Here is a 226,406-nt window from a genome sequence, read left to right on the forward strand (position 1 = left end):
GGCCAGCACGTGTTCGGCCACGTCGGCCGGCGCGTAGGCCGCCACCAGCGACTGCACCATGCCGCCGCCGGTGCCCAGCGCGCAGCCCATGCCGATATCGGCTTGATTGAGCAGATAATTCGACGCGAACAGCGTCAGCGACGAGCTCATCTTCGCCTCGTGCGCCTCGGTCCGCAGCGCCCGCTGGGCATCCAGGACGGCCCGCTTGGACTGGGTGAACGACGTCGGCATGACCACCTCGCTGACGTCGTGGCCCCACCGGTCGTAGCGCTGAAGCCGCGGCGGGTTGCGGTCGGTCTCCTCGGCCCACCGCGCCACCGGGCCCCCCATCAGCTCGCCGATGCGCGTCAGATGGCGCTCGGCCAGCCTCAGCTCGTCGGGCTGCAGGTAGTAGGCCATGGTGAACTGCAGCGTGGGATCGGTGCTGTACCAATTGAGACCGACGGCCCCGCCGTAGTTCTCCGTCGCGTAGCGCTGCGATTTTTCCTCGGTGGAGAACGGCAGCCTGTCCACCGCCTCCACGGCGTAGTCGCTCATGGGACAGACGCTACGCGCCGAGCCGATCGTCGTGGGGTAGGGCGTAGCGGGTGCCGTCGGCGCCCCCGACGTCCCCGGCGCGTCTTGCCAGCGCGTCGGGGTTGATGATCACAACGGTCTTGCCTCTCAACGAGATCCAGCCGCGTGTCGTGAAGCTGCCCAATGCCTTGTTCACCGACACCCGGTCGGCGCCCACCAGCTGGGCCAGCTCGTCCTGGCTGAGTTCATGCGCGACCCGCAGCGCGCCGCCCTCGCGGGTGCCGAACCGCCTGCCCAGCGCCAACAGCTGGCGGGCGACGCGGGCGTTCACATCGCTGGAAACCATTTCGACGAGTTGTCGTTCGGCGGCCCGCACTCGCCGGGTCAGCGCCCGCAGCAGCTGTTCGGCGAGCGCCGGATCCCGCGCCATCGACGCGCGCAGGGAGGCGCGGTCCAGCCACAGGGCTCGCACCTCGGTGAGTGCGGTGGCGGTGCACGCGCGAGGGGCGGGGTCGAACACCGCCAGCTCGCCGAAGATGTCCGCGGGTCCCAGGATGGCCCGCACGCCGGTGCGGCCCGCGGGGTCGCGGAGGCTGATCGTCACCGTGCCTTCGGCGATCAGATAGAGCCGGTCACCCGGGTCGCCCTGGGCGAAGATCGTTTGGCCGGGCCGGAATTCGCAGGTGTACATCGTCGCATCACGGCGTCTGGGCGGCGAGGAACACCAGCCGGAAATTGCCGATCTGCAGCACGTCGCCGTTGGCCAGCGCCGCGGAGTCGACGGCTTCGCGGTTGCGATAGGTGCCGTTGAGGCTGCCGAGGTCGACGACGCGGAATTCGCCGTTCTCGCTGCGGAATTCGGCATGCCGTCGGCTGACCGTGATGTCGTCGAGATAGATGTCGCTGGCCGGGTGGCGTCCGGCGGTCATGACGGGCTGGTTCAGGACGAAGTGCGATCCGACGTTGGGTCCCCGTTTGACCACGAGCATGGCCGAGCCGCGCTCCAGCGCCGCCGCCTCGGCCGCCGCCGACGACGTGTCGATCTCCTCGGGGACACCGTCCGCAGGCAACGCGGAGCCCCGGACCGCGGACAGGTCGCCGGTGGCGTCATCGGCCGCGATTCGCTGCTGTCGTGTGTCCCGTTGGGATGCGGACACTTTCGCCTCTCATCTGCCCTACGCCCTCACCGGCACGACGAACTCGGAGGTGTAGAACTCCGCCGGGCTCTGCGCGTGGGCGTTCGGTTGCTCGATGATCACCCACACGCCGGTCGTGCCGGGCCGGATGCTGTCCTGGACGGTCGTGTTCCCGCTGCCCGCCCCGTCGGTGTCCAGGCCGGCGAAGGCGGTCCCGGGGTCGCCGGGCCCGCACGGCGCGGAGGAGGGGCGGGGCACCTGGATCAGTCCCACGTCGAAATGGGTGCCGGGCTCCGGCGGGTTCACCAAATGGACGTCCGCGACCACCCTCGACCCTGCCGTGCGCACGACGGCGTACCCCGTCCCCAGCGAGGGGTGCGGCATCTGCACCGCAAAACTCACCAGGCTGAAATCGCAACGCCGAAGTTTGGCGTCGAAAACGACGGTGGTGCCGGCGCCCTCGGCCCCCGCCGTGCCGATGGCGAATGTCGTGGCCGGCAAAACCAGCACCGTGAGCGCGGCCGCGGGGGTTTTCAGGCGTGACTGCGTGCGCATCGGGACTACCCCTTCCCGTCGTGTGAACTGGATCACATCGGAATGAGTATTGTCCCGCGATTGGCCGATTCAAACCCTCGCCCAGCAATTACTCAGGCGTTAATTCGGTGCGTTATTCCGCGGAGGAATTGTGGCCGCGGCACGCCATTTAGACACGCCGATAATTCACGCTTTTCCGCCGCGGTTACGGCTTGATGCGGATCGGGCCCGGCGACCACCACCCGGTGCGGGTGGCGGTTCCGAGATCGAGCTGCGCGGGATGCGCGTCGGCGATGGTGTCGAATTTGCGCAGCGACCCCCAGTCGCGGCCCCAGTCGTGGGACAGGTACGTCGACATCACGTGGGCCCGCAGCAGCAGGTCGGTGATGCCCAGCAGCCCCCCGTTGGTTCCGTCTTCCCAGGTGTCGGTGTCCATCTTCTTGGCCGTGTAGTCCGGGGTGATGCGGAATTTGGGGATCTCGGTGACGCCGTTGACGTGCAGCATCGGCTGCTGGCAGGGGAAGGCCAACCCGACCGCCCAGTCCATCAGCACCGGCTGCGTCGAGCCCACGTACTCCTGCAGCGAACGCATCTCCGGCACCCGCGGCGGGGTCACCGCGATCCAGTCCTCAGGCGTCAGGGACAGGTCCTCGGCCACCACCCGCACGGCGACCGCGTCCGCCGGCATGTCGGAGCGGGCGAAACGCAGGTTGCGCCAGGCCTTTGGCTGCTCGCCGTTCAGGTCGTAGGGCACCAGCCGCCCGGCGGGCACGATGCCGGCCCCGGTGTCACCCGCGGGCCCGGGCCGCCCGTACTCGAGCACCACCTTCTGGCCGTCGGTGTGGTGGTGCAGCACGCTGTTGCCGTCGATCTTGCCGGCGGCGGACACCACCACGAGCGGATGGCCGGCATCGGGTTTGGGCAACCGGTACCACGCCGAGGTGAGCCTGCTCTGCTGCTGCGCCGCGGTGGTGTAGCTGCCGGCCAGCGGAACCCGATCGGGATCCAGGCCGTAGGGCAGCGGCACCGTCGAGCCGTTGATGCCCGGCGCGCTCAGCTTGGTCGGCGCGTCCCAGTCGTAGTCGGTTCCGGGTTGATTCGGGGTGATCCGAATGGCTTCGGCGACAATGTGTTCGGGCACACCGTTGGGACTGAATCCCACCGGGTGCTCCCCGCCCAGCGGCCCCAGCGGCCCGTAGTTGCCCGGTAGCGGCGCCATGTAGCCGACGTTGCTGTCCGGCTCGACGAGCACGTCGTCGGCCAGGCCGCAGCCCCCGCTGAACTCGCGCAGGTTGTCCCAGGCGTTGGAGTAGGTGGGGTACTGGCGCACGATGCCGGCCACCATCGACGCGATGAACACCAGCGCCATGAATCCCGCCGCGATGGGCACCGGTGCGGCCGTCAGCGCCCGCGCGACCCGGCCTTCGCCGCGGTCGCGGGACGCGAAGTGCAACCAGATCGCGTACAGCACGGCCAGCACGAACAGCGCGAAAAAGATTGTGCTGACCGAGATTCCGCCGATCTTCGGCATGGTGCTGTTGAACGGGACGCCGTAGCTGGAGACGTACCACCAGCCGTTGGTGGTGGCGAAGCACAGCGCCATCAGGAACAGCACCGCCGCCAGGAACGCCATCCTGTTCCGCGACCACCGCAGCACCGCGGGCGACACCAGCACCGTGGTCAGCGCGGCCATCGCCGCCCCCACCGCGGCGAACAGGCCGAAGTGGTGCACCCACTTGGTGGGCGTGAACATCAGGAAGAACATGGTGCCGAAGATGACGCCCATCAGCCGCCACGCCGGGCCGCGGGCCACACCCGGAACCCGCTTGCGCCGCAACATGATGAACACGGCGGTGAACAGGCACAGCGCGGTGATCAGGAAGCCGAAGCGGCGCGACAGCGAACCGTCGACGGTGGGCAGGATCAGGTAGTAGTAGCGCAGGTTCTCGGTGTACCACGCCTGGCTCGGCCCGATCGCGGTCCGAATCCTGGTGGCTTCCAACACCGCCCGCAGCGTCTGGTCGGCGAACACCACGGTCAGGATGACCGTGCCGGCGGCCAGCATGGGCGCCACCAGCGGCCACGTGCCCACCAGGCGATGACGGCGGACCAGGATGCGCAGGATCGGACGGCCACCGGCGACCAAGGCGGCCACGGCGATCAGGCCGGTGGGCTGCACACCGAGCGTGAACGCGGCGGTGATGACCGCCAGCGCCGCGGGAGTCAGCCGGCTGTACCGCATGGAACGTTCGATCAGCACGTAGGTGACCAGCGAACCGAGCGCGATGATCGGCTCGGGGCGCAGACCGTTGTCGAACGGCATCCACGCCGTCAGCAACACCATGCCCGCCGCCCAGTTCGCCGGCTTGCTGGCGGCCACCGCAGGCCCCAGCCGGGGCAGCACCTCGCGAGACAGCAACAGCCAGCACACGATTCCGGCGAACAGGTCCGGCAGTCGCATCCACAGGCTGGCGTCGCTGACGTGGGTCATCAGCGCCAGCAGGTTGTAGTACCAGCCGAAGGGGTCCTCGGGGCTGCCGAACCAGCGGAAGTAGTTCGACATGTAGCCGGCGCGATCGGCCACCCGCGCCATGCCGAGGATGTAGCCGTCGTCGGACGAGTTCGCCCCGATCACGTGCCAGAGCACGAACCCGAAGATCACCGCGACGTCGGCGAGGGTGAACGTGCGCCAATTCGCCGGAATGAGCCGGCGCATCCGCCGCCCGTCCAGCTGGTCGAGTCGCCACAACGCGACCAGCGCAACGATGGTCGCCACGATCGCCAACACCATCGCGACCAGTTTCAAAGTGGTTGGGGTGGTGGAGAACCGGGTGTCGATGGTCGCCGACAGCGTCAAGCCGGCCGGGGCCGGACCGGTCAGGTCGGTGAACACACCGACGATCTGCGGTCGCAGGTTCGGGTCGGGGAATCCGCCACCGATCGGTTTGCCCGCCGAATCATTGAGCCCGACAAAGGTGGCGAACGTGCCGGCCTTCGTCGAGGTGATCTCGATGCGCTGGCACTGTGGCGACATCGCCTGGTCCCGGGACACGCTGGCGATCACCACATTGCGGTCGGTGACGTCGACGCGCTTGCCGTTGACGACGACGAACAGCGCGTTGAGCGCGGCGTCCTTGCCCTTCTTGGGCCCGGTGCCGACCACCACCCCGCCCTCCGGTGGCAGGTCGCGCACCAGCGAGCAGGGAACGGTGGCGGTCATGTCGACCGGGGTCAGCGAAATCAACGGTGCCGTAACGCTGTTCAGCTGTCCGTTCTGGGGCCAGTTCAGCGTCGCGGTCGTCTGCACGACGGGCAGCAGCGGGGTGGCGACGGACAGCACGAACCCGATCAGGCCGGCGATGGTCGCCACCCAACGCGTCGTTCGCACGTCGTCGCGCATCCTCGGCGCGCTCATGGCAACGCCCGAATCGGTCCCTGCCGGCTCCAGCCGTGCACTGTCATCACACCCTGTTCAATCGCGGCGTCCGGCGCCAAATCAGCCGGCACCAACCGGAAGTACTGCTCCACGGATCCCCAGTCGCGATACCAATCGCCGCGCAGATACGTCGAGATCGTCGACGTGCGCAGCAGCGCCTGGGCGAACAGGAAGGGCCCGCCGGCCTCGCTGGACTGCCACAGGTTCGACGACGCCGCCGTCTGCTTGCGGTCGGGAAGGATGCGGTACCCCGGAAGTTCGGCAACGCCAAGGTGTTCGGAGAACGGCCGCTGGCACGGGAAGTTGGCGGCGGTCGCGATGTCCATCAGCACCGGCGTCTGCGACCCGACCAGTTGCTGCAGGGTTTCCAGCACCGGCACCCGCGGCGGCGTGAACGCGAACCACTGCTCGGAGCTCAGGTTCGGGTCGTAGGCGACGATGCGCGCCACGTTCGCCTCCGGCGGCGCCCACGCCAGCGGGAAACGCAGGTTGCGCCACGCCGGCTGCGGGCCGATGTCGATCGGCTGCACCTCGGCCAGCGGCTGGGTGGTGCCGTCCGGGCGGGTGACGCCCCATTGCAGCTTCAGCGATTGCCCGTAGGTGAAGGTGCCGTCCTCCTTGTAGGACCAGATCGCGCCGGCGGCGGAGACGACCACCAGGGGCCGGTCGGGGGTGCGCGCGGGCAGCTGGTACCAGGCCGAGGTGGCGGTGGCGGCCAGCGTGTTCTCGCCGTAGCTGCCCATCACCGGGGCGCGGGCCGGGTCCAGCCCGAACGGCAGCGCCGCGTGGGAGCCGTTGACCCCGACCGGGCCCTTGCCGCCGGCGGTGCCCGCCGAGTCGCTGTAGGCGACGTTCGGCTTGTTCGGGGAGGCGTCGGAGTTGACCAGTCCCGGCTTGGTCACCACCGGGTCGGATTGCAGGTCCTCGCCCACGCCTTCGGGTTTGAAGCCCACCGGATTGACGCCCCCGAGCGGCCCGTCGGGCCCGAAGGTCTGGCCCGGTGCCGGGGCCAGCATGCCCGCGTTGGGGTCGGGCTCGGCCAGCACGTCGTCGGCCATGGCGCAGCTGGTGGCGGACAGGCCCGAAGTGATCGCGGTGAGGTTGGCCTTGCCGGTGGTGTAGAGCGGGTAGCGGAACACCGCGCCCTTGGTCAGCGAGGCGACCTCGCCGACGACCATGATGGTCGCGACCACCAGCAGCGGGGTCGACGCCAGGACGCGGTTGCGCCGGTTGTCCTTGACCTCGGTGTGGCCGGCGTAGTCCATCCGGAAGTGCTGCCAGGCGGCCAGCAGTCCGGTGATGATCGACAACGTCAGGAACATCGACGTCACCGGGTGGCTGGCGACGACAGGTTGGATGTCGTACCACGGCACCCCGTAGTTGCCGACGTAGAACCAGCCGTTGATCCCGGAGGTGGCCCACGCCAGCACGAACAGCAGCGCGGTGACGTACAGGGTCAGGTTGCGGCGGTTGTGCAGGCCGATCCGCGAGCAGGCGAACGCGGTGACCGCGCCCAGCGCCCCGGCCAGCCCCGCGAAGGCACCGAACTGGATCGCCCACTTCGTCGGGGTGAACGTGACGAGCAGCAGGCCGATCGCGGTGGTGCCGATCAGCCGCCAGGCCGGGCCGCTGGCCACGCCGGGAACGTGGCCGCGGCGCAGCAGGATGACGAGCATCCCGAACAGGCACAGCAGCAGGATCAGCACCGCGAACCGCCGCGCCATCGATCCGTCGGGATTGGACTCGACCGTGAGGAAGTAGTAGCGCAGCCAGTCCTGGTACCAGGCGATCGTCGGCCCGACCTTGTATTTGATGCGGGCGGACTCCAGCACCGTGGCCAGCGTCTGGCTGCGGAACACCACCACGAGGATCACCGAGAGCGACGCGCCCAGCACCGCCAGCGGCGCCAGCAGCCCGTCGGTTGCCCGGCGACGCCGGATCGTCTGCGCGACGGCCCGCGCCCCGGTCAGCAGCGCGGCCACGGCGATCAGACCCTGCGGCGCCAGCATCGCGCTCAGCAGCGCCACGATGATGGCCACCGCGGCCGGGGCGAGCCGTCGCAGGGCGATCGCGCGTTCGACCAGCATCCAGGTGACCAGGACGCCGAGGGCGATCAGCGGTTCGGGCCGCAGCCCGTTGTTGAACGGCAGCCAGGCCGCGACGAACACCGCGCCCGCGGTGAAGACCGCGACGCGGTTGGCCGCCAGTCCACCCCTGCCGGGGCCCAGCCGGCGCAGCATCCAATGGCCGATGATCAGCCAGCAGCCGATCCCGGCCAGCGTGGCGGGCAGCCGCATCCAGACGCCCGCCGTGCTCACCGAGGCGAGCTTGGACAGCACCCCGAGATACCAGTCGAAGGGGGCGTCGGTGGTGCCGAAGTAGCGGTAGTAGTTGGCGACGTAACCGGCGCGCGGAGCGACGCGGGCGATGGTCAGGTTGTAGCCGTCGTCCGATGTGGTGGCGCCAATGATGTGCCACAGCAACAGGGTTGCGATCACCCCGGCGTCGGCGATCCACGTCGCCAGCCCGACGCGCCGCCAGTTCGCCAGGTGCGTGCCGGGCCGGTACCGGGACAGCCAGGCGATGGGGGAGCGCCAGTTGAGCAGCGTGCCGCCGCCCCGGCTGCGGCGGTCCAGCACCGCGAGCGCCACGATGGCCGTCAGCACGGACAGGACGCCCAGCGCCATCACGATCTTCTTGACCGCGGTGGGCGCGGTGATGAATCGGGTGTCGATGTCGACCCGGGCCGAAAGCCCCGGCCCCGCGGGCACCTTCAGGTCGGTGAAGATCCCGCCGACCTGAGGCTTCTTCTCGGCCGGCAGGACCCCGGTGGCGCCGGGTATGCCGACGAACTCGGCGCCGGCCGCCCCGACGCCGGCCCAGGCGTGCAGCACGCTGCAGCCCCCGGCGGCGATGGCCGAGCGCTGCGCCACCGCCGCGACGGTGTCGCGGAACGCCACGACGACGACGTCCTTGTTCGCGCGCACGAACAGCCCGTTCTTCCCGGCGTCCATCCCGCCGGGCGGCAGCGTCGAGACCACCAAACCCCCGCTGGCGGGCAGGGTCGCGATGTCCGGGCAGGGAATGGAGATGTCCAGCGCGCGGGGCGCCCCCGACACCAGGGGCGCGGTGATCTGGCTGACGTGCCCGTCCACCGTGCCCTGCGGCCACAGCACCGTCGCGGTGGTCTGTTTCGCCGGAAGCACCGGGACGAGGAGGCACAACAACAGCCCCGCGATTCCCGCGACCGCGGCCACCGATCGTGGGATGCGCTGCGATCGCTCATTACGGTCGTGGGGCACGAGGCTCGATCGTAAGCGACGCGGCTTTGTGCCATCGGGACGCGGGGCCGGGCAGCGGGCGCTGCTATCCGCCGAGCCGGGCCGCCAGGGTCGCGTGCCCGGGACCGTCGAGGTCGGCGAGCGCGGCCGGGCGCCCGGACATCGCCATGAGCAGCGCCTCGCCGGGGCCGGTCACCTCGGGCCCGTCGCCGTGCGTCCACTCGAGGTCGGTGGCGCGCAGGCGCAGGCGCCTGATTCGCCGTCCCGCGCCGATCCTGGGGTTGCCGGGCACCAGGGAGAGGACCCGTTCCAGGCGGTCGGGCGGGACCTCGCGCGGCCGGTCCAGCGCGCGGCGGATGTCCTGGTGATGGATCGTGCCGTCGACGAGGGCGATCATTCCGCCGAAACCCGCTGTCAATCCGCGTGGTTCGAGGTGGTTGCGCAGAAACTCCAGCAATTGTTGCGGGGTCAGGTGCGAGAATTCATCGACGCCCACCTGGTTGGCCCGCACCACCAGGCCCTTCGCGAATCGCTTCACCAGCCCCAGGGTGCCGAGCTCCTCGTAGCTGATCACATGCGCGACAACGTCTTTCACGCTCCACCGCGCGCACAGGCTGGGCGCCTCCCAGTCCCGCGGCGCCAGGGTGGCCAAAAAGTCCGCCAGGTCGGCCCGTTCGGCGCGGGCCATGGGCATCAGGTCGGCGGTCATCGCGGGTCACCGCCGCTCAGCAGGTCGGCGTAGCGGGCCAGGTAGAGCGGCCATCCCGCGTCGCCGTCGACCCCGTCGGCCACCGAGGGCCAGCCCGGCCCGTGGCGGTCGAGCTGGCGGTGTTCGAGGTCCACCCGGGTGCGTCGGTCGGGCTGGGCGGTGAAGCGGACGTCGACCTCGCTGGTTTTGGCCGGGTCGGCTTCCAGCTGCCAGGTCGGGCCGATGTCCCAGCTGAACACCACGCGATGCGGCGGCTCGTAGACCAGGATCCGCGCCCACCGGCACACGCTTCCGTCGACGCCGCGGTCGTAGATGTGGCCGCCGACGCGGGGCTCGAACACGGTCTCGGCGATGGGGACCGCCAAGAGATTGTGCTCGCGTGGCTTGAACGCGCCGAACTGCTGCGTGAAGACGGTGAACGCGCGCTCGATGGGGGCGTTGACGACGACGTGGTGGGTGACGTTGGGCGTCCGCTGGGATGTCATGTCGATCCTTCGTTGGTCTCGTCGATGGTCCGCGCATAGCCGGCGAGCGCCTGGGTCCAGAACCGGTCGAGGTCGGCGCGGAGCGCCTCGAGGCCGGTGGGGTCGAGCTGATAGACGCGACGGGTTCCCGCGGCCCGGTCGCGCACCAGCCCGGCGGACTTGAGCACCTTGAGGTGTTGCGACACGGCGGGTCTGCTGACCGGCAGGTCGCGCGCCAACTCACCGACCGCCGACGGGCCGTGCGCGAGCCGTTCCACGATGGCCCGCCGCGTCCCGTCCGCCAACGCCAGCCACGCGTCAGCGGTTTGGTAAGTGGTCACGAACCGTAAGCATAGGCTTACGGATATCCGCGTTCAAGGGTCGCGCCCGCGACGGCGCCTACGTCTTGCGCAGCGGCGCCGGGTTCCACAGACCGCTGCGCGTCGCCGTTCCCAGCAGTAGGTCGGCGGGTTGCGCGCCGGGGTAATACGGCGTCAGCCGCTGCAGCGAGCCCCAGTCGCGGGACCAGTCGTCCTTGAGATAGGTGGCCATCGTGGTGGCTTTCACCAGGAGTTCGGTGACGCCCAGCGGGCCGCCGCCGTTGTTGTCCATCACGGGCGAGTTGGCCTCGGCGCCGAACCGGTCGGGCAGGATGCGCCACTTCGGTGTCTCGTCGACGCCGTTCTGATGGCCGAACGGTCGCTGACACGGGAAGGCCAGCCCGACGAGCCAGTCCAGGAACACCGGGTCGGCGGAGCCCACCACGTCCTGCAGCGTGCGCAGCCGCGGAATGCGCGGCGGTGTCAGGGCGATCCAGTGCTGCGGCGCCAGGTCCTCGTCGTCGGCGACCAATCGAATCTGGGTGGCGGAGTCGGGGATCGCCGACAGCGCCAGGCGCAGGTTGCGCCAGGCCGGGGACGCGCCCACGTCGGCGAATTGGAACGAGCCGCCGGGGTGCCCGCCCGCCGCCTGCGCGTCGGTGGCCCACTGCACCTGGACCTCGCGGGGGTCGAAACGCCCGGCCGCGCTCACCACCAGCAGCGGGCCCGCCTCGTCGCGCGCGGGCAGGCGATACCACCCGGACCGCAGGTGCGCGGGAATCTGGATGCCCGAGCGCCAGCTGCCGAGCACCGGGGTGCGCGCGGGGTCGAGGTTGAAGGGCAGCTGGGCCGACGATCCGTTGATCCCCGGCGCGGGGGTGGTGCCGCCCTCGGTTCCCGCCTGGTTGCTGCCGGTCTTCTCCTCGTCGTTGACGAAGCTGCGGTCACCCGGCCGTTCCATCACCGGGTCGGCGCGGACGTCGGCGGGAATTCCGTTGGGCGTGAAGGCTTCCGACAGGCCGGCGCCGAGGGCGTCCGCCGCCGAGGCGCCCACCGGCGAGAGCATGCCCGCGTTCGGGTCCTGCTCCACCAGAACGTCCTCGGCCAGCCCGCACGTCTTGCCGGTCAGCGCCTGCAGGTTGGAGCGGCCGACGGACCAGGCCGGATACTGGTCGGTCATCGCCAGGGTCAGCGACGCCACCTCGAACACCACCAGCACCCACGTCGCAATTGCCAACGGGGACTGGATGATTCCCGCCACGCGTGCGCCCAGACGGGTCTTGGGTGGCCCGTTCTCGGGGGCGACGAAGTGGAACCACGCCGCCGCCAGCAGCACCACCACGGTCAGCCCGAGCAGGGCGGTGGCGAACGCGTAATGCCATGCCGGGAACGCATTCGACCAGGGCACACCGAAATTCGAGACGTACCACCAGCCGTTGACGCTGGCGAACGACAGCGCCACCAGGAACAGCACCACGGCGGCGTACACGGTGCGGTTGCGCCGTGACCGCATGGCCACCGCGGTCACCGCGACCGCGGCGAGCGCGCCCAGCGGCCCGGCGAGCCCGGCGAACACGCCGAAGTGGTGGGTCCACTTGGTGGGGGTGAACATCATCGCGACGAACGAGATGATGGTGATCCCGACGATGCGGCGGCTCGGCCCAGCGGCGGTGCCCGGAATTCGGCCCTTGCGCAACGACATTGCGACCGTGACCCCGAGCGCGAGCACCAGCGCCAGCACGGCGAAGCGGCGGGCGACCGACCCGTCGGGGCTGGCCATGAACAGCCGCTCGTAGCGGATGTGTTCGTCGAACCAACTGAGGCTGGGGCCGACGGCGCGCTTGAGCATGGTGGCCTGGACCTCGCCGGCCAGCGTCTGGTCGCGGAAGATCAGGATGGCGGTGACGGTGACCGCGGCCAGCAACGGCAGCGCCAGCGGCAGCGCGCCGAACCGGGTGATCCTGCGGTGCAGGATGGTGCGCAGCGGCCCGATGGCGACCAGCAGGGCGCCGATCGAGGCGATGCCCGTCGGCCCGGAAAAGAGGGTCAGCGCGCCGATGATGCACGCGATCGCCACCGGCAGCAGCCGGCTGGTGGCCACCGCGCGCTCCACCGAACACCACGTCAGCAGGATGCCCAGGGCGATGATCGGCTCGGGGCGCAGCCCGTTGTCGAGCGGGAGCCAGACCGCCAGGAACGTGCCCGCCGCGGTCCAGGCCGCCGCGCGGTTCTGCTTGACCGCATGGCCGAGGCGGGGCATGACCTCCCGGCTGATCACCCACCAGCACGTCAGCGCCATCACCAGGGTCGGCAACCGCATCCAGATGCTGGTGGTGCTCACGTGGGCCCACAGCGCCAGCAGGTCGTAGTACCAGCCGAACGGTGCCTCGGGCGTGCCGAACCAGCGGTAGTAGTTGGCCATGTAGCCGGCGTGCTCGGACACCCGGGCCATGGTCAGGATGTAGCCGTCGTCGGAGGTGTTGGCGCCGACGAAATGCCACCACACCAGCACCGCGATCACCAGGGCGTCCAGCGCGCCGATGGACCACCAGCGCGCGGGTAGGAAGCGGCGGTGCCGGGTTCCGTCGGCGGTGTCGAGCCGGTGCAGCGCGACCAGGGAGGCGGCGGTCAGCACCAGCCCCAGGATCATCGCCGCCATCTTCAGCGGGGTGGGGCTGCTGCTGTAGCGGGTGTCGACGGTCGCCGAGAAGCTCAGCCCGGGCGGGGTCGGCCCGCTGAGATCGGTGAAGACGCCGACGATCTGAGGCCGGAAGTCGTAGCCGCTCTTCTCCCCCCGCAGCGGCGAGCCGGGATGCTCGGAATTGGGTCCCTGGGTCAGGCCGACGAACTCGGCGGTCACCCGGTCGGCGTGCGCGGTGAACGTCAGCCGCTGGCAGGCCGGGCCGAGCACCTGGCTCAGCGGGGCGCTCACCACCGGGACGTTGCGCACCACCAGCACCAGCTCGTCGTTGGCCCGCACGATCAGCAGGCCCCGGTCGACCGCCTTGGGCGCCTGCTTGGGCACCGTCGACAGCAACACCGTCTTGCCGGCGTTACCCCCGCCGGTCAGCCCGGCGGCGGCCTGACACGGGACGGTGATGTTCAAATCGGTGGCCACGTAACCGATCAGGGGCGCCTCGACGCTGCCGAAGGTGCCGTTCTGTGGCCAGTTCAGCTGGGCGGTGGTCTGGTCGACCGGCAGCAGCGGGGTGGCGATCGCCAGCAGCACGCCGAGCAGCCCGGCGACGGAAGCAACCAGCCGGGCGATCCGGTGATTGGTTTCCGTGGCTGACACGGTGCTAGATGCTAGTTCTTCCGCGGTGTGCGGCCCCGTTTGAGGCGTGGTCTCGGTGCTCATCGGTGGTTACGCCCCCGGTTTGCGGATGGCCAGCACGAAGGGGCCGACGCTGCGGACGTCGAAGCGCGGGCTGTCGAACAGGGCGCCGCGCAGATCGACGGTGTAGCGGCGCACGTTGGGCTGGTTGGGGTAGACGTCCTCGGCCAGCCGCAGGGTGTAGTTGCCGTTAGCACCGCGGCGCATCAAAAAGACCGTCGGAGGTGGCCAGGGGCAGGCATCCAGGGCGTGGATCAGCTCGTCGGCGGTCTTGAGTTTGGACCACTTGTCGATCTGCGCGGCCCGCAGGTCGAATTGCGCGAGCGGGTTGGCGTAGTGCGAGGTGAGCCCCTGGAATCCCCAGTAGGGGTAGAACGACAGGAAGCTGTAATCGGCCGTCATCACCACGGTCTGGTCGCGCGGCTTGCCGGTCACCTGCGTGATGTCGTGATCGATTGTCGCATAGAACTTTTCGGCGCTGGGCGGCCGCCGGTCGCCGCGCTGCCCGTTGCCGTCGGTGTCGGTGTAGGCGATGGTGAGGTCGGGGCGTAGCACGTCGGGGATGTCCTGGCTGAACGCGATCGCGGCGGTTAGGCCGATGGCGCCGGCCACCGGGACGATCGCGCGGCCGCGCGGCTTGAGGGCCAGCGTCGCCTCGAGGAAACCGAAGGCCCCGGCGGCCACCAGCAGCACGCTCAGCGTCGGCTGCAGCCGGAACGACAACAGAGTGACGCGCGCCAGCGTGGTGAGCATCGACAACAGCGACCACAGGTAGATCGCCACCACGCCGATGGCCAGCGCACCGGCCCGCACCGAGGAGCGCGCCCGCACCACCAGCCACAGGGTGCCGATCATGGCGACCACACCGAGCAGCGTGAACTGCAGCATCGGGAAGGTGAGCTCGGCCCCGTCGGCCGGCAGGTAGTGGGCGGCGCCCCCGGTGTTGCTGATCGGACTGCGCGCCGCTCGCACCAGGAACGGCAACCAGGTCGTGCAGCCGATCACCACGGCGATGCCGGCGATGACCGCCAGGCGTCGCAGCGGATCGAGCGCGGCCTTCACGCCGTCCCGGTGCCACCGCACCCCGGCCAGCCACAGCGCCATCAGCCCGATCGCGAACGCGCTGAACCCGAACAGCAGCGTGTACCAGGTGGCCGTCCACCCCAGGAAAATCCCTGCGCCGATCACCGCGCCCCAGCCCGCGCGCCGGCCCGCGTCCGGACGGTCCGCGGCCCGCAGCCCCGACCAGGTCAGCACCAGCACCGGCGGCAACAGCACGGTGATCATTGCCGAGTAGGGCTCGGGCGAGCCGTACGCCAGCGTGACCGCGGCCGTCGCGGCGGTGACGATCAGCGCGTACTCGAACCGGACCATCCGCCACCACAGCACCAGCGCGACCGCGACCGCGACGGCGATCGAGGTGATGGCCCACGGTTTGAAGACCTCCCACGCCGGCGTCCCGGACAGCGCCGCCGCGCGCCCGCCGATCCAGAACCAGCCGGGCGGGTAGAACGGCGGCAGCCCAAGGTAGGTCATGTCGCGCAGGGCGGGGCTGTCGGCGAGCCGGGTGACGTATTCGGTGCGGAACTGCTGGTCGACGGAGATGCCGAACAGATACAGCTTGGTGGCCCCCAGCGGCATGCCCAGGGTGACGACAGTGAACGCGGACACGAACACCAGCCCGCCCAGCTGGGCGATCAGCCGGTGCCCGCGCCGCCACACCCATCCGGTGGCGACCAGGCCGGCCAGGCAGCCGACCTGCCCGACGGTGGTCAGCGCGTGCAGTTGGTTGGACGACGGAAAGGCCGGCCACTGCACGCCAGAGATGGCGATCAGCGACACCACCGCGACGGCCACCGCAACCAGCGCCGCCAAGGCCATCTGGCCGAGGGTGGCCAGCGCGTTGCGCATGATCAGATTGGCAGCTTGCGGAAGATGGGACGCGGGACGTGTCGCAACACCATCATCACGTAACGGAATGCTGCTGGTGCCCAAACCAATTCCTTACCCTTTGCGGCCGCGGTGACCGCGAGGTTGGCGACGTACTCCTTGTCGACGGTCAGCGGCGCTTCCTTGACGTGCGCGCTCATCCGGGTACGCACCTGGCCGGGGCGAATCACCAGGACACGAACCCCGAACTCGCGCAACGCTTCTCCTAGCCCCAGGTAGAAGCCGTCCAGGCCCGCCTTGGTGGAGCCGTAGACGAAGTTGGACCGTCGCACCCGCTCACCGGCCGCCGAACTCATCGCGATGATCTGGCCGAAGCCCTGCGCCCGCATCTTCTCGGCTAACAGCACGCCCACCGAAACCGCTGCGGTGTAGTTGATTTCGGCGGCCAGCACGGCCTTGTGCTGGTTTTGCCACAGCTCCTCGGCGTCACCGAGGATGCCGAAGGCGACGATGGCCACATCGACATCACCGTTGGCGAACGCCTGATCGATCATCTTCGGGTGGGTGTCGGGGTCGGTGGCCTCGAAATCGATCAGCTCCACCGACCGCGCGCCGGCGGCCTTCATCTGCGCCACGGCGGCGTCGCGGCCCGGGTCGTTGGGCATGGCGGCCAGCACGATTCGCGCGTGCGCGTTCTGCAGGTAGCGCTCGCAAATGGCCAGCCCGATCTCGGAGGTGCCGCCGAGCAGCAGGATCGTCTGCGGATTCCCCACGGCGTCTAAAACCATTGGCGCACCATCTAGAGCAGCTCCAAACGTCGGGCCATGTCCGAGGCGAACACCCGTAAGGGGTCGACCTTGCGGCGTACCGCGATCCATTCGTCGATGCGCGGATACATGGCGTGGAAGGTTTCTGCGCTGACACGGGAGTCCTTGGCGGTGTAGACCCGTCCGCCGAATTCCAGTGCGCGCCGGTCGAGTTCGTTGAGGAACTCGTTGATCCCGGGCTTGTTGGGGAAGTCCATCGCGACGTTCCAACCGGCCATCGGGAAACTCAGTGGTGCGCGGTTGCCCGGGCCGAAAAGCTTGAACACGTTCAGCGCCGAGTAGTGGCCCGTGGTTTGGATCCAGCGGATGATGTCCTTGAATTCGTCCATCGCGTTCGGCGGGACCAGGAACTGATGCTGGGCGAAACCCCTTGGGCCGTAGGCGTTATTCCAGCCGCTGACCAGATCCAGCATGTGGTAGAACTGCGACAGGTTCTGGATCTTGCCCGAGTAGGTTCCGCCCAGCCGGTAATACGTCTCGCCGATGGCCATGAACGACAGCTTGTTCATCGCGCTCACCGGAAACACGTTCGGCACCGTCAGCAGCTGCGGCGCATCGAATTTCAGCGGGTTCTTGGCGAGCTTCTTCGGCAATTGGTCCAGCTTCGCCAGGCTGCCGCGGCTGACCGCGGCCCGGCCGAGCTTCGGGGGCGGACTGATCAGGTCGAACCACGCGCTGGAGTAGGTGTAGTTGGCTTCGCTGCCGTCCAGGTGCACGGCCACCGTCTCGTCGAGATCCTTGGTGGCCACGCCGTCGGCGATGAAATAGGCCGTCTCCGTGGGCGTCATGGCGATGGTGGCGCGCAGCACGATCCCGGTCAGGCCGTTGCCCCCGACGGTGGCCCAGAACAGCTCGGCGTCGTCGCCGTCGGGGGTGATGGTGCGCACGGAGCCGTCGGCCATGAGCAGGTCCATCGACCGCACGTGGTTGCCGAAGCTGCCCGCGCTGTGATGGTTCTTGCCGTGGATGTCGCAGGCGATCGCCCCGCCGACGGTGACCTGGCGGGTGCCCGGCAGCACCGGGACCCAGAGCCCGAACGGCAGCGCCGCCTTCATCAATTGGTCCAGGCTGACCCCGGCGTCGACATCGACCAGCCGGGTGTCGGCGCTGATCCAGTGAATGCGGTTGAGCGCGGTCATGTCGATCACCAGGCCGCCGCCGTTTTGCGCGTTGTCGCCGTAGGAGCGGCCCAGCCCGCGGGCGATCACGCCCCGGCCGCCCGAGCCGGCCGCCCGGGCCACCGCCTTGGCGATCACCTCCGGATCACGGGTGGACAGCACCTGGGCCACCGACGGTGCGGTGCGCCCAAAGCCCATCAGCCGGGTGGGCTTGGTCACGGGATCGGTGCTCGACATCGTCAAAGAGGGTACCGCCTGCTCCGGCGGCGATGCGGGACGCAGGCGCCCCGCTGAGGAGGCGGGCGATCCGGGCTGGGCCGGAGGCGGCTCAGTGGATGCGGAAGATCACGGCCCGCTGCACGACGAAGTTGATCACCGTCGCGGTGCCCTGCGCGATCACGAACGCGACAGGGATCGCCCACGCTTGGTAGTGCAGAAACGCCAGGCACAGGTGGTTCAGCCCGACCTGCACGGCGAAGGTGATGGCGTAGAGGACCATGACCGCGACGAACCGGGCGGTGCTGGGGGGCGCCTGGAAGGTCCACCGGCGGTTGATCAGGTAGGCGGTGATGGTGCCGACGATGAAGCTGATGGACTTGGCCACGTCGACCTGTACGTGCGCCGCTTTGAACAGCAGCACGTAGAGCCCGAAGTCCACGATCCCCGCCAGGCCGCCGGTGACGACGAAGCGCGTGACCTGTGTCGTCAGACTCAGGCGCGCCGGCGCGGCCGGGGACTCGGGGGGAAGCATTGGGGGAGTCTAACGGGACCGCCGGGCACCGGCGGGCAGCGTCAGCGGGGCAGTTTGACCGCGATCAACTCGACCTGGTTCTCGCCCTGGGGCGTCGAGTACGTCACCGTGTCGCCCGGCTTGCGCCCGGCCAGGGCCTGGGCCAGCGGGCTGCGCGCGGTCAGCGTCTCGGCCTCCCGGCCGACGGGCGTCTCCTCGACGATCGAGATCACGTGCATGGTGACCACTTCGCCGTCGGCGAACCGCAGTGTCACCTCGGTGCCGCCGGGCAGCGTCGCCGAGGAGTCGGAGTCCGGCGGCCCGGCCCGCAGACGCCGGTCCAGTTCGTTGATCCGGTCGGAAAGCACCACGAGTTCGTCGGCGCGCTGGATCGCCTCGGCCGCGTCGCCGTGATCGCCCACCATCCCGCGGTCGTTCTTGACTTCGGCCTCGAGGCGGTCGCGCCGCTGCCGCAGCCGGTCCAGCTCGGCTTCGAGGTTGTTCCGCGCGGCGTCCGCTGCCGATGGGGCTTTCTTGCTCACGTCCGTGGACCTTTCGCCCGGTGTGCTCAGGTGGCGTACCAGTGTGACACCACGATGAGCGACCCGCCACCATCTGCGGGAGAACCGGACATCAGAAGGGCGGCGGGTCGTTGTTGTGGGGCGCCGACCGCTCGGCGTGACGCGCTGCCTCGGCGCTGAAGCGGGCCTCGTTGATGCCGCGCTCCCAGCGGACCCGGGCGGCGCGATCCTCGGCGCGGGTTCGCTGCCGGACGGGCATCATGACCCCCCGGTTCTGCGAGGGTGCGGGCGCGACGGCCGGCAGTGACAGCGTCCCGGTCGGGACCGCCAGCGCCGGAAAGTACAGGCTGCCACCAGGTTTGGTGATGTACGTATGTCCCGTCGGCGACGTCCACACCACGGTGCCGTCGGGCAGCTGGCGATCCCGCCAGCCGTCGGGGCCCGTATAGAACGTCTTGAGCAGGTGATGGTGGCGGCAGAGCAGCTTGAGGTTGGACGGATGGGTGGGGCCGAGCGGAAACGGCACCGTGTGGTCGATGTCGCAGACGTCGGCCGGGGCGTCGCAGCCGGGGAATCGGCATGTCAGGTCGCGGAAGCGGACGAATTCGGCCAGCGCGGTCGACGGCCGGTACCCGGGCTCCGCCCGGTCCGGCGGCGGCGAGAGCGGCTTGGTCTTCGCGACACCAGCCAACTCGCGCAGCGAGCCCGTCGGCAACGGACCGAACCCCGGCAGCAGCGCCGGCGCGCGCGCCTCGCCGCCGACCGCGGCCGGCTCGGCCAGCACATGGACCACGACATTGGTTCCCGGGGGCCGCTGCGCCGCAGGGCAATCCGGGCAGCCACAGTCGCAGCGCAAGACCGTCTGCCCGGCGGCCATCGCGCCCATCGCATCGGCGCGACGCTGGGCCTTGGTGCGGGAATCGTTCCGGCACACCGAATCGGCCAACGCGTCGAGCGCGCGGTCCACCGCGGCGGCATCGGTGGGACGCACCCTCGCCGAGATCTCGGCCAGCCCCGGGCTGATGGGCCCGATCTCGACACGGCGATCTTGACTGCGCATCCCCGGCACGCGCACCCCTGCGGGATCGATGCGCGCCACCCACATGTCAATGCGCTCGGCCATTTTCGGCCCCGACAGCCGCATCCATTTCGGCGCGTGCCGGGCGACCGCGGCGTCTAGCCGGGCGATCAACTCGGGGTCCTCGATCAGCTCGGTGCGGTACACCACCGCCGCCATCAACCGGAAATCGATGTGGCCCTGGGCGAAGACCTCAGCGACCCGGGGCAGCCGCTCGCGCAACGCGATCGCATAGTGCAAGCGCCCGGACGCGCGGCCCCGACTGATGCCCAGCGCGGCCGCCACCTCGGCGACCACGTTCTCGTGTCCGTCGACCGCCCAATTGAAACGGTCGGCGTCGTCGTCCGGCGCCCGACGCGCATACAGCTCGCCGATCGCCGCCAACTCGCGCGCGCAGTGCGCGTTCTGCGCCCGGGCCGCCGCGGTGACGCGGTCCAGCACACCGGCGTCGTCGACGCCCTGAAACGCCAGGTCACGCGGCACTGCTTCGAACATACGTTCGATGATAGCGCCGCCCTGTGACAAGTCAGGGAAACGCTAAACCCAGTAGGGCACCCGGGCGCGGTACTGGCGCATCGCGAAGGCCGCGAACACCCAACCGACGGCCGTCAACACCAGCACCACGGCCCAGTGCCGCAGCTCCTGGTGCGCCCCGAGTAGCGGCGCGCGAACGATGTCGAGGTAGTGCAGCAGCGGGTTGAGTTCGACGATGCGGGACCACCGCCCGGCGCCCTGCTGGCGCAAGGTGTCGTCGTTCCAGATGATCGGCGTCATGAAGAACAGCAACTGCACGACGGAGAACAGCAGCGGACCGATGTCGCGGTAGCGGGTCGCGAGGATGCCGAAACACAGTGACACCCAAATGCAATTGAGCACGATCAGCGCCAGCGCCGGGAGCACCGCGAGGTCGGCCCACGACCATGGCTTGGGATAGATCATCGCGATCACCGCGTAGATGACGATGTTGTGCGCGAACAGGATGACCTGCCGCCACACCAGTCGGTAGACATGCACGCTCAGCGGGGTGGGCAGCTGCTTGATCAACCCCTCGTTGGCGACGAACACGTCGGCGCCCTCCAGGATGGCGGCGTTGATCAGGTTCCAGATGATCAGGCCCAGCGTCACGTACGGCAGATGCACGGACAGCTCGAGGTGAAACAGCTTGGAGTACAGGCCACCCATGGCCACGGCGGTGGTGCCCGTCGCGATGGTGATCCAGAACGGCCCCAGCACCGAGCGCCGGTAACGCTGCTTGATGTCCTGCCAGCCCAGATGCAGCCAGAGCTCGTGACGACGGAAACCGTCGACCAGGTCGCGGCGGGCCCGGGTGAATGTCCGCGACTGCGCCGCCGCGTCAAGGAACGTCACGGGCGCCACTCCTCCTCATCGCTTTGCTCTGCATCGTCGTCGGCGCGCGTCATGGGCGCCATCCTCCCGGCTTCCCGAACTGTTCACGACGTCCCAAGCGCCGCAACCGGATCCACTCGGCCAGGCCACGGGGGTCGCGACGGGTCATCAGAAAGAACCAGCCGAACCGGACCCATTCCTGCACGACCAGCTTGCGCAGCCCGGGCTGTGACTGCAGGTAGCCGCGGTTGCGGTAGGTGAAGAACCGCTTGGTGGCATTGTCGGGATATTGGGTGTGCATCCGGCCGCCGAGAATCGGGCGGAACTCGTCGGATCCGCACGGATGCAGGTAGACCGCGTCCAGGCAGGTTCCGAACGGCAGGCCGGAACGCACCAGCCGCCGGTGCATTTCGACCTCGTCGCCCCGGATGAACAGCCGCAGATCCGGGACGCCGACCGATTCCAGCGTGGCGGCCCGGAACAGCGCACCGTTGAACAACGACGCGATGCCGCGCAACAGGTCCTGCCCGGTTTCGGTGCGCAATTCGCTTGCGCGCCTGCGCCATACCAGGCCGCGGCGCAACGGAAACGCCAACCGCTCGGCATCGTCCATGTTGCAGACCATCGGTGACACCTCGGCCAGGCCGTGCTTGTCCGCGCACGCCAGCAGGGTGGCAAGGACATGCGAATCCTGCGGGCGCCCGTCGTCGTCGGCCAGCCACACCCAATCGGCGCCCAGGGCCAACGCGTGCAGCATGCCCAGCGCGAAACCGCCGGCTCCGCCGAGGTTGCGTCGCGATCCCAGATAGGTGGTCGGAATGGGTTGTCCCGCAACCAGTTCGCGGACACGGCCGTCACCGGAGAAATCGTTGTCCACGACGATGAGGTGGTCGGGCAGCCGCGTTTGCGTGCTCAGCACATCGAGGGACTTGGCCAGCTCGTCGGGGCGCCGGTGGGTGACGACGACGGCGACGACGGTGTCGCTCATGGCTGTCCGGCCGTCTCGGCCAGCACCTCGCGCACGTGCCGGGCCGCATCCTCCCCCTCGTACGCCCGCACGACGTCCTCGATGCCGCCGGTCATGCGGATCACACCGTGGTCGATCCACATCGCCGTCTTGCACAGCCGGGCCAGGAATTCGTTGGAGTGGCTGGCGAACACCAGGATTCCGGACCGCTCCACCAGCCCCTGCAACCGCGACTGCGCCTTCTTCATGAAGTCGGCGTCCACCGCGCCCAATCCCTCGTCGAGCAACAGGATCTCGGGATCGATGCTGGTGACCACGCCCATCGCCAGCCGGACCCGCATGCCGGTGGAATACGTGCGCAGCGGCATCGACAGGTAGTCACCCAGCTCGGTGAACTCGGCGATCTCGTCGACCTTGGACTGCATCTGCTTTCGGGTCTGCCCGAGGAACAGGCCGCGGATGATGATGTTCTCGTAGCCGGAGATCTCGGGGTCCATCCCGACGCCGAGATCGAAGATCGGCGCTACCCGCCCGGTGACCTGCGCCCAGCCCCGGGTGGGCTCATAGATGCCCGAAAGTAGGCGCAGCAGAGTCGATTTCCCCGCTCCATTGTGGCCGACCAGGCCGACCCGGTCGCCCAGCTCGAGGGACATGGTGATGTCCCGCAACGCTTCGACGACGACCACGTTGGAGTTGTTGCGTCCGATCGTGCCGCCCGCCTTGCCCAAGAAGGCCTTCTTCAACGAACGCGACTTGGCGTCGAAGATGGGAAATTCGACCCACGCGTTGTGCGTCTTGATGTGAGGACCCGACACCGTGAACTACTCGAGGTCGCTTACAGGTACTGGCCGTGCCCGGGCGCGCCGCCCGCCTTGCCGACGCCCGGGGGGAGCGCGCCCTGGCGCATCTTTTCCAGCTGGGCGCGGGCGGCCATCTGCTGGGCGAACAGCGCGGTCTGGATGCCGTGGAACAGCCCCTCCAGCCAGCCCACCAACTGCGCTTGGGCGATGCGCAATTCGGCGTCCGACGGCGCGGCGTCCTCGTTGAAGGGCAGGGTGAGGCGGTCGAGTTCCTCACGCAGTTCCGGCGCCAGGCCCTCTTCCAGTTCCCGGATGCTGGTGGCGTGGATCTCACGCAGCCGGTTGCGGCTGGCGTCATCCAGCGGCGCTGCGCGCACTTCCTCGAGCAGTTGCTTGATCATGGTCCCGATCCGCATCACCTTTGCCGGCTGCTCGACCAGATCGGTCAGGGAGCGCTCGTCGGAGTCATCGTCGGTGATCGCCATCATCCGCGGGTCGACGCCGCCGATGATTTCGACGTCGTCGTCATCGTTGCGGGTACTCAAAACTTCACCATCCTTCGTGGACTATGGGTGTGGCGTCGTGCCGCTTGGTCGCCATTCATAAATTCGGGCGCCGCCATTGTCGTAGATCAACGCCCACGACTTCGACTTATCCAATGACACTAGTCCGTCGGGTACGGCGAACCCCCGGACAGTCGGCGCACTCGTGTAGATGTACCGGATATTTAGCGCCTTGATCGCTTCGAGGACCCTCGGATCGGAATCGCCCCGCCGCGCCGAGGTCCAGAAGATGTAGCGGTTGGGACCGGGCCCCATCTGTTGCGGGTAGTCGTAGTGCGTCCAGAGCGGGTGCAGATCGGCGACGGCGTACATCCACGCGGTACCGTCGGTGTTGGCGTTGCCGATCAGGGTCTCGCGGGCCCCGGGGAGCTTGGCCAGATACGCCATGGCCATCAGATCGCGTTGGTCGATCATCACCGAGTCGTATTTGTCGCCGAACAACCACAGGTGCCGATAGAGGTAGTGGCGCGCGCTGAGCACCGTGGTCGCCACCAGCAGCACCGCGGTGACCGACACCCAGACCGGGGCGGGCAGCGGTTTGAACCGGTCCGACAGCCGTCGGGCCCCGGCCACGACGCCGATCACGATCGCGAACAACGCGATGCCGGCCATCGGCTCCAGCAGCAGGGTGGTGGCGGCCGCGATCCGGCGCGGATCCTTGTAGAAGAACTCGCCGAACATCCCGGCCACCGCGCCGACGGGGCCACCGATCGGATTTCCTGCGTCGACGTTCACCACGATCAGCAGCAGCCACAGGGCCAGCGGCCACCAGATCCGCTTGACCAGCAGGATGACACCGCCGATGGCGGCCAGCGCGATCAGCCCGTATTGGACCGGGAAGTCGTTGAGGTGGCGGGAGTGCTGGAAGACGGCGTCGAACAGCCCCCGCTTCTTGCTGAGGTAGGTGAGGAACGAGTGCCCGGCGATGATGTCTTCCTGTTCCTGCACGCTGATGAACTGCGGCAACAGGATCAACCCCGACACCACCGCGACGCACGCCAGGGCCGCCACATCGGCCAGCCTGCCGCGCACGGGACGCCACAGCGCATCCAGGAGCCACCAGGCCAGCAGCAACAGCAGCACGATCACACCGCCGGTGATGTGCACCGACATGACACCCACCAGCGCCAGCACGGCCGCGGGGATGCGGTCGCGGTGCCGCAACGTGGAGGTGATCAGCACGAACGCCGGCACCGCGGCGCCGTAGGCGGCCAGGTTGGGCATCGCGGCGACGGCGAACTCGACATAGGGGACCGCCGTGAACGACGCGGCCAGCGTGGCTGCGGTCGCCGCGGCCCCCGCGCTGCGCCATTCGTCCCAGGTCGGGCGCAGCACCCGCCAGGTGAGCATCGCCGCGCCGGTCGGAAACAGCCACACCGATGCGGCGACCGAGCTCAACGTGTAGCCCGTGGTCGGCGCCGCCCCGGTCAGCTGGCAGAACACCGCGGTCAGCGCGTGGAACACCGACGGGTAATACAGCGTGTGGTGCGTCTCGACGTTGCGCAGCTCGCCCATGTGGGTGGAGGACGCCTGGCCGGTGTCGAGGATGAACCGCACCTCGTTGGCGTGCCACACCGCATCCCAGGTGCTCGGGATGGTCTGCCAATGACCGTCCAGGCCGCGGTAGGCGGCCCACATGATGAGCAGGGCCCCCAGCGCCACCCCGGCCGCCACCGTGATCGCCGGCCAGCGGCCGATCCTGCGGGTCTCGGCGTCGCGGTCGCGGTAGCGGCCGAGCAGCAGTTGGAAACCGGTCATCACCAGGCACATGACGACCAACGCGGCCAGCGCGGTCCAGCCGTTCCACGGTATTCCGATGGCACCAAACGGAATAATGGCGAGCGCAACCACGCCGTAGGTCAGCGCCGGGCCCACCGCAACAGCGACCGGCCAAGACAACTGACTGATACGTGCGATGATCGCCCCGGGCGCTATCAGCAAAAACAATGCAATGAGCGTTCCGAACCAGAGCCCCACTCGACTAGTATGGCTGGCCGGGTGCCCTGGCTCGGGAGGCCACCGACTGGCCGGAACGGCTTGGACCCTTTCAAGGCACCCGCTACCGTCGCAGTTTCGCAAAAACGCGAAAGCTTTAAGGTGGCCCACATGGCATACGACGTCGCCCGGGTGCGCGGACTGCATCCGTCGCTGGGTGACGGGTGGGTGCACTTCGACGCTCCCGCCGGGATGCTGATTCCCGACTCCGTCGCGACGACGGTGTCGACGGCTTTCCGCAGGTCTGCGCCCACCACCGTGGGGGCGCACCCCTCGGCGCAGCGCAGCGCCGCCATCTTGGAGGCGGCCCGGGCGGCCGTGGCCGATCTGTTCAACGTCGAACCCGCCGGCGTCGTGCTGGGCGCCGATCGCGCGATCCTGCTGTCCGCGCTGGCCGAGGCGTCGTCGTCGCGCGCCGGCCTGGGCTACGAGGTCATCGTCAGCCGCCTGGACGAGGAAGCCAACATCGCCCCGTGGCTGCGGGCGGCGCACCGGTACGGGGCGAAGGTCAAGTGGGCCGAGATCGACATCGAGACGGGCGAGCTGCCGACGTGGCAGTGGGAGGGCCTGATCGGGAAGTCGACTCGGCTGGTCGCCGTCGCCTCGGCGTCCGCGACGATGGGCACGGTCACCGACCTGCGGGCGATGACCAAGCTGGTGCACGACGTCGGCGGCCTGGTGGTGGTCGACCATTCCGCCGCGGCGCCCTACCGGCTGCTCGACATGAGGGAAACCGACGCCGACGTGGTGGCGGTGAACGCCGCCGCGTGGGGCGGCCCGCCGATCGGCGCGATCGTGTTCCGCGATCCGCTGCTACTCAACTCGTTCCATTCCATCTCGGCCGACCCCAAGGCCACGGGCGCGGCGCGGCTGGAGATCGGTGCGCACCAGTTCGGGCTGCTGGCCGGGCTGGTCGCCAGCATCGAGTACCTGGCGTCGCTCGACGAATCCGCCCGCGGCACCCGGCGCGAACGCCTGGCGGTGTCGATGCAGTCCGCCACCTCGTACCTGAATCGGATCTATGACTACCTGATGGTGTCGTTGCGCTCGTTGCCGTTGGTGATGGTCATCGGCCGCCCGGAGGTGCGGATCCCGGTGGTCAGCTTCGTTTTGAACGGCGTGCCCGCCGAACGAGTGGTGCAGCGGTTGGCGGACAACGGGATTCTGGCCGTCACCAACGAAAGCTCCCGCGCGCTCGACGTGCTGGGCGTCAACGACATCGGCGGCGCGGTCACCGTCGGGCTGGCGCACTATTCGACGACGGCCGAGGTCGACCAGTTGGTGCGCGCGCTGGCCTCCCTGGGCTAGACCGTCAGGACGATCTTCCCGGTCACCTTGCCGTCCACCAGTCGCTGGTGCGCGTCGCCGGCCTGCTGAATGGGCAAGCGGGCGCCGATGATCGGCCGCACCCGTCCGTCGGCCACCATGGGCCACACCGAGGCCGTCACCGCCTGCACGATGTCGCTTTTGCTGTTCGCCCCGGTGGCCGGACGGCCCCGCAGCGTGGTGCCGATGACCCGCGCCCGCTTGGCGAGCAGTTTGCCGATGTTGAGCTCGCCCTTGACGCCGCCCTGCATGCCGATGATGACGAGCTGCCCGTCGCTGGCCAGGGCGTCGATGTTGCGATCCAGGTAGGCCGCGCCCATGATGTCGAGGATCACGTCGGCACCGCCGGACTCCTGTAGCCGCGCGACGAAGTCTTCGTCGTGGTAGTTGATGGTGATGTCGGCGCCCAGCTCGCGGCAGAAGTCGAGCTTCTCCGCCGAGCCGGCGGTGACCGCCACCCGGGCCCCGAGCGCCCGCGCGATCTGGATCGCGTGGCTGCCGATGCCGCTGGCCCCGCCGTGCGCGAGCAGTAGCTGGCCCCGGCTCAGGCCCGCGATGAGCACCACGTTCGACCACACCGTGCAGGCCACTTCGGGCAGCCCGGCCGCGTCGACGAGGTCCACACCGGACGGAATCGGCAGCACCTGGCCGGCGGGAACGGCGACGTACTCGGCGTACCCCCCGCCCGCCAGCAACGCGCAAACCTCTTGCCCCGCAGACCATTCCGTGACACCGTCGCCGACTTCGGTGATGACACCGGACACCTCCATGCCGATGATTTCGCTCGCGCCGGGCGGCGGCGGGTACTTGCCGGCGGCCTGCAGCACGTCGGCGCGATTCACACCGGCGGCGGCCACCTTGACCACGACCTCGCCGGGCCGAGCGGACACGTCGGCCACTTCTTGCCAGGACAGTTGACCGGAGGATTCGGCGACGATGGCTCGCATGGCGGCCACGCTACCGGCCCCCGTTACCCTTGTCCGTGGTGGCGTGGCAGAGCGGCCTAATGCACTCGCCTTGAAAGCGAGAGACGGCTAAAACCGTCCGGGGGTTCAAATCCCTCCGCCACCGCCCTGAAGTTACTCGACGCTCTGGTGCAGCGTCGGCGCGTAGCGCAGCACCGCACCGATCCCGTCGGCCGGCGAGATCCGCTCGTCGGTGCGCACCAGGGCCGCGCCCACCGAAATCGCCGATACCGGCAACGCCTCGTCGGCCCGCAGCGTCTTGGCGGGAGCGGCGCCCTGCTCCGACAACACGTTCTCATCGGGGGCGACGGTCGTCAGGCCCTCGTCGGCCACCACGGTGGCGTCGCCGATGTCACCGATGATCAATGTCTCCACCGCGCCCTGGCGCAGCGCCGAGCACACCGGACCGAGTCCCTCGGCCGCCAGCCCGGACTGCCGCCCGATCTCGGCGGTAAACCGTTGTGCCGCATCGTCGATCGTGCGCAGCTGGCGTTTGACGAACTCGTCCTCGATGGCCTGCTCGATCTCGCCGAAGTCATGCCCGCTGTGCCGCGCCCCAACCTCGAGGGCCACCGCGCGGTCGTGCAGTCGCTCCGGCAGCGCGGCCAGCAGGTCGGAGCGCGACCGCACCTCACCGACCACGAAGATCACCTCGATCGCCTTGTCGTCGGCGAGTTCGGCGACGCGATCGGCGACCGCACGCACGTTCTTGCGGGCGGCCTCGTCGGTGCGCAGCTGGGGGTCGCCGTATCCGGCGGTCTCGGCCCCCGCGGCCTTGTGCACGGGGTAGCCACCGCCGTCGACCGTCTCGGTGCGCAGCGTCCCGCCGAGGTGGGTCATGATGTCGGCGCCGCTGTGGTCGACGACCACCAGGACATAGTCCGGGTGATCGAAGCTCTGCTCCAGAATCGGTACCAGGTAAGGCAATTCGGACACCCGGACCACGCTCGCGGCGGGGCCGCGAGCCAGGTGCTCGTTGATCACCACACCGTCGGCGCTGGCGATCACCGCCCGTCCACTTCGGCCGATCGGGGGACGCAGGTTCATGGCCGCGTCCTCGATCGCGGCGATCACCGCGGCGTCGGCGTGTGCGCGTTCGAGGTCTTCTTTGATCGCCCGCCACTTGAGCTCGAGTTGAGCCTCGGCGTCATGGGTGTCGTGCGAGTCGTCGAAATACACCGAAACGAACGGCCCCGGTGCGTCCAGCAGCTTGCGGAAGCGTTGCGAGTCCATGCCTTGTTGGTTGCCCCGCGAGCCGGAGCACAAACACCGTCAGCTTCGATCGCCCTCGCTGTCGTCGAAGAAATGCCAATCGCCGTCGTGCTCGACTTCCATGCGCCAGCCGAGCTCGCTGTTGTCGGCCTTGTTGTCGACGAACCATGCGTGTGCGTCGTCGGCGCTGTCGATGTCTTTCGTCGCGACGACGTCGCCTTTCGGATTGAGCACTCGATAGGTAGCCATGCCGGCAGGGTTCCCACTGCCGTGGCCGTTAACCGGTGGGGATTTCGGCGGCGATCGTGTCCATCAGGGCCGTGTACCGGCGGGCTTCGGGATCCCGCCCGGGTTTGCCGCTGCTCACCACCCCGGCCGCCAGCCCGCGCGCGGGGTCGGCCCAGATCGCGATGTTGACCAGGCCGAGGTTGCCGAAGGCGTGCGGCGCGTTGCGCCCGAAGGGTCCCCACCGGTTGGTGCCGAGGATGTAGCCGGTGCCCCAGCGGGCCGGTTGCAGCCCGACCGCGAAATCCGGTCGCAGCCTTCGGCATTCGGCTATCGCGCCGTACATGGTCTCCGGTCTGATCACCCGCACACCGTCGAGTTCGCCTCCGCGACGCCAGATCTCGGCGAACCGCGACATCTCCTGGGCGTTCGACACCGTGTTGGACGACGGGATGATGGTGGTCAAGAACAACTTGGAGTTCGTGTACGGAATGATCTCGTGCACGGTTCCGCCGATCGCCTTGCGGAAGATCTGGGCGACCACCGGCGGTAGCGTCCGCCCGGTGGCGTGGCTCGGCGCCACCAGCGCCACGTCCTTCTCGGCGACGCCGAAGTTGGTCCAGCGGAAGCCGAGCGGGTCGAGGATCTCGGTGCCCAGGATTTCGCGAATTTCCTTGCCGGTGGCCGCATACACGATCTCGCGCACCAGCGGACCCCAGGTCAGCGCGTGGTACATGTGGAACAGCCCGGGACGGTACAGGGGCCGCAATTCGCCGAGCTTGCGTTGCGCGTACTCGTGGTCGTCGGCGCGCGTGACGTCCGGCCGCGGGCCGGTCGGGAACGGCAGCCCGGCGCTGTGCGTCATCACGTGCCGGATGGTGATCCGGTGCTTGCCGTGGCTGGTGAAGGTGGGGATGTAGTCGCAGACCCGGTCGTCGAGTGAGAAGACGCCGCGCTCGGCGAGCATGTGTACCACGGTCGCCGCCATCCCCTTGGCCGCCGAGTACACGCAAAACGGGGTATCGGGCGTGACGGGGATCCGCTCGGCGTCCGGTGGGTCGCTCGGGGCGTTGCCCCAGCCGTGGCCGATCGCGCGGTTGAGCACCACGCGCCCGTGCTGCCGCAGGCACAACTGGATCGCCGGATGGAACCCGGCCCGGTACCAATGCCGCGCCGCCTGCCAGATCCGGTCGATGGCGGCGCTGTCGATTTCGGAGTGGTCTTCCGCACCGATCGTCGTCACCGCGTCCAGGTCGGCCGGGACGCGGATCTTGCCGTCAGGAGTCACTTCAGCGAGGGTACGTGCCGCCGGACTACTCCCCGGTGAACTGCGGTGGGCGCTTCTCGAAGGTCGCCGTGATGCCCTCGGTCAGGTCCTTGGACGGCAGGAACGCCGCGTTCCAGGCAGCCACGTACCGCAGGCTTTCGGAGACCGCCGCGATGCGCTGCTGGTCGAGGACGTCCTTGACGCCGTGGACGGTCAGCGGGGGATTGGCGGCGATCTCCGTGGCGGTGGCGTGGGCCGCGGCCAGCGTGGCCTCGGCGTCGGCGTACACGTCGTTGACCAGCCCGATCTTCTCGGCGCGGGCCGCGTCGATGTCCTTGCCGGTGAGCGCCAGCTCACGCAGGTGCCCGTCGTTGAGGATCAGCGGGAGGCGGGCCAGGCTGCCGACGTCGGCGACGATGGCGAGTTTGACCTCGCGCACCGAGAACTTGGCGTCGGCGCTGGCGTAGCGGATGTCCACCGCCGAGATCAGGTCGACGCCGCCGCCGATGCACCAGCCGTGCACCGCGGCGATGGTGGGGGTGCGGCAGTCGGCGACCGCGTTGATCGCGCCCTGCATGCGCAGCACCGTTCGGTGAAATTCGGCCCGCGGCCGCGCCGAGGCGCCCTCACCCAGCACCCCCGACAGCGTCCCGCCCATCGCGGCGAGGTCCAGGCCGTAGCTGAAGTTGCGGCCCGAACCGGTGAGCACGATGGCCCGCACCTCGGGGTCGGCGTCCAACTCCGGAAACAGCTCGGGCAGCTCGGACCAGAAGGCGGGCCCCATCGCATTGCCCTTGCCGGGCCCGATCAGCGTCACCTGCGCGACGTGGTCTTTCTTCTCCACGGTGACGGATTCGTATGCTTGCGCCATATCGAGACCGTAGCGTGGCGAATATGGCTCCTGACTTGCGACCCGGCCCGCATTCACCGCCGACCGACGAGCTGCACAGCGCCGAGGACACCCTGGGGGTGCTGCAGCGGGTCCTGCACACCATCGCCGCCGACGACCTGTCGCGGCCGACGCCCTGCGCGGATTTCGACGTCGCGCAGCTGACCGGGCACCTGCTGAATTCGATCAAAGCCCTCGGGGGCATGGTGGGCGCCGACGTTCCCGAACCCGCCGAAGGCGATTCGGTGGAGCGCCAGGTGGTGGCCGCGGCGCGGCCGGCGCTGGACGCCTGGCACCGGCACGGGCTGGGCGGGACGGTGCCGTTCGGCAAGGGCGAGATGCCCGCCAAGAGCGCGTGCGCCGTCCTGTCGATCGAATTCCTGGTGCACGCCTGGGATTACGCGGCCGCGACGAACCGCGAGGTCGACGCCCCCGAGCCGCTGTCCGAATACGTGCTGGGCCTGGCTCGCCACATCATCAGGCCGGAGCTACGCGGCGGCGCCGGATTCGACGACCCGGTCGCCGTGCCCGCGGACGCCGGCGCCCTCGAGCAGTTGGTCGCGTTCACCGGCCGCAACCCGGCGCGATAGTCCGCCCTTCGGCTCTCGCCCGTCGAGTGTGAAGCCTGGGCTTTGGGTGTGAAGCCGCGTCGGGTCCGCGCGGCGTGTCGTCGGCGTGGACGCACAATCAAAGCCGCCAGTTCACACTGGACGGCTCGCAGGTCGAGACGCTAGACGCGCTCGAGGTAGAAGTAGTAGTACTTGCCGTTGTCCCGAACGCCCTTGCCGTTCATGATCCCCATCACGGCGTTGTCGTCGATCTTCTTGAAGTGATCGTGCACGGGCTGGCCGTCGTAGACCATGGTGGCGGTGACCTCCCCGCGGAAGTCCTCCAGCCACAGGCTGGCCTCGCCCTTGCCCATTTCCACGTTCGAGAACTTGTTGCCGTCGGCGTCCAGGCAGACGAGCGGCTGCACGTCGCTGACGGATTTGAAGGTCTTGCCGTACCACCCGGCTTTTTCCAGTTGGCCGTTCATCTTGTGGCCGGTCTGGAACTCGCCGCCCTTCCACTCGCCGAGCATCCCGTCGAGGGTCGCGGGCGAAAGCTCGGCCCAGAATTCGTCGAGCTCGGAATCCGCGATGTCGCCGCTGCGCTCTTTGAATTCGGTGAACTTCTTTCGGGCGAGGTCCACGGCTCTCCTCAGGATTCGGTGCGGGCTATCCAATCGCGGGCGAAACGCAGCAGAGCGTCATTTTCGTCCGGAGCACCAATGGTGACACGAACGCCTTCGTCCGCGAACGGCCGCACCACCAGGTGCGCTTCGGCGGCCTGCTCGGTGAAGTCCATGGTGCGCGACCCCAGTGGTAGCCAGACGAAGTTCGACTGCGACGGCGGCAGCTCGAACCCGGCGTCGCGCAGGGCGTCACTCACGCGGGTGCGCTCGCCGACCAGTGCGTCGGTGCGGGCCATCAACTCGGCCGAGGCGTCCAGCGACGCGATGGCGGCCGCCTGCGCGACGTTCGTCACCGCAAACGGCATGACGACCTTGTCCAGGGCGGTGATCAGGTCGGGGTGGGCGACCGCATAGCCGACCCGCAGGCCCGCCAACCCGTACGCCTTCGAAAAGGTCCGCAGCACAACGACATTGCTGCGGGTGAGGGCCAGCTCGAGGCTGTTGGGCAGCATGCCGTCGCGGACGTACTCGACATAGGCCTCGTCGAGGGCGACGAGGATGTGCGACGGAATGGCGTCCACGAATCGGGCCAGCGCGTCCGGGTCGACGACCGTGGACGTCGGGTTGTTGGGGTTGCAGACGAAGATCAGCCGGGTGCGGTCGGTGATCGCCGCGAGCATCGCGTCGAGGTCATGCGTGTGATCGGTCAGCGGCACCCGCACGGTCGTCGCGCCGGACACCTGAATGATGGGCAGGTAGCACTCGAAGCTGCGCCAGCCGATCATCACCTCGTCGCCGGCCGCGGCGGTGATCTGAACGAGCTGCTGGCACAAGGTGACCGAACCGCTGCCGACCGCGATGTGCTCGGGGGCGACGTCGGAACCCAGGTGCATGGCCAGCGCCGCCTTGAGGTCCACGCTGGCGTTGTCCGGGTAGCGGTTGACGACGGCGATGGCCCGCTCGATCGCCGCGTGCACGCTGGGTAGCGGGCCGTAAACGGTCTCGTTGCTGGCCAGCTTGATCGAGCCCGGCACGTTCTTGCCGGGCACATACACTGGCAGTCCGGCCAGTTCGGAGCGTAGACGGGCGGTCACTTCGACAGTTTATGTCTCAACTGTGTACAGTATGGCCGGTTCCGCGAGACCGGAAAGGGGTCGGTACCCTCAGAAAGTCCAAAAGGGAGGCGTGCCAGAGCGGCCGAATGGGGCTCACTGCTAATGAGTTGTCCCCCTCAAAGGGGACCGGAGGTTCAAATCCTCTCGCCTCCGCTGGGTCCTGAACGGAACACGGAACGACAACTGAAGAACAGGCGCCCGTAGCTCAACGGATAGAGCATCTGACTACGGATCAGAAGGTTAGGGGTTCGAATCCCTTCGGGCGCGCTCAGCCATTGTATGACGTCGGGTGATGCGTGACATTTTGCCTTCGGTTGATGCGTGTCAGTGTTTCGGCTGATGCGTGACAGTTGTTTCGGTTGATCGGTGACACTCCCTAGATGAGGGAGTTAAGTGTGGCTGAGCAGCGGTATCAGGCCGTGATGGCGGTGATCGGCGACGGGTTGTCGGTGTCACAGGCCGCAGAGAAGACCGGGGTGGCGCGTCAGACGCTGCACCGATGGCTGGCCCGTTATGAAGCCGCGGGCTTGGAAGGACTGGTGGATCGGTCGCATCGGCCGGTGTCGTGTCCGCATCAGATGCCCGGGCAGGTGGAGGCCGAGATGCTCGAGCTGCGCCGCTCGCGACCGTATTGGGGGCCGCGGCGGTTGGTGTTTGAGTTGGGCAAGCGCGGCGTGGTGCCGTTGCCCTCGGAGTCGGCGGCTTATCGGGCGTTGGTGCGAGCCGGGATGATTGACCCGAGTGTGCGGGATCGGCGCTCGCGCAAGTGGAAGCGCTGGGAACGCGGCGCCCCGATGGAGCTGTGGCAGATGGACATCGTGGGCGGGTTCCCGCTTGCCGATGGCACCAGCGCCAAAGCGCTAACCGGTATCGACGATCACTCGCGAATGTGTGTTTGCGCCCGATTAATGGCTCGTGAGCGCACCCGCGCGGTCTGCGACGGATTACAGGCGGCGCTGGCGGCTTACGGCGTGCCTGAGCAGATCTTGACCGATAACGGCAAGGTGTTCACCGGGCGGTTCAATCACCCGGTGGTCGAAGTGCTCTTTGATCGGATCTGCCGCGAAAACGGGATCGAGCATTTGTTGACCCAGCCGCGCAGCCCGACCACGACCGGCAAGATCGAGCGGTTTCACCGCAGTATGCGTGCTGAATTCCTCAGTAACAGGCTCGCTTTCGCGAATTTGAAGGTGGCCCAGCAGGCTCTTGATGAATGGGTGGACTACTACAACACCGCCCGGCCGCATCAATCGCTGGACATGGCCACACCGGTACAACGGTTCACCCCGGCCCCACCGGCGCCGGCATCAGCGGCGCCGCCGCCGCCAGGCGCCGATCGCGTAGGTGAGGATTGGGTTAGCCGCCGGGTGTGCGCCAACGGCATCGTGTGCGTGTCCTGGCAGCAAGTCAGCGTGGGACGCCACTATGCCGGCGCCCGCTGCGATGTCCACATTGACGGGGACCTGCTGCGGTTTTGGATTGGCCAGGATCTGGTCAAAACCGCCGCGCGTACCAGCCACGGCGAGGTACGAAACAAACGGGCCCTGCGTACCAGCGCACCGGCCTAAACCACAACACAGAGTGTCACCGATCAACCGACATAGAAATGTCACCGATCAACCGACTCTGAACAGGCGCGCTCAGCCATTTTCGTGCGTCAAACGTGTCACAGGCAGCGCGGTCTGCGCGTAATATCATCGGCCTCGGGCCTCAGTTCAGTTCCGTGCGAACATCGGAGTTGAGTCATGTCCCGTGTCACCAAAATCCTCGCCGCCCTGGTAATCGCCTCCAGCGCCCTGCTGACGTCTGCATGCGGTTGCAGTACAAGCGCAGCAGGTGTCACCACTTGCACCTTGTTGTAAGCGGCCGAATCATGTTGTGCCCTCGGGTTTGACGGAACCCGGGCACACCCGCGCCGCCGGCGCCGACCGCTAGCGTCCGCCGAACGGTCCGCCGAATGGCCCCCGACGGGGCGGCTCGGTCACCGTTTGGGTGACGGTGCTGGTCTCGGTGCTCGGCGTCACGGTGACCGTGCTGGGCGAGACGGTCGTCGTGGGAGTGTCGGTGCTCGGTGGCGGGACGGTCTCGGTGACCGTCTCGGTCGGGCCGCCACCGCCGCCGCCGTGGTGCCGGGGTGGCTCCGTCGTCGTGGTGGTCACCGGCGCGGTGGTGGACCGCGCCGGCGTCGTCGTGGTTGCCGGGGCAGGCGCCGGCGAATTGCTCGCAAGCTTGACCGCCGCGAAGACGACCGCGCCGAGCAGGAGCGCCCCTATGGCGCCTGCTGCGACCAGCGCCGCCGGGCGGCGGTACCAGGGCGTCGGGGGCTCGGGCGGCTCCGGCGCGGCGTCGTAATAGCCGCCGCCGTACCGCGCGGCCGCGGTGGGCTCGGAGTAGTAATCCGGTTCCTCGGGATAGGGCGGCACGAGACGAATGCTAGTAGGTCAGCCCTCGTTGTCGATGAGGCGCAGCGCCCGCTCGAACAGATGCACGGTGGCGGCGTGCAATTGGTCGCCTACCTCCCTCTCCGCCTTTCCCGCGCAGGCCCGGGCCAGCGTCCCCTCGATCACGATCCCCAGCTTGAAGCAGGCCAGCACGGTGTACCAGGTGATGTGTGACAGGTCGCGGGTGGTGTTGGCGGCGTAGCGCTGGAAAAGCTCGTCGGTACTGGCCAATCCGTCCTGGCCGCCCAGGGCGTGGCTGAACACGCTGGAGCCGTCGGGCTGGCGCCAGGTGGCCAGCAGCCAGCCCAGGTCCAGCAGCGGATCGCCGATCGTGCACATCTCCCAGTCGACGATCGCGACCACCTCCGGCCCGGTGCGGGAGAACATCACGTTGGCCGCGTGGTAGTCGCCGTGCATGATGCCCGGCGTCCAGTGCGCCGGCCGGTGCCGGTCCAACCAGGTCGACACCTCCTCGATGCCGGGGATCTGCGGCCCGGGATAACCCTCGTAGTCGTTGTAGGACTCGAGCTCGGAAAGCCAGCGCGGCACCTGGCGCTCCAAAAAGCCCTCCGGCTTACCGAATTCGGCGAGGCCGACGGCGACATGGTCGACGGCACCGAGCTTGGCCAACGCGTCGGCCATCGACAGCCCCATGCCGTGTCGCACCTTCGCGTCGCCCGCGTGCAAAGGCGGCAGACCCTCGCCGGCGTTGAATCCGTCGACGGGATCCATCAGGTAGAAGACCGCGTCGCCCAGCACGGCGGGGTCCTCGCAGACGGCGATCAGGTGCGGATGCGGCACATCGGAACCTGCCAGCGCCGCAAGGACTTTCGTTTCCCGCAGGATCACGCTGTTGCTGTGCGGACGCAGGTGCCGGGGCCCGCGCCGCAGCACGTAGGGCCGCCCGGCCCTGCTGAACCGCAGCATGACGTTCTGCGTTCCGCCGGTGACGTTGGAGACGCCTTCCAGCGGGCCCTCGCCGAGCCCCTGCCCGGACATCCATTCCGCTACGGCTTGAAGATTCACGGAGTCCACTGCTCAGCCCTTCGGGTGTGGCGAGTATCGGACGGTCTGCGCCGCGATCACGCCGTCGCGGAACACGAAGGTGTCAACGCCGTCGTCGACCCGGCTGGCCGCCGAATCGGCGGCCCATTCCAGGAACAGCACATCGCCGTCGAAGAGCTGGGTCTTCAAGTCCCAGTTGGCATCCGGGATATCGGCGAGCAGTTGCGCGAAGACCCGGCGGATGGCCTGCCTGCCGCGCGCGACGCCGGCGGGCGTGATCAGCACGGAGTCCTCGGCGTAATCGGTGAGCATTTCGTCAAGATCGCCCGCGGCCAGCGCGGCGCCGTGGTGGGCGAACACTTCCTGCGGCGTACGCGACGGGGTGGGCGTCATGGCACTCCCTTGCAACCTGTGGACCGTCTGGGAAAAAGACTAGGGCAGGGGCGACGGGAGGCGGCCGGTGGCGGCGGCTGGAAGAATAGTGTGCATAACTTACTTTCTGGGGAAGGGAACTGGCGATGCCGCGGACCGACAACGATTCCTGGGAAATCACCCAAAGCGTCGGCGCCACCGCGCTCGGCGTCGCCGCAGCTCGCGCCGCGGAGACCGAGAGTGAGAACCCCCTGATCAACGACCCGTTCGCGCGGGTGTTCGTCGACGCCGCGGGCGAGGGGATGTGGAGCATCTATGCCAACCCCGCGTTGCTGGCCAAGGCGGCCGACACCGAGCCCGATCTGCGGGCGCGGCTGCAGCTGATGGTCGACTTCATGGCCACCCGGACGGCATTCTTCGACGAGTTCTTCCTGGGCGCGGCCGACGCCGGCGTGCGCCAGGTGGTGATCCTGGCGGCCGGACTGGACGCGCGCAGCTGGCGGCTGCCGTGGCCCGACGGCACGGTCGTGTACGAGCTCGACCAGCCCAAGGTGCTGGAATTCAAATCCAACACGCTGCGCGAACACGGCGCGGAGCCGACCGCGCAGCTGGTCAACGTGCCGATCGACCTGCGCCAGGATTGGCCGAAAGCGTTGCGGGAAGCGGGGTTTGATGCTTCGCGACCTGCGGTGTGGTCGGCCGAAGGGCTCGTTCGGTATCTACCGGCGCAGGCCCAGGACTTGCTGTTCGAGCGGATCGATTCGCTGAGCGCCGAGGGCAGCTGGCTGGCGTCCAACGTGCCCGAATCGGGTTTCACCGACCCCGACCGTGTGCAACGCCAGCGCGAGGACATGCGGCGCATGCGGGCGGCGGCAGCCCAGCTGGTCAATGCCGAGATCACGGACTTCGACGACCTGTGGTACCCGGAGGAGCGCACGCCCGTCGACGGCTGGCTGCGCGGCCGCGGCTGGGACGTCACGACCGCGACGTTCGCCGAGTTGATGGCCCGGTATGACCGCCGGATCCCGCAGGGCGCGGAGGATTCGATGCCGCCCACCCTCTATGTGTCCGCGCAGCGGCGGCGGGGCTGACCGGACGCCGAGATCGAAAGTGCCGCTGCTAATTTAGCGGGTCAGGCACGCCATTTCGATAGGAACGCCTCGAATCGGGGTGGGTCCTCGAGTTAGCTGAGCTAATCCAGCGGGCACGCCCCTCCCGGCCGTGGGCGGCGCGGGCCGCCGGCCGCCGCGTCGACCGCCTCTGACGTGCCGGGATGTGCCGACAAGCGCTGCCGCATAACCCATTGCATGTTTAGGCATAAGTCGAATGGGTAACTTCAGCACCACGAGAAAACTTCTTCTCGCTCACAATGGAGGTCACGATGCGTGGCAGCGGGATCATCGGAACGGTTGCTTTGGTGTGGTTGCTGATCGGAGCCTTCGCGGCGTGGCAACGGGATTACTTCAAAAACGACCAGACGACATGCGCCTCCGCGGGCACGGTTGCGGTGACCGTGATCGCCGGACCCCTGAATTACTTCGGGGTCAACCCGAAAGTCACGGATTGCCATCTGCCGCAACCAAGTTCAATGCAATCGGTCAACCTCTAACCCTCACCCGAAGGAAGTCGAAATGGTTATCTTAGGAATTGTCCTGCTTGTTCTCGGGTATTTCTTCCACGTACCCGTGCTGACCACGCTGGGAATCGTGCTGCTGGTGATCGGCGCGATCCTCTGGATTCTGGGCTCGATCGGGCGTCCGGTCGCCGGCCGGCGCTACTGGTATTAACCGCTACGGCCGAACACCACGATCGCGCGGCTGCTCCGGCAGTCGCGCGTTTCGTTTCACAGGGCGCGCATAGGTTCGTCATAGTCTCGGCTCAGCCGGTGACGGATACTGGAGCTTGTGACGCAGCCCCGGGCCTCTGTAGAGCGGGTTGTCATGTGCCGTGCGGACGGCAACCCCATCAACGTGCTGGTCGTGGACGACGAACCCGTCCTGGCCGAAATGGTGTCGATGGCGCTGCGGTACGAGGGCTGGAACATCTCCACCGCCGGGGACGGGGAATCGGCGATCGCGGCCGCCCGCAACCAGCGTCCGGACGTCGTCGTCCTCGACGTGATGCTGCCCGACATGAGCGGCCTCGACGTCCTGCACAAACTGCGCGGGGAGATCCCGCAGCTGCCGGTGCTGCTGTTGACGGCCAAGGATGCGGTGGAGGATCGCATCGCCGGCCTGACCGCCGGCGGCGACGACTACGTCACCAAGCCGTTCAGCATCGAAGAGGTCGTGCTGCGGTTGCGGGCGCTGTTGCGCCGCACCGGGGTGACGACCGTGGACAGCGGCGCACAGCTGGTGGTCGGGGATTTGGTGCTCGACGAGGACAGCCACGAGGTCACCCGCGCCGGGGAGCCAATCTCGTTGACCTCGACCGAATTTGAGCTGTTGCGGTTCATGATGCGCAACTCCAAGCGGGTGCTGAGCAAGGCCCAGATCCTGGACAGGGTATGGAGTTACGACTTCGGCGGCCGCTCCAACATCGTCGAGCTCTACATTTCCTACCTGCGCAAGAAGATCGACAACGGTCGCGATCCGATGATCCACACACTGCGCGGCGCGGGTTATGTCCTCAAGCCGGCCCGCTGACCCGCGAAGGGTCTGGTCCCTTCGGCTGCGGCTGTTGGTCGGCCAGATCGTCGTCCTGGCGATCGTCTGCGTCGGCATCACCGCGGTGACCGAACTGGCGCTCAACCATCACCTGGTCAAGCAGCTCGACGGCCAACTCGCCGGGACCTCGTTCCGCTCGGCGCTGATGTACCCCGAGCCGAACCACCCGGGATGGCACCACCACCAGCACTCCTACTATCCGAGGCCGGGCCCCGGCCCGCGGTTCCTGGACGCCCCGGGTCAGCCGGCGGGCATGGTGGCGGCGGTGGTCAGCCACGGCAAGACGGTTGACGCCGGCTACCTGACCAGCAGCGGCACCAGGGATGACCTGACCCCGACCGCCCAGACCCAACTGGAACAGATCGCCGGCAACCGCGCCCCGGTCACGCTGAACCTGGACGGCCTCGGCCGCTACCGCGTCGTCGCGGCGCCGAGCCGAAACGGCAGCGACATCATCGTCACCGGCCTGTCGATGTCCAACATCGACGCCACCCTGATCCGGATGCTGGTCATCTTCGGGATCGTCACCGCGGTTGCGCTGGCGGCCGCGACGATCGCCGGGGTCGTGATCATCCGGCGGGCGCTGGCGCCGTTGCGCCGCGTCGCCCAAACCGCGGGCCAGGTCGCCGATCTGCCGCTGTCGCGCGGCGAGGTCGAATTGCCTGTGCGCGTACGCGAATCCGACGCGAACCCCTCCACCGAGGTGGGACAGCTCGGTGCCTCGCTCAACCGGATGCTCGACCACATCGCGGAAGCGCTGTCGGCGCGCCAGGCCAGCGAGACTCGCGTTCGCCAGTTCGTCGCCGACGCCAGCCATGAACTGCGCACGCCCCTGGCCGCGATCCGCGGTTATACCGAACTGACGCAACGGATGGGCGACGACCGCGAGGCGGTGGCGCAGGCGATGAGCCGAGTGGCGTCCGAGACCGAGCGGATGACGCGGCTCGTCGAGGACCTGCTGCTGCTGGCCCGGCTGGATTCCGGCCGGCCGCTGGAACGCGAATCGGTCGATCTGTCGCGGTTGGCGGTGGATGCGGTCAACGACGCGCACGTCGCGGGACCGGATCATCAGTGGGAACTCGACCTCCCCGAAGAACCGGTGGTCGTCACCGGCGACGCGGCGCGGCTCCACCAGGTCCTGACGAATCTGCTTGCCAACGCCCGCGTCCACACCGGCGCGGGCACCGTGGTGACGACGCGGTTGAGCACCGAGCCGTCGCACACCGTGCTACAGGTCATCGACAACGGGCCCGGCATTCCGGCGGCGCTGCAGTCGGAGGTCTTCGAACGGTTCGCCCGCGGTGATTCCTCGCGCTCGCGCAAGGGAGGCAGCACGGGGCTTGGACTGGCGATCGTCTCGGCCGTGGTGAGGGCGCACAACGGGACGATCGCGGTCGACAGCTCACCGGGCCGCACCGAGTTCACGGTGCGGTTGCCACCCAACGGATGGCAACCGCCCGCATCGGCCTAGCTAGCTGTTACAGGTCACATTGATTTCGAACGGCTTGTTCACCGGCTGCATGGGGTTGGCCATGTCCACCCCGGTGGCGGTGCCGCTGATCTTGTAGCTGTTGCCATCCTTGCTGGCGGTTGCATTGCCCTGCCCGGTGCCCGAGGTATAGCCCAGCGTCACGCCGTTGACATTGCCCAGCCCAACGGATTTCACCTGCGGGGGGTTGCCGTCGCTGAGCACGGCGGCGATGCCGGTCGCTGCGCCACCGATCGCGATGTTGATGGTGCCACCCGCATTTGTGCACACGACCGAACCGGACACGTTCTGGTCCTTGCCGTCGATCGTGACCTTCGTGCCGGCGGCGCCGCCGGTGCTAGCCGACGCGCTCGTACCCGAGCTACTGGCGGAACTGCTCGCGCTCGTTCCCGACTTGTTACCACCCGAACATCCGGAAATGCCCGCGGCGAGAATCGCCGCCCCGGCCACCGCGACCGTCAATTGACGCTTCACCTGTTCTCCTTTTTGCCCGATAGTTGCGGTCCTCGGCATTGAGGGCCGTCTGGGCAGTATGCGGGTTAACTGGACCGAGAATCCAGAACCCCGAGAAATTGTTGCTGTATTCATTATTCGTCGGTGAAATGCTTTCGGGGCCTGCAGCATCAATGGCAAGGTGGAGAAGGTGGATCACAAGCCTCCCACTCCCGTCATCGAGTCCGCCCACCGCGGACAGGTCCTGCCTTTCCAGGACGACGCCGATATCCGCGCCGCGGACCGCGGATTCATTGCGGCCTTGTCGCCGTGCGTGATTCGGGCGGCAGACGGCCGAATCGTCTGGGACAACGATGCCTACGCCTTCCTGGACGGACCCGCGCCGACGTCGGTGCATCCCAGCCTGTGGCGGCAGTCGACGCTGGCCGCCAAACAAGGCCTCTACGAAGTGGTGCCGGGCATCTACCAGGTCCGCGGGTTGGACATCTCCAACGTGACGTTCGTGGAAACCGACAACGGCATCATCGTCATCGACCCCCTGATTTCCACCGAGGTCGCCGCGGCGGCACTGGCGCTCTACCGCGAGCATCGCGGCGGCGACCGGCCCGTCGTCGCGGTGATCTACACCCACAGCCATGTCGATCACTTCGGCGGCGTCCTGGGCGTCACCTCGCAGGCCGACGTGGATGCGGGCACGGTGGCGGTGCTGGCGCCGGAAGGCTTCACCGAGCACGCGGTCTCCGAAAACGTCTACGCCGGACCGGCAATGACGCGGCGGGCAACCTACATGTACGGCACCCTGCTGCCGCGCGGGCCGATGGGTCAGGTCGGCTGCGGGCTCGGCCAGGCGCCGTCCACCGGCGAGGTCGCCGTCATCGTCCCCACCGTCGACATCGCAACTACCGGTGAAACACACACGATCGACGGCGTGGAGATCGAGTTCCAGATGGCGCCCGGCACCGAGGCGCCCGCCGAAATGCACTTCTATTTCCCGCGTTTCCGCGCGCTGTGCATGGCCGAGAACGCGACCCACAACCTGCACAACCTGCTGACCCTGCGCGGCGCGGTGGTGCGCGACCCGCACGCCTGGTCCGGTTATCTCACCGAGGCGATCGACGCCTTCGCCGGACCGCGCCGACGTCGTATTCGCCTCCCACCACTGGCCGACCTGGGGGCGCGACAGCATCGTCGAGTTCCTGTCCTTGCAGCGCGATCTGTATGCATATCTGCACGATCAGACGCTGAGGTTGCTGAACCAGGGTTACACCGGCGTCGAGATCGCCGAAATGTTCCAGATGCCACCGGCACTCGAGCGTGCCTGGCACACGCACGGCTACTACGGTTCGGTGAGCCACAACGTCAGGGCCGTCTATCAGCGCTACATGGGCTGGTTCGACGGCAACCCGGCCCGGCTGTGGCCCCACCCTCCCGAGGCGCTCGCGCCCCGGTATGTCGAGGCGATGGGCGGCATCGACCGGGTCGTCGACCTTGCGCAAAAGGCATTCGACTCCGGTGACTACCGTTGGGCCGCAACATTGTTGGATCATGCGGTCTTCACCGACAGCGCGCATGCCGGCGCCCGTGCGCTGTACTCGGACACGCTCGAGCAACTCGCCTACGGTGCCGAAAACGCGACCTGGCGCAATTTCTTCCTGAGCGGGGCGATGGAGCTGCGCGACGGCAACGTCGGCACGGCCACCACCACAACGTCGTCGTCCATGCTGACCCAGCTGACCCCGGAGCAGATCTTCGACAGCCTGTCCATCCGGGTCAACGGCCCGCGCAGCTGGGATCTCGACGTCGCCGTCGACGTCACCTTGGCCGACACGGCGGTCAACTATCGGCTCGCGCTGCGCAACGGGGTGCTCGTCCACCGCAAGGCGGCGCCCGACCCCGCGACGGCATCCGTTACGGTCAAGCTGCCCGGCAAGATTCGGCTCCTGAGCCTGGCGACGGGTGACTTCGCCTCAGCCGGTCTGGAGCTATCCGGTGACCGGGGCGCGCTGCAGGCCTTGGTGGATGTACTCGACGGGCCGGACCCGAGGTTCAACATCGTCACACCGTGACACGGCGTCACCCGACGTCGATCACCACCTTGCCCAGCACCTTGCGGTCGGCGACGTGCCGCAGCGCGGCGGCGGTCTCGGACAGCGGGAATCGCGCGCCGATGTATGGCCGGACCGTGCCGGCGGCGAACATCCGCGACAGCTCCTTGATGTCGCGGACGGCATTGTCGGGGTAATCGCTCATGAAGGTGCGGATCTCCATGCCCCGCACGCAGATGTCTTTGAGCAGAATGAGATTGAGCGGTATGGCCGGGATCGCGCCCGCCGCGTATCCCAGCGTGACGAAGGTGCCGCCACGCGCGAGCCCGCGCAGCGCCGGTTCCGAATACGATCCACCGACCGGGTCCAGGACGACCCGGGCGCTGTCGCCGGTGAGTTCACGGATCCGCGACTTCAGGTCCTCCCGGTCGTAGTCGACGGTCGCCTCGGCGCCGCGCTGCCGGCACAGCTCCAGCTTTTCCGGACTCGACGCCGCGGCCAGCACCCGCGCCTTCATCGCCACGGCCAGATCGACGGCGGCCAGGCCCACGCCGCCCGCGGCGCCGAGCACGACGACCCAATCTCCTTCCGCGACAGCGGCGGTCGAGCGCAGCGCGTGATAGGCGGTGCGGTAGGTCACCCCGAAGGCGGCGGCCGATGCGAAGTCGGCGTCGTCCGGCACGGGCTCGGCCTGGCTCGCATCGAGCAGCGCCAGCTCGGCGAACGCCCCGAAGGTGGTCCCGGACACGCGCTGTCCCGGACGGAACGGCGCGCCGTCGCCGGCGGCGATGACTTCGCCGGCGATCTCGTTGCCGGGGATGAACGGCGGGGGGATCTTCACCTGGTACTTGCCGGCGATGAACAGCACGTCGGGGAAGTTGACCGCGGCCGCGCGCACCCGCACCAGCAGCTGGCCCGGCCCGGGGGCGGGGTCGGGCACCTCGTCGATCACCAGGTCCTCGGGCGTGCCGTAGGAACGGCAGATCACCGCGCGCATCAATTGGCCCCCAGTCCACGCAAACAGAACCGCACCACATGTGCGATGTCGTCGGGCCCCGGCTCGTCGGCCGAGCCCACGTAGCGGCGCAGGGTCGCCGCCGTACAGCTGAACACCGCCTCGACGTCGCGTTCGACGTCGCTACTACCCAGCGCCGCAACGGGTTCGACGAGCAGCGCGCGAAGCGGCCGCATCATTTCCTGGTCGGCCGCGCGCCAACCCGTGCCGGCCGACATCTGTCCGGCCGCCGCTCGGGTCATGCTGATCAGATGCGGGTCGGCCACCTGCGCCAGCGTGCCCTCGATCCACCGCGCGACCTTGTTGCGGGGCTCGGACTCCTTGGACATCTGATGTTCGAGGTAGGACACGACGATGGCCACCCCGCGTTCCATGACGGCCAGGATGAGATCGTCCTTGCCGGCGAAATAGCGGTAGAACGCCTTGTTCGACGAACCCGCCTCGGCGACGATGTCGCTGACCCGGGGCGGCTCGGGCGCCACGCGTTCCATGACGCGCACCGCCGCCGCCAGGATGCGTTCCACCTCCTCGGTGGCTTCCCGCTGGCGGTCGTCCAGCGCCCGCTCGACGGCCGCGGCGACCCGGTTAGAGGTCAACGAGGTCACCGTATTTGGCGCGGGCGGCCGCCCGCCGCACGTCGAGCATCTCGCTGGGCCAGTCGCCTTCTTCGGCCTCGTACCCCTTGAGCAGCATCCGCGCCAGGTTGACCTTGTGCGCCTCGGTAGGGCCGTCCGCCAGGCCGAGCGCGATGCCGCCGAGCAACACGTTGACCAGGGGCAGCTGGTCGGTGAGCCCCAGCGCGCCGTGCACCTGGATGGCCCGCAGGGCAATCGATTTGAGCACCTGGGAGGCCAGGATCTTGCAGGCGGCGATCTCCGCTCGCGCGCCGCGCTCGTCGCCCTGGTCGATCAGCCAGGCGGCGTGCAACACCGTCAGCCGGAACGGGATCAACTCGGTGTAGGAATCGGCGATGAACTCCTGCACGAGTTGCTTGTCGGCCAGCAGACTGCCTTGCGTGAAGCGGCTTTTCGCCCGCCGCGACATGATCTCGACAGCACGCTGGGCCATCCCGATGGACCGCATCGCGTGATGCAGCCTCCCGCCGGCCAGCCGGGTCTGCAGGATCAGGAAGCCCTGACCGGGCTCGCCCAGCAGGGCGTCGGCGGGCACGCGCACGTCGTTGTAGTGCACCAGGGAATGCCCGGGCTCGTGCGGATCCGCGCCGACCAGGTGGTGGTTGGCTTCCAGGACCAGTCCCTCGGTGCCGGCCGGGATCAGGAACGTCGATGCGCCGGTGTGCACCGGCACGTCGGGATCGGTGATCGCGACGACGATGAAGAAGGAGGCGACGGAGGCGTTGGAGGAGAAGTACTTTCGGCCGGTGATGACCCAGTCGTCACCGTCTCGGACCGCGCGGGTGGTGAAGACCCGCGGGTCGGCGCCGCCTTGCGGCTCGGTCATCGAGAAGCAGGAGAAGATCTCACCCGACAGCAGCCCCGACAGGTAGCGGTCCTTCTGCTCCTGGGTTCCGAAGCGGGCGATGATTTCGGCGTTGCCGGTGTCGGGGGCCTGCGTTCCGAACACGATCGGGGCCCACGGGCTGCGGCCCAGGATCTCGTTGATCAGCGTCAGCTTGACCGCGCCGAAGCCCTGCCCGCCGAGCTCGGGCCCCAGATGCGGCGCCCACAGACCCTTGTCGCGGACCTGCTGCTTGAGCGGGTCGACGATCTTGCGCCGCTCGTCGTTCAGAGGCAGGAATTCGCAGCCGGGGAACAACACCTCCAGCGGCTCCACTTCCTCGCGCACGAACTCGCGGATCCACTCCAGCTTCTTTTCGAATTCCGGTTCGGTGGAAAAGTCCCAAGACATCGAATGCTCCTACTCGTTCGTTGGTGGCGACCCACTGCGCCCGGTCTCGCCGCGCTTGTGATCGCCACGTGTTAAGGAATGCCGCCGTCGGCGCGCAATATCGATCCGGTGGTGAAGCTCGAGGCGTCGGAGGCGAGAAACAGTGCGGCACCGACGATTTCGCGTGGATCGCCGGCGCGCTCCAACGCGAGATGCCTGAAGGGCTTCTCGGTCGCCTGGTCGAGATTCCACGCCTTGCTCACGTCGGTGAGAAACGGCCCGGCCATCAGCGTGTTGACTCGCACCGCCGGCCCGAAACCCTTCGCCAGCGCCTCGGTCATGGCGTTGAGCCCGGCCTTGGACGCGGCGTAGGGAATGATGTCCGGGGTCGGACGCAGCGATCCGGCCGTGCTCACGTTGATGATCGACCCCCGGCCCGCCGCCACCATGCGCTCACCGACCAACGCGGACAAGCGGAAGGGGCCCTTGAGATTCAGGTTGACCACGGCGTCGAACAGCTTCTCGGTCACGTCGGTGAGCTTGTCGTACAGCGGCGACATGCCCGCGTTGTTGATCAGCGTGTCGACCTTGCCGAAGCGCTCGTAGGTCGCGTCGACCAAGCCGTCGAGCTGGTCCCAGCGGCCCACGTGCACCTGATACGGCATCGCGGAACGGCCGGTCTCGGCCTCGATCTCCTTGGCCGTGGCGACGCAGTTGTCGATGTTGCGGCTGGCGATTACCACGTCCGCGCCGCAGCGGGCCGCGCCGAACGCCATCTCACGTCCCAGCCCGCGGCTGCCGCCTGTGATCAGGACGACCCGGCCGGTCAGATCGAAAAGCTGGTCGGCATAACCCATTTCAGCATCCCCTAGGTTGTCAGCGATCGGGCGAGGTCGGCCGCGGTGGCGATGAGCGAAAGGATCATCGGCCCGAACGCGTCGGTGATCTTGGGGTCGACCCCTCCTTTTTGGGGCTCGGTGCGCACGCCGGCCGCATACGTCTTCTCTAGCACGATGCCGAGCTTCCAGTTGGCCAGCACCAGGTAGTAGTCGATGTTCTCGGTCGACAACCCGCTGACGGTTTCGTAGCGCTCCAACAGCTCGCTGCGCGAGGGCATGCCGCGCATGTCGAGATAAAACCCGTCCTCGCGCGGGTTTTCACCGTCATAGCCCAGCAGGCACCACGCCAGGTCGAGCAGTGGGTCGCCGACCGTCGTCATCTCCCAGTCCACGATCGCCGCCAGGCGGGCCGGCGAACCGTGGGCGAACATCACGTTGGCGAACTGGTAGTCGCCGTGCATGATGCCCGCCCGGTAATGTGCCGGGCGGTTGCGGCGTAACCAGTCCGAGGCCTCGTCGAGGCCCGGCAGCTCGCGCACCTTGTAGGCGTCGAGGAACGCCAGCCAGCGATCGACCTGGCGCTCGTGGAATCCGTCGGGGCGGCCGAAGCCCTCGAGCCCTTGCGCGCGCCAGTCCACCCGCCCCAGCCTGGCGGCGCCCTCGACGAGTTGGAACGCCAGGCCGCGGCGGGCGGCGAGATCGGTGTCGAACGGCGGGGCCCAGCCGCCGTCCATCGGGCTCCACCCCTCGATCGCCTGCATGACGTAGAAGGGCATGCCGAGCACGGTGCCGGTGTCGTCGGCGGCGATCAGCGCCGCGTGCGGCACGTCGGTACCGGACAGCGCCCGCACCAGCCGGATCTCGCGCAGCAGGCCGTCGATGCGCGCGGCGTCGGCCCGGGCGCCGGGCATTCGCAGCACCATCCGGTGCCCGCCCCGCTCCACCAGACAGAGGGTGTTCTGCGAGCCGCCCTTCAGCTGGGTCAGCCGCGGCCGTTCGCCACCGCCGGGTGCGTCGTTCGCGTCCAGCCAGCGGGCGAGGACGTCCGCATCCAGCCCCGATTCAGTCACGCGCTCGGCCATCGCTGCACACCCCAATCTCCGTAGGGAGAATAGCATTCTCCACGGTGGCGGCAAGGCTTAGCCGGGCTTGTGAGCGCTCAGCAGGAAGCCGGGCGCCATAAAGTGGCCCTCGTCGTCGTGTTCGAGATGTGCCAGCGAGCCGTCCGAAGACTCGTCCTTGCCGTAGACCTTGGCCACGCGAATGTCATCGACCCGCCACAGCGTCGAGACGGCGTCGTGCAACTCGGTTTCGGTGAAGCCCGGCGGGCCCGGCCGGTCCGGGTGGGCCTGGTCCAACGCCCCCGCGGCGAAGGCCAGGATGTACAACGCCGCCCCGGGCGCCGCGGCCCGAAAGATCGACTGCACGTAATCCTGGCGCCGTTCCGGCGCCAGCGCGTGGAAAAGGCCGCTGTCCAGGATGGTGGAGAAGCGGCCGTCATAGCCACGAAAGGTGGTGACGTCGGCCTGCGCGAAGCTCGCGGTGTTCAGCCCCTGCTCGGCGGCCGCCGCGGCCGCCGCCTGGACCGCGGTCGCGCTCGCGTCGAGGCCGACGACGGTGTAGCCGCGCGCCGCGAGCGCCAGCGAAAGTGCGGCATGGCCGCAGCCGGAGTCCAGCACCTCGCTGCGGACGAGGCCCTGATCGATGAGGCGCGCCAGCTCCGGTTGGGGCCGGCCGATGCTCCACGGGGGCGGCGCCGCCTGCCGGTAGGCGGCGTCCCAATCCCGATCCGGTTGCGTCATAAAGAATCCTCCAGGGGATTGGCGGCACGCACGCGATGAGAAACTGGCGCTGCCACCTTCGAACGACAGGAAGAAATATGCAAGTGCTTCTGGTCCGGCACGCCCTGCCGCTGCGCAGCGAACACGGCCAAGGTTCCGATCCGGACCTGTCGGCGGAGGGGTTGGCCCAAATCGAGCGACTGCCCAAGGCGCTCGCGAGGTTTCCCATCTCGCGGGTGGTGAGCAGCCCGCAGCGCCGGGCCATCCAGACCGCCGAACCGGTCGCGGCGGATCGGGGGCTGACCGTCGAGATCGACGACCGCTTCGCCGAGTATGACCGCGACCTTCCCGTGTACATCCCCGTCGAGCAGATCCGCGCGGAGATGCCCGAGGAGTGGGCGCGCCTGGCCCAGGGGCATTTGCCCAGCGCGGTCGACGAGGATGCGTTTCGTGCCCGGGTGCGCGCAGCGGTCGACGGCCTCGTCGCGAGCGCCGAACCCGAAGACACCGTCGCGGTGTTCAGCCACGGCGGGGTGATCAACGTGCTGCTGCACGAGATCCTCGGGACGGCGCGACTGCTGTCCTTTCCCGTCGACTATGCGTCGGTCACGCGACTGTTGTTCTCCCGGTCCGGTCAGGCGACGGTCGCCGCGGTCAACACCACCGAGCACGTCTGGGATCTGTTGCCGCGAAACCAGCGGCTGCTCGACGATGACGCGAACCGCGGGACGGGCTGACCGGGACGCCGGCAAATCGCAGGTGGTGAACCGGGTCGTGGCCGGCGATGGTAGACAAGTTCGGTGACTTCAGCTGACCAACTCGAGGGGCTTGACCTGGCCTCGCTGGATTCCTACCTGCGTTCACTCGGGATCGGGCGCGACGGGGAGTTACGGGCGGAGTTCATTTCCGGTGGCCGCTCCAACCTGACGTTCCGCGTCTACGACGACGCGACCAGCTGGCTGGTGCGCCGACCGCCGCTGCACGGGTTGACGCCGTCGGCCCACGACATGGCCCGCGAGTACCGGGTAGTCGCTGCGCTGCAGGACACGCCGGTTCCGGTGGCGCGCACGATCGGGCTGTGCGAAGACGATTCGGTGCTGGGCGCCCCGTTCCAGATCGTCGAATTCGTTGCCGGCCAGGTGGTGCGCCGCCGCGCCCAACTCGAGTCGTTCAGCCACACCGTCATCGGCGGCTGCGTGGACTCGCTGATCCGGGTGCTCGTCGACCTCCACAATGTCGATCCCAACGCCGTCGGCCTGGCCGACTTCGGCAAGCCCAGCGGGTATCTTGAGCGACAGGTGCGGCGGTGGGGCTCGCAATGGGATCTGGTGCGGCTGCCCGAGGACCGTCGCGACTCCGATGTTCAGCGGCTGCATTCCGGTCTGGGCGAGGCGATTCCGCAGCAGAGCCGCACGTCGATCGTGCACGGCGACTACCGGATCGACAACACGATCCTGGATGCCGACGACCCGACAAAGGTTCGGGCCGTGGTGGACTGGGAGCTCTCGACACTGGGGGATCCGCTGTCCGACGCGGCCCTGATGTGCGTGTACCGCGACCCCGCGCTGGACCTGATCGTCAATGCGCAGGCCGCGTGGACCTCACCGCTGCTGCCGACGGTCGACGAGCTGGCCGACCGCTATTCGCTGGTGGCCGGTTTACCGCTGGCGCACTGGGAGTTCTACATGGCGCTGGCGTATTTCAAACTCGCGATCATCGCCGCCGGCATCGACTTCCGGCGCCGGATGTCGGATCAGGCTCGCGGCGCGGGCGACGCCGCCGAGCACACGCCCGAGGTGGTGGCGCCGCTGATCTCCCGCGGCCTGGCCGAACTGGCCAAGCTGCCCGGCTAGCGCGGTGGGGCCGTGTGGTGCTTTTTCGCCACGCGGCGCAGCTGCAAGATCCGAGCGGTGCCGACCGCCACCGTGATCAGACCGCCGACGACGGCGGCCAGCAAGATCGCCACACCCAGGGGCAGGGTCCAGTGCCAGCCCAAGAACCGAAAGTCCGTCGGCGCCGTGTTCTGGGTGATGAAAATCAGCAACAGAATCAGGATCACGAAGCCGGCGAACAGCGACGACCACAGCGCACCGGCGCGAGTGAATCCGATAGCGGGTTCCTTGGTGGATGCGCCGGTCTTGTCCCCGTGGGTGGGCTTGGGGGACGGCTGTCCGGGCGACGCAGGGTTGGGGCTGCTCATAATGTCATCTTTGCCCGATCCGGGCCAGAATGAAACCGATTCGGGCAACCGATCCTCGCAGGCCAGCGTGCGCCCGGTTGGGGCGTTAGGGTCGGCGGTATGACGCTAGCGCCGCGCCCGCACGGCGTGATCGTGCGCGCGGCAGCGCTGCTGACGGCGATGTGCGTTGTAGCGGCCTGCAGCAATTCCGACCCGCTGGGGGCGCAGGTCAAAAGCCCCTCGTCCATCGTTGTCGGTTCCGGGGACTTTCCGGAATCACAGATCATTGCCGAGATCTACGCACAAGCCCTGCAAGCCAACGGGTTTGACATCGGAAGGCGGATGGGGATCGGCAGCCGGGAGACGTATATCCCTGCGCTCAAGGACCATTCCATCGATCTGGTGCCCGAATACATCGGAAATCTGCTGCTGTATTTCGCACCGGACTCGGAGGCGACCACTCTCGATGTCGTCGAGCTGGAGCTCCGCCGCCGCCTCCCGGGCGATTTGTCGATCCTGACGCCCGCGCCCGCGACCGACACCGACACCGTCACCGTGACCAGTCAAACGGCGAACGCGTGGAACCTGAAGACCATCGCCGACTTGGCCGCGCATTCGGCCGAGGTGCGATTCGGGGCGCCGTCGGCGTTCGCGACCAGGCCGGCCGGGCTGCCCGGCCTGCGACAGAAATACGGGCTCGACATTCGGCCGGGAAACTTCGTCGCCATCGACGACGGCGGCGGCGCGGTCACCGTACGCGCCTTGCTCGACGGAAGGGTGAACGCCGCCAACGTTTTCACCACCTCACCGGCCATACCGCAGGGCCACCTGGTGGTGCTCGACGACCCGGAGCACAATTTCTTGGCGGGAAACATTGTGCCGCTGGTCAATTCGCAAAAGAACTCCGGCCTGCTCAAAGATGTACTGGACGCGGTGTCGGCGAAGCTGACGACCTCCGGGGTTGCCGGGCTCAACGCTGCGGTGTCGGGAAACTCGGGTATCGATCCCGACGAGGCGGCCCGAAACTGGATACGGGACAACGGCTTCAACCACCCGATCGGCGGATGACGTGATCACCTTCGATGAGGTCAGCAAGGTCTTCGGCGACGGGACCGCCGCGGTGGACCGCCTCAACCTGGACGTGCCCAGTGGAAAGCTGACCGTGTTCGTCGGGTCCTCCGGCAGCGGCAAGACCACGGCCCTGCGCATGATCAACCGGATGATCGAACCGACGTCGGGCACCATCGCGATCGACGGCGTCGACGTCGCCACCCGAGACCCGGTGAAACTGCGCCTCGGGATCGGCTACGTCATCCAGCACGCGGGCCTGATGCCCCACCAGCGGGTGATCGACAACGTGGCAACGGTTCCGGTGTTGCGGGGGCAGTCCCGCCGCGCCGCCCGCAAAGCCGGCTACGAGGTGCTCGAGCGGGTCGGGCTGGACGTCAAGCTCGCCCGCCGCTATCCCGCGCAGCTCTCGGGTGGTGAACAGCAACGGGTGGGCGTGGCCCGCGCCCTGGCCGCCGACCCGCCGATCCTGCTCATGGACGAGCCGTTCTCCGCCGTCGACCCGGTGGTCCGTCACGAGCTGCAGAACGAAATACTGCGCCTGCAAAGCGATCTGCACAAGACGATCGTTTTCGTCACGCACGACATCGACGAGGCGCTGCGGCTCGGCGAACGGGTGGCGGTATTCAAGGGCGGATCGTTACAGCAGTACGACGAACCGGCTCGGCTGCTGTCGCGACCCGCGAACGACTTCGTGTCGAGATTCATCGGTCTGGGCCGCGGCTATCGCTGGCTGCAACGCCTCGACGCGGCCGGACTGCCGCTGCACGACGTCGCGCGGATCACGCCCGAGACGCTTTCCGGGACGGGGCTTTCCGACGACTGGGCGGTGGTGGTCGACGGCGGGGGAGCGCCGCTGGGCTGGATCGACGCCGAAGGCGCGCGGCGACACCGCGACGGCGCACCGTTGTCGGACTGCATGAGCGGGGCGGGATCGCTGTTTCGGCCGCGGGGCAACCTGAGCCAGGCGCTCGACGCCGCGTTGTCGTCGCCGTCGGGGGTCGGCATCGCCGTCGACGACGGCGGCAAGGTGATCGGCGGGGTGCTGGCCGCCGACGTACTGGCCGCGGTGGAATCCCAACGGGGGAGCCGATAATGCACTATCTGCTCACCCATCTCGACGACGCCTGGTGGCTGACGATCGTGCACCTGCGGCTGTCGTTGGTGCCCGTGGTGATCGGGTTGGCGATCGCGCTGCCGCTGGGCCTGGCCGTGCAGCGCACGCGGATCGCCCGCACGCTCACGACCGCGGCCGCCAGCGTCGTGTTCACCATCCCGTCGCTGGCGCTGTTCGTGGTGTTGCCGATGATCATCGGAACGCGCATCCTCGACGAGGCGAACGTGATCGTCGCGCTGACCGCCTACACCGCCGCGCTGCTGGTGCGCGCGGTGCTCGAGGCGCTGGACGCGGTCCCCGCCCAGACCCGCGACGCCGCCGTCGCGGTCGGCTACCCGCCCATCACGCGGATCGTGAAAGTCGATCTCCCGCTTGCGGTTCCGGTCCTCATCGCCGGCCTGCGGGTAGTGGTGGTGACCAACATCGCGATGGTCTCGGTCGGCTCGGTCATCGGGATCGGCGGGCTGGGCAGCTGGTTCACGCAGGGGTATCAAACCGACAAGAGCGATCAGATCCTGGCCGGCATCATCGCGCTGTTCGCGCTGGCGGTCGTCATCGATGTGCTCATCGTGTGCGCCGGCCGGCTGGCCACACCCTGGGTCCGCGCCGTAGATACCGCCGGCCGCCGCTCGGTCGTCGCGCCCGTCGTGGGTGGCGCGCGATGAACTTCGTCGATCGGGCTATGTCGTATGTGTTGACCGTCGACAACTGGACCGGGCCGGTCGGACTCGCGGCCCGCATCCTCGAGCACCTCGAATACACCGCCATCGCGGTGGGCGCCTCGGCGCTGATCGCCGTTCCCGTCGGGCTCGTCATCGGGCACACCGGCCGCGGCACCCTGTTCGTGGTGGGCGCCGTCAACGGGCTGCGCTCCCTGCCGACGCTGGGCGTGCTGCTGTTCGGGACGTTGCTGTTCGGGTTGGGCCTGGGACCGTCGCTGGTGGCCCTGATGCTGCTGGGTGTGCCCGCGCTGCTGGCCGGCACGTACGCGGGGATCGCCAATGTCGACCCGACGGTCGTCGACGCCGCCCGGGCGATGGGCATGACCGAGGCCCAGGTGCTGCTGCGCGTCGAGGTGCCCAATGCGCTGCCGTTGATGCTCGGTGGGCTGCGCAACGCGACGCTGCAGGTGGTCGCCACCGCAACGGTGGCCGCGTATGCCAGCCTCGGCGGTTTGGGGCGGTACCTGATCGATGGGATCAAGGAACGCGAGTTTCACCTGGCCCTGGTCGGGGCGCTGATGGTGGCCGCATTGGCGCTGGTGCTCGACGGACTGCTGGCGTTGCTGGTGTGGGCGTCGGTGCCGGGCACCGGGCGCCTGCGACGCACTTACCGGACACTTCCGCAGCGGTTCGCGGGGACGTCTTACGGTAGATGAGTGAACGCAGCCCCCTCCGACCCGTCTCGCCGCGTGTGGCAGGCGATGCTCACCTGGCGCGCACAGGACGTCTCCCGGATGGAATCGGTACGACTCCAGGTGTCCGGCAAGAGAATCAAGGCCAACGGCCGCATCGTCGCGGCCGCCACCGAGGCCAATCCGGCGTTCGGCGCCTACTACGACCTGTTGACCGATGAAACCGGCGCCACCAAGCGGCTCGGGATGACCGTCACCCTGGCCGAGCGCGAACGCGTCTTCTCCTTCGCGCGCGACGAAGAGAACATGTGGTTGGTCACCGACCATCAGGGCGAGCACCGCGCGGCCTACAACGGCGCCCTGGACGTGGACGTGGAGTTCAGCCCCTTCTTCAACGCGCTGCCGATCCGGCGGCTCGGCCTGCACGAGCAGGCGGCGTCGGTCACGCTGCCCGTCGTCTACGTCAACGTGCCGGAGATGTCCATCATCGCGGACACGGTGAGCTACAGCAGCGCGGGCAGTCGCGGCGAGATCAAGGTGCACACGCCGATCGCCGACACCACGGTGAGCGTCGACGACGAAGGATTCATCGTCGACTATCCAGGCTTGGCAGAGCGGATCTGATCACCCCGCCCGCGCGGCCCGCGGCGGCCAATTCCTGGCGCCAGTTCTCCGCGCCGACGACGACGTGGAAGATGTCGCTGCGCGGGAAGCTGTCGTAACGCGTTCGCGCGGCGTGGCCCGCTTCGACGAGGTCGGCGACCGAGTTGTGGTGGGCCAGCGAATCGCGGGCGCGACTCAGCAGTTCGATGACGCGGTCGACCGTGGGCACCAGCTGGTCGCAGTTGCCCTCGCACATCGCCCGCACCAGATCCGGGGCGCTGGCCGCCACCCGGGTCCCGTCTCGGAATGACCCGGCGGCCAGCGCGAACGCCAACGGGACGTCCCCGGCGACGACCGCCAGCGCCTCGGCGAGCAGGTGGGGAAGATGCGAGATGGCGGCCGCGGCGGCGTCGTGTTCATCGGATCTGGCGGGCACCACCACCGCGCCGCAGTCCAGCGCCAACGTCATCACCATCGACCAGACCGTCGGGTCGACATGATCGTCGACGCTGACCACCCACGGCGCCCCGGCGAACAACCCGGCGTAGCCGGCGGTCCAACCCGAATGCGCGGTGCCCGCCATGGGGTGGCCCCCGACGAAGCGTTCCTGCAGACCCGCCGCGACGACCTCGTCGAGCACCGCCTTTTTGACGCTGGTGACGTCGGTCAACGGGCACGCCGGGGCCGTGTCCTTGATGTGCGCGAGCATGCCCGCCATCGCCGGCATCGGTACCGCGAGCACGATCAACGCGCCGGAGCCGGCGGCGCGGGTCAGGGTCTCGGTGAGCTCCGTGGAGGCGTCAAAGCCGTCGGCGGCCGCGGCCTGCGCGCCCTCCACGGAGCGGTTGTAGCCGAAGACTTCACGGCCCGCCGCCGTGGCGGCCCGCATGATCGAGCCACCGATCAGCCCCAGCCCGAGCACACACACCGGTGTCTTAGAAGGAGGGCTTGCCACATTCCAAGGTTGGCACATCCGTTCGGATAGGTCGCTGTCAGATGTCGCCGCTACCAGGCTCCATCTGGTCAGGGGCCTGGTCAGGGACTACCGTAAGCGGCCATGGGAGCACAACAACGGGCCTCCGCCCAGGGCCTGTCCGCAGATGTGCCGGACGGCTTCGGCGTCGCGGTCGTGCGTGAAGAGGGACAGTGGCGCTGTGCTCCAATGGCCCGCAAGTCGCTTACGAGCCTGGCGGCCGCCGAGACGGAGCTGCGTGAACTGCGCAGCGCCGGGGCTGTCTTCGGCCTGCTCGACGTCGATGACGAATTCTTCGTCATCGTGCGGCCCGCGCCGTCGGGGACGCGGCTGCTGCTCTCGGACGCCACCGCAGCGTTGGACTACGACATCGCCGCGGAAGTGCTCGACAAGCTCGACGCCGACATCGATCCCGACGACCTCGAGGATTCCGATCCCTTCGAAGAGGGCGACCTGGGGCTGCTGTCCGACATCGGGCTGCCCGAGGCGGTCTTGGGGGTCATCCTCGACGAGACCGACCTGTATGCCGACGAGCAGCTGGGCCGCATCGCCCGCGAGATGGGCTTCGCCGATCAGCTGTCGGCGGTGATCGACCGCCTCGGTCGGTGATCGCAAGCGCGGCGGAGCCGGGCGCAGCGGGTCGCCACCACTGATGGAGCCGGGCGCAGCGGGTCGCCGCCATCAGGATCGGTCGGTGATTCCTGACGAACAGCTGATCCGTTCCGCGCTGTCGGTCGCCGCGACGGCGGGTCCCCGCGATGTGCCCATCGGCGCGGTCGTGATCAGCGCCGACGGCACCGAGTTGGCCCGCGCCGTGAATGCCCGCGAGGCCCTGGGCGACCCGACCGCCCACGCCGAGATCCTCGCGCTGCGCGCGGCCGCCGAGGTGCTCGGCGACGGGTGGCGGCTCGAGGGCGCCACGTTGGCCGTGACTGTCGAACCGTGCACCATGTGCGCGGGTGCGCTGGTGCTGTCGCGCATCGGGCGGCTGGTGTTCGGCGCCTGGGAACCCAAGACGGGCGCGGTCGGATCGCTGTGGGACGTGGTCCGCGACCGGCGGCTCAATCACCGGCCGGAAGTGCGCGGCGGTGTCCTGGCACAGGAGTGCGCGGCGCCGCTGGAGGCGTTCTTCGCCCGCCAGCGATTGGGGTGAGAGGCATGCCGTTCGGTAAGCTGCTCGGCGGTGGCGTGTCCGAGCGGCCTAAGGAGCACGCCTCGAAAGCGTGTGACGGCTAAAACCGTCCGAGGGTTCAAATCCCTCCGCCACCGCCACAAACTACCGGCGCCCCGTCGCAGGTAGATCGTGCTCTCACGATGCACCGATCGTGCGCGCGCCGACCGGTCGCCACCCTCGTTGGCGCTCGATGGTTCGACCCACTAATTTTCCTGAGGTGACGTTCTCAGCTGCTCGTGCAGTCGCACGATGGATCACCCCGTTCCTGACGATCACCGCCGTCGCCGGCATCGGCCTTGTCTGCGACCCGGTGCCGGTCCGTCCCGCCCCGACGGTGCGTTTGGCCTCCGATGGCAACCCACTGGACGGGGCGCCGTTCTACGTCAACCCCACGTCGGCGGCCATGCGCGCCGCCCAGAGCGCCGATCCGCCGAGTGCCGAGTTGACCGCGATCGCCAATACGCCGCAGGCGTACTGGATCGTCCCGGGCGGTTCCGCAGCAACGGTCGGGAAGTACGTCGGCGACGCGGCCGCCGCCGGCGCCATCCCGGTGCTGGCGATCTACGGAATCCCCCATCGCGACTGCGGCAGCTTCGCCGCGGGCGGCATGGGGTCGGGCGCCGACTACCGGAGCTGGATCGATGGGATCGCCGGCGGCGTGGGCACCTCGCGGGTGGCGATCATCGTCGAGCCCGATGCGCTCGCCATGGCCGACTGCCTCTCGGGTGATCAGCGCCAAGAACGGTTCGATCTGGTTCATTACGCCGTCGACACGCTGACGAAGGATCCGAACGCGGCCGTGTACATCGATGCGGGTCACCTGCGTTGGCACAGTGCCGAGGACATGGCCGCCAGGCTGAATCAGGCCGGCGTCGGTCACGCGCGGGGCTTCAGCGTCAACACCGCGAACTTCTTCACCACCGAGGACGAAATCGGTTACGGCGAAGCGATTTCGGGACTCACCAACGGTTCGCACTACGTGATCGACACGTCGCGCAACGGTGCCGGACCGGCGCCTGATTCCGAGCTCAACTGGTGCAATCCCAGCGGCCGAGCGTTGGGCACCCCGCCCACCGCCTCGACCGCGGGTGCGCACGCCGACGCCTACCTGTGGATCAAACGTCCCGGCGAATCCGACGGGACGTGCGGCAAGGGTGATCCGCCGGCGGGCCACTTCGTGAATCAGTACGCCATCGATCTGGCCCACAACACCGGCCACTAGCAGGACCTTTGGCTTAGCCTCGCCGTCGGCGGCTGCCGAACGGATCTGTTATTCGCGACCGCCGATGGTTGCAAGTGGGTAACATTTTGTTATCTGAAACAGATAAAGCCAGTATGCGGTACGAGGCAAACATGACGAGGAAAGTTGCGTTCTACGCAATCTTCTCGATCTGCACTGCCTTCATTACTGTTTCCGGTGCAGACGGGTTCGTTGCGCACGCCGACGATGCGGGGAGCGCGGTGTACAGCGGCGTCAACCAGCTTCGCCAGGGATGCGGACCGATCACCGACGACCCGCGTCTGACGGAAGCCGCCCAGCGGCATGCCGACGACATGCTGCGCAGCGGGGTCAGCGGACACATCGGCTCGGACGGCTCGTCGCCGCAGGCACGGATCGCGCAGGCGGGCTATCGGAGCCGCTCCACGGGTGAAATCGTCTTCTGGGGCACCGGATCCGCCGCGAATCCCCGTGAGGCCCTGGACATGTGGATGCAAAGTCCCCCGCACCGGGCGATCATCCTGAATTGCGCATTCAACGCAGGCGGCTTCGCCACCGCACGGGACGGCAACAAAATGACCGTCGTCGGCGACTTCGCGGCTTCGTAAACCCTTTTGGGTCAAGCGGTTTCGGATCGCCGCCGTGGGCAAACCGGTTTAGTTGTGCCCTAAAAAGCCACGCTGCCAGAGGGTTTGAGCACAAATCCGTGCTCGCCGCTGCTGGTGTCCAGGCAGGCGACGAGGCGGTCAGGACCCACTACGCACGTCGCGTCGCGGAAGTTCACCTTCTGTCCGATGTTTAACAATGTCCCGTGGGTATACGGCACACCACATTTGTTACCTGTCATGCTGATCGCATATGTGGGTGCTGATCGTACGCCCGTTGCTTTGCCGACCATGCAGGGATTCGCGTCCGGCATGTCCCCTAGGCAATTGATGTCTTGCGATTGCCACACCGGTACGGGCTCGCCGGCCTCAAACCAACATTGGATGTTGTAAGGGGTCGAAAAGTAGGCGTACCGCAATCCTTTCGGCGGAATTTCGATGTAGTTATCGATTGATACCGGGGTGAACTCGTCGAGCTTAGGGAAGCCGGGCGGCTGTGCGACGGCGTGTTGCGACGGCGACGTACAGGACACGGACACCAAGACGAAGATTAAGGCAAACGATCGAGTAGTCAGGCGTGCGACGGTAGGCATTCGAAACCTCCTCCGAATCATGGTCGGACGCTGAAGCGGTCGCCTACCGCCTGATTGACAGTCACACGTGAGGCAGCCAACCAGAACCATGTGGCGACAGGACGAAGCCACGGCCTTGGGGGTCTTTGCATGCGGTCGTGCCTGAGTTATCGACCCCGCAAATGATGCCGTCGACGGTGATGGAATGCAGTGGGGGCAACGTCTTGAGTGGATGGCCATAGACCTGGCCGTTAGGCGCGATCGGGTCGCCGGATTGAGCCAGTCCAGAGGCGGTCCCAATCGCGTTCACCGTGCCGGCCCCGCTGGCTGGCGGGACCGCGGGAAAATTATTGCCTGTGCATTGTGCTTCCCCGGAGAAGAAATCGCACGTGATTCCATCCGGGGTAAGGAAATAGACCATGTTGAGCGGTGCACGCCCCGTGTTGGGAAGCCCAATCGTGTAGTCCGCAACCGTCACGGGTGAATACCCGCTGATGTCCGGAAATGCAGGCGCGTCGGCGCGAGCGTTGCAACTAGTCATAAACGCGGTGAGAACCCCGGCAGCGACAGCGAGCGTCCTACTGATCATTTCTGGTCCTATCGGCGGGTAGATTAGCGGTTTGCGTTTACCTGGAATTGCCGAGTGTTGTACGGGGTGTTGGTCGTTGTGTTCCATTGACTTACGAACAGATTCAGCTTATCCAGCGTGGATCCAGGCAGGATATACCCACCGTAGTTCTGGGGTACAAAGTTTGGCCCCTGCGGATTGCTCTGCTGTGCAACAACTGTCGGCCCGACGCTCAACACTTTAGTGGGTTCATCCACCACCCGAACTTCGACATTTCCAGTGCCCTGATTGAAACCCGACAGCACCGCCTTGCCGTCGACCTCCCTGAAACTGAGTTCGCCGAAGGGTGTGCGGCTTATCGGAGCGGTGGCGACTCCGCCGGCTTGGCCCCAGCCGGTTCCGTTCCAGGGCTGCCAACTGCCGCGATTGAACACTTTGTCAGGATCCGCGCGGTACATGGTGATGCCTCGGCTGCGGTCGAAGGAATCAGCGGCGATGTAGACTTTGCCGTCCGAGCCCTTATAGCCGCTGATCTGGGTGGGCGCCTCTCCCGCGGCGCGATACGAGCCTGGCACCATTGTCCACCCTTTGCCCGGGTCACCGTTGACTTCGACCAGCCACGAAGCCGCCGGCTTAAGGTTCCCCGTCGTGCCGGTCACCATCATGTACGTTTTGTCGCCCAGGGTGACCGTTCCGGCTGGCAACGTGTCGCTGATTCCGGCCTTGACCGCCTCCGACGGCATTGTGAAGAGCTCGCGGCCACTATTCTCGGGGCCCGTTAGTGGCGCACCAAAATGCGGACGTCCGTCGGCGTCGAAGGTCACCGGTACGGCCACAGATCGATAGTGTTCGTCCTCACCGACTTTGTTGCCGGAGAACGAATCCCCAAAAATCGCGAGATATTTTCCCGGCTGTCCGGGGATCTCGACCACTTCTCCTAAGTCCGCCGCCCCGATACCCGGGATGCCGGGAATGCCGCCGGTACCGGCGATCGGCCCGAGGTCTCTCACCTCACCCGGTTTCAGCGGGCTTTCGATCCACTCGTCTACAGCTTTCGGTGGGTCGTAACCGTCGGTATGCAGGGCACCCATGGCTCTACGGAGAGTGTCGGAGTACCCGTTGCGAATTGACGTCATTTGTTTGACGGCATCGCGGACGTCGTCCACGGCATCGGCGTGCGCGTCGTCGTACAGTCTCAACAGCTTCTGGCGTTCCGACTCGGGCAGATGGGAGGCCAATTCCTTCTTGATCGCGGTCATGAGGCTGTCGAGGCCTCGGAGCTCACTGTCCAGCAGGGCGATCTCTCGAGCTCCTTGTTTCTGCGCGTCGGCCAACGCGGCGGCGATCGTTTCCAATTCAGCACCGATCTTCGGCAGCTGCTCGGACTGCGCACCGAGCATTTTGGTCACCCGCTGCACTTCGTCAGAATCGTTGATGGGGTGGCCACCATCCTGATGGTTCCAGGCGGCGGCGAACCGTTTTCGCGCTTGCTCGAATGCATGGTCGGCTTCGGCGGTGTGTCGACCCGCGCCATGAAAGGCCTCCGCCAACTGCGAAATCTGTAACGGGCTACCCGCCTGCAAGTTCTGATTGATCGCCCACGGATCGCCGCCGGCCGACGCGATCAGTTCCGCTTCGCTCAGGTTCGCCAGCGTCATGGCGTCGCGGGCAGATGGCCAACACCGACGATCATCGCCGCCCCCTTCTGAGCTGGCATAAACGCTACTACTGGCAGCGCGACGGCGATCGTTGAATGGTCAAAGCCCAGGCGGGCCGGTTGGCCCGCCTCTGCTTGTCAGGCCTGGCTTCCGGCCAGCTTCCGGACGGTCAAAACCTCGATGTCTTGGAACGGACGTCCCTCGGGCCGGATCAAGTCGTGGAACCACACCTTCGGAACCGTCGTGGCCGGGTGATCCCACGTTTCCCAGGGGAAGTAGGTCTGGGTCTTGCCGGCAACCAGGCCCCAGTTGATCGCGCCGACGTTGAGGCGTTTGGCGACGGGCAGGATGCTCTGTACGGTGCTGCCCCGGGGCCGAGCCATGTATTCCGTGCACAGGATCGGCCGGCCCATCGGCGTCAGCTCGTTGATGCGCGACTCGAACCCGGCGGGCTCAGCGTAGGAATGGAAGGTGACCACGTCGGAGTTGGCGAGCTGGATGTCGCTGATTGCGCTGCGGCCCTGGGGTTGTCCCCAGTCGCCCCGCCACACTCCACTCGTGAGCGGCTGGCTCGGATCCACCGCGCGCGCCCACCGAAACACCTGGGGGAGCAGGTCGGCGACGAGTTGCTCCTTATCGCTTCTTTCGGTGTTGCGGTATTGGCGTGCCGGGTTGTCGGGTTCATTCCAGAGGTCCCAGCCCAAAACCCGGTTGTCGTTACGGAATTGGGTCATCACCGCGGTGACGTAGTCGCGCATCACCGGGACGTAGCGGGGGTCGCCGAGGCGCTCGGCACCCGGGCTCTGCGCCCAGCCCGAGTTGTGCACACCGGGGCGCGGCGCGCGCTGTCGACCCGCGCGGGGTTGCGGATCCCAGCAGGAGTCGAAGAAGACAAACAGCGGTTTGATGTGATGACGGGCCGCGATGTCGACGAATTGCCCTAGGCGCGTTTGGAACCCGCGCTGGTCGGCGGCCCACAGCTGATCATGGAGGAAGACCCGCGCGGTGTTGTGGCCATAGAACTGAGCCCAGCCGAGCTCGGTGTCGATGCGCCGCGGGTCGAAGGTATCGGCCTGAAACATCTCGAACTGGTTGATGGCGCTCGCGGGAATGTAGTTTGCTCCGACGAGCCAGCCCTGCGCCTGATACCACCGGTTGGCGCGATCGGGGGACCACCGGCCCGCCTCCTCCGCGGAGGCCCTGGGTACCCGGGTAACTGCGGCGCCCGCCGCCAACAGCAGAGGGAGTTTCAGGGCCGTTCGTCGTTCCACGATGTGACGATAAGTTTCCGGGGCGATTTCCCTGGGATTTGCTCAGCGCGTCGCGAGAGCTTGAGATAACAATTGTTCCCGCACCGTAATCGGGGTCGCCGAAAGTCGGCACCCACCCGCCATCGTGACCAATCCGTAACCATCGACTCCGGCGCGCCCCGGGCCGTCGTGCATGCCGGCCGGGTTAAAATGTCCCCGACTGTGCGCCAAAACCGTTGCAGGCCAACCGAACCCGATAGCCCTCTTATATGGAGGGCCTAGCGCAGCTTGCGGCCGTGGTTGTCTTTGACGCTGCCGGTGAAGATCAGGATCGCGTCGACGATCGCCCAGATGATCCCGCCGAGCAGGACCGGGAATCCCAGAAAACAGAACAGGCTGAAGACAATTCCGAACAGCCCCACGCACAGCTGGGCCACGGCGATCTGAGTCGAGTCGATGTAAAAGCGGCCGACACCGAACAGGCCGAGGAAGAGCTGAAGTAAGCCGGCGGTGGTGGCGGACTTATCCGACAGGGGCAGCCCGGTAACGGGATCACGGCCGAACGGCGCCTGCGGGTCGACGTAGCCCGGGTACCCGCCATAGCCCGGATAGCCCGGGTACCCGGGGTAACCCTGCGGCGACGGATACCCCGGCGGTGGCGGAGGCGGGCCCTGCGGATTCGGCTGCGGACCGTAACCGGGCGGCTGCCATCCCCACGGTGGTTCATCGGCGGGATTTCCGGGCGGGTTGGGCGGCGTCGACATCGATTCGAGTTAACACGCCCGCCGTTCGGCCGTCCACATCGGGCTCCAAGGCGCCGGCGCGGAAAATCCTTGGGCGCAGTCGGCAAATTGCTTCAAACTTCACCACCGCGAGAGCAATACTGGACGGGTGCCTGATCGAAATGTGCTGGGCGGTCCGCTGGAACCGTGCGGCACAGACCCGCTGACCGGTTTCTACCGCGACGGCTGTTGCTCAACCGGGCCTCAGGACCTTGGACGGCACACCATTTGCGCGGTGATGACCGCCGAGTTCCTGGAGCACCAGCGCTCCATTGGCAACGACCTGTTGACGCCGGTTCCCGAGTATCGGTTCCCGGGCCTGCTGCCCGGCGACCGCTGGTGCGTGACCGCGCTGAATTGGCTGCGGGCTCACCACGACGGGTGTGCGGCGCCGGTGGTGCTGGCATCCACGCACGAGAGCACCCTCGAGGTGGTCCCCCTGGAGGCGCTGCAGGCGCACAAGATCGACGTGCCCGACGATCTGGCCAACCTGTAGCTGGGTGACCGCTGGCCGGGATGGTGGGTGAACCACGGAATAGCGCCGCGTCTAGCCTCGGTGTCATCTTTCTCACCTGACGCGTCGAAGAGGGGTTGCGGTGGGTTCTGCGGTTGACGACATCGACTTCGACGACCTGACCGCGCCCCGGCTGACCGACGTCCAGCGCCAGATCCTGGAGTTCACCGAGGCCAAGCGCGTCGACCTCGACGTCGACCGGATGCTCGCGGAGGTCGTCGAACAGACCGGCCTAAAGACCGCAGCCGCCGATCTTGACGACGCCGACGGCTTCGCTGACCGGCTGCGCGCGCACGTCGCGGCGATCGAAGCCGACGATGGCCTGCGCCAGCTCACCCGCGGTTCGCTGCGGCAGCGGATCGTCCGCCTGCTGCGTAACCGGTTGTCGCTCACCGAGCTGATCACGCGGTACCCCGAGATCGAATCCATCCCGATCGAGAGGCCTTTCATCGTGGTCGGGATGCCGCGGTCGGGCACCACGCACCTGGTGAATCTCATTGCCGCCGACCCGCGCAGGCGCGCGCTGCCGTACTGGGAGAGCCAGGATCCCATCCCCGCTCGTGGGCAGGGGCCCGACGTGTTCGGCGTGGACCCCCGTTACGCGCGAGCCAAAGCAGAACACGAAGCGCTGATGGCCAGCGCGCCCGTGGTGGCCGCCATGCATGACCGCTTCCCCGAGGCGATCGAGGAGGAGGTGGAACTCCTCGACCTCGATCTGGCCTCCTATGTCCTGGAATGGCATGCGCGGGTGCCGGATTGGCGCGACTACTACCTGAGCCTCGACCAAACCCGCCACTATGCCTACATGCGCAAGGTGCTGCAGGCGCTCACCTTTCTGCGGGGTCCGCGCACCTGGGTCCTCAAGAGTCCGCAGCACTGCGAGCAGCTCGGCCCGTTGATGGCGACGTTCCCCGACGCGACGGTGGCTTTCACGCACCGCGACCCGGTCGCGGTGATCCAATCGGCGATCACGATGATGGCCTACTCGGATCGGCTGCGCCGCAACAGCATTGATCCGCAGTGGCTGCTGGAATATTGGAGCGATCGCGTGCATCGTCTGCTGAGCGCATGCGTGCGTGACCGCGACCTGGTGGACACCGAACGCAGCATCGACGTCAACTTTCATCAGCTGGGTGGCAACGAGATGCCGGTGCTCGAGCGGCTGTATCACTGCGGCGGTGTCGAATTGCCGCAGCAAGTGCGCGACGGCTTCCAGCGCTACCTGGACGGCAATCCACGAGGCAAGCACGGCCGCATCCATTACGAACTGCAACGGCACTTCGGCGTCTCCGCCGACGAACTCCGCGGCCGGTTCGGCTTCTATTTCGACAAGTTCGACGTCCGACCCGAATAAAGGAGTCAGCAGCGATGACCGAACCCGTCTATCGCGGCAGGCCCGGAGCCGACGCGATGCGCCCGGCGTCCGCGGAGAAGGCGGATGAGATCGCCCCGGGATTGTGGTGCTCGCCCGGGCTGTCCAACTCGTACCTGCTCACCACCGCGCAGGGCCGGGTGATCGTCAACACCGGCATGGGTTTCGAGGGGCCGGTGCATCGCGCCAACTTCGACGCCGTGGACTCCTCGCCGGTGCGCTACATCATCTTCACCCAGGGCCACGTCGACCATGTCGGCGGCCTGGACAGCGTGCGCGACCCCGACACGACCGTTGTCGCGCAAGCGAACTGGACGGCGTGGCGAGACGACAACGAACGACTGATCCCCTACCGCGCCAGCCGCAGCGCGTTCGCGTTCAAAGACACGCTGGCCGACGGCATCCAAGCCATCCAACGGCGCCTGGGGACCGCGCAGCTGGCGGGCCAGAGCGTGCCCGTCGTCGACCTCGACTTCGAGGACACGCTGACGCTGGAGCTCGGCGGCCGGCGGATGGAACTGATCTCGGTGCAAGGTGGGGAGACCACCGACTCGCTGGTGGTCTGGCTCCCCGACGAACGAATCTGCCTGTGCGGAAACACCTTCGGCCCCCTGTTCGGGCACATCCCCAACCTCGTCACCATGCGGGGCGACCGCTACCGGGACGCGTTGACGGCCATTGCCTCGGTGGAACGGGTCCGCGACCTGCACCCCGAGCTGCTCGTGACGGGTCACTTCGCGCCCGTCGCGGGGGCCGAGCGCATCAACGCCGAGCTGACCCGGCTGCGCAACGCCATCCAGTACATCCACGATCAGACGGTCGCCGGAATGAATGCCGGAAAGGATGTCCGCACCCTGATGCGCGAGATCACGTTGCCCGCGGAATACGAAGTGGGCCAGGGCTATGGGAAGGTCGCCTGGGACGTGCGGGCCGTCTGGGAGAACTACTCGGGCTGGTTCCACCACGAGTCGACCACCGAGCTGTACCCGGTCGGATTCGACGCCGTCGCGGCCGACGTGGTCGAGTTGGCCGGCGCCGATGCGCTCCTGGATCGCGCCCGGGCGCACCTGGCCGCCGATCGGGCACTGCACGCCATCCACCTCGCCCAGCTCGTGCCCGCCGAGCATTCGGGGGCTCGCGATGTGCTCCGGCAGGCGCATGAAAAGCTTCTCGCAAGCAGCACGAACTTCTGGGAAAGCGCGTGGCTGCGCAACCAGATTGCGAGGAACTCATAGCATGTTGCTGACGGTCCTGCGCTTCAATTTCGCCTCGCCGCAGGGGGATCCGCGCGTGCAGGGCGAACTGCTGTCCGCAGCGCTCGAACTGGCGCAGTGGGGTGAGTCGCACGGCATCACGTCGATCAGTGTCGACGAGCATCACGCGACCGGGCACGGGTGGAGCTGCAACCCGATCATGGCCGCGGCGATGTTCTTGGCCCGCACCTCGACACTGATCGCCAGCGTCGATTGCGCGTTGGGCCCGCTGTGGAACCCCGTCCGCCTTGCCGAAGACATCGCGCTCGTCGACAACATGAGCCGCGGCCGGCTGCACACCACGGTGGGCCTGGGATACCGCACGGTCGAATACGATGCGCTGGGAGCCGATTTCACGCGACGTGGCGCGCTGATGGACGGCCTGCTCGAGCGGATGCTGGCGGTGTGGTCCGACATTGGCACGTGGACCCGGCCGCATCCACCGCTGTACGTCGGCGGTGGCGCGCGTGCCACCGCGCGCCGCGCCGCCCGGTTCCGGCTGCCGCTCAGCCTGGCCGATCACCTGCCCGAGATCGCCGCCTACTACCGCGAGCTGTGCGCCGAGGCCGGCATGGCGCCGTTCATTCTCATGCCGGGACCGATCAACCGCGGAATGATCTACCTGCACGAGGACCCCGAGCGGGCGTGGGCGGAACTGGGCGACCACATCCTGTGGGAGGCAGTCACTTACGGCGGATGGTCCACCGATCAACGCTCGCTCATGCACCTTCCGGGTGTGCAGACCCTGGATCAGGTCAGGGCATCGGGGCGATACCGCTTCCTGACTCCAGATCAGCTGATCTCGGAGGTGCGCGAGGCGCAGAACTACGGGCCGCTCGTCATGCACCCCCTGGTCGGTGGCATGCCGGTCGACGAAGCGTGGAAATCGGTGCAATTGCTCACCGACAAGGTGCTGCCCGCGCTGGCGGGCTAGACGTCGCGGCGCTGCTCGAGCCAGTCGGCCAGCGAGCGGCCGGCATCCAAGACGTGCCGTTCGGCGATCGCACGGGCGCGTTCGGCGTCCTTGTCGCCCAGCGCATCGAGGAGCTGTTGATGTTCGTCGAGCGAATGCTTTTCGTGCTCGGGGAAAAGCGTGAGGAAGTTGCTCGGCACCACGCGCGCGACCTGCTTGATCTGGTTCAGCAGGCGAGGGGAGTGCGCCGCGCGATGGATCATCTGATGGAAATGCCAGTTGGCCTCTCCGATGGAGTCGTCACCGGATCGCGCGACCACGTCGGCGGCGAGTTCCCTGAGCGTGGCGAGTTCGGCGGGCTCGATCCGCTCGGCGGCCCACGCCGCGGCCTGCCCGGTCAGCACGCCGAGAATCGTGAAGCTGTCCAGGACGTCGCCCGGGCTGATGCCGACCACCGTCACCCCGCTGCGCGGGGCGACCTGAACCAGGCCCTCGAACGACAGCTCCAGCAACGCCTCGCGCACCGGCGTGCGGCTGGTCGCGAATTCCTCGGTGATGGCGTCGAGATCGACCCGGGAGCCGGCCGGCAGCACGCCGGTCAGAATGCGGTCGCGAAGCTCCCGGGCGGCGCGCTCTCGGACCGTCCCGGAGATGTCGATCCCTGAGGTCGAAGCCACCTGGGCATAATACCAAACGACAGATCTAGCATTTGATATCTGAAATATCAGATGTTACGTTTCAAGCATGCGCACCGACAAAATGGCCCTCGTGGCCTTCATGCAGGCCGGCAGCACCTCGGTCTACGCGGGCTCGTGGCGGCACCCCGCGACCGAACACCGGTACCTGGACGCGTCCTACTACGCGAAGATCGGCCGCCAGCTCGAAGAGGGTTGCTTCGACCTGATGTTCTTCGACGACCGCTTGGCCATGCCCGGCGTCTACGGCGGATCGGTAGGCGAGGCCGTGCATTACGGCGCCCGCCCGGTCAAGCTGGACCTCAGTGTGATTCTCGGGGTGCTGGCGCAGGCCACGTCGAAGATCGGGCTGGGCGCCACCTACTCGACCACCTACTACCAGCCGTTCCACGTGGCGCGCACGTTCGCCTCGCTCGACCACCTGTCGGGCGGCCGCGCGGCGTGGAACGTGGTCACCTCCGTCAACGACAGCGAGGCGCAGAACTTCGGGGTCGACGCCCACCTCGGTCACGACGAACGGTACGACCGCGCCGACGAATTCATGGACGTGGTGACCGGCCTGTGGGACACCTGGGAGGACGAAGCCGTCCTGCACGACCGGGCTTCCGGGCAGTTCGCCGACCCCAACAAGGTGCACGAGCTGGGACACGTCGGCCAGTTCTTCTCCGCCCGTGGACCGTTGACGGTGCCGCGGACCCCGCAGGGCCGCCCGGTCATCATCCAGGCCGGATCGTCGGGCCGCGGCCGCGAATTCGCTTCTCGGTGGGCCGAATTGATCTTCACCGGCGACCCGGGCATCGAGGTCGCACGCAACCACTACGCCGATCAAAAGGACCGCATCGCCGACGCGGGCCGCGATCCGGCCGCCGTGCGCATCTGCCCCATGGCCTACGCGGTGGTGGGCGAATCCGAGGCCCACGCCAAGGATCGCGAGGCCATGTTCCTCAACGACCTCGTGCATCCGATGGCGTCGCTGACGCTGCTGTCCGAGCTGATGAACTACGACTTCGCGCAACACGATCTCGACGACCCGGTGACCGACGAACTGCTCGCCTCGGTCTCCGGCATCCGCGGCCTGGTGCAGAACCTGCGCACCCATATCGGCGGGGACACGGTCACCTTGCGCGACCTCGCCAACCATCGCGCCACACTGCTGCAGGGGCCGCGCTTCGTCGGCACCGGCGAACAGGTCGCCGATCAGATGGCCGACTGGTTCGAAAGCGGCGCGTGTGACGGATTCGTCTTGGCCGCAACGCATCTGCCCGGTGCATTCGAGGACGTCGTGCGCATGGTGGTGCCGGAGCTGCAGCGCCGCGGCCTGTTCCGCACGGAATACGAATCCTCCACGCTGCGCGGCCATCTCGGGCTGCAGCGTCCGTCGAACAGCCGGGTGGCCGCCGGTGCCCATGCTTGACGGGCTGCGGGTGCTCGACCTCGCCACGTTGGCCGCCGCGCCGCTGGTGGCCACCTATCTCGGGGAGTTCGGCGCCGACGTGATCAAGGTCGAAGAACCGCGCCACGGCGACCCGATCCGCGGCTGGGGCAACCAGCGCGACGGTGTCGGCCTGATGTGGAAGTCGATCGCGCGCAACAAGCGGTCGATCACGCTCGACTTGCGGTGCGCCGAAGGGCAGGAGCTGGTGCGCCGCCTGGTGGAGCACGCCGATGTCGCCATCTTCAACACCCGCCCCCAGACCTTGCGCAAGTGGGGCCTCGACTACGAGAGCCTGCGCGCGGTCAACGAGCGGATCGTGATGCTGCACATCACCGGGTACGGGCTGAGCGGGCCGAAGAGCGAGCGCCCCGGGTTCGGCACGCTGGGCGAGGCGATGAGCGGGTTCGCGCACATCACGGGTCAGGCCGGCGCGCCGCCGACGCTGCCGCCGTTCATGTTGGCCGACGGCGTCGCGTCGCTGAACGCCGCGTACGCGGTGATGATGGCGCTGTATCACCGCGACGTGCACGGCGGGCCCGGACAACTGATCGACGTCAACCTGATCGACCCGCTGGCCCGGCTGCTGGAACAGACGCTGCTGGGCTATGACCAGTTGGGCCTGGTGCCCGAGCGGGCCGGCAACCGGTGGGACATTTCGGCGCCGCGCAACACCTATCGCACCGCGGACGGCAAGTGGCTGGCCATGTCCGGCAGTTCGCCGGCGTTGGCGCTGCGGGTGTTCCGGGCGATCGGCCGCCACGATCTGCTGGACGACGCCGACTTCTCCGACCCGCAGCGACGGTTGGCGCGCGCCCGCGAGGTCGACGCCGTGGTCGCCGATTGGGTTGCCACCAAAACACTTTCGGAGGCGATGGACGCCTTCGAAGCGCACGAGGTGGCCGCCGCGCCGGTCTATGACATCAGCGACCTGGTCGCCGACGAACAGCTGGCGCATCGTGGGGTGTTCATTTCCGTCGACGACCCACAACTCGGCCCCATGACGGTGCAGGCCCCCGTGCCGCGGTTCTCGTCGGCCCCCGGCACGGTCGGGCATCTGGGGCCGTGCCTCGGCGAGCACAACACCGAGGTATACGGGGATCTGCTCGGCATGAGCCACGACGAAATCGACGACCTGCGCGCCCGTGGCGTGTTGTGACACAAGGACACTGAAGGAAAGGCAACGATGACGAATCTTCTCCGCCGCTCCGAGCTCGCGGTGCCCGCCTGCAGCGACAACATGTTCGACAAGGCGGCCGGGTGCGGTGCCGACCTGGTGTTCCTCGACCTCGAGGACGCCACGCCCGCCGCGTTCAAGGAGGAATCGCGCGGCAAGGCGATCAACGCGCTCAACGACCTGGACTGGGGCCGCACCGTGCGGGCGGTGCGGATCAACGGCCTGGACACCCGGTGGTGCCACGACGACGTCATCGAGGTGGTGACCAGGGCCGGCCGCAACCTCGACACCATCATCATCCCCAAGGCCCGCACCGCCCGCGACGTGTGGTGGGTGGACGTCCTGCTCACCCAGCTGGAATCAAAATTGAACCTGGACAGGCGGATCCGGCTCGAGGTGCTGATCGAAGAGGTCGAAGGTTTGGCCAACGCCGAAGAGATCGCGGCGGCGAGCGATCGCCTGGACGCCCTGATCTTCGGGGTGGGCGACTTCTCGCTGTCACAGGGCGCGCGGGTGGACACCAACTTCGTCCCGCTGGGCGAGTATCCGGGCGAGTTCTGGGCCTACGCGCGCAACAAGGTGATCGTCGCCGCGCGCATCGCGGGCATCGACGCGATCGACGCGCCGTACCCCGACTACCGCGACCTCGCCGGGTATGAGCGCGACGCCCGGCGCGCGTCGCTGCTCGGCTACACCGGGAAGTGGGCCATCCACCCCGACCAGGTTCCGGTCGCCAACGAGGTCTACGCCCCGACCGCCGACGAGATCGCCCGCGCCGAAGCCAACGTCGCCGCCTACCGGGAGGCCGAGGCCAAGGGCCGGGGAGCCGTCGGGGTGAACGGCGTCCTGGTCGACGCCGCCCACGTCAAGCAGGCGGAGCAGACGCTGGCGCGCGCGGCCCTGATCAAGGCCAGGCACGTTTGATGGCGGCGACCCGCTGCGCCCCGCTACGGCCTATAGCGGCGACCCGCTGCGCCCGGCTACGGCCTATAGCGGCGACCCGCTGCGCCCGGCTACGCCGCGCTTGCGATCGCCGCGGCCGCGCTTGCGATCGCCGCGGCCGCGCTTGCGATCGCCGCTAGTCGATCACCACCAGGAGGTCGCCGCCCTCGACTTGCGCTGTGCGCGACACCGCGATTCGCGCGACCTTGCCGGCCTTGGGGGTGGTGACGGCGGCCTCCATCTTCATGGCCTCGATCGTCGCGATCGTCTGGCCGGCCTCGACCTCCTCGCCGACCTCGGCGGTGACCGTGACGACGCCGGCAAAGGGGGCGGCGACGTGATCGGGATTGGCGCGGTCGGCCTTCTCGGCGGCCGGGACGTCGGTGGCGATGCTGCGGTCGCGCACCACGACGGGCCGCAGCTGACCGTTGAGGATGCACATCACGGTGCGCATGCCGCGTTCGTCGGGGTCGGAGATGGCCTCCAACCCGATCAGCAGCTCCACACCGCGCTCCAGCTCCACGCGATGCTCGTCCCCCTGGCGCAGCCCGTAGAAGAACTGGTTGGCGCTCAATCCAGAGGTGTCGCCGTAGGCCTCGCGGTGGTCCTCGAGCTCTTTGGCCGGCCCGGGGAACAGCAGCCGGTTCAGCGCCGCCTGCCGTTCGGCGCCCGGTGTGGCCAACGCCTTTTCATCGTCGGCCGTCAGCGGCTGCTCGGGCTTGGCCGGGCCGCGGCCGTCTAACGCCTTGGTACGCAACGGCTCCGGCCAGCCGCCGGGCGGATCGCCGAGTTCGCCGCGCAGGAACCCGATCACCGAATCCGGGATGTCATAGCGCGCGGGATCTTCGGCGAAGTCTTGCGCGCTGACGCCCGCCCCGACCAGCGCCAGCGCCAGGTCGCCGACCACCTTGCTCGACGGCGTGACCTTGACGAGGTGCCCGAGGATGGCGTCGGCGCCGGCGTAGGCGTTTTCGATGTCCTCGAACCGGTCGCCGAGCCCCAGCGCGATGGCCTGCTGGCGCAGGTTCGACAGTTGGCCACCGGGGATCTCGTGGTGGTAGACGCGGCCCGTCGGGGACGGCAGCCCGGATTCGAACGGCGCGTACACCTTTCGCAGCGCCTCCCAGTACGGTTCCAGGTCGCACACCGCCGGCAGCGACAACCCGGTGTCGTAGTCGGTGTTGGCGGCGGCGGCCACGATCGATGACAGCGCGGGCTGGCTGGTGGTCCCCGCGAGCGGGGCAGCGGCACCGTCGACGGCGTCGGCCCCTGCGTGCCAGGCCGCCACGTAGCTCGCGAGTTGTCCGCCCGGGGTGTCGTGGGTATGCACGTGCACCGGCAGGTCGAACCGGGATTTGAGCGCCGAGACCAGCGTCGCGGCGGCCGGCGCGCGTAACAACCCGGCCATGTCCTTGATCGCCAGGACGTGCGCGCCCGCTTCGACGATCTGTTCGGCCAACTTGAGGTAATAGTCGAGCGTGTAAAGCTTTTCGGCCGGATCGCTGAGATCCCCGGTGTAGGACATCGCCACCTCGGCCACCGCCGCCCCGGTGTCGCGCACCGCGTCGATGGCCGGGCGCATCGAGTCGACGTTGTTCAACGCGTCGAAGATCCGGAAGATGTCGATGCCGGTGGCCGTCGCCTCCTCGACGAACGCCGTCGTCACCGTCTCCGGATAGGGCGTGTAGCCGACGGTGTTGCGTCCGCGCAGCAGCATCTGCAGGCAGATGTTGGGCATCGCCTCCCGCAGCGCCGCCAGCCGCTCCCACGGGTCCTCCTTCAAGAACCGCAGCGCCACATCGTAAGTCGCGCCGCCCCAGCACTCCACCGACAACAGTTGCGGCATGGTCCGCGCGAGGTAGGGTGCGACCTTGATCAGGCCGCTGGTGCGGACGCGGGTCGCCAGCAGCGACTGGTGCGCGTCGCGGAACGTGGTGTCCGTGACGGCGACGCCGCGCGACTCGCGGAGCCAGGCCGCGAATCGCTGGGGTCCGAGTTCGGTCAGACGCTGCTTGGAGCCCGCGGGTGGGTCGGTCGACAGGTCGATGTCGGGCAGCTTGTCGTGCGGGTACACCGGTGACGGGCGCTCACCGTGGGGCTTGTTGACGGTGACGTCGGCCAGGTAGTTGAGGATCTTGGTGCCGCGGTCGGCCGAGCTGCGCGCGGTGAGCAGCTGCGGGCGTTCCTCGATGAACGACGTGGTGATGCGCCCGGCCTGGAAGTCGGGGTCGTCCAGGACCGCTTGCAGGAAGGGGATATTCGTCGACACACCGCGGATGCGGAACTCCGCGACCGCCCGCCGGGCGCGGCGCACCGCGGTGGGGAAGTCGCGGCCCCGGCAACTGAGCTTGATCAGCATCGAGTCGAAATGCGCGCTGATCTCCGCGCCCAGGGTGGTGCCGCCGTCCAGTCGTATTCCCGCGCCGCCCGGGGTGCGGTAGGCGGTGATGCGGCCGGTGTCCGGGCGGAAACCGTTCGCCGGGTCTTCGGTGGTGATGCGGCATTGCAGCGCCGCGCCGTGCGGGACGATCGAACCCTGGTGCAGGCCAATCTCTTCCAGCGTTTGACCGGACGCGATGCGCAGCTGGGCGGACACCAGGTCGACGTCGGTGATCTCCTCGGTCACCGTGTGCTCCACCTGGATGCGGGGATTCATCTCGATGAACACGTGATCGCCGCGTTCGTCGAGCAAGAACTCGACCGTGCCCGCGCAGGTGTAGCCGATGCTTCGCGCGAACGCCACCGCGTCGGCGCAAATACGTTCGCGCAGTTGTGGATCCAGGTTCGGCGCCGGGGCGATCTCGATCACCTTCTGGTGCCGCCGCTGCACGCTGCAGTCCCGTTCGTAGAGGTGGATCACGTTGCCGTGGTTGTCCGCCAGGATCTGGACCTCGATGTGGCGCGGGTTGATCACCGCCTGTTCGAGAAACACCGAGGCATCCCCGAAGGCGGATTCGGCCTCCCGGCTGGCCGCCTCGATCGCCTCCGGCAGCGCCGCGGGGTCGGTGACCCGGCGCATCCCGCGGCCGCCACCACCGGCGACCGCCTTGACGAACAGCGGAAATGTCATCGACTCGGCGGCTGTCACCAGCTCGTCCACCGATGTCGAGGGCGCCGAGGACGCCAGCACCGGCAGGCCCGCCGCCCGCGCCGCCGCGATCGCGCGCGCTTTGTTGCCGGTGAGCTCGAGCACCTCGGCGCTCGGGCCGACGAACGTGATGCCCGCGGCCGCGCACGCCGCCGCCAGGTCCGGGTTCTCGGACAGGAACCCGTAGCCCGGGTAGATGGCGTCCGCCCCGCACGCCTGCGCCGTGGCGACGATGTCGTCGACCGACAGGTAGGCGCGGACCGGGTGGCCCTCCTCACCGATCTGGTACGACTCGTCGGCCTTGAGCCGGTGCACCGAATTGCGGTCCTCGTAGGGGTAGACCGCCACGGTGGCCATTTCCAGTTCGTAGGCGGCGCGGAAGGCGCGGATCGCGATCTCACCGCGATTGGCGACCAGGACTTTCGTCAACACGGTACTTACGATAGAGCGCGTTGCGGCGGTCCGACATACTCGCTCAGCGGACGGATCAACGCGTTCGACGCGGTCTGCTCGATGATGTGCGCCGTCCATCCGGTGATCCGGCTCATCACGAAAATCGGGGTGAAAGCCCCGATGTCGAAGCCCATCAGGTAATAGGCCGGGCCGGTGGGAAAGTCCAGGTTCGGCTTGATGCCATTGGCTTGGGCCATCCCCTTTTCCAGGACCTCGTAGATGTCAAGCCACCTCTGACCGTCGCGCGCCGCGGCGACGCGCGTGAGCGCCGCCTTCATGGTCGGCACCCGGGAGTCGCCGTTCTTGTAGACGCGGTGACCGAAGCCCATGATCTTGTCTTTGCGATCCAGCTTGCCAGACAACCACTCCGAAGCCCGTTCGGCGCTTCCGATTTCGATCATGTCGTGCATGACCGCTTCGTTGGCCCCGCCGTGCAGCGAGCCCTTGAGCGCACCGATGGCGGCCGTGACCGCGCTGTAGATGTCGGACTGGGTCGAGGTGACCACGCGCGCGGCGAAGGTGGAGGCGTTGAAGCTGTGCTCGGCGTAGAGCACCATCGACTGTTCGAACGCGTCGACGATCACCTGCTCGGGGACGTCGCCGAAGCACATGTGCAAGAAATTCTGGGCGTAGCTCATGTGGCTGTGGGGCGCGATGGGTTCCAGTCCGCGCCGGCGGCGCATGTCGGCCGCGACGACGGTGGGCAGCACCGCGAACATCCGCAAGGCCTTGGCGTAGTTGGCCCCCGGGCTGTTGTCGTCCTCATCGGGATCTTCGGCGCCCATCGAGCTGACGAAGGTGCGCACGACGTCCATGGGGTGGCAGGTGTCGGGCAACTTGGTCAGCAGCGACAACTGGGACCGGTTCAGCCGACGCGCCGCTCGTTCCCGCTGGGTGAACAGCGCCAGCTGCTGCTCGTCGGGCAACTCGCCGTGCCACAGCAGGTAGGCGACCTGCTCGAAGCTGCACGTGGCCGCGAGGTCCTGCACGGCGTACCCGCGGTAGGTCAGCGAGTTGGTCTCCGGGACGACCTTGGAGATGGCGGTGGTGTCGACGACGACGCCGGCCAGGCCTTTGTAAATGCGGGGCTTGTTGTCTTCGACGGTGCTCATGGCGCGACTCCTTGGACGGAAAAGTTGTAGAGGTCGGAATCGAATTGGGTGTAATCGGCGTAGCGCAGCAGTTCGTAGAGGCGGCTGCGGTGCTGCATCCGCTCGGTCAGGCCGGATTGTGTTCCGGTCTCGGCGATTTCGCGAAGGCCCGCCTCGACGGCGTGCATGGCCAGCCGCAGCGTGGTGACGGGGTAGATCACCACGTTGTAGCCGATGTCGGACAGCTGTTGGGTGGTCAGCAGCGGCGACTTGCCGAACTCGGTCATGTTGGCCAGCAAGGGTGTGTCCACCGCGGCGCGGAACCGCTCGAATTCCGTTGGGCTGCCCAAGGCTTCGGTGAAGATCAGGTCCGCACCCGCGTCGGCGTAGGCCTTGGCGCGCTCGATCGCCGCCCCCACCCCCTCGATGCCGGCGGCATCGGTGCGGGCGCAGACGATGAAATTCGGGTCGCGGCGCGCGGAGACGGCGGCCCGCAGCCGTTTGATCATCTCGCCGGCCGGCACCACGGCCTTGCCGTCGAGATGCCCGCAGCGCTTGGGGTTTTCCTGGTCCTCCAGGTGGCAGCCCGCCAGGCCGGCGTCCTCGAGCACCGTCACGGTACGCGCCGCGCTCATCGGCTCACCGAAGCCGGTGTCGGCGTCGATCAGGGTGGGCAGGTCGCTCACCCCCGCGATCTGGGCGCCTCGCCCGCTGACCTCGGTCAGGGTGGTCAGGCCGATGTCGGGCAGGCCGAGGTCGGCCGAAAGCGCCGCGCCCGACACGTACACGCCGTCGAACCCGAGCTCGGCGACGAGCTTGGCCACCAGTGGTGAGAAGGCGCCCGGGAACCGTTGCAGCCGACCGCTTTCCAGCGCGTCGCGGAACCGCGCCCGCTTGTCGGTCGCCGGAACGGCCCCGCCGATCAGCCCGCCCATCAGAAAATCCCCGGCCCGATCGCGGGCGCCTTGTCGAGAATCAGCGGAGCGACCGTGATGTTGAGCGCGCCCAAAGCGCCCGCCTGCAGGTCCGCCAGGGCTTCGGCCGCCGACAGGAACCGCTGCTGCTCGCCCTCGCCGACCACGCCCTCGGCCAGCTCGGTGAACTTCCCGACGTACTGCTTGCGCTCGAATGGCCGCGCCCCCAGCGGATGAGCGTCGGCGACGGCGAGCTCGTCGACGATGACCTCGCCGTTCTTGAGGGTGACCTCCGCGCGCGCGCCGAACGCCTTCTCCGCCGGATCGGTCGAGTGGTAGCGCCGGGTCCATTCGGGATCCTCGACCGTCGAGATCTTGTGCCACAGCTCGACGGTGTCGGGGCGACGCGCCCGCTGCGGCGCATACGAGCGCTCGTGATGCCAGGTGCCGTCCTGCAGCGCGACCGCGAAGATGTACATCACCGAGTGATCCAGCGTCTCGCGCGAAGCGTCGGGATCGAACTTCTGCGGATCGCCCGACCCGGTGCCGATCACGTAGTGGGTGTGATGGCTGGTGTGCAGCACGATGGTCGCGACCTGGTTCAGATCGCCGATCCGTTCGCGCATCCGGCGCGCGAGGTCGATCAGCGCCTGACTCTGATACTCCGCCGAGTGTTCCTTGGTGTAGCTGTCGAGGATGGCGCGCTTCGGCTCGCCGGGCTCGGGCAGCGGGACGTGATAGGTGTGCTCGGGCCCCGAAAGCAGCCAGCCGATCACGCCGTCCTCGCCCTCCCAGATCGGGGCCGGCGCGCCCTCACCGCGCATGGCGCGGTCGACGGCCTCGATGGCGACCTTGCCCGCCCAGGCGGGCGCGTACGCCTTCCAGCTCGAGATCAGGCCCTTGCGCGACTGCCGGGTCGACGTCGTCAGGTGCAGCGCCTGGCCGATCGCCTGATAGATGGTCTCTTTGTCCAGGCCCAACATCGTGCCCAGGCCGGCTGCCACCGACGGGCCCAGGTGCGCGACGTGGTCAATCTTGTGCTCGTGCAGGCAGATTCCCTTGACCAGGTCGATCTGGATCTCGTAGCCGGTCGCGATGCCCCGGATCAGGTCGGCGCCGCCGATCCCCAGGTGCTGCGCCACCGCCACCAGGGCGGGAATGTTGTCACCGGGATGCGAGTACTCGGCGGCCAGAAACGTGTCGTGGAAATCCAATTCGCGCACCGCGACGCCGTTGGCCCAGGCCGCCCACTCCGGGGAGTAGTCGCCCTCGATCCCGAAAACCTTGGCGCCCTTGGCCGCGGCGGGGTGCGCCCGCGCCTGAGCCCGCGCGACCGCCACCGGCCGGCGGAGCAGCGAGGCGGCCGAGACGGCGGCGTTGTCGATGATGCGGTTGATCACCATCGCCTCGACGTCGGCGGGCACGGCGACCGGGTCGGCCGCGACCTCGGCGATCTTCCACGCGAGGTGTTCACTGCGGGGGAAGTCGTCGGCGCTACGACGAGTCCGAACATCATGAATGCGCATAACTCGCACAGTACGCAGGGCTGAAGTCGGCGTAAATCCCCTGTAAAAGCGTAATCTTGTGTCCTTGTCCGCGGCAGTTTGCGAATGTTGTGAAAGGAGTTGGGCGTACGGTGGGTTCCGTGGCGAAGACGTTCGCCGGCGCGCGGCTACGGCGATTGCGCGAGGAACAGGGGCTGACCCAGGTGGCGCTGGCCCGCGTCCTGGGGCTGTCGACCAGCTACGTCAACCAGCTGGAAAACGACCAGCGCCCGATCACCGTTCCGGTACTGCTCACCCTCACCGAACGATTCGACCTGCCGAGTCAGTACTTCGCGCCGGAGTCCGACGCCCGCCTGATCTCCGACCTGCGGGAGGTGCTCGCCGAGGCGCCCGCGACGGCCGGGCAGGTCGAGGAGCTCGTCGCCCGCATGCCCGCGATCGGTCAGACCCTGGTCAACCTGCACAGGCGGCTGCACGACACGACGGCCGACCTGGAGGCCCTGCACAGCCGCGCGAATTCGGAAGTCTCGGACGCGTCGTCGCTGTCCCAGCAGCCGATGCCGTTCGAAGAGGTTCGCGATTTCTTCTACGACCGCAAGAACTACATCGGCGAACTGGATCTCGCGGCCGAAGAGCTGTTCACCAAGAACCACTTGCGAATCGGCGGACTCGACGGCCAGCTCGCGGAGCTGCTCGCCGAACAGCTCGGCGTCTCGGTGGTGATCGACGACGGTCAGGTGTTGGATCCCAACTCCAAACGCCGGTTTGCGCCCGAATCGAAAACCCTGTACCTGGCTCGGTGGCTGCATCCGGGCCAGCGTGCCTTTCAACTCGCCACCCAGATCGCCCTGCTCACCCAGGCCAAGTTGATCACCGGGATCATCGCCGGCGACGACCAGCTCAGCGACGACGCCCGCAGTGTGGCGCGCATCGGGCTGGCCAACTATTTCGCCGGCGCCCTGCTGCTTCCCTACCTGAGATTCCTCGAGGCCGCCGAGGACGTCCGCTACGACATCGACCAGCTGGCAAGGCGATTCGAGGTGGGATTCGAAACCATCTGCCACCGGCTGTCCACCCTGCAGCGCCCGAACGCGCGGGGCGTGCCGTTCATCTTCGTCCGCACCGACAGCGCCGGCAACATCTCTAAACGCCAATCCGCCACCGCTTTTCACTTCTCACGCGTCGGCGGCAACTGTCCGCTGTGGGTGGTCCACCACGCGTTCTCGCGGCCCGGCCAGTTTCTGACCCAAGTCGCGCAGATGCCCGACGAGCGCACCTACTTCTGGGTCGCGCGAACCACCACGACGGAGCCGAGCCGATACCTCGGCCCGGACAAGAGTTTCGCCATCGGACTGGGGTGCGACGTCGCGCACGCGGAGAAGCTGATCTACTCCGTCGGCATCGATTTGGGCGACGCCGAGTCGATCGTGCCGATCGGCGCCGGCTGCAAGATCTGCGACCGGCCCGCGTGCCCGCAACGCGCGTTCCCATACCTCGGCCATCCGGTGTACGTCGACCCCCACAGCAGCACCGATCTGCCGTATCCGCCGGCGATCACGCCTTGAGCGCGGTCAGGTCGGGCCGGCCGCCGAGGCGCTGAACGGTGGCGCTGGCGGCCGCGGCCGCAAGCTCGCCGGCCTCCGGTGGTGCGGCGCCATCACGCAGCGCGGCGATCAGCCCGGCCACGAACGCGTCGCCCGCGCCGGTCGGATCCACCACGTCGACGTCGGCGAATTCGAAGAGCCGGCTGCCACCGTCCCACGCCACCAGGTCACCGACCTTCGGAACCGCGAGGGCGACCAGTCCCGGACCGCAGGCCAACAGGCGGTCGGCCAGCTCGCGCGCCTGCGCCGCCGTGCCGATCTCCCGGCCCGCGATGAGCGAGGCTTCCGTGGCGTCGGCGCGGATCACGTCGACCGCCGCGAGCAGGTCGGCCCGAATGTGCTCGGCGGGCGCGCCGTCGGCCACGACGCGCAGACCCCGCCGCCGAGCGCGTTGCGCGGCTTCCAACGCGGTGGCCGGCGGCTGCTGCAGCTGAATGGAAACGGTGTCGGCGGTGTCGAACACGGACCGATCGAGGTCGGCGACTTGGATCAGCGAGCTTTCGGGCACGTCTTCGAGGAGCATGCGTTCCGGCGGTTTTGGGACCACATCGATCAACAGCGCCGTGGTGCCGCGACGCGCGACGCCGCCGACGTCGATGCCGTCCCGTTGGGCCTGCGCCAGGACCGACGTCCCCGCGTCGTCGTCACCGGCCACCGCGATGAGGGCGACCGGCACGCCCAGCTGCGCCAGGCCGACCGCCTGATTGGCGCCCTTGCCGCCCAGCAGCTCCTTGCGCTGCACGACCGTGGTGGAATCGTCGGTCGTCGGCGGCCCATCGGTACGCAGCACCAGATCGCGTGCGATCTGGCCGATCACGACAACGCCCATGGGTCCACAGTGCCCGGTCTTGACGGGCACGGCAACGCGATGATCGAGTGAGCCATGCCCAAGGTCGCGGTACTCGACGACTACGCGGGAGTGGCGTTGCGGGTCGCCGACTGGTCACCCGTGCAGACACGCTCGGAGGTAACCGTTTTCGATCGCCACCTCTCCGAGGACGCGGCCGCCGAAGCGCTGCGGCCGTTCGACGTGGTGTGCACCCTGCGCGAGCGGATGGCGTTTCCGTCGACGCTCATCGCGCGGCTGCCGAACCTGAAACTGATCACCATCGTCGGCAAGAGCCTGCCGAACCTGGACCTGGCCGCCGCCACCGAGCACGGGATCCTGGTCGCTCACTCCGATTTCGCGCACCCCCGATTCAGGGCAATGCGCGATGCGACGCCGGAACTCGCGTGGGGCCTGATGATCGCGACGGTGCGCAATCTCGCCGAAGAGCATCGCAACATGCGCGACGGCGGCTGGCAGAGCGCCGCGGGTATGACGCTGGCGGGCAAGACGCTCGGCCTGCTCGGTCTGGGCAGGGTCGGCAAACGAATGGCCGAGTATGCCAAGGCGTTCGGCATGGACGTGATCGCATGGAGCCAAAATCTCACCGCGGACACCGCCGCGAGCGTGGGGGCCCGGCGCGTGCAGAAGTCGGAGCTGTTCGCTGCCTCCGACGTGGTCTCCATCCATGTGGTGCTCTCGGAGCGCACCCGGGGGCTGGTCGCCGCGTCCGAGCTGGCCTTGATGCAGCCGCACGCCTACCTGATCAACACGTCGCGGGGTCCGATCGTCGACGAGGCTGCGCTGCTCGCCGCGTTGGAGTCGGGGCGCATCGCCGGTGCCGGGCTGGACGTGTACGACGTCGAACCGCTGCCCGGCGATCACCGTTTGCGGCGGCTGCCGAATGTGACGCTGTCTCCCCACCTGGGGTACGTCACCCGCGAGATGCTCGGCGCCTTCTACTCCGACACCGTGGAGTCAGTGGTGGCATGGCTGGACGGGACGCCCGTTCGGATCGCCAATCCCGAGGTGTTGCACCGACGCTGACCGCTCACTTCCGTTTCCAGTGCGGGCTTTTGACCGCGTCGAGAGCCTCGGTGACGTAGCGGTCGAGCGGCCGCGGCTTTCCCGATTGTCGTACCCATTGCTGGAAGGCGAAATCCGCCGCCGCGAAGGCCAGTTGGACCAGCAAGCCCGGACGCAGATCGGCGTCGGCGTTGACGCCCATTCGTTCGGCGATGAGTTTGGTCGCCCGGTCCTTGTCGGCGGGCCGGTGCACCGTGACCTTGTCGAGCAGGTCGGGGGCCACCAGCAGGGCTTCGCGCCATTCCTCGGTGTCGGCCTGCTCGAACGAGCGGGTGCGGGTGACGATGGCGTTGATCAGCGCGATGTCGGGTGGTTCGGCGGCCGGGCGGCCTTCGAGGAGGTTGACTATCGCGGCGCCGCCATAGCGCACCGGCGCAAGCAGCAGCTCCTCCTTCGCCGGCACGTGGCGGAAGAAGGTGCGCGGGGAAACGCCTGCGGCCGTGGCGATTTCCTCCGTCGTCACCGCGTCATACCCGCGCTCCACGAACAGCCGGAACGCCGCGCGCCGGATGTCGGCGCGGATCTGCGCGCGCTGCCGATCGCGGAGCGACTCTGGTCGGGTGGGCGAGGTCACCGGAAGCAGCCGATCCCGCCGTCGACGTGGATGGTCTGCCCGGTGATGAACGTCGCGTCACTGCCGAGCAGGAACGCCACCAGCGCGCCCACGTCGGTGCGGACGTCGCCGATGCGCTTCATCGGGACGCGGCCCACGGCCTTCTCGTATTCCTTGGGCGCGAACGACTTCCAGTACTTGACGCCGTCCGACTCGGCGAATGGGCAGATGACGTTGACGCGGATGTTGTCGCGTCCCCATTCGAGCGCCGCGACCTTGGACAGTCCGCGGATGCCTTCCTTGGCGGCCGCGTACCCACCCCACTTGGGCTCGCCGCCGGTACCCGTCCCGGAGCCGAGGTTGACGATCGACCCGCCGCCCTCCCTGACCATCAGCGGGTGCACGGCCTGCATGAGCAGGAAGGTCGCCCGGGGCCCGACGTCGTAGCCGAGCGCGAGGTCTTCGGTGGTGATGTCGACGAACGCCTTGGGCTCGTTGGTGGCGATCGCGTTGTTCACCAGGCCGTGCACGGCACCGAAGGCGTCGATCGCGGCGGTCGCGATCCGCGGCGCACTGTCGGGGTCGCGCAGGTCGGCGACGAGCCGTTCGACCCGTCCGATCGCCCTGAGTTCGGTGGTGGTCGCCTCGAGGGCCTCCTCCTGGATGTCGACCAGCAGCACCGCCGCGCCGCGTTCGAGCAACGCGGTGGCCACGCCCTTGCCGACGCCCTGGGCGGCGCCGGTGACGATCGCGACGTGCCCGCGCATCGAATCGGGGTGGCTGTAGCTCATTCGGCGGGTCCCATATGTAGCGCCACGCCCCGGTGCAGTTCGTAGGTGCTCCGCGCGCCGTTGGGCAGCTCGATGAACTCCACCGGCGTCCCGTCCGGATCCTTGACGAAAAACATTCGGACACCGCCGATCTCGAAGGGATCCTGGTCGGGGGTGTAACCGGCGGAGACGATGCGGCGATGGGTGTCGTCGAGGTCGGGCACCGACAGCGAGACGTTGTGGATCCCGGTGATGCCCCGTCGCGGTTTGTGTTCGGTCGGCTTGCTGCCGATCGACAGCAGCTCGACCATCAACCCGCCCAGCAGCCCGCCGACGACCCGCCCCTCCTGCTTGCGGGTCGCGTGCAACACCGCATCGAAAGGCTCTCCGGAGATGAGCGTTTCGAAGACCACGTCCATGCCCAGGACGTCGCGGTAGAACGCCAGTGCGCGGTCCATGTCGGTGACGCCGACGACGAGGTGACAGAACGACACGTCGTCGAGGGTCATGGCCTGCCCGCCGCGAGATTCGGGGCCGGGCGGCCGGCGAACAACGGCAGATCGAGGTAGGTCTTGATGCCCGGTTCGGCGGCGCAGACGTCGGGAACGGCGTTGATGCAGTGGTTGGCGGTGACCACGACGCCGGGATTCTTGATCAGCCCTTCGGCGATCGTCTCCGGCTGCAGCCCCTTGAAGGTGAGGCTCACGTCGGGGTCGCCGGTGATGTCGACCTCGAAGCGTTCGCCGCGCCCACCGAAATCCCAGGCGGGATCGAGGTTTTCCTCGCCCATCAGCCAGTTGACCGCCGCGGTGATGACCGGCTCGCCATCGACCAGCGCTTGCCAGCGGAAGCGGCGCGCCGCCACGGTGCCGACGGCGATCGGGAAGGGGTCGTAGTCGATCTCCGCGGTCGCCACGGCGACATCTTGGATGGTCCTGATGTTGGGGTCGATGCGAAAACCCATGTGATCGGCGATCATCCGCACCGACTGCTTGAAGCCCCCGTCGAGCAGTCCGGCCATCGGCCCCTGGGTGGCCTCCTCGGGCGTGCCGCCGAATCCCATGATGTGGCGGACCACGTCGGGTGCGTTGTAGGTGCGGATGTCGGAGAACTCCTCGGCGCGCACGTGCGTGATCGCCGACGACAACGAGGACACCATGAGCGGGAATCGCTCCGTGATGCCCCCGGGGTGGATCCCCGAACCATGCAGCGTGACACCGCTTTCCGCCGCAGCGTCGGCGACGGCCCGGTGGCGCGGGTTGGCCGGGTCGGGGTAGACCCAGCCGACCGGTGTGACGACGTTCTTGCCGGACCGCAGGATCGCGATGACCTCGTCGTCGTTGGGGATCAGCGGGCTGTACATGACGCAGTCGGCGTCCAGCGCCAGCACCTCGTCGGCGCTGGTGGTGGCCGTGACGCCGAGATCCTGGGTGCCGATGATCCGCCCGACGTCGACACCGTTCTTGTCCGCGCTGTGCACCCAGCACCCGACGAGTTCCAGCTGTGGGTGATTGAGGACGCACTGGATCGCCGCCTTACCCACACCGCCGGTCGCCCACTGGATGACACGAAGTTTGGACGGGCTACTCATCATTGACCTCCCGGACTGCGGTGCGCGACCTTTACACATCGGCGAACAAAATGGCAGGCTATGACTTGCTGACAGTGACTGTCAATGATCGCCTACTTCGGGAAGGGTCTGTTGATGAGCGTCCTCGACGGGAAGATCGCGATCGTGACCGGCACCAGCCGCGGCGTGGGCGTCGGCATCGCCCACGAGCTGCTGCGGGCGGGCGCGACGGTCATCGGCTGCTCGCGTTCGCCGCTCGATGGCCTCCCCGGCATCGAAAAAGACTGGGCGCCGCGCGCTTTCCAGGAGGTCTGCGATCAGGGTGACTATCGGTCGATCGACTCGTTCGTCGCGGACGTCGTGGCCGCCCACGGCCGGGTCGACATCCTGGTGAACAACGCCGGCGGCACCGTTCCGGCGCCGCACGTCGAGAGCATTCCCGAACTGGTGCAACGCATTCAGGGCGCGCCCGCCAGCGACGACGAGTACGCGCGCACCGCCCTGTTCCATGCGTTCGCGGTGCAGATGAACCTGATCAGCCCGCTGTGGTTCGCCATCCGCGCCTATCGGCAGATGCAGACCCAGGACGGCGTCGGTTGCATCATCAACATCTCCAGCGGCGCGGGACATCCGGCGGGATCGCCGACGCTGGTCTCCTACGGCGCGGCCAAAAGCGGCCTCAACCACCTCACCCGATCCCTGGCCGAGGAGTGGGGGCCGAAGGTCCGCGTCAACTGCGTGGCGTTGGGCCCGACGATGACGGAAAACTTCCGGTCGTTTGTGCTGCCCAAGGACGATCCGACCGGCGAGAGGTACTTCGCCGCCGTTCCGCTGCGCCGCGCCGGCGAGCCCGCGGAGGTGGGGCGGGTGTGCGTGTTCCTCGCGGGCGGGCAGGCCGACTTCGTCAACGGCACCACCATCGAATGTGACGGCGGGATGCTGCCCGGTGTGCTCTATGACGCGGGGCTGAAGACGATCACCGACTTGTTGTGACCGGCTGGTAGCTGGAACCCTTCTGGGACAACGGGACTCGCCCGATCACCGTCCGCCCCACTGCCGCGTTCGCGGTCACCGCGACCGACCGGCGGCGAATCGGCTCGTCGCCGATCTGGGCAGACATGCACACAGCGGCGTCAGTCGCGGTCTAATGGGTGGATGGAACTGATGATGCCCACCGACGCGATCTTTCTCCTGGGAGAGTCTCGCGAACATCCCATGCACGTCGGAGGCTTGCAGTTGTTCGAGCCCCCGCCGGGTGCCGGGCGCGGCTTCGCCCGTGAGCTGCACAAGCAACTGACCGCTCAGCGGGAGTTCCAACCCACGTTTCGCAAGCATCCCGCGAAGTTCGTCGGCGGCATCGCGAACCTGGGGTGGTCGTATGACGACGACATCGATGTCGACTATCACGTCCGGCGTTCGGCGCTGCCGTCACCCAAACGGGTCCGCGAGCTGCTCGAGCTGACGTCGCGGTGGCACAGCACCCTGCTGGACCGTCATCGCCCGTTGTGGGAGACGCACATCGTCGAAGGCCTCAAGGACGGCCGGTTCGCCATCTACACCAAGGTGCACCATGCACTGATCGACGGCGTCTCCGCGCAGAAGCTGATGCAGCGCGCGCTGTCCACCGACCCCGACGACCCCGAGATCCGCGCCCCGTGGAGCCTGAGCAAACCCAAGCGCAGATCCAGCCCGTCGTCTCGCTTGGGTTCATTGGCCCGTGCGGCGGGATCCGTTGCGGCACTTGCTCCCTCGACGGTAGGACTGGCGCGCGCCGCGCTACTCGAGCAGCAGCTGACGTTGCCGTTCGGCGCGCCGAAGACCATGCTGAACGTCAAGATCGGCGGCGCTCGCCGCTGCGCCGCGCAGTCCTGGTCGCTGGACCGCATCAAAAGCGTGAAGCGGGCCGCCGGCGTCACGGTGAACGACGTCGTCTTGGCGATGTGTTCGGGGGCCCTGCGCTATTACCTGCTCGAGCAGAACGCGCTGCCGGACACGCCGCTGATCGCGATGGTCCCGGTGAGCCTGCGCACCGAGGAAGAGGCCGACGCCGGTGGCAACATGGTCGGAGCCATCCTGTGCAACCTCGCGACCGACACCGACGATCCCGCGCAGCGTCTGCTGACCATCAGCGATTCGATGTGCAGCAACAAGAAGGTCTTCTCGCAGTTGCCGCGGCTTCAGGCGCTGGCGCTGTCCGCCGTCAACACGTCGGCGCTGGCGTTGGCGGCGGTGCCGGGCTGGGTGGCGTCGACGTCGCCGCCTTTCAACATCATCATTTCGAACGTGCCGGGGCCCACGCAGCCGATCTACTACGGGGGAGCGCGGCTCGACGGCAACTATCCGCTGTCCATCGCGCTGGACGGCCAGGCGCTGAACATCACCCTGGCCAGCAACGCCGGCAATCTGGACTTCGGTCTGGTGGGGTGCCGGCGCAGCGTGCCGCACCTGCAGCGCCTGCTCGCGCATCTGGAATCCTCGCTCAAGGATCTGGAACGCGCTGTGGGAGAATAGAAGTCGATGGCAAAGCTGAGCGCGGGTGTGATGTTGTACCGGACCTGCGACGGCGTCGTCGAGGTCTTGCTCGCGCACCCGGGTGGGCCGTTCTGGGCCCGCAAGGACGACGGCGCGTGGTCGATCCCGAAAGGCGAGTACGCCGACGGGGAGGATCCCTGGGCGGCCGCGCAGCGCGAGTTCGCCGAGGAGCTGGGGTTGCCGGTGCCGGCCGGGCCGCGTGTCGACCTCGGTCAGCTGAAACAATCCGGCGCCAAGGTGGTGACCGCCTTCGCCGTGCACAGCGACCTCGACATCACCGACGCGCGCAGCAACACGTTCGAACTGGAGTGGCCAAAGGGGTCGGGCACGCTGCGGGAGTTTCCCGAGGTCGATCGGGTGGGCTGGTTTGCGGTGGGGGCGGCGCGCACCAAGCTGCTGAAGGGCCAGCACGGTTTTCTCGACCGCTTGATGGCGGATCCTGCTGTGGCCGGACTATCCGAAGGGACCTGACATGCAGACGCTGCGCACACCCGACGACCGGTTCGACGAGATTCCTGATTTCCCCTATGCGCCAAGGTATTGCGAACTGCCCGACGATGACGGCGGTGCGCTGCGCGTCGCCTGGATCGAAGACGGACCAGGAGATGCGGATCCGGTTCTCATGCTGCACGGCGAGCCGTCGTGGTCGTACCTGTACCGCAAGATGATTCCGATACTGGTGGCCGACGGTCACCGCGTCGTCTGCCCGGACCTGGTGGGCTTCGGCCGTTCGGACAAGCCGACCCAGCTCGACGACCACAGCTATGCGCGCCACGTCGAATGGATGCGCGCGCTGGCGTTCGATGTCCTCGACCTCCGCAACGTCACCCTGGTCGGTCAGGACTGGGGCGGGCTGATCGGATTGCGGCTCGCCGCAGAGCATCCCGAGCGGTTTGCCCGGATCGTCGTCGCCAACACCGGGCTCCCGAACGGGGACCAGCCGATGGCCGACATCTGGTGGCGCTTCCGGGAGGCCATCACCTCGGCGCCGGCGCTCGACATCGGCGCGTTTGTGCAGGGCGGCTGTCGCCGGCCGATGAGCGATGCCGAACGCGCGGGCTACGACGCGCCGTTTCCCGCTGACGAGTACTGCATCGGCCCGCGGGCCATGCCCGGGCTGGTGCCCACCTCTCCGGACGATCCCGCCGCGGCGGCCAACAAGGCCGCGTGGGCCAAGCTGTCGGTGAGTCCGACGCCGATGCTGGTCGCCTTCAGTGACAGCGACCCCATCACCGGGCCGATGGCCGCGATCTTTCAGCGCGAGATGCGCGGCGCGCAGGGGATCGCCCACCCGGTGATCCGCGGCGCCGGACATTTCCTGCAGGAGGACGCCGGCGAAGAACTGGCCCGCCATATTGTGGCGTTCCTGCGCCGCTGAACGGGCGCGGCCCGGCGGATCGGGTGCGGGCACAATGTCAGGATGACGACCGCGCCCACCGAAGCCACCGAATCCCAGGGGCTATTGCTGCAGCTGCTGGACCCCGCCAACCGGGCCGACCCGTATCGGCTGTGCGCGCAGTTCCGCGACCGCGGGCCGTTGCAGCTGCCCGACGCCAACCTGGCGGTCTTCTTGAGCTACCGCGACTGCGACGAGGTGTTGCGGCACCCGTCGTCGAGCAGCGAGAACGCCAACTCGACGGTCGCGAAGCAGCAGGCCGAGGCCGGCACCGCACCGCCCAGGCAGGGCCCGCCGGGATTCTTGTTCCTCGACCCGCCCGATCACACCCGGCTGCGCAAGCTGGTCAGCAAGGCGTTCGCGCCGAGGGTGGTGAGCGCGCTGCAACCCGACATCGGCTCGCTGGTCGACGGATTGCTCGACCGGGTCGCCGAGAAGGGCCACTTCGAAGTCGTCGAGGATTTCGCCTATCCCCTGCCGGTCGCGGTCATCTGCCGGTTGCTCGGTGTGCCCCTCGAGGACGAGCCGCAGTTCAGCCGCGCGTCGGCGTTGCTCGCCCAGGCGCTGGACCCGTTTTCGACGATCACCGGCGTGCCGGCGGAAGTCGCCAATGAGCGACAACAGGCCGGTACGTGGCTGCGTGATTACTTCCACGGCCTGATCGACAAGCGCCGGTCACGACCAGGTGAGGACCTGCTGTCGGGGTTGATCGCCGTGGAGGAGTCGGGGGATCAACTGACCGAGGAAGAGATCGTCTCGACCTGCAACCTGCTGCTCATCGCGGGTCACGAGACCACGGTGAACCTCATCGGGAACGCCGTGTTGGCCATGCTGCGCAACCCAGGTCAGTGGGCAGCCCTGGGCGCCGACGCCGACCGAGCGCCCGCGATCGTGGAGGAGACCCTGCGCTACGACCCGCCCGTACAGCTGGCCGGTCGAATTGCGCTCGCCGACATGGTGATTGGGGGAGTCGAGGTGCCCGCGGGTGATGTCATGATGCTGCTGCTCGCCGGCGCCAACCGTGACCCCGCCGAATACGACCGGCCCGATGTGTTCGATCCGGATCGGAAGAACCTGCGGCACTTGGGATTCGGCCGCGGGGCGCATTACTGCCTGGGTGCGCCGCTGGCCCGGCTGGAGGCCAGCGTGGCGCTGGCGGCGGTCGCCGCGCGTTTCCCGAACGCACGGTTGGACGGCGAACCGCAGTACAAGACCAACGTCACGCTGCGCGGACTGTCGCAGCTGACGCTCGCGATCTGATCGGCGCTCCCAGGGTTCAGCGCTCCCAGGGAGGGCTTTCGTCCATCTTCCTGTAGTACTTCGCCAGGTGGCTTTTGACCCGATCGACATCGGAGTGCGGCACGTCGATGCCGCCGCGCGCGCCGTCCATGATCGCGCCGGCGGCCATCAACCCGCGCGGCACCGCCTTGAGGGTTCCTCCGATGACGTCGGCGATCAGTAGCTTGTATCCGGTGAAATTGTCCTTGTTGTCGCCGTCGTACCAGACGTGGGCGTCGCGGTACTTCTGGTTCGGGGCGTCCTCGGCGCCGGCCCACTTGCGGACCCGTTTTTCCGCGGCGCCACCGTCCCATTTCCGGTCGCGGTCGGCCAACGGCAGGTCTTGAAACGCTGTGACTGACATACGGGCCGCGTGCCCGCTTCGGCGGGCGTTAAACGGCCGATCTGGAAGTTATCCACAGTTGGAAGTTCGTCCACAGGTTTGCTTTTGGGCCGACATCGGCGCGGTTTGGTCGGCCGGTTTTGTCGGTGGCGGTGGCGATGATGGCGTTATGTCTTCGATCGCATCTGCTGAGGCCGTGGTAGTGACTGCCAGTGACCGTCTTGAGGTGTTGTTCGAGGAGTTGGCGGAGTTGGCGGGTCAGCGCAATGCGATCGATGGGCGCATCGTGCAGATCGTGGCTGAGATTGATCGTGACGGGTTGTGGGGTGTGACCGGGGCGCGCTCGGTGCCGGCGTTGGTGGCCTGGAAGCTGGGCTGTTCGTCGGGCAATGCCCACACGATCAGCACCATCGCGGGCCGGCTGACGGAGTTTCCCCGTTGCGCGGCGGGCATGCGGGAGGGTCGCTTGTCGGCCGATCAGGTCGGGGTGATCGCCGCCCGCGCGGGCCAGGGATCCGATGCGCATTATGCGCAGCTGGCCGCGGTCGCCACGGTCAACCAGTTGCGCACCGCGGTCAAGCTCGAACCGCGACCTGCACCCCAACCGCGGCCGTGGTCGGGGCCCGAGCGCTCGCTGACCAAGGCCTCCGACGAGGCGGGCAGCTGCTATCGGATCACACTTCCCCACCACGACGCGGCGAAGTTCGACGCCGCGTTGGCGTCTCATCGTGATGCGCTGATCGCCGAGTGGAAACACGACCACGACGAGGGCCAGGGTGCGTCAGACCAGCGGCCCCCATTGCCGAGCACCGCCGATGCGTTCATGCGCCTGGTCGAGGCGGGCTGGGACGCCGAGGCCACCCGCCGCCCGCATGGGCAGCACACCACCGTGGTGGCCCACCTCGACATCGAACGGCGCGTGGCGGCGCTGCATCTGGGTCCGCTGCTCTCGGATGCCGAGCGCCGCTTGTTGACCTGTGATGCCACCTGTGAGGTGTGGTTCGAACGCCACGGACAGCCCATGGGGGCGGGCCGGACCGCCCGGGTGATCAACCGACGGCTGCGCCGCGCCCTGGAGCACCGCGACCGCGCGTGCGTGGTGCCCGGTTGTGGGGCCACCCGTGGTCTGCATGCCCATCACGTGTGGCATTGGGAAGGCGGTGGCCCCACCGAGTTGGCCAACCTGGGGGCGTGTCTTATTGACTGTGTAAGGGGTTCGGCCTGAATGGTGGTGGCTGACCACCGGACAGGAGAGTTCCATTGCCGCAATCTGATTCGTCAAGAGATGATGCTGCCGCCCAGTTGGCCGAGTTGTTGCCGCCGGCGGCAGTCGATGCCTTGTTGGCCGACGCTGAAGCGTCTGGCACCCCGATTGATGGCCCCGAGGGGTTGCTCGCGCAGATGACCAAGGCGGTGCTCGAACGCGCTTTGGACGTCGAAATCGCCGATCACCTGGGCTATGAGCACGGCGATCCGGCAGGGCATGGCTCGGGCAATTCCCGTAACGGCCATGGCCGCAAAACCGTGTTGACCACGGCCGGGCCGGTCGAGCTGGAAGTGCCCCGTGACCGCAACGCCACGTTTAGCCCGGCGATCGTGCCCAAGCGCAAACGCCGCCTGGGCCAGGTTGAGGACATGATCTTGTCGCTGTATGCCCGGGGCATGTCGACGCGCGATATCACCGAGCACCTCGGCGAGGTCTATGGCGCCCGCGTGTCGGCGGCCACGATTTCGCGGGTCACCGACGTGGTCACCGAGGAGATCGCCGCCTGGCAATCCCGGCCGGTCGATCCGGTGTATCCGATCTTGTATATCGACGCGATCCGCATCAAGATCCGCGACGGCGGCGTGGTGGCCAACAAGGCCGCCCACGTGGTCATCGGCGTCGATGTCGAGGGAATCAAGCAGGTCCTGGGCATCTGGATCCAGCAGAGCGAGGGCGCCAAATTCTGGCACGGGGTGCTCACCGAACTGCGCAATCGCGGGTGCCGCGATGCGCTGTTCGTGTGTTGCGACGGGTTGGCCGGCCTGCCCGAATCGATCGCGGCGGTCTGGCCGGCCGCGGTGATCCAGACCTGCGTGGTGCATCTGCTGCGCTCCTCGATGCGTTATGCCTCCTACGCCGACCGCCGCAAGATGGCCACCGCGCTGCGTCCGATCTACACCGCACCCACCGAAGAGGCCGCCAAACTGGCCCTCGAGGAGTTCCGCGCCCAGTGGCGCACCAAATCCCCCGGAGCCATCGCTGTCTGGGATCGGGCCTGGGCTGAGTTCGTGCCTTTCCTGGCATTCCCGGTCGAGATCCGCAAGATCATCTACACCACCAACGCCATCGAATCGCTGAACTACCAGCTGCGCAAAGTCACCAAGGCCCGCGGCTCGTTCCCCTCAGACGCCGCAGCAATGAAGCTGCTGTATTTGGCCATCCGCAACATCAACCAGAAACGAGGATCAACACACGGACCAGGCACCTACCGCTGGACCGAAGCACTGAACACCTTCGCCATCCAATTCCCCGACCGACTCCCACTATGACCCAAAGATAAACGGCTGCAACACCTTACACAGTTATCTTGACAAGCCCCAACCTCTGGTGCTGGTCTGCCCCTATCACCACCGGTTGCATCACCGGGGCGCCATCACCCTCACCGGACCCGCCGACGGCCTGACCGTCACCGACGAGGCCGGCCAAATCCTGAGCCCGGGCTCACTCGCGCACCCACCCACCCGACCCCCGCCCGCGGTGCCACCGTGTCCGGGACCTACCGGTGAGCGGGCCGACTGGTGGTGGTATGACCCCTTCCAACCCCAACCACCACCGACAACCAACTAGCTGGCGGAATCAATCCTCCTACGGGATTGGGGCATCAACGGATTCGTTCGTTCGCGACCACGCCGACGCGCGCACCAATGCGAATCAAGCCCGGTGTTTTGGACAGGATCACCGAATTGGCATGGAGCGTTAACCACGCCCTTGGACAAGGCCACCATCGGCATATCGGCAATGTCCGCCGTGCTAGAGCGAAGTCTTCTTTGCCGAGTCGATTGCCTTGCGCCGCATACACCATTGGCAACGCAGGCTCCGGGCTACGAGTGAATGGGCCATTTTGTGCCATCGCCCGTTTGGTTCGTTCTACCTTGAGGCATGACTACAACCGACCGAGCGGACCAAGCATCATCGGTCCCTACGTCCCGCAAAATTCTTTGCATCGTCTACGGCGCTATCGCGGTCGCCGCGCTCATCGCGACGTGGAGCCAGACAATCACGTACGTTCACAGCCCGACCGACTTTTTCGTTAATTTCTGGCGCGACACCAAAACGACTGCGGCCTCGCGCAATATCACAGCCGACGCCCTGATGCTGGCCCTGAGTGCCGTCATTCTGATGGTGATCGAAGCCAGGAAATACAACCTGCGATTCGTCTGGCTGTACATTGTGGGATCGTTCTTCATCGCCGTCAGCGTGATGTTCCCGCTCTTCCTGATCGCGCGCGAATTGCGCCTGCGCACAGCCGACGTGCCACGCCTTGGCAGGACGGACACAATTCTGCTCGCGGTTGTCGCCGTCTTGACCCTGGCCCTGACTATCAGGATCGACATGGGGTGACCACTTAACGCGACCTTTCACTTGTACGACCGACAGTGGTCTGACGGCACCACGGTGTGGATCTGACCCCAAACTGACGTTGAACAGCCGCCCGGGCACTTGGCTCTTGTGTCCGAAGGTATGCCCGGGGGAGGCAAACTAACCAGTGCCGCAAGGCGTTTCAGATCCGCGGTAATCGCGGGTCGTGATGGCCGCAGCGTCGCGGAAGAAACCCTCCCTTTCAGCCCGGGCCGAGGCCCGGCACGATCTCGCCGAGGCTGAACGTCACCGGCTGTTCCAGCTGTTCGTAGGTGCACGAGCGCGGGTCGCGGTCCGGACGCCACCGATTGAACTGCGCGGTATGACGAAAGCGCCGACCCTCCATGTGGTCGTAGCGGACCTCGACCACGCGCTCGGGCCGCAGCGGCACGAACGAGAGGTCCTTGCCGGCGTTCCACCGCGAGTATTCGTTTTTGCGGGGCGTTCGCTCGCCGGCCTCGTGGGCGGCCCAGTTCCACGGATGGTCCGCGAAGTCGGTGACGAGCGGCTGCAGTTCGGCGAACAGGCGGCGCCGCTCGGCCATCGGGAAGGCGCCGATGACGCCGACCGAGGCCAGCTGCCCGTCGTCCTGGTAGAGCCCCAGCAGCAGCGACCCGATCGCGTCGGCGCCGGACTTGTGGACCCGATAGCCGGCGACCACACAGTCCGCGGTCCGTTCGTGCTTGATCTTGAACATCACCCGCTTGTCCGGCTGGTAGGTGACGTCCAGGGGCTTGGCGATCACGCCATCGAGGCCGGCGCCCTCGAACTCGTCGAACCATCGCTGCGCGGTGCCCAGATCGGTCGTCGCCGGCGTGACATGGATCGAGCGACCCGATCCGCCCACCGCATCGACGAGGGCCGCCCGCCGCTCACTGAACGGCCGCCGGGTGTAGTCGTCGCCGCCGAGCGCCAGCAGGTCGAACGCGATGAAGGACGCGGGCGTCGCCTCGGCGAGCATTCGCACCCGCGAGTCGGCCGGGTGAATGCGTTGCTGCAGCGCCTCGAAGTCCAGGCCGTGGTCGGTGGCGATGACGATCTCCCCGTCGATCACGCAGCGCTCCGGCAGCTCGGCCCTGACCGCGGCGACCAACTCCGGAAAGTAGCGGGTCATCGGCCGCTCGTTGCGGCTGCCGAGCTCGACGTCGTCGCCGTCACGGAAACAGATCGACCTGAATCCGTCCCACTTGGGCTCGTACGACGCGTGGGGCGGGATAGCGCGAACCGACTTGGCCAGCATCGGCGACACCGGCGGCATGACAGGGAGGTCCATAGCCTGATTGTGCTGGAATCGGTGGTATGGCTGCTGCAGAAGAGGTCGACGTCGACGGTGTCGCGGTCCGCCTGACCAATCCCGACAAGGTGTATTTCCCCAAGCTGGGATCGCGGGGCACCAAGCGGCACCTGGTCGAGTACTACCGCGCCGTCGCCGGCGGCCCGATGCTCGACACGCTGCGCGACCGGCCCAGCCACCTGCAGCGGTTCCCGGACGGCATCGACGGCGAGGAGATCTATCAGAAGCGGATCCCGCAGCACCATCCGGACTACTTGGAGACGTGCCAGGTGACGTTCCCGTCGGGGCGGACCGCCGACGCGCTGAAGGTCACCCATCCCGCCGCGATCGTGTGGGCGGCGCAGATGGGCACGATCACCCTGCACCCGTGGCAGGTGCGCTGCCCCGACACCGACCACCCCGACGAGCTGCGCATCGATCTGGATCCCCAGCCCGGCGTCGCCTTCGAACAGGCGCGTACCGTCGCGGTCGACGTGTTGCGGCCGCTGCTCGACGAGCTCGGTCTGGTCGGCTACCCGAAGACATCCGGGGGTCGCGGGATCCACGTCTTCCTGCGGATCGCCACCGACTGGGATTTCGTCGAGGTGCGCCGCGCGGGCATCGCGCTGGCCCGTGAAGTGGAGCGCCGTGCGCCCGACGCCGTCACCACCGCATGGTGGAAGGAAGAACGGGGCGAGCGCATCTTCGTCGACTTCAACCAGAACGCCCGGGACCGGACCATGGCGTCGGCCTATTCGGTGCGACGCACGCCGATCGCGACGGTGTCGATGCCGCTGACTTGGGACGAATTGGCCGGTGCCGAGCCGGACGACTACACCATGGCGACCGTGCCCGAGCTGGTCGCGCGCCGGGAAGACCCTTGGGCCGCAATGGATGATGTTGCCCAGTCGATCGCGTCGCTGCTGCAAATGGCCGAGGCCGACGAAGAGCGTGGCTTGGGTGACATGCCGTATCCGCCGAACTATCCGAAGATGCCCGGGGAGCCCAAACGCGTTCAGCCCAGCCGGGATACGGATCGCAGGAACGGGAAGAAGTAGCCCGAAATCCATTACGGGGTCAGTCGGAGGGCGATGGGCTACCCGGGTCACGCTGGGCCCGCGCTTACCCCTCTCGTATAGACGAACCACCGGACCATGCGAGCATCTCAAACGGTATCACTCGCCGGCAATGGTTGGACAGGAGCTTTTGCGCCCCAGTGGTTTAGGCGATACAGGCCCCAGTCACACGAATTTCTCTACCCGAACTGCCAGGGTTTCGGGGCTGACCGCTTTCAGCGCTCTTTCGCTCAGGCGATCAGTTTACCCCGAACCCGCACAGGCTCAGCAAGAAATTCGCGAAGAGCGTGCGCACGGCCCGAAGGATGCGCACGCCATCGCGTCGCTGAGGTGTCGGTCATGCTCAAAGTGACCGGAGCGGGCCCCAGCGATCGATGTAAACCGTTGGTGCCCAACGACTTCACGCCGCACGACCGCGTTAGCATTGTCACGGCGTCGTCCGATATACGAGGGGATGTATCGGCTTCGGCTGTGCGAGTAACTGGCACCCAATGCCATTAACGCCGCATTGGTAAGTACAAATGGGCCCTACCTGGTAATGGGTGCCAACGGCGGAAGCACCTGATGGCCGAAGTTCGGCCCTACAACGTGCAGGTGGCGACCGGTGAGCAGTCGACAGTAAGGGGCAGGGTGCAACCCGAGGCCGTCAGTGCGGTGAAGGTGAGGAGAAGGCCGAGAACAACCTTGTATTTCAATCCAGACATAACCACTCCCTTCGTAGGAGAATTCTTACGCCCGAGAAGCGTTATAGTACGTGAGTACAATGCGGAATGCCATGGGATTCAGTGAAATAGCGTCGATTTACGTCAACTGATTGAAGTCCATCGCGGCGGGCCAATTTTTAGACTGGAATGGCGCGTTTCCGCCGCACCGATGCCGGTCGCATGGTGCGAACTGGCAACACCGCGAAGGTGTTTCGTGCGGCAGGGGCGGAGACGGCATCAGGCCCGAAGAAAAGTAAGCTCCGTTGTTATGCCGGTGGCTTCTCGGGCGTGGACTGCGGCCTGCGCGCTGATGCTGTGGGCCGCCGCCTGCGTCATCGCGCCCGCAGCGGCCGAGCCGCCGGCCGCCGGTCTCGGCGAGAAGACGGTCGGCTGGGACACCTACCGCCGGTTGGATCGGCTGCCCTATCTGGACGCCGAATCGCAGACCTTGCAGGTGTCGAGTTTCGATCGCAGCGGCGGCGATTTCGACATTTCGACCGGTAACCGCAACGGCACCGGCGGGTGTTTGGCGCCGGGCGGCGCGGGCTGCGTCATCGCGGAGGATCACGGTGCCGGGGAAGTTGATTCGATCTGGTTTACCCGTGACGGGGGCAATGTGCGTGCCATCGGGCACATCCGCATCGAGCTGGATGGGCAGACCGTCGTGGACACACCGCTGCAAGCGCTGGTCGACGGCGAACTGGGCGCCCCGTTTGCGTGGCCGCTGGTGGCCAACGCCGCCCAGTCGCCGGGCGGGGTCTATATCAAGGTGCCGATGCCCTATCGGCGGTCGATGCGGATCAGCGTCGCGTCCCATCTGGAGTACTACCACGTCGACTATCGACAGTTCCCGAATGCCGATGGGATAACTACCTTTTCGCCTGCCGATCCCGCGCTCGATGTGCTGGACACCCTGCGCGCCGCGGGCACCGCCGACCCCAAACCGGCGACAGGCACTGCAACGCAGAGCAATCGGGTCATCGATCTTCCCGCCGGGACCGAACAAACCGTCGCCGAGGCGAGCGGTCCGGGCAGCATCTCGGCGCTGCGGCTGCGGCTGCCCGCCGCGGCGGATCAACTCCTGGCCGGATTGCGCCTGCGGATCGAATTCGACGGCCGGACCTTGGTCGACGCGCCCCTGGGGGAGTTCTTCGGCGCGGGACTCGGCGCCAACCCCGTACGATCGCTGATGTTCGCCGCCGACCCACAGCCCGACGGGTCGCTGGTCTTGTGGGATTGGTGGCCAATGCCTTTCGCGAACTCGACCCGCGTCACCCTCGTCAACACCACCGCCGCCACGGTGCCGGGGATCGCCGGCGACGTCACGACGACGCCCGACGCGCAATGGGCGGCGGCGCTGGCCAGCGGCCGCGCCGGCTACTTCACCGCCCGCGCCCATGCCGGCCCGACCATCCAGGGCCAGGACTGGGTGTTCGCCGACGAACAGGGCCACGGCAAATTCGTCGGCGTCAGCCACACCATACGGGGCCAGCGGACCAAAACGGCGTTCAGCGACGGCGCCCCCTACTTTCTCGAAGGCGCCGAGCGGGTCTACACCGACGGCGCCGCATCCCCGCAGTGGTACGGCACCGGCACCGAGGACCTCTACGAGGGTGGCTGGTACTTCAAAGACGGCACCCACTTCAGCGACCCGCTCAACGGCCAGCCCGACCAGCGCACGGCGACCGGCGGGTGCGCGGACTACTGCGTCGCCGTCTACCGGATCATGCTCGCCGACGCGATCGGGTATCACTCCGCGCTCCGCTTCGGCATCGAGCACGGCAAGCGCAACATGGTCCAACCCGACTACAGCTCAACGGCATTCCTCTACACACAGCCGGACGCGGTCCTCACCGGCAGCGACGACGTCCGCCCCGCCGACCCCGTCGATCGCGTCCTGCACGGCTACACCGATGCCGACGCCACCGATCAGCTGCTGGTCAGCGAATACGAGGGCACCGAGGACACCCTGCCCCTCGTCGGCTCGGTCCGCAGCACCCAGGGCGCGATCACGTTCCATGTCCAGGTTGATCCGGGCAACCACGGTGTCCTGCTGCGCCGCACGTCGGACCAGGCGACCGGCTTCCAATCGGCGGACGTCGCGGTGGACGGCGTGCCCGCGGGCACGTGGCTTCAGCCGCGCAGCAACACCTTTCACCGCTGGCTGGACGACACCTACCTGGTGCCGCGGTCGGTCACCGCGGGCAAAGCGCAGCTGACCATCACCCTCACGCCCGCGGCGGATTCGCCGCCCTGGACCGCCAGCCGCTACCACGTCGACGCCCTCACGGGCCCGGCCTAGAGAGCGGCGATCGCGGCGACGGCCTCGTCGGCGGTCACGATGGCCGAGGCGTAGTTGGGCAGATTGACCTCGAGGGCGGCGCGCATCTCGGTGTCCGAATAGTCGGCCGTGGCGTCGCGGACCACGGTGACGTCGTAGCCGAGCTCGGCGGCGAACCGGACCGTCGCCTCCACGCAGGTATGCGCGATCAAGCCCATGACGATGACCTGCTCGATGCCGTGGCGCTTGAGTTGCAGATCCAAATCGGTGTTGGCGAAACCGCTGGAACACCAGTGCTCGTGAGCGACGACGTCACCGGGTTGCGGTTCGAACCCGGGACGGATCTCGCCGCCCCAGGTGCCGTATTCGAACGTCTTGCGCGACCAGGCCGCCCGCTGCACCGGCGCGATGTGCTTCCACGTTTCGTAGTCGCCCGGCCGGTAACGGCGATGCAGGGCATAAAAGACGCGGAGGTTCGCGCCGCGCGCCGCGTCGAGCACCTGCTGCATGTGGGTGACGCAGCCATTGCCTTCGATGACGCCTTTCAGCCGGTCCCACACCTTCCCGCCCGGGGAAATGAAGTCGTTGTAGGGGTCGATCACCAGGAGCCCGGTCGCCGCCTTGTCGTATGCCACCGGATCATCATCGCGCACGGCTTGGCGACCTTGACGGATTCGCGGAGATGCTGCTAGACATGGCCTGCGCCACGATTTTGGGCGATCGCCCAAAATCGACGGGCGCAGGGATGCCCGCGGCTGCCCGAAGTGAGGAAATCGATGACCGTCACCAATGACACCGACGTCTACTACGACCCCTACGACGTGGGCATCAACGCCGACCCGTATCCGACCTATGCGCGGCTGCGCGATGAAGCCCCGATCTACTACAACGAAAAGTACGACTTCTGGGCGCTGTCACGGCATTCCGACGTCGAGCGCGGATTGGCCAACTGGGAAACCTTCTCCAACAAGCGAAGCGACATCCTCGAGCTGGTCCAGTCGAAGTTCGAGATGCCCGGCGGCGTGATGATGTTCCAGGACCCCCCCGAACACACGAGGCTGCGCGGCCTGATGTCCCGCGTCTTCACGCCGCGCCGGATGGCCGCCCTCGAGGACCAGATTCGGCAGTACTGCGTTCGGTGCCTGGACCCACTCGTCGGGTCCGGGGGATTCGACATCATCGCCGAGCTGGCATCGATGATGCCGATGCGGGTGATCGGGATGCTGTTGGGAATCCCGGAATCCGAGCAGGTCTCGGTGCGCGACGCCAACGACGCCAACCTGCGCACCAAGCCCGGCGCCCCCCTGAAGGTCGCCAACGCCGACTCCATCGCCGACGGCCGGATCTACGCCGACTACGTCGAATGGCGTTCGAAGAATCCGTCCGACGACCTGATGACGACGCTGCTCAACGTCGAGTTCGACGACGACCAGGGCGTGCACCGCAAGCTGACCCGTAAAGAGGTGCTGCATTACACCCAGGTTGTCGCCGGGGCGGGTAACGAGACGACCGGCCGGCTGATCGGCTGGCTGGCCAAGGTGCTCGCGGAGCACCCGGATCAGCGCCGCGAGGTGTACCGGGACCGGTCCCTGTTGACCCGCACCGTCGACGAGACGCTGCGCTTCGAACCCACCGGCCCCCACGTCGCCCGTTGGATGGCACGGGATTTCGAGTGCTACGGCACGACGGTGCCGGCCGGCAGCGCCATGCTGCTGCTGTTCGGCGCCGCCAACCGCGACCCCCGCCGCTACACCGATCCGGACACCTACAACATCCGCCGCGACAACATCTCGCACATCACGTTCGGCAAGGGCGTGCACTACTGCCTGGGCGCCAACCTGGCCCGCCTGGAAGGCCGCGTCGCGCTCGACGAGATCCTCAACCGTTGGCCGGAATGGGACATCGACTACGACACCGCACAATTGGCGTCGACGTCCACGGTGCGCGGCTGGGAGCGGCTGCGGGTCGTGCTGCCTTAACGGGCGCTAAGAGGGCAACTCGAAACGGTCGATGAGCCGGTTGACGAGGGCGACGGCTTCGTCATGGCCCGCCGTGGTGCCGAGCGCCTGTTCCAGGATCAGCATGCGGCCGATCGCCGCGATGATGACCGCGATCCCCGCGGGCGGAAATTCGCCCCGGTCCAATCCGTGTTCGCGGACGATGAAATTCAGTGCGGTGGTTTGCGTTTCGCGCCATCGCTCCGACCACGCCGCGATCTCTGCCCCGATGTCCTTGCGATGGTTGGCCAGCCCCATGAACTCCAACAGCAGCCGGGTGTCCTTCGGCTCGATGAGGGTTTGCCAGAAGGCGTGCAGTGGGCGGTCGGAGGCCAGCGCCTGCTTTTGGCGCTCCAGATAGGCGGCGGCCCCGCGCCGGAAGACGTCGAGGTATAGCTCGTCCATGGTGGGGAAGTAATAGTGGACCAGCGCGGGTTTGACGCCGGCCTCGTTCGCCACCCGCCGCGAGGTGGCCGCGGCGTAGCCGTCCTCGACCATGATCTGGATCGTCGCGTCGATCAGCATGTCGCGAGTGGTGGAGTCGCGCGCCTTCGGCCGTCGGGGGGCGGTCATGGTGTACGTCTTTCCCGCAGGGATGCGTAGCCTTTTGGGCAATCGCCCAAAAGCTTAGCCCAGGGTCGTGCCGACCATGATTAGGAACTGGCGCGACGGGGCAATGGAGGTGTCATGGCCCCCAGTTTCAGCGACGTCATCCGATCCAAGTACCTGCTGTTGACCACGTTCACCAAGGACGGCCGGCCCAAGCCGACCCCGGTCTGGGGGGCGCCCGACGGCGACGGCAAGCTGTTGGTGATCACCGACGACGGTTCGTGGAAAACCAAGCGGATCAACAACACGCCCAGGGTGACGATCGCCAAGAGCGCGGCGCTGGGCAAGCCCAAGAGCGACGAGGTCGAGGCCGTCGCCCGGGTACTGCCGAAGTCCGAGACGCGGCGCGTGTACAACGCCGTCCTCAAGCGGTACTGGTACCACGCGTGGTGGTTCTACGCGCACACGATCGTCCGCGGCGGCATCGACAAGGTGCACGTCGGCCTGGAGATCACACCCGCCTGAACGGCCCTGAACGGCGTTGCGGCTATTCGCTTTCCGCGCGCATCGCCGCGAACGTGTCCGCCACCGTCTGCTGTGGATCGCGATAGTTGATGCCCAGTTCTCGTTCGCTCGGGGAATCGTCGGACGCCGGCATCTGGGTGTAGTACTGCATTCCCGCCGAGGTGAACGGGGTCTCGAAGGGCAGGAAGCGATTCGCCCGATCAAGCACCGCCCCGGCCACCCGCAGCGCGGTGTCGGGGATCGGGACCGCCACCATCGGCGTCCCGGCCACCTGGCCGAGCAGGTTCGCGAGGTCCGCGGCGGGCACCCGGTGGCCGCCCGCGGTGTAGCGCCGCGGCCCGCGCCCGGGTTCGAGCAACGCCGCGTGCAGGGCGGCCAGGTCGCGGACGTCGACGATCAGCCATGCCGCGCTGCGCCCCGGGATCGCATGCATCTGCACGGCCGCTCGCACGCCCTCGCCGGCCTCACCGAACTGGTCGCCGACCGGCGGCCCGAGCACCATCCCCGGATAGGTGATGCTGACCGGCGCGCCCGCATCCTGCAGGCCGCGGGCATAGATCTCGACCTGCGCCTTGGACGTTCCGTAGCCGTCGGCCCCGCCCACCACTGGCAGGTCTGCCGTCAGCGTCTCCAGGTCCGGACGGAACAGCGCGGTGAAACTCGACACGTGCACGATCGGATCCAGACCGAGCTCGACGGACTGGCCAAGCACGTTCTGGGCGCCCTGCATGTTGGTGGCGAGCATCTGCGGCGTCTGGCGCGGATCCGTGGCCACCAGGGCGGCGCTGTGCACGACGGCGTCGCATCCCTGCAACGCGTCTCGCACCGCGACGCGGTCGGTGATGTCGGCGACGGCGAAGTCCGAGGTGTCCACACCCAGCTTCGCGACGGTGGTCTGCAGCTTCGCCGGGTTGCGGACCAGGAACCGCACCGAGTGTCCCGCGTCGAAAACGGCCTTGGCGGTCCACCCGCCGACAAAGCCCGTACCGCCCGTGATGAGGACCCGCATGCCGGCCTACAGGCGGCCGGCGACGAAATCGGCGGCCTGGCTGGTCATGCCGTTTCCCGGGTAGGAGGTGTGGGCGGCCAGGCCCCCGTCGCCGCCGCTGGCACAGACCGGATCGCCCGGCGCGCACAGTTGGATCGTCTTGGGCGCATACAGCGGCCCGATGGTGAGCGGCGGCGCGTTGTACTTCTGCAGGAACTGCCCCGTCGGCGTGCCAAACAGCGTGACGGCGGCGACGTGTTGCGCGATGGCCGGCGGCATCGGAGGCGGCACCTTGTCAGCGGGAACGCCCGGCGGCACGGTGGCCGAGGTGGTGTAGCCCGCCACCGCGGCGCCCTGCGAGTAGCCGCCGAGCACCTCGCGGGTGTTGGGGCAACTCGCCACCATGGACTCGATGTGCGAACTGGCGTCGCGGATTCCGTCGATGACGGTCCCCGGGAACGCGGGATTGTCGAAGTCGGTGCTGGCGGGGTAGTTCACCGCATACACCGTCAGCGACTTGGCACCGATCTCCGAGCGCAGCGCGTCCACGAACGGCCGGCCGATGCCGCCGATGCCGGGCGGCTCGCCGGATCCCCGGGCGAACACCACCTCGACGTCGGGACACGGTTCGGCCGTCGCCGAGGGCGCGCTCGCGACCGGTGAGCCGAATACGGCTGCCGCTGCCAACAAGGGCAGCGGCAGGCGGCGCATCGACCGGACGGCCAACACATTCCGGATTGTCATTACTTTTTGAACGCGTCCTTCACCTTTTCGCCGGCGTCTTTCAACGCGGACTTCGCTTGATCGGCCCGCCCTTCGTCCCGGGTTTGGGCATCGCCCGTGGCTTTGCCGAGGGCTTCCTTGGCGCGGCCGCCGAGGTCCTCGATCTTATTCTTCAACTTGTCTTCGGCGCTCATGGCGTGCTGGCTACCCGGGAGCAGCAGATATCGAAACACCGGCCCTGTCATCATGGACGCTGTGAGCACCGCGATCGTGGTGGCAGTAGTGGCGGGCCTGATGTTGCTGGGCATCGGCATGGTGGTCAATCAGCTGCTGCGGCTGCGCCGCTATCTGAGGGACGCGCCGCCCGATCAAATCCCCGGTGAGAATCCCGAGCCCCCGCGACAACCCGACTGATAGCTTCATTCGGATGACCGCTCCAGACGTCGCGGCGCAGTGACACCGTCGACCCTGCTGATCACCGGCGATGGTTTGCCACGCGGTGTGTCCGGCGCAGCCGACCCGCGCTTCGCCAACGTCGTCAAGCTGTTCTCCCAGCTGTTCCCCGGCCGCCGGTTCGGCGGGGGAGCCCTGAGCGTCTATGTCGACGGCGTGTCCGTCGTGGACGTCTGGACCGGGTGGTCGGACCGGGCCGGCACCCAGCGCTGGACCGCCGACACCGGCGCGATGGTGTTCTCGGCTACCAAGGGCATCGCGTCGACCGTGATACACCGGCTCGCCGACCGCGGCCTGCTGTCCTACGACGCGCCCGTCGCGCAATACTGGCCCGAGTTCGGCGCCAACGGGAAGGCCGAGATCACGGTCCGCGACGTCTTGCGGCACCGATCCGGGTTGTCGCACCTGCGGGGCGTCACCAAAACCGAGTTGATGGACCACCTGCTGATGGAGAAGCGGCTGGCGGCCGCGCCCGTCGATCATCTGCGCGGTGTGCAGGCCTACCACGCGCTCACCTACGGGTGGCTGTTGTCGGGTCTGGCCCGGGCGGTGACCGGTAAGGGGATGCGCGAGCTGATCCGCCAGGAGGTCGCCCGTCCGCTGGACACCGACGGGCTGCACCTGGGCCGCCCCCCGCAAGGTTCACCGACGACGGCCGCCGAAATCCTGATACCGCAGGGGCGGCTGCGTGCCCCGGTGTTCAACTTCATCGCGCCGCGACTGGCCGGCCTGCCCTTCTCCGGGGCGCTCGGCGCGATGTACTTCCCGGGCGTCATCTCGCTGATCAAGGGAGACACCCCGTTCCTGGACGGCGAGGTCCCGGCCGCCAACGGCGTGGTGACCGGGCGGGGACTGGCCAAGATGTTCGCCGCGCTGGCCAACGACGGCCGCATCGACGGCAAGAAGTTCCTGTCCGACGAGCTGGCACGGGGGCTCGCCGGGCAGGCGCGGCGGAAGTGGCCCGACGCAAACATGGTGGTGCCCATGCCTTTTCACCTCGGGTACCACGAGTCGCCGGTTCCCGGCCTGCTCCGCGGCTTCGGCCACGTCGGGCTGGGCGGAACGCTCGGCTGGGCCGACCCCGAGACCGGCAGCTCCTTCGGCTTCGTGCACAACCGGCTGCTGACGCCGCTGCTGTTCGACATGGGATCCTTTGCGCGCCTTGCGCGTCCGCTGCGCAACGCCATCGAGGCGGTCCGCGATCAGGAGCCGCTCGCGGTGCCGCCGCTGGGCGCGCGCTACGCCAAACCCGCCCGGCGGCGCAGCGCGGCGCTATGACCCGATGTGCGCGTTGCCGCGGGGCAGCGTCAGCGGGAGGTCTGCGTAGGTGGCGATGCCGGGTGCCGCGGCGACGACGGCGGGGATCGCGTTGATGGCCGGCATCGCGGTCATGATGTGGCCGAGGTCCATGAACTCTTCGATGGTGGTGGCTTCGAAGTAGGGCGGCGGCAGGAACCCCACCTTGGTGGTCACCGTGGGCTGCCCGTCGATCTGGATGACCCAGCCGTCCTGCTCGATCTTCCAGTCCGGGTCGAGCGTCTGCCCCTTGCGCCACCGCACGTTCAGGTCGATCAGGGTCTGTCCGTTGACGATTCCCTGCCAGCTGATGTACGTGCCCGCGACGTGTCCCGCGGGGATGGTCCAGGACGCCATCACGAGGTCCTCGGTGGTCTGGGCGAACTCGGCGACGCAGCGCACCTCGTCGAGCTCGACGCCGAGGGCGTCGCCCACCAGCCGGACGGCCTCGCCGAAGATGGCCGTCCCCTTCGCCGCCATCGCCGGCAGGTCCGGATGGTCGATCGGCTGGCCGAAGCCCACCGGCTTCTCTGTCTCGGGCGAGTCATAGAACGTGGTGTCGGCCGCCTCGTTGACCGTGACCTTGTCGATCCGGTTGCACACCATCGCCGACACGATGGCCAGCAGCTCGGCGAAACCCGGGCTGACGCCGGACCCGAAGATCGTGGAGCCGCCCTTCTGGCAGGCCTGCGCGATGCGCTCGCGGTCGTTGCCGAGGTTCCCGCCGGTGATGAACGACGCGGTGGTCACCACGTTGACGCCCGCGGACAGGATGCGGACCAGCTCGTCGACGTCGAACCACATCGGGTTGTAGACCACGCAATCCGGCTTGAGGGCCAGGAGCTCGTCGACGTCGTTGGTGGCCGCGACGCCCACCGGCGCGATCCCGACGAGCTCACCGGCATCGCGCCCGACCTTGTCCTTCGACCAGGCGAAGCACCCGACCAATTCCAGCGTGGGGTTGGTGACGATCGACTTCAGCGAGCTCTTGCCGACATTGCCGGTGTTCCACTGAACCACTCGATAGTTGTTTGGCACTCGCTCAGCATAGGGAATCGCGGGGGTTCTTAGTAGGCCTAATAGGAAGATTCGGCAGCCGACGTTGCCGCGGGAGGGTCGGTCGACCGAGGCCGCTAGTCCTCGTCGGCGGTTTGGTCGACGGTGTCGTCGACCGCGGTGCCGGCCCGAGTGCGCCTGCGCCGCATCCGGTGCGACCCCTTGCCCGTCGGGCGGCGGTTCTGCAACTTGGTCCGCGGCTCTTCGCTCTCCTCGGTCGCGTCGGCTACCGGCGCTACCTCGGTCTCGGCGGGCTCGTCGGGGGCTGCTTCGGCTGCTGCGTCGGTGGCCGCGTCCGTCTCGTCCGGCTCGCTCGCTTCGGCCTCTGTGACCGCGTCGGCCTCTTCGGCTTCGCCTGCTTCGTCGGCGCTGTCGGCCTCGTCGGCTTCGCCTGCTTCGTCGGCCTCCTCGCCCTTCTTGCGGCGGAGGCCCCCCTTCTTGGCCTTCTTGGGCTTTTTCGCCTTGATCGGTTTCGGCGGCGGCGGCGGCAACTCGGCGACAAAGGAGAGATAGAAGGCAAAGAAACCGAGCAACGCGATCGCGGCGGCCGCCCCGTAAATCCCGAACAACCACCGTCCGGCGACGTCCAGGCTCAGCCAGATCTCGCTGATCGCCGTCCCGACGATGAGCACACCGGCCAGCACGTGGGCCACGATCGAGGCGACCCGGATGGACAGCGCCATCTGCGGGGTGCCCAATTCCGGCTTGCGGGTGCGCAGCAGGGTGAACACCACCGGCAGCGCCGCGAGCGCGACAAGCGCGCCCGTCACGATGCGCAGCGCCGTCCCCAACGAATGCGCGGTGTCACCCATCAACTCAGGCCAGCGGGGCAAGACGAAGAAGAAGTAGAGGAAGCCGGCGGCGATCGTGAATGACGCGTGCCACAGGATGGCGACCTTGCGCCCCATAAGCCTCCTCATGCTGGGTTGGTTCGAGCCGGCCTGAGGGGACCGACTCGACACCAAACCGCTTTGTGCGTGTCCGCGGGGCGGACCGATGGCGGAGGATGCGGGATTTGAACCCGCGAGGGCTGTTAACCCAACCCGCGTTCCAGGCGAGCGCCATAGGCCACTAGGCGAATCCTCCGTGGCCATGGTAACCGAGGGCCAGACCGCGTTCGCCGGTTGCTCCGGGGAAGGTACTAGACTCTCGGTGGACCCCGCGCGGCGTCTATCCTGTGAACTCCCCCAGGGCCGGAAGGCAGCAAGGGTCAATGGGCTCTGTCGGGTGCGCGGGGTCCCCTAGGTTAAACGGGTGCCGACCCGCTGCGCCCGGCTCCGCCGCGCTTGCGATCGCCACAGGATTCGATTGAGTGGCGACCCGCTGCGCCCGGCTGGCCGCGCTTGCGATCGCCACCTCCCACGCCTTGATAGCGAAAGGGTCCATGGTGTCGCTGGAGTCCCTCGGCCCTGCCGAGCTTGCCGCCGCACACGCTCGCCACCAGCAGGATTACGCGGATTTGCAGGCCAAAAAGCTGGCCCTGGACCTGACCCGCGGCAAGCCGGCGCCCGCCCAGCTCGACCTGTCCAACCAGCTGCTGAGCCTGCCCGGCGACGACTACCGCGACGGCGAGGGCACCGACACCCGCAACTACGGCGGCCTGCACGGCCTGCCGGAGCTGCGAGCCATCTTCGGTGAGCTGCTCGGCATCCCGGTGCAGAACCTGATCGCGGGAAACAACTCCAGCCTGGAACTGATGCACGACCTCGTCGCGTTCTCGATGCTCTACGGCGGCGTGGATTCGCAGCGGCCCTGGAAGGACGAGGCCAGCGTCAAGTTCCTATGCCCCGTCCCCGGCTATGACCGGCACTTCGCCATCACCGAGACGATGGGCATCGAGATGATCGGTGTCCCAATGCTGTCCGACGGGCCCGACGTCGACCTGATCGAGGAACTGGTCGCCGCGGATCCCGCCATCAAGGGCATGTGGACCGTGCCGGTGTTCGGCAACCCCACCGGGGTCACCTACTCCTGGGACACGGTGCTGCGGCTCGTCCAGATGCGGACCGCCGCACCCGATTTCCGGTTGTTCTGGGACAACGCGTACGCCGTGCACACCCTGACCCACGACTTCGTCCGGCAGGTCGACGTCCTCGGCCTGGCGGCGGCGGCCGGCAATCCCAACCGCCCGTACGTTCTCGCGTCGACGTCCAAGATCACCTTCGCCGGCGCCGGCGTCAGCTTTTTGGGCGGATCGCTGGGCAACATCGCCTGGTATCTGCAGTACGCGGGGAAGAAGTCGATCGGACCGGACAAGATCAACCAGCTGCGGCACCTGCGCTTCTTCCGCGACGCCGACGGGGTGCGCCTGCACATGCTGCGGCACCAGCAGATCCTGGCGCCGAAGTTCGCGCTGGCGGCCGAGATCCTGGATCAGCGGCTCAGCGATTCCAAGATCGCCTCGTGGACCGACCCCAAGGGCGGCTACTTCATCAGCCTCGACGTCTTGCCCGGCACGGCGAAGCGGACCGTCGCGCTGGCCAAGGACGCGGGGATCGCGGTGACCGAGGCGGGCGCGTCGTTCCCGTACCGCAAGGATCCGAACGACACGAACATCCGGATCGCGCCGACCTTCCCGTCGCTTCCGGATCTGCGCGACGCGGTCGACGGCCTGGCCACCTGCGCGCTGCTGGCCGCCTCGGAGTCGTTGCTGGCCCGCGATCGAGTGTGAACCGACGACCCTGCCGCGCCCGCATCGTCGTCGGACGACGCCGGTAGCCTGCTGACCGTGGCCCTCTACCGCAAGTACCGTCCGGCAACCTTCGCCGAAGTGGTGGGGCAGGAGCACGTCACCGAGCCGCTGTCGATCGCGCTGGAGGCCGGCCGGATCAACCACGCGTACCTGTTCTCGGGTCCGCGCGGCTGCGGCAAGACCTCCTCGGCGCGGATCCTCGCCCGGTCGCTGAACTGCGCCCAGGGGCCGACGGCGACCCCCTGCGGGGTCTGCGACTCGTGCCAGGCCCTGGCGCCCAACGCGCCCGGCAGCATCGACGTCGTCGAGCTCGACGCCGCCAGCCACGGCGGTGTCGACGACACCCGCGAGCTACGCGACCGCGCGTTCTACGCGCCGGCGCAGTCGCGTTACCGGGTGTTCATCGTCGACGAGGCGCACATGGTGACCACCGCGGGGTTCAACGCGCTGCTCAAGATCGTGGAGGAACCCCCCGAGCACCTCATCTTCATCTTCGCCACCACCGAGCCGGAGAAGGTGCTGCCGACGATCCGGTCGCGCACCCATCACTACCCGTTCCGGCTGTTGCCGCCGAAGACCATGCGGGCGTTGATCGGCCGGATCTGCGAGCAGGAGGGCGTCGTCGTCGACGACGCGGTCTACCCGCTGGTGATCCGCGCCGGCGGCGGCTCGCCCCGCGACACCCTGTCGGTGCTCGACCAGCTGGTGGCCGGCGCCGAGGGCGCCCACGTGACCTACCAGCGGGCCCTGGGCCTGCTGGGGGCCACCGACATGGCGTTGATCGACGACGCCGTGGACGCTCTGGCCGCCGCCGATGCCGCGGCGCTGTTCGGGGCGGTGGAGTCGGTGATCGACGCGGGCCACGACCCCCGGCGTTTCGCCACCGATCTGCTGGAGCGGTTCCGCGACCTGATCCTGCTGCAGGCCGTCCCGGACGCGGCGGCCCGCGGCGTGGTGGACGGACCGGAGGACGTGCTGGAGCGGATGCGCGACCAGTCGACCCGGCTCGGGACGGCGACCCTGACCCGCTACGCCGAGGTGGTGCAGGCGGGGCTGGGGGAGATGCGGGGCGCGACGGCGCCGCGCCTGTTGCTCGAGGTCGTGTGCGCGCGGCTGCTGTTGCCCTCGGCCAGCGACACCGAAGCCGCGCTGCTGCAACGCGTCGAGCGGATCGAGACCCGGCTGGACATGTCCATTCCCGGCTCGGAGGCCACCGCGGGCCGGCCGGCCGAGCCCGCCGACCGGCCGGTCCGCTTCACCCGACCGTCCGCGGCTGCCCCCAAGCCCGAGCCGAAGCCCGAACCAAAGCCCGAGCCGAAGCCCGAGCCAAAGCCCGAGCCGAAGGCCGAGCCCGCGCCGGCACCCGAGCCTCCTCCGGCGCCCGCCCCCGCCCCCTCGCCGGCGGCCGAAACATCCTCTGCGCCCGGCGAACTCAACGCCGCAGCGGTGCGCAGCATGTGGTCGACCGTGCGCGACAAGGTCCGTCAGCGCAGCCGCACCACCGAGGTGATGCTGGCCGGCGCCACCGTCCGGGCGATCGAGGACAACACGTTGGTGCTGAGCCACGAATCGGCGCCGCTGGCCAAGCGGCTGTGCGAACAGCGCAACGCCGACGTCATCGCCGAGGCGCTCAAGGACGCGCTGGGAGTCAACTGGCGAGTGCGGTGCGAGGCCGGCACGCCGGCGCAGGCCGCGGCCAACCCGCTGACACCGCAGCCCGAAGAGCCTGCCCCCGAACCGGATTCGGCCCGGCGGGCCGAGGAAGAACACCTGCTCGCCGAGGCCGTCCGCGACCAGCCGTCGGGCCCGCGCCGCGACCCGGAAGAGGTCGCGCTCGAACTGCTCCAGAACGAGCTCGGCGCGCGCCGCATCGACAACGGCTGAGCGTCAGACCGTCAGGCCGTCCACCACGGCCGCAGCGGCAGGTCGTCGTCGCCCCGCGCGTCGGTCTTGGCCGCCAGCACGTGATGCAGCTGAAGGTTGTTCTGCTCGAACGCAACCCGTGACGCCGCCATGTACAGGCCCCAGACCTTCGCGGTCGGCAGGCCGACCTCGCTGACCGCGGCGTCCCAGTTCTCGACCAGATTCCGGCACCAGTCGCGCAGCGTCATCGCGTAGTGGTGGCGGAAGTTCTCCGCGTGCAGCACCTCGAAGCCGCAGTCCTGGACGTCGCAGGTGATGCGGCCCGAGCCGGTCAGCTCCCCGTCCGGGAAGACATAGCGATCGGTGAATCCGCCCGCGAACGACGTCGACGTGTTGTCGTGGCGGGTGATGCAGTGATTGAGCAGCAGGCCGCCGGTGCGCAGCTTCGACTTCAAGAAGCCGAAGTAGGCGGGGTAATTCTTGACGCCGATGTGCTCGGTCAGCCCGATCGAGGACACGGCGTCGAACGCCGCCTCGCCCACGTCCCGATAGTCGGTGTGGCGCACCTCGGCCAGGTCCGCAAGGCCTTCCTCGGCGATCGCCTTCTGCGCCCACTTCGCCTGTTCGGCCGACAGGGTGGCGCCGGTGGCCCGGACGCCGCGCCGGGCCGCGTAGCGCACCATGCCGCCCCAGCCGCAGCCGACGTCGAGCAGCCGGTCGCCGGCCTTCAGCCGCAGCTTCTCGAAGATCAGCCGGTACTTGTTCTCCTGCGCCTGTTCGAGTGTCGCGTCGGCATCGGGATACACCGCGCAGGTGTAGGTCATCGACGGCCCCAACACCAATTCGTAGAAGGTGTTGGACACGTCGTAGTGGTGGTGGATGGCCTCGGCGTCGCGGGTCCTCGTGTGCATCAGCCCGTCGGCGATGCGCCGCCACCTTGGCAGCGCCTCCTGCGGGGGCGGCGCAACCGGCAGCAACCGCTCGAACCCCAGCGACCGCACGACGTTGGCCAGCACCCGCACCGGGGGCCGCTTGAATTCCACCCGATCGGTGAGCGTCTTGAGCAGTTGGTACGGGTCGCCCGGATGAACGCCGTACGCCTGCAGGTCGCCCGACACGTAGGCGCGGGCGAGGCCGAGTTCGCCGGGGGCGGTCGCCAGATAGGTGGCGCCGCGGGGGCTGCGAAGGTCCAGGCCCAGTTCGGCGTCCTCGTTGCCGGCGATGCTGCCGTCGTAGGCGGTGAACTTCAGCGGATGTCGGCCGGTGGCGGCGAAGACCTCCAGGATCTCTGCCATGCTCAGTTTCCCGTGCGACGTGCGGTGGGGTTCCTTGGTAGTCGTCATCGCCGTTGCACCGCCTTTGCGTAGAGGTCGAGTAAACGAGAATCGGGGTCGTAGGTTTTCTTGACGGTGTTGTAGGCCTCGCCGCCGTACAGCTCGTCGAAGTCCTCGCGGGAGTAGAAGGAATCGGAGTACAGGGACTTGTGCCCGTCGAGTTCGCTCACCTTTTCTTCGATCATCCGGTTGGCGGCGCCCTCGGTCGCGCCCCCCGGCACCGACGACCAGAAGCCGACGTTGACGTACGTGTGATCCGGCCGCATCGGGTACAACGGCCAGCCGTCGCGGTCGCGAAGGCGCAACGGGCACAACCAGATTGGCGTGATTGGCACGTTGTCCAGGAACCACTCCAGGAAGTCGCAGGTCCGTTCGATTGGAATCTCGATGTCTTGCACCACCCGTTCGCGTGGGGGCCGCCCGTTGCGCGCCTCGATGCGGTCGGAGATCCCGAAGCGCCGGTCCAGGGAAATCAGCTTCCAGTAGAAGCTGCTGCGCCGATAACGGCGCGGCCAGAAGCGTCGCACCCGCGGGTCCTGCACGCCGAACGCGCGCGAGCACCAGAACCAATCGGTGTCCCAGCGCCAGAAGTAGTCGTGGATGGTCAGCCGGTCATCCTTGGTCGCATCCATGCCCGGGGCGTCGTGCCGGATGGACTGGTAGTAGATGTCCTTGCCGGTGTAGTCGCTGACCGGGCCGGGGGTGGTGGTCCGCCGGCCCACGCACAGGTAGCTTTCGTCGGCGCTGAAGACCACCCCGTCGAGGTAGTCGACCGGGGTTCCGCCCTGCCCGCCGGTGTCGACGATGCGTTCGGCCGCGGCGATCAGCGCGGGCAGCGAGCGGAAGCGGATGTGGCGCAGCGCGACGAACGGTGCGACGGGTTCCAGCTCGATCCGAAGCCGGGTCGAATACCCCAGTGTCCCATAGGAATTCGGGAAGGCGCGGAACAGGTCCGGGTGCTGGGTACGTGATGCGGTGAGCAAATCGCCAGCGCCGGTGAGGATATCCATCTCCAGCACCGATTCGTGCGGCAGCCCGTTGCGGAACGACGCCGACTCGATCCCCAGGCCGCTGACCGCCCCGCCGAGGGTGATGGTCTTCAGCTGCGGGACGACCAGGGGCGACAGGCCGTAGGGCAGCGTTGCGGCAACCAGGTCCGCGTAGGTGCACATGCCGGCGACGTCCGCGGTGCGGGTTTCGGGATCCACGCTCAGGACGCCGGTCAGCCCCGAGGTGTCCAAGCCGGGCGCGTCACGTTTGGTGCGGGCGCGGAACAGGTTTGACGTCGGTTTGGCCAGCCGGACCGCGGACGTTGTGGGAATGGATCGATAGCTTGCCAGCAGCCGGTCAACGCCCGACTTGTGGGCCGAGAGTGCAGATCCAAGGACAGGCACCACATATACCCTAGTCTTCGACAACAGCCCGTGCATCCGCCGCGAGCGGCGGCGCCGGGGAATTCATCACGAGGAGGGGTCGCCTTGGGACAGGTGAGCGCCGACAGCACCATCTTGATCAATGCCGAGCCTGCGGCGACCCTGGCCGCCGTCGCGGATTATCAGACGGTGCGTCCGAAAATTCTCTCGCCGCAGTACAGCGACTACCAGGTGCTGCAGGGCGGGCAGGGGGCGGGCACGGTCGCCAAGTGGAGGCTGCAGGCCACCAGATCACGCGTCCGCGACGTGCAGGTCAACGTGGACGTGGCCGGGCACACCGTCATCGAGAAGGACGCCAACTCGACCATGGTGATCAACTGGACGGTGGCGCCCGCCGGGCCGGGCTCCAGCGTCACCGTGAAGACCACCTGGACCGGCGCGGGCGGCGTCAAGGGCTTCTTCGAAAAGACCTTTGCGCCCTTGGGGCTGAAGAGGATTCAGGGAGAGGTGCTGGCCAACCTGAAGAAGGAACTCGAAGGCTAGCGCCGGGCGGGCGATCAGCGCGCCTGGCCCTGCGAGGCCAGGAAACCCGCGACGCCGCGGACCATCGCGTCGGCGTATTTCTGCCGGCCTTCCGCGGACTGCATCAGCGCCGAGTCCGCGGGGTTCTTCATGTTGCCGCACTCGACCAGAACCGACGGGTACTGCGCGAGGTTCAGGCCGGCGAGGTCCGAGCGTCCGTACAGCCCGTTCTGCCCGATGTAGTTGGCCGGCGGGATGCCCGACGCCTGCATCTGGTCGCGCATGATGCGGGCGTACTGCACCGACGGCCCGGCCTGGGCCTGGTTGAGCGGCGGCGCCGAATAGTTGACGTGGAACCCGCGCCCGGACGGCGGGCCGCCGTCGGCGTGGATGGACAGGATCGCGTTGGGGTGCAGCGCGTTGGCCATGCTGGCGCGCTCGTCGACGCAGGGCCCCAGCCCGGTGTCGTTGGCGCGTGCCAGGGCGGTTCGCACTCCCAGCGCGGTCAACTCGGCGCGGACCCGCAGCGCGGTGTCCCAGGTGAAGGTGTGCTCCTGATAGCCGGCGGCGGACGCCGTCCCGCTGGCCTGGCAGTCCTTGGTGCCGCCGCGGCCGGTGGGCACCTGCCGGCTGATCGACGCGTCGTTGGAGCCGTTGTGACCCGGATCGATGAAAACCACCATGCCGGCGATGTTGGAGGGAACCCCCCACGCGGCCGGGGTGATCGCCGTCGAGGCGGCAACGAGCGCGCCGACCGCCAATTTGATCCCGACACGTCTGCTCAGTCGTAGGTCCACGGCGCAAAGGTAACGGCGCGCGGTTTACGCTGGGTGTTCCGAATCGCCGGAGACTCACGAGCGAAATCAAGTCGAGACCAAGATGCGAGGGGACTGTCATGCAACCCGGAGGCGATATGTCGGCGCTGCTGGCCCAGGCGCAGCAGATGCAGCAAAAGCTCATGGAGGCCCAGCAGCAGCTGGCGAACGCTGAGGTGCATGGTCAAGCCGGTGGGGGTTTGGTCAGCGTCGTCGTCAAGGGCAGCGGCGAGGTGGTCGCCGTGAAGATCGATCCCTCCGTCGTCGACCCGTCGGACGTCGAGACCCTGCAGGACTTGATCGTCGGCGCCATGGCCGACGCGTCCAAGCAGGTCACCCGGATGGCGCAGGAGCGGCTCGGGTCGCTGGCCGGTGGGTTCGGGCCGCCGCCGGGGCAACCGCCCGCGCCGGCGCCGGGGATTTAGATCCCGCCCTGACATGTTCGAAGGACCCGTCCAGGATTTGATCGACGAGCTGGGCAAGCTGCCCGGCATCGGGCCCAAGAGCGCCCAGCGCATCGCCTTCCACCTGCTGTCGGTTGAGCCGCCGGACATCGACCGGCTGACCGCGGTGCTGGCCAAGGTGCGCGACGGCGTGCGGTTCTGTGCGGTGTGCGGCAACGTCTCCGACAACGAACGGTGCCGGATCTGCGCCGATCCGCGGCGGGACGGGTCGCAGGTTTGCGTCGTCGAGGAACCGAAGGACGTGCAGGCCGTCGAGCGCACCCGCGAATTCCGCGGCCGCTATCACGTGCTGGGCGGGGCGCTCGATCCGCTGTCCGGGGTGGGGCCCGACCAGCTGCGGATCCGCGAGCTGCTGAGCCGGATCGGGGAGCGGGTCGACGACGTCGACATCACCGAGGTGATCATCGCCACCGACCCGAACACCGAGGGCGAGGCGACGGCCACCTACCTGGTGCGGATGCTGCGTGACATCCCCGGCCTGACCGTGACGCGGATCGCCTCCGGGCTGCCGATGGGCGGTGACCTGGAGTTCGCCGACGAGCTGACGCTCGGCCGCGCGCTGGCCGGCCGCCGGGCCATGGTCTGACGTTCGTCAGGCCTTGCTCAATTGGAACGACCTGGTAAAGGTCCTGCCCACCTCCGGGCCGCACGCGTCCGTCGTCGTCTGCTGGCCCTCGCCGGCGAGCGACACGGCGTCGAAGCTGTAGTTGACGGTCACCGGAGCGGACGCGCCGTTCGGGCACGGCGCCTGGGACGTGCCGCTGTGCGTCCACCGCCCGTCGGCGAGGTGGAACTCCCAGCTGATGACGAACGTCCCGCCATCCTGGGAGGTCGCCAGGGTGCAGTCCGACCCGCACGGGACGAACAGCCAGGCGGTCGGCTTGTCGTTGTCCGCGTAGAGCACGTTGTACCGGCCGTTGAGCACTTCCGGGCTGGCGTGCGACGGCGCCGACGACGCGACGAACGCGGCGACCAGTGCGGCACCGGCGGCCAGTCTCGGGCGGATCTTCGTCATCTCGGCAACCCCCTAGCGCGCCGCTAACCGCTCGCGGCGCAGCAGGTCCACTTCCGGCATCGGCAGCGGCGGCAGCTCACCGACCACCGAACCCAGCAGCAGGTCGGCCAGCTGCGGGTTGCGGGCCAGGCACGGCCCGTGCATGTACGTCGCGATCACGCTGCCCTGCACCGCGCCGTCGAATCCGTCGCCGGACCGGTTGCCGGCGCCCTTGACCACCGCGCCCAGCGGCGACGCCGACGGGCCCAGCACGGTGCCCCCGCGGTGGTTCTCGAACCCGGTGAGGCGCTCGGTCAGGCCCGCCAACAGCGGCCTGGTCGCCAGCTCGCCGATGGTGCGCGCCGCTTGCGGCGACGTCGTCGCGTCCAGCATGCCCACGCCGTCCACGCGTTCCCCGGCCGAGGTCTCGTACCAGTGCCCGAGCACCTGGACGGCCGCGCAGATCGCCAGCACCGGCGCGCCGCGTTCCGCGGCGCGCAGCAGGCCCGGGTGCTTGATCAGGTGCCTGGTGGCCAGCCGTTGCGCATAATCCTCGGCCCCGCCCAGCGTGTAGAGGTCCAACGACTCCGGCACCGGGTCGGCCAGCGTGATCTCGACGATCTCGGCGGGGATGCCGCGCAGCAGTAGCCGCTGGCGCAACACCAGGGCGTTGCCGCCGTCGCCGTAGGTGCCCATCACGTCGGGCAGGACCAGCCCGATCCGCACCGTCGAGTCAGCCACGGCGCGCCAACGCTCGTTGCAGCTGGAGGAACGCGGTGTAATTGGCGACGACCTCCACCCGCCCGGGTGGGCACGACGCGATCGCGGCGACGGTGTCGTGCACCAAGGTGTGCTCGACCCCCGCGTAGCCGAGGCGCACCGCGAGGTCGGTGCCGCGCTCGCCGGCGGCCACGACTTCCGTCTGCTCGAAGTGTTCGAAACGCACGTCCCACAACCAGGACAGGTCCTCCCCGTCGGGCACCTGGCCGTTGACGGAGATGACCACCCCGGCGGCGCGCTTGTCCACCATCGACAGCGCCTCTTGCCAGCCCGCCGGATTCTTGGCCAGCAGCATCCGCACGTCGTGCTCGCCGACGCGGACGGTCCGGTAGCGCCCCGCGACCTCGTCGACGGACGAGACGGCCGCGACCGCCGCCGCCGGATCCGCGCCCAGGGCGACCGCGGCGGCCACGGCCTGGGCGGCGTTGCCCCGGTTCACCGCGCCCGGCAGCGTCAACCGCATCGGCAGGGAGAGCCCGTCCGGGCCGTGCAGCGTCTGGTCGTCGAACCACCACTGCGGGCTGGGCCGCTTGAAGTCGGCGCCGGTGGAGAACCAGTGGCCGCGCTCGCGGACGATGACCTCGCCGCTGCGCGGGCAGCTCACCGAGTCGTTCGACCACGAACCCCCGGCGGCCACCCACACCACGTTGGGGCTGTCGTAGGCGGCCGACGTCATCAGCACGTCGTCGCAGTTGGCCACCACCACCGCGTTCGGGTGCCGGGCCAGGCCCGCGCGCAGGGTTCGTTCGATGACGTTGATCTCGCCGACCCGGTCCAGCTGGTCGCGCGACAGGTTGAGCAGCACGACGACGCTGGGCTCGACGGCGTCGGAAACGTGGGGGACGTGCATTTCGTCGACTTCCAGCGCGGCCAGGGACGCGTGCCGGTTGGCGGCCAGCGCCGCCACCAGGCCGGCGTCCATGTTGGCGCCCTCGGCGTTGGTGGCGACCGGGCCCAGCGTCGCCAGCGCGGCCGACGTCATCCGGGTGGTGGTCGATTTGCCGTTGGTGCCCGTGACGACGACCGTGCGCCGCCCGGCGGCGAGCTGCCGGAGAACCGAGCGGTCCAGCGTCATCGCGATCAGCCCGCCGATCATCGCGCCGGCCCCGCGGCCGGTCACCCGCGACGCCCAGCGCGCGCTCGCTCCCGCGGCGAGGGCCAGGCGGGCGCGGGTGGTGACCACCCGGGAAGTTTAAATGTGTGCGGCCCGCGTTGGATTCCCGCACCGATTTCCCACCCGACACGGCGCCGCGTGACACCGATGATGTCGGTCGGCCGTGCCATCCTCAGTGCATGAGCGCGGTGTGCTGGGGGCGGCCTGCCAGCGAGCCGGACGCGGGCTGGGCCGTGATCGACGTCGAAACCTCGGGTTTCCGGCCAGGTCAGGCGCGGATCATCAGCCTCGCGGTGCTCGGTCTGGACGCCGACGGCGAGGTCGAACAGTCGGTGGTGAGCCTGCTCAACCCCGGCGTCGATCCGGGGCCCACCCACGTGCACGGTCTGACCGCCGCCATGCTGGAAGACCAACCGCAGTTCGCCGACATCGCTCCAGACGTGATCGACGTGCTGCGCGGCCGCACACTGGTGGCCCACAACGTGGCGTTCGACTACGCCTTTCTTGCGGCCGAGGCCGAACTCGCCGACATCGAACTTCCCGTCGACTCGGTGATGTGCACGGTCGAGCTGGCCCGGCGGCTGGACCTCGGCGTCGACAACCTGCGGCTGGAGACGCTGGCGGCCCATTGGAGCGTGACCCAGGAGCGCCCCCACGACGCCTTCGACGACGCCATGGTGCTGACCGGCGTGCTGGCCTCGGCGCTCAAGCTGGCCCGCGACGGCGACGTCTGGCTGCCGGTGCATCCGGTGACCCGGCGCCGCTGGCCGAACGGCCGGGTGACCCACGACGAGCTGCGGCCGCTCAAGGTGCTGGCCTCCCGGATGCCCTGCCCGTATCTCAACCCCGGCCCCTACGTGGGCGGGCGGCCCCTCGTCCAGGGCATGCGGGTGGCGCTGGCCGCCGAGGTCGGCCGCACCCACGAGGAACTCGTCGAGCGGATCCTGCACGCCGGTCTGGCCTACAGCGAGGCCGTCGACCGGGAGACCTCGCTGGTGGTCTGCAACGACCCCGCGCCCGAGCAGGGCAAGGGCTATCTGGCCCGGAAGTTGGGGGTGCCGGTGATCTCCGACGCGACCTTCATGGACTGCGTCCGAGCCGTCATCGGCGGCACCAGCATGGATGAATTCGCCGACACCACCAACTCCGACCCGCAGCTCGCGCTCTTCTGATCAGGCGCGTGCCGCGCGGTTGACCGCCGACACGACCGCACGCAGCGACGCCGTGGTGATCGACGGCGCGATGCCGACACCCCACACCGTGCGGCCGTTGACCGAGGCTTCCACGTAGGCCGCGGCCTGCGCGTCGTCACCGGAACTCATCGCGTGCTCGGAGTAATCCAGCACGGCCACGTCGAATCCGACATCGCCCAGCGCGTGGACGAACGCGGCCAGCGGGCCGTTGCCGGACCCACTGATCTCGGTCTCCACCCCGTTGATCTTGACGGTCGCGGCGATGCTGGTGACGCCGCTGTCCTCCTCCGAAGCGTCGACCCGCTGCTTCACCCGCTCCAGCGGCCACACCGGGGCCAGATACTCCTCGGAGAACGCGTCCCACATCTCCTTCGGCGAGACCTCGCCGCCCTCGCCGTCGGTGATCTTCTGCACCACCTGGGAGAACTCGATCTGCAGCCGCCGCGGCAGGGCCAGGCCGTGATCGGCCTTCATGATGTAGGCCACCCCGCCCTTGCCGGACTGCGAGTTGACCCGGATCACCGCCTCGTAGGTGCGCCCGACATCCTTGGGGTCGATCGGCAGATACGGCACCTGCCAGAGCATGTCCTCGACGTCGGTGTCCGCGGCATCCGCGTCGACCTTCATCTGGTCCAGGCCCTTGTTGATGGCGTCCTGGTGGCTGCCGGAGAACGCGGTGTAGACCAGGTCACCGCCGTAGGGGTGACGCTCGTGGACCGGCAGCTGGTTGCAGTACTCCACCGTGCGGCGGATCTCGTCGATGTTGGAGAAGTCGATCTGCGGGTCCACGCCGCGCGAGAACAGGTTCAGCCCCAGCGTCACCAGGCAGACGTTGCCGGTGCGCTCACCGTTGCCGAACAGGCAGCCCTCGATCCGGTCGGCACCCGCCTGGTAGCCCAATTCCGCTGCGGCAACGGCGGTTCCGCGGTCGTTGTGCGGATGCAGGCTCAGGATGACCGATTCCCGGTTGGCCAGGTTGCGGCTCATCCACTCGATCGAATCGGCGTAGACGTTGGGGGTGGCCATCTCCACGGTGGCGGGCAGGTTGAAGATGATCGGGTTTTCCGGTGTGGGCCCGATGATTTCGCCGACGGCGTCGCACACCTGCTTGGCGTACTCCAGCTCGGTTCCGGTGTAGGACTCCGGCGAATACTCGAACCGCCACCGCGTGCCCGGGTATTTGGCGGCCTCCTCGACGCACTTGCGGGCGCCCGCGGTCGCGATGTCTTGCACCGCGGCCTTCTCGGCGCGAAATACGACGCGGCGCTGCAGGATTGACGTCGAGTTGTAGAAGTGCACGATGGCCTGCGGCGCGCCCTGGCACGCCTCGAACGTGCGCTCGATCAGTTCCGGCCGGCACTGAGTCAGCACCTGGATGGTGACGTCGTCGGGGATGGCGCCGCCGGTGATGATCTCGCGGACGAAGTCGAAGTCGGTTTGACTGGCCGACGGGAACCCGACCTCGATCTCCTTGTAGCCCATGCGGACCAGCAGATCGAACATGCGGCGCTTGCGGGCCGGGCTCATCGGGTCGATCAGCGCCTGGTTGCCGTCGCGCAGGTCCACCGCGCACCACAGCGGCGCGCTGGTGATGACCCGGTCGGGCCAGGTGCGATCGGCGAGCCGGATCGGCTCGACCTCTTCGGCGAAGGGCCGGTACCGGCTGACCGGCATCGACGAGCCGCGCTGGGGGTTCCATGCGGGCTGCCCGGGCCCCGGCGGGCCCGCCGGTTTGACGATGCTGCGTGTCGAGCTGAATGCGTCGGAATTGGAAGTCACGGTAATTGCTCCGGGGATATCAGAAGGAACCTCAGACCGGCGCATCGCGAACACCCGCGACGGGAAGCCGGTCTGGATCAGACCCCGTCGCGGCGTCCGAGGAGGAGCACCCGCTGCACGTCCTGCACTTTACCGCTTTTAGCGCGTTGGTAAAAATGGCGCCGAGACAGCGGCGAATCCGCACTCCGGGCGACCGGGTATCGCGACGTAAATCACCATGCGGCGGCACGTATTCTGTTGTGGACTTATCCCCCAAATTGCAGTGCCCAGGGCCGGAGAGGCAGGGAAAAACGTGGCGCTCGTCGTGCAGAAGTACGGCGGATCCTCAGTGGCGAACGCCGATCGGATCCGGCGCGTGGCCGAGCGCATCGTCGCTACCAAGAAGCAGGGCAACGACGTCGTCGTCGTCGTCTCCGCCATGGGCGATACCACCGACGACCTGATGGACCTGGCCCAGCAGGTGTGCCCGGCCCCGCCGCCGCGCGAGCTCGACATGCTGCTGACCGCCGGTGAGCGCATCTCCAACGCCCTGGTCGCGATGGCCATCGAATCGCTGGGTGCGCAGGCCCGATCGTTCACGGGTTCGCAGGCCGGCGTGATCACCACCGGCACGCACGGCAACGCCAAGATCATCGACGTCACGCCGGGGCGGCTGCAGGCCGCGCTCGACGAGGGGCGCGTCGTGCTGGTGGCCGGGTTCCAGGGCGTCAGCCAGGACACCCGGGACGTCACCACGCTGGGTCGCGGCGGCTCGGACACCACCGCGGTGGCGCTGGCCGCGGCGCTGCGCGCCGACGTCTGCGAGATCTACACCGACGTCGACGGCATCTTCAGCGCCGACCCCAGGATCGTGCACAACGCCCGCAAGCTGGACACGGTCACCTTCGAAGAAATGCTCGAGATGGCGGCTTGCGGCGCCAAGGTCTTGATGCTGCGCTGCGTGGAATACGCGCGCCGCTACAACATTCCGGTGCACGTCCGATCCTCGTATTCGGAAAACCCAGGCACCGTCGTCGTCGGATCGATCAAGGACATAGCCATGGAAGACCCCATCCTGACCGGAGTCGCGCACGACCGCAGCGAGGCCAAGGTGACCGTCGTCGGCATCCCCGACATCCCCGGATATGCCGCCCGCGTCTTCCGGGCGCTCGCCGACGCCGACGTGAACATCGACATGGTGTTGCAGAACGTCTCCAAGGTCGAGGACGGCAAGACCGACATCACCTTCACCTGCTCGCGCGACAGCGGGCCCACCGCGGTGGCCAAGCTCGACGCGCTCAAGGACGAGATCGGGTTCAGCCAGCTGCTCTACGACGACCACGTCGGCAAGGTGTCGCTGATCGGGGCGGGCATGCGCAGCCATCCCGGGGTGACCGCCACCTTCTGTGAGTCCCTGGCCGAGGTGGGCGTCAACATCGAGCTGATCTCCACCTCCGAGATCCGCATCTCGGTGCTGTGCCGCGACACGGAACTGGACAAGGCCGTCGTGGCGTTGCACGAGGCGTTCGGGCTCGGCGGCGAGGAGTCGGCGACGGTGTACGCGGGGACGGGTAGATAGATGGTTGCCATCGGTGTGGTGGGCGCCACCGGCCAGGTCGGCCAGGTGATGCGCAGGTTGCTCGACGAGCGGGACTTCCCCGCTTTGAACAGTGGGGGGTCGGTGCGGTTCTTCGCGTCTTCGCGTTCGCAGGGCCGCAAGTTGGAGTTCCGCGGCCAGGAGATCGAGGTCGAAGACGCCGCGACGGCCGACCCCAGCGGGCTGGACATCGCGTTGTTCTCCGCCGGTAAGACGATGTCGCTGGTGCAGGCGCCGCGGTTCGCCGCGGCCGGGGTGACGGTGATCGACAACTCGTCGGCCTGGCGCAAGGACCCGGACGTGCCCCTGGTGGTCTCCGAGGTGAACTTCGCCCGCGATGCCGCCAACCGGCCGAAGGGCATCATCGCCAACCCGAACTGCACGACCATGGCCGCGATGCCGGTGCTCAAGGTGCTGCACGACGAGGCCGGCCTGCAACGGCTGGTGGTGTCGAGCTATCAGGCGGTCTCCGGCAGCGGGATCGCCGGAGTCCAGGAGCTGTCCACGCAGGCCCGCGCGGTCGTCGACGACGCCGAGCAGCTGGTGCAGGACGGCGGCGCCGTGCAGTTCCCGGCGCCCAAGACCTACGTGGCGCCCATCGCCTTCAACGTCGTGCCGCTGGCCGGATCGTTGGTGGACGACGGGTCCGGCGAGACCGACGAGGACCAGAAGCTGCGCCACGAGAGCCGCAAGATCCTCGGCATCCCCGACCTGGCGGTCAGCGGCACCTGCGTGCGGGTGCCGGTGTTCACCGGGCACTCGCTGTCGATCAACGCCGAGTTCGCGCGGCCGCTGTCGCCGCAGCGTGCCCGCGAGCTGCTCGACGGCGCGCCCGGCGTCAAGGTGGTCGACGTGCCGACCCCGTTGGCGGCCGCCGGCGCCGACGAATCCCTCGTCGGCAGGATCCGGCGGGATCCGGGGGTGCCCGACGGCCGCGGCCTGGCCCTGTTCGTCTCGGGAGACAACCTGCGCAAGGGGGCGGCGCTGAACACCATCCAGATCGCCGAGTTACTCGCCGCCGAGTTGTGAATCCGCGAGTGAGTTCCGCGACGCGGTTCTCGCTACTTGTGGCATCTTTGCTTGCGCCGCAATGGTTTTGGGCCGCGCATGCCGATCCGCCGGCGCCCGCCCCGGAACCGATCCTGCAGCCGCTGGCGCCCGGTCAGGTGCTGCGGATCGGTCCGACCGCCGGAACCGGAACTCCCACAGGCGATTACGGCATCGGCGCGACCGACCTGTGTGAATTCGTCGAATTCCCCACCGAACTGCTGCAGGTCTGCGGCGACAGCTTCGCCGGCCAGGGCGTCGGGTTCGGCGGCTGGTATGCGCCCGTCGCGCTGCGCGTCGACACCGCGTCGGTCGACGACCCGGCCGGGGTGCGCTACACCGGCGTCACCGGGATCGCCCACCCGCTGCTGGCCGACCCCGCTCCGCCGGATTCCTCGCAACTGCCCGCCGGGGTGGTGCAGATCAACCGGCGCAACTACCTGATGGTGACGACGACGAAGGACCTGGAGCCGCAGAGCTCCCGGCTGGTGACCGCCGAACCGGCGCGCGCGGGCTGGCAGACGATCCCGGGTTCGAAGCGGCCCGCCTCGTATCAAGGCGGCTCGCAGACGCAGATCAGCGGGTATTACGACCCGATCCCGACCCCGGAATCGCCGAGCGGGTGGGTGTACATCGTGGCCGACAGCTTCACCCGTCGGGACCCCGTGGTCCTGTATCGCGCCACACCGCAAACGTTCACCGACCGGTCCCGCTGGCAGGGCTGGGCGGCCGGCGCGAGCGGGGGGTGGGGCAAGCCGCCGACACCGCTGTGGCCGGACGCGGTGGGCGAGATGTGCATCAGGCAGATCGACGGCAAGGCCGTGTTGTCCTACTTCAATGCCGTCACGGGCAACATGGAGGTCCGGGTGGCCGACGACCCGACGGCGCTGGGTGACGCGCCGGTCACCACGGTGGTGCAGCACGACGAGTGGCCGGAGCCCGCGGAAAGCCTGCCGCCGCCGTACGACAACCGGCTCGCGCAACCGTACGGCGGCTACATCTCGCCCGGTTCCACGCTGGACGAGCTGCGAATCTTCGTGAGCCAGTGGGACACCCGCGCGCGAGTGGCCGCGCCGTACCGGGTCATCCAGTTCGCGGTCAATCCGTTCAAGCCCGAGTAGGCGCTTCGCCCGCTGAGCGGCGGCGATGGTTCACAGCTCCTACATAAGTAGCGCATAGCCGCCACTACTGTTAACGGCTTCATCATTTGTCTCATGAGTGAAACACCTGAAACCCCCACCGTGCGGACCTCCACCGCAACTGCACCGGCCGCCGCTGCAGCGGCCTATCGGGCCCCGCGGGTCTTCCAACTCGCCGCGTGGGTCGCCATCGTCGCCGGGATCGTGTTCATCGTCGCGGTCATCTTCTTCACCGGCTTCATCCTCGGCCACCGCGGCGGCCATCACGGCCATCACCACCACAAGCACCACCACCACGCGATGCTGCATCACCGCGGCCCCGGCGGGCCCGGTGGACCGGGCGGCGGCACCCAGGGCGGCCCGGGCGCACCCACGGGCCCGGGCGCGACCACCGCGCCCGCCAGTCCGTCGCCCGTGCGGCCCAGCGGCATGGCCCCGGGACAGCTCCCGGCGTCGATCTTCCACTCCGCGGCGGCCTCGCACGCAGCGCCGGGGCAGGCCCCCAGCGTCATTGTGCTGACCAACTAAAACCCCCAACCCACTCGTGGCCCGGCGCTCTCATCGAGCGTCGGGCCACGTCTCGATTCCAGGCAATTTGCCGCCGGGGCCTGTTCCGGACATCGCGTGCGGGGCAATATGGCATGGCATGAGCGAGACACCCGAACCGCAAGCCGAGCCGACCCCCGCCGCCGCGACCACTCCGCCCGCGCCGCCACCGCCGCCGCGGGTCAAGCCGCCGCGGCTCTACACGGCGGCAGCCTGGGTGGTGATCGTCGCGGGCATCGTGTTCATCCTCTCCTCGGTGTTCTTCGTCGGCGCCTTCATTTGGAAGCACCACTACCACTGCCACCATCACCACGGCATGTTTCACCCGGGCGGCCCCGGCCCGGGCAACGGGCCGTGGGGACCCGGCCCCGGGCCGGGCAATGGCCCCTGGGGACCCGGTCCCGGTGGTCCCGGATCGTGGTACGGCGGCCCCGGTGGTCCCGGGCCCGACAATGGGCCCTGGGGGCCCGGTCCCGGCGGCCCCGGTTTGATCGTTCCGATGCCCCCGGGCGGCCCGGGCGGGCCCGGCGGTCCCGTCTCCGGCCCCGGCATCAGCGGACCCGGTCAGCCGACGGCCGTCAGCCCGGCTCCCGGCTCGCCGGCGCCGCGCCCCTGACGCGGTCGCGAAACGCTTGGCGCACAAGGTCGGCGCTTGACGGGGGCTGACCGAACGTCGTGGCGTTTGGCATGATCGCCTCATGACCATGCGGGCCACGCAGGTGCACCGCGCCGTACTCACCGTCGGGTTCGCGGTGGCGGGCACCGTCGCGCCCGCAGTCGCCGCCGCGCACCCGTCGGAGCCGGGCGTGGTGAACTACGCCGTCCTGGGCAAGGGGTCGGTCGGCAACATCGTCGGCGGACCCATGGGCTGGGAGTCGGTGTTCACCCAGCCCGGACAGGGCCCCTGGGTGGACCTCCCGGAGTGCAACAACTGGGCGGACATCGGGCTGTCCGAGGTCTACGACGATCCCGATCTGGCGTCGTTCAACGGGGCCGTCACGCAGACGTCGGCGAATGATCAAACGCACCTGGTCAAGCAGGCGGTCGGGGTGTTCGCCACCCCGGACGCCGCGGCCCGGGCATTTCATCGGGTGGTGGATCGAACGGTCGGCTGTTCGGGTCAGACGACCGCGATACACCTGGACAACGGCAGCACGCAGGTGTGGTCCTTCGACGGCGGGCCGGCCGGGCCCGCCGACGAGAACTGGACCAAGCAGGAGGCGGGCACCGATCGGCGCTGCTTCGATCAAACCAGGCTGCGCGAAAACGTGTTGCTGCAGGCGAAAGTGTGTCAGTCCGGCAACGCCGGGCCCGCCGTGAACGTGCTAGCTGGGGCGATGCAGAACGCGCTGGGTCAGTAGCGCAGCGATCGGGTATCCGTCCTTGCCGTCTGGCCATCAGCGCGGGAGGGGAATATGTCGGGGGCGTCTGATAGATGAAGCACTAGACGAAGTAGTGCCGGATATCGTTCGATTAGCTGCGCAGGGAAGCGGTCCGCAGGTGCGTGTTCAGCCTTCGCCGGGCCCGAAGGGATCGTGATATGACGTTCGCCCCGATCACTGCGGCGGCTCCGCGGTCGACCGGCGCCGACCCCGCCCCGGAGCTGAAAATCGCCGAGCTCACCGACTCCACGGCCGTCGCGCAATACATCGCCGACGGCTGCCTGGTGGACGCCCCGCTGGGACGGGTGGGTCTGGAACTCGAGGCCCACTGCCACGACCCGGCCGCCCCGCACCGCAGGCCCGGCTGGGACGAAATCGCCGCGGTGCTCGACGGGCTCCCCGCCCTGCCGGGCGGCAGCAGGATCACCGTGGAACCCGGTGGCGCGGTCGAACTCTCCGGGCCGCCGGCCGACGGCGTCCTGCCCGCGATCGAGGCCATGCGACGGGACCAGGCCGTGCTCCAGCCGGCGTTTGCCGAGGCCGGCCTGGGCCTGGTCTTCCTCGGCGCCGACCCGCTGCGACCCCCCCAGCGCATCAACCCCGGCGCCCGCTACCGCGCCATGGAAAGGTTCTTCGCCACCAGCCGCTCCGGGGAAGCGGGCGCGGCGATGATGACGTCCACCGCATCGATCCAGGTCAACGTCGACGCCGGGCCGCGCGAGGGCTGGGCGGCTCGGGTTCGGCTGGCGCATGCCTTGGGGCCCACCATGATTGCGATCACGGCCAACTCGCCGATGCTGGGCGGCGACTTCACCGGCTGGGTCTCCAGCCGGCAGCGGGTGTGGGGGCAGATGGATTCCGCGCGCTGCGGACCCATCCTGGGCGCCAGCGGCGATGACCCGGGCACCGACTGGGGGCGCTACGCGCTCAAGGCCCCGGTGATGCTGGTGCACACGCCGGGCGCCGAGGCGGTCACGCAGTGGGTGCCCTTTGCCGACTGGGTCGACGGCCGGGTATTGCTCGGTAATCGCCGCCCCAGCGTCGCCGATCTCGAATACCACCTGACGACCTTGTTCCCGCCGGTCCGCCCCCGGCAGTGGCTGGAAATCCGCTACCTGGACAGCGTCCCGGACGCGTTGTGGCCCGCGGTGGTGTTCACCCTGGTGGCGCTGCTCGACGACCCGACCGCGGCCGACGCCGCGGCCGAGGCCGTCGCACCGGTGGCCACCGCCTGGGACATCGCGGCCCGGCTCGGGCTGCGTGACCGGCGGCTCTACGCGGCCGCCAACGCGTGCGTGGCCATCGCGGCCGAAAGGGCGCCGGCCGAAGTCGGCGACGCGATGCAGCGGCTGGTCGACCTCGTCGAACAGGGCCGGTGTCCCGGCGACGATTTCGCCGACCGGGTGATCGAACACGGCGTCGCCGCCGAGGTGTCGCGGGCGGCGCGAGGGGGACTGTGACGGTGACGTCACGCCAGGCGCTTGCCGACCAGTTGACGCGGACGCGGACGCGGACGCTGCGGCTGGTCGACTTCGACGATGCCGAACTGTGCCGGCAGTACGACCCGCTGATGAGCCCGCTGGTGTGGGATCTGGCGCACATCGGCCAGCAGGAAGAGCTGTGGCTGCTGCGGGGCGGGGATCTTGCCCGGCCGTCGATGCTGTCGCCGGCCGTCGAGGGTCTCTACGACGCCTTCGTGCACTCGCGCGCCAGTCGGGTCGACCTGCCGCTGTTGTCGCCGGACGAGGCGCGCGCGTACTGCCGGACGGTGCGGTCCGCCGTGTTCGACGCCCTGGACGCGCTGCCCGACGACCCGGCGGGCGACGAGGCGGCGTTCGCGTACGCGATGGTGGTCAGCCACGAAAACCAGCACGACGAAACCATGCTGCAGGCATTGAATCTGCGCAGCGGCCCGCCGCTCCTGCGCGGCACGTCGATGCTGCCGCCCGCCCGCCCGGGCCTGGCCGGCACCTCGGTGCTGGTGCCCGGCGGCGAGTTTGTGCTCGGCGTTGACCCCGCCGCCGAGCCATTTTCGCTGGACAACGAGCGTCCCGGCCACGTCGTCGACCTGCCCGCGTTCCGGATCGGCCGGGTTCCGGTCACCAACGGCGAATGGCGGCACTTCATCGACGACGGCGGCTACGACCAGCCGCGGTGGTGGTCGGAGCGGGGCTGGCGGCATCGCCAGGCCGCCGGCCTGACCGCACCGCAGTTCTGGAATCCTGACGCCGCCACCCGCACCCGGTTCGGCCACGTCGAAGACATCCCCGCCGACGAACCCGTCCAGCACGTCAGCTATTTCGAGGCCGAGGCGTACGCGGCCTGGGCCGGCGCGCGGCTGCCCACCGAGATGGAATGGGAGAAGGCCTGCGCATGGGACCCCTCCGCCGGCGCCCGGCGCCGCTACCCATGGGGCGCCCAGGAGCCGTGCGACGCGCTGGCCAACCTCGGCGGCACCGCGCTACGGCCCGCACCCGTCGGGGCCTACCCCGCCGGCGCTTCCGCGTACGGGGCCGAGCAGATGCTCGGCGATGTGTGGGAGTGGACGAGCAGCCCGCTGCGGCCCTGGCCCGGGTTCGTCCCGATGCTCTACGAGCGCTATTCACAGCCGTTCTTCGACGGCGATTACCGGGTGCTGCGCGGCGGATCGTGGGCCGTGGAGCCGAGCATCCTGCGCCCGAGTTTTCGCAACTGGGATCACCCGTACCGGCGCCAGATCTTCTCCGGCGTCCGGTTGGCCTGGGACGTGCCGAAGGAGATCGCCTGATGTGCCGGCATCTGGGGTGGCTCGGGGCCGACGTCACGGTCTCCTCGCTGGTGCTCGACCCACCGTTCGGGCTGCGGGTGCAGGCCTACGCGCCGCGCCGCCAGAAGCATTGTCTGTTGAACGCGGACGGCTGGGGCGTCGGGTTTTTCGATGCTGCGTCGGATGGCGCCGCGCCCCGGCGCTGGCGCAGCCAGCTGCCGCTGTGGGGCGACGTGTCCTTCGAGTCCGTCGCGCCGGCGCTGCGCAGCCACTGCGTGGTGGCCGCGGTGCGCTCGGCGACCGTCGGCATGCCGATCGAAGTCAGCGCGACCGCGCCGTTCACCGACGGGCAATGGTTGTTGTCGCACAACGGAATCGTCGACCGGGCGGCGCTGCCGGCGACGTCGCAGGCCGAATCGGTCTGCGACAGCGCGATGCTGGCGGCCGTCATCTTCGAGCGCGGCCTCGATGCGCTGGGCGACACCATCGCCGAGATCGCGGCGGCCGACCCGCGCGCCCGGCTGAACATATTGGCCGCCAACGGTTCTCGCATGCTGGCGACGGTGTGGGGGGACACGCTGTCCATCCTGCGCCGCCCGGATGGTGTGGTCCTGGCCAGCGAACCCTATGACAACGACTCCGACTGGGAGGACGTGCCGGACCGCCACCTCGTCGAAGTCACCGCCGGCGGAGTCACGATGACCCCGCTGGATCATCCGAAAGGGTCTTGATGACGCTGTCGCTGTCGAACCACCTCGCCGCCGACTCGGCCTACCACGCGTTGCGCCGTGACGTGTTCGAAGGCCTGCAGAAGACGCCGAAGTCGTTGCCGCCCAAGTGGTTCTATGACGCCGTGGGCAGTGACCTGTTCGACCAGATCACCCGGCTGCCCGAGTACTACCCGACCCGCGCCGAGGCCGAGATCCTGCGTGCGCGGGCGGCCGAAATCGCGTCGGCCAGCGAGGCCGACACCCTGGTGGAACTGGGCAGCGGCACCTCGGAGAAGACGCGGCTGCTGCTCGACGCCCTGCGCGCGCGCGGTTCGCTGCGCCGGTTCGTCCCCTTCGACGTCGACGCCAGCATCCTGTCGACGGCCGCCGCGGCCATTGCGCAGGAATACTCGGGAGTCGAAATCAAGGCCGTCTGCGGCGATTTCGAAGAACACCTGACCGAGATCCCGGCGGACGGGCGGCGGCTGTTCGTGTTCTTGGGGTCGACGATCGGCAACCTCACGCCCGGGCCGCGCGCGGACTTCCTCGCCGCGCTGTCCGCCCAGATGCGGCCCGGCGACAGCCTGCTGCTGGGCACCGACCTGGTCAAGGACCTCGAGCGGCTGGTGCGCGCCTACGACGATTCCGCCGGGGTGACGGCGGCGTTCAACCGCAATGTTCTTGCGGTGGTAAACCGGGAACTGGACGCCGATTTCGACGTCGATACTTTCGCGCACGTCGCGCGGTGGAACCCGGCCGAGGAACGTATCGAGATGTGGTTGCGGGCCGATCGCGGCCAGCGGGTGCGTGTCGGTGCGCTCGAGCTGATCGTGGACTTCGAGGCCGGCGAGGAGATGCTGACCGAGGTGTCGTGCAAGTTCCGCCCGGAAAAGGTGAGTGCCGAACTGGCCGCCGTGGGACTGCGTCGCACGCAATGGTGGACCGACGGCGCGGGTGACTTCGGGTTGTCGTTGGCCGTGAAGTGACCGCCGGCGACTCGCTGGCCGACCGATGGCGGGCGGCACGCTTGCCCATGGCCGGCCTGCATCTGGACAACGCCGCCTGCTCGCGGCAGAGCGTCGCGGTGATCGACGCCGCCGCGCAGCACGCCCGCAACGAGTCCGAAGTCGGCGGGTATGTCGCGGCCGAGGCGGCCGCCCCGGTGCTCGACGCCGGACGTGTCGCGTTCGCCGCGCTGACCGGGATGACCGACGCCGAGGTGGTGTTCACCACCGGCTCGCTTCACGCCTTGGATCTGCTGTTGGGCGCCTGGCCGACCAAGCACCGAACGGTAGCGTGCCTGCCCGGCGAATACGGGCCCAACCTGGCCGTGATGGCCGCCCACGGGTTCGACCGCCGGCTGCTGCCGACCATGGATGACGGCCGCGTCGCGCTCGACGACGCGGCGCGGGCCCTCGACACCGACCGGCCGGACCTGGTGCACCTGACCGCGGTGGCCAGCCATAGCGGTGTGGTGCAACCGGTTTCGATGGTCGCCCAGCTCTGCCGGGAGCTCGGGCTGCCACTGGTGATCGACGCGGCGCAGGCGCTGGGGCAGGTGGATTGCGCGGCCGGGGCCGGCGCGACGTATTCCTCGTCGCGCAAGTGGGTCGCCGGCCCGCGCGGTGTCGGGATACTGGCGGTGCGCCGGGAGCTGATGGAGAGCCTGCGCCCCAGGCTGGCGGCACCGCAGTGGGCGCGCGCATCGGGGTCGCCGACGGTGGCCCAGCAGCTCGAATTCGGCGAAGCCAATATCGCTGCGCGGGTGGGGTTTTCGCTGGCGCTGGGGGAGCACCTGGCCTACGGGCCGGCGGCCGTCTGTGCACGCCTGGCCGAGCTGGGCGGCCTGAGCCGCACGGTGCTGGCCGACGTCGCCGGGTGGGCCGTCGTCGAGGAGGTCGAAGAACCCAGCGCCATCACGACTTTGGCGCCGACCGACGGCGCCGACCCGCAGACGGTGCGGGACTGGTTGCTCGCCGAGCGACGGATCCTGACCACCTTCGTCGGCGTGCAGCGGGCACCGCTGGAGCTCCCGGGGCCGCTGCTGCGGATCTCGCCGCACCTGGACACCACTGCCGAGGACCTGGAGACCTTCGCCGAGGCGCTCATCGCCGCGACGGCGGCGACCGCAACCGGCTAGCCGGCCTTGTGCGCCGTCAGCAAGTAGGCCGGCATCTTGATCCGGCCTTGCTCGTCGCGATCGTGCGGCGGGAATTCGAAAGGCGCGTCGGCGATGTTGATCGCGTTCGACAGGATGAAGGAGGGGCGAATCTCGTCGATTTCCCAGTACGTGCTGACCGCGGCGCGTAGTTCGTCTTCGTCGACCTCGTTGGGCTTGGGTTCCATCTCGGCCGGGAAGGCGCCCTTGGCGAACACCAGCACGAAGTAGCTGGCGCCCGGTGCCGCGGCGCGGTGGACCGAGCGCAGGTAGCCGTCGCGGCCCTCCACGGGCAGCGAGTGAAACAGCGTGCTGTCGACGACGGTGGCGAACCGTCCGTCATACCCGCTCAGCGACGTGATGTCGGCCTGCACGAAGCTGGCCGTGGTCAAGCCGCGCTCCTGGGCGGACTTGGTGGCCGCCGCGACGGCGGTCGGCGTGAGGTCGACGCCGACCACAGTGTAACCCTGGGCGGCCAGGCTCAGTGAGAGCTCGGCGACTCCGCAGCCGGCGTCCAGGACGTCGCTGTGGAACTTGCCGGCCGCGGCCAGCGCCGCCAGTTCGGGTTGCGGCTCACCGATATTCCACGGGGGCGGACCCTCGAAATGGGCCTGCTCGCGGTAGGCGCTGTCCCAGTCCATCACTTGATCAGACGACATGGTTGTCAACCTACTCCCAGGTGTGCACCGGCTCGTTGGCGTGCATGTACTCGCAGTAGCGGCGCAGCATCTCGGCCAGCGCGGCGGCCCGGCCCATGCCCGCGTCCTGCAGGGCCCGTACGGTGGAAACCTGCCAGGTGGCGCCGTTGCGGCCAGCGCGGGCGCGGCCCTCGATGACCCCCAGGAACCGGTCGCGGACCTCGGGGTCGACGCCCCAGCGCCGCAACCCGTCGTCGGCCATCGGCAGCAACGTGTCGAGCACCAGCTCGCGTGCGCTCACCTCCCCGAGCCCGGGCCAGTGCAGCCGGGCGTCGATGCCGTGGCGCGCCGCCGCCAAAAAGTTGGCCTCCGCCACCGCGAAATCCATGCGGTCCCACAACGGGCTGTCCGCCTCGGACAAGCTGCGCAGCATCCCGTAGAAGAAGGACGAATTCGCCAGCATGTCAACGACTGTCGGTCCGGCCGGCAACACCCGATTCTCCAGTCGCAGATGCGGGCGCCCGTCGACCACGTCGTACACCGGGCGATTCCACCGGTACACGGTGCCGTTGTGCAGCCGCAACTCGGACAGCTGCGGGGTGCGCCCGGCGGCCAGCTCGGCGACCGGATCCTCCTCGGACACCTCGGGCAACAGGGACGGGAAGTACCGGATGTTCTCGCGGTACAGGTCGAGGACCGAGGTGATCCACTGTTCACCGAACCACACTCGCGGGCGCACGCCTTGGGTTTTCAGCTCTTCGGGTCGGGTGTCGGTGGATTGGGTGAACAGCTCGATGCGGGTTTCCGCCCAGAGTTGGTGGGAGAAGAAGAACGGCGAGTTGGCGCCCAGCGCCAGCTGCGGACCGGCGACAATCTGCGCGGCGTTCCAGTTGGCGGCGAACGTCTCCGGGGCCAATTGCAGGTGCAATTGCATGCTGGTGCAAGCGGATTCGGGCGCTATCGTCGCGGCGTGCCAGTTCAGCGGTTCGGGGCCGTCGATGTCGATGGGCAGGTCCTCGCCGCGGGCGGTGAAGATCGAGTCGTTGAGGGCGGCATACCGCGTCGACTCGCTCATCCAGTCGTGATCGAGGTGTTCGGGCATCAGCGTGGGCAGGATGCCGATCATGACGATGTGCGCACCGTCGGCGGCGCCGGCCTTGATCTCGGCCTCGTTCAGGCTGGCCCGCACCTCGGCCTCGAGATCCAGCCCCGTGTGTCCGGGCAGCGCGTGCGGCGGGACGTTGAATTCGATGTTGTAGGCGCCCAATTCGGTCTGGTACGCGGGATCGCCGATGGCGTCCAGGACGTGGCGATTGGACATGGCCGGCTGGTAGTCGGCGTCGACCAGGTTGCACTCGATCTCCATGCCGGTGAGCGGCTGGTCGGAATCGAAGCGTGACTGGGCGAGCATCGTCTCGAACACGTTCAGACACGCCTGAACCTTGCGCCGGTATTCGCGGCGGTGTGCGCTGTCGTACGTGGTGCGCTTGACCTCTTCGCCCACACCGCAGATGCAACAGGGTTACCGCCCGTAACGCAAGCTCTCCGGCGGCGCGGTTGTGGCCTCGCCCGCCGGGCGGGTAGACCATGATGGACTTTTGCCGCAAAAGTGTCAGAGCTCACGGGTGGAGGAGAGCAGTTGGCCGAGTTCGCCGAATTCGTGGCCGCCATTGACCAGGGGACGACCAGCACGCGCTGCATGATCTTCGATCACGAGGGTGCCGAGGTGGCCCGCCACCAGCTCGAGCACGAACAGATCCTGCCCCAGGCGGGCTGGGTCGAGCACGACCCGGTGGAGATCTGGGAACGTACCTCCTCGGTGCTGACCTCCGTGCTCAACCGTGCCAACCTGGCGCCGAAAAACATTGCCGCGCTGGGTATCACGAACCAGCGCGAGACGACGCTGGTCTGGAACCGCAAGACCGGACGGCCCTATTACAACGCGATCGTCTGGCAGGACACCCGCACCGACCGGATCGCGTCGGCGCTGGGAGCCGACGGCCGGGGCGAGGTGATCCGCCGCAAGGCGGGACTTCCCCCGGCGACGTACTTCTCCGGCGCAAAGCTGCGATGGATCTTGGAGAATGTCGACGGGGTGCGCGACGCCGCCGAGCGTGGCGACGCGTTGTTCGGCACCCCGGACACCTGGGTGTTGTGGAACCTGACCGGGGGTCCGCGGGGCGGCGTGCACGTCACCGACGTGACCAACGCCAGCCGGACCATGCTGATGAACCTCGAGACCCTGGACTGGGACGACGAGTTGCTGTCATTCTTTGCGATCCCGCGCGCGATGCTGCCGCGGATCGGGCCGTCGTCGTCGCCGCAGCCCTACGGGGTGACGGCCGAGACCGGCCCGGCGGGGGGAGAGATTGCGATCACCGGGGTGGTGGGTGACCAGCACGCGGCGATGGTGGGGCAGGTGTGTCTGGCCGAGGGGGAGGCGAAAAACACCTATGGCACCGGCAATTTCCTGCTACTGAACACCGGCGAGACGATCGTGCGGTCCGACAACGGGCTGCTGACCACCGTCTGCTACCAGTTCGGGGACGCCAAACCCGTTTACGCACTTGAGGGTTCGATCGCGGTGACGGGCGCGGCCGTGCAATGGCTGCGCGATCAGCTGGGCATCATCAGCGGGGCCGCGCAAAGCGAGGCGCTGGCCCGCCAGGTCGACGACAACGGCGGCGTCTATTTCGTCCCGGCGTTTTCCGGGTTGTTCGCCCCCTACTGGCGGTCCGATGCCCGGGGCGCGATCGTGGGACTGTCCCGATTCAACACCAACGCGCATCTGGCCCGGGCCACCCTGGAGGCGATCTGCTACCAGAGCCGCGACGTGGTAGACGCGATGGCCGCGGATTCCGGTGTGCGCCTTGAGGTTTTGAAGGTCGACGGCGGTATCACCGGAAATGACCTGTGCATGCAGATCCAGGCCGACGTGCTGGGCGTGGACGTGGTGCGTCCGGTGGTCGCCGAGACGACGGCTCTGGGCGCCGCGTACGCGGCCGGCCTGGCCGTGGGGTTCTGGGCCGACCCGGCGGACCTGCGCGCCAACTGGCAGGAGGGCCGGCGTTGGTCGCCGACCTGGAACGACCAGCAGCGCGCCGAGGGGTACGCGGGCTGGCGCAAGGCCGTGCAGCGGACCCTGGATTGGGTCTCCATCACCTGAGGTGACCTGATCCAGGGTCCGCTGGCTCGGAATCAGTCTTCGCCGAGGATGCCGTAGATCTCGCGCCGCGCGTTGTTGAGAATGTCGACGATGCGCTGCTGCTGCTCGGCCGAAGCGGTGTGGGCGGACTGCCCGACCGCGCCGAACAACTGGCCGACGGCCGCCCTCAGGCTCATGTGACCGGGGTCCGCACCTTCGGTGATTTCGTCCCACGGCGGGGTCTCGATCTTCTCGGCCGCCCCGCGGCCCTGCTCGGTCAGCTCGAAAAGCTTCTTGCTGCCCGCGGATTCGCTCGCGGTGATCAGGCCTTCGTCGTCGAGCAGCTGCAGGGTTGGATACACCGAGCCGGGGCTCGGCTTCCACAGCCCGTTGCTGCGTTCGGCGATCTGCTGGATCATCTCGTAGCCGTGCATCGGCCGCTCGGCGAGCAGCGTCAGGATGGCCGCCCGCACGTCACCGCGCTTGCCGCGGCCCGGGCCGCCACGGCGCCAGGCGCCGCGCCGTCCGCCGGGACCGAAACCGAAACCGGGGCCGAAGCCCGGCCCGAATCCGGGACCGAACCCGAACGGGCCTTCGTAGCCACCCGGGTGGCCGCCGCCGGCGTGGTCGCGGAGATGTTCGCGGAAGTCCCGCCTGGCCTGGCGCCGCGCCTCGTGCAGGGCGCGCCGGTCGACCGGGCCGGAGCCGAAGCCGAATCCGAAACCGGGCCGGCCGCCGAATGGTCCCTCGGGGGGAGTGAATGGGTTGCTCATTTGTGTCCTTACGTTGGTGGGTCGCGCACCCAACGTGCGCTTCGGAATATCACGATATATCGGAAACTAACGCGATGCAACTGGATATGTTGAAAGATATCGGCTAGCGAAGCTGACCTGCGGAAATCCATGCCCATCCACGCCGCCCAAACCCGCGGGCCGGTTTGCAGAGGCCAGACGGCGGGTAGGAACTGTGGGATGGACGCTGACAACGACGTGACGGTCGATCGCACGGCCGCCGGTGCGGCCCGATCCGGGGACCCCGGTGGTGCCCCGCGCCGGAACGTCTGGCCCTGGGTCAACTGGGGGTTGGCGCTGGCGACGGTGCCCGCCGCGGCGATCGTGATGCTGTTCGCGCTCGGTGGCGTGCTGAGCACCGCCGGTTGCAGCGACACCAGCTGCCCCAACCTGGGCCACGGCGGCATCGACTTCGGCGTCGCCTTCTACGGCGCGCCCGCGGTGGCCGTCGTCGTCATCGTCATCTCGGTTTTCACCGCCAAACACCGCGGCGGCATCGCGGTCCCGCTGCTCGGGTGGGCGCTGCTGATCGCCGACGTCGTCCTCATGGCGGCGAGCGTCGCCCGCTAGCCGCGCTGCGTCAGTGCGGCGGTGCGAAACCGTCCGGAGGCGCGCCGTAGCCCGGTCCCGGGGCGGGTCGGCCCGGCTCCGGCCACGGCGCCGGGTACCGCGGCGGCGCGCCCGGTGGCATGGGCGGCCAGCCCGGCGCCTGGGCGGTCGGGCGCAGCCGGGCCAGTTCGCGACGGTGCCGCTCGGCGAGGACGGCGGCCAGCACCAGTTCCGGCGGGGCCCCGGGGGGCGGGGGCGGCGCAATGCGCGCCACGACATCACCGGCGATGCGGTACGCCATCTGAGTGCGCAGCTGGCGGTCGAGTTGCGGTGCGCGGGAAAGGAATTGGCGCGCCACTTCGGCTTGACCGACGGACAGTCCCGACAGCTGCAGCGACGCCGCCCACCAGGCCAGCGCCGGAGGCATCGTCGGCGGGGGCCCCAGCCGGGGTCCGCGTTCGTTGACCACCACCGTGCCGGCGAAGATATCGCCGATCCGTTTGGCTTTGGGTGACAGGATGCTGCAGATGATGGCGGGGCTGCCGAAGAGCATCCAGATTTCCACCAGCGAGGCCAGGGCGCGAAACAGCGCCTGGCGGAAGCGTTCTGGGCCGCCGTCGTCGGACACGACGCGCAGACCCAGGGCGATCTTGCCCACCGAGCGTCCCCGCGTCGCGGTCTCGAGGATCAACGGGTAGCCCACAATTACCAGAACCGTAAATATAAGCAGGATGGCGTTGCTCAGCGCGGTGTCGAACTCGGTCAGGGTGGCGGCCCACAGCATCAGCCCGAGCAGGTAGCCGATCACCATGACGGCGATATCGATCAGCGCGCTCAACGTCCGCACCGGCAGCTGGGCGATCTGCACGTCCAGCACCACGGCGTCCCCGGTCACCACCGACATAACTTCGAACGGTACAGGCCGGGCGGGTGCGGGCGACCGCACTTGGTCATGCCCGCGGCGCCGCGCCCGCGGGGTGATTAGGCTGCCCAGGGTGGACGTCGACGCATTCGTGCTGGCCCATCGAGGCACGTGGGACCGCCTCGATCGACTGATCGGGCGCCGCCGGTCGCTCAGCGGCGCCGAGATCGACGAACTCGTCGAGCTCTATCAGCGGGTGTCCACCCATTTGTCGATGCTGCGCTCGGCCGGAAATGTCGGGTCGGATTCGATGCTGGTCGGCCGGCTCTCGAGCCTGGTCGCGCGGGCCCGTTCCGCGGTGACCGGCGCCCACGCGCCGCTAAGCAGTACGTTCACCCGGTTCTGGACGGTGTCCTTCCCGGTCGTCGCGTACCGCACGTGGCGGTGGTGGCTGGCCACGGCGGCGGCGTTTTTCGCGGTGGTCGTGGTCATTGCGCTGTGGGTCGCCGGCAGTCCCGAGGTGCAGTCAGCGCTCGGAACCCCTAGTGACATCGAGCAATTGGTCAATCACGACGTCGAGTCGTACTACAGCGAACATCCCGCCGCCGCCTTCGCGCTGCAGATCTGGGTGAACAATTCCTGGGTTTCCGCTCAATGCATCGCGCTGTCCGTCGTGCTGGGGTTGCCCATTCCCTTTGTGCTGTTCGAGAATGCCGCCAATGTGGGCGTGATCGCCGGCCTGATGTTCCCCGCCGGCAAGGGCGGCCTGCTGCTGGGATTGCTTGCCCCCCATGGGCTGTTGGAGCTCACCGCGGTCTTCCTCTCGGGGGCGGCGGGAATGCGGCTGGGATGGTCGGTGATGTCGCCCGGCGACCGGCCCCGCGGACAGGTGCTCGCCGAACAGGGCCGTGCCATCGTCTCGGTGGCCGTGGGCCTGGTGGCCGTGCTCGCCGTTTCCGGGTTGATCGAGGCGCTGGTGACGCCGTCGCCGTTACCGACGGTCGTACGGGTCGGCATCGGCGTCATCGCCGAGGCGGCGTTCTTGTCCTACATCGTCTACTTCGGTCGCCGCGGGGTCAGAGCCGGGGAAAGCGGCGACATCGACGACGCGCCGGATGTGGTCCCCACCGGCTGAGCTTCGCGAGACTGCAACTGCGGACGGCCCTACTCGGGAAATGCGTCGGTGGTTACAGTTTCGCGGTGCCGATCACAGGCGCCCGGTCGCTTTCATCGCCAGGTAGTGGTCGGCGAGCGCGGGCGCCAGTTCGGCGGGCGGGGCGTCGACGACCTCCACGCCGGTGCGGCGCAATCGTGTGGCCATGGCGCCGCGGTCGTTGCGGGATCGCTCGGCCGCGGCGGCGTCGTACACCGCCGCGGCATCCGATCGGCCGGCGGCCATCTGGTCGACCCGCGGGTCGGAAACCGCGGCCAGCAGCAGGTGATGCTTGGCCGACAGCTGCGGCAGCACGGGCAGCAGGCCCTCGTCGAGGGCGGTCGGATTGAGGTCGGTCAGCAGCACCACCAGCGAGCGCCGGCGGGCCCGCAGCGCGATGGCCGAAGCCATTGCCCGCCAATCGGATTCGACGAGCGTGGGCTGCAGGGGGGCCATCGCGTCGACGAGCTGGGCGAGCAGCTCGGTGCGCGACGCGCCGAAGACGCCGGCCCGGCTCACCCGGTCGTGGGCGAGGAAGTCGACGTTGTCGCCCGCCCGCGACGCGAGCGCGGCCAGCAGCAGCGCGGCATCCATCGACCAGTCCAGCCGCGGCCAGCCCGCGGGATCGGAGGTGGTGGGGTCGACGCCCACCCGGCCCGCCGCGGTGCGGCCCGTGTCGAGCACGATCACCACGCGCCGGTCGCGTTCGGGGCGCCAGGTGCGCACCACCACGTCGGCGCGCCGCGCGGTCGCGCGCCAATCGATCGAGCGCACGTCGTCACCGACGACATACTCTCGCAGCGAATCGAATTCGGTGCCCTGCCCGCGCACCAGGGTGGGCAGTAGGCCGTCGATCTCGCGCAGCCTGGCCAGGCGCGACGGCAGGTGCTTGCGCGACAGGAACGGCGGCAGCACCCGGAGCTGGCCGGGCACCGATTGCGAACCCTGCCGTCCCGCCAAGCCCAGGGGCCCGATCGATCGCGCGGTGATCACCGTCGCGCGCTGATCGCCGCGGCGCTTTGGCTCCAGCCGGGTCGCGACGTGCTGATCGCCCCCGGCCGGGATGTCCACCGCATGGGTGCGCGGCCGCGCGCGGGCGCTGGGCGGCCAGGCGTCGCGGACCTGGCCGCGGAACCGCCGCCGGCCGTCGTTGTGGATGGACAGCTCACAATCCACCTGTTGACCGAGCCGGGCGGAGCGATCCGGGGAGCGCACGTAGCGCAGGGCGGTGGTGCGGGCCGCCAACCCGACGTCGACGGCAACGGCGATGGCCAGCGCCACCAGCAGGGCCACGAAAGCCGTTGCCGGCCAAGGCGAGACAGCGATGGGCAGGACGCAGATCAGCGCGACCAGTCCCGTGCGTCCGGTCAGGATCACTAGCGGGGCACCGGAACCGACGCCAGAATCCCGTCGAGCACGCCATCGGACGTGGCCCCCTCGAGTTCGGCTTCGGGCCGCAGCATCACCCGGTGCCGCAGCGTCGGGCGGGCCATGGCCTTCACGTCGTCGGGGGTGACGTAGTTGCGGCCCGACAGCCAGGACCAGGAGCGCGCGGTGGCCAACAGGGCGGTCGCCCCGCGGGGGGACACGCCCAGCTGCAGCGCGGGGGAGGATCGGGTGGCCCCGACGATGTCGACGATGTAGCCGAGCACCTCGTCGGCGACCAGCACGTGTCGCACGGCGTCGCGGCCGGCGGCCAGGTCGGCCGGCCCCGCCACCGGCTTGATCGCCGACAGATCGCGGGGATCGAAACCGTGCGCGTGCCGGTGCAGGATGGCGATCTCGGCGTCCCGCGGGGGCAGCGTCACATTCAGTTTGAGGAGAAAGCGATCCAGCTGGGCCTCGGGCAGCTGGTAGGTGCCCTCGTATTCGACCGGGTTCTGGGTCGCGGCGACGATGAACGGGTCCGGCAGCGGCTGGGGTTCGCCCTCGACGCTGACCTGGCGCTCCTCCATCGCCTCGAGCAGCGCGGCCTGGGTCTTGGGTGGGGTGCGGTTGATCTCGTCGGCGAGCAGCAGGTTGGTGAACACCGGACCGGGCCGGAACACGAACGCGGCGGTGCGCGCGTCGTACACCAGGGAACCCGTCACGTCGCCGGGCATCAGGTCCGGCGTGAACTGCACCCGCTTGAACTCCAGCTGCAGCGCCGCGGACAGCGCCCGGACCAGCAGCGTCTTCGCCACTCCCGGAACGCCTTCCAGCAGCACATGCCCGCGGCACAGCAGCGCGATCACCAGGCCGCTGACCACGCCCTCCTGCCCGACGACGGCCTTGGCGAGCTCGGCGCGCAACGCCAGCAGCGCCTCGCGAGCGGATTCGGCGGTGGGGGACGAGGCGGTATCGGCTTGTGGACCGGAAGGGGACTGTGTCACGGGCGTGCGACCTGCCTTTCGATGTCGTCGAGCGCACGGGCAAGTTGTAACAGGTCGTGGTCGGTCGTCGGGGGCGGACCGAACAGATGGTAGGAGACGAACCCCGGATCCGAACCGGTGCGCTGGGCCGCGGTGGACACCACGGTCGCCGGGTCGGCGCCGGCGCCCAGGCCGAGCCGCGGCAGCAGCCGCTGCAGTGTCGCCGTGCGCAGCGCCGCGGCCGCGCGATCGCGTGCCCGCCGGGACCGATACAGCCGGCCGCGACCCTCGACGGTCTCCGACGCGCGCACCACGACGGGCAACTCCTCGGCCACCAGCGGGCCGGGGCGGCGGCCCTTCCACGCGGCGACCAGCAGCACCACCAGCGCCAGCTGCCACACGATCCAGCTCACGTTGGGTGGAATCAGGTCGAAAAGTGATGCCTTGGTGGAGGTTTCACCCTCGACGTGATGGGGCGCGTACCACACGAGCCGGGGGCGGTCGCCGGCCAGGTTCATCGCGAGCGCCGCGTTGCCAGCGTGCAACAGGCCGCCGTTGGTCATGAAGTCGGTGCTGCCGACGGCGGTGACGACCCGTCCGCCGTCCCGGAAGCGGATCAGCGCGCCGTCGTAGCAGCGGGTCATCGTCCGGCCGTCCTTGGCCTTGAAGGTGTTGGTCGGGCCGAACCGCACCGAGCCGGACCGAACGGCTTCGCGCAGCGTGCAATTCGGGTCGCTGTCGAAGCCGCTGGCGCCGGACACCTCCACGCCCGGCAGCAGCGCCTCGCGGGCCCGCGTCGTCGGTTCCACCAGCAGCAGGTCGGAACGGATCCTCGCCAGCCGGTCGGTCACCGCGTCGGTCAGGTACTGGCTCTGTGCCACCAGGATCAGCGCGTCCGGGCGCGCCGCCCGTTCGACGTCGGCGATGGTGTCGGCCACGACGACGTCCACACCGGCGTCGCGGAGCAACTCCACCAGCGCGTGGGCGCCGTCCGGGCCGGTCGACGCGGGGTCCATCCGCGCGCCGGGGCGCGGCGCGGTCAGGTAGGCATCGACGCCGGCGATGACGGCCAGCACCAGCAGGGTGACGACCACCCAGCGCCACGAGCGCCGGCGCCGGGGCGCGGTCTGGGTGCGGGCATCGCTGATCGTGGCCATCACCGCACCTGCGCCCACGACTCGGGGACGGCGGGCCGCCCGGCCTCGGCAGGGACACCCTGCCAGCGGGACCGCAGGTGATCGTCGAGGTCGGCGATCATCTGGTAGGCGGCCCGGGTTCCGGGCTGCTCGCCGTAGGTGACGTCGTTGAAAGCCGTTGCCGCTTCGGACAGTTCGCCGGCCAGATGGGGCAGCGCGGTGCCGGCGTCGCGCGCCAGCTCGTTGGCCGTGCGGCCGGGGGCCGCCGCCAGCACACCGGTCTCCTCGAGCTGGCGGGCGACGGCGCGCAGCCGGTGGCGTATGGCCGACGCCCAATCACCTTCGGCCGCATAGCTTTCGGCCGTCGCGCGATGCTGGGCGGCCGTCAGCTGCGCGGCTTCGAACAGCTGCTGGTCACCGCCGCGGCGGGCGCGCATGGTGCGCCGCGCGACGTGGAAGGCAACAAACACCGCGATCGCCAACAGGATCAAAAGCACTGTCGCCGTGAACCATCCGCCCGGCACCGTGGCGGTCTTCTGCAGCATGCGGTATATCAGGTCGTTGAGCCAGTCGAGGAACTGGTCGGCCGCCGACCCCTTGGAATAGATCGGCTTGTTGAGTTCGTCCTGCGCGGCGTGGTGCGCGGCATCGCGGTCGATGTCGATGGAAGGCATGCTCAGCTAGTCCTCGCTCGGCCGTTACAGCGGCCGCGTGAGCCAGAGGTTGTCGGTGGACGCGGCCGCGTAGGGCCCCTGGGCGGCGCCGGTCTGCAAGACCAGGTCGAACGCCTCGGCGCGCATCCGGCGGTCGGTGTAGAGCAGGACGATGACTCCGGCGTTGAACGGTGCGGTAATGATCTCGCCGATCGCCGCCCCGACGGAGAGGATCGCGGTGCTGATCAAAAAGGCGGTGCCGGACGAGGTGATCTGGAAAAACTGACCGACGATGCTGAACGGCACCGCGACGGCGTTGGCGACGATCGAGGCCACCAGGAAGGTGAGCGTGCGGATGCCCAGCACTCGCCAGAACCCGTTGCGGATCAGCCTGAACGATCGGGTGATCGCGTCGAGCACGGGCAGCCGTTCCAGCACGATCAGCACCGGGGCGAACAGCACCACGGTGTACAGGTACACCAGCGCCGCGAGGACGACCAGCACCAGCGGGATGCCGAGCACCACGGCCGCCGCGGCGCTGCCGATCGCCGCCAGCACCCCGATGATCACCGCGACCAGCCCGGCCAGGGCCGCCACCACGACAGCCTCGACCAGGGCCAGGCCGAGCAAGGCCGGCAGCCGCCCGCGGATCCTGGTCCAGGTTTCACCGATGGTGATCGGCGACCCGAACACCGCCCGCCCGACGATGACGGTGAGCATTCCGGACAGCAGCATGCCGCCCAGCCAGCCGACGAGGAGGCCGGCCCCCACCGACGCCGTCCAGGCGCCCAGGACCCCCGCGGTCAGGGTGTCGGGCTCGCCGGTGGTGGTGAACCGGTCGTGGGCGGCCAGCGGTCCGAAGAAGGCGACCTTGGTGATGATCTGCATGACCACGACGACGATGGCGGTCAGGCCCAGCGTCGCTTTCGGATTGGCGCGCACGTAGCCGACCGCGCCGTTGAAGATGTCGCCGAGGGTCAGCGGGCGCAGCGGGATGATGCCGGGCTTGACCGTTCCGTAGCCGGGCGGCGCGCCGAAGGCGGGTGGGGTGCTGTAGCCCGGCGGCGGCCCGTAGCCGGGTGGGACGCCGTGGCCGGGTGGGGGCGGATAGCCCGGCGGGGGACCATAGGTCGGGTAGACCGGGGGCGGGCCGTATTGAGGTGGCGGGCCGTATTGAGGTGGCGGGCCGTATGCGGGCGGCGGGCCAACCGGATGACCAGGCGGCGGCGCGGTCACCGAACGCCGAGGCCTTGCAAACTAGCTCCGCGGCCGGGCGCGTCGTTCGTCATGGGCTCCATCCTGTCGGCGGTCGTGGCATTTCACAATGTTGACCGGTGTTGACCGGCATTGACCGCGTTGTCCCCCGCGCCCGCGCGTAGCGTCTCACACATGGCGGAACTCAAATCGCGGCTCCGGGCGGACCTGACCGCGGCGATGAAGGCCCAGGACAAGCTGCGAACGGCCACGCTGCGGATGCTGCTGGCCGCGATCCAAACCGAGGAAGTGTCCGGTAAGCAGGCCAAAGACCTCACCGACGAGGAGGTCATCAAGGTGCTGGCCAAGGAATCGCGCAAACGCGGCGAATCCGCCGAGATCTACACCCAGAACGGGCGCGGAGACCTGGCCGCCAACGAGCACGCCGAGGCCAGGATCATCGACGAATACCTGCCCACCCCGCTCACCGAGGCCGAGGTGGCCGACGTTGCCGACACGGCGATCGCGCAGGTGGCCGAGGAAATCGGCGAGCGCCCCGGCATGAAACAGATGGGCCTGGTGATGAAGGCCGCCACCGCGATCGCGGCCGGCAAGGCCGACGGCGCCCGATTGTCGGCCGCCGTCAAAGAGCGCCTGTAGCCCGACCGGTTCGGTGGACTCGTTTGCCCTCGGGGCAGCCGGGTACCCAACTGCGCATGACCAATTTTGGCTACACTTTGATGACCGAGCAGAGTGGACCCAAAGAGCTTGTCCAGTACGCCATTTCGGCCGAACAGCGCGGTTTCGACTTCCACGTCTGCAGTGACCACTTTTCACCGTGGCTCAGCTCGCAGGGGCACGCGCCCAACGCCTGGGCGGTCCTGGGTGCGGTGGCACAGGCCACCGAACGGGTAGACCTCTACACCTACGTGACGTGCCCGACGATGCGGTATCACCCGGCCATCGTCGCCCAGCAGGCCGCCACCGTGCAGATCCTATCCGACGGCCGGTTCACGCTGGGCCTGGGCAGCGGCGAAAACCTCAACGAGCACGTCGTGGGCAGGGGCTGGCCGGCCGTCACCCGCCGCCAGGACATGCTGCGTGAGGCCATCAAGATCATCCGGGAACTGTTCGGCGGGCAGCTGGTGGACTTCACCGGCGACTATTTCCAGGTCGACTCCGCGCGGCTGTGGGACGTCCCCGACGTCCCGGTCGGCATCGGGGTGGCCATCGGGGGCACCAAGGCGATCGACAAGTTCGCCAAGCTGGCCGACCACCTGATCGCAACCGAGCCCAAGGCCGAACTCGTCCACGGCTGGCACGGCGCCCGGCAGGCCGCGAACCTCGCCGGCGGCGGCCGGGTGATCGGCCAGATACCGGTGTGCTGGGACCCCGACCGTGACACCGCCGTCAAGCGCGCGCACGACCAGTTCCGCTGGTTTGCCGGCGGCTGGAAGGTGAACGCCGACCTGCCGACCCCGGCCGGTTTCGCCGGCGCGACCCAATTCGTCCGCCCCGAAGACGTCGCCGGCACCATTCCCTGCGGCCCCGACCTCGACGCGATCGTCGAAAGCGTCCGGCCCTACTGGGAAGCCGGATTCACCGACATAGCGCTCATCCAGGTCGGCGGGGACACCCAGGAGAGGTTCCTCAAAGAGGCCGCCGAGCCGTTGCTCGCCGCGCTGCGCGAGGCAGCGAACTGATCGGCGGACAGGCGATGACGAGCGACCAATCGGACGGCACCACAGCCACATTGGTCTCCGCGCTCGGCGGTGCCAGCTTAGCCCTGGGCATCAGCGAACTGGTGGCGCCGAGTCGGGTCGCCGCGATCGCGGGTGTCGACGACACCGCCCGGTCGCGCCGGGTGATCCGCGCGCTTGGGGTGCGCGAATGCGGCCACGGCGCGGCGCTGTTGGGGGGCCCCGACAAGCTGGTATGGACCCGTGTGGCCGGGGATGTCCTGGATATGGCCCTGTTGATCGCGGGTGTGGCCGCCCGCGGCCCCGGGCGGCGGCGCCAGGGCATCGTCTGCGCCGCCGCCCTGTCCGGGATCGCCGGCCTGGACCTCTACACGGCGATGCGAACTCTTTGATCCGACGCGAATCGTCGATCGCAGGAAGGAAAACGGCGATGTCAAACGAATTGCAAGGAAAGAGAATAGCTTTTCTCGCGGCCGACGGCGTGGAAAAGGTTGAGCTCGAACAGCCGCGCGCGGCGCTGCAAGAGGCCGGGGCCAAGGTCGAGGTGCTCTCGCTCAAGGACGGCGAAATCCAGGCCCGCAACCACGATCTCGAGCCCGCCGGGACCTTCGCCGTCGATCGGAAAGTGTCCGAGGCGTCGGTGGGCGAATTCGACGGCCTGGTGCTGCCGGGCGGCACGGTGAACCCGGACAAGCTGCGCATGGACGACGACGCCGTCTCGTTCGTCCGCGATTTCGTCAGCTCGGGCAAACCGGTGGCCGCCATCTGTCACGGACCCTGGACCCTGGTGGAAGCCGGTGTGGCGGTGGGCCGGACGCTGACGTCCTACCCGAGCATTCGCACGGATCTTCGCAACGCGGGCGCCCAGGTGGAAGACGACGAGGTCGTCATCGACGGCAATTTGATCTCCAGCCGGTCACCGTCGGACCTCCCCGCGTTCTGCGCGGCGATCCTCAAACAGTTTGCCCAGGCGACGGCCGGTTAGCCGCGGCGATGCCGGGCCGGTCGGTTTGAATGCCCCGGTTTGCGGGCATCATCCCGCCAAGCCGTGATCAGCGGCTATCCGTATAGGGTTCTCGAAAGGCCAACCGTGACGACCACATATCCCGAGCCCGCCGTCTTGCCCACCCAGAACGTGTATCGGCCGCAGGAGGACTCCAGACTGCTGGTCGATGTGATGCACGAGACCGGTCTGATCCCGGGACGGCGCGTTCTGGACCTGTGCACCGGCAGCGGTTTCGTCGCGATAGCGGCGGCGGAGATGGGTTGCGCCGACACGACCGCCTTCGACATCTGCCCGCAGGCCGTTCGCTGCGCCCGGGAGAACGCCGCGGCTGCCGGAATCGACATCGACGTTCGCGAGGGGTCGTGGATAACCGCGGTGGAGTGCGCGCCGTTCGACGTGGTGGTGTCGAATCCGCCCTACGTGCCGACCCCGCCCGGTGCCGAGCTGGAAGAGATCTGCCCGGAAGCCGGACCGTCGTGGGCCTGGAATGCCGGCCGAGACGGACGCCTGATCCTCGACCCGCTGTGCGAGTCGGCTCCGAAGTTGTTGCGCGACGGTGGATCCCTGCTGATGGTGCACTCGGCACTCGCCGGTGTCCAGCAGTCGCTGGATTCCCTCAAGTGGGCCGGTATGGACGCGGCAGTGGTTGCCTCGAAATGGATTCCGTTCGGCCCGGTGATGACATCCCGGGCGCAGTGGTTGGAAGACGTCGGCCTGATACCGCGCGGACGCCGGGAAGAGGAACTGATCGTGATTCGGGCCGAAAAGCGATGAGTCCCACCAGGGTTCAGGTGGTGCCCAACGGCCCGGTGCTGGTTTCGGGTCCGGTGCGCATCGAGATGCCCGGCGGCGAGGTCGTTCAGTCCGACCGGTTCATGGTGGCGATCTGCACCTGCCGTCGCAGCGGCAGGTACCCCTTGTGCGACACCAGCCACCGCAGATGCAAGCGCCTGAGCAAGACGACCGCTACGTCAGCGGCCGCCGCAACGACGTCCGATCCTGCTTCCACGACGCCATAATCGTTTCCGCCAAGCGGTTTTCGACCGCGGCGTGCGCGCGGATCCCGAAGATGACGTCCTGCTCGAGCTGCGGCTCCCGGGCGACGAGATCGCCGACCACATCCGCGCGCACGACGTGTTCGTGTACCGCGTCGGCCTCGACGTGCTCGCTGTAGAAATTGATGCAGGCCGCGGGCGCCTGCAAGCGCTCCAACGCCCGCACCATGCGCTGGGATCCGGGCGGCGAGGTGATCTCGGTCGACGCGAAGTGCCCGATCGCGGCGCCGCGCAACGAGCGGTGCAACCCGAACAGCGACATCAGATTGACCACCGCCAGCGATTCGGGGGGAACCGCGTCGACGTAACCCCAATACGTCGCGTCCAGCCCGGCCGCGGTCAGCAGATCGGCGAACAGTTGCTGGTGCAGTCGGGGGCCCTGCCCGGCGCCGTACTCGTCGAACTCCACCGCCACGAAGGCCGCTTTGGCGGTGCCCATCAGGCGCGGGATGGCCCAGGCGTGCGGATCGCCCTCTTTGAGGTGATACAGCGAGCGGTGCACGAAGTATTCGCACATCTGCTGCCACGTCCCGGTGTCACGCAGGTAGTACGACGGGCCGGTGCCGTCGACGGGTTCGATCGAAATCGCTTCCATCTCAGCCGCGGCCGTCTGCTCGGGTTCGATCGGCCCGACGTCGCGGCGCACACCGGCCAAGAACACGCGCTCCAGCTCGGCGCGCAGCGCCAGCAGCGCCGGGTTCCACTCCCACGCGGGGTCGACACCGGCGAAACCGCGGTAGTGCAGCTCGTAGCAGACGGACAGCGCCAGCTGCAGATCCAGACCGTACGGGTCGGAATCGCGCACGGATGCGCCGATGCGCGCGAAATGGTCAACCGACGGCGGGCCCGCCAGCGCGCAACGAACGGCTGTCGACAGGGGCCCGTGTGCCTCGGGCAGGACGGGTTCAGTCATGGTCGATGAGCGGGTCACGCCGGTGACTACCCGTAACCGGGGCCCGGCAAACGGCGCCGCAACACTTTTCGACGCCCACTAGCCGGATTCAGCCGGCAGTCTGAAGGTGATGTCGAGGGTGGTGCCGGTGGCCGCGGTGTCGAGCTGCGTCGCATCGCTGAGCGCCCTGATCAGGGGCAAGCCGCGCCCACCGTTGACCGGGTTGGCGGCCGGCGCCTTCCACGAACCGTAATCGGTGATCCGGGTGCGCACTTCGCCGTCGCCGAGGCTGGCCTCGACCACCATCGTCCCCGCGACGAATCCGCGGTAGGCGTGTTCGACGCAATTGGTGCAGGCCTCGTTGACCACCAGCACGATGTCGGCGGCCAGGTCCCCCGTGATGTGAGCGGCGCGCAGCCAGTCCGCGAGGCGGTGCCGGATGCGAACCAATTGGTCTGCGGTGGCGTCCCTTTCGATGCGTAGCGGCGTCTGGTGGTGGCGGTAGATCACCATCGCGACGTCGTCGTCATAGCCGCCCGCCGGCGCCAGTTCACGAAGCATCTCGTCGGCGACGGTGTCCAGCGGTAGTGTCATCGTCTGCGCCAGAACGTCTGCCGCGCGGGCGATTCCGTCGTCGATCGACTCGTGTTTGCGTTCCACCAGCCCGTCGGTGAACAACATCAGGGTCGAGCCGGGCGGCAGCACCCGGGTGGCCTGCGGGCGCGGTTCATCGCGGCGGACCGCGAGCGGCACCGAAGCGGCGTCGGTCAACAGGGTCGTCGTGCCCGGCTCGGGGCCGATGAGCACGGCTGGCATGTGCCCGGCGTTGCTGTATTGCAACAGCCCGGTTTCGGTGTCCAGGATCGCGAGAAACACGGTGGTGCAGTAGGCGTTCGGGATGAGCGACGCCGCCGAGTCCAGCTGATCGAGCAGCACCGCCGGCTCGGCGCCGTTGATCAACAACGCTCGCGCGGAACTGCGCAGCTGGCCCATGATGGCGGCGGCGGGCAGGCCGCGTCCCACGCAGTCGCCGACGACGATGCCGATGCGGTGCTCGCCGATCGGCAGCACGTCGTACCAGTCACCGCCGATCTCCAAGGGCAGCACCGCGGGTTCGTAGCGCACCGTGAAACCCGGCGGGGGCTGGATGGGCGGGAGCATGGCACGCTGCAGCGTCAGCGACGTCTCGCGGGCGCTCTCGAACTGACGAACGTGCTGCATCGCCAGACTGAGGTGGCTGATCAGCACGGTGACCAGCAGGCGGTCTTCGCCACTGACCCAGCGGGGTGTGCGCAGCTCCAGCCACAACGCCAGGTCCCCGGTGCCGGAGAGCACCGCGACCAATCCCTGGGCCTTACCGGGATGATCAGGTGACTCAACGGTTTTCGCGGTCAGCGGTAGTTGCTGGCGCGCGTCGGAGAAGGTGTGACGCAACCACGGATCCAGCTTGCGCCACGACGTCGCCGCGGGCTCGCCCGCGGTGTGGACGGTCGGGTCGCCCTCGCCGCTGGGCCACATGACCGCGACCACCCGCTGCACGTCGATCGCCGCGCGGCACTCGTCGAGTGTGATCGACAGCAACTCGTCCACGCTCCTGGCCACCGCCACCGCCGTGGCCAGGCGCAACACCGCGCTCTCCCGCGCCGCGAATGCGCGTTCCGCGGTGATATCTCGAACGGTCCCGACGTAGGCGTCGCGATCGCTGCCGGATTCCTTGACCGCGTTGATGCTCACCTTCACCCAGGCGAGATGCCCGTCGCCGTGGCGGATCGGCGTTTCGTAGTCGGCCCTGCCGTGGTTCAGCACCAGGCCGATCTGCTCGGCCGCCGTCTTGGTGTCGACCAGCCACGGGTGCGGCCACCGATAGGGCAAACCCTCGCTGGGAAAGCCGATGATGTCGATGAAGGCGCTGTTCATCTCGATCACGGAGCCCTCGTGGTCGGCGACGAAGAACCCCTCCTGCAGCGAATTCACCAGCGCGTTGCGGAATTTGTCGCGATCTGCCAGCCAATCCGCGCGATCCCGCTGTTCCGCGTAGCGCCTGTTGCCGTCGATGAAGCCGCGCATGGCCACGTCGAGGGGAGCCAGCAGTTGCAGCAGGAACTCCAGCGCGATCGGCCCGTCGATGCGCACGTCCTTCGCGATCTCGAAAACCAGGCGGACGTGGTTCTCGACGATTTCGAGCAGGCTGATCTGATTCTGTAGGGCCGTGCGGCCGAGCTCATTTCCGATCGACAAGTTGGCGTCATCGGGTGAGTCCAGATAGTTGCGCAACGCGGCGGCGTAGCGATCGTGGAAGTCTTCGTTGCCGCTCATGTCGAGGTCCCCCTGTGCCGCGCCGTCAGCACCATCGCGTCATCGGTTTCCTTGGCGCCCTTACCGAGAATCTCTTCCGCGATGGCGACAGCGTGCGCCGAGAAGTCGACGTGACCCAGGTAATCTTCCCCGATCCCGTCGGTGCTCATCACGAGAAGATCACCGGGGCGGATCGAAATAGCCTGTGCCGGACGGATTTCCGGTATCCGGTAGCCGACGATGCCCCCGGTGAGACGGGCACTGGACCGGACATGGACACCGCTGGGCGCTTTGGCCACCAGATCGGCGGTGACGTTGCCGACTCCCGTCCACGTCAGCGTGTTCGCGGCGAAATCCACCCGCGCCAACGTCATTGCCACCCCTCTGGTTCCGGTGAGCAGCCGGTGGCAAAGCTGGATCAGGACTTCGAGCCGCTCGGAACTGTTGTTCTTGACCGCATCGATCGCGCGCAGCGCAGCCTCCGCGGCGGCCGGCCCGTGACCGAGGCCATCCACCAGACCGAACAGCGCGGCCTCGCCGCCGATGGCGACCGAGATGCCCCGGTCGCCGGAGGTGTACTCGCTGGGCAAGGGCCGGCCCGCCCTGGCCCATTCGATGGGTCCGAACCGGCCGCTTTCATGCACGGGGCGGGACCCATTTCCACATCTCGATGACGGTCCCCTGACCGACCGTGGACTCGACGACCAACCGGTCCATCAGGCGGCGCGCGCCCGGCAATCCCATCCCGAGCCCGCGGCCGGTCGAATATCCGTCTTCCATCGCGCGTTCGATGTCGGCGATCCCGGGCCCCTGATCCTCCGCGCGCACCACCAGGGCCTTGCGCCCCTCCCGGTCGGCCACCCCGACCCGGACGGAGCCGCGGCCGGCGTAGCTGGTGATGTTGCGCGCGATTTCGGAGATCGCCGTCGCGATCATGGTGACGTCCGTCAGCGAGAATCCCAGATCGAGGGCGAGCTGGTGTCCCGCCTTGCGGGCGTCGACGATGTCGTCGGGATGGTCGATGGCGACGACGATATCAGCCGCCACCATCGCGCCCGATCGTCGGTTTCCGCTGCGCCAGTTGACGATTCAGAAGGGACAGGCCCTCTTCCAGGTCCAGCGCGGTGTTCATGTCGTCGAACGCCAGGCCAAGCTGGACCATCGCGAACGCCACCTCGGGCTGCAGGCCGACGATCACCGTGTCCGCGCCACGCAGCCGGGTCATGTGCGCGATCGTGCGCAGCGAGCGGGCCGCGAAGGAATCCATGACGTCGATGGCGGTGACGTCGACGATGATGCCCTGCGCGCGGAACCGGCTGACGCGCTCCATGAGGTCGTAGCGCAGCCGTTCGGCGTCGGAGTCTGAGAGCGCGGCCTGCACCGAGGCGATGAGGATCGAACCCTGTTTCAGGATCGGTACTGGCATGCGGCGCTCGCGTTCCTAACCGTCACCCGGTCTGCTCGCCGGTGCGAGTCACCTCGTAACCCAGCAGCCGCTCGGCTTCCTCGATGCCGCCCTGCAGGTCGCCGACCGCGTTCATCTTCGACAGGTCCAGGCCGATCGTCACCAGCGTCAGCGCGATCTCCGAGGACAGGCCGGTGATGATCACGCTGGCACCCATCAGCCCCGACGCGTCGACGGTCTGCACCAGGTGGTTGGCCACGGTCGAGTCGATGGTCGGCACACCGGTGATGTCGATGACCACCACTTTCGCGCGGTTGGCCCGGATGGCACGCAAGAGCTGCTCGGTGACCTGGCGGGCGCGCTGGCTGTCCAGCACACCGATGATCGGCAGGATCAGCAACTGCTCACGCACCTGCAGCACCGGCGTCGAGAGCTCCCGGATCGCCTCCTGCTGCTGGCGGATGATGCGCTCACGTTCCTGGACGAAGCTGACCGCCACGGTGTTGGCGATCCGGTTGGCCGCCGGCTCGTAGGCGTCCAGCACCCGGTTGAGCATCTCGAACTCGGTCTGGTACTTCTCGAACAGCGAGCGGGCCAGCACGTCGCGGAGCAGCAGGACGATGCCGACGACCTCGTCGGTTTCCACGCCCCGTGGAATGATGCGTTCGGACAGGTCGCGGGCGTAGGCCTGCAGCGCCTCGACGCTACCGGTCTCGAGCACCTCGACATAGTTGTCGTAGACGGCCGTGGCCTCGGAGAAGAGCTCTTCGGGCGTCATCGCGGTGAGCAGCTCGGCCTCGGTGATGCGGCGGGCCCATTCCTCCCGCAAAACGGTCCGATTCTGCCGCAGGTGCTGAACGAGCTGAGGCAACAGCCCCTCGCTGGAAATGCCGACGACTTGCGCTGCGGTGCCGGTACTGGTGAAATCCGACGTCGAATCTGACATATGGCCTCCCCAGGCCTCCCGAGTACACGTCACGCACTGCGGTCTGCAGTTCCTTTTTGCGAGACTAGCCTGGGTTGTCGCGGGCCACGTGTAGAGGGCATATTCTTCTCGCAGTTCATAACGCAGGCTAGGGTTGAACCACGCTCGAGGCATTCAAGGCCCAGGACAAAGGATTGCCATTGTCAGCTCCTGATTCGATTACCACGTTGGTTGAGGACCACGACGGCGTTTCCGTGGTCAGTGTCAGCGGCGAAATCGATTTGGTCACGGCTCCTGCCCTGGAACAGGCCATCGGCGCGGTCGTCGCGGAGAGTCCCACCGCACTGGTCATCGATCTCTCGGCGGTGGAGTTCCTGGGCTCGGTGGGGCTGAAGATCCTGGCCGCGACGTACGAGAAGCTGGGCAAGGACACCGGGTTCGGCGTGGTCGCGCGCGGCCCGGCCACCAGGCGGCCGATTCATCTGACCGGTCTGGACAAGACCTTCCCGCTGTATCCGACGCTCGACGACGCGCTGACCGCGGTGCGGGACGGCAAACTCAACGGCTAGCAACCGGGGCGCCGGCAGCCATGGGTGTCGATCATCCGGAAGACGACCAGCAATGGGACCGCAGCCAGCGCGGTGAAACCGAAATCGAACGGCTGGACCGCAATTGGAACAGCCTGCTGCAGGAGTTGCGCGTGGTGCAGACCGGCGTGCAGCTGCTCACCGGGTTCTTGTTGACGCTGCCGTTCCAGCAGCGCTTCGACGTGCTCAGCGGACCGATGCGGATCGTGTACCTGGTGACGGTGGGGTGTTCGGTGGGCGCAACCGTGCTGCTGATCGCCCCGGTCGCCATTCACCGGCTGCTGTTCCGGCGGCACCGCCTCCAGGCGCTGGTGTCGGCCGCGCACCGGTGTGCCTACGCCGGGCTGGCGTTGCTGGGCACGGCGCTGACCGGGGTCACGGCAATCGTCTTTGTCGCGGTGGCCGGGGCGACGGTGGGGTTCATCGCCGGAGCCTGCGCCCTGGCGCTGTTTGCCATCTTCTGGTGGGCGTTACCCCTGACGCTGCGCACGCACGGAATGTAGTCAGCGGCCGGGCGACAACTCCGCGATCCGGGTGGTTTCCAGATGGTCGAGCAGGTCCTGCGGATCGGCGAAGATCGGGGCGGCCCCGGCCTCCTGCAACTCCGCGCGGGAGATGCCGCCGCTGAGCAGCCCGATGCAGGGCACTCCCGCGGCCGCCGCGGCGTGCGCGTCCCAGACGGCGTCCCCGACGAAGACGGCGTGCCGGGCATCCACCCGGGCCCGGTCCAGCGCCACGTGCACGATGCCCGGTTCGGGTTTGGCGGTGTCGACGTCACGGGACGAGGTCGTCTCGGAGATGACGTCATCGCAATCGAGCACCTTGCGCAAGATCGCCAATTCGTCCTCGGGCGCCGAGCTGGCGAGCACGACCTGCAGTCCCAGGTCCGCGACGCGGCGCAGCAGGGCGCGGGCCCCGGGCAGCGGTTCTGACAACGCGGTGATCTCGCGGTAGTAGTGGCTGTGCTTGTCGCTGAGCCGCTCCTGCACGTCGTCGGGCGCGTCGTCGGACAGCGTCCGCACCAGCGTTGAGCCGTCCATGCCGATGCGGCGGTGGATCTGCCACGACGCCACCACGATGCCTTCGGCGTCGAACGCGCGCCGCCACGCGTGGACGTGCAGGTAGTTGGAATCCACCAGGGTGCCGTCGACGTCGAACAGGACGGCGGGGGCGCCCGCATCGGGTCGCAACGTCATGTGGTGGGCATACCCACGCCGGGCCGGGCTGACACCGGCCGGCGGCTGAGCGGCGTGGCGGCGGCGACCCGAGCCGCCGCTCCGTTGCGAATAACGCTGGCATTCAACGGATCTCGCGAGCGACCGCGTTGGGTTGCCCCGGCGGCGTCCGGTCGGCGACGCCGGGACGCCGGGGGGACCCGCTGGCGCGTAAGCGGATGCGTGCGGCGGCCGAAATTCTTGCCCCAGATCGGTGTAGGGCGCGCGTGAACGGGGTACTGCCTGCGCCACGGGTGAGTACAGCAAAGTGCGTCAGCCCGTCTGAGAGCAGGGAGGAACTCCGATGGCGACCACCACTGACTACGACGCACGCCGTGTATCCGACAACGACACCCAGGACAAGTCCTCGCTGCGCGAGCTGGCACCGACCCTGCGCGGGGCCGGCACCACCGTGGCCGACGAGGATCCCAACGATGTCCACTTCTTCGAGCTGCCCGGCGCCGACCTGTCCGGGGAGGAGCTGACGGTGACCGTGATCCCCCAGCGGGCCGACGAGTTCACCTGCTCGAGTTGCTTTTTGGTGCAGCACCGCAGCCGGTTGCGTCGCTCCAGCTCCGGCCTGCCGGTCTGCGCCGACTGCGCGTAACGCGCCGATAGCGCCCCGGCCGCGGCGTGGCGCCGTCTCGCGCCTGCGCCGAAATGTCACAGGCTTGAACTAGGTTCATCGGACAAGTCTGCGTCGGCGCGAACGGCACGTTGAGGAGTCATGGAGAAGGTTCTCGGGTTGCTCCTCCTGCTGGGGTTAGCTCTCCCTTGGTATTTCACGCAGCAGGCCACCGGCAGCCCGCCGGCGGGGTTTTTGGCCGGCCTCGGCGGGCTCGCGCTCGCGGTCGCCGTGCTGTGGTGGCTTTCGGTGCAGCGGGACCGCCGTCAGGCCGACGCCCACCGCCGCCGCGACCTCAAACACGCGAAATCCCGGCTGCGGGCCATCGACCGCATGTCCGGTACCGAATTCGAGGAATTCGTCGCCGCCCAGCTGCGCGTCGCGGGTTACACCGTCACGCCGACCGCGAGCACCGGCGACTACGGGGTGGACCTCATCGCCAAAAGGGGCGGCGTCCGCATGGCGGTGCAGTGCAAAAGGCTGGCCAAGGCCGTCGGCGTCGCCGCGGTGCAACAGGTCGTTTCCGGGTCGCGCCACCACGGCTGCAATCGGGCGGTCGTGGTGACCAACCAGACGTTCACGAAGGCGGCCCGCCAATTGGCCGGCACCCATCAATGCCGGCTGGTCGGGCGCACCCAGCTGCAGAACTGGACGCGGGTGGCGCCCCTTCCCGTGCGGGGGAACTAACGGCCGCGAGATGCCCTGGGCCGCAGCGCGTTCGGACGGCGCGCCTCAGCGCCGGGTGGTGTCCTCGATGACCCGGCGCGCGATCTCGCGCAGCGGGGTGTTCGTGCTCTGCGACAGTTTGATCAGCGTGTTGAACGCCGTGTGGTCATCGAGGTCGTAGCGCTCCATCAGAATGCCTTTGGCCTGCCCGATGGTGTCGCGGGTGCTCAGGGCCTCCCTGAACTGTTGGGTGCGGACGACGTTGCTCCACGCCAGGGCGCCCAGCGCGGCGAAGACGGCGGCCACCCGGCGGGAATCGTCGGAAAAGGCGTGCGGGCGTTCGGCATAGAAGTTCAGCGCCCCCATGCTGAGCTCGTCGGCGTACATCGGCAGTGACAGGACGCTGCGCACCGGCGTGTACGCGAGGGCGTCGGCCTGATACTTCGGCCAGCGCGAGTCGCTCCCGAGGTCGTCGATGACGACGACTTTCCGGGTCCACGCGGCGTGCACGCACGGCCCCTCGAGGTGGCGTTGCTGGAACTCGTCGAGCAACCTGGCGCAGTCGTCGGTGACCGAGGGGGTGCTGACCTCGTTCTGCCGGCTGGTGACCGTGATCCCCGCCTCCTGCGCCCCGGGCACCCAGCGCGCCGCCGCCCTGGTCAGCTCGTCCAGCACCCGAGGGAAGTCGGCCGCGTCCGCCGAATAGATGGCCCGCAGAACGTCGGTGAGCAGGGTGAGATCGTCGAAATTGGTCACTGAATGTCGCCTTCGTGCGTCGAGACCGGTTCCAGGCAAAACCCGCGCCGTTTTCTCCCAGCCTGCGGTCTCGCGAGGCGATCATTTGTCAGTTATGACGGCGACGAATGTCAATGCTGTCTGCTCAGCATTACGGTGAGATCCACTATATCGGCCGGGTTTTGGGTGATTGCGACCGACACCGGACGAGCAAAACCTAAGTGGTCGGGGTGGCGGGATTCGAACCCACGGCCTCTTCGTCCCGAACGAAGCGCGCTACCAAGCTGCGCCACACCCCGCCTGAAGCTCCGACAGCCTATCGCACCGGGCCAGCGGCTCGCCAAACCGCGGTGCGCCACGTCACTCCCACGAGCAAGAACGCTCGAACTCGACCAGCGCCCGGGCCGGGCCCGTTGGGTCCAGTCCCTGCGCCGCGACCCACTCGTCGCTGAAGTAGGTGTCGCGGTAGCGGTCGCCGCTGTCGGCGAGCAGCGTCACCACCGAACCGCTGCGGCCTTCGGCGACCATCTCGGCGAGCAGGCCGAACGCGCCCCACACGTTGGTGCCCGTGGACGGTCCCACCCGGCGCCCCAACACGGCGCTGACGTGGCGCGCGGCGGCGATCGACGCCGCGTCCGGGACGGCCACCATGCGGTCGACCACGCCGGGGAGAAACGACGGCTCCACCCGCGGGCGGCCGATGCCCTCGATGCGCGACGAGGTGGGCATCAGAACGTCGTCGCGGTCCTCGGCGTAGGCGGGAAAGAAGGCGGAGTTCTCCGGGTCGACGACGCACAACCGGGTGGCGTGGCGGCGATAGCGGATGTAGCGCCCGATCGTGGCGCTGGTCCCGCCGGTGCCGGCGCCGACCACGATCCATTCCGGGACGGGGAAGCGCTCCTCGCGCATCTGCTCGAAGATCGACTCGGCGATGTTGTTGTTGCCCCGCCAGTCGGTGGCGCGTTCGGCGTTGGTGAACTGGTCCAGGTAGTGCCCGCCGGTTTCGCGGGCGACGCGCTCGGCTTCGGCATACACCTCGCTGGAACTCTGCACGAAATGGCAACGGCCGCCGTGGGCTTCGATCAGCGCGACCTTCGATGCGCTCGTCGCCGCCGGCATCACCGCGACGAACGGTAGCCCCAGCAGGGCCGCGAAATAGGCCTCCGACACCGCCGTCGAACCCGACGACGCCTCGACCACCGTGGTGCCCTCGTCGATCCAGCCGTTGCACAGGGCGTAGAGGAACAACGAGCGGGCCAGCCGGTGCTTGAGGCTGCCGGTGATGTGGGTGGTCTCGTCCTTGAGGTACAGCGCGACGTCGACGTCGGTGCTCCACGCCGACGGCAGCGGATAGCGCAGCAGGTGGGTGTCGGCGCTGCGGCGGGCGTCGGCGTGGATCAACCGGATCGCGTTGTCGGTCCAGCACCGTGAGCGGCTGCGGACCGCGATCCGGGTCCGGTCGGTCAACGCACCGAAGCTGTTGGCTGCGAACGGCTCAGGTCGCTGGCCGCGTCGCGGTCGCCCATCGGGGTGGAGATCAGCGTCAGCATGGTCGCCTCGGGCCGGCAGCAGAATCGCACCGGCGCGAACGGCGAGGTGCCCATCCCCGCGGAGACGTGCAACTGCATGTGCGCGCCCCACCGCGACGGCCCCTTCGCGCGCGAGCGGTCCAGGCCGCAGTTGGTCACCAGGGCGCCGTAGAACGGCAGGCAGACCTGTCCGCCGTGGGTGTGCCCGGCCATCACCAGTTGATAGCCGTCGGCGGCGAAGCGGTCCAGCACCCTGGGCTCCGGGGAGTGGGTCAGTCCCAGCCGCAGGTTCGCCGCGGGGCTGGCCGGGCCCGCGATGGTGTCGTAGCGGTCCCGGTCGAGGTGCGGGTCGTCCACGCCCGCGGCGGCGACGTGCAGACCCGCCACCTCGAACTCGCGCCGGGTGTGGGTGAGGTCGAGCCAGCCGCGCTCGGTGAACGCCGCCCGCAGGTCCTGCCAGGGCAGCGGCTCGCCGCGGACCCGGTGCGACGGGTTGGTCACGTAGTTCAGCGGGTTCTTCAGGCGCGGCCCGAAGTAGTCGTTGCTGCCGAACACGAAGACACCCGGCCGCGACAGCAGGTCGCCCAGGGCCTGGACGACCGCCGGGACGGCCTTCGGGTGGGCCAGGTTGTCGCCGGTGTTGACCACCAGGTCCGGCTCCCAGCCGGCCAGCTCCCGCAGCCACGCCTGCTTGCGCCGCTGGCCGGGCGTCATGTGGAGATCGCTGATGTGGAGCACGCGCAACGGTGTGGAACCCGGGCTCAACACGGGCATGGTGATCTCGCGCAGGACGAAGGCGTTGCGCTCGATGATCGCGGCATAGCCGAGGCCGGCGACGCTCGAACCGAGCGCCGCGGCACCGGCACGTATCAGGACGGGCATAACGTTCGCCATGATGGCAGCCTACTGCCGGTCGCGGACGGGCAGCGTATCTCGTGCGTCACGACGCAATCAGATTTACGGGGGCGGCGCACCGGGCGGGGCCGGCGGTGGCGGCGCCATCAACGGGATGGTGATCGGCGGCAGCCCCGGAATCTCGACGACCTGCGAGCCGACCGGCACCGGCGCCCCTTCGGGCGGCGGCGGCGGGGCGGGCGGGATGCCGTTGCTGACCTGAATGGTGATGATCGAGCCCGGAATCGTCGCGCCGCTCGGTGTCGTGCCGACCACCTCGCCCTGCTTCGCGCTGCTGTTGACGAAGTTGTTCTGGTCGGCGACCTGGAAGCCGGCCTCCTTGATGCGCGCGCGTGCCGCGTCGATGTCCAGGCCCGCCACGCTCGGCACCCGCGACCCGGGGGAGCCGTCGACGTAGCGCGGGTCGGTGGGCGGCAGTTGCACCGGGCCGAAGTTGGTGGCGATCGGTTTCATCGCGGTGAACCACGTGCGCGCGGGCTCGTTACCGCCGTAGAGGTCGCCCTCGCCGCAGTGCCGCAACGGGGACGAACACAAGTCCGTGGGGTTGGTGGAGTCATCGTAGATGTAGTTGGCCGCCGCGTAGTGGTTGGTGAATCCGACGAAGCCCGAGGAGCGGTGGGCTTCGGTGGTGCCCGTCTTACCGGACATCGGCAGGTCCCAGCCCGCCGCGCCGGCCGAACCGGACGCCGTGCCGCCGCCCAACGCGTCCTTGCTCATCGCGTTGGCCAGTGTGTTGGCCAGCCCCTCGGGGACCACCTGATCGCAGGTCTCGGTCGTCACCGCGACTTCGTTGCCCTTGCGGTCGACCACCTTGTCGATCGGGTTCGGCGGGCACCAGGTGCCCCCCGAGGCGAGCGTGGCCGCGACGTTGGACAGCTCCAGCGCGTTCACCTCGATCGGGCCCAGGGTGAACGATCCGATGTTCTGCCGTTTGACGAAGTCGGCGAGGCTCTCGTTGCTGTCGGGGTTGTAGTCGCGGGCGGTGCCGGGGTCGGCGTAGGACCGCAGCCCGAGTTTGATCGCCATGTCCACCGTGCGCGTCACCCCGACCTGCTGGATCAGCTTGGCGAACGCGGTGTTGGGTGAGGTGGCCAACGCGTCGGTCACGTTCATCGACCCGCGGTAGTTACCGGCGTTGACCACGCACCAGTTGTCCTTCGGGCAGCCCTTGGCCCCGCCGCTACCCATGCCCTTGGCCTGGAACCGGCCGGGCACCTCGAGGGTGGCGTTGATGCCCATCCCCATGTCCAGGGCCGCGGCCGTGGTGAAGATCTTGAAGACGGATCCCGCGCCGTCGCCGACCAGGGAGAAGGGTTGCGGGCGCATGGTCTGACCGGCGTCGACGTCCAGCCCGTAGGTGCGGTTGCTGGCCATCGCCATCACCTTGTGCGACGTCTTGCCGGGCTGGATCACGCTCATCACGCTCGAGATGCCCGGCAGCGTCGGGCTGGCGAACTTGTCGATCGCCGCCTTGACCGGCAGCTGCACGTCCGGGTCCAACGTCGTCTTGATCAGGTAGCCGCCCCGGGCCACCTGTTCCTTGCTGATCCCGGCCCGGGAGAGGTACTCCTGCACGTAGTCGCAGAAGAACGCCCGATCGCCCGCCGCGATGCAGCCGCGGGGCAACTCGTTGGGCTGCGGCAGGATGCCCAGCGGCGCGGCCTTGGCGGCCTGCAGCGCCTCGGCCTCCTGCGGGATGTTCTCGATCATGGTGTCCAGCACCAGGTTCCGCCGCGCGAGAGCGCCCTCGGGGTTGGTGTACGGGTTGAGCGCGCTGGTCGATTGCACCATGCCCGCCAGCAGCGCCGCCTGCTGCCAGTTCAGGTCGGAGGCGTTGATGCCGAAGTAGGTCTGGGCGGCGTCCTGCACGCCGAACGAGTTGTTGCCGAACGAGACCAGGTTCAAATACCGCGTCAGGATCTCGGGCTTGGTGAAGGTCTTGTCCAGCGTCAGCGCCATCCGGATCTCGCGCAGCTTGCGCGCCGGGGTGGTTTCCACCGCCGCGCGCTTCTCCGCGTCGGTCTTCGCGGTGACCAGCAGCTGGTAGTTCTTGATGTACTGCTGCTCGATGGTCGACCCGCCGCGCGTGTCCACGTCACCGCGCGCGTAGCCCGCCAGCCCGGTCAGGGTGCCCTTCCAGTCCACCCCGTTGTGGTCGGCGAACCGCTTGTCCTCGATGGAGACGATCGCCAGCTTCATCGTGTTGGCGATCTTGTCGCTGGGCACCTCGAACCGGCGCTGCGAATACAGCCACGCGATGGTGTTGCCCTTGGCGTCGACCATCGTCGTCACCGCCGGCACCTCGCCCTCGAGCAGCTGCGCGGAGCCGTTGGCGACCACTTCGGAGGCCCGATTGGACACCAGCCCTATGCCGCCGGCGACGGGAAACAGGAGTGCGGTGGCGACGACGCTGGCCAACAAACAGAACCCCGCGAGCTTCAAGATCGTGAGCGCGGCCGGGGGGCGGTCTGACATGGCTACTACAGTAGCGGCCCCCAGTCACGCCGCCACGCTGCAACTTCGCCCAAAAATTTCGGCGCCCGGGCCCCTCGGGTGCGCACCCAGAATTTGCGATTGCGTCACAGGTCAGACGGGTAGCCCAGTGTGCAAGATCACTTTCCCGCCGGATTTTTTGGACGAGACGGCACGCTCGTCCCAAAAAAAGCGTTATCGGACTGTTGCGCAATTGGCACCTGACCACCTAACTTAGACACACGGTGAGATTCAGGTAACACCGATGTACATGGTGAGGCGTAGATCGCAGGGTTGGATCTGCACCCAAGGAGGGCGGCCGTGACGGGCGGCCGGTAGGGAAAGGGAACGATTCGTGTCACCAATACGGCCGGCGGCGCGTAGGACAAACATCGCAGCCGCACAAGGTGTACTCCGCAGCGTCGATGCTGAAGAACGGATCGCTTGGGTCTCGAAGGCGCTCTGCCGCACGACCGATCCCGACGAACTGTTTGTCCGTGGCGCGGCCCAGCGCAAGGCGGCAGTGATCTGCCGGCACTGCCCGGTGATGCAGGAATGCGCGGCAGACGCGCTGGACAACAAGGTCGAGTTCGGGGTGTGGGGCGGCATGACCGAGCGGCAACGCCGCGCGCTGCTCAAGCAGCACCCCGAGGTGGTGTCCTGGGCGGACTTCTTCGACAAGAGCAGAAGCCGCACCGCGGGCTGACCGAGTGGGGCCCTAGGCGACCGACGTGATCTGGTCGGCGAGGGCCCGCAGCGCTTCCAGATCCGACACGTCAAACGGCAGCGAAGGAACGCCGATGACCGGCACGTGCGGATTGGCTCCGGTGAATCGGGAGAGCAATCTGACTTCCCGCTTGGCGGTCTGCGCGCGGTCGGCATGAATCCGCAGCACGGCCGCGGCCAGCGACGCGGCTTCGGAATCGGTGTCGTGCTCCAGCATCTCGGTGGCGTCGATCGCCCGCTCGGCCGGTAGCGAGCACAACGTCGGATGCGTGCGGTTCAAGACCAGCCCGGCGAGCGGCATGCCTTCCTGCGACAGCCGGTCGACGAAGAAGGACGCCTCGCGCAACGCGTCGGGCTCGGCCGCCGACACCACGACGAATTGCGTGCCACGCCTTTTCAGCAGCGCGTACGTGCGGTCCGCCTTTTCCCGGAAGCCGCCGAAGGTGGCGTCCAGCGATTGCACGAACGCGGCGGCGTCGCCGAGCATCTGTGAGCCCAGGATGGTCGACATTGCCTTCATGGCCAAACCCATTGCGCCGGTGACCAACCGGCCGATGCCGCGGCCCGGCGCCAGCAGCAGCCGCCACAACCGGCTGTCCATGAAGCTGCCCAGCCGCTTCGGCGCGTCCAGGAAGTCCAGCGCGTTGCGCGACGGCGGGGTGTCGACGACCACCAGGTCCCAGCGATCCTCGGCCAGCAGCTGGCCCAGCTTCTCCATCGCCATGTATTCCTGCGTGCCCGCAAGCGAACTGGCGACGGTCTGATAGAACTGGTTGTCCAGAATCGCTTGTGCGCGACCGGGTCCGGAGTATTGGACCACCATTTCGTCGAAGGTGCGACGCATGTCGAGCATCATCGCGTGCAGCTCGCCTTCAACCTCCGCCGCCAGCGGGACGCGCTGCGGCGTGTTGCCGAGGTCGTTGACCCCCAGCGCCTGGGCCAGCCGCTTGGCCGGATCGATCGTCAAGACGCAGACGTTGCGGCCGTATTCGGCGGCGCGCAGGGCGATCGCGGCCGCGGTGGTCGTCTTGCCCACGCCGCCCGCGCCGCAGCACACCACCACCCGGTTCGACGTGTCGGCCAGGATAGCGGCCATATCAAGCGGTTTCGGCGTGGTGCTCATCGAACTCCTTGCTGTGCAAGCGATTCCGACAGTTCGTAAAGGCTGCCCAAATCGACCCCGTCGGAGATCGCCGGAAGTTGTAGCCGCGGGACTTTCAGCGCGTCGAGCTGTTGCGCGATCTCGGAGCGGGTGGCGATCACGGTCGCGTGCTCGATGGTCTCGGTCAACAGGCCGGCGAAGTCGTTGTCGTTCAACGTGATTCCGGACTTTTCCAGCCCGGCCCGCACCGAGTCGGCGTCGACGTCCCCCTCGGCGGCCTTCGCCAGATCGGCCGGTTGCAGGTAGGAGGGGATGTTGCGGTTGACGATCACGCTGCCGATCGGCAGCTGCATGTCGGCGAGCTCCTCGATGGCCTCGAGCGTTTCCTGGACGGGCAGCGCCTCCAGCAGGGTGACCAGGTGAATGGCGGTCTGCTCGGAGTGCAGCAGCTTCACGACGCCGTCGGCCTGCGAGTGCACGGGGCCGCCCTTGGCCAGATCGGAGACGGCCTTGGTGACATCGAGAAACCGCGCGATCCGTCCCGTCGGGGGCGCGTCGACGACGATCGCGTCATACACCGGGAGCCGGTTCTTGTCGACGCGGATCACCGTCTCTTTGATCTTCCCGGTGAGCAGCACGTCGCGCAGGCCGGGCGCGATGGTCGTCGCGAACTCGATCGCACCGATGCGGCGCATCGCGCGGCCGGCGATGCCCAAGTTGTAGAACATGTCGAGGTATTCCAGGAATGCGGCCTCGATGTCGATCGCCAGGGCGTTGACCTGGCCGCCGCGTTCGGCGGTCGCGATCTTCACCTCCTGATAGGGCAGGGGTGGGACGTCGAAGAGTTGCGCAATCCCTTGGCGGCCCTCGACTTCCACGAGGAGGACTTTGCGGCCGCCGGCCGCCAGCGTGAGCGCCAGCGCCGCCGCGATCGTCGACTTGCCGGTACCGCCTTTGCCGGTCACAAAATGCAAGCGGGCCTTGGTCAGGCGCGCCGGCCAGCCGACGGCGCTGCCGCCGCTCGAAGTGGTTGCCACCTTCGCATGCTAGCCCGGCCGGGCTGGCCGGAGCGGTTCACCTCCGACCGATAAGCTCGCCGCATGAGCCAACCGACCGCCTGGGAGTACGTCACCGTCCCGTTGCTGACGCACGCCACCAAACAGATCCTCGACCAGTGGGGCGCCGACGGCTGGGAGCTGGTGTCCGTGCTGAACGGCCCGACCGGCGAACAGCACGTCGCCTACCTCAAGCGCCCCAAGTAGAGATGAGCGCCCAGCCTTCCTGGAAGGCCCGACTGGCCGAGCTCGATCTCGCGCTGCCGGAGGTGGTCGCGCCCCTGGCCTCTTATGTGCCGGCGGTGCGCACGGGCGACCTGGTCTACACCGCCGGCCAGCTGCCGATGCGGGCCGGGAAGCTGGCGGGCACCGGCAAGCTCGGCGCGGAGGTCACCCCGGACGAGGGCAAGGCGCTGGCGCGGATCTGCGCGCTCAACGCGTTGGCGGCGGTCGATTCCCTGGTGGGCATCGACTCGGTGACCCGAGTGGTGAAGGTGGTCGGCTTCGTCGCATCGGCTCCCGGGTTCAACGGCCAGCCCAGCGTCATCAACGGCGCCTCCGACCTGCTCGGCGAGGTCTTCGGCGACCGGGGCGCGCACGCGCGCTCGGCGGTCGGCGTCTCCGAGCTGCCACTGGACGCGCCGGTGGAAGTGGAGCTGATCGTCGAGGTCGGCTGACGGTCGTGACCGAGGTTGCCGAGCCGCCGACTCACCCCGCATACGGCAGGTTGCGGGCAGTCACCGACACGGTCTCGGTCCTGTTGGCCGACAACCCGGGCCTGATGACGCTGGAGGGCACCAACACCTGGGTGCTGCGCGGGCCGCGGAGCGACGAGCTGGTCATCGTGGATCCCGGCCCCGACGACGACGAGCACATCGCGCGGGTCGCCGCGCTGGGGCGCATCGGTTTGGTGCTGATCAGCCACCGGCACGGCGACCACACCGACGGCATCGACAAGCTCGTCGAGCGCACCGGCGCGACGGTCCGGTCGGCGGGCAGTGGCTTTCTGCGTGGGCTGGGCGGCGAGCTGGTCGACGGCGAGGTCATCGATGCGGCCGGACTCAGGATCAAGGTCATGGCCACCCCCGGCCACACCGCCGATTCGCTGTCCTTCGTCCTCGACGATGCCGTGCTGACCGCCGATACGATCCTGGGCCGCGGCACCACGGTGATGGACTCCGAAGACGGCAGTCTCACCGACTATTTGGAATCGCTGCACCGGTTGCGGGGGCTGGGCCGCCGCGCCGTGCTGCCCGGGCACGGGCCGGAGCTGTCCGACCTGGAGGCCGTCGCGCGCGGATACATTGCGCACCGGCATGAGCGGCTGGAGCAGGTGCGATCCGCGCTGCGCGAGCTCGGCGAGGACGCGGGGGCCCGCCAGATCGTCGAGCACGTCTACGTCGACGTCGACGAGAAGCTGTGGGATGCCGCCGAATGGTCGGTGCAGGTGCAGCTGAACCACCTGCGCGGCTAGCGCGGAGTCGCCCCGGCGAGCGTTCGCGAGCGTAACGCCATTGCGAAATTGAGCGCCGCAAATTGCAGCCACGAAGCGCTCGCAGACCAGGATTGCGCGCGCGCTTCGCGCGCGCTTACCTCGCTCGGGGTGGGATTCTCGCTCGGTTGCGCCCGCGCTTCGCGCGCGCTTACCTCGCTCGGCGCGCGAGCCTCTCGGAGTCGGAGATCAGCACGCTCTTGCCCTCGAGGCGGATCCAGCCGCGGTGGGCGAAGTCGGCCAGCGCCTTGTTCACCGTCTCGCGGGAAGCCCCCACCAGCTGGGCGATCTCCTCCTGCGTCAGGTCGTGGGTGACCCGCATGGCGCCACCTTCCTGGGTGCCGAAACGCTGGGCGAGCTGCAGCAGCTGCTTGGCCACCCGGCCGGGCACGTCGGTGAAGATGAGGTCGGCCAGGTTGTTGTTGGTGCGGCGCAGCCGTCGGGCCAGCACCCGCAACAACTGCTCGGCGATCTCGGGGCGATCGGCGATCCACGCCCGCAGCGCGTCGCGGTCCATCGACACCGCACGCACCTCGGTGATGGTGGTGGCGCTGGAAGTCCGCGGACCCGGGTCGAAGATCGACAATTCGCCGAACATGTCCGACGGGCCCATGATCGTCAGCAGGTTCTCGCGTCCATCGGGCGAGCGGCGACCGATCTTCACCTTCCCCGCGACGATGATGTAGAGCCGATCCCCCGGTTCCCCCTCAGCGAAGACTGTGTGTCCGCGGGGGAAGTCGACGGGTTGCAGCTGCTTGGTCAGCGCCGTGACCGCGCCGGGCTCAACCCCTTGGAAGATTCCTGCCCTTGCCAGGATCTCGTCCACGTTGCCTCTTCAACTTTCCCAGAAAATTAATGTATACGGGCAGGCTGATCCCTTGCTCGCGTGACGAGTCTAGAGGAACGCCATTGTGTCTAACGTGCCAACGCTACACACGATTGGCGTGTCGAGGTGCCCTAAATTGCGGATTGACGTGCGAATGGCCGTGGATTCGCGTCGGCAGAGTCATCTCGTCGCGGTCGACGAAGCCGACGGCGAATGACGGCGCGGCGTGGCGCGGCCCGTCGTTGCGCGCCGTCAACGCGGGGCCGGGCAGCTGCCTTGCCTCGCGTCGATGCAGGTATTCGAGCGCCTCGGGCATGCCCTCGGAGGCCAGCGTCCGCATGTCGACACCGCCCGCGCGCTCGAGAAACTCGTCGACATCGGCCACCGCCAGGGGGGCACGGGTGAGCTCGGATTCGAGCCGCCCCAGACCCAGCGCCGCGAGCATCAGCAGCACCGGAACCCCGGCCACCAGCAACCATGACACACGAAGAGTAAACATGGCCTTGCATCAACACGAGGTCTCGGCGAGATCACGAAATCAGTACTCTGTCGTAGGTGACAGTGGCAAAGTCGTCCGGGCGTTCGAAGTCGACGCCGGCCCAGCCCGATGGCGTCGACGCGGGGCGCTGGTCGCAGGAATCCCGAGTGGCCCTGGTGCGGCGGGCGCGGCGGATGAATCGTGCGCTGGCACAAGCGTTTCCCGATGCGCACTGCGAGCTTGACTTCACCACGCCGCTGGAACTGACCGTCGCCACCATCCTGTCCGCGCAGAGCACCGACAAGCGGGTCAATCTGACGACGCCGGCGCTGTTCAAGCGGTATCCGTCGGCGCTGGATTACGCCCAAGCCGACCGCGCCGAACTGGAAAACCTGATCCGCCCGACCGGGTTCTTCCGCAATAAGGCGTCCTCGCTGATCGGGCTGGGGCAGGCCCTGGTCGAACGGTTCGACGGCGAGGTGCCGCCGACGATGGCCGAACTGGTCACCCTGCCCGGCGTGGGCCGCAAGACCGCCAACGTCATCCTGGGCAACGCCTTCGGGATCCCCGGCATCACCGTCGACACCCACTTCGCGCGGCTCGTGCACCGGTGGCGCTGGACCACGGACAAGGACCCGGTCAAAATCGAGCACTCGGTCGGCGAGCTCATCGAGCGCAGCGAGTGGACGATGCTGAGCCACCGGGTGATCTTCCACGGCCGCCGGGTGTGCCACGCGCGCAAACCCGCATGCGGCGTCTGCCTGATCGCCAAGGATTGCCCCTCCTTCGGGCTGGGTCCCACCGAGGCGCCGCTGGCCGCGCCGCTGGTGAAGGGCCCGGAAACCGAGCACCTGCTGGCGCTGGCCGGGCTCTAAGCACCCGGGGCAGGAGACGTTGAGCCGGACGACCCGCTGGACCATCGCGATTCTGGCGGTGGTGGTGGCGCTGATCGCGGCGCTGGTGGCCCAGCTGCGCGACAACTCCGCCACGCCGGGGACGCCGGCGACCGATCGTGCGGCGGCGAACCGGGAACACCGCGACGCCGACACCCCCGCCGCGCTGGCGGGTCCGCGGCAACGCGCCGGCCTGGCGCCCTGTCCTGCCGCCGCAAGCGGTCCCGGTCCCGAGGCGCTGCGCGGCGTGACCGCCGAATGCGCCGCCGACGGTTCGGTTGTCGACGTCGCGCGCGCGGTCGCCGGGCGCCGGGTGGTCCTCAACTTGTGGGCATATTGGTGCGCGCCGTGCGCCGCCGAACTGCCCGCGATGGCCGAGTATCAACGACGGGTCGGTTCGGACGTGACGGTGGTGACGGTGCATCAAGACGAGAACGAGACCGCCGCGTTGCTGCGGCTGGCCGAGCTCGGCGTTCGGCTGCCGACCCTGCAGGACGGCCGGCGCCGGGTCGCGGCCGCGCTGCGGGTGGTAAATGTGATGCCCGCGACGGTGGTCCTGCGGCCGGACGGTAGCGTTGCGCAGACGCTGCCGCGCGCTTTCACCACTGCCGACGAGATCGCCGCGGCGATCGGAACCGACAGGGGATAAGCGGAAAAATTGAACCGACTGGAGGGGCCGTGAGTGCTGGGGGTTCGCCCCTGCGGAATGGGGACCCCGCCCCCGCGCGCGGGACCGTTCCGCTGACACCTGACGCCTGCCCGTCCTGGCTGCGTCCGCTGGTCGACCACGTCGACGACGTCCCCGACGCGGCCCGGCGCCGCCTGCCGGCCGACGTGCTGGCGATGATCACCACCAAGGCCGCGTCGGCGGTCACCACCCTGCGCGGAGCCGCCCGCGACGCCGCGGTCCTGGTGTTGTTCTCCGGCCCGCAATCCGGCCCGCCCGGTGGCGGCCCGCCCGACGACGCCGACCTGTTGCTCACCGTGCGGGCGTCGACCTTGCGCCACCACGCCGGCCAGGCGGCATTCCCCGGCGGCGCCGCCGATCCCACCGACGACGGCCCCGTGGCCACCGCCCTGCGCGAGGCCCATGAGGAAACCGGAATCGACGTCAGCAGGCTTCATCCCCTGGCCACCATGGAGCGGATGTTCATCGCGCCCTCGCAGTTTCACGTCGTGCCGGTGTTGGCGTACTCGCCGGACCCCGGTTCGGTGGCCGTCGTCAACGAGGCCGAGACGGCGATCGTCGCGCGAGTTCCGGTGCGCGCCTTCATCAATCCGGAAAACCGGTTGATGGTGTACCGCGGCGACCTCGGCCGCCGATGGGCCGGCCCGGCGTTTCTGCTGAACGAGATGCTGGTCTGGGGATTCACTGGCCAGGTGATCTCCGCACTGCTCGACGTCGCCGGCTGGGCGCAGCCATGGGACACCGCCGACGAGCGGGAGTTGGACGCGGCGATGGCGCTGGTCGGTGACCGGGGTGAGCCCCGCCGATGAACATGAATTCGATGACCCCGTCGCAGTGGTTGGATATCGCCGTGCTGGCGGTCGCCTTCATCGCGGCGGTCTCGGGCTGGCGGTCCGGGGCGTTGGGGTCGCTGCTGTCGTTCGTGGGGGTGTTGCTCGGTGCCATCGCGGGGGTGTTGCTGGCGCCCCACCTCGTCAGCCACATCGCCGCGCCGCGCGCGAAATTGTTTGCGGCACTGTTCTTGATCCTCGCGCTGGTCGTCATCGGCGAGGTCGCCGGCGTGGTGTTGGGACGCGCCGTCCGGGGCGCGATCCGCAGCCGCTCGATCCGAACCCTCGACTCGGTGATCGGCGTTGGGGTGCAGCTCGTCGTGGTGCTGACGGCCGCGTGGCTGTTGGCGACGCCGCTGACCCAGTCGAAGGACCAGCCCGAGCTGGCCGCAGCGGTCCGGGGTTCGCGAGTGTTGGCTCAGGTCAACGAGGTAGCGCCGCCGTGGCTCAAGACGGTGCCCAAGCGGCTGTCCGCGCTGCTGAACACCTCCGGGTTGCCCGCGGTGTTGGAGCCGTTCAGCCGCACTCCGGTCATCCCGGTCGCCTCGCCCGACCCCGAGCTGGCCCGCAACCCGGTGGTGCAGGCCACCGCTCCGAGCGTGGTCAAGGTGCGCAGCCTGGCCCCCAGCTGCCAGAAGGTGTTGGAGGGCAGCGGATTCGTGATCGCGCCCGACCGGGTGATGACCAATGCGCACGTGGTGGCCGGCTCCAACAGCGTTCAGATCTACGCCAGCGGCAATCCCCTCGACGCCACCGTGGTGTCCTACGATCCGTCGGTCGACGTCGCGATCCTGGCGGTTCCCAACCTGCCGCCGCCACCGTTGCCGTTCGCGCAGACCGAGGCGAAGACGGGTGCCAGCGTCGTCGTGCTGGGTTATCCGGGCGGGGGCAACTTCACCGCGACCCCGGCCAGGATCCGGGAGCTGATCAAGTTGAGCGGGCCCGACATCTACCGGGACCCGGCGCCGGTCACCCGCGACGTCTACACGATCAGAGCCGGTGTGGAGCAAGGCAATTCGGGCGGACCGTTGATCGACCTCGACGGCCACGTGCTCGGGGTGGTGTTCGGCGCGGCCGTCGACGACCCCGACACCGGCTTTGTGCTGACCGCCGATGAGGTGGCCGGTCAGCTCGCCAAAATCGGTGACACGCAGACGGTGGGCACCGGGTCCTGCGTCAGTTGATGCCGGCCCGGGAGCCGTGCACCTGTTCGAGGAACCTCATCAGGTGCCTGTTGACTTCCTCGGGGGCCTCTTCGTGGCTGAAATGCCCTGCGCCCGCGATGGATACATAGCGCCCCTGCGGCGCGTAACGTCGCGTCCGATCGACCGGGTCGGCCAGCACATAGGGATCCGCCTCACCGCGTAGGTGCAACAGCGGCACACTGAGCCGCTGGCACATCGATTTCATGAACCGCCTGCCTTCGTCGCGCAGCTGGCTGCGCGCCGCCCAGCGCTGGTATTCCAGCGCGCAGTGCGCGGCGCCCGGGATCTGTATCACCGTCCGCAGGTGGCCGATGGTCTCGGAAAAGTCCTCGGATGCAAGCCATTTCGCGCAGCTGCGGCTTCGGACCAGGCGTTCGATCTCGGCCGCGTCGTCGCGGGTCAGCAGGCGCTCGGGCCACAACGGCACCTGGTAGGGGAGCAGGGTCTGCAACAGCGCATAACCCTGGTCGCGGCGCGTCAACGTGGAGCGCCGCAATGCCGCCGGGTGCGGCGAGCTGATCAGCGCGATGGCCGACACCAGCCGCGAATGCAGCAGCGCGGTGGCCCAGCAGGCCAATCCGCCGTCGGCGTGGCCCACCAACGTCGCCGAGGAGTGCCCCAGCGCCCGGATGAGCCCGGCCGTGTCCCCGGCCAGCGTCCACCCGTCGTAGCCACGGGGCGGCTTGTCGCTGCCGCCGTAGCCGCGCAGGTCGACGGCCACCACGCGGGCGCCGGTCAGGCCGCGCAGCTGATGACGCCAGGACCACCAGAACGAGCCGAATCCGTGCAAGAGCATCACCAACGGCCGCGCCGTCGGCGGCAGTCCACCGGCGTCGCGGGCGCTGACAGCCTCGACGACGTGAAAGCGGATGCCGTTGGCGTGCACATCCAGGTGGCGCCACGGCCCGTCGATGCGGGTTACCGACGGATCGGGCGGCGGCATCTACCCACCCGAGGGATCGCCGGCGGCGTCGCGCTTCGCGTGCCTGCCGTGGCTCCCGGTGAGTTGCTTGTCATGGCCCGGGGTGAGCGCGGTGCGGGTCTCCTTGACCGATTCGATCGTCTCGCGCGGCCCCCGAATCCGGCGGACCTTGAGGAAGCCCAGCAGGGCCAGCACGGCGCCGACCACCACCATGATCCCGAAGACGATCAGATACGCCACCCAGCGCCACAGCCAGGTGTCGAGCAGTTCGGCGACGAAGAAGAAGAAAAAGAAGGTGGAGTAAAACAGCACCGCCAGCGCGGCGATGAAGAAGACGCTACCGGTGAGGCCCTTTTTGACGTCGCGGGTAATTTCGGCGCGGGCCAGTTCGACTTCGGCGCGCACCAGCGTGGAGACCTGGGTCGTCGCGTCCTTGATCAGGTCGCCGATCGACGACTCGGCGGGCTTGGCGTGCGGGTCGGTCAACGGGATCGTGGTCAGCGTGCTGGGCACGCCGTTCTTGCCATCGGCTTTGCTCACAGACCGTCCTCTTTCGTCGTCGCCAGGCTCGCTGTCGTCGCGGTTTATGTTGCCATGTGGCGCCTGGACAGGAGAAGGCAGACGAGGCCGGCCGAACCCCGTGACCGCCCGGTGGCCAGTTGGGTTCGGCCAGAACGCGGTCCGCACAGACGCGCGGCAGGAGCGAACCTGGCTGCCCGGCCGATTACACTCGTCCACGCCGGTCGCGATGTCCGGCCGACCGATGGGAGTGAGGCTGTGCGGAGGGCGCACCGGTGCTTCTTGGTGGCGATGGTTTCCCTGCTGGTGGCCGTGCTCGGTTCACATGCCCACGCCGCCGCCGCTGATGTCAGGATCCCGCTGGGGGGCGGCGCGGGCATCGTTGTCAACGGCGACACCATGTGCACGCTGACCACCATCGGCGGGGACGCCGCGGGTGAGCTCATCGGTTTCACCTCCGCGCACTGCGGGGGTCCGGGCGCTCAGGTCGCCGCCGAGGGCGCGGAAAACGCGGGCGTCTTGGGCACCATGGTCGCCGGCAACGACAACCTCGACTACGCGGTGATCAAGTTCGATCCGGCCAAGGTGACCCCGGTGGCGAACTTCAACGGCTTTTTGATCAGCGGCATCGGTCCGGACCCGGCCTTCGGTGAGATCGCCTGCAAACAGGGCCGCACCACCGGCAATTCGTGCGGCGTCACCTGGGGGGCGGGCCAGACGCCGGGCACCATCGTGATGCAGGTCTGCGGCCAGCCCGGCGATTCCGGCGCGCCGGTGACCGTCAACAACGAACTGGTCGGGATGATCCACGGCGCGTTCAGCGACAACTTGCCGACGTGCATCGTCAAGTACATCCCGTTGCACACCCCGGCGGTGGTCCAGTCCTTCAACGCGATCCTGGGCGACATCAACGCCAAGCACCGCCCCGGTGCGGGGTTCAGCCCGCTGCCGGCCTGATCGTCACCGGCTACTTCGCCGCCCTGATCGCGTCGAACACGCCGGGATCGAGCAGCGTTGACGTGTCGCCCAATTCGCGGTTTTCGGCGATGTCCCGCAACAGCCTGCGCATGATCTTGCCGCTGCGGGTCTTGGGTAGCTCGGGCACCACGTGCACCTCGCGCGGGCGGGCGATGGGGGAGATCTCCCGGGCCACCTCGACGCGCAGGTCGTCGACGATCCCGTCATGCACCTCGAAATCCGCGCACAAGACGACGAACGCGCAGATGGCCTGGCCTGTCGTCTCGTCGGTCGCGCCGACCACCGCCGCCTCGGCCACCGCGGCGTGGCCGACCAGCGCCGACTCCACCTCGGCCGTGGAGAGCCGATGCCCCGACACGTTCATCACGTCGTCGATGCGGCCGACCACCCAGATGTCGCCCTCGGTGTCGTAATAGGCGCTGTCACCGGCGAAATACCAGCCTTGCTCGGCGAATCGGGACCAGTAGGTCTCGACATAACGTTGCGGATCGCCCCAAATGCCGCGCAGCATCGACGGCCACGGCTGGTCCAGCACCAGGTAGCCGGTGACGTGCTCGCCCTTGTCCTCGCCCGGTGGGGGCAGCTCCTCGCCGTGGTCGTCGACGATCTTCGCCGAGACACCCGGCAGCGGCCGCATCGCCGAACCCGGTTTGGCCGCAGCGATTCCGGGCAACGGGGAGATCATCGTGGCGCCGGTCTCGGTCTGCCACCAGGTGTCGACGATCGGAAGGCTGTCGGCGCCGATCACCTTGCGGTACCAGCGCCATGCTTCGGGGTTGATCGGCTCGCCGACCGATCCCAGCAGCCGCAGGCTGGTCAGGTCGTGGGCGTCGGGAATCTCGCGGCCCCACTTCATGAACGTGCGGATCAGCGTGGGCGCGGTGTAATAGATTGTCACGCCGTATTTTTCGATGATCTCGAAATGCCGGTGCTGCGACGGGCTGTCGGGTGTGCCTTCGTAGAGAACCTCGGTGACGCCGTTGGCCAGCGGGCCGTAGACGCCGTAGGTGTGTCCGGTGACCCAGCCGATGTCGGCGGTGCACCAGAACACGTCGCTGTCGGCCTTGATGTCGAAGACGTAGTGGTGCGTGTAGGCGGCGTGGGTCAGGTAGCCGCCGCTGGTGTGCACGATGCCCTTGGGCTTGCCGGTGGTTCCCGAGGTGTACAGCAGGAACAACGGTTGTTCGGCGTCGAACGGTTGCGGGGTGTGTTCGGGGGAGGCTGCGTCGACGACGTCGTGCCACCACAGATCGCGGTCGTCGTTCCAGGACACGTCAATTCCGGTGCGCCGCACCACAACAACGTGCTCGATGGGGCTGTCCGGGTCCGAGACCGCCTCGTCGGCGGCGTCCTTGAGGGGCGCGGGCTTGCCGCGGCGGAACTGCCCGTCGCTGGTGATCAGCAGCTTGGCATCGGCGTCGGCGATGCGGGCCTGCAGCGCTTTGGCGGTGAAGCCGGCGAACACCACGCTGTGCATGATGCCGAGGCGCGCGCAGGCCAGCATCGCGATCACGGCCTCCGGGATCAGCGGCAGGTAGATGGCGACGCGGTCACCGGCCACCAGGCCGAGATCGGTCAGCGCGTTGGCGGCCTTGCAGACCTCGGTTTGCAGCTGCGAGTAGGTCAGGCTGCGGTGGTCACCGACGGGCTCGCCCTCCCAATGGATTGCGACCCGATCCCCGTGGCCCGCCTCCACGTGGCGGTCCACGCAGTTGTATGCGACGTTGAGCTTGCCGTCGCCGAACCATTTGGCGAACGGCGCGTCAGACCAGTCCAGCACCTCGGTGAACGGCGTCGCCCAGGACAACCGGTTGGCCTGCTCGGCCCAAAAGGCCAGCCGGTCCCGCTCGGCGTCGCGGTACAGCTCCTCGCCCGCATTGGCTTGTTCGGCGAATCGCGCCGACGGGGGATACGACGAGGGGCCCGCAGAGTTGGTGGCGGTCACTGGCTTCTCTCCTGTGTCGAGGCTGCGCCGTTCGGTGGCGAGCCTAGCCCGGCGACGGCGAGCGCCGCATGGCGCGAGTGAGGAGCCGGGCAATCGGGCCTAGCCGGGCGACGGCGAGCGCCGCATGGCGCGAGTGAGGAGCCGGGCAATCAGGGCTAGCGGTGTGCGGCCCGGCCGTCTGCGGCGTAGCTGTGCGAGCGGGAATTGCGCGGCCGAATCCGGGGTCAAAGGGTGCCCTCGGGGCGGATAATCACCGTGTGCCGGGTCATGGGCGGAGCATCCGCCGACTAGCCCCCAGCTTTGCCGCGGCCGCAACGACTTACGCCGCCGCCACAGTGCTGGGGTGGCCCGCGTCGGCCATGCCGGCCGACACCGTCGACGCGCCGACACCGTGCTGGTCGGACCAGATCGCCGTATCCGCCTCCCCGACGGAGGGTGCGGTGGGGCACCGCGCGGTGACCCTGATCTTCACCCTCGCCGGCGGCGCGGAGCCCTGCACCATCGCCGGATACGCCGGGGTCGACTCCGGCGCCGGCGGCCCATTGGTGCACGCCCGGCCCACCCCGCGCGGATATCTGGGCGGCCTGCCGGCCGGCGTCAACGTCGCGCCCGCCGTCATCCTGTCCATCTCGACCCAGGGCCAGGCGATCGTCGAGGGCATCGCCGTCGACGGCGAGGGAAAGCCGTGCCCCACCTACACGGACCTGCTCGTCAATCCGCCCGGCACCACCAACGTCGTGACGGTGTCGGCCACCATCGAGGCCTGCGAGTTGCAGGTGCATCCCGTCACCGCGGTCTGAGCGACTCAGCCGGCCCTGGCCAGGCAGTAGACCCGCGCGGGGCTGGGGTAGGAATTCGCCTTAGTCCCTGCAGGGCACTGGGTTTCGTCCACGCTGCCGTCGATGCGCTTGAAAACCTTGAACGTGGCTAAGCGCGGGTTGTCACAGTCGGCCGGCGTCCAGGTGGCCGTCGTGGTGGGATCCGTCTGCAGGTAACAGTGCCCTTCGATGAGGTTGGCGATGAAACACAACGTGTGGGCGTTGTTGGTGAGGCGTGAATAGACGGAGCCATCGCGCTTGCCGTCCGGGCAGGTCGCCGTCGGTCCCTCGCCGGCGGCGAGCTCGAACGTCGCCACGGGGTTGGCGCAGTCAGACGGTGACTTCAACGAACCCATGCGCACCTCGAACTCCGAGAAGCACTGGCCGATCTTGGGCACCGCGGCCGAGCCCGACGTTGATGCCTGGCCGATGGTGTGCGATCCCCGCCGGTCGTCGTGCGACGCGAACCGGGCGATTTTCCCCAGAATGGCCAGGCCGCTCAGCGCCAGCAGGACGGCGCCGACGGCGATCAGCGCGGTGCCCGACTTCCCCGCCGCCGGCCGTGGCGGGTAGCCCGGATACGGCGGCGGGGTCGGGTACGGGCCCGGATATCCGGGCGGGGGCGGCGGATAGGGATAGCCGGGGTGATAGGGCGGCGGGAGCTGCGGGGTCTGCCGACGGGCGCGGGAGCGCCGCCCAAGTCCGATGATGAGAAGCGTCAAGCCCGTCGCGGGAAGCCCGAGCAAGAACATCAGCCGGCCGACCAGCACGGCGGGGGATTCGTCGAGGGCCAGGTACGCGACGACCACCCGAGGATTCTAGGTCGCAGACGCGGCCACGGCACTTCACCGCCCGCACGACTTCAGGCCCTAGGGTCGGGTGTCATGCGTGCGATGCGGACCCCGCCGGCCTTGCTGGCCCCGGTCGTCGCCGCGATGCTCGTGGTCGCTTCGCTTGCCGGATGCGGCGGCGGTGTGCTGAGCCCGGATCTGGTGGTGGTCAACGGCGGCGAACCGCCCAACCCGCTGATCCCCACCGGCACCAATGACAGCCAAGGCGGGCGAATCCTCGACCGGCTCTTCGCCGGGCTGATGTCCTACGATGCCACCGGCCATCCGTCGCCCGAGGTCGCCCAGTCGATCGACACCACCGACAACGTCAACTACCGCGTCGTCCTCAAACCCGGCTGGACGTTCACCGACGGATCGCCGGTGACGGCCCATTCGTTCGTCGACGCCTGGAACTATGGGGCGCTGAGCACCAATGGCCAACTGCAGCAAAGCTTCTTCAGCCCGATCGACGGATTCGACGCGGTCGCCGGCCTCACCGGCGACGGCAAGCCGACCGCCACCACGATGTCGGGGCTGCGGGTGATCAACGACCTGGAGTTCACCGTCCGGCTCAAGGCGCCGACCATCGACTTCAGGATGCGGTTGGGACACAGCGCCTTCTATCCGCTGCCGCGGGCCGCCTTTCGGGACAGGAGCGCGTTCGGGCAGCACCCGATCGGCAACGGGCCGTACCAGCTCGCCGAGGGCCCCGACGGGCCGGCGTGGGAGCACAACGTCCGAATCGACTTGCGGCCCAACCCCGGATATCGCGGCAACCGCCGACCACACAACAAGGGCTTGAGGTTCGAGTTCTACGCCAACCTGGACACCGCCTACGCCGACCTGCTGTCGGGCAACCTCGACGTGCTGGACACCATCCCGCCCAGCGCCCTTCCGGTCTACAAGCGCGACCTCGGCGACAAGGTCACCAGCGGTCCGGCCGCGATAAACCTGAGCCTGGACACCCCGTTGCGGCTACCGCACTTCGGCGGTGAGGAAGGACGGCTGCGCCGTCTGGCGCTATCGGCCGCCATCAACCGGGCGCAGATCTCGCGGCAGATCTTCGTCGACACCCGCAGTCCCGCACGCGATTTCACCGCCCGATCGCTCCCGGGTTTCGACCCGAACATCGCCGGTAACGACGCGTTGGACTTCAATCCCGGGCGAGCGCGGCAGCTCTGGGCGCAAGCCGATGCGATCTCGGCGTGGAGCGGACGCTACGCGATCGCCTACAACGCCGATGCGGGACACCAGGACTGGGTGGACGCGGTGGCCAACAGCATCAAGAACGTGCTGGGCATCGACGCGGCCGGAGCGCCGCAGCCCACCTTCGCGGGCTTTCGCACCCAGATCACCAACCGCAGCATCGCCACCGCCTTCCGCGCCGGATGGCAGGGGGACTACCCGTCGATGATCGAATTCCTCGCGCCCCTTTTCGCCACCGGCGCGGGATCCAACGACGTCGGCTACTCCAGCCGGGAGTTCGACGCCGCGCTGGCGACCGCCGAAGCCGCGCCCGACATTGCGCAGGCCACCAGGCTGGCCAACGACGCCCAGCGAATCCTGTTCCACGACATGCCCGTTGTTCCGCTGTGGAACTACATCAGTGTCCTCGGATGGTCGGCTGAGGTCAGCAACGTCACGGTCACCTGGAACGGGCTGCCCGACTACGAGAACATCGTGAAGGCTTGAGATGGGTTGGTATATCGCGCGCCGGATCGCCGTCATAGTGCCCGTGTTCCTGGGCGCCACGTTGCTGATCTACGGCATGGTCTTCCTGCTGCCCGGCGACCCGTTGGCCGCGATCGCCGGCGATCGCCCGCTGACGCCGGCGGTCGCCGCGCAGCTGCGGGCCCGCTATCAACTCGACGACCCGTTCATCGTGCAGTATCTGCACTACCTCGGCGGCGTTCTGCATGGCGACCTGGGCCGCGCCTATTCCGGGCTACCTGTCAGCGACGTTCTCGCACATGCGTTTCCGGTCACCCTGCGGTTGTCGTTGATCGCGCTCGCGGTCGAGGCGGTGCTGGGCATCGGATTCGGGCTGATCGCGGGCCTGCGCGCGGGTGGCCTCTTCGATTCCACGGTGTTGATCACCGGCCTGGTCATCATCGCGATCCCCATCTTCGTGCTGGGATTCCTGGCGCAGTTCGTGTTCGGGGTCCGGCTCGGCATCGCCCCGGTGACCGTGGGGCAAAGAGCCACCTTCACCCGCCTCCTGTTACCCGGAATCGTGCTGGGCTCGGTGTCTTTCGCCTACGTGGTGCGGCTGACCCGGTCGGCGGTGGCCGCCAACGCGCACGCCGACTACGTGCGCACCGCCACCGCCAAGGGATTGTCGCGACCCCGCGTCGTGACGGTGCACATCCTGCGCAACTCGCTCATCCCGGTGGTGACGTTTCTGGGAGCGGACCTGGGTGCGCTGATGGGCGGGGCCATCGTGACCGAAGGCATCTTCAACATTCACGGGATCGGCGGTGTGCTCTATCAAGCCGTCACCCGGCAAGAGGCTCCCACCGTGGTCTCGATCGTGACCGTCCTGGTGCTGATCTACCTGCTCACCAATCTGATGGTCGACCTGCTGTACGCCGCGCTGGATCCCCGGATCCGTTATGGCTGAGCGGATCCCCGGACGGGGCGGATTCTGGCGCGACACCTGGCGGCGGCTGCACCGGCGCCCGAAGTTCATCGGTGCGGCCCTGCTGATCGCGTTCATCGTCGCCGTCGCGATGTTTCCGGCGCTGTTCACCACCGTCGACCCGACCTACGCCGACCCCGGTCAGAGCCTGCTGCCCGCGTCGCGCGCGCACTGGTTCGGAACCGACTTGCAGGGCCACGACGTGTACGCCCGCACGGTGTACGGCGCGCGCGCCTCGGTCACGGTGGGCCTGGGGGCCGCCGCGATCGTGTTCGTCGTGGGCGGTGCGCTGGGTGCGCTGGCCGGCTTCTACGGCGGCTGGATCGACGCGGTGGTCTCCCGCGTCACCGACGTGTTCTTCGGGCTGCCGTTGCTGCTGGCCGCCATCGTCCTCATGCAGGTCCTGCACCATCGCACCGTCTGGACGGTCATCGCGATCCTCGCGTTGTTCGGGTGGCCGCAGGTGGCCAGGATCGCGCGTGGTGCGGTGCTCGCGGTGCGCGCCAGCGACTACGTGCTCGCCGCTAAAGCGTTGGGGATGAGCAGGTTTCAGATCCTCCTGCGGCACGCGCTGCCCAACGCCTTGGGACCGGTCATCGCGGTGGCCACCATCGCCCTCGGCCTCTTCATCGTCACCGAGGCCACGTTGTCGTACCTCGGTGTGGGATTGCCGACGTCGGTGGTGTCGTGGGGCGGCGACATCAATCTCGCCCAGACGCGGCTGCGGGCGGGCTCACCCATCCTGTTCTATCCCGCCGGCGCCCTGGCCATGACCGTGCTGGCCTTCATGATGATGGGCGACGCGCTTCGCGATGCGCTGGATCCGGCGTCGAGGGCGTGGCGGGCATGAGCGCGGACGCCTCGCCACTGTTGTCGGTGGACGGCCTGGACGTCAGTTTCGGCGGCCAGGCCGCGGTGCGCGGCCTGGACCTGTCGGTGTTGCCGGGGCAGACCGTCGCCGTCGTGGGCGAATCGGGATCGGGGAAATCCACCACCGCCGCCGCGATCCTCGGACTCCTTCCCCCCGGCGGGCGAATCACCGGCGGGCGCATCGTGTTCGACGGCGTCGACATCTCGGCCGCCGACCGCCGAGCGATGCGTGCGATCCGGGGCCGGCAGATCGGCTACATTCCGCAGGACCCGATGACCAACCTGAACCCGGTGTGGAAGGTCGGCTTTCAGATCCGGGAAGCGTTGCGGGCCAACACCTCCGACTCGCGCACCCGGCAGCGCGCGGTGGAGCTGCTCGCCGCGGCGGGGATGCCGGACCCGGCGAAACAAGCCGGGCGCTACCCGCATCAGCTGTCCGGCGGCATGTGCCAGCGTGCGCTGATCGCGATCGGGTTGGCGGGCCGGCCGCGGTTGTTGATCGCCGACGAGCCGACCTCCGCGCTGGATGTCACGGTGCAGCGGCAGGTGCTCGATCACTTGCAGCGGCTCACCGCCGAACTGGGCACCGCGCTACTGCTCATCACGCACGATCTGGCGCTGGCCGCCGAGCGCGCCGAGTCCGTCGTCGTCGTCCACCGGGGGACCGTCGTGGAATCCGGTGCGGCACGGGCGATCTTGCGGAGCCCGCAACACGAATACACGCGGAGGCTGGTCGCCGCCGCGCCGGCGCTGACGGTCCGGGGTGGCGCGCGGTCGCGTCCCGCAGCGGTGCGTCCGGACGAGGCGGCCGACGACATCCTCGTCGCCTCCGGGTTGACCAAGATCTACCGCGAGCCCCGCGGTGTTCCGTGGCGGCGCAGCGAATTTCGCGCGGTCGACGCGGTGTCGTTTCGGCTGCGCCGGGGAAGCACACTGGCGATCGCCGGGGAGTCGGGGTCGGGTAAGTCCACCCTGGCGCGGATGGTGCTCGGCCTCCTGGCTCCCACGGCGGGCACGGTGGCGTTCGACGGCACCCGGATCGACGACGCGATGCCCCGGGACGCGCAGCTGGCTTTCCGCCGGCGGGTGCAGCCGGTGTTTCAAAACCCTTACAGCAGCCTGGATCCCATGTATTCGGTGTTTCGCGCCATCGAGGAGCCGTTGCGGATTCATCGGGTCGGCGACCGCAGGCAGCGCGCACAAGCGGTGCGCCGGCTGGTCGACCAGGTGGCGCTGCCGTCGTCGGTGTTGGACCGCCTGCCCCGCGAACTGTCCGGCGGTCAACGCCAGCGCGTGGCGATCGCTCGAGCGCTGGCGTTGCGTCCCGCGGTGCTGGTCTGCGACGAGGCGGTCTCAGCCCTCGACGTCCTGGTCCAGGCGCAGATCCTTGATCTGCTGGCCGACCTGCAGACCGAACTGGGCCTGGCCTACCTGTTCATCAGCCATGACCTCGCGGTGATCCGGCAGATCGCGGACGACGTCTTGGTCATGCGCGCGGGCCGCGTGGTGGAGCAGGCGCCCACCGAGGAACTGTTCACTCGCCCCGGCCACGAGTACACGCGGCAGCTGTTGGATGCCATCCCGCACGCGCGGTGAATCCGGCGGAGATAGGTTGTCAAGCTGTGACGGCTGATCCTCTGGCGCCCCTGATGGAACTGCCCGGCGTCGCCGAGGCAAGCGACCGCGCCCGCGAGGCGCTGGGGCGCGCCCATCGCCACCGGGCCAACTTGCGCGGTTGGCCCGTGACCGCCGCCGAGGCCGCGCTGCGGGCGGCCCGCGCGTCGTCGGTCCTCGACGGTGGTCCCATCCGGCTCGAGGACCTCGCCGACGCCGGCAAGGTCAGCGATCCGGTGTTCGCGGGCGCGCTTCGGGTGGCGCAGGCGCTCGAGGGCGGCGAAGGCCCCGTCGTCGGCATCTGGCGGCGAGCACCCCTGCAGGCGCTTGCCCGCCTGCACATGCTGGCCGCGGCCGACCAGGTCGACGCCGAGCATCTGGGTCGCCCGCGCGGCGATTCCGGCGTGGGTCCGCGGCTCGAGTTGTTGGCGGAGCTGGTGAACGGCCGCACCCAGGCGCCGGCCCCGGTGATCGCCGCGGTCGCGCACGGTGAGTTGTTGACGTTGAAGCCATTCGGCAGTTCCGACGGCGTGGTCGCGCGCGCGGTGTCGAGGTTGGTGACCATCGCCAGCGGGCTGGACCCGCACGGGTTGGGCGTGCCCGAGGTCAGCTGGATGCGCCAACCCGCGGCGTATCGCGACGCGGCACAGGGTTTCGCCGAGGGCACGCGCGAGGGCGTGGGCGCGTGGCTGGTGCTGTGCTGCCGGGCGATGCAAGCCGGGGCGAAAGAGGCTCTGGCGATCGCCGACTCGATGTCGAATCGGTAGCTGGCGCAGTAGCCCGAACGCGGGGAAATCGGGCCCGGAAACGTGTAGAGCGGGCGACGTTCCGAATGATCGGTCCGCCGCCCGCTAGCACGGGACTCGGTTACCAAGCGTGCATTTCTGGGCTGCGTGGGTTGGCCTCGGCGATCTCGCGACGCTTCTGGCTGCAGCCCCACCCAAAGGGCCGTCGACGCTTCCGCTCTTCGCAATTACGCAGGCTCGCAACACTTCTGCCATTTTCGCGGCTATGACTCCGCGTGGGTGCCGGGCACCGTGCTGGGCGCCCGGGTCGGGAGATCGAACCTTCTCTTCCGGATCGACCTAGGCCTCACCGGGCTTCCGTGGTTCCTTTGTACTACTAGACCCCTAGCACAGCAAGAGCCAATTCGCGAAATGGCGCCGAATACGTTTTGTATTGCGCGTGTAACGCGTTTGCTGCCGCCGCCGGCTCAGAACGCGTAGCGGCGCAGCAGCGAATAGGTGACCGCGCCGGCGGCCAGCGCGCTGATGCCCACCGCGGCGGTGGTGGCGATCGCCGCGCCCGACGGGGCCGGGATGCGGTCGCGCAAGGACACCGGGCGGGAGAACGACATGACCGGCCAACCGCGCTCGAGGGCTTCCCTGCGCAACCCGCGGTCGGGATTGACGACGCTGGGGTGGCCGACCGACTCGAGCATCGGCAGGTCGGTGATCGAGTCGGAGTAGGCGTAGCAGTGTTCCAACGGATAGCCCTCGCGAGCGGCCAGCTCGCGGATCGCTTGGACCTTGCCCTCGCCGTAGCAGTAGAACGCGATCTCGCCGGTGTACCGGCCGTCCTCGACGACCATGCGGGTCGCCATCGCGTGGGTGGCGCCCAGGGCGCGGGCGATCGGCGCGACGATCTCCTCGCCAGAGGCCGACACGACCACGACGTCGCGCCCGCACAATTTGTGGGCGGCGATCAGATCGGCGGCCTCGGCGAACACCAACGGGGTCACGATGTCGTGCAGCGTCTCGTTGACGATCGACTTGACCTGTTCCACGTCCCAGCCGGTGCACATGTTGGTCATGTGCGCCCGCATCCGATCCATCTGGTCATGATCGGCACCGGAGAGCAGGTAGATGAACTGGGCGTAGCTGGACTTGAGCACGGCGCGGCGATTGAGCAGGCCCTGGGCGAAAAACGGTTTGCTGAAAGCCAGCGTGCTGGACTTCGCAATGATCGTCTTGTCCAGATCGAAGAAGGCCGCCGCGCGGGCGTGGGTAGTGGTGCCTGCCGCTGATTGCCCCGCGGCTGACTGCTCCGCAGCCGGGTCGAAGACGGTCACGGACCCAGCATAGGTCGGCGGTGACGTCGGGCCGCGATCCCGCACCGGAAATGGCCGCTCAGGGCCGTGCGAGGGTCGGGTGACGCCGTGTTTACGCGGCTCAAGGTCATTTTTCAGTAAATGATCTATTGCGTTATTGCGGACTGTCATGTGTATAGTAAGCATTACTCGGCCTGAGCCGAGGGTGTATCAGCCCGACCCCCCGGGGCTGATGCACGACGACCCTCGCCTCCTCCCCCCCTGGCGGGGGTCGTCCCTTTTCTCGGGTCTTTTTGGGCGGTTTCCCCCCGATTTCGGGCGCGTGGGCCGGCCCTCGACGCGTTGCGGGGAATCCGTCCGTCGTCGCTGGCGCACCGCCGCCGCACGTGGTTTGTGCACACTCGCGTCTCTATCCCCAAATCCGCGTTTGGGACTGGTGTGCCAGGTTGGGGCGCTGCACAGTGGGCGGATGACTGGCACTTCCGGAGCACAAGGCGCCCATCACGCGGGTGTGTTGGCGATGCTGGCGGAGCCCGAACTGCGCGCCGAGGTGGAGCGGGTGGCGGCCGCGGCCGGGGTGCGGTTGGTGCATGCCGGCGGCGCGGCGCCGGTGAGTCGCAAGACCTGGACGGCGGCGGCGGCCGTCGTGCTGGACGCGCGGGCGGCCGCGCGGTGTGAGCGCTGGGCGCTGCCACGCCGCGATCACGTGACCGTGCTGACGGTGGGCGAGCCCGAGTCGACGACGTGGGCGGCCGCCGTGGGCGTCGGCGCCGAGCACGTGCTGCGACTGCCCGGGCAAGCGGCCGACCTGGTTGGCGCGTTCGCCGAAGCCGCCGAGTCGTCGCGCGACGACGGGTCGCGCGGCCACGCCGTGGCCGTCATCGGAGGCTGCGGCGGGGCCGGCGCCTCGTCGCTCGCGGTCGCCCTTGCTCAGGCCGCCGCCGACGCGCTGCTGGTGGACCTCGACCCGTGGGGTGGCGGCATCGAATTGTTGCTCGGCGGCGAAAACGCGCCGGGCTTGCGCTGGCCGGACCTGGCCCTGCAGGCTGGGCGGCTCACCTGGTCGGCGGTGCGCGATGCGTTGCCGCGACACCGCGGCATCAGCGTGCTGTCCGGAACGCGGCGCGGGTACGAGGTGGACGCCGGGCCGGTGCACGCCATCGTCGAGGCCGGGCGTCGCGGGGCGGTCACCGTGATCTGCGACCTGCCCCGCCGCTTCACCGACGCGACCCAGGCCGCCCTGAGCGCCGCCGATCTGGTCGTGGTCGTCAGCCGCTGTGACGTGCGTGCGTGCGCGGCGACCACCGCGATGGCGCCGGTCCTGGCCGCCACCAATCCCAACGTCGGCCTGGTGGTGCGGGGCCCGTCGCCGGGCGGACTGCGCGCGGTCGAGATCGCCGAGATCGCGGGAATGCCGCTGCTGGCGGCGATCAAGGCGCAGCCGCAACTCGGCGAGCAGGTCGAACGCGGCGGCCTGCGGTATCGGCGTCGGTCCGCGCTGGCGGTGGCGGCCCGCGAGGTGCTCGGGGTGCTGCCGCCCGCGCGGGCGGCGCGGAACGGGCGGGCGGCGTGAGCGGTTCACTGATCGAACGCGTCCGCGAGCGGCTGGCCGGCGAAGCCGGCCCGCTGGGTCCGTCGGTGGTGGCCGCCGCGATCCGGGCCGAGTCCGGCGGGATGCTCGGCGACACCGAGGTGCTGGCCAATCTCCGCGTGCTGCAGACCGAACTCACCGGCGCGGGCATTCTCGAACCGCTGCTCTGCGCGGACGGTACGACCGACGTCTTGGTGACGGCACCGGACGCGGTATGGGTCGACGACGGCAACGGTTTGCGGCGCACCGGGATTCGCTTCCCCGACGAGCCCGCGGTGCGGCGCTTGGCGCAGCGGCTGGCGCTGGCCGCCGGCCGGCGGCTGGACGACGCGCAGCCCTGGGTCGACGGCGAGCTGTCCGGCATCGGAGCCGGGGGATTCGCGGTGCGGCTACACGCGGTGCTGCCGCCCGTGGCCGCCGCGGGCACCTGTTTGTCGCTGCGGGTGCTGCGGCCGGCCAGCCAGGACTTGGCGGCCCTGACCGCCGCGGGCGCGATCGACCCCGTGGCCGCCGCGCTGGTCGCCGACATCATCGCCGCCCGCCTGGCGTTTCTGGTGAGCGGCGGAACCGGCGCGGGCAAGACGACATTGCTGGCCGCGATGTTGGGCGCCGTACCGCCGGCCGAACGGATCGTCTGCGTCGAGGACGCCGCCGAATTGGCGCCGCGGCACCCGCATCTGGTGAAGCTCGTCGCGCGGTGCGCCAACGTCGAGGGCGTCGGCGAAGTCCCGGTGCGCCAACTGGTCCGGCAAGCGCTCCGGATGCGGCCCGACCGCATCGTGGTCGGCGAGGTCAGGGGCGCCGAAGTGGTGGACCTGCTGGCCGCGCTGAACACCGGGCACGACGGCGGCGCGGGCACCGTGCACGCCAACAGCCCCGGCGAGGTTCCCGCCCGCCTGGAGGCGCTGGGCGCGCTCGGCGGCCTCGATCGTGCGGCGCTGCACAGCCAACTCGCCGCGGCCGTGCAGGTGCTGCTGCATGTCGAACGCGATCGCACCGGCCGGCGGCGACTCGGCGAGATCGCCGTGCTGCAACCGGTTCAGGGGCAGGTCCGGGCGGTCACGGTGTGGCACGCGGATCGGGGGATGACGGACGACGCGCCCCGGCTGCGGCGCGTCCTGCAAAGCCGGATGCCGGCGTGAACGGCCCGCAGGCCGGCGCGCTGCTCTTGGCGCTCGCGCTGGTCATCGGCCGGCCCTCGCCGCGGCGACGGCTGCGCGCGACGGCGCAACCGAGGTGGCGGCTCCCCTCGCGCGGGCTCCGCGGGGTGGCGTGGCTGGCCGTGGGCCTCGGCTGCGCGGGCGTGGCCCTGCTGCCGCCGACGACCGTTCTGTGCGGCGCGGTCGTGGGCGCGACCGTGAGCGTGCGTTACCTCCGTCGGCGCCGCATTCGGCGCGCGACCCGCGAGGGCCACGCGCTGGAAACCGCGCTCGACGTGCTCGTCGGTGAACTGCGGGCCGGCTCCCACCCGGTGCGCGCGTTCGGCGTGGCCGCCGACGAGACCGCCGGCGCGGTCGCGGCGTCACTGCGATCGGTGGCGGCGCGGGCCCGGCTGGGAGCCGATGTCGCCGCCGGGCTGGCCGCCGCGTCGCGCTCCTCGGCACTGCCCGCGCAGTGGGAGCGGCTCGCGCTGTGCTGGCGGCTGGCCAGTGACAACGGGTTGGGGGTTGCGACCCTGATGCGGGCGGCCCAGTGCGATATCGCTGAGCGGCAACGGTTCTCGGCGCGTGTCGCGTCGAGCCTGGCGGGTGCGCGCGCGACCGCGACGATACTGGCCGCCCTGCCGGTGCTGGGCGTGCTACTCGGCCAACTGGTCGGGGCCCGCCCGCTGACCTTCCTGCTGGGCGGGCAGGTGGGCGGGTGGCTCTTGCTGATCGGGTCAACGCTGGCCTGCGGCGGGCTGCTGTGGTCGGACCGCATCGCCGATCGGGTGGCGTGAGGTGGAGACGCGCGAGTGGGTGTAGCGGCAATGTTGCTGGCCACGGCGCTGTGGATGGCTCCCGGTCCGTCGCTGACGCGACTGCGTGCCGGCATGCCGTCGCGTGGCGGCCGGGCGCTCGCGACGGCCCGGCGAACGGATGGCCCGGATCCGTTGGCGGTCGCGTCCTGTCTCGACGTGCTGGCCGTGTGCCTGCGGGCCGGGATGGCGGTGTCGGCCGCCGCGGCCGCCGCTGCGCCATCCGCCCCGCCGCACCTGGCCCGCGTCCTGCGCCGCGCCGCCGACCTGCTGGCGCTGGGCGCCGATCCCGCTGTGGCATGGGCGATTCCGTCGGACCACTCCGCGCGGCCGGACGACACGCACATCGAAGCGCTGCTGCGGTTGGCCCGGCGTTCGGCGTCCTCGGGCGCGGCGCTGGCCGATGGCGTCGCCGAGTTGGCCGACCAGTCCCGTCACGACGCCGCACACGCGGCCACGGCCGCCGCCGAGCGGGCGGGGGTGCTCATCGCCGGGCCGCTGGGCCTATGTTTCTTGCCGGCATTCGTCTGCCTGGGCATCGTCCCGGTGGTGGCCGGCTTGGCCGGTGACGTGCTGCAGTCGGGTCTACTGTGAAACGAAAGGAAGTCCTTGATGATCAACAAGTTTCGCGAATTCGCCGCGCGCGTGGCCGTGCTGGCGGCCGACGAGTCGGGCATGTCGACGGTCGAGTACGCCATCGGCACCATCGCGGCGGCGGCGTTCGGCGCGGTGCTGTACGCGGTGGTCACCGGCGATTCCATCGTGTCGGCGCTGACCAACATCATCGGCCGTGCGCTCAACACCAAGGTGTAGCCGGCAGTGCCGGCGCGAGCACCGTTGAGGCGGCGCTGGGCATCGCCTCGCTCGTCGTCGTGCTGGTGCTGTGCCTGGCCGGTGTCAGCGCCGTCTCGATGCAGGTGCGCTGCATCGACGCCGCCCGCGAGGCCGCCCGGCTGGCCGCCCGCGGCGACGAACGCTCCGCGGTGGCCGCCGCGGTCCGGCTCGCCCCCGCCGGCGCCCGGGTCGACCTGCACCGCGACGGCGACTTCCTGGTCGCCACCGTCGCCGCGCATTCGAAGTTCCTGCCCGCCTTGGATATTGGCGCGAACGCGGTCGCCGCGGCCGAGCGGCCATGACGATCGGGGGTCGGCCACGGTGGTCGCCGCCTGGATGGTCGTGGTGCTGCTCTGGGCGACCGGCGTCGCCGGCTACCTGGGCTCGGCGGTGGTGGCGCGTCACCGCGCACAGGCGGTGGCCGACCTGGCCGCCCTGGCCGCTGCGGCGCGGCTGACGTCGGGATCCGCCGCGGCCTGCATCCAGGCCGCGGCCGTCGCCCGCGCGATGCGGGTCGACGACATCGGCTGCGTGGTCGACGGTCTCGATGTCGTCATCACGGCGCGGGTGCCGGTCGTCGTCGCCGGTACGGCACGTGCCACCGCGCGGGCGGGGCCCGCCGGCGGGCGAAATGGCTAGGGCGTCTGCGGCAGCCCCGCGGCCGCCAGCTCGTCGTCGGTGGGCAATCGCAGGGAGACCAGCCCCGCGTATGTATCCGGCTCCAGTTCGACCCGGTTGACGGTGACGTGCACGGGCACCCAATCCGCGTCGTGGCCGGGCAACCGCAACACCCGACTGGTGGCGCCCCCGCCGAATTCCCTTGTCATGGTGGACATCACGTCCTGATCGTCGGGATGGACCCGCGGTTTTCCGGTCTCGCTGCTGCGCCAGTCATAAAACGTGCAGGGCTCGTCGAGCCATTTCAACAGGGTCCAGTTGTTGAGGTCGATCAGCGCGCGGTGCACCCCGGCCTGGGCGAGGCCGCTGAGGATCCGTTGGGCCAGATCATCGGTCGACACCGCCGGGCCCTTGAGTTCGGATTGCCAATTGATCGCCCGCGCCACCAGGTGCTCCCGGCCGTCGGGCCCCGGCTCCAAGATCGTGCGCGCGACGAAACCTATCCGGATGGCCTTGCCCCGCCAGTCGGTGAGATCCCAGGTGCTGCACAGCGTTTGGTCGGGCTTAGCCTTGACCGCCATGGCGAGCACCTTGGTTTCGTTCGGGTTGAGCTCGCGGGACGGCAGGTCCTCGGCGAAAGCCCTGCCGAAGGTGACTTCGACTTCGGGATTCTTGCCGCTGTTGATCAGCGATTCGCGGGTGTCGGTCGCCACCCCCATGGTCAGGTCCCACTTCAGCGGCCCCGGAATCGGGCGCTCGGGTGGGTCGATGTCCGACGGCCCGGTCCACACGTGCACGCCGTGGATGAGCCCGTCGGACATCACCACGGGTTCGGTGCGAATGATGCGATCGCGCTTGGGCGCGATGCTGGTCAGGGCCTGTCCGGTCTGGACCGATTCGGCGATCGCCGTTCGCACCGCGGCGAGATAGGGGCTGCGGCGCAGGAAGGTGGTGATCGGGACGAGATTCTTCAGTTGGCGCCCCTGCGCCACGACGGTGGGATCACCCCCGAGTGTCTCCACGAGCAACCAGTCGTGGGCCATGCGGCTGAGTTTACGGCGACGGGACGGATCCGGGGGAGCGGGTGAACCGGCGGGCGACCTCGCCGCTGTGCTCAGCGTGACTCCCGCGGCAGCTCCGCGAGTACCAGCCGCAGCACCTGCACCGCGCCGGCCTTGTCGAGCGGGTCGTTGCCGTTGCCGCACTTGGGGGACTGCACGCACGACGGGCACCCGCGGGGGCATTCGCACGCCTCGATGGCGGCGGCCGTCGCGGCGAGCCACGTGCGGGCCCGGCGGAAGCCCCGTTCGGCGAATCCCGCGCCGCCCGGATACCCGTCGTAGACGAAGACGCTGGGCAGCCCGTCGGGACCCGGTCCCACCGCGGTGGACAAGCCGCCGATGTCGCCGCGGTCGCAGCTGGCGACCAACGGCAGCAGCCCGATGGCGGCATGCTCGGCCGCATGCAATGACCCGGGAATCCGCGTGCCGTCAATACCCTTGCGCAGCAACGCATCCTCGGTGATGGTGTACATCACCGAGGTGGTGGCCAACGTGTGCTCCGGCATGTCCAACTCGATGAAGTCGATCACCTCCCCGGAGAGCAGGCGGCGCAGGTAGCCCACCACCCGGTGGGTGACCCGGACCGGGACCAGCCCGAGCGTGACCGGCCCGAAGGCCAGACGCTCACCGCTGCCGGTGACGACGATGTCGGTGATCTCCCGCGCGAACGTCGCATAACCGGGGTCCTCGGCGTGGACGAAGGCGATGCCCTCCTCGGTGTCCAGCGAATCCACCACGTAGCTCTCGCCCTGATGCAGGTACACCGCGCCCGGGTGCACCGAAGCCGGTGCCCGGCCGACGTCGGCGCTGCCCAACAGCCGCCCGGTGTCGGCCTCGACGATGACGATCTGCCCGCCCGTCGAGCCCCGGATGTCCACCGCGGCATGCGGTTCCAGGCCGGGCGCCGGAAAGTACTTTCCGCTTCGCCGCCGCAGCAGCCCGTCATCGACCAGGCCGTCCGCCACGTCGGTGGCGCCGAGTTCGCGCACCTCCGCGTCGTCCAGCGGCAGTTCGGTTGCCGCGCAGAGCAGTTGCGGCCCCAGGATGTACGGGTTCGTCGGGTCGATGACGACCCGCTCGACCGGCTTGTCCAGCAGCGCGGCCGGATTGTGCACCAGATACGTGTCCAGCGGATCGTCCCGGGCGATCAACACCACCAGCGCGCCCTGCCCGCGCCGACCGGAGCGGCCGGCCTGCTGCCAGAACGAGGCGACGGTGCCCGGAAAACCGGCGAGCACCACCGCGTCCAGCCCGGCGATGTCGACGCCCAACTCCAGCGCATTGGTGGTGGCCAACCCGCGCAACCGGCCCTCGGCCAGGGCGCGCTCCAGCGCGGTGCGGTCCTCGGCGAGATACCCGGCCCGATACGACGCCACCGTCCGGGACAGCTCGGGGGCGATGTCCTCCAGCCGCGCCTGGGCGCCCAGCGCGGTCAATTCCGCGGCGCGGCGCGACCGCACGAAGGTCAGGGTCTGCGCTCCCTCGGCGATCAGGTCGGCCATGACGCGCGCCGCCTCCGCGCCCGCCGAGCGGCGCACCGGTGCACCGTTCTCGCCGACCAGGTCGGTCCGCAGCGCGGGTTCCCACAGGGCCACGGTCCGCGCCCCCTGGGGTGAACCGTCTTTGGTGACCTCCTGCACCGGCAGCCCGATGAGCTCGGTGGCCGTCGCACCCGGGGAATCCGTTGTCGCGCTGGCGAAGATCACCGTCGGCGCACTCGAATAGCGGGCGCACAACCGCAACAAGCGGCGCAGCACCATCGCCACATTGGAGCCGAACACCCCACGGTAGTAATGACATTCGTCGACAACCACGAAGCGAAGACCCCGCAACAGCACCGCCCAGCGGGCGTGGTTGCGCAGGATCGACAAGTGGATCATGTCGGGGTTGGAGAACAACCAGCGGGAGCGTTCCCGCGCGAAGCGGCGCACCTCGGCGGGACTGTCGCCGTCGTAGGCGGTGGGAGCCACCGCAAAACCGGGTTCATGCAGCCGCGGAATCGCCGCGGTCAGGGCGTGCGCGGCCCGCAGCTGGTCATGCCCCAGCGCCTTGGTCGGCGACAGGTAGAGCACCCGGGCCCGCGGATCGGTCGCCAGCGCGTTGAGGACGGGAAGCTGATAGGCCAGCGACTTGCCCGAGGCGGTGCCGGTGCTCACCACCACGTGGCGGCCCGCGTAGGCCAAATCCGCGGCCGCGAACTGATGCGACCAGGGCGCGGCGATCCCGCGGTCGGCGAACGCCTTGACCACGTCGGGCTCGGCCCACGCCGGCCAATCGTGCGGCCGGCCACTGCGCGGTGGCAATTCGGCGACGTGGCGCAGCGGCCGTTCGTCCGTCGCGGTTCCGGCCAGCGCGGCGGCAAGCAGCTCACTGCCGAAGCTCGCCATCTCACCCCACACGGAATCGCTCTTCGAATCGGGCAAACACACAAGTCTGTCGCCGACGCGATGAACATGGTTGACTAATTGCGGTCGCAGCTTCTGTGTTCGTGTCAAACTTTCGCAGGATCGACGTTGCGGCCGCGGTTCCTGCGAGGTTAATCGGTCGGGTGAAGTTCCGGCGACTCAGCGAGGTATGGCGGTCGTACCAGGCCCGGGGCATCGAAAGGCGATGCCCCGCACCCAGAAGAAAAGGAAAGATCGAGAGATGCCACAGGGAACTGTGAAGTGGTTCAACGCGGAGAAGGGCTTCGGGTTCATTGCCCCCGAAGACGGCTCCGCGGATGTGTTTGTCCACTACACGGAGATCCAGGGTTCGGGCTTCCGCACCCTCGAAGAGAACCAGAAGGTCGAGTTCGAAATCGGCCACAGCCCGAAGGGCCCCCAGGCCACCGGAGTCCGCTCCCTGTAGGGAAGAGCAGACCTGAACGGACACCCCCCGTGCAGCCCCGCCCAGCGGGCCCAGCCGGGGGGTTTCCTTTTTCTATCGGTTCTATCGGTTTCTATCGGCACGGCGCCGCCGCGCCGATTGCCTCAAGACGCGGATGGGCGAGAGGGCCTACTGTCGGATGGCGTGAGCCAGCTTTCCTTCTTTACCGCGGAGTCGGTGCCGCCCGCGGTCGCCGATCTTTCGGGGGTGCTGGCGGCGTCCGGGCAGATCGTCACCGTCGGCGGTGCGGAGGCCCAGGGCGCTCGGCTTTCGGTGGTCGTGGACGCGCCCTGGCGGGCCTCCGCGCTGGCGGACATGATCCGCGAGGCCGGTCTGGCCGCCGAGATCGGCCGGACCGACGAAGACACCCCGCTGGTGCGGACGGCGGTGGACCCGTCGTTGAGCACGCTGGCGGCCGAATGGACGCGCGGCGCGGTCAAGACCGTGCCGCCGCGCTGGCTGCCCGGACCGCGCGAGCTGCGGGCCTGGACGCTGGCGGCCGGCAACCCCGAGGGCGAGCACTACCTGCTGGCGCTGGACCCCCACGCGCCCGACACCCACTCGCCGCTGGCGTCGGCGTTGATGCGCGTCGGGATCGCGCCCACGCTGATCGGCACCCGCGGCGGCCGGCCGGCGCTGCGCATCAGCGGCCGCCGCAGGCTATCGCGCCTGGTAGAGAACGTGGGGGAGCCGCCCGACGGTGCGGAGGCGCTGTCCCGGTGGCCGCGGGTCTAGCCACCGGACGACGCGCGATTTCGCGCCGCGTTCTCGAGCGTCGGTTTGCGTAGGCCCGCCCGAGGGTGCGAAATTGTCAGGTGCCGCAGGGCGAAGGAACGGTCGCGTACCTGAATTTCACCGGAATTTTCGAAGCCGACCTGTCATTCTTCCTGCAGGTGGTCTCGCAGGGGGGACCAATCAGGGATGGAGCGTAAGGGCAGTTGGCTGACCCGAAACTGAAGGACAGCGCCGGCGGCGGCAACGGAAGCCGCCGGCGACTCGTGATTGTCGAGTCGCCCACTAAGGCGCGCAAACTGGCCGGGTACCTGGGCTCCAGCTACATCGTCGAGTCGTCGCGCGGCCACATCCGCGACCTGCCCCGGGCCGCCGCCGACGTGCCCGCCAAGTACAAGTCGGAGCCGTGGGCCAGGCTGGGCGTGAACGTCGATCACGACTTCGAACCGCTCTACATCATCAGCCCGGAGAAGAAGAGCACCGTCACCGAGCTCAAGGGCCTGCTCAAGGACGTCGACGAGCTCTATCTCGCCACGGATGGCGACCGCGAGGGCGAAGCCATCGCCTGGCACCTGCTGGAGACCCTCAAGCCCAACATCCCGGTCAAGCGGATGGTGTTCCACGAGATCACCGAGCCGGCGATCCTGGAGGCCGCCGAAAACCCCCGCGACCTCGACATCGATCTCGTCGACGCGCAGGAGACCCGCCGCATCCTGGACCGCCTGTACGGCTACGAGGTCAGCCCGGTGCTGTGGAAGAAGGTCGCGCCCAAGCTGTCGGCGGGCCGGGTCCAGTCGGTGGCCACCCGGATCATCGTGCAGCGCGAGCGCGACCGCATGGCGTTTCGCAGCGCGTCCTACTGGGACATCGTGGCCCAGCTCGACGCCAGCGTGTCCGACCCGCAGGCGTCGCCGCCCACCTTCTCCGCCCGGCTGACCAATGTCGACGGCCTGCGCGTCGCCACCGGACGCGACTTCGACTCGCTGGGACAGCTGCGCAAGGCCGACGAGGTCACCATCCTCGACGAAGCAAGCGCGACCGAGTTGGCCGCCGGGCTGCGCGGCGCCCAGCTGTCCGTCGCCTCGGTCGAGGAGAAGCCCTACACGCGCCGGCCGTACGCGCCGTTCATGACGTCGACGCTGCAGCAGGAGGCCGGCCGCAAGCTGCGGTTCTCCTCCGAGCGCACCATGAGCATCGCCCAGCGGCTCTACGAAAACGGCTACATCACCTATATGCGTACCGACTCGACCACGTTGTCGCAGTCGGCGATCAACGCCGCCCGCAACCAGGCGCGTCAGCTCTACGGCGAGGAGTACGTCTCGCCGTCCCCACGCCAGTACACCCGCAAGGTGAAGAACGCCCAGGAGGCGCACGAGGCGATCCGGCCCGCCGGCGAGACGTTCGCCACCCCGGACGCGGTGCGACGCGAACTCGACGGCGACGAATTCCGGCTCTACGAGCTGATCTGGCAACGCACGGTGGCCTCGCAGATGGCCGACGCGCGCGGCACCACGCTGAGCCTGCGGATCGGGGGCCGCTCCGGCGAGCGTCAAGTGGTGTTCTCCGCCAGCGGTCGGACCATCACGTTCCCCGGCTTCCTGAAGGCCTACGTGGAGACGGTGGACGAGTTGGCTGGCGGCGAGGCCGACGACGCCGAGAGCCGGCTGCCGCAGCTCACCCAGGGCCAGCGGCTGGACGCCATCGAACTCACGCCCGACGGCCACGCCACCAACCCGCCGGCCCGCTATACCGAGGCGTCGTTGGTCAAGGCGCTCGAGGAACTGGGCATCGGCCGCCCGTCGACGTATTCGTCCATCATCAAGACCATCCAGGACCGTGGCTACGTGCACAAGAAGGGCAGCGCCCTGGTGCCCTCCTGGGTCGCGTTCGCCGTAACCGGTTTGCTGGAGCAGCATTTCGGCCGGCTGGTCGACTACGACTTCACCGCCGCGATGGAGGACGAGCTCGACGCGATCGCCTCGGGCCAGGAGCGGCGCACCGACTGGCTCAACAACTTCTACTTCGGCGGCGAGCACGGGGTGGCCGATTCGGTGGCCCGGTCCGGCGGCCTGAAGAAGCTCGTCGGCGTCAACTTGGAAGGCATCGACGCCCGAGAAGTCAACTCCATCAAGCTCTTTGACGACGAGCAGGGCCGTCCCGTCTACGTCCGGGTGGGCAAGAACGGGCCGTACCTGGAGCGCATGGTGACCGGCGACGACGGCGAGCGCACGCCGCAGCGGGCCAACCTCAACGACTCGCTGACCCCCGACGAATTGACCCTCGAGCTGGCCGAGCAGCTGTTCGCCACGCCGCAGGAGGGACGGGTGCTGGGCGTGGACCCGGCGACGGGCCACGAAATCGTCGCCAAGGACGGCAGATACGGCCCGTACGTGGCCGAGGTCCTGCCGGAGCCGCCACCCGGCGACGACGACGGCGGCGCCGCACCCGCGAAGAAGGGCAAGAAGCCCACCGGTCCCAAACCCCGCACCGGGTCGCTGCTGCGCACCATGGATTTGCAGACGGTCACGCTCGAGGACGCGCTGCGGCTGCTGTCGCTGCCCCGGGTGGTCGGTGTCGACCCCGAATCCGGCGAGGAGATCACCGCGCAGAACGGCCGCTACGGCCCATACCTGAAGCGCGGCACCGATTCTCGCTCGCTGGCCACCGAGGAGCAGATGTTCGACATCACCCTCGAGGAAGCGTTGAAGATCTACGCCGAGCCCAAACGCCGCGGCCGCCAGGGCGCCGCCGCGCCGCCGCTGCGTGAGCTGGGCGCCGACCCCGCGACCGGCAAGCCGATGGTGATCAAGGACGGCCGGTTCGGGCCGTACGTCACCGACGGCGAGACCAACGCGAGCCTGCGCAAGGGCGACGACGTGCTGTCGATCACCGACGAGCGGGCCGCCGACCTGCTGGCCGACCGCCGGGCCCGCGGCCCGGCGAAGCGTCCCGCCAAGAAGGCCGCCCGCAAGTCACCGGCCAAGAAGTCGGCTGCCAAGAAGACCGCCAAGCGCAGCTAGCCGCGCGCGTCGCTGGAAACCTCTTGCGGCGCAACCTCTTCCGGGGCGGCCAGCTTCACCGGCCGGGCCAGCTGGGTGGGCGCCCTGCGGCCGCGCAGCTCGACCACCTCGCCGACATCCCAGCACAGGGCCTCGGCATCCAGCGCGCCGCTGACGGCGATCGCCGACGCGAGCACGTGGCCGGGCTCGAGCTTGGCCAGCTCGGTCAGCCGGGCGGCCTCGTTGACCGGGTCGCCGATCACGGTGTACTCGAAGCGGGCCTGCGCGCCGATGTGGCCGGCGATGGCCCGCCCGGACGACACCCCGATGCCGAACTCCGCCGAACCGATCACCGGGAGCAGCTCGTCGTGCAATTCCCGGGCGGCGGCCAGCGCCCCGCCCGGTGAGTCGGGGTGCTCGATCGGCGCGCCGAAGATGGCCAGCGCGGCGTCGCCCTGGAACTTGTTGACGAAACCGCCGTGGCGGCCAACGGTTTCCACCACTACCCGGAAGAACTCGTTGAGCAGGTGGACCACCTCGGCGGGCGGGCGGGTCGAGGCCAGCTGGGTGGAGCCGACCAGGTCCACGAACAGCACCGCGACGTCGCGCTCCTGCCCGCCCAGCTCGGTGCCACGCTCCAGCGCGCGGCGGGCGACGTCCTCCCCGACGTAGCGGCCGAACAGGTCGCGCAGCCGCTGCCGCTCGGACAGGTCGCGCACCATGTCGTTGAAGCCCGCCTGCAGCAGGCCGAGCTCGCTGGCGTCGTAGATCTGCATGTGCGCGTTGTAGTTTCCGCGCTGCACCTCGCTCAACGCCCAGCGCAGCTGGCGCAGCGGGTCGGCGATCGACATGGCCACCAGCAGGGTGCTGATCAGCCCGACGCCCAGCGCGGTCAGCGCCAGCAACAGGATGGGGTTGAACAGGCTCTCCGGCGCGGCGTGCAGCAGCGAGGCCTTGTCCGCCACCACGGCCAGCACGATCGCCATCAGCGGCACCGCCGTGGACAGCATCCAGGTCAGGATCTGGCGCAGGATGACGCCGGGCGCCTTGACGTTCTCCGGCACCCCACTGCGCAGGGCGGCGACCGCCACCGGCCGCAACACCCGTTCGGATTGCAGGTAGCCGATGATCGCCGTGGCGGCGGCGCCCAGCGCGGTCGCGACCGAGACGACCGGCGCCGCGAACTTGGCCACCGACCAGCTGGCCACGATGAACACCACGCCGCCGATGCACCAGTACGCGACCGTGCTCAGGGTGCGGTAGTACGGCATGCGCAGCGCGCGGCTGCGGGCGAGTTCGGTGGCGACCGGATCGGTCTCCGCGAGCATGTTGTCGCGGCGCTGCCAGCGGAAGACCGGCATCAGCAGCTTGAGGTTGACCACGACGCCGACGAGGAACAGGACGACCAACGAGCTCGAGAAGATCGCCAGGTTGAGCGTCGGCAGGTCCTGCAATTCGATGCGATCCTGCGGCGGCAACCCGTAGCGCAGGAAGCCGAGCACGAACAGCGCGCCGATGATGTCGGCCTGCAACATGCTCAGCGCGAACAGCGGCCACGGGGTGCGCACCACCCACCGGACGAATGCGCTGATCCGCCCCGGTAGTGCCGCCGCCGTAGTCACCAACCCACCGTATCGGGCGGCGGCGACGTCCCGGAAACTTAATAACGATCTCGGCAGGTCGCGCGGGGGGCCCCGACGACCGCAGAGATCACGGAATGGTCGCGGTACGGTAGCCGATCGGTATCTGTCGGCCTCGCTGTCTACTGTTACCGATGATGTCCGGGGTGTTTGCGCGGCTGGTAGGCCAAGACGCGGTGACGGCCGAGCTGCTCGCCGCCGCCAGAGCCTCCCGCGGTGACCCAGCCCACAGCGAGGCGGGCGCCGGGACTATGACACATGCCTGGCTGATCACCGGTCCGCCGGGCTCGGGGCGCTCGGTGGCCGCGCTGTGCTTCGCGGCCGCGCTGCAGTGCACCGCCACCGTCGAAGACGGGGGCCCGGGCTGCGGGCGCTGCCACGCGTGCACGACGACCATGGCCGGCACGCACGCCGACGTGCGCCGGGTGATCCCCGAGGGCCTGTCCATCGGCGTCGACGAGATGCGCGCGATCGTGCAGATCGCGTCGCGGCGCCCGGCCACCGGGCATCGCCAGATCGTGGTGATCGAAGACGCCGACCGGTTGACCGAGGGCGCCGCCAACGCGCTGCTGAAGGTCGTCGAGGAGCCGCCGCCGTCGACGGTGTTCCTGCTGTGCGCGCCGTCGGTGGATCCCGAGGACATCGCCATCACGCTGCGGTCGCGGTGCCGGCACGTGGCGCTGGTGACACCGTCGACCGAGGCGATCGCCCGCGTGCTGGTGGACAGCGACGGCCTGAGTCCCGAAACCGCGGACTGGGCGGCGTCGGTCAGCGGCGGCCACGTGGGCCGGGCGCGCCGGCTGGCCACCGACCCGGAGGCCCGCGCGCGCCGGGAGCGGGCGCTGGGACTGGTGCGCGACGCCGCGACCCCGTCGCGGGCCTACGCCGCCGCCGAGGAGTTGGTGGCCGCGGCCGAGGCCGAGGCGGTGGTGCTGACCGCGGACCGCGCCGAGGCCGAGACCGAGGAGCTGCGCACGGCCCTCGGCGCCGGCGGCACCGGCAAGGGCACCGCGGGCGCGATGCGCGGCGCGGCCGGGGCGATCAAAGACCTTGAGCGGCGGCAGAAGTCGCGCCAGACGCGGGCCTCGCGCGACGCGCTGGACCGGGCGCTGATCGACCTGGCGACCTATTTCCGGGATGCGCTCCTGGCCGCCGCGAACGGCGGGGCGGTGCGGGCCAACCATCCGGACATGGCCGAGAAGGTCGCGGCGCTGGCCGCGCATGCCCCGCCCGACCGGCTGCTGCGCTGCATCGAGGCGGTCCTCGAGTGCCGGGAGGCGCTGGCGATCAACGTCAAGCCGAAGTTCGCCGTCGACGCCATGGTCGCCACGATCGGCCAGCAACTGCGCGCCCAGGAACCGCGCGACTGATTTCGTGGTGCCCGCCCGCCTGCCGTAGACTCGTGCCGCCCGGCGTGTGGGCACCAGCCGCCTTAGCTCAGTCGGTAGAGCGATTCACTCGTAATGAATAGGTCAGGAGTTCGATTCTCCTAGGCGGCTCCATTTCTTCCCGGGTCAGGCCGGGGCCAGAAAACCCACCGGGCCCGACGCGATGCACAACGCCAGCGCGGCGGTGTTGGCCCGCACGGTGATCGCGTCCCCGGCGCCCGGCAGGCGCGCGAAGACCCGGTTGAGCCCGGGATGCACCGGCACTTTGACCTCGGGCCCCTGCGTCATCGACAGCGTCATCGACCCGTCGCTGTTGGCCAGGTAGTTCAGCTCGACGGTCCAGTCGGCGGGCAACAGCGGCCCGTCGAGGGCCAGGCGCGCGGGTTTGTCCGGTTGCGCGAAATAGCCGCATCGCGGCATCGGCCCCGGCGCGATGGTACGGACCCAGGTCACCCGCGCCTTGACCAGACGGCCGGAGCTATCCAGCATGCGCAATTGCGTTGTCGCCGGCGCGAATTCGGGCCTGTCGCGCAGCAGGGCGAACATGTGGCTGGCCAGATTCTCCGGTGCGGCCACCCGTTGCAGCACCAGCGGATCGACCTCGGAGTCCAGCAGCGGCGCGTCCGAGGCGGCATGGGCCGCGGCCAGCGACGCCTGGGCGTTGCGCAGATAGGGCTGGGCCGGGTTGTCGCGCCAGCTGGTCAAGAACGTGGCCGTCGAGTACAGGCTGCTGACCGCGAACAACACCGCAAAACCCGCGGTTACCACGGCGCGTTTCGGCGACGCGTCGAGCCAGCCCGGGCCGGCCGGGCGGTTCGGGGCGCACAGCGCGACGGCGGCCAGCAGCGCCAGCATGACGACTAGATCCGGGAAATACCGCAGCGTCTGGGCGAGTTCCAGCGCGGTCTGCTTCGACGAGCGCATCAGATAGATCGGCACCTGGCAGGCCACGGCGTAGCCCGCGGCGGTCAGCCACACCGGCCCGATGCGCCGCTTGCGCGCCAGCGACACCGCCAGCGCGCCGCCCAGCACCAGCCAGCCCAGCGCCATCACCGACGGCGGGGGCGTGGCCCAGGGCGAGGCCGGCGCCCACCGGTCCCAGTGCCAGGGGCCGCCGGCCAGCCCCGGCACGATGCCGTGCGTGATCGATCGCGCCAGCAGCCGCCCCGTCATTGACAGGTCGGAACTCCACCGCCGCTGATTGACCACGGCCAGATAGAGCACCACCCAGGCCGCGGTGAGCGCCAGCGCCGCGACCCACAACCGCGCGCCGGCCCGCCACACCGCCGCGAGCGCCGATCCCAGCCCCCCGTCACCGGTCACGTGGCGCAGCAGCGCGGCGACCGCGAACGCGACGAACGGGATCACCGCGGCCTTCTCGAAGAACAGCAGCCCGCCGAAGTAGACCAGCACCCCGGTCACCGCGTAGCGCCGGTTGCCGGTGCGCACCAGCAGGACGGCGTCGGCGCACACCCAGGCCAGCGCCGCCAGCATCGGCAGCGAGTTCAGCGCCGCCGCCCACCAGGCGAACCCGGGCACGGCGAGCGGGGTGAACAACGCGAACGTCAACGGGATCAGCAACACCGGCCGCCAGCCCAAGATGACGTGCAGCGCGCGCAGCAACGCCAGCGACGCCAGCAGCTGCAGCACCACCAGGCTGACCGCCGGCCACGTCCAGTCCAGCGGCGCCAGCCGGATGATGGTGCCCGCGAGCAGGAATGCCGCCGGCATGACGTGGCCGTCGTGATCGTGGAACAGGTACGACGGCGCGAGCAGGTTATGCGTGCCGGCCTTGCCGATCAGAATCAGGTCGTCCCAATAGAAATAGCCCCCGAACGCCAGCGCCGCGCGGACCGCCAGCTGCACCGCGATGAGCGCCGCGGCCGCCGCCGCTATGTATGGTGGGCCGGTGCGTGCACTGGTTACCGGGGCAGCCGGATTCATCGGCTCGACGCTAGTCGACCGCCTGTTGGCCGACGGCCACACGGTCGTGGGGCTGGACAACTTCGCGTCCGGCCGCGCGAGCAACCTCGAGCACCTGGCCGACAACCCGGCACACGTCTTCGTCGAGGCCGACATCGTGACCGCGGACCTGGAGGCCATCCTCGACGAGCACCGCCCGGAGGTGGTGTTTCACCTCGCCGCCCAGATCGACGTGCGGCACTCGGTGGCCGACCCGCAGTTCGACGCCTCGGTCAACGTGATCGGCACGGTGCGCCTGGCCGAGGCCGCGCGCCGGGCCGGGGTGCGCAAGGTCGTGCACACCTCCTCGGGCGGCTCGATCTACGGCGTCCCGCCGCGGTACCCGACGCCCGAGACGGTGCCGACCGATCCGGCTTCGCCGTATGCCGCCGGGAAGGTGGCCGGCGAGATCTACCTGAACACCTTCCGCCACCTCTACGGTCTGGACTGCTCACACATCGCGCCGGCCAACGTCTACGGCCCCCGCCAGGACCCGCACGGGGAGGCCGGCGTGGTGGCGATCTTCGCCCAGGCGCTGCTATCGGGTAAGTCCACCAAGGTTTTCGGTGACGGCGGCAACACTCGCGACTACGTTTTCGTCGACGACGTGGTGGACGCGTTCGTCAAGGCGTCCGGGGACGCCGGCGGCGGGCAGCGTTTCAACATCGGCACCGGCGTCGAAACCTCGGACCGGCAACTGCATACGGCGGTGGCCGCGGCCGTCGGGGGGCCCGACGACCCGGAGTTCGCGCCGCCCAGGCTCGGTGACCTCAAGCGATCCTGCCTCGACATCGGTTCGGCCGCAGAGGTTTTGGGTTGGCGACCGAAGGTCGAGCTGACCGAGGGGGTGCGCCGCACGGTGGATTACTTCCGGCGGACGCACGCCGGCTAGCTAGCCTCGGGCGCCTGCGCGGAATCCAACGCGATCGCCCGGGCCAGCCGCGCGTAGCGCAGCTCCAAGTCCTTGAACCGCATGTAGGTGCTGAGCGTGGTGAAACAGAAGGCCATGACCAGCGCGTAGAGCATCAGGTCGGTGCCGCGGCGCACCCCGAACCACTGCGCCACGACGGTGGTGTCGTCGGGCCGCAGCACGGCGTAGATGCCGGCCAGCACGAACACCACATAGCCGACCTTGACCCAGGCCCGGGACCGCGCGTTGCGGCGCGACCGCAGCAGATAGACCAGCAGCGCGACGATCGATCCGATCAGCAGCACCTGGATCCAGTTCATGGTGTCCTCCCTCGCAGGAACCCGTCGAAGATGATGTTGACGCCGTTGAGCAGCGGCTGCCCCTTCGACTTCGAGTATTCGGTGTAGAGCACCTCGACCGGTTCTTCGGCGACGCGCCAATGGTTTTCGTCGATCAGCATGATGAACTCGTTGGCGTGGCTCATGCCGCTCATCGTGATGTCCAGCCCGTCGGCGACCTTCTTGTTGAACACCCGCAGGCCGTTGTTGGTGTCGGTCAGCCCGAGCCGGCGACCGCGCCGGCTCAACCGCGCTGCCGTCTGCAGCACGATCCGTTTCAGCAGCGGCGGCCGCGCGACCTGCTGGGTGCCGAACCGGGTCCCGATGACCACGTCGACGTCCCCGACGCGCAGCCGGTCCACCATGGCGGCGAGGTCCTTGACGCGATGCTGGCCGTCGGCGTCGAACGTGGCGAAAACCTCGGCGCCGGGCTGCTTGCGGGCGTACTCGACGCCGGTCTGGATGGCCGCGCCCTGCCCGAGGTTGATGGGATGGCGAACCAGGTGAGCGCCCGCGCGCCGGGCGATCTCACCGGTGCCGTCGGCGCTGCCGTCGTCCACGCAGACGACGTGGTCGAATACCGAGCGCACGTCGGCTATCACCTCGGCGATGACAGCTGCTTCGTTGAAGGCGGGAATGACGACCCAGACGACCGAATATTGCGTTTCCGTACCCATCTAAGCCCACAAGGTACACGCTGGTGCAGGCCAGATCAGCCCGTTGCGCGTCCGGCGCGCGACAGCGCCACCAGATGGACTCCGATGCCCACCAGTGGCCCGCACAGCAATCCGACCACGGTGCGGGTCTGCAGGGACAGCGGCAGCAACAGCAGCAAACCCGACGCGACCGTGGCGCCAACCCAGCCCACCGAGTAGGCGCGGTGCAGCGCGGCGGCCACCGCGGCGGCGCCGGTCAGCGTCAGCATGGCGATCGCCACCGCGGCCGCGGTCAGCCAGGCCAGCAGGGCGCTGCTGGCGTGGTACTGCGGCCCGAAGGCGAATCGCAACAGCCAGGGGCCCACGGCGCCCGCGGCCAGCACCCCGACCGCGCCGATGCCCGCGACGATGCCGGCCGGGGCGATCAGCGCGCGCACCCGGTCGCTGCGCTCGTCGACGAAATGCGCAATTAGGTTGCCCTGCATGGCCGTCAGCGGCACCAGCAGCGGCGCGCGGGTCAACGTGACGGCCAGGATGATCACCCCGCCCTCGGCGCCGAGCTCGGCGCTGGTGAGCTTCAGCAGCACGGGAAAACCCATCACCAGGATGGCGCTGGCGCCGGCCGCGGTGATCGAATGCGCGGCGCCCCGCAGGAAGGTCGCGGTGCCGCCCGGGGTGAGCAGCCGCGCGGCCGCGCGGGTGGCCGGCGAGGCCACCAGCAGGATCAGCCAGGCGATCGCGCCGCCGACCGTCGCCCACAGGAAGCCGGTCAGATGCCAGCCCAGCACCACGGTGGCCGCCGCGATCGCGACGCGGATGACCGCGTCGGTCACCATCAGCGCCCCGTACTGGGTCCACTGGTTGATGCCGGCCAGCATGCCCAGCAGCGTGGTGTGCACGCAGAAGCCGGCCAGCCCGGCGCACAGCAGCGCCACCGACAACCAGCGCTCCTCGACGAAAACCCGACCGCTCCACAGCGGCGCGGTCCCCGCGATCACGACGGCCGCGGCCACCCCGAGCAGCGCGCCGACCCGCAGCGGGTGGGTGCGCTTGGTCGGCGCGACGTCGAGGTAGGCGCAGGCGCGGACCTCGCGGGTGGTCTCTTGGAGCAGCCCGAAGGCGGCGCCGCTGACCAACCCGAAGGCCCCCCAGAAGACGCCGAACACCGAGAAGCCACTGGGCGCGAGGTCGCGGGCCGCCAGGTAGATCACGCCGTAGCCGCACAGGGCGGTCACGGCGGTGGCGGTGCCGACGCGGGCCATGCTGCCGCGCGCCACCGGCCCCTGCGAGGCGCTGATTTCGGTCATCGGGGCAGCGCTTTCAGCGGACCGCGCCGATGTATCGCCACAATTTGAAAATAGTAAGTGTCCGCACCGCTCGCCCGGCGCGGCGCTCGGGTTCGCTAATGTGAGCCGCTGTCGGAAAGGACCCATGGCCGCCTACCGCGTCTTCGGTGTTTCGCTGTTGCTCACCGTGGTGGCCCTCGTGCTGGGGTATGCCCACGGTGGCCTCGAGGATCTCTTCCTGCTGCTGGTGTTGGCCGTCCTCGAGGTGTCGCTGTCGTTCGACAACGCCATCATCAACGCCGCGATCCTGAAGCGGATGAGCCCGTTCTGGCGGCAGATGTTCTTGACCGTCGGGATCGTCATCGCCGTGTTCGGGATGCGTTTGTTGTTCCCGTTGGTCATCGTGTGGGCGACCGCGGGGATCGGCCCCGTGCGGGCGATGGAACTGGCGCTGCATCCGCCGCCGAACGGCGCGCTGGAGTTCGCGGACGGCTCGCCGAGCTACGAGAAGATGATCCTGTCCGCCCATCCGCAGATCGCGGCCTTCGGTGGGATGTTCCTGTTGATGCTGTTCCTGGACTTCGTCTTCCACGACCGAGATATCAAGTGGCTCAAGTGGATTGAGGTTCCGTTCGCCCGTATCGGGCGACTCGGCCAGGTGTCGGTGGTGGTGGCCGGCGCCACGCTGGTGCTCGTCGGCTCGCGGTTGACGCATTCGGCCGACGAGCGTGCCACGGTGTTGACCGCCGGGGTGCTGGGCCTGGTGACCTACCTGGTGGTCAACGGGTTGAGCCGCGCGTTCCGGCCGGCCAACGTCGAGGGCATGACGGTCGGCGAGGCGGTCGGCAGGGCGGGTTTCACCCTGTTCCTCTATCTGGAGGTGCTCGACGCCGCGTTCTCGTTCGACGGGGTCACCGGCGCCTTCGCGATCACCTCGGACCCGATCGTCATCGCGCTGGGGCTCGGGTTGATCGGCTCGATGTTCGTGCGGTCCATCACCATCTACCTGGTCAAGCAGGAAACCCTCGACCGGTACGTCTACCTGGAACACGGCGCGCACTGGGCGATCGGCGCGCTGGCCGTGATCATGCTCGGATCCATCAATCCGGGTTTGCAGGTGCCCGAGGCGGTCACCGCCTCGGTGGGTGTGGTCTTCATCGGGGCGGCGCTGGGCTGGAGCCTGCTGCGCAACCGGCGCAGGGCGCCATCGCGGGCTAGTGGCGATCGCAAGCGCGGCGAAGCCGGGCGCGGCGGGTCGCCACCATCGGGCTAGTGCCCCTCGGCCTTGAACCGGTCCACCGAGCGCTGAATCTCGGCCTCGGCCTCCGCACGGCCGACCCAGTCCGCCGCCTTGACGAACTTGCCCGGCTCCAGGTCCTTGTAGTGCACGAAGAAGTGCTTGATCACGTCCAGCTCGAACTCGGGCACGTCGCCGATGTCCTGGATGTGGTCCCAGCGGTGGTCGCCGGCCGGCACGCACAAAACCTTGTCGTCGCCGCCCTTTTCGTCGGTCATCCGAAACATGCCCACCGGGCGGGCCTCCACGATCACCCCGGGAAACACCGACTGCGGCAACAGCACCATGGCGTCCAGCGGGTCGCCGTCCTCGCCGAGGGTGTCCTCGATGTAGCCGTAGTCGGTCGGGTAGCCCATCGCGGTGTACAGGTAGCGGTCCAGACGCACCCGTCCGGTCTCGTGGTCGATCTCGTATTTGTTCCGCTGGCCCTTGAGGATCTCGATGGTCACGTCGAATTCCACCGCGTCGGCTCCTTGTCTGAGTGTCTGCATGGGCAGGCCAATTTTGCTCTGCTACACCCTAGTCGAGCCCATCGGCGCCGATTCGGCAGAATGGGTTCAGACAGTCAGGAGAGTGATGGCCCGTACTCGCTGGCAAAAATCCACCCCAGTGTTGATCGGGTTGGGCGTGCTGGCGTTCGTCGCTGCCGTGGTGGTGGCGGCGACGTTTTTCACCACGACCGGGCACGGCGCGGGCAGCGCGCGCGCCCCGATCCCGCCTCCGCACGCGCCCACGGTCAAACCCGGCATGGTCCCGGTGAGCGACACCGCCGAGTTACCCAGCGGGCCCGGCGTGGGCGCCGCGCTGGCACCGGTGGCGGGCGATCCCAACCTGGGCAGGCTCGGCGGCCGGATCACCGACGCCCTCACCGGAAAAGAGCTGTGGCAGGTGGCCGACGACATGCCGCTGGTGCCGGCGTCGACCAACAAGGTGCTGACGGCCGCCGCCGCCCTGCTGACGTTGGACCGCCAGGCCCGGATCAGCACCCGGGTGGTCGCGGGCAGCCAGAACGCCCAGGGCCCCGTCGTGCTGGTGGGCGCCGGCGATCCGGTGCTGTCGGCGGCGCCGCCCGGGCAGGACACCTGGTACCGCGGCGCGGCCCGCATCAGCGACCTCGTCGAACAGATCCGGCGCAGCGGGGTGACCCCGACCGCGGTGCAGGTGGACACCTCGGCGTTCAGCGGCCCGACGATGGCGCAGGGCTGGGATCCCGCCGACGTCGACAACGGCGACATCGCGCCGATCGAGTCGGTGATGATCGACGCCGGGCGCATCCAGCCGACCACGGTCAACTCCCGGCGGTCCCGGACGCCGGCGCTGGACGCCGGCCGCGAGCTGGCCAAGGCGCTGAACCTCGATCCCGCCGCGGTGACGATCGCGACGGCGCCGTCCGGCGCGCGGCAGCTGGCCGTCGTGCAGTCGGCGCCGTTGGTCCAACGGCTCTCCGAGATGATGGACCACTCCGACAACGTGCTGGCCGAATGCATCGCCCGTGAGGTGGCGGCCGCGATCAACCGGCCGCGCAGCTTCGCCGGCGCGGCCGACGCGGTGACCAACCGGTTGAGCACCGCCCACGTCGACACCGCGGGCGCGGCGCTGCTGGACTCCAGCGGGCTTTCGGTCGACGACCGGCTCACGGCCAAGACGCTCGACGGGGTGCTGCAGGCCGCCGCCGGGCCCGACCAGCCGTCGCTGCGGGCGCTGCTGGACCTGCTTCCGATCGCCGCCGGCAGCGGGACGCTGGGCGACCGGTTCCTCGACGCCTCGACCATCCAGGGTCCCGCCGGCTGGCTGCGGGCCAAGACCGGCTCGCTGACCAACATCAACGCGCTGGCCGGGGTGCTCACCGACCGCAGCGGCCGGGTGCTCACCTTCGCATTCATCTCCAACGACGCGGGCCCCAACGGCCGCAACGTGATGGACGCGCTGGCGACCCGGCTCTGGTTCTGCGGGTGCTCATGACGCCGGCGTCGGAACTGACGCTGGGCACCGCCGTCGACTGGCAATTCGCGGCCACGGTCGGCCGGCGGCTGGCCCGGCCCGGGCCACCGTCCAGCGACTACACCCGGCGCCAGGTGATGGACGAACTGGTGGACGCGGCCGCCAAGGCCGAACCCCTGGTCCGTGACGTCACCGGCCTGGTCGCGGATGGTGCCGTGCCCGCCGCGCGCATCGTCGACCGCCCGGAATGGGTCGCCGCCGCGGCCGAGTCGATGCGGGTGATGATGAACGGCGCGGAGAAGCCGCGCGGGTTTCTCACGGGCCGGGTCACCGGCGCGCAGACCGGCGCCGTCCTGGCCTACGTCTCGTCGGGGATCCTCGGCCAATACGACCCCTTCGCCACCGATAACGGGGCCAGGGCCGGCTGCCTGCTGCTGGTGTACCCGAACGTCATCGCCGTCGAGCGGCAGCTTCGGATCGAGCCGTCCGATTTCCGGCTGTGGGTGTGCCTGCACGAGGTCACCCATCGCGTGCAGTTCACCGCCAACCCGTGGCTGCCCGACTACATGTCGCAGGCGCTGGGCCTGCTGACCCGCGACGCCGGTGACGACCTCGGGGAGGTGGTGAGCCGGCTCGCCGACTACGCCCGCAATCGCGGCAATCAGAACTCCGACGCCAACTCGGCGGGCATCCTCGGTCTGGTGCGGGCGGTGCAGTCCGAGCCTCAGCGCCACGCCCTGGATCAGCTGCTCGTGCTGGGCACGCTGCTGGAGGGCCACGCCGACCACGTCATGGATGCCGTCGGGCCGATCGCCGTGCCGTCGGTGGCCACCATCCGCCGCCGCTTCGACGAGCGCCGCCACCGCAAGCAACCGCCCCTGCAGCGCTTGCTGCGCGCACTGCTGGGACTCGACGCCAAGCTCAGCCAATACACGCGCGGCAAGGCGTTCGTCGACCACGTCGTGGGCCAGGTGGGCATGGCGCGATTCAACGCCATCTGGGCGGGGCCCGAAACGCTGCCGCTGCCCATCGAGATCGAAGAGCCCCAGCGATGGATCGACAGGGTGCTGTAGGCCGGCTGCGCGCGGCGGTCGAGGCGTTCGTCAAGACGCACCTCGCCGCCGTCGACCAATGGTGCGTGGCCCTGTCCGGTGGCCCGGATTCGTTGGCGCTGACCGCGGTGGCGGCCCAGCTGCGGCCCACCACCGCGGTGGTGGTGGACCACGGCCTGCAACCCGGCTCGGCCGACGTCGCCGAAGCCGCCCGGGCGCAGGCCGTCGCACTGGGATGTGTTGCGGCGCAAGTGATTCGGGTGCAGGTCGGCACGGAGGGTGGTCCCGAAGCCGCGGCCCGCGCGGCCCGCTACGCCGCGCTGGCCGCCTACCACGACGGCCCGGTGCTGCTCGGCCACACGCTCGACGACCAGGCCGAGACGGTGCTGCTCGGGCTGGGCCGGGGGTCCGGCGTGCGCTCGATCGCCGGGATGCGCCCCTACGATCCGCCGTGGTGCCGGCCGTTGTTGGGGGTCCGGCGTGCGGTGACGCACGACGCGTGCCGGGAGCTGGGCCTGACCGCATGGCGCGATCCGCACAACAGCGACCCCCGCTTCACCCGGACCCGGTTGCGTGCCGAGGTGTTGCCGCTGCTCGAAGACGTGCTCGGCGGGGGCGTCGCCGAGGCGCTGGCCCGCACCGCGACCGCGCTGCGGGAGGACGGCGAGTTGATCGACACGCTCGCCGCCCGGGCGCTGCCCGGCGCCAAGGCGGGCGATGGGCTACGGGTCTCGGCGCTGGCGACGCTGGACGCGCCCGTGCGGCGGCGCGTGATCCGGGCCTGGCTGCTGGCGGGCGGCGCAACGGGGCTGACCGACAAGCAGATTCGGGGGGTCGACACCCTGATCACCGCGTGGCGCGGCCAGGGCGGCGTGGCGGTGGGGTCGTCCGTGCCCGACGAGCGGTTGTTCGCGGGCCGCCGCGACGGCGTTTTGACGCTGTGGCGCGAACCGGTCGGCTGACCGCAATATCGGGGCCGCCGTTGGTTATCCGCCCGCCGGCGTGGCACTCTGTGGGCGTGGCCCAGATCTCCTCGGCGATCACCCCCGCCCAGCCCGCGGAGCTCTACCCCGGGGATATCAAGTCTGTCCTGCTGACGGCGGAGCAGATTCAGGCGCGAATCGCCGAACTCGGCCGCGAAATCGGGGAGCACTACCGCGACGCCGCGAGCGAGACCGGCCAGGACCTGCTGTTGATCACCGTGCTCAAGGGCGCCGTGATCTTCGTCACCGACCTGGCCCGCGCGATCCCGGTGCCGACGCAGTTCGAATTCATGGCCGTCAGCTCGTACGGATCATCGACGTCCTCGTCGGGTGTGGTGCGCATCCTCAAGGACCTGGACCGCGACATCCAAGGCCGCGATGTCCTGATCGTCGAGGACGTCGTGGACTCGGGCCTGACCCTGTCGTGGCTGCTGCGCAACCTCAAAACGCGGCATCCGCGGTCGCTGAAGGTGTGCACGCTGCTGCGCAAGCCGGACGCGAAGGGAGCCCACGTCGACATCGCCTACGTGGGCTTCGACATCCCGAACGACTTCGTCGTCGGCTACGGCCTCGATTACGACGAGCGCTACCGCGACCTGTCCTACATCGGCACCCTGGACCCCAGGGTCTACCAGCAGTAGCTCGCGGCGATCGCAAGCGCGGCGAAGCCGGGCGCGGCAGGTCGCCGCCATCCGGCTTCGCGGCGATCGCGAGCGCGGCGAAGCCGGGCGCGGCGGGTCGCCGCCATCCGGCCGGGTCAGTCCAGTTCCCACACGGCGGTGACCGAGAAGTTCACGGTCTGCTGGCCGGGCTCGAGCGGGACCATCGACGGCATGGCGCGCGGCGTCGGCGTCCCGACCGGCGGGGGGTTGCCGGTGGCCTCCGAGATGGACAGCACCCGGCCCAGCCGGAGCCCGGACAGCTGGGCGTACTGCTCGGCGCGGCCCTTGGCGTCGTTGAACGCCCGCGCGCGGGCGTCCTTGACCAGCTGCGAGTCGTCGGCGATGGAATAGCGGACCGACCTGATCCGGGTGGCGTCGCCGCCCGTGCCGACGACGAGGGCCAGCAACCGCGACGCGGCGTCGGGCGGGTGGATCTTGACGGCGACGGCGTTGGTGGCGCGGTACCCGGTGATGTCGGCCGTGCCGCTGGGGCCAGGGTTGTTGTACTGCGGCGCCAGGGTGACTTCGGTGGTGCTGATGTCCTTGTGCTCGACGCCGGCGCCGAGCAGCGCGTTGATGACCGCCTGCTGACGGTCGTTGGTCTGGTTCATCGCGGTGGTCACGTCGGGGGCGGTGAATTCGATACCGACGTCGGCGGTCAGCGTGTCCGGGACGCCTTGCACTTGCCCGGTTCCCAACACCGTTACCTGGCGGGGGTTGGCGCCCGGGTGCGACGGGCTGGGCTCGTCGCATGCCGACGCCGCCGCGACGGTCAGGCCGGCCGCGGCCACCGCGATCGATCGGCGGACAAGGTTCGAGGCGTTGGTTGCGACCGGCATGCCTGGCACCCTAGCCGCTGGCCCCACGGTCCGTGTTGTGAATTTCCGGTCAAGTGGTCGGTGCCGGGGGCCGGGTTCCCGGCCCAGTCCGGTTCGTGGATGCGAATAGTGATGTGCGAGAGCCAGTTTGACACCAGCACCATGGCGACGATCACGACGATGATCACCACCAGGGGTAGCTCCAGGGCCAGGCTGAGCCATATCGGCCGTGTTGCCGCCGGACCCGCCATGAACCCGACCGGCAGTGCCTGGGCAGCATAGCCAGCGGCCGGATTGGGTCAGCGGGTCGTCCGGCGCCGGTTCACCGGTACCCCGAGCAAAGCAAAATCGGCGCTGCGGCGCGCTCATATAGGAACATATATGACTCCAATCATATTGGATTACCGCGATATTCATGCTGAATCCAAAAGTCGCAGCGGATCCGACCAGCTAAATGAATAGTTGTCCAACCGGCCGTGAAAAGGCGACCCGAAGGCTGTCATCATCCGAGGTCACCCGCCTAACGTGACGAGAGTCGGACTCGGCGCCGGTGATCGTCGCTGAAAGCTGGTTAATTGAAAGGGTTTTGAGGACTCACCATGTCTTTTCTGATGGCACGCCCGGAAATTCTCGATGCGGCTTCGCGTGAGCTGCACGGCATCAATGCCGCAGTGCAGGAGAATAATTCGGCGCTCGCCGTGGCGACGATGGCGGTGGCCCCCGCCGCCGCCGATGCGGTGTCGATACTGACGGCCGCCCGGTTCTCCCAACACGGACAGCTCTTCCAGGAGATCAGTGCGCAGGCGGCGGCGGTTCGCGAGCAGTTGGCGACGACGCTTGGCATCAGCGCCAGTTCGTATGCCGCCACGGAACTCGCCAACGCCGCCGCGGTCGGTTAGGCGAGGACACGATGCTGGACTTTGCGCAGTTGCCGCCGGAGATCAATTCCGCGCTGATCTATTCGGGGCCAGGTTCGGGGCCGTTACTGGTCGCCGCGGCGGCATGGGGCGGCCTGGCCGCCGGCCTGCATTCCGCGGCTTCGTCCTACGGGTCGGTGATCGCGGGCATCGAGGGCGGCCCATGGCAGGGGCCCGCCGCGACGTCCATGCTCACCGCGGCCGTGCCGCAAGTGGCGTGGCTGAGCGCCACGGCCGGACAGGCCGAACAGGCGGCGAACCAAGCGGTGGCAGCGGCGGGTGCCTACGAGGCGGCATTCGCCGAAACGGTGCCGCCGCCGGTGATCGCGGCGAACCGGGCGTTGCTGATGGAGTTGCTGGCGACGAACTTCCTCGGGCAGAACACCCCGGCGATCGCGGCCACCGAGGCGCAATACGCCGAGATGTGGGCCCAGGACGCCGCCGCGATGTACGAATATGCCGGCGCTTCGGCGGCGGCGTCGACCTTGCCCGCGTTCGAACCGGCGGCGCCCACCACGGACCCCGCCGGCGTCGCCGGTCAGGCCGCCGCGGTGGCCCGGGCCGCCGGCGCGAGCGGGAGCGACAGCGCGCAGGGGCTCGACGCGGTGCCCCAGACCCTGTCGGCGCTGGCCGGGCCGACCAACACGTCCCCGTCGCCGGCCAATCCCACGCTGTCCCTCGGTGGAATCGGCATGAACCCCGAGGGCGACGGCATTGTCGTGGGGGGCCCGTTGGGGGATCTGTTGGAGGGCCTGACCGGGTCTCAAACCCTCGATGCCAGCACGCCTTTCGACGCCTTCATCCGTTTGATTTCGCCGACGCGGTTGTTTACCACGGCGTTCAAGGACATCCAAAGTCTCGCGCAGGGCTTCATGCCCGCCGCGAAGTCCGCCGCCGAGGGCGTCGCCAAGGCCGCGGAAGCGGCCCTTCCCGCCGTTTCGGGTGCGGGACTGGGCTCGATCGGCGCGATCGGCGGGGCCGTCGGCAAGGCGGCATCGATCGGCGGATTGGCGGTGCCCGCCGCCTGGGCGAGTGCGGCCCCGGCGCCGCCGATCGCCGTGGCGCTCAATGGTGCCACCGCCGCGGGGGCCGTCGAACGTGCCACGAACGCGGTGGGCGGGGTTCCGATGGTGCCCGCCGCTGGGGCGGGGCGCGGCGTCGCGGCCCACTTCGTCACTCCCCGATACGGTTTCAAGCCCACTGTCATCGCGCAGCCCCCCGCGGGTGGGTGACGCGTCAGAAGGGTGGGTCGTCGGGCAGGGGCTGCAGGGTGGATTGGTCGGGTTCCCAGTCCGGGGGCAGTTCTTCGGGTTCTCGGGGGTCGTTGACCCAGGTGCAGTAGGGGCTGGTGCTCGGTGTCCCCTTGAACAGGAACAGCATGTCGCGCATGTGGTTTCGGAACTTGCGCGCCGCGATTTCGTCTTTGCGGTCCTGTTCGAGGCGGCGGCGGGCCTCGTTGATCGGGCGCTGCTCGCGATTGTGGGTGCGCGCCTGGGTGATCCGCGCGCTGCGCTGCCGGGATCGGCCGCGTCGTCTCGGCTCGGGGGCGGCGCAGGCCGGGGCGCGCGCCGCCGGAAACAGATCCGCACCCACGGGGGAGGTCCGGTAGGTGTTGCCGGTCGGCGAAGTCCAGATCACGGTTCCATCGGCCAACTGTTTGTCGCGCCAGCCCCCGAAGGTTTTGAGCCGATGATGCTGGCGGCACAGGCATTTCAGGTTCTCCGCGACGGTGCGCCCACCCGCCCGCGGATCTTGATGGTTGAACGGAATGGTGTGGTCGATATCGCAGATCATCGCCGGGCGGGAGCATCCGGGGAAGCGGCAGGTCAGATCGCGGCAGCGCACGAACCGCTCCAGCCCCGCTGGCGGTTGATAGCGCAAGGCCTCGACCGGACTGGTCACCGGGTTGGCCACCAGCACCGACGCGGCGGCCGCCAACCGGCGCACCTGCTCGGCATCGATGACCCCATAGCCCTCCAGATAGCCGGGCCCGGCGCCGTCGGCGTAGACGGTCTGTTCGCCGGCCATCACGTTGACGACCACCCGCGTCCCGGTCGGCTCACTTTCGCGAGTGTGCTCGCCGGCCCGGGTGGGGCAGTCGGCCCGCCGGCACGCACAGCCCAACCGGCGGCCCTCGGCCAGAGCCGACAGTGCGTCGGCGCGGCGCTGATCCATCGTCCGTGGATCGGCCGGGCACACCTGCTTGGCGAGTTGGGACAGCCGGCGATCAAAGGCCGTCGCGGCGGCGGCGGCCACCGAACCGCGGATCTCGGCCATCCCGTTGTCCGCGGCGCTGATGGCGACGTAACGGTCCTCCTCGGCGGCCACCCGACGCTCCCGGGCGGCGTCGGGATCGGCGACCCGCACCGCGGCATCAACCGCGTTGACGATCCGCTGCCGCGACCAACCGTGCCAATTCCCGATCCGGGCGGCCAACGACTCATCGAGCGTGGCGATCACCTTCGGATCGGTGACCAGATCGGTGCGGGTGATGACCAAACGCACCGTGCGCCAGTCCGTTCGCCCCTCGGCCAACAGCGCCGCCACCCGCGGCAGGCGGGTATCGAGCGCCTCGGCGTGCGACACCAGAAAACTGGCACCCATCGCAGACAGGTTCATCACCGCGGCGACCTCGGCGGCGGTCTGCTCGAAACCGTCGATCTCGGCGTACTCCCGATCGGCCCCGTCGGCAGTGGCCACCCGATGCCGCAGCAGCGCCGCCACCGCCGCCAACCGCCGCGCCACCAGCATCGACTCCTCCCGATGCGTGGACTCGATCACCGCTACCAGAGCGGCGGGATCCGACGGTACTTCGAACATGCGTTCGATTATAGGTGGGCCCCCCGACCGCGTTGACTCATCAGAAATGCGCGCGAATGGGTGCTTCGTTGACTCATCAGAAATGCGCGCGTGGACGGCGCGCCTGCCTGATCGGTCAGCAATGACTTCGGTAGGCCCAGGTGATGGGGCTGACATTGGGCGAGCGCAGAGCAGTGACGCAGGCAGCGGCGATCCGTTACCAGCAGGCCGGTAAGCGCGGGAAGAGCCGGATTCTCGATGAGTTGTGTGCCAACACCGGCTGGCATCGCAACCATGCCCGTAAGGCGCTTAAAGCCGCGCTGGTGCCCACGATCGTCGCCGCGCGTCCTGTCCGGCCGGTGACGTATGGACCTGAGGTCATCGCCGCATTGACGGTCTGCTGGACCGTACTCGGAATGCCCGCCGGCAAACGGCTCGCCCCCATGCTCGCAGAGCTGGTGGCCGTGTTGCGTCACTTCCGGGAGCTGGTCATCAGTGATGAGACCGCGGCGTTGTTGGTCTCGATGTCGGCGGCCACCATCGATCGCCGCCTGGCCGATGAGCGAGCCAAATACACGATCAAAGGACGTGTGGGCACCAAGCCGGGATCGCTGCTCAAAAGCCAGATCCCGGTGCGCACCTGGGCCGAATGGGACGACGCTGTGCCCGGCTTCGTCGAGATCGACACGGTCTTCCACGACGGCGGCAACCGCGGTGGAGGCCATGCCTTCACACTGACGGTCACCGACATCGCCACCGGCTGGACCGAGAGCCGCTCACTGCCCGACAGGGCGGCCAAACACGTACTGGCCGCCCTCAATCACATCGCCGCCGCGATGCCGTTCCCGATCGTCGGCGTGGACTGCGACAACGGCTCGGAATTCATCAACGACGACCTGCTGACATGGTGTCAAAACCGCTGCATCACTTTCACCCGGTCACGACCGGGCAACAAGAACGACGGCTGCCACGTCGAGCAGAAAAACTGGGCAGTGGTACGCACAGTGGTCGGCTACTACCGCTACGACACCGCATCAGAACTGTTGCTACTCAACGAAATCTGGCATCTGCAGACGAAGCTGACCAACTACTTCCACCCCCAGCAGAAACTGATCTCCAAAGTCCGCACAGGAGCCAAGGTGTCCCGCAAACACGACAAGGCCCAGACCCCGTTTCACCGCGCGATCAATCACCCGAGCATGGCTGTGGAACGCATTGTCGCGCTCAAGCGGACCCACTCGCTGATCAATCCGGCCGCCACCCAACGCCAGATTCAGGCGTTGACCGCCCAGCTCTTCACCCTGGCCACCAGCAAAGCCCCAGCCGGCACCCCCGCTCCCATCACCAAGCGCGCACGCTCACGTGAGGCAACGAACCACCCTTCGCGCGCATCTTGACATGAGGCAACAAGCCGACAAGTTTCAGGGCGTGACGAGAACCTTGCAGTGCCGCTCGGGGTCGGCCAGGTCGTCGAACGCCGCCCCGACCGCATCCAGGCCCACCTCGCCGGTGATCAGCGGGCTGACGTCGATGTCGCCGTCGGCCAGCGCGCGCAACGAGTCGCCGAACTCGTCGGGGGTGTAGGCGAGCACGAACTGCACGTTGATCTCTTTGGCGATCGCGAAGAAGGGATGCACGGTGTCCGGTTGCATGCACACCCCGGCGACCACCAGTCGGGTGCCCGGCCGCGCGCGGAGCAGCACGTCGTCGATGATGCCTGGCACCCCGACGGCCTCGAACACCACCGCGGGCTTGACACTGTCGAAGGGCGACCCCTGCGCCGGATCCAGCGTCTGGTGAGCTCCCATCGCGGTGGCGAGCTCCCGTCGCTTCGGTGAAAAGTCCGCCGCCACAATGGTTTCGACGCCCTTGGACCGAAGGGCGGCGACGATGGCGATCCCGATCGGGCCGCAGCCCAGTACCAGGGCCGTCTCCCCGGGCGCGACGTTGGACTTGTTGACGGCATGCAATCCCACCGCCATGGGTTCAGTCATTGCTGCGTGTTTGGAGTCCAGGCCATTGGGGACGGGCAGCAGCAGCGGCGCGGACAACAGCATCCGTTCGGAGTAGCCGCCGATTGTGCTGTTGCTGTACACAATTGGCTCGACGCCCTTGGCGGACAACAGCACCGGCAGCGAGGTGACCAGGGTGCCCGGTGGATGGGTCTCGGTGTCGGGGCCCGCTTCGAGTATCTCGGCGCTGAATTCGTGACCCATGAAGATGTCGTGGTCCAGGTCGACGTGCATGCCACCGCCGCCACCGGCCGCCCGTTCGGTCATTTCCAGCACCTGGGCGCCGTGGGCGGCGAAATGCAGGTCGCTGCCGCAGATTCCGCATGCCCGCACGCCGACGAGCACCTGCCCGGCTTCGGGGATCGGGTCGGGCACGTCGTCGCGGTAGACCATCCGGCCGTCGCGCAACACCGACGCGCGCATCAGTGCACCGCGTCTTTCTGTTCGTCGACGTGCTCGGTGATGGCCTTGACCACGGCCTCGCCGGCCCGGCCGATCAACTGGTCACGTTTACCTCTGGCCCAGTCGTGGGATGCGCGGGACGCGTCGAGTTGACGTTTGAAGTGGGGAATCACCTTGCGCGCCATCAGATCATAGCAACGGTACGTCGCCTCGGGTGATGCCCAGTCATGGCCGAGCATCAGCAGGGTGCCGAAGCCGCCGGAGCGGTCGAGCAGGTCTTCGATGTGGGCGATGGCGTCCTCGGGCGTGCCGATGCAGCAATTCCCCTTGGCCGCGTAGTCCGCGACGAACTCGTGTGGCGTCTGGGTGCCTTCCACGCTGTTGGCCAGCGGGACGAACCCGGCGGCGCCGAAGTAATTCGCGAAATCCTGCAGCCCGTAAGTGCAATCGTCGATGGCCTGCTCGCGGCTGTCGGCGATGTGCATGATGCTCAGGACGCGCCAGTTGCCGCGGTCCGGCTCGCCCCGTCCGGCCTTTTCGGCCTGCTCGCGCACCACGTCCCAGGTGGTTTCCAGCGCCGCGTAGCCGCCGGGCACCGACATCGACAGCGACAGCAGCGAGGTGCCCAGCGCGCCGGCCAGCCGCGGACCGGACGGCGAAATCATTGCCGCCGTGGATATTTCGGGGTAAGGCCAGGTGTAGGGCCGGATGTGCAACTGCGCGTCGCGCAGGGTGAACCAATCGGAGTGGCGGTCGATCCGTTCGGTGGGTGCGGCCCGGAACAGCGCCAGGATGGCCTCGAGGGATTCCTGCATCATCGGTCGCTGTTCGACGGGATCGATGCCCATCATGTAGGCGTCCGACGGCAGCGCGCCGGGCCCGGTTCCGAACATGACCCGGCCGCGGGTCAGGTGATCCAGCAGCACCCACCGATCGGCGACCATCAGCGGGTGGTGATAGGGCAGCGAGACCACTCCCGTGCCCAGCCGGATGTGTTTGGTCCGCTCGGCCGCCGCGGCGATGAATACCTCCGGACAGGCGATCAGCTCGTAGCCGCCCGAGTGGTGTTCGCCGAACCACGCTTCGTCGAACCCGAGCCGATCCAGCGCGACGACGCGTTCCATGTCGTACTCGAGTGCGACCGTTGGGGATTGGCCGACGGGGTGAAATGGGGTGATAAAGACACCGAAACGCAGGGGCGCACTCATCAAAGCTCCAATCCGTTGAGGAATTCCAGTAAGGCCGCATTCACCTCGCCGGGGCGCTCCTGCTGCAGCCAATGCCCGGCGCCGTCGATCATCACCTATTGGTACGGCCCGGAAATCGCCTCCGCAGCGCGGTCGGCACGGGTGAACGACAGGACGGGATCGGCCGTCCCACCGATGAACAGACACGGGACCGAAATCTTGACGTCGTCGAGTTCGGGCGTGGTCTCCCAGTTGCGGTCGAAATTGCGATACCAGTTCAGGCCGCCGGTGAAGCCGGTCCGCGAGAATTCGGCGACGTAGTGGTCGAGCTCGTCCTGGCTTATCCAGTCCGGCAGGCCGTCCGGTTCGCCAAGGCGTTCGACGAAACCTTCCGGACCGGGGCTGGCCATCCGCACCAGCGCATCCTTGCCGTCGGTTCGCAGGCTGCCCATCATGCGACGGATCACCCGGGCGGGATCGGCGTTCAATTCGGCGTCGGCGACACCGGCCTCCTGGAAGTAGAGGATGTAGAAGAAGTTCTCGCCGAACATCTTTCGCCACGCCTTCGTCGGCGCCACGTGCGGGCGCGGCGTCACGGGCACGCTGAGCGCGGCGACGGCCGCTACCCGGTCGGGGTGCAGCAGCGGGGCGTTCCACACCACGGCGGCGCCCCAGTCGTGGCCGATCCACACGGCACGCTCGGCGCCGACGTCGTCGAGCAGACCGACCAGGTCTCCCGTCAACTGGTGAATGTCGTACGCCTCGACGGCATCCGGGCGATCCGAACCGCCGTAGCCGCGCTGATCGGGCGCCAGCACGTGGTAGCCGGCGTGCGCGAGGACGTCTATCTGGTGGCGCCAGGAGTAGGCCAGTTCGGGAAAGCCGTGGGCCAGGATCACCACGGGTGCGCCGCGGTCGCCCGCTTCGGTCACCCGCAGCCGCACACCATTGGTATCTACTAACCGTTGGGTTGGGGGCACCGTCTCACCAAAGCACAACGGTTGCGCACTGAGAAGGGTCTCTTTGGCCCCGCGCAGCATAATTTGTGCATGCGATTGGACCACGTAGTTCTGTGGACGAAGGATCCGCGCGCGGCGATGGACTTCTATTCGAGGGTGGTCGGGCTGGCACCGGTGCGATTCGCCGAGTTCGAGGCCGCCGAGGCGCCTTTCCCCAGCGTGCGGGTGTCCGAGGATTCGATCATCGACCTGATGCCACTCGAGATGGCTTCCGGCGCGGTGTCGTCCGCGGTGGCCGAAGGAAGCGCCGGCCAACCGGTCAACCACGTGTGCCTTGCCCTGTCGAAGGCCGAATACGACGCGCTCGACGCGCGCCTGCAGGCCGAGGGCGTGGACACCACCGCGCGGCTGAACCACAGCTTCGGCGCGCGGGGCTGGGCGCCGCAGGGATTCTATTTCGCCGATCCCGACGGGAATGTGGTCGAGGCGCGCTACTACGAGTGACGCGACGCGGGAACCGCCCGTCGTTAACTGAACAGGGTGGTGGCGACCCGCTGCGCCCCGGCGCTGCCGGAGCTGGCGATCGCCGCGGAGCAGATGGTGGCGACCCGCTGCGCCCCGGCGCTGCCGGAGCTGGCGATCGCCACAGGCGGTAGCCTGGACTTTTCCAGCTGCGTGTATATCGGGGAAGGACCTGGCCGGCAAGGCCGATGATTGATGAACCGGAAAAACGTTATTCGCACCATCACGGCGATTGCTGTCGTGGTGCTGCTCGGCTGGTCGTTCTTCTATTTCAGCGACGACACTCGCGGCTATAAGCCCGTCGACACGTCCGTGGCGATGTCCCAGATCAACGGCGACAACGTCAAAAGCGCGCAAATCGACGATCGCGAGCAGCAGCTGCGCCTGACCCTGAAGAAGGGCAATGGCGACACGGACAACTCCGACAAGGTCATCACCAAATACCCGAGCGGGTATGCGGTCGACCTCTTCAACGCGCTGACCGCCAAGAACGCGAAGGTCAGCACCGTCGTCAACCAGGGCAGCATCCTGGGCGAGCTGCTGGTCTACGTCCTGCCGCTGCTGCTGCTGGTCGGGCTGTTCGTGATGTTCTCCCGCATGCAGGGCGGCGCCCGGATGGGCTTCGGGTTCGGCAAATCGCGCGCCAAGCAGCTCTCCAAGGACATGCCCAAGACCACGTTCGCCGACGTCGCCGGCGTCGACGAGGCGGTCGAGGAGCTTTACGAGATCAAGGACTTCCTGCAGAACCCCGGTCGCTATCAGGCGCTGGGCGCCAAGATCCCCCGGGGCGTGCTGCTCTACGGTCCGCCCGGGACCGGCAAGACGCTGCTCGCCCGCGCGGTGGCGGGCGAGGCCGGCGTCCCGTTCTTCACCATCTCCGGCTCAGACTTCGTCGAGATGTTCGTCGGTGTCGGTGCGTCCCGGGTACGCGACCTGTTCGACCAGGCCAAACAGAACAACCCGTGCATCATCTTCGTCGACGAGATCGACGCCGTTGGCCGCCAGCGCGGCGCGGGCCTGGGCGGCGGGCACGACGAGCGCGAGCAGACGCTGAACCAGTTGCTGGTCGAAATGGACGGGTTCGACCCGCGGGCCGGCGTGATCCTGATCGCGGCCACCAACCGGCCCGACATCCTGGACCCGGCGCTGCTGCGGCCCGGCCGCTTCGACCGGCAGATCCCGGTGTCCAACCCGGACCTGGCGGGCCGCAAGGCGGTGCTGGAGGTGCACTCCAAGGGCAAGCCGATCGGCCCGGATGCCGACCTCGCCGGGCTGGCCAAGCGGACCGTCGGCATGACCGGCGCCGACCTGGCCAACGTCATCAACGAGGCGGCGTTGCTCACGGCCCGGGAGAACGGCACCGTCATCACCAGCGCCGCCCTGGAAGAGGCGGTGGACCGGGTGATCGGCGGCCCGCGCCGCAAGGGCCGCATCATCAGCGAGCAGGAAAAGAAGATCACCGCCTACCACGAAGGCGGCCACACCCTGGCGGCCTGGGCGATGCCCGACATCGAGCCGATCTACAAGGTGACGATCCTGGCGCGAGGCCGCACCGGCGGGCACGCGGTGGCGGTGCCGGAGGAAGACAAGGGGCTGCGGACCCGCTCGGAGATGATCGCGCAGTTGGTGTTTGCCATGGGCGGGCGCGCCGCGGAGGAGCTGGTCTTCCGGGAGCCGACCACCGGCGCGGTGTCGGACATCGAGCAGGCCACCAAGATCGCGCGTGCCATGGTCACCGAATTCGGGATGAGCTCCAAACTCGGTGCGGTCAAATACGGTTCGGAACACGGCGACCCGTTCCTGGGCCGCACCATGGGAACGCAGGCGGACTATTCGCACGAGGTCGCCCGCGACATCGACGACGAGATCCGCAAGCTGATCGAGGCCGCGCACACCGAGGCGTGGGAAATCCTCACCGAATACCGCGACATCCTCGACACCCTCGCCGGCGAGCTGCTGGAAAAGGAAACCCTGCACCGGGCCGAACTGGAAAGCATCTTCTCGGGCGTCGAAAAGCGCCCGCGGCTCACCATGTTCGACGATTTCGGTGGCCGCATCCCGTCGGACAAGCCGCCCATCAAGACCCCCGGCGAGCTGGCCATCGAGCGTGGCGAGCCGTGGCCGCCGCCCACCCCCGAGCCGGCGTTC

The 226,406-nt window shown here is 68.6% G+C and carries 221 protein-coding genes, 7 tRNA genes, 1 other RNA gene and 4 pseudogenes (2 of these 233 cut by a window edge); 117 read left to right on the forward strand and 116 right to left on the reverse strand.

Going from position 1 to position 226,406, the window contains the following annotated elements; genetic code table 11:
• From W7S_RS01100 to W7S_RS01200, 21 genes are all read right to left on the reverse strand, one after another.
• Positions 1–537 carry the beginning of an acyl-CoA dehydrogenase family protein gene (locus W7S_RS01100; RefSeq protein WP_014710809.1) on the reverse strand. The gene continues 1,248 nt to the left of window position 1, outside the view, so 537 of the gene's 1,785 nt are visible here — the first part of the coding sequence; it begins with the start codon at positions 535–537; the stop codon falls past the left edge of the window.
• A gap of 10 nt (positions 538–547) precedes the next feature.
• Complete coding sequence (locus W7S_RS01105) at positions 548–1,207, reverse strand: Crp/Fnr family transcriptional regulator (protein WP_009956775.1); 660 nt, start codon at positions 1,205–1,207, stop codon at positions 548–550.
• A 7-nt stretch (positions 1,208–1,214) separates the two neighbouring features.
• Positions 1,215–1,673 carry an FHA domain-containing protein gene (locus W7S_RS01110; RefSeq protein ID WP_008263040.1) on the reverse strand — a complete coding sequence of 153 codons (459 nt, stop codon included), beginning with the start codon at positions 1,671–1,673 and terminating at the stop codon, positions 1,215–1,217.
• 18 nt (positions 1,674–1,691) lie between these two features.
• A complete protein-coding gene (locus tag W7S_RS01115; RefSeq protein ID WP_014378858.1) occupies positions 1,692–2,207 on the reverse strand; it encodes a hypothetical protein in 516 nt (171 codons plus the stop codon).
• A 184-nt stretch (positions 2,208–2,391) separates the two neighbouring features.
• Positions 2,392–5,601, reverse strand: a complete 3,210-nt coding sequence (gene embB, locus W7S_RS01120) for an arabinosyltransferase EmbB (RefSeq protein ID WP_026071071.1) — start codon at positions 5,599–5,601, stop codon at positions 2,392–2,394.
• Positions 5,598–8,924, reverse strand: coding sequence for an arabinosyltransferase domain-containing protein (locus tag W7S_RS01125; protein WP_041297649.1), 3,327 nt, complete (start codon positions 8,922–8,924; stop codon positions 5,598–5,600). The genes embB and W7S_RS01125 overlap by 4 nt, the downstream gene beginning before the upstream one ends.
• A 64-nt stretch (positions 8,925–8,988) precedes the next feature.
• A complete protein-coding gene (locus W7S_RS01130) occupies positions 8,989–9,612 on the reverse strand; it encodes a maleylpyruvate isomerase family mycothiol-dependent enzyme (protein ID WP_008263058.1) in 624 nt (207 codons plus the stop codon).
• Positions 9,609–10,097, reverse strand: a complete 489-nt coding sequence (locus tag W7S_RS01135; protein WP_008263060.1) for an SRPBCC family protein — start codon at positions 10,095–10,097, stop codon at positions 9,609–9,611. The genes W7S_RS01130 and W7S_RS01135 overlap by 4 nt, the downstream gene beginning before the upstream one ends.
• Positions 10,094–10,417, reverse strand: coding sequence for a helix-turn-helix transcriptional regulator (locus tag W7S_RS01140; protein WP_008263061.1), 324 nt, complete (start codon positions 10,415–10,417; stop codon positions 10,094–10,096). The genes W7S_RS01135 and W7S_RS01140 overlap by 4 nt, the downstream gene beginning before the upstream one ends.
• A gap of 58 nt (positions 10,418–10,475) precedes the next feature.
• Entirely contained in the window at positions 10,476–13,754 is a 3,279-nt protein-coding gene (locus W7S_RS01145; RefSeq protein WP_085976417.1) for an arabinosyltransferase domain-containing protein, read from the reverse strand.
• 6 nt (positions 13,755–13,760) lie between these two features.
• Positions 13,761–15,641, reverse strand: a complete 1,881-nt coding sequence (locus tag W7S_RS01150; RefSeq protein ID WP_008263063.1) for a galactan 5-O-arabinofuranosyltransferase — start codon at positions 15,639–15,641, stop codon at positions 13,761–13,763.
• Positions 15,642–15,643: 2 nt separating this feature from the next.
• On the reverse strand, positions 15,644–16,408 hold the full coding sequence (locus W7S_RS01155) for a decaprenylphospho-beta-D-erythro-pentofuranosid-2-ulose 2-reductase (protein WP_008263064.1): 765 nt from the start codon (positions 16,406–16,408) through the stop codon (positions 15,644–15,646).
• Positions 16,409–16,419: 11 nt separating this feature from the next.
• On the reverse strand, positions 16,420–17,802 hold the full coding sequence (locus W7S_RS01160) for an FAD-binding oxidoreductase (RefSeq protein WP_008263065.1): 1,383 nt from the start codon (positions 17,800–17,802) through the stop codon (positions 16,420–16,422).
• A 91-nt stretch (positions 17,803–17,893) separates the two neighbouring features.
• Entirely contained in the window at positions 17,894–18,316 is a 423-nt protein-coding gene (locus tag W7S_RS01165) for a GtrA family protein (RefSeq protein ID WP_008263066.1), read from the reverse strand.
• A 41-nt stretch (positions 18,317–18,357) separates the two neighbouring features.
• Positions 18,358–18,837 carry a GreA/GreB family elongation factor gene (locus W7S_RS01170; protein ID WP_008263067.1) on the reverse strand — a complete coding sequence of 160 codons (480 nt, stop codon included), beginning with the start codon at positions 18,835–18,837 and terminating at the stop codon, positions 18,358–18,360.
• Positions 18,838–18,928: 91 nt separating this feature from the next.
• Positions 18,929–20,389 carry an HNH endonuclease signature motif containing protein gene (locus W7S_RS01175; RefSeq protein ID WP_008263069.1) on the reverse strand — a complete coding sequence of 487 codons (1,461 nt, stop codon included), beginning with the start codon at positions 20,387–20,389 and terminating at the stop codon, positions 18,929–18,931.
• A 42-nt stretch (positions 20,390–20,431) separates the two neighbouring features.
• Positions 20,432–21,262, reverse strand: a complete 831-nt coding sequence (locus tag W7S_RS01180; protein ID WP_008263070.1) for an ABC transporter permease — start codon at positions 21,260–21,262, stop codon at positions 20,432–20,434.
• Between the two features lie 49 nt (positions 21,263–21,311).
• Positions 21,312–22,229 (reverse strand): glycosyltransferase, encoded by a 918-nt coding sequence (locus tag W7S_RS01185; protein ID WP_014710811.1) that lies wholly within the window; start codon positions 22,227–22,229, stop codon positions 21,312–21,314.
• The gene (locus W7S_RS01190; protein WP_008263074.1) at positions 22,226–23,023 is read right to left on the reverse strand and encodes an ABC transporter ATP-binding protein; all 798 of its coding nucleotides are present in this window, start codon (positions 23,021–23,023) and stop codon (positions 22,226–22,228) included. Before W7S_RS01190 ends, W7S_RS01185 begins: the two co-directional genes overlap by 4 nt.
• A 20-nt stretch (positions 23,024–23,043) precedes the next feature.
• Positions 23,044–23,496, reverse strand: a complete 453-nt coding sequence (locus W7S_RS01195) for a bacterial proteasome activator family protein (RefSeq protein ID WP_225323837.1) — start codon at positions 23,494–23,496, stop codon at positions 23,044–23,046.
• 78 nt (positions 23,497–23,574) lie between these two features.
• Positions 23,575–25,548 carry a DUF6541 family protein gene (locus W7S_RS01200; RefSeq protein ID WP_008263079.1) on the reverse strand — a complete coding sequence of 658 codons (1,974 nt, stop codon included), beginning with the start codon at positions 25,546–25,548 and terminating at the stop codon, positions 23,575–23,577.
• A 129-nt stretch (positions 25,549–25,677) separates the two neighbouring features.
• Here W7S_RS01200 and W7S_RS01205 point away from each other — a divergent pair, with 129 nt between their 5' ends.
• Entirely contained in the window at positions 25,678–26,874 is a 1,197-nt protein-coding gene (locus W7S_RS01205) for a cysteine desulfurase-like protein (RefSeq protein WP_008263081.1), read from the forward strand.
• Here W7S_RS01205 and W7S_RS01210 read toward each other — a convergent pair.
• A complete protein-coding gene (locus W7S_RS01210; RefSeq protein ID WP_008263084.1) occupies positions 26,871–27,839 on the reverse strand; it encodes an NAD(P)H-quinone oxidoreductase in 969 nt (322 codons plus the stop codon). The two genes, W7S_RS01205 and W7S_RS01210, sit on opposite strands and share 4 nt — an antisense overlap.
• 37 nt (positions 27,840–27,876) lie before the next feature.
• Between W7S_RS01210 and W7S_RS01215 the strand changes: the two genes are divergently transcribed.
• Positions 27,877–27,963: transfer RNA gene (locus W7S_RS01215), tRNA-Ser, on the forward strand.
• Between the two features lie 8 nt (positions 27,964–27,971).
• Here W7S_RS01215 and W7S_RS01220 read toward each other — a convergent pair.
• Genes W7S_RS01220 through W7S_RS01235 form a run of 4 tightly spaced genes read right to left on the reverse strand, consistent with a single transcriptional unit; the run spans position 27,972 to position 31,432 of the window.
• Complete coding sequence (locus W7S_RS01220) at positions 27,972–29,090, reverse strand: hypothetical protein (protein WP_008263086.1); 1,119 nt, start codon at positions 29,088–29,090, stop codon at positions 27,972–27,974.
• A gap of 39 nt (positions 29,091–29,129) precedes the next feature.
• Positions 29,130–29,318: a hypothetical protein gene (locus tag W7S_RS01225; protein ID WP_008263089.1), complete on the reverse strand. Its 189-nt coding sequence runs from the start codon at positions 29,316–29,318 to the stop codon at positions 29,130–29,132.
• A gap of 28 nt (positions 29,319–29,346) precedes the next feature.
• A complete protein-coding gene (gene lipE / locus W7S_RS01230; protein WP_008263090.1) occupies positions 29,347–30,582 on the reverse strand; it encodes a lipase LipE in 1,236 nt (411 codons plus the stop codon).
• A 25-nt stretch (positions 30,583–30,607) separates the two neighbouring features.
• Positions 30,608–31,432, reverse strand: a complete 825-nt coding sequence (locus W7S_RS01235; protein ID WP_008263091.1) for a crotonase/enoyl-CoA hydratase family protein — start codon at positions 31,430–31,432, stop codon at positions 30,608–30,610.
• 23 nt (positions 31,433–31,455) lie between these two features.
• On the opposite strand from W7S_RS01235, the gene W7S_RS01240 reads away from it, so the two are divergent.
• Complete coding sequence (locus W7S_RS01240) at positions 31,456–32,040, forward strand: TIGR03086 family metal-binding protein (protein WP_008263092.1); 585 nt, start codon at positions 31,456–31,458, stop codon at positions 32,038–32,040.
• Positions 32,041–32,180: 140 nt separating this feature from the next.
• Here the strand turns inward: W7S_RS01240 and W7S_RS01245 are convergent, their stop codons facing one another.
• Positions 32,181–32,642, reverse strand: a complete 462-nt coding sequence (locus W7S_RS01245) for a DUF4334 domain-containing protein (RefSeq protein WP_008263093.1) — start codon at positions 32,640–32,642, stop codon at positions 32,181–32,183.
• A gap of 8 nt (positions 32,643–32,650) precedes the next feature.
• Entirely contained in the window at positions 32,651–33,718 is a 1,068-nt protein-coding gene (locus tag W7S_RS01250) for a pyridoxal phosphate-dependent aminotransferase (protein ID WP_008263094.1), read from the reverse strand.
• Positions 33,719–33,803: 85 nt separating this feature from the next.
• Here W7S_RS01250 and W7S_RS01255 point away from each other — a divergent pair.
• The 3 genes from W7S_RS01255 to W7S_RS01265 all read left to right on the forward strand — a co-directional run bounded on the left by W7S_RS01255 (position 33,804) and on the right by W7S_RS01265 (position 35,307).
• Positions 33,804–33,892 (forward strand) — tRNA-Ser (locus W7S_RS01255).
• A gap of 41 nt (positions 33,893–33,933) precedes the next feature.
• Positions 33,934–34,006 (forward strand) — tRNA-Arg (locus W7S_RS01260).
• A gap of 113 nt (positions 34,007–34,119) precedes the next feature.
• The gene (locus W7S_RS01265) at positions 34,120–35,307 is read left to right on the forward strand and encodes an IS481 family transposase (RefSeq protein WP_041297652.1); all 1,188 of its coding nucleotides are present in this window, start codon (positions 34,120–34,122) and stop codon (positions 35,305–35,307) included.
• Between the two features lie 363 nt (positions 35,308–35,670).
• Here W7S_RS01265 and W7S_RS01270 read toward each other — a convergent pair whose 3' ends face one another.
• The 3 genes from W7S_RS01270 to W7S_RS01280 are packed head-to-tail and all read right to left on the reverse strand — an operon-like array spanning position 35,671 to position 37,578.
• The gene (locus W7S_RS01270; protein ID WP_014710814.1) at positions 35,671–36,162 is read right to left on the reverse strand and encodes a hypothetical protein; all 492 of its coding nucleotides are present in this window, start codon (positions 36,160–36,162) and stop codon (positions 35,671–35,673) included.
• Between the two features lie 18 nt (positions 36,163–36,180).
• Positions 36,181–37,179, reverse strand: a complete 999-nt coding sequence (locus W7S_RS01275) for a phosphotransferase family protein (protein ID WP_008263099.1) — start codon at positions 37,177–37,179, stop codon at positions 36,181–36,183.
• Positions 37,180–37,218: 39 nt separating this feature from the next.
• Positions 37,219–37,578, reverse strand: coding sequence for a nuclear transport factor 2 family protein (locus tag W7S_RS01280; protein ID WP_008263101.1), 360 nt, complete (start codon positions 37,576–37,578; stop codon positions 37,219–37,221).
• A gap of 125 nt (positions 37,579–37,703) precedes the next feature.
• Between W7S_RS01280 and W7S_RS01285 the strand changes: the two genes are divergently transcribed.
• The 5 genes from W7S_RS01285 to W7S_RS01300 all read left to right on the forward strand — a co-directional run bounded on the left by W7S_RS01285 (position 37,704) and on the right by W7S_RS01300 (position 41,694).
• On the forward strand, positions 37,704–38,648 hold the full coding sequence (locus tag W7S_RS01285; protein ID WP_008263102.1) for a class I SAM-dependent methyltransferase: 945 nt from the start codon (positions 37,704–37,706) through the stop codon (positions 38,646–38,648).
• Between the two features lie 278 nt (positions 38,649–38,926).
• Positions 38,927–39,166, forward strand: a complete 240-nt coding sequence (locus tag W7S_RS01290; protein ID WP_008263104.1) for a hypothetical protein — start codon at positions 38,927–38,929, stop codon at positions 39,164–39,166.
• 22 nt (positions 39,167–39,188) lie between these two features.
• Positions 39,189–39,344, forward strand: a complete 156-nt coding sequence (locus tag W7S_RS26645; RefSeq protein WP_008263106.1) for a DUF6131 family protein — start codon at positions 39,189–39,191, stop codon at positions 39,342–39,344.
• A gap of 153 nt (positions 39,345–39,497) precedes the next feature.
• Positions 39,498–40,202, forward strand: a complete 705-nt coding sequence (tcrX, locus tag W7S_RS01295) for a two-component system response regulator TcrX (RefSeq protein ID WP_008263107.1) — start codon at positions 39,498–39,500, stop codon at positions 40,200–40,202.
• Positions 40,180–41,694, forward strand: a complete 1,515-nt coding sequence (locus W7S_RS01300) for a cell wall metabolism sensor histidine kinase WalK (protein WP_014383651.1) — start codon at positions 40,180–40,182, stop codon at positions 41,692–41,694. The genes tcrX and W7S_RS01300 overlap by 23 nt, the downstream gene beginning before the upstream one ends.
• On the opposite strand, the gene W7S_RS01305 is transcribed toward W7S_RS01300, so the two are convergent.
• The gene (locus W7S_RS01305; protein ID WP_008263112.1) at positions 41,695–42,186 is read right to left on the reverse strand and encodes a lipoprotein LpqH; all 492 of its coding nucleotides are present in this window, start codon (positions 42,184–42,186) and stop codon (positions 41,695–41,697) included. It lies immediately after the preceding gene.
• 169 nt (positions 42,187–42,355) lie between these two features.
• Between W7S_RS01305 and W7S_RS01310 the strand changes: the two are divergent.
• Positions 42,356–44,231: pseudogene (locus W7S_RS01310) on the forward strand (alkyl/aryl-sulfatase).
• Between the two features lie 7 nt (positions 44,232–44,238).
• Here W7S_RS01310 and W7S_RS01315 read toward each other — a convergent pair.
• From W7S_RS01315 to W7S_RS01340, 6 genes are all read right to left on the reverse strand, one after another.
• Positions 44,239–45,207, reverse strand: a complete 969-nt coding sequence (locus W7S_RS01315) for an NADPH:quinone oxidoreductase family protein (protein ID WP_008263114.1) — start codon at positions 45,205–45,207, stop codon at positions 44,239–44,241.
• Positions 45,207–45,830, reverse strand: a complete 624-nt coding sequence (locus tag W7S_RS01320) for a TetR/AcrR family transcriptional regulator (RefSeq protein WP_008263115.1) — start codon at positions 45,828–45,830, stop codon at positions 45,207–45,209. Before W7S_RS01320 ends, W7S_RS01315 begins: the two co-directional genes overlap by 1 nt.
• Positions 45,811–47,094: an acyl-CoA dehydrogenase family protein gene (locus tag W7S_RS01325; RefSeq protein WP_008263117.1), complete on the reverse strand. Its 1,284-nt coding sequence runs from the start codon at positions 47,092–47,094 to the stop codon at positions 45,811–45,813. The genes W7S_RS01320 and W7S_RS01325 overlap by 20 nt, the downstream gene beginning before the upstream one ends.
• A gap of 71 nt (positions 47,095–47,165) precedes the next feature.
• Positions 47,166–47,930: an SDR family NAD(P)-dependent oxidoreductase gene (locus W7S_RS01330; RefSeq protein ID WP_008263119.1), complete on the reverse strand. Its 765-nt coding sequence runs from the start codon at positions 47,928–47,930 to the stop codon at positions 47,166–47,168.
• A gap of 11 nt (positions 47,931–47,941) precedes the next feature.
• A complete protein-coding gene (locus W7S_RS01335) occupies positions 47,942–48,994 on the reverse strand; it encodes a phosphotransferase family protein (RefSeq protein ID WP_008263121.1) in 1,053 nt (350 codons plus the stop codon).
• Positions 48,995–49,051: 57 nt separating this feature from the next.
• Complete coding sequence (locus tag W7S_RS01340; protein ID WP_008263123.1) at positions 49,052–49,714, reverse strand: class I SAM-dependent methyltransferase; 663 nt, start codon at positions 49,712–49,714, stop codon at positions 49,052–49,054.
• A 77-nt stretch (positions 49,715–49,791) separates the two neighbouring features.
• Here W7S_RS01340 and W7S_RS01345 point away from each other — a divergent pair, with 77 nt between their 5' ends.
• Complete coding sequence (locus W7S_RS01345; protein ID WP_008263125.1) at positions 49,792–50,430, forward strand: histidine phosphatase family protein; 639 nt, start codon at positions 49,792–49,794, stop codon at positions 50,428–50,430.
• Positions 50,431–50,493: 63 nt separating this feature from the next.
• Positions 50,494–51,546, forward strand: a complete 1,053-nt coding sequence (locus W7S_RS01350) for a phosphotransferase family protein (RefSeq protein WP_008263129.1) — start codon at positions 50,494–50,496, stop codon at positions 51,544–51,546.
• Here the strand turns inward: W7S_RS01350 and W7S_RS01355 are convergent.
• Positions 51,543–51,893, reverse strand: a complete 351-nt coding sequence (locus W7S_RS01355) for a lipopolysaccharide assembly LapA domain-containing protein (protein ID WP_008263131.1) — start codon at positions 51,891–51,893, stop codon at positions 51,543–51,545. The two genes, W7S_RS01350 and W7S_RS01355, sit on opposite strands and share 4 nt — an antisense overlap.
• A gap of 99 nt (positions 51,894–51,992) precedes the next feature.
• Between W7S_RS01355 and W7S_RS01360 the strand changes: the two genes are divergently transcribed.
• The 5 genes from W7S_RS01360 to W7S_RS01380 are packed head-to-tail and all read left to right on the forward strand — an operon-like array spanning position 51,993 to position 56,035.
• Positions 51,993–52,940 carry an ABC transporter substrate-binding protein gene (locus W7S_RS01360; protein WP_008263132.1) on the forward strand — a complete coding sequence of 316 codons (948 nt, stop codon included), beginning with the start codon at positions 51,993–51,995 and terminating at the stop codon, positions 52,938–52,940.
• A 1-nt stretch (position 52,941) separates the two neighbouring features.
• Positions 52,942–54,036: an ABC transporter ATP-binding protein gene (locus W7S_RS01365; protein WP_008263133.1), complete on the forward strand. Its 1,095-nt coding sequence runs from the start codon at positions 52,942–52,944 to the stop codon at positions 54,034–54,036.
• On the forward strand, positions 54,036–54,722 hold the full coding sequence (locus tag W7S_RS01370; RefSeq protein ID WP_008263134.1) for an ABC transporter permease: 687 nt from the start codon (positions 54,036–54,038) through the stop codon (positions 54,720–54,722). The genes W7S_RS01365 and W7S_RS01370 overlap by 1 nt, the downstream gene beginning before the upstream one ends.
• A complete protein-coding gene (locus W7S_RS01375; RefSeq protein WP_008263135.1) occupies positions 54,719–55,435 on the forward strand; it encodes an ABC transporter permease in 717 nt (238 codons plus the stop codon). Before W7S_RS01370 ends, W7S_RS01375 begins: the two co-directional genes overlap by 4 nt.
• The gene (locus W7S_RS01380) at positions 55,436–56,035 is read left to right on the forward strand and encodes a putative glycolipid-binding domain-containing protein (RefSeq protein ID WP_008263137.1); all 600 of its coding nucleotides are present in this window, start codon (positions 55,436–55,438) and stop codon (positions 56,033–56,035) included.
• Here the strand turns inward: W7S_RS01380 and W7S_RS01385 are convergent.
• Positions 55,998–56,942 (reverse strand): prephenate dehydrogenase, encoded by a 945-nt coding sequence (locus W7S_RS01385; RefSeq protein WP_008263141.1) that lies wholly within the window; start codon positions 56,940–56,942, stop codon positions 55,998–56,000. The genes W7S_RS01380 and W7S_RS01385 overlap by 38 nt on opposite strands.
• Positions 56,943–57,071: 129 nt before the next feature.
• Here W7S_RS01385 and W7S_RS01390 point away from each other — a divergent pair, with 129 nt between their 5' ends.
• The 5 genes from W7S_RS01390 (at position 57,072) to W7S_RS01410 (ending at position 59,988) form a co-directional block, all read left to right on the forward strand.
• Positions 57,072–57,596 carry a tRNA adenosine deaminase-associated protein gene (locus W7S_RS01390; RefSeq protein WP_026071065.1) on the forward strand — a complete coding sequence of 175 codons (525 nt, stop codon included), beginning with the start codon at positions 57,072–57,074 and terminating at the stop codon, positions 57,594–57,596.
• Between the two features lie 85 nt (positions 57,597–57,681).
• On the forward strand, positions 57,682–58,140 hold the full coding sequence (locus W7S_RS01395; RefSeq protein WP_008263147.1) for a nucleoside deaminase: 459 nt from the start codon (positions 57,682–57,684) through the stop codon (positions 58,138–58,140).
• A gap of 29 nt (positions 58,141–58,169) precedes the next feature.
• Positions 58,170–58,259, forward strand: a tRNA-Ser gene (locus W7S_RS01400).
• A gap of 119 nt (positions 58,260–58,378) precedes the next feature.
• Positions 58,379–59,383: a glycoside hydrolase family 6 protein gene (locus W7S_RS01405; RefSeq protein WP_014378884.1), complete on the forward strand. Its 1,005-nt coding sequence runs from the start codon at positions 58,379–58,381 to the stop codon at positions 59,381–59,383.
• Between the two features lie 131 nt (positions 59,384–59,514).
• Positions 59,515–59,988 carry a CAP domain-containing protein gene (locus tag W7S_RS01410; protein ID WP_026071064.1) on the forward strand — a complete coding sequence of 158 codons (474 nt, stop codon included), beginning with the start codon at positions 59,515–59,517 and terminating at the stop codon, positions 59,986–59,988.
• 59 nt (positions 59,989–60,047) lie between these two features.
• Here W7S_RS01410 and W7S_RS25760 read toward each other — a convergent pair whose 3' ends face one another.
• The 4 genes from W7S_RS25760 to W7S_RS01425 all read right to left on the reverse strand — a co-directional run bounded on the left by W7S_RS25760 (position 60,048) and on the right by W7S_RS01425 (position 64,797).
• Positions 60,048–60,578 (reverse strand): hypothetical protein, encoded by a 531-nt coding sequence (locus tag W7S_RS25760; protein WP_225330913.1) that lies wholly within the window; start codon positions 60,576–60,578, stop codon positions 60,048–60,050.
• A gap of 591 nt (positions 60,579–61,169) precedes the next feature.
• On the reverse strand, positions 61,170–62,783 hold the full coding sequence (locus W7S_RS01415) for a DUF4185 domain-containing protein (protein WP_008263153.1): 1,614 nt from the start codon (positions 62,781–62,783) through the stop codon (positions 61,170–61,172).
• 137 nt (positions 62,784–62,920) lie between these two features.
• Positions 62,921–64,054: a cellulase family glycosylhydrolase gene (locus tag W7S_RS01420; RefSeq protein ID WP_008263154.1), complete on the reverse strand. Its 1,134-nt coding sequence runs from the start codon at positions 64,052–64,054 to the stop codon at positions 62,921–62,923.
• Between the two features lie 257 nt (positions 64,055–64,311).
• Positions 64,312–64,797 carry an NINE protein gene (locus W7S_RS01425; RefSeq protein ID WP_008263155.1) on the reverse strand — a complete coding sequence of 162 codons (486 nt, stop codon included), beginning with the start codon at positions 64,795–64,797 and terminating at the stop codon, positions 64,312–64,314.
• A gap of 127 nt (positions 64,798–64,924) precedes the next feature.
• Here W7S_RS01425 and W7S_RS01430 point away from each other — a divergent pair, with 127 nt between their 5' ends.
• From W7S_RS01430 to W7S_RS01445, 4 genes are all read left to right on the forward strand, one after another.
• The gene (locus W7S_RS01430; protein ID WP_008263157.1) at positions 64,925–65,311 is read left to right on the forward strand and encodes a DUF2237 family protein; all 387 of its coding nucleotides are present in this window, start codon (positions 64,925–64,927) and stop codon (positions 65,309–65,311) included.
• A gap of 100 nt (positions 65,312–65,411) precedes the next feature.
• Complete coding sequence (locus W7S_RS01435) at positions 65,412–66,683, forward strand: sulfotransferase (RefSeq protein ID WP_008263160.1); 1,272 nt, start codon at positions 65,412–65,414, stop codon at positions 66,681–66,683.
• 14 nt (positions 66,684–66,697) lie between these two features.
• A complete protein-coding gene (locus W7S_RS01440; protein WP_008263162.1) occupies positions 66,698–67,936 on the forward strand; it encodes an MBL fold metallo-hydrolase in 1,239 nt (412 codons plus the stop codon).
• A gap of 1 nt (position 67,937) precedes the next feature.
• A complete protein-coding gene (locus W7S_RS01445; RefSeq protein WP_008263164.1) occupies positions 67,938–68,888 on the forward strand; it encodes an LLM class flavin-dependent oxidoreductase in 951 nt (316 codons plus the stop codon).
• Here W7S_RS01445 and W7S_RS01450 read toward each other — a convergent pair.
• Entirely contained in the window at positions 68,885–69,544 is a 660-nt protein-coding gene (locus W7S_RS01450) for a GntR family transcriptional regulator (protein ID WP_008263165.1), read from the reverse strand. The two genes, W7S_RS01445 and W7S_RS01450, sit on opposite strands and share 4 nt — an antisense overlap.
• Before the next feature lie 67 nt (positions 69,545–69,611).
• Here W7S_RS01450 and W7S_RS01455 point away from each other — a divergent pair, with 67 nt between their 5' ends.
• Genes W7S_RS01455 through W7S_RS01465 form a run of 3 tightly spaced genes read left to right on the forward strand, consistent with a single transcriptional unit; the run spans position 69,612 to position 73,095 of the window.
• Positions 69,612–70,976 carry an LLM class flavin-dependent oxidoreductase gene (locus W7S_RS01455; RefSeq protein WP_008263166.1) on the forward strand — a complete coding sequence of 455 codons (1,365 nt, stop codon included), beginning with the start codon at positions 69,612–69,614 and terminating at the stop codon, positions 70,974–70,976.
• Positions 70,969–72,153, forward strand: coding sequence for a CaiB/BaiF CoA-transferase family protein (locus W7S_RS01460; RefSeq protein WP_014710815.1), 1,185 nt, complete (start codon positions 70,969–70,971; stop codon positions 72,151–72,153). Before W7S_RS01455 ends, W7S_RS01460 begins: the two co-directional genes overlap by 8 nt.
• A gap of 27 nt (positions 72,154–72,180) precedes the next feature.
• Entirely contained in the window at positions 72,181–73,095 is a 915-nt protein-coding gene (locus W7S_RS01465) for a CoA ester lyase (RefSeq protein ID WP_008263168.1), read from the forward strand.
• Between the two features lie 154 nt (positions 73,096–73,249).
• On the opposite strand, the gene W7S_RS01470 is transcribed toward W7S_RS01465, so the two are convergent.
• From W7S_RS01470 to prpD, 4 genes are read right to left on the reverse strand one after another with little or no spacing between them, the layout of a single operon-like run.
• Complete coding sequence (locus tag W7S_RS01470) at positions 73,250–76,633, reverse strand: pyruvate carboxylase (protein WP_014710816.1); 3,384 nt, start codon at positions 76,631–76,633, stop codon at positions 73,250–73,252.
• 5 nt (positions 76,634–76,638) lie between these two features.
• Positions 76,639–77,766, reverse strand: coding sequence for a bifunctional 2-methylcitrate synthase/citrate synthase (locus W7S_RS01475; protein ID WP_009956716.1), 1,128 nt, complete (start codon positions 77,764–77,766; stop codon positions 76,639–76,641).
• The gene (gene prpB, locus W7S_RS01480) at positions 77,763–78,680 is read right to left on the reverse strand and encodes a methylisocitrate lyase (RefSeq protein ID WP_014710817.1); all 918 of its coding nucleotides are present in this window, start codon (positions 78,678–78,680) and stop codon (positions 77,763–77,765) included. The genes W7S_RS01475 and prpB overlap by 4 nt, the downstream gene beginning before the upstream one ends.
• Complete coding sequence (gene prpD, locus W7S_RS01485; protein ID WP_014710818.1) at positions 78,680–80,185, reverse strand: 2-methylcitrate dehydratase PrpD; 1,506 nt, start codon at positions 80,183–80,185, stop codon at positions 78,680–78,682. Before prpD ends, prpB begins: the two co-directional genes overlap by 1 nt.
• A gap of 110 nt (positions 80,186–80,295) precedes the next feature.
• Between prpD and W7S_RS01490 the strand changes: the two genes are divergently transcribed.
• Positions 80,296–81,729, forward strand: coding sequence for a short-chain fatty acyl-CoA regulator family protein (locus tag W7S_RS01490; protein ID WP_008263181.1), 1,434 nt, complete (start codon positions 80,296–80,298; stop codon positions 81,727–81,729).
• Here W7S_RS01490 and W7S_RS01495 read toward each other — a convergent pair.
• Positions 81,719–82,597 (reverse strand): PfkB family carbohydrate kinase, encoded by an 879-nt coding sequence (locus W7S_RS01495; RefSeq protein ID WP_014710819.1) that lies wholly within the window; start codon positions 82,595–82,597, stop codon positions 81,719–81,721. The genes W7S_RS01490 and W7S_RS01495 overlap by 11 nt on opposite strands.
• A 54-nt stretch (positions 82,598–82,651) precedes the next feature.
• On the opposite strand from W7S_RS01495, the gene W7S_RS01500 reads away from it, so the two are divergent.
• Complete coding sequence (locus W7S_RS01500) at positions 82,652–83,641, forward strand: D-2-hydroxyacid dehydrogenase family protein (protein ID WP_014710820.1); 990 nt, start codon at positions 82,652–82,654, stop codon at positions 83,639–83,641.
• Positions 83,642–83,645: 4 nt separating this feature from the next.
• Here the strand turns inward: W7S_RS01500 and W7S_RS01505 are convergent, their stop codons facing one another.
• From W7S_RS01505 to W7S_RS01520, 4 genes are read right to left on the reverse strand one after another with little or no spacing between them, the layout of a single operon-like run.
• Positions 83,646–84,254: a TetR/AcrR family transcriptional regulator gene (locus tag W7S_RS01505; protein WP_009956709.1), complete on the reverse strand. Its 609-nt coding sequence runs from the start codon at positions 84,252–84,254 to the stop codon at positions 83,646–83,648.
• Positions 84,251–85,024: an SDR family NAD(P)-dependent oxidoreductase gene (locus W7S_RS01510; RefSeq protein WP_009956708.1), complete on the reverse strand. Its 774-nt coding sequence runs from the start codon at positions 85,022–85,024 to the stop codon at positions 84,251–84,253. Before W7S_RS01510 ends, W7S_RS01505 begins: the two co-directional genes overlap by 4 nt.
• Complete coding sequence (locus W7S_RS01515; RefSeq protein ID WP_009956706.1) at positions 85,021–85,512, reverse strand: VOC family protein; 492 nt, start codon at positions 85,510–85,512, stop codon at positions 85,021–85,023. The genes W7S_RS01510 and W7S_RS01515 overlap by 4 nt, the downstream gene beginning before the upstream one ends.
• The gene (locus tag W7S_RS01520) at positions 85,509–86,594 is read right to left on the reverse strand and encodes a dihydrodipicolinate reductase (protein ID WP_029385323.1); all 1,086 of its coding nucleotides are present in this window, start codon (positions 86,592–86,594) and stop codon (positions 85,509–85,511) included. Before W7S_RS01520 ends, W7S_RS01515 begins: the two co-directional genes overlap by 4 nt.
• Positions 86,595–86,708: 114 nt before the next feature.
• On the opposite strand from W7S_RS01520, the gene W7S_RS01525 reads away from it, so the two are divergent.
• The 5 genes from W7S_RS01525 to W7S_RS01545 all read left to right on the forward strand — a co-directional run bounded on the left by W7S_RS01525 (position 86,709) and on the right by W7S_RS01545 (position 91,761).
• On the forward strand, positions 86,709–87,566 hold the full coding sequence (locus W7S_RS01525; RefSeq protein WP_036429882.1) for an SDR family NAD(P)-dependent oxidoreductase: 858 nt from the start codon (positions 86,709–86,711) through the stop codon (positions 87,564–87,566).
• Between the two features lie 162 nt (positions 87,567–87,728).
• Complete coding sequence (locus tag W7S_RS01530) at positions 87,729–89,084, forward strand: wax ester/triacylglycerol synthase family O-acyltransferase (protein ID WP_008263192.1); 1,356 nt, start codon at positions 87,729–87,731, stop codon at positions 89,082–89,084.
• 6 nt (positions 89,085–89,090) lie between these two features.
• Positions 89,091–89,576 (forward strand): NUDIX domain-containing protein, encoded by a 486-nt coding sequence (locus W7S_RS01535; protein WP_008263193.1) that lies wholly within the window; start codon positions 89,091–89,093, stop codon positions 89,574–89,576.
• A gap of 1 nt (position 89,577) precedes the next feature.
• Positions 89,578–90,483: a haloalkane dehalogenase gene (locus W7S_RS01540; RefSeq protein ID WP_008263194.1), complete on the forward strand. Its 906-nt coding sequence runs from the start codon at positions 89,578–89,580 to the stop codon at positions 90,481–90,483.
• Between the two features lie 42 nt (positions 90,484–90,525).
• Positions 90,526–91,761 carry a cytochrome P450 gene (locus W7S_RS01545; RefSeq protein ID WP_008263199.1) on the forward strand — a complete coding sequence of 412 codons (1,236 nt, stop codon included), beginning with the start codon at positions 90,526–90,528 and terminating at the stop codon, positions 91,759–91,761.
• Positions 91,762–91,777: 16 nt separating this feature from the next.
• On the opposite strand, the gene W7S_RS01550 is transcribed toward W7S_RS01545, so the two are convergent.
• Positions 91,778–92,143: a hypothetical protein gene (locus tag W7S_RS01550; protein ID WP_008263200.1), complete on the reverse strand. Its 366-nt coding sequence runs from the start codon at positions 92,141–92,143 to the stop codon at positions 91,778–91,780.
• A 148-nt stretch (positions 92,144–92,291) separates the two neighbouring features.
• On the opposite strand from W7S_RS01550, the pseudogene W7S_RS01555 reads away from it, so the two are divergent.
• From W7S_RS01555 to W7S_RS01565, 4 genes and pseudogenes are all read left to right on the forward strand, one after another.
• A pseudogene (locus tag W7S_RS01555) lies at positions 92,292–93,308 on the forward strand (DUF222 domain-containing protein); the annotation flags it as partial.
• A 116-nt stretch (positions 93,309–93,424) separates the two neighbouring features.
• Positions 93,425–94,657, forward strand: a complete 1,233-nt coding sequence (locus W7S_RS01560) for an IS256-like element ISMysp7 family transposase (RefSeq protein WP_008258297.1) — start codon at positions 93,425–93,427, stop codon at positions 94,655–94,657.
• Positions 94,658–94,712: 55 nt separating this feature from the next.
• Positions 94,713–94,955 (forward strand): annotated as a pseudogene (locus tag W7S_RS25770) (hypothetical protein); the annotation flags it as partial.
• Between the two features lie 312 nt (positions 94,956–95,267).
• Positions 95,268–95,729 carry a DUF2834 domain-containing protein gene (locus W7S_RS01565; protein WP_008263202.1) on the forward strand — a complete coding sequence of 154 codons (462 nt, stop codon included), beginning with the start codon at positions 95,268–95,270 and terminating at the stop codon, positions 95,727–95,729.
• Positions 95,730–95,949: 220 nt separating this feature from the next.
• Here the strand turns inward: W7S_RS01565 and W7S_RS01570 are convergent, their stop codons facing one another.
• The gene (locus W7S_RS01570; protein WP_008263203.1) at positions 95,950–97,020 is read right to left on the reverse strand and encodes an ATP-dependent DNA ligase; all 1,071 of its coding nucleotides are present in this window, start codon (positions 97,018–97,020) and stop codon (positions 95,950–95,952) included.
• Between the two features lie 26 nt (positions 97,021–97,046).
• Between W7S_RS01570 and ligD the strand changes: the two genes are divergently transcribed.
• Positions 97,047–98,078: a non-homologous end-joining DNA ligase gene (gene ligD / locus W7S_RS01575; RefSeq protein ID WP_008263204.1), complete on the forward strand. Its 1,032-nt coding sequence runs from the start codon at positions 97,047–97,049 to the stop codon at positions 98,076–98,078.
• A gap of 599 nt (positions 98,079–98,677) precedes the next feature.
• Here the strand turns inward: ligD and W7S_RS27670 are convergent.
• A complete protein-coding gene (locus W7S_RS27670) occupies positions 98,678–98,800 on the reverse strand; it encodes a hypothetical protein (RefSeq protein ID WP_255348941.1) in 123 nt (40 codons plus the stop codon).
• A gap of 310 nt (positions 98,801–99,110) precedes the next feature.
• On the opposite strand from W7S_RS27670, the gene W7S_RS01580 reads away from it, so the two are divergent.
• On the forward strand, positions 99,111–101,102 hold the full coding sequence (locus W7S_RS01580) for a glycoside hydrolase family 172 protein (RefSeq protein WP_008263205.1): 1,992 nt from the start codon (positions 99,111–99,113) through the stop codon (positions 101,100–101,102).
• On the opposite strand, the gene W7S_RS01585 is transcribed toward W7S_RS01580, so the two are convergent.
• The gene (locus tag W7S_RS01585; protein ID WP_008263207.1) at positions 101,099–101,734 is read right to left on the reverse strand and encodes a cysteine hydrolase family protein; all 636 of its coding nucleotides are present in this window, start codon (positions 101,732–101,734) and stop codon (positions 101,099–101,101) included. The two genes, W7S_RS01580 and W7S_RS01585, sit on opposite strands and share 4 nt — an antisense overlap.
• Before the next feature lie 123 nt (positions 101,735–101,857).
• Between W7S_RS01585 and W7S_RS01590 the strand changes: the two genes are divergently transcribed.
• Positions 101,858–103,060, forward strand: a complete 1,203-nt coding sequence (locus W7S_RS01590) for a cytochrome P450 (RefSeq protein WP_008263209.1) — start codon at positions 101,858–101,860, stop codon at positions 103,058–103,060.
• Between the two features lie 6 nt (positions 103,061–103,066).
• Here W7S_RS01590 and W7S_RS01595 read toward each other — a convergent pair whose 3' ends face one another.
• On the reverse strand, positions 103,067–103,651 hold the full coding sequence (locus W7S_RS01595; protein ID WP_008263214.1) for a TetR/AcrR family transcriptional regulator: 585 nt from the start codon (positions 103,649–103,651) through the stop codon (positions 103,067–103,069).
• Positions 103,652–103,765: 114 nt separating this feature from the next.
• Here W7S_RS01595 and W7S_RS01600 point away from each other — a divergent pair, with 114 nt between their 5' ends.
• Entirely contained in the window at positions 103,766–104,152 is a 387-nt protein-coding gene (locus W7S_RS01600; protein ID WP_008263216.1) for a PPOX class F420-dependent oxidoreductase, read from the forward strand.
• A gap of 22 nt (positions 104,153–104,174) precedes the next feature.
• Here the strand turns inward: W7S_RS01600 and W7S_RS01605 are convergent, their stop codons facing one another.
• The 3 genes from W7S_RS01605 to W7S_RS01615 are packed head-to-tail and all read right to left on the reverse strand — an operon-like array spanning position 104,175 to position 106,057.
• Positions 104,175–105,161 carry an SDR family NAD(P)-dependent oxidoreductase gene (locus W7S_RS01605; RefSeq protein ID WP_008263218.1) on the reverse strand — a complete coding sequence of 329 codons (987 nt, stop codon included), beginning with the start codon at positions 105,159–105,161 and terminating at the stop codon, positions 104,175–104,177.
• A gap of 6 nt (positions 105,162–105,167) precedes the next feature.
• The gene (locus W7S_RS01610) at positions 105,168–105,884 is read right to left on the reverse strand and encodes a cutinase family protein (RefSeq protein WP_008263220.1); all 717 of its coding nucleotides are present in this window, start codon (positions 105,882–105,884) and stop codon (positions 105,168–105,170) included.
• Entirely contained in the window at positions 105,884–106,057 is a 174-nt protein-coding gene (locus tag W7S_RS01615) for a CsbD family protein (RefSeq protein WP_008263222.1), read from the reverse strand. The genes W7S_RS01610 and W7S_RS01615 overlap by 1 nt, the downstream gene beginning before the upstream one ends.
• 61 nt (positions 106,058–106,118) lie before the next feature.
• On the opposite strand from W7S_RS01615, the gene W7S_RS27090 reads away from it, so the two are divergent.
• Both W7S_RS27090 and W7S_RS01620 read left to right on the forward strand, forming a co-directional pair.
• Positions 106,119–106,277, forward strand: a complete 159-nt coding sequence (locus W7S_RS27090) for a hypothetical protein (RefSeq protein ID WP_014710822.1) — start codon at positions 106,119–106,121, stop codon at positions 106,275–106,277.
• Between the two features lie 39 nt (positions 106,278–106,316).
• A complete protein-coding gene (locus W7S_RS01620) occupies positions 106,317–107,594 on the forward strand; it encodes a serine hydrolase domain-containing protein (RefSeq protein WP_008263225.1) in 1,278 nt (425 codons plus the stop codon).
• On the opposite strand, the gene W7S_RS01625 is transcribed toward W7S_RS01620, so the two are convergent.
• From W7S_RS01625 to W7S_RS01635, 3 genes are all read right to left on the reverse strand, one after another.
• Positions 107,589–108,650 (reverse strand): ABC transporter substrate-binding protein, encoded by a 1,062-nt coding sequence (locus tag W7S_RS01625; RefSeq protein ID WP_036429769.1) that lies wholly within the window; start codon positions 108,648–108,650, stop codon positions 107,589–107,591. The genes W7S_RS01620 and W7S_RS01625 overlap by 6 nt on opposite strands.
• A gap of 95 nt (positions 108,651–108,745) precedes the next feature.
• Positions 108,746–109,576, reverse strand: coding sequence for a hypothetical protein (locus tag W7S_RS01630; protein ID WP_008263229.1), 831 nt, complete (start codon positions 109,574–109,576; stop codon positions 108,746–108,748).
• An 89-nt stretch (positions 109,577–109,665) separates the two neighbouring features.
• Positions 109,666–109,754: transfer RNA gene (locus W7S_RS01635), tRNA-Ser, on the reverse strand.
• Between the two features lie 65 nt (positions 109,755–109,819).
• On the opposite strand from W7S_RS01635, the gene ffs reads away from it, so the two are divergent.
• The 3 genes from ffs (at position 109,820) to W7S_RS01645 (ending at position 113,244) form a co-directional block, all read left to right on the forward strand.
• Positions 109,820–109,914, forward strand: an RNA gene (gene ffs, locus W7S_RS25780) — signal recognition particle sRNA small type.
• A 141-nt stretch (positions 109,915–110,055) separates the two neighbouring features.
• A complete protein-coding gene (locus W7S_RS01640; RefSeq protein WP_029383892.1) occupies positions 110,056–111,339 on the forward strand; it encodes an aminotransferase class I/II-fold pyridoxal phosphate-dependent enzyme in 1,284 nt (427 codons plus the stop codon).
• A gap of 57 nt (positions 111,340–111,396) precedes the next feature.
• Positions 111,397–113,244, forward strand: coding sequence for a DNA polymerase III subunits gamma/tau (locus W7S_RS01645; protein WP_008263232.1), 1,848 nt, complete (start codon positions 111,397–111,399; stop codon positions 113,242–113,244).
• 11 nt (positions 113,245–113,255) lie between these two features.
• On the opposite strand, the gene W7S_RS01650 is transcribed toward W7S_RS01645, so the two are convergent.
• Together W7S_RS01650 and W7S_RS01655 are read right to left on the reverse strand one after the other, a co-directional pair.
• The gene (locus W7S_RS01650) at positions 113,256–114,566 is read right to left on the reverse strand and encodes a class I SAM-dependent methyltransferase (protein ID WP_020188345.1); all 1,311 of its coding nucleotides are present in this window, start codon (positions 114,564–114,566) and stop codon (positions 113,256–113,258) included.
• Positions 114,563–115,954 (reverse strand): FAD-binding oxidoreductase, encoded by a 1,392-nt coding sequence (locus tag W7S_RS01655; protein WP_009952025.1) that lies wholly within the window; start codon positions 115,952–115,954, stop codon positions 114,563–114,565. Before W7S_RS01655 ends, W7S_RS01650 begins: the two co-directional genes overlap by 4 nt.
• 81 nt (positions 115,955–116,035) lie before the next feature.
• On the opposite strand from W7S_RS01655, the gene W7S_RS01660 reads away from it, so the two are divergent.
• The gene (locus W7S_RS01660; protein WP_008263240.1) at positions 116,036–116,473 is read left to right on the forward strand and encodes an SRPBCC family protein; all 438 of its coding nucleotides are present in this window, start codon (positions 116,036–116,038) and stop codon (positions 116,471–116,473) included.
• A 14-nt stretch (positions 116,474–116,487) separates the two neighbouring features.
• Here W7S_RS01660 and W7S_RS01665 read toward each other — a convergent pair whose 3' ends face one another.
• A complete protein-coding gene (locus tag W7S_RS01665) occupies positions 116,488–117,249 on the reverse strand; it encodes an Rv3717 family N-acetylmuramoyl-L-alanine amidase (RefSeq protein ID WP_009952026.1) in 762 nt (253 codons plus the stop codon).
• Positions 117,250–117,347: 98 nt separating this feature from the next.
• Here W7S_RS01665 and W7S_RS01670 point away from each other — a divergent pair, with 98 nt between their 5' ends.
• Positions 117,348–117,692, forward strand: coding sequence for a YbaB/EbfC family nucleoid-associated protein (locus W7S_RS01670; protein ID WP_026071056.1), 345 nt, complete (start codon positions 117,348–117,350; stop codon positions 117,690–117,692).
• A 13-nt stretch (positions 117,693–117,705) separates the two neighbouring features.
• Entirely contained in the window at positions 117,706–118,317 is a 612-nt protein-coding gene (recR, locus tag W7S_RS01675) for a recombination mediator RecR (protein WP_008263246.1), read from the forward strand.
• A 6-nt stretch (positions 118,318–118,323) separates the two neighbouring features.
• Here recR and W7S_RS01680 read toward each other — a convergent pair whose 3' ends face one another.
• The 3 genes from W7S_RS01680 to W7S_RS01690 are packed head-to-tail and all read right to left on the reverse strand — an operon-like array spanning position 118,324 to position 120,688.
• Positions 118,324–118,746, reverse strand: coding sequence for a hypothetical protein (locus W7S_RS01680; protein WP_009952028.1), 423 nt, complete (start codon positions 118,744–118,746; stop codon positions 118,324–118,326).
• A 12-nt stretch (positions 118,747–118,758) separates the two neighbouring features.
• Positions 118,759–119,466 carry a type 1 glutamine amidotransferase gene (locus W7S_RS01685; RefSeq protein WP_008263251.1) on the reverse strand — a complete coding sequence of 236 codons (708 nt, stop codon included), beginning with the start codon at positions 119,464–119,466 and terminating at the stop codon, positions 118,759–118,761.
• Positions 119,459–120,688 (reverse strand): Mur ligase family protein, encoded by a 1,230-nt coding sequence (locus W7S_RS01690; protein ID WP_008263254.1) that lies wholly within the window; start codon positions 120,686–120,688, stop codon positions 119,459–119,461. Before W7S_RS01690 ends, W7S_RS01685 begins: the two co-directional genes overlap by 8 nt.
• 110 nt (positions 120,689–120,798) lie before the next feature.
• Between W7S_RS01690 and W7S_RS01695 the strand changes: the two genes are divergently transcribed.
• Positions 120,799–121,791, forward strand: a complete 993-nt coding sequence (locus W7S_RS01695; protein ID WP_008263256.1) for a DEDDh family exonuclease — start codon at positions 120,799–120,801, stop codon at positions 121,789–121,791.
• Here the strand turns inward: W7S_RS01695 and leuA are convergent, their stop codons facing one another.
• Positions 121,792–123,591, reverse strand: coding sequence for a 2-isopropylmalate synthase (leuA, locus tag W7S_RS01700; RefSeq protein ID WP_008263258.1), 1,800 nt, complete (start codon positions 123,589–123,591; stop codon positions 121,792–121,794).
• Between the two features lie 292 nt (positions 123,592–123,883).
• Between leuA and W7S_RS01705 the strand changes: the two genes are divergently transcribed.
• The 11 genes from W7S_RS01705 to egtE all read left to right on the forward strand — a co-directional run bounded on the left by W7S_RS01705 (position 123,884) and on the right by egtE (position 134,877).
• The gene (locus tag W7S_RS01705) at positions 123,884–125,149 is read left to right on the forward strand and encodes an aspartate kinase (RefSeq protein ID WP_008263260.1); all 1,266 of its coding nucleotides are present in this window, start codon (positions 123,884–123,886) and stop codon (positions 125,147–125,149) included.
• Positions 125,150–126,196: an aspartate-semialdehyde dehydrogenase gene (locus W7S_RS01710; protein WP_008263261.1), complete on the forward strand. Its 1,047-nt coding sequence runs from the start codon at positions 125,150–125,152 to the stop codon at positions 126,194–126,196.
• 8 nt (positions 126,197–126,204) lie between these two features.
• Entirely contained in the window at positions 126,205–127,335 is a 1,131-nt protein-coding gene (locus tag W7S_RS01715; protein ID WP_036429778.1) for a DUF4185 domain-containing protein, read from the forward strand.
• A 120-nt stretch (positions 127,336–127,455) separates the two neighbouring features.
• Positions 127,456–127,881 (forward strand): hypothetical protein, encoded by a 426-nt coding sequence (locus W7S_RS01720; protein WP_008263265.1) that lies wholly within the window; start codon positions 127,456–127,458, stop codon positions 127,879–127,881.
• A 118-nt stretch (positions 127,882–127,999) separates the two neighbouring features.
• Positions 128,000–128,515, forward strand: coding sequence for a hypothetical protein (locus W7S_RS01725; RefSeq protein WP_008263266.1), 516 nt, complete (start codon positions 128,000–128,002; stop codon positions 128,513–128,515).
• Positions 128,516–128,597: 82 nt separating this feature from the next.
• A complete protein-coding gene (locus tag W7S_RS01730) occupies positions 128,598–129,260 on the forward strand; it encodes a sensor domain-containing protein (protein WP_008263267.1) in 663 nt (220 codons plus the stop codon).
• Between the two features lie 179 nt (positions 129,261–129,439).
• Complete coding sequence (gene egtA, locus W7S_RS01735; RefSeq protein ID WP_008263269.1) at positions 129,440–130,741, forward strand: ergothioneine biosynthesis glutamate--cysteine ligase EgtA; 1,302 nt, start codon at positions 129,440–129,442, stop codon at positions 130,739–130,741.
• Between the two features lie 2 nt (positions 130,742–130,743).
• Complete coding sequence (egtB, locus tag W7S_RS01740; protein ID WP_071196532.1) at positions 130,744–132,048, forward strand: ergothioneine biosynthesis protein EgtB; 1,305 nt, start codon at positions 130,744–130,746, stop codon at positions 132,046–132,048.
• Positions 132,048–132,758, forward strand: a complete 711-nt coding sequence (gene egtC / locus W7S_RS01745) for an ergothioneine biosynthesis protein EgtC (RefSeq protein WP_008263273.1) — start codon at positions 132,048–132,050, stop codon at positions 132,756–132,758. Before egtB ends, egtC begins: the two co-directional genes overlap by 1 nt.
• A complete protein-coding gene (gene egtD, locus W7S_RS01750; RefSeq protein WP_008263276.1) occupies positions 132,758–133,723 on the forward strand; it encodes an L-histidine N(alpha)-methyltransferase in 966 nt (321 codons plus the stop codon). Before egtC ends, egtD begins: the two co-directional genes overlap by 1 nt.
• Before the next feature lie 47 nt (positions 133,724–133,770).
• Positions 133,771–134,877 (forward strand): ergothioneine biosynthesis PLP-dependent enzyme EgtE, encoded by a 1,107-nt coding sequence (gene egtE, locus W7S_RS01755; protein WP_230487546.1) that lies wholly within the window; start codon positions 133,771–133,773, stop codon positions 134,875–134,877.
• On the opposite strand, the gene W7S_RS01760 is transcribed toward egtE, so the two are convergent.
• Together W7S_RS01760 and W7S_RS01765 are read right to left on the reverse strand one after the other, a co-directional pair.
• Entirely contained in the window at positions 134,874–135,554 is a 681-nt protein-coding gene (locus W7S_RS01760) for a class I SAM-dependent methyltransferase (protein WP_014383691.1), read from the reverse strand. The genes egtE and W7S_RS01760 overlap by 4 nt on opposite strands.
• 10 nt (positions 135,555–135,564) lie before the next feature.
• Positions 135,565–137,037, reverse strand: coding sequence for a glutamate--cysteine ligase (locus W7S_RS01765; RefSeq protein WP_014710825.1), 1,473 nt, complete (start codon positions 137,035–137,037; stop codon positions 135,565–135,567).
• Between the two features lie 135 nt (positions 137,038–137,172).
• On the opposite strand from W7S_RS01765, the gene glpK reads away from it, so the two are divergent.
• Positions 137,173–138,699, forward strand: a complete 1,527-nt coding sequence (glpK, locus tag W7S_RS01770; RefSeq protein ID WP_014710826.1) for a glycerol kinase GlpK — start codon at positions 137,173–137,175, stop codon at positions 138,697–138,699.
• 32 nt (positions 138,700–138,731) lie between these two features.
• On the opposite strand, the gene W7S_RS01775 is transcribed toward glpK, so the two are convergent.
• The gene (locus W7S_RS01775; RefSeq protein ID WP_008263283.1) at positions 138,732–139,451 is read right to left on the reverse strand and encodes a PadR family transcriptional regulator; all 720 of its coding nucleotides are present in this window, start codon (positions 139,449–139,451) and stop codon (positions 138,732–138,734) included.
• A 198-nt stretch (positions 139,452–139,649) separates the two neighbouring features.
• Between W7S_RS01775 and W7S_RS01780 the strand changes: the two genes are divergently transcribed.
• Entirely contained in the window at positions 139,650–140,039 is a 390-nt protein-coding gene (locus W7S_RS01780; protein ID WP_014710827.1) for a hypothetical protein, read from the forward strand.
• Positions 140,040–140,049: 10 nt separating this feature from the next.
• On the opposite strand, the gene W7S_RS01785 is transcribed toward W7S_RS01780, so the two are convergent.
• Entirely contained in the window at positions 140,050–140,922 is an 873-nt protein-coding gene (locus W7S_RS01785) for an RDD family protein (protein ID WP_014710828.1), read from the reverse strand.
• Positions 140,923–141,013: 91 nt separating this feature from the next.
• Between W7S_RS01785 and W7S_RS01790 the strand changes: the two genes are divergently transcribed.
• On the forward strand, positions 141,014–142,015 hold the full coding sequence (locus tag W7S_RS01790) for a stage II sporulation protein M (protein WP_014710829.1): 1,002 nt from the start codon (positions 141,014–141,016) through the stop codon (positions 142,013–142,015).
• Positions 142,016–142,087: 72 nt separating this feature from the next.
• Here W7S_RS01790 and W7S_RS01795 read toward each other — a convergent pair whose 3' ends face one another.
• From W7S_RS01795 to W7S_RS01815, 5 genes are read right to left on the reverse strand one after another with little or no spacing between them, the layout of a single operon-like run.
• Entirely contained in the window at positions 142,088–143,410 is a 1,323-nt protein-coding gene (locus W7S_RS01795) for a DUF58 domain-containing protein (RefSeq protein WP_008263287.1), read from the reverse strand.
• Positions 143,410–144,405 carry a MoxR family ATPase gene (locus tag W7S_RS01800; protein WP_008263288.1) on the reverse strand — a complete coding sequence of 332 codons (996 nt, stop codon included), beginning with the start codon at positions 144,403–144,405 and terminating at the stop codon, positions 143,410–143,412. The genes W7S_RS01795 and W7S_RS01800 overlap by 1 nt, the downstream gene beginning before the upstream one ends.
• Entirely contained in the window at positions 144,402–145,541 is a 1,140-nt protein-coding gene (locus W7S_RS01805) for a DUF4350 domain-containing protein (RefSeq protein ID WP_036429781.1), read from the reverse strand. The genes W7S_RS01800 and W7S_RS01805 overlap by 4 nt, the downstream gene beginning before the upstream one ends.
• Entirely contained in the window at positions 145,541–146,194 is a 654-nt protein-coding gene (locus W7S_RS01810) for a DUF4129 domain-containing protein (RefSeq protein WP_008263290.1), read from the reverse strand. Before W7S_RS01810 ends, W7S_RS01805 begins: the two co-directional genes overlap by 1 nt.
• 24 nt (positions 146,195–146,218) lie before the next feature.
• Positions 146,219–147,409, reverse strand: coding sequence for a hypothetical protein (locus W7S_RS01815; RefSeq protein ID WP_008263291.1), 1,191 nt, complete (start codon positions 147,407–147,409; stop codon positions 146,219–146,221).
• Positions 147,410–147,562: 153 nt separating this feature from the next.
• Between W7S_RS01815 and W7S_RS01820 the strand changes: the two genes are divergently transcribed.
• The 6 genes from W7S_RS01820 (at position 147,563) to W7S_RS25785 (ending at position 151,092) form a co-directional block, all read left to right on the forward strand.
• A complete protein-coding gene (locus W7S_RS01820) occupies positions 147,563–148,027 on the forward strand; it encodes a GatB/YqeY domain-containing protein (RefSeq protein WP_008263292.1) in 465 nt (154 codons plus the stop codon).
• A gap of 56 nt (positions 148,028–148,083) precedes the next feature.
• A complete protein-coding gene (locus tag W7S_RS01825; protein WP_008263293.1) occupies positions 148,084–149,070 on the forward strand; it encodes an LLM class F420-dependent oxidoreductase in 987 nt (328 codons plus the stop codon).
• A gap of 14 nt (positions 149,071–149,084) precedes the next feature.
• Positions 149,085–149,459: a hypothetical protein gene (locus tag W7S_RS01830; RefSeq protein WP_008263294.1), complete on the forward strand. Its 375-nt coding sequence runs from the start codon at positions 149,085–149,087 to the stop codon at positions 149,457–149,459.
• A gap of 38 nt (positions 149,460–149,497) precedes the next feature.
• Complete coding sequence (locus tag W7S_RS01835; RefSeq protein WP_008263296.1) at positions 149,498–150,052, forward strand: type 1 glutamine amidotransferase domain-containing protein; 555 nt, start codon at positions 149,498–149,500, stop codon at positions 150,050–150,052.
• 105 nt (positions 150,053–150,157) lie between these two features.
• Complete coding sequence (locus W7S_RS01840) at positions 150,158–150,847, forward strand: HemK2/MTQ2 family protein methyltransferase (protein WP_008263297.1); 690 nt, start codon at positions 150,158–150,160, stop codon at positions 150,845–150,847.
• On the forward strand, positions 150,844–151,092 hold the full coding sequence (locus tag W7S_RS25785) for a CDGSH iron-sulfur domain-containing protein (RefSeq protein WP_080587974.1): 249 nt from the start codon (positions 150,844–150,846) through the stop codon (positions 151,090–151,092). Before W7S_RS01840 ends, W7S_RS25785 begins: the two co-directional genes overlap by 4 nt.
• Here the strand turns inward: W7S_RS25785 and W7S_RS01845 are convergent.
• The 6 genes from W7S_RS01845 to W7S_RS01870 all read right to left on the reverse strand — a co-directional run bounded on the left by W7S_RS01845 (position 151,040) and on the right by W7S_RS01870 (position 156,666).
• Entirely contained in the window at positions 151,040–152,041 is a 1,002-nt protein-coding gene (locus W7S_RS01845) for an iron-containing redox enzyme family protein (protein ID WP_008263299.1), read from the reverse strand. The two genes, W7S_RS25785 and W7S_RS01845, sit on opposite strands and share 53 nt — an antisense overlap.
• A gap of 78 nt (positions 152,042–152,119) precedes the next feature.
• Positions 152,120–154,336 carry a SpoIIE family protein phosphatase gene (locus tag W7S_RS01850; RefSeq protein ID WP_014710830.1) on the reverse strand — a complete coding sequence of 739 codons (2,217 nt, stop codon included), beginning with the start codon at positions 154,334–154,336 and terminating at the stop codon, positions 152,120–152,122.
• Positions 154,333–154,959, reverse strand: a complete 627-nt coding sequence (locus tag W7S_RS01855; RefSeq protein ID WP_014710831.1) for a SpoIIE family protein phosphatase — start codon at positions 154,957–154,959, stop codon at positions 154,333–154,335. Before W7S_RS01855 ends, W7S_RS01850 begins: the two co-directional genes overlap by 4 nt.
• Positions 154,952–155,362, reverse strand: coding sequence for an anti-sigma regulatory factor (locus tag W7S_RS01860; protein ID WP_014378935.1), 411 nt, complete (start codon positions 155,360–155,362; stop codon positions 154,952–154,954). Before W7S_RS01860 ends, W7S_RS01855 begins: the two co-directional genes overlap by 8 nt.
• Entirely contained in the window at positions 155,352–155,741 is a 390-nt protein-coding gene (locus W7S_RS01865) for an STAS domain-containing protein (RefSeq protein ID WP_008263312.1), read from the reverse strand. Before W7S_RS01865 ends, W7S_RS01860 begins: the two co-directional genes overlap by 11 nt.
• Before the next feature lie 22 nt (positions 155,742–155,763).
• Positions 155,764–156,666 carry an STAS domain-containing protein gene (locus W7S_RS01870; protein WP_009954780.1) on the reverse strand — a complete coding sequence of 301 codons (903 nt, stop codon included), beginning with the start codon at positions 156,664–156,666 and terminating at the stop codon, positions 155,764–155,766.
• Positions 156,667–156,845: 179 nt separating this feature from the next.
• Between W7S_RS01870 and W7S_RS01875 the strand changes: the two genes are divergently transcribed.
• Positions 156,846–157,214 (forward strand): STAS domain-containing protein, encoded by a 369-nt coding sequence (locus W7S_RS01875; RefSeq protein ID WP_008263316.1) that lies wholly within the window; start codon positions 156,846–156,848, stop codon positions 157,212–157,214.
• Between the two features lie 20 nt (positions 157,215–157,234).
• On the forward strand, positions 157,235–157,735 hold the full coding sequence (locus W7S_RS01880) for a DUF6328 family protein (RefSeq protein WP_009954783.1): 501 nt from the start codon (positions 157,235–157,237) through the stop codon (positions 157,733–157,735).
• Here W7S_RS01880 and W7S_RS01885 read toward each other — a convergent pair whose 3' ends face one another.
• Complete coding sequence (locus W7S_RS01885) at positions 157,736–158,428, reverse strand: HAD family hydrolase (protein WP_014378937.1); 693 nt, start codon at positions 158,426–158,428, stop codon at positions 157,736–157,738.
• A 322-nt stretch (positions 158,429–158,750) separates the two neighbouring features.
• Here W7S_RS01885 and W7S_RS01890 point away from each other — a divergent pair, with 322 nt between their 5' ends.
• Positions 158,751–159,053 carry a DUF4193 domain-containing protein gene (locus tag W7S_RS01890; protein WP_008263321.1) on the forward strand — a complete coding sequence of 101 codons (303 nt, stop codon included), beginning with the start codon at positions 158,751–158,753 and terminating at the stop codon, positions 159,051–159,053.
• 120 nt (positions 159,054–159,173) lie between these two features.
• Positions 159,174–159,758, forward strand: a complete 585-nt coding sequence (locus W7S_RS01895; RefSeq protein ID WP_008263324.1) for a restriction endonuclease — start codon at positions 159,174–159,176, stop codon at positions 159,756–159,758.
• Between the two features lie 45 nt (positions 159,759–159,803).
• On the opposite strand, the gene W7S_RS01900 is transcribed toward W7S_RS01895, so the two are convergent.
• From W7S_RS01900 to ponA2, 5 genes are all read right to left on the reverse strand, one after another.
• Positions 159,804–160,493, reverse strand: a complete 690-nt coding sequence (locus W7S_RS01900; protein ID WP_009954787.1) for a GAF and ANTAR domain-containing protein — start codon at positions 160,491–160,493, stop codon at positions 159,804–159,806.
• 201 nt (positions 160,494–160,694) lie between these two features.
• A tRNA-Pro gene (locus W7S_RS01905) sits at positions 160,695–160,771 on the reverse strand.
• A 61-nt stretch (positions 160,772–160,832) separates the two neighbouring features.
• A complete protein-coding gene (locus W7S_RS01910) occupies positions 160,833–161,939 on the reverse strand; it encodes a PLP-dependent cysteine synthase family protein (protein WP_014381696.1) in 1,107 nt (368 codons plus the stop codon).
• On the reverse strand, positions 161,936–162,895 hold the full coding sequence (locus W7S_RS01915; protein WP_008263336.1) for a metallophosphoesterase: 960 nt from the start codon (positions 162,893–162,895) through the stop codon (positions 161,936–161,938). The genes W7S_RS01910 and W7S_RS01915 overlap by 4 nt, the downstream gene beginning before the upstream one ends.
• Positions 162,896–162,958: 63 nt before the next feature.
• Positions 162,959–165,391: a transglycosylase/D,D-transpeptidase PonA2 gene (gene ponA2 / locus W7S_RS01920; protein ID WP_008263338.1), complete on the reverse strand. Its 2,433-nt coding sequence runs from the start codon at positions 165,389–165,391 to the stop codon at positions 162,959–162,961.
• A gap of 352 nt (positions 165,392–165,743) precedes the next feature.
• Between ponA2 and W7S_RS01925 the strand changes: the two genes are divergently transcribed.
• Positions 165,744–166,094, forward strand: coding sequence for a WhiB family transcriptional regulator (locus tag W7S_RS01925; protein WP_008263340.1), 351 nt, complete (start codon positions 165,744–165,746; stop codon positions 166,092–166,094).
• Between the two features lie 12 nt (positions 166,095–166,106).
• On the opposite strand, the gene W7S_RS01930 is transcribed toward W7S_RS01925, so the two are convergent.
• Positions 166,107–167,237: an ArsA family ATPase gene (locus W7S_RS01930; protein WP_008263342.1), complete on the reverse strand. Its 1,131-nt coding sequence runs from the start codon at positions 167,235–167,237 to the stop codon at positions 166,107–166,109.
• A complete protein-coding gene (locus tag W7S_RS01935) occupies positions 167,234–168,253 on the reverse strand; it encodes an ArsA-related P-loop ATPase (protein ID WP_008263344.1) in 1,020 nt (339 codons plus the stop codon). Before W7S_RS01935 ends, W7S_RS01930 begins: the two co-directional genes overlap by 4 nt.
• A gap of 63 nt (positions 168,254–168,316) precedes the next feature.
• Between W7S_RS01935 and W7S_RS26650 the strand changes: the two genes are divergently transcribed.
• Genes W7S_RS26650 through W7S_RS01945 form a run of 3 tightly spaced genes read left to right on the forward strand, consistent with a single transcriptional unit; the run spans position 168,317 to position 169,745 of the window.
• Positions 168,317–168,478 carry a DUF4177 domain-containing protein gene (locus tag W7S_RS26650; RefSeq protein WP_008263345.1) on the forward strand — a complete coding sequence of 54 codons (162 nt, stop codon included), beginning with the start codon at positions 168,317–168,319 and terminating at the stop codon, positions 168,476–168,478.
• 2 nt (positions 168,479–168,480) lie between these two features.
• The gene (locus W7S_RS01940) at positions 168,481–168,948 is read left to right on the forward strand and encodes a RidA family protein (protein ID WP_008263347.1); all 468 of its coding nucleotides are present in this window, start codon (positions 168,481–168,483) and stop codon (positions 168,946–168,948) included.
• A 5-nt stretch (positions 168,949–168,953) separates the two neighbouring features.
• Positions 168,954–169,745: an MBL fold metallo-hydrolase gene (locus tag W7S_RS01945; RefSeq protein ID WP_008263349.1), complete on the forward strand. Its 792-nt coding sequence runs from the start codon at positions 168,954–168,956 to the stop codon at positions 169,743–169,745.
• 169 nt (positions 169,746–169,914) lie between these two features.
• Here the strand turns inward: W7S_RS01945 and crp are convergent, their stop codons facing one another.
• Positions 169,915–170,589 (reverse strand): cAMP-activated global transcriptional regulator CRP, encoded by a 675-nt coding sequence (gene crp / locus W7S_RS01950; RefSeq protein ID WP_007772229.1) that lies wholly within the window; start codon positions 170,587–170,589, stop codon positions 169,915–169,917.
• A 103-nt stretch (positions 170,590–170,692) separates the two neighbouring features.
• The gene (locus W7S_RS01955) at positions 170,693–171,073 is read right to left on the reverse strand and encodes a hypothetical protein (RefSeq protein WP_008263355.1); all 381 of its coding nucleotides are present in this window, start codon (positions 171,071–171,073) and stop codon (positions 170,693–170,695) included.
• A gap of 188 nt (positions 171,074–171,261) precedes the next feature.
• Here W7S_RS01955 and nth point away from each other — a divergent pair, with 188 nt between their 5' ends.
• From nth to marP, 4 genes are read left to right on the forward strand one after another with little or no spacing between them, the layout of a single operon-like run.
• Positions 171,262–171,942 (forward strand): endonuclease III, encoded by a 681-nt coding sequence (gene nth, locus W7S_RS01960; protein ID WP_009954795.1) that lies wholly within the window; start codon positions 171,262–171,264, stop codon positions 171,940–171,942.
• A 19-nt stretch (positions 171,943–171,961) separates the two neighbouring features.
• Positions 171,962–172,609 carry a TlpA disulfide reductase family protein gene (locus W7S_RS01965; protein ID WP_008263360.1) on the forward strand — a complete coding sequence of 216 codons (648 nt, stop codon included), beginning with the start codon at positions 171,962–171,964 and terminating at the stop codon, positions 172,607–172,609.
• A gap of 29 nt (positions 172,610–172,638) precedes the next feature.
• Positions 172,639–173,457, forward strand: a complete 819-nt coding sequence (locus W7S_RS01970; RefSeq protein WP_008263366.1) for a CoA pyrophosphatase — start codon at positions 172,639–172,641, stop codon at positions 173,455–173,457.
• An 11-nt stretch (positions 173,458–173,468) separates the two neighbouring features.
• Positions 173,469–174,662: an acid resistance serine protease MarP gene (gene marP / locus W7S_RS01975; protein ID WP_008263368.1), complete on the forward strand. Its 1,194-nt coding sequence runs from the start codon at positions 173,469–173,471 to the stop codon at positions 174,660–174,662.
• Here marP and W7S_RS01980 read toward each other — a convergent pair.
• Both W7S_RS01980 and W7S_RS01985 read right to left on the reverse strand, forming a co-directional pair.
• Positions 174,655–175,626, reverse strand: coding sequence for an alpha/beta fold hydrolase (locus W7S_RS01980; protein WP_008263370.1), 972 nt, complete (start codon positions 175,624–175,626; stop codon positions 174,655–174,657). The genes marP and W7S_RS01980 overlap by 8 nt on opposite strands.
• Complete coding sequence (locus tag W7S_RS01985) at positions 175,627–176,145, reverse strand: phage holin family protein (RefSeq protein WP_008263372.1); 519 nt, start codon at positions 176,143–176,145, stop codon at positions 175,627–175,629.
• A 237-nt stretch (positions 176,146–176,382) separates the two neighbouring features.
• Here W7S_RS01985 and W7S_RS01990 point away from each other — a divergent pair, with 237 nt between their 5' ends.
• A complete protein-coding gene (locus W7S_RS01990) occupies positions 176,383–177,081 on the forward strand; it encodes a peptidase (RefSeq protein WP_020188338.1) in 699 nt (232 codons plus the stop codon).
• A gap of 10 nt (positions 177,082–177,091) precedes the next feature.
• On the opposite strand, the gene acs is transcribed toward W7S_RS01990, so the two are convergent.
• Complete coding sequence (gene acs / locus W7S_RS01995; protein WP_008263376.1) at positions 177,092–179,047, reverse strand: acetate--CoA ligase; 1,956 nt, start codon at positions 179,045–179,047, stop codon at positions 177,092–177,094.
• Between the two features lie 257 nt (positions 179,048–179,304).
• Between acs and W7S_RS02000 the strand changes: the two genes are divergently transcribed.
• Positions 179,305–179,847, forward strand: coding sequence for a DUF4232 domain-containing protein (locus W7S_RS02000; RefSeq protein ID WP_170320642.1), 543 nt, complete (start codon positions 179,305–179,307; stop codon positions 179,845–179,847).
• 5 nt (positions 179,848–179,852) lie between these two features.
• Here W7S_RS02000 and W7S_RS02005 read toward each other — a convergent pair whose 3' ends face one another.
• On the reverse strand, positions 179,853–180,674 hold the full coding sequence (locus tag W7S_RS02005) for a hypothetical protein (RefSeq protein ID WP_014383706.1): 822 nt from the start codon (positions 180,672–180,674) through the stop codon (positions 179,853–179,855).
• An 84-nt stretch (positions 180,675–180,758) separates the two neighbouring features.
• Here W7S_RS02005 and W7S_RS02010 point away from each other — a divergent pair, with 84 nt between their 5' ends.
• The 5 genes from W7S_RS02010 to W7S_RS02030 are packed head-to-tail and all read left to right on the forward strand — an operon-like array spanning position 180,759 to position 186,584.
• The gene (locus tag W7S_RS02010; protein WP_170320652.1) at positions 180,759–182,387 is read left to right on the forward strand and encodes an ABC transporter substrate-binding protein; all 1,629 of its coding nucleotides are present in this window, start codon (positions 180,759–180,761) and stop codon (positions 182,385–182,387) included.
• Position 182,388: 1 nt separating this feature from the next.
• Positions 182,389–183,315: an ABC transporter permease gene (locus W7S_RS02015; protein ID WP_008263389.1), complete on the forward strand. Its 927-nt coding sequence runs from the start codon at positions 182,389–182,391 to the stop codon at positions 183,313–183,315.
• Positions 183,308–184,183: an ABC transporter permease gene (locus W7S_RS02020; protein WP_008263391.1), complete on the forward strand. Its 876-nt coding sequence runs from the start codon at positions 183,308–183,310 to the stop codon at positions 184,181–184,183. Before W7S_RS02015 ends, W7S_RS02020 begins: the two co-directional genes overlap by 8 nt.
• Complete coding sequence (locus W7S_RS02025; protein WP_014383708.1) at positions 184,180–185,799, forward strand: ABC transporter ATP-binding protein; 1,620 nt, start codon at positions 184,180–184,182, stop codon at positions 185,797–185,799. The genes W7S_RS02020 and W7S_RS02025 overlap by 4 nt, the downstream gene beginning before the upstream one ends.
• A 26-nt stretch (positions 185,800–185,825) precedes the next feature.
• Positions 185,826–186,584 carry a hypothetical protein gene (locus W7S_RS02030; RefSeq protein ID WP_008263395.1) on the forward strand — a complete coding sequence of 253 codons (759 nt, stop codon included), beginning with the start codon at positions 185,826–185,828 and terminating at the stop codon, positions 186,582–186,584.
• 446 nt (positions 186,585–187,030) lie between these two features.
• Here W7S_RS02030 and W7S_RS02035 read toward each other — a convergent pair whose 3' ends face one another.
• Positions 187,031–187,888, reverse strand: a complete 858-nt coding sequence (locus W7S_RS02035) for an HAD-IB family hydrolase (protein WP_014710833.1) — start codon at positions 187,886–187,888, stop codon at positions 187,031–187,033.
• Positions 187,889–188,387: 499 nt separating this feature from the next.
• Here W7S_RS02035 and ssd point away from each other — a divergent pair, with 499 nt between their 5' ends.
• The 7 genes from ssd to W7S_RS02070 are packed head-to-tail and all read left to right on the forward strand — an operon-like array spanning position 188,388 to position 192,888.
• Positions 188,388–189,440 (forward strand): septum site-determining protein Ssd, encoded by a 1,053-nt coding sequence (ssd, locus tag W7S_RS02040; RefSeq protein WP_008263398.1) that lies wholly within the window; start codon positions 188,388–188,390, stop codon positions 189,438–189,440.
• Positions 189,437–190,600 (forward strand): TadA family conjugal transfer-associated ATPase, encoded by a 1,164-nt coding sequence (locus tag W7S_RS02045; protein ID WP_014381704.1) that lies wholly within the window; start codon positions 189,437–189,439, stop codon positions 190,598–190,600. The genes ssd and W7S_RS02045 overlap by 4 nt, the downstream gene beginning before the upstream one ends.
• Positions 190,597–191,397 carry a type II secretion system F family protein gene (locus tag W7S_RS02050; protein WP_008263413.1) on the forward strand — a complete coding sequence of 267 codons (801 nt, stop codon included), beginning with the start codon at positions 190,597–190,599 and terminating at the stop codon, positions 191,395–191,397. Before W7S_RS02045 ends, W7S_RS02050 begins: the two co-directional genes overlap by 4 nt.
• A gap of 15 nt (positions 191,398–191,412) precedes the next feature.
• Positions 191,413–192,009: a type II secretion system F family protein gene (locus W7S_RS02055; protein ID WP_179300125.1), complete on the forward strand. Its 597-nt coding sequence runs from the start codon at positions 191,413–191,415 to the stop codon at positions 192,007–192,009.
• A gap of 18 nt (positions 192,010–192,027) precedes the next feature.
• Positions 192,028–192,228 carry a DUF4244 domain-containing protein gene (locus tag W7S_RS02060; protein WP_008263417.1) on the forward strand — a complete coding sequence of 67 codons (201 nt, stop codon included), beginning with the start codon at positions 192,028–192,030 and terminating at the stop codon, positions 192,226–192,228.
• Between the two features lie 35 nt (positions 192,229–192,263).
• Positions 192,264–192,551 (forward strand): TadE family type IV pilus minor pilin, encoded by a 288-nt coding sequence (locus W7S_RS02065; RefSeq protein ID WP_026071053.1) that lies wholly within the window; start codon positions 192,264–192,266, stop codon positions 192,549–192,551.
• Between the two features lie 19 nt (positions 192,552–192,570).
• A complete protein-coding gene (locus W7S_RS02070) occupies positions 192,571–192,888 on the forward strand; it encodes an Rv3654c family TadE-like protein (protein ID WP_008263421.1) in 318 nt (105 codons plus the stop codon).
• Here W7S_RS02070 and W7S_RS02075 read toward each other — a convergent pair.
• Together W7S_RS02075 and W7S_RS02080 are read right to left on the reverse strand one after the other, a co-directional pair.
• Positions 192,885–193,910, reverse strand: coding sequence for a PAS domain-containing protein (locus tag W7S_RS02075; protein ID WP_008263424.1), 1,026 nt, complete (start codon positions 193,908–193,910; stop codon positions 192,885–192,887). The genes W7S_RS02070 and W7S_RS02075 overlap by 4 nt on opposite strands.
• Positions 193,911–193,981: 71 nt before the next feature.
• Complete coding sequence (locus W7S_RS02080; protein WP_008263427.1) at positions 193,982–196,315, reverse strand: DEAD/DEAH box helicase; 2,334 nt, start codon at positions 196,313–196,315, stop codon at positions 193,982–193,984.
• A gap of 259 nt (positions 196,316–196,574) precedes the next feature.
• Between W7S_RS02080 and cspA the strand changes: the two genes are divergently transcribed.
• The 3 genes from cspA to topA all read left to right on the forward strand — a co-directional run bounded on the left by cspA (position 196,575) and on the right by topA (position 200,548).
• Complete coding sequence (gene cspA / locus W7S_RS02085) at positions 196,575–196,778, forward strand: cold shock protein CspA (protein ID WP_007772268.1); 204 nt, start codon at positions 196,575–196,577, stop codon at positions 196,776–196,778.
• A 162-nt stretch (positions 196,779–196,940) separates the two neighbouring features.
• Entirely contained in the window at positions 196,941–197,531 is a 591-nt protein-coding gene (locus W7S_RS02090; protein ID WP_014710834.1) for a hypothetical protein, read from the forward strand.
• A 203-nt stretch (positions 197,532–197,734) separates the two neighbouring features.
• On the forward strand, positions 197,735–200,548 hold the full coding sequence (topA, locus tag W7S_RS02095) for a type I DNA topoisomerase (RefSeq protein ID WP_014710835.1): 2,814 nt from the start codon (positions 197,735–197,737) through the stop codon (positions 200,546–200,548).
• On the opposite strand, the gene W7S_RS02100 is transcribed toward topA, so the two are convergent.
• Entirely contained in the window at positions 200,545–202,206 is a 1,662-nt protein-coding gene (locus tag W7S_RS02100) for an adenylate/guanylate cyclase domain-containing protein (protein ID WP_085976420.1), read from the reverse strand. The two genes, topA and W7S_RS02100, sit on opposite strands and share 4 nt — an antisense overlap.
• A gap of 98 nt (positions 202,207–202,304) precedes the next feature.
• Between W7S_RS02100 and W7S_RS02105 the strand changes: the two genes are divergently transcribed.
• Both W7S_RS02105 and W7S_RS02110 read left to right on the forward strand, forming a co-directional pair.
• Positions 202,305–203,537, forward strand: a complete 1,233-nt coding sequence (locus W7S_RS02105) for a DNA polymerase III subunit delta' (protein WP_085976472.1) — start codon at positions 202,305–202,307, stop codon at positions 203,535–203,537.
• A 56-nt stretch (positions 203,538–203,593) separates the two neighbouring features.
• A tRNA-Thr gene (locus W7S_RS02110) sits at positions 203,594–203,669 on the forward strand.
• Positions 203,670–203,681: 12 nt separating this feature from the next.
• On the opposite strand, the gene W7S_RS02115 is transcribed toward W7S_RS02110, so the two are convergent.
• Positions 203,682–205,499: a hypothetical protein gene (locus tag W7S_RS02115; RefSeq protein WP_020821462.1), complete on the reverse strand. Its 1,818-nt coding sequence runs from the start codon at positions 205,497–205,499 to the stop codon at positions 203,682–203,684.
• Between W7S_RS02115 and W7S_RS02120 the strand changes: the two genes are divergently transcribed.
• Positions 205,465–206,409 carry an NAD-dependent epimerase/dehydratase family protein gene (locus W7S_RS02120; protein ID WP_014710838.1) on the forward strand — a complete coding sequence of 315 codons (945 nt, stop codon included), beginning with the start codon at positions 205,465–205,467 and terminating at the stop codon, positions 206,407–206,409. The two genes, W7S_RS02115 and W7S_RS02120, sit on opposite strands and share 35 nt — an antisense overlap.
• On the opposite strand, the gene W7S_RS02125 is transcribed toward W7S_RS02120, so the two are convergent.
• Genes W7S_RS02125 through W7S_RS02135 form a run of 3 tightly spaced genes read right to left on the reverse strand, consistent with a single transcriptional unit; the run spans position 206,406 to position 208,728 of the window.
• Positions 206,406–206,747: a DUF2304 domain-containing protein gene (locus W7S_RS02125; RefSeq protein WP_009953616.1), complete on the reverse strand. Its 342-nt coding sequence runs from the start codon at positions 206,745–206,747 to the stop codon at positions 206,406–206,408. The two genes, W7S_RS02120 and W7S_RS02125, sit on opposite strands and share 4 nt — an antisense overlap.
• Complete coding sequence (locus W7S_RS02130) at positions 206,744–207,442, reverse strand: glycosyltransferase family 2 protein (RefSeq protein WP_009953617.1); 699 nt, start codon at positions 207,440–207,442, stop codon at positions 206,744–206,746. The genes W7S_RS02125 and W7S_RS02130 overlap by 4 nt, the downstream gene beginning before the upstream one ends.
• 35 nt (positions 207,443–207,477) lie before the next feature.
• Positions 207,478–208,728: a hypothetical protein gene (locus tag W7S_RS02135; RefSeq protein ID WP_008263445.1), complete on the reverse strand. Its 1,251-nt coding sequence runs from the start codon at positions 208,726–208,728 to the stop codon at positions 207,478–207,480.
• Between the two features lie 124 nt (positions 208,729–208,852).
• Between W7S_RS02135 and W7S_RS02140 the strand changes: the two genes are divergently transcribed.
• Positions 208,853–209,980, forward strand: coding sequence for a DUF475 domain-containing protein (locus W7S_RS02140; RefSeq protein WP_014710839.1), 1,128 nt, complete (start codon positions 208,853–208,855; stop codon positions 209,978–209,980).
• Here W7S_RS02140 and W7S_RS02145 read toward each other — a convergent pair.
• Entirely contained in the window at positions 209,977–210,465 is a 489-nt protein-coding gene (locus tag W7S_RS02145; protein ID WP_008263447.1) for an inorganic diphosphatase, read from the reverse strand. The genes W7S_RS02140 and W7S_RS02145 overlap by 4 nt on opposite strands.
• Before the next feature lie 115 nt (positions 210,466–210,580).
• On the opposite strand from W7S_RS02145, the gene dacB reads away from it, so the two are divergent.
• Genes dacB through hpt form a run of 4 tightly spaced genes read left to right on the forward strand, consistent with a single transcriptional unit; the run spans position 210,581 to position 214,621 of the window.
• Entirely contained in the window at positions 210,581–211,966 is a 1,386-nt protein-coding gene (dacB, locus tag W7S_RS02150) for a D-alanyl-D-alanine carboxypeptidase/D-alanyl-D-alanine-endopeptidase (protein WP_085976421.1), read from the forward strand.
• A complete protein-coding gene (locus W7S_RS02155; protein ID WP_014383736.1) occupies positions 211,963–213,018 on the forward strand; it encodes a zinc-dependent metalloprotease in 1,056 nt (351 codons plus the stop codon). The genes dacB and W7S_RS02155 overlap by 4 nt, the downstream gene beginning before the upstream one ends.
• A complete protein-coding gene (gene tilS / locus W7S_RS02160) occupies positions 212,997–213,959 on the forward strand; it encodes a tRNA lysidine(34) synthetase TilS (protein ID WP_014378969.1) in 963 nt (320 codons plus the stop codon). Before W7S_RS02155 ends, tilS begins: the two co-directional genes overlap by 22 nt.
• A 50-nt stretch (positions 213,960–214,009) precedes the next feature.
• Positions 214,010–214,621 (forward strand): hypoxanthine phosphoribosyltransferase, encoded by a 612-nt coding sequence (gene hpt, locus W7S_RS02165; protein WP_008263453.1) that lies wholly within the window; start codon positions 214,010–214,012, stop codon positions 214,619–214,621.
• Positions 214,622–214,737: 116 nt separating this feature from the next.
• Here hpt and W7S_RS02170 read toward each other — a convergent pair whose 3' ends face one another.
• Positions 214,738–215,481, reverse strand: coding sequence for an SIMPL domain-containing protein (locus W7S_RS02170; protein ID WP_014710841.1), 744 nt, complete (start codon positions 215,479–215,481; stop codon positions 214,738–214,740).
• Between the two features lie 578 nt (positions 215,482–216,059).
• On the opposite strand from W7S_RS02170, the gene W7S_RS02180 reads away from it, so the two are divergent.
• Positions 216,060–216,359: a PE family protein gene (locus W7S_RS02180; RefSeq protein WP_014710842.1), complete on the forward strand. Its 300-nt coding sequence runs from the start codon at positions 216,060–216,062 to the stop codon at positions 216,357–216,359.
• Between the two features lie 11 nt (positions 216,360–216,370).
• A complete protein-coding gene (locus W7S_RS02185; RefSeq protein WP_014710843.1) occupies positions 216,371–217,609 on the forward strand; it encodes a PPE family protein in 1,239 nt (412 codons plus the stop codon).
• Positions 217,610–217,613: 4 nt separating this feature from the next.
• Here W7S_RS02185 and W7S_RS02190 read toward each other — a convergent pair whose 3' ends face one another.
• Complete coding sequence (locus W7S_RS02190; protein WP_014710844.1) at positions 217,614–219,197, reverse strand: HNH endonuclease signature motif containing protein; 1,584 nt, start codon at positions 219,195–219,197, stop codon at positions 217,614–217,616.
• Between the two features lie 143 nt (positions 219,198–219,340).
• On the opposite strand from W7S_RS02190, the gene W7S_RS02195 reads away from it, so the two are divergent.
• Positions 219,341–220,573, forward strand: a complete 1,233-nt coding sequence (locus tag W7S_RS02195; protein WP_036429032.1) for a DDE-type integrase/transposase/recombinase — start codon at positions 219,341–219,343, stop codon at positions 220,571–220,573.
• 24 nt (positions 220,574–220,597) lie between these two features.
• On the opposite strand, the gene W7S_RS02200 is transcribed toward W7S_RS02195, so the two are convergent.
• From W7S_RS02200 to W7S_RS02210, 3 genes and pseudogenes are all read right to left on the reverse strand, one after another.
• Positions 220,598–221,611 (reverse strand): zinc-binding dehydrogenase, encoded by a 1,014-nt coding sequence (locus W7S_RS02200; protein WP_014710845.1) that lies wholly within the window; start codon positions 221,609–221,611, stop codon positions 220,598–220,600.
• Complete coding sequence (locus W7S_RS02205) at positions 221,611–222,798, reverse strand: LLM class flavin-dependent oxidoreductase (RefSeq protein ID WP_014710846.1); 1,188 nt, start codon at positions 222,796–222,798, stop codon at positions 221,611–221,613. Before W7S_RS02205 ends, W7S_RS02200 begins: the two co-directional genes overlap by 1 nt.
• A pseudogene (locus W7S_RS02210) lies at positions 222,798–223,775 on the reverse strand (alpha/beta fold hydrolase). Before W7S_RS02210 ends, W7S_RS02205 begins: the two are co-directional and overlap by 1 nt.
• A 51-nt stretch (positions 223,776–223,826) precedes the next feature.
• Here W7S_RS02210 and W7S_RS02215 point away from each other — a divergent pair.
• On the forward strand, positions 223,827–224,240 hold the full coding sequence (locus W7S_RS02215) for a VOC family protein (protein WP_036454483.1): 414 nt from the start codon (positions 223,827–223,829) through the stop codon (positions 224,238–224,240).
• Positions 224,241–224,263: 23 nt separating this feature from the next.
• Here W7S_RS02215 and W7S_RS02220 read toward each other — a convergent pair whose 3' ends face one another.
• On the reverse strand, positions 224,264–224,383 hold the full coding sequence (locus W7S_RS02220) for a hypothetical protein (protein WP_014381724.1): 120 nt from the start codon (positions 224,381–224,383) through the stop codon (positions 224,264–224,266).
• Positions 224,384–224,453: 70 nt separating this feature from the next.
• Between W7S_RS02220 and ftsH the strand changes: the two genes are divergently transcribed.
• A protein-coding gene (ftsH, locus tag W7S_RS02225; RefSeq protein WP_014378980.1) for an ATP-dependent zinc metalloprotease FtsH crosses the window boundary here: on the forward strand, positions 224,454–226,406 show its 5' portion. It continues 480 nt past the right edge of the window; only the first 1,953 of its 2,433 coding nucleotides appear in the window; it begins with the start codon at positions 224,454–224,456; its stop codon lies off the right edge, out of view.

Source organism: Mycobacterium sp. MOTT36Y (assembly GCF_000262165.1).
GTDB lineage: Bacteria > Actinomycetota > Actinomycetes > Mycobacteriales > Mycobacteriaceae > Mycobacterium > Mycobacterium intracellulare.

Coding starts and splice junctions, on each gene's coding strand:
- W7S_RS01105 (WP_009956775.1), bottom strand. CDS start 1,207: ATGTACACCTGCGAATTCCGGCCCGGCCAAACGATCTTCGCCCAGGGC.
- W7S_RS01115 (WP_014378858.1), bottom strand. CDS start 2,207: ATGCGCACGCAGTCACGCCTGAAAACCCCCGCGGCCGCGCTCACGGTG.
- embB (WP_026071071.1), bottom strand. CDS start 5,601: ATGAGCGCGCCGAGGATGCGCGACGACGTGCGAACGACGCGTTGGGTG.
- W7S_RS01130 (WP_008263058.1), bottom strand. CDS start 9,612: ATGACCGCCGACCTGATGCCCATGGCCCGCGCCGAACGGGCCGACCTG.
- W7S_RS01135 (WP_008263060.1), bottom strand. CDS start 10,097: ATGACATCCCAGCGGACGCCCAACGTCACCCACCACGTCGTCGTCAAC.
- W7S_RS01145 (WP_085976417.1), bottom strand. CDS start 13,754: ATGAGCACCGAGACCACGCCTCAAACGGGGCCGCACACCGCGGAAGAA.
- W7S_RS01150 (WP_008263063.1), bottom strand. CDS start 15,641: ATGCGCAACGCGCTGGCCACCCTCGGCCAGATGGCCTTGGCGGCGCTG.
- W7S_RS01155 (WP_008263064.1), bottom strand. CDS start 16,408: ATGGTTTTAGACGCCGTGGGGAATCCGCAGACGATCCTGCTGCTCGGC.
- W7S_RS01160 (WP_008263065.1), bottom strand. CDS start 17,802: ATGTCGAGCACCGATCCCGTGACCAAGCCCACCCGGCTGATGGGCTTT.
- W7S_RS01165 (WP_008263066.1), bottom strand. CDS start 18,316: ATGCTTCCCCCCGAGTCCCCGGCCGCGCCGGCGCGCCTGAGTCTGACG.
- W7S_RS01175 (WP_008263069.1), bottom strand. CDS start 20,389: ATGTTCGAAGCAGTGCCGCGTGACCTGGCGTTTCAGGGCGTCGACGAC.
- W7S_RS01185 (WP_014710811.1), bottom strand. CDS start 22,229: ATGAGCGACACCGTCGTCGCCGTCGTCGTCACCCACCGGCGCCCCGAC.
- W7S_RS01195 (WP_225323837.1), bottom strand. CDS start 23,496: ATGATGGCGATCACCGACGATGACTCCGACGAGCGCTCCCTGACCGAT.
- W7S_RS01205 (WP_008263081.1), top strand. CDS start 25,678: ATGGCATACGACGTCGCCCGGGTGCGCGGACTGCATCCGTCGCTGGGT.
- W7S_RS01210 (WP_008263084.1), bottom strand. CDS start 27,839: ATGCGAGCCATCGTCGCCGAATCCTCCGGTCAACTGTCCTGGCAAGAA.
- W7S_RS01220 (WP_008263086.1), bottom strand. CDS start 29,090: ATGGACTCGCAACGCTTCCGCAAGCTGCTGGACGCACCGGGGCCGTTC.
- W7S_RS01225 (WP_008263089.1), bottom strand. CDS start 29,318: ATGGCTACCTATCGAGTGCTCAATCCGAAAGGCGACGTCGTCGCGACG.
- W7S_RS01235 (WP_008263091.1), bottom strand. CDS start 31,432: ATGGCGCAAGCATACGAATCCGTCACCGTGGAGAAGAAAGACCACGTC.
- W7S_RS01240 (WP_008263092.1), top strand. CDS start 31,456: ATGGCTCCTGACTTGCGACCCGGCCCGCATTCACCGCCGACCGACGAG.
- W7S_RS01265 (WP_041297652.1), top strand. CDS start 34,120: ATGAGGGAGTTAAGTGTGGCTGAGCAGCGGTATCAGGCCGTGATGGCG.
- W7S_RS01275 (WP_008263099.1), bottom strand. CDS start 37,179: ATGTCCGGGCAGGGGCTCGGCGAGGGCCCGCTGGAAGGCGTCTCCAAC.
- W7S_RS01280 (WP_008263101.1), bottom strand. CDS start 37,578: ATGACGCCCACCCCGTCGCGTACGCCGCAGGAAGTGTTCGCCCACCAC.
- W7S_RS01285 (WP_008263102.1), top strand. CDS start 37,704: ATGCCGCGGACCGACAACGATTCCTGGGAAATCACCCAAAGCGTCGGC.
- W7S_RS01290 (WP_008263104.1), top strand. CDS start 38,927: ATGGAGGTCACGATGCGTGGCAGCGGGATCATCGGAACGGTTGCTTTG.
- W7S_RS26645 (WP_008263106.1), top strand. CDS start 39,189: ATGGTTATCTTAGGAATTGTCCTGCTTGTTCTCGGGTATTTCTTCCAC.
- tcrX (WP_008263107.1), top strand. CDS start 39,498: ATGTGCCGTGCGGACGGCAACCCCATCAACGTGCTGGTCGTGGACGAC.
- W7S_RS01300 (WP_014383651.1), top strand. CDS start 40,180: ATGTCCTCAAGCCGGCCCGCTGACCCGCGAAGGGTCTGGTCCCTTCGG.
- W7S_RS01315 (WP_008263114.1), bottom strand. CDS start 45,207: ATGCGCGCGGTGATCTGCCGTTCCTACGGCACGCCCGAGGACCTGGTG.
- W7S_RS01325 (WP_008263117.1), bottom strand. CDS start 47,094: ATGTCTTGGGACTTTTCCACCGAACCGGAATTCGAAAAGAAGCTGGAG.
- W7S_RS01330 (WP_008263119.1), bottom strand. CDS start 47,930: ATGGGTTATGCCGACCAGCTTTTCGATCTGACCGGCCGGGTCGTCCTG.
- W7S_RS01335 (WP_008263121.1), bottom strand. CDS start 48,994: ATGGCCGAGCGCGTGACTGAATCGGGGCTGGATGCGGACGTCCTCGCC.
- W7S_RS01340 (WP_008263123.1), bottom strand. CDS start 49,714: ATGACGCAACCGGATCGGGATTGGGACGCCGCCTACCGGCAGGCGGCG.
- W7S_RS01345 (WP_008263125.1), top strand. CDS start 49,792: ATGCAAGTGCTTCTGGTCCGGCACGCCCTGCCGCTGCGCAGCGAACAC.
- W7S_RS01355 (WP_008263131.1), bottom strand. CDS start 51,893: ATGAGCAGCCCCAACCCTGCGTCGCCCGGACAGCCGTCCCCCAAGCCC.
- W7S_RS01360 (WP_008263132.1), top strand. CDS start 51,993: ATGACGCTAGCGCCGCGCCCGCACGGCGTGATCGTGCGCGCGGCAGCG.
- W7S_RS01370 (WP_008263134.1), top strand. CDS start 54,036: ATGCACTATCTGCTCACCCATCTCGACGACGCCTGGTGGCTGACGATC.
- W7S_RS01375 (WP_008263135.1), top strand. CDS start 54,719: ATGAACTTCGTCGATCGGGCTATGTCGTATGTGTTGACCGTCGACAAC.
- W7S_RS01390 (WP_026071065.1), top strand. CDS start 57,072: ATGGGAGCACAACAACGGGCCTCCGCCCAGGGCCTGTCCGCAGATGTG.
- W7S_RS01410 (WP_026071064.1), top strand. CDS start 59,515: ATGACGAGGAAAGTTGCGTTCTACGCAATCTTCTCGATCTGCACTGCC.
- W7S_RS25760 (WP_225330913.1), bottom strand. CDS start 60,578: ATGCCTACCGTCGCACGCCTGACTACTCGATCGTTTGCCTTAATCTTC.
- W7S_RS01415 (WP_008263153.1), bottom strand. CDS start 62,783: ATGACGCTGGCGAACCTGAGCGAAGCGGAACTGATCGCGTCGGCCGGC.
- W7S_RS01425 (WP_008263155.1), bottom strand. CDS start 64,797: ATGTCGACGCCGCCCAACCCGCCCGGAAATCCCGCCGATGAACCACCG.
- W7S_RS01440 (WP_008263162.1), top strand. CDS start 66,698: ATGACCGAACCCGTCTATCGCGGCAGGCCCGGAGCCGACGCGATGCGC.
- W7S_RS01445 (WP_008263164.1), top strand. CDS start 67,938: ATGTTGCTGACGGTCCTGCGCTTCAATTTCGCCTCGCCGCAGGGGGAT.
- W7S_RS01455 (WP_008263166.1), top strand. CDS start 69,612: ATGCGCACCGACAAAATGGCCCTCGTGGCCTTCATGCAGGCCGGCAGC.
- W7S_RS01460 (WP_014710815.1), top strand. CDS start 70,969: ATGCTTGACGGGCTGCGGGTGCTCGACCTCGCCACGTTGGCCGCCGCG.
- W7S_RS01465 (WP_008263168.1), top strand. CDS start 72,181: ATGACGAATCTTCTCCGCCGCTCCGAGCTCGCGGTGCCCGCCTGCAGC.
- W7S_RS01475 (WP_009956716.1), bottom strand. CDS start 77,766: ATGAGCACCGTCGAAGACAACAAGCCCCGCATTTACAAAGGCCTGGCC.
- prpB (WP_014710817.1), bottom strand. CDS start 78,680: ATGGGCGGGCTGATCGGCGGGGCCGTTCCGGCGACCGACAAGCGGGCG.
- prpD (WP_014710818.1), bottom strand. CDS start 80,185: ATGCGCATTCATGATGTTCGGACTCGTCGTAGCGCCGACGACTTCCCC.
- W7S_RS01495 (WP_014710819.1), bottom strand. CDS start 82,597: ATGGGCGTTGTCGTGATCGGCCAGATCGCACGCGATCTGGTGCTGCGT.
- W7S_RS01500 (WP_014710820.1), top strand. CDS start 82,652: ATGCCCAAGGTCGCGGTACTCGACGACTACGCGGGAGTGGCGTTGCGG.
- W7S_RS01510 (WP_009956708.1), bottom strand. CDS start 85,024: ATGAGCTACAGCCACCCCGATTCGATGCGCGGGCACGTCGCGATCGTC.
- W7S_RS01515 (WP_009956706.1), bottom strand. CDS start 85,512: ATGACCCTCGACGACGTGTCGTTCTGTCACCTCGTCGTCGGCGTCACC.
- W7S_RS01520 (WP_029385323.1), bottom strand. CDS start 86,594: ATGAGTAGCCCGTCCAAACTTCGTGTCATCCAGTGGGCGACCGGCGGT.
- W7S_RS01525 (WP_036429882.1), top strand. CDS start 86,709: ATGAGCGTCCTCGACGGGAAGATCGCGATCGTGACCGGCACCAGCCGC.
- W7S_RS01530 (WP_008263192.1), top strand. CDS start 87,729: ATGGAACTGATGATGCCCACCGACGCGATCTTTCTCCTGGGAGAGTCT.
- W7S_RS01535 (WP_008263193.1), top strand. CDS start 89,091: ATGGCAAAGCTGAGCGCGGGTGTGATGTTGTACCGGACCTGCGACGGC.
- W7S_RS01540 (WP_008263194.1), top strand. CDS start 89,578: ATGCAGACGCTGCGCACACCCGACGACCGGTTCGACGAGATTCCTGAT.
- W7S_RS01545 (WP_008263199.1), top strand. CDS start 90,526: ATGACGACCGCGCCCACCGAAGCCACCGAATCCCAGGGGCTATTGCTG.
- W7S_RS01550 (WP_008263200.1), bottom strand. CDS start 92,143: ATGTCAGTCACAGCGTTTCAAGACCTGCCGTTGGCCGACCGCGACCGG.
- W7S_RS01565 (WP_008263202.1), top strand. CDS start 95,268: ATGACTACAACCGACCGAGCGGACCAAGCATCATCGGTCCCTACGTCC.
- W7S_RS01570 (WP_008263203.1), bottom strand. CDS start 97,020: ATGGACCTCCCTGTCATGCCGCCGGTGTCGCCGATGCTGGCCAAGTCG.
- ligD (WP_008263204.1), top strand. CDS start 97,047: ATGGCTGCTGCAGAAGAGGTCGACGTCGACGGTGTCGCGGTCCGCCTG.
- W7S_RS27670 (WP_255348941.1), bottom strand. CDS start 98,800: ATGTCTGGATTGAAATACAAGGTTGTTCTCGGCCTTCTCCTCACCTTC.
- W7S_RS01580 (WP_008263205.1), top strand. CDS start 99,111: ATGCTGTGGGCCGCCGCCTGCGTCATCGCGCCCGCAGCGGCCGAGCCG.
- W7S_RS01590 (WP_008263209.1), top strand. CDS start 101,858: ATGACCGTCACCAATGACACCGACGTCTACTACGACCCCTACGACGTG.
- W7S_RS01595 (WP_008263214.1), bottom strand. CDS start 103,651: ATGACCGCCCCCCGACGGCCGAAGGCGCGCGACTCCACCACTCGCGAC.
- W7S_RS01600 (WP_008263216.1), top strand. CDS start 103,766: ATGGCCCCCAGTTTCAGCGACGTCATCCGATCCAAGTACCTGCTGTTG.
- W7S_RS01605 (WP_008263218.1), bottom strand. CDS start 105,161: ATGCGGGTCCTCATCACGGGCGGTACGGGCTTTGTCGGCGGGTGGACC.
- W7S_RS01610 (WP_008263220.1), bottom strand. CDS start 105,884: ATGACAATCCGGAATGTGTTGGCCGTCCGGTCGATGCGCCGCCTGCCG.
- W7S_RS01615 (WP_008263222.1), bottom strand. CDS start 106,057: ATGAGCGCCGAAGACAAGTTGAAGAATAAGATCGAGGACCTCGGCGGC.
- W7S_RS01630 (WP_008263229.1), bottom strand. CDS start 109,576: ATGGGGCGCAAGGTCGCCATCCTGTGGCACGCGTCATTCACGATCGCC.
- W7S_RS01650 (WP_020188345.1), bottom strand. CDS start 114,566: ATGACGACTACCAAGGAACCCCACCGCACGTCGCACGGGAAACTGAGC.
- W7S_RS01670 (WP_026071056.1), top strand. CDS start 117,348: ATGCAACCCGGAGGCGATATGTCGGCGCTGCTGGCCCAGGCGCAGCAG.
- recR (WP_008263246.1), top strand. CDS start 117,706: ATGTTCGAAGGACCCGTCCAGGATTTGATCGACGAGCTGGGCAAGCTG.
- W7S_RS01680 (WP_009952028.1), bottom strand. CDS start 118,746: ATGACGAAGATCCGCCCGAGACTGGCCGCCGGTGCCGCACTGGTCGCC.
- W7S_RS01695 (WP_008263256.1), top strand. CDS start 120,799: ATGAGCGCGGTGTGCTGGGGGCGGCCTGCCAGCGAGCCGGACGCGGGC.
- W7S_RS01710 (WP_008263261.1), top strand. CDS start 125,150: ATGGTTGCCATCGGTGTGGTGGGCGCCACCGGCCAGGTCGGCCAGGTG.
- W7S_RS01725 (WP_008263266.1), top strand. CDS start 128,000: ATGAGCGAGACACCCGAACCGCAAGCCGAGCCGACCCCCGCCGCCGCG.
- W7S_RS01730 (WP_008263267.1), top strand. CDS start 128,598: ATGACCATGCGGGCCACGCAGGTGCACCGCGCCGTACTCACCGTCGGG.
- egtA (WP_008263269.1), top strand. CDS start 129,440: ATGACGTTCGCCCCGATCACTGCGGCGGCTCCGCGGTCGACCGGCGCC.
- egtC (WP_008263273.1), top strand. CDS start 132,048: ATGTGCCGGCATCTGGGGTGGCTCGGGGCCGACGTCACGGTCTCCTCG.
- egtD (WP_008263276.1), top strand. CDS start 132,758: ATGACGCTGTCGCTGTCGAACCACCTCGCCGCCGACTCGGCCTACCAC.
- egtE (WP_230487546.1), top strand. CDS start 133,771: ATGGCCGGCCTGCATCTGGACAACGCCGCCTGCTCGCGGCAGAGCGTC.
- W7S_RS01760 (WP_014383691.1), bottom strand. CDS start 135,554: ATGTCGTCTGATCAAGTGATGGACTGGGACAGCGCCTACCGCGAGCAG.
- W7S_RS01775 (WP_008263283.1), bottom strand. CDS start 139,451: ATGAGCAACCCATTCACTCCCCCCGAGGGACCATTCGGCGGCCGGCCC.
- W7S_RS01780 (WP_014710827.1), top strand. CDS start 139,650: ATGGACGCTGACAACGACGTGACGGTCGATCGCACGGCCGCCGGTGCG.
- W7S_RS01785 (WP_014710828.1), bottom strand. CDS start 140,922: ATGTCGGTGGTGACCGGGGACGCCGTGGTGCTGGACGTGCAGATCGCC.
- W7S_RS01805 (WP_036429781.1), bottom strand. CDS start 145,541: ATGGCCACGATCAGCGATGCCCGCACCCAGACCGCGCCCCGGCGCCGG.
- W7S_RS01810 (WP_008263290.1), bottom strand. CDS start 146,194: ATGCCTTCCATCGACATCGACCGCGATGCCGCGCACCACGCCGCGCAG.
- W7S_RS01820 (WP_008263292.1), top strand. CDS start 147,563: ATGGCGGAACTCAAATCGCGGCTCCGGGCGGACCTGACCGCGGCGATG.
- W7S_RS01825 (WP_008263293.1), top strand. CDS start 148,084: ATGACCAATTTTGGCTACACTTTGATGACCGAGCAGAGTGGACCCAAA.
- W7S_RS01830 (WP_008263294.1), top strand. CDS start 149,085: ATGACGAGCGACCAATCGGACGGCACCACAGCCACATTGGTCTCCGCG.
- W7S_RS01835 (WP_008263296.1), top strand. CDS start 149,498: ATGTCAAACGAATTGCAAGGAAAGAGAATAGCTTTTCTCGCGGCCGAC.
- W7S_RS25785 (WP_080587974.1), top strand. CDS start 150,844: ATGAGTCCCACCAGGGTTCAGGTGGTGCCCAACGGCCCGGTGCTGGTT.
- W7S_RS01845 (WP_008263299.1), bottom strand. CDS start 152,041: ATGACTGAACCCGTCCTGCCCGAGGCACACGGGCCCCTGTCGACAGCC.
- W7S_RS01850 (WP_014710830.1), bottom strand. CDS start 154,336: ATGAGCGGCAACGAAGACTTCCACGATCGCTACGCCGCCGCGTTGCGC.
- W7S_RS01865 (WP_008263312.1), bottom strand. CDS start 155,741: ATGCCAGTACCGATCCTGAAACAGGGTTCGATCCTCATCGCCTCGGTG.
- W7S_RS01870 (WP_009954780.1), bottom strand. CDS start 156,666: ATGTCAGATTCGACGTCGGATTTCACCAGTACCGGCACCGCAGCGCAA.
- W7S_RS01880 (WP_009954783.1), top strand. CDS start 157,235: ATGGGTGTCGATCATCCGGAAGACGACCAGCAATGGGACCGCAGCCAG.
- W7S_RS01885 (WP_014378937.1), bottom strand. CDS start 158,428: ATGACGTTGCGACCCGATGCGGGCGCCCCCGCCGTCCTGTTCGACGTC.
- W7S_RS01890 (WP_008263321.1), top strand. CDS start 158,751: ATGGCGACCACCACTGACTACGACGCACGCCGTGTATCCGACAACGAC.
- W7S_RS01895 (WP_008263324.1), top strand. CDS start 159,174: ATGGAGAAGGTTCTCGGGTTGCTCCTCCTGCTGGGGTTAGCTCTCCCT.
- W7S_RS01915 (WP_008263336.1), bottom strand. CDS start 162,895: ATGGCGAACGTTATGCCCGTCCTGATACGTGCCGGTGCCGCGGCGCTC.
- ponA2 (WP_008263338.1), bottom strand. CDS start 165,391: ATGTCAGACCGCCCCCCGGCCGCGCTCACGATCTTGAAGCTCGCGGGG.
- W7S_RS01930 (WP_008263342.1), bottom strand. CDS start 167,237: ATGAGCACCACGCCGAAACCGCTTGATATGGCCGCTATCCTGGCCGAC.
- W7S_RS26650 (WP_008263345.1), top strand. CDS start 168,317: ATGAGCCAACCGACCGCCTGGGAGTACGTCACCGTCCCGTTGCTGACG.
- W7S_RS01940 (WP_008263347.1), top strand. CDS start 168,481: ATGAGCGCCCAGCCTTCCTGGAAGGCCCGACTGGCCGAGCTCGATCTC.
- nth (WP_009954795.1), top strand. CDS start 171,262: ATGAATCGTGCGCTGGCACAAGCGTTTCCCGATGCGCACTGCGAGCTT.
- marP (WP_008263368.1), top strand. CDS start 173,469: ATGACCCCGTCGCAGTGGTTGGATATCGCCGTGCTGGCGGTCGCCTTC.
- W7S_RS01980 (WP_008263370.1), bottom strand. CDS start 175,626: ATGCCGCCGCCCGATCCGTCGGTAACCCGCATCGACGGGCCGTGGCGC.
- W7S_RS02010 (WP_170320652.1), top strand. CDS start 180,759: ATGCGGACCCCGCCGGCCTTGCTGGCCCCGGTCGTCGCCGCGATGCTC.
- W7S_RS02015 (WP_008263389.1), top strand. CDS start 182,389: ATGGGTTGGTATATCGCGCGCCGGATCGCCGTCATAGTGCCCGTGTTC.
- W7S_RS02020 (WP_008263391.1), top strand. CDS start 183,308: ATGGCTGAGCGGATCCCCGGACGGGGCGGATTCTGGCGCGACACCTGG.
- W7S_RS02025 (WP_014383708.1), top strand. CDS start 184,180: ATGAGCGCGGACGCCTCGCCACTGTTGTCGGTGGACGGCCTGGACGTC.
- ssd (WP_008263398.1), top strand. CDS start 188,388: ATGCTGGCGGAGCCCGAACTGCGCGCCGAGGTGGAGCGGGTGGCGGCC.
- W7S_RS02060 (WP_008263417.1), top strand. CDS start 192,028: ATGATCAACAAGTTTCGCGAATTCGCCGCGCGCGTGGCCGTGCTGGCG.
- W7S_RS02075 (WP_008263424.1), bottom strand. CDS start 193,910: ATGGCCCACGACTGGTTGCTCGTGGAGACACTCGGGGGTGATCCCACC.
- W7S_RS02080 (WP_008263427.1), bottom strand. CDS start 196,315: ATGGCGAGCTTCGGCAGTGAGCTGCTTGCCGCCGCGCTGGCCGGAACC.
- cspA (WP_007772268.1), top strand. CDS start 196,575: ATGCCACAGGGAACTGTGAAGTGGTTCAACGCGGAGAAGGGCTTCGGG.
- W7S_RS02105 (WP_085976472.1), top strand. CDS start 202,305: ATGTCCGGGGTGTTTGCGCGGCTGGTAGGCCAAGACGCGGTGACGGCC.
- W7S_RS02115 (WP_020821462.1), bottom strand. CDS start 205,499: ATGAATCCGGCTGCCCCGGTAACCAGTGCACGCACCGGCCCACCATAC.
- W7S_RS02125 (WP_009953616.1), bottom strand. CDS start 206,747: ATGAACTGGATCCAGGTGCTGCTGATCGGATCGATCGTCGCGCTGCTG.
- W7S_RS02130 (WP_009953617.1), bottom strand. CDS start 207,442: ATGGGTACGGAAACGCAATATTCGGTCGTCTGGGTCGTCATTCCCGCC.
- W7S_RS02135 (WP_008263445.1), bottom strand. CDS start 208,728: ATGACCGAAATCAGCGCCTCGCAGGGGCCGGTGGCGCGCGGCAGCATG.
- W7S_RS02140 (WP_014710839.1), top strand. CDS start 208,853: ATGGCCGCCTACCGCGTCTTCGGTGTTTCGCTGTTGCTCACCGTGGTG.
- dacB (WP_085976421.1), top strand. CDS start 210,581: ATGGCCCGTACTCGCTGGCAAAAATCCACCCCAGTGTTGATCGGGTTG.
- W7S_RS02155 (WP_014383736.1), top strand. CDS start 211,963: ATGACGCCGGCGTCGGAACTGACGCTGGGCACCGCCGTCGACTGGCAA.
- tilS (WP_014378969.1), top strand. CDS start 212,997: ATGGATCGACAGGGTGCTGTAGGCCGGCTGCGCGCGGCGGTCGAGGCG.
- W7S_RS02170 (WP_014710841.1), bottom strand. CDS start 215,481: ATGCCGGTCGCAACCAACGCCTCGAACCTTGTCCGCCGATCGATCGCG.
- W7S_RS02180 (WP_014710842.1), top strand. CDS start 216,060: ATGTCTTTTCTGATGGCACGCCCGGAAATTCTCGATGCGGCTTCGCGT.
- W7S_RS02185 (WP_014710843.1), top strand. CDS start 216,371: ATGCTGGACTTTGCGCAGTTGCCGCCGGAGATCAATTCCGCGCTGATC.
- W7S_RS02190 (WP_014710844.1), bottom strand. CDS start 219,197: ATGTTCGAAGTACCGTCGGATCCCGCCGCTCTGGTAGCGGTGATCGAG.
- W7S_RS02195 (WP_036429032.1), top strand. CDS start 219,341: ATGGGGCTGACATTGGGCGAGCGCAGAGCAGTGACGCAGGCAGCGGCG.
- W7S_RS02200 (WP_014710845.1), bottom strand. CDS start 221,611: ATGCGCGCGTCGGTGTTGCGCGACGGCCGGATGGTCTACCGCGACGAC.
- W7S_RS02205 (WP_014710846.1), bottom strand. CDS start 222,798: ATGAGTGCGCCCCTGCGTTTCGGTGTCTTTATCACCCCATTTCACCCC.
- W7S_RS02215 (WP_036454483.1), top strand. CDS start 223,827: ATGCGATTGGACCACGTAGTTCTGTGGACGAAGGATCCGCGCGCGGCG.